This window comes from Anaerobacillus sp. 63XJN7_5_ISO-PGPR-S23-430, from assembly GCF_056173695.1.
The window spans coordinates 2,185,207-2,415,892 of sequence record NZ_CM149686.1; the positions used below are offsets into that span (position 1 = coordinate 2,185,207).

The 230,686-nt window shown below is 38.8% G+C and carries 209 protein-coding genes, 7 tRNA genes, 1 other RNA gene and 3 riboswitches (2 of these 220 running past the window's edge); of the genes, 91 read left to right on the top strand and 126 right to left on the bottom strand.

Annotated features, from left to right (window positions below):
• The 3 genes from AC0VYJ_RS11635 to AC0VYJ_RS11645 form a co-directional block, all read left to right on the top strand.
• A protein-coding gene (locus tag AC0VYJ_RS11635; RefSeq protein ID WP_475365225.1) for a thiolase family protein crosses the window boundary here: on the top strand, positions 1–445 show its end. It extends 743 nt beyond the left edge of the window; 445 of the gene's 1,188 nt are visible here — the last part of the coding sequence; the start codon falls outside the window, past its left edge; its stop codon occupies positions 443–445.
• 96 nt (positions 446–541) lie between these two features.
• Complete coding sequence (locus tag AC0VYJ_RS11640; protein WP_194221706.1) at positions 542–1,012, top strand: GNAT family N-acetyltransferase; 471 nt, start codon at positions 542–544, stop codon at positions 1,010–1,012.
• 76 nt (positions 1,013–1,088) lie between these two features.
• Positions 1,089–2,564: a flavin monoamine oxidase family protein gene (locus AC0VYJ_RS11645; protein WP_430246543.1), complete on the top strand. Its 1,476-nt coding sequence runs from the start codon at positions 1,089–1,091 to the stop codon at positions 2,562–2,564.
• A 28-nt stretch (positions 2,565–2,592) separates the two neighbouring features.
• Here the strand turns inward: AC0VYJ_RS11645 and AC0VYJ_RS11650 are convergent, their stop codons facing one another.
• A complete protein-coding gene (locus AC0VYJ_RS11650) occupies positions 2,593–3,180 on the bottom strand; it encodes a DUF6944 family repetitive protein (protein WP_430246583.1) in 588 nt (195 codons plus the stop codon).
• A gap of 282 nt (positions 3,181–3,462) precedes the next feature.
• Here AC0VYJ_RS11650 and AC0VYJ_RS11655 point away from each other — a divergent pair, with 282 nt between their 5' ends.
• The 9 genes from AC0VYJ_RS11655 to AC0VYJ_RS11695 all read left to right on the top strand — a co-directional run bounded on the left by AC0VYJ_RS11655 (position 3,463) and on the right by AC0VYJ_RS11695 (position 13,503).
• A complete protein-coding gene (locus tag AC0VYJ_RS11655; protein WP_475365226.1) occupies positions 3,463–4,815 on the top strand; it encodes a diaminobutyrate--2-oxoglutarate transaminase in 1,353 nt (450 codons plus the stop codon).
• Positions 4,812–6,335, top strand: a complete 1,524-nt coding sequence (locus tag AC0VYJ_RS11660) for a pyridoxal phosphate-dependent decarboxylase family protein (protein ID WP_475365227.1) — start codon at positions 4,812–4,814, stop codon at positions 6,333–6,335. Before AC0VYJ_RS11655 ends, AC0VYJ_RS11660 begins: the two co-directional genes overlap by 4 nt.
• Entirely contained in the window at positions 6,332–8,110 is a 1,779-nt protein-coding gene (locus tag AC0VYJ_RS11665; RefSeq protein WP_475365228.1) for an IucA/IucC family protein, read from the top strand. Before AC0VYJ_RS11660 ends, AC0VYJ_RS11665 begins: the two co-directional genes overlap by 4 nt.
• A complete protein-coding gene (locus AC0VYJ_RS11670; protein WP_475365229.1) occupies positions 8,094–8,660 on the top strand; it encodes a GNAT family N-acetyltransferase in 567 nt (188 codons plus the stop codon). Before AC0VYJ_RS11665 ends, AC0VYJ_RS11670 begins: the two co-directional genes overlap by 17 nt.
• Complete coding sequence (locus AC0VYJ_RS11675) at positions 8,653–9,978, top strand: lysine N(6)-hydroxylase/L-ornithine N(5)-oxygenase family protein (RefSeq protein ID WP_475365230.1); 1,326 nt, start codon at positions 8,653–8,655, stop codon at positions 9,976–9,978. The genes AC0VYJ_RS11670 and AC0VYJ_RS11675 overlap by 8 nt, the downstream gene beginning before the upstream one ends.
• A gap of 18 nt (positions 9,979–9,996) precedes the next feature.
• A complete protein-coding gene (locus AC0VYJ_RS11680) occupies positions 9,997–11,799 on the top strand; it encodes an IucA/IucC family protein (protein ID WP_475365231.1) in 1,803 nt (600 codons plus the stop codon).
• Between the two features lie 234 nt (positions 11,800–12,033).
• A complete protein-coding gene (locus AC0VYJ_RS11685; protein ID WP_475365232.1) occupies positions 12,034–13,017 on the top strand; it encodes an aldo/keto reductase in 984 nt (327 codons plus the stop codon).
• Between the two features lie 21 nt (positions 13,018–13,038).
• A complete protein-coding gene (locus AC0VYJ_RS11690) occupies positions 13,039–13,233 on the top strand; it encodes a hypothetical protein (protein ID WP_303533281.1) in 195 nt (64 codons plus the stop codon).
• A gap of 12 nt (positions 13,234–13,245) precedes the next feature.
• Positions 13,246–13,503: an OsmC family protein gene (locus AC0VYJ_RS11695; protein WP_430246555.1), complete on the top strand. Its 258-nt coding sequence runs from the start codon at positions 13,246–13,248 to the stop codon at positions 13,501–13,503.
• 93 nt (positions 13,504–13,596) lie between these two features.
• On the opposite strand, the gene AC0VYJ_RS11700 is transcribed toward AC0VYJ_RS11695, so the two are convergent.
• On the bottom strand, positions 13,597–14,481 hold the full coding sequence (locus AC0VYJ_RS11700; protein ID WP_475365233.1) for a LysR family transcriptional regulator: 885 nt from the start codon (positions 14,479–14,481) through the stop codon (positions 13,597–13,599).
• Between the two features lie 279 nt (positions 14,482–14,760).
• On the opposite strand from AC0VYJ_RS11700, the gene AC0VYJ_RS11705 reads away from it, so the two are divergent.
• The 11 genes from AC0VYJ_RS11705 to AC0VYJ_RS11755 all read left to right on the top strand — a co-directional run bounded on the left by AC0VYJ_RS11705 (position 14,761) and on the right by AC0VYJ_RS11755 (position 27,912).
• The gene (locus tag AC0VYJ_RS11705) at positions 14,761–16,938 is read left to right on the top strand and encodes a malate synthase G (protein ID WP_475365234.1); all 2,178 of its coding nucleotides are present in this window, start codon (positions 14,761–14,763) and stop codon (positions 16,936–16,938) included.
• 112 nt (positions 16,939–17,050) lie between these two features.
• Positions 17,051–17,773, top strand: coding sequence for a FadR/GntR family transcriptional regulator (locus AC0VYJ_RS11710; RefSeq protein ID WP_475365235.1), 723 nt, complete (start codon positions 17,051–17,053; stop codon positions 17,771–17,773).
• Between the two features lie 174 nt (positions 17,774–17,947).
• The gene (locus tag AC0VYJ_RS11715) at positions 17,948–18,679 is read left to right on the top strand and encodes a GntR family transcriptional regulator (RefSeq protein ID WP_475365236.1); all 732 of its coding nucleotides are present in this window, start codon (positions 17,948–17,950) and stop codon (positions 18,677–18,679) included.
• 137 nt (positions 18,680–18,816) lie between these two features.
• Complete coding sequence (gene fba / locus AC0VYJ_RS11720) at positions 18,817–19,674, top strand: class II fructose-1,6-bisphosphate aldolase (RefSeq protein WP_475365237.1); 858 nt, start codon at positions 18,817–18,819, stop codon at positions 19,672–19,674.
• 4 nt (positions 19,675–19,678) lie between these two features.
• Complete coding sequence (pfkB, locus tag AC0VYJ_RS11725; protein WP_475365238.1) at positions 19,679–20,617, top strand: 1-phosphofructokinase; 939 nt, start codon at positions 19,679–19,681, stop codon at positions 20,615–20,617.
• A gap of 15 nt (positions 20,618–20,632) precedes the next feature.
• Positions 20,633–21,664, top strand: coding sequence for an SIS domain-containing protein (locus AC0VYJ_RS11730; RefSeq protein WP_475365239.1), 1,032 nt, complete (start codon positions 20,633–20,635; stop codon positions 21,662–21,664).
• A gap of 15 nt (positions 21,665–21,679) precedes the next feature.
• On the top strand, positions 21,680–22,621 hold the full coding sequence (locus AC0VYJ_RS11735; protein ID WP_475365240.1) for an ROK family protein: 942 nt from the start codon (positions 21,680–21,682) through the stop codon (positions 22,619–22,621).
• Complete coding sequence (locus AC0VYJ_RS11740) at positions 22,611–23,816, top strand: glycoside hydrolase family 88 protein (protein ID WP_430246570.1); 1,206 nt, start codon at positions 22,611–22,613, stop codon at positions 23,814–23,816. The genes AC0VYJ_RS11735 and AC0VYJ_RS11740 overlap by 11 nt, the downstream gene beginning before the upstream one ends.
• 19 nt (positions 23,817–23,835) lie before the next feature.
• The gene (locus tag AC0VYJ_RS11745; protein WP_048309430.1) at positions 23,836–24,162 is read left to right on the top strand and encodes a cupin domain-containing protein; all 327 of its coding nucleotides are present in this window, start codon (positions 23,836–23,838) and stop codon (positions 24,160–24,162) included.
• Positions 24,159–26,240, top strand: coding sequence for a heparinase II/III domain-containing protein (locus tag AC0VYJ_RS11750; RefSeq protein ID WP_475365241.1), 2,082 nt, complete (start codon positions 24,159–24,161; stop codon positions 26,238–26,240). The genes AC0VYJ_RS11745 and AC0VYJ_RS11750 overlap by 4 nt, the downstream gene beginning before the upstream one ends.
• A gap of 172 nt (positions 26,241–26,412) precedes the next feature.
• Entirely contained in the window at positions 26,413–27,912 is a 1,500-nt protein-coding gene (locus AC0VYJ_RS11755) for a DUF4091 domain-containing protein (protein WP_475365242.1), read from the top strand.
• Between the two features lie 26 nt (positions 27,913–27,938).
• Here the strand turns inward: AC0VYJ_RS11755 and AC0VYJ_RS11760 are convergent, their stop codons facing one another.
• A complete protein-coding gene (locus AC0VYJ_RS11760) occupies positions 27,939–28,757 on the bottom strand; it encodes a helix-turn-helix domain-containing protein (protein WP_475365243.1) in 819 nt (272 codons plus the stop codon).
• Positions 28,758–28,912: 155 nt separating this feature from the next.
• Between AC0VYJ_RS11760 and AC0VYJ_RS11765 the strand changes: the two genes are divergently transcribed.
• From AC0VYJ_RS11765 to AC0VYJ_RS11805, 9 genes are all read left to right on the top strand, one after another.
• Positions 28,913–31,147, top strand: a complete 2,235-nt coding sequence (locus AC0VYJ_RS11765) for an FAD-dependent oxidoreductase (protein WP_475365244.1) — start codon at positions 28,913–28,915, stop codon at positions 31,145–31,147.
• A 190-nt stretch (positions 31,148–31,337) separates the two neighbouring features.
• Entirely contained in the window at positions 31,338–32,234 is an 897-nt protein-coding gene (locus AC0VYJ_RS11770) for an ABC transporter permease (RefSeq protein WP_236690353.1), read from the top strand.
• Entirely contained in the window at positions 32,228–33,088 is an 861-nt protein-coding gene (locus tag AC0VYJ_RS11775) for a carbohydrate ABC transporter permease (RefSeq protein WP_048309424.1), read from the top strand. Before AC0VYJ_RS11770 ends, AC0VYJ_RS11775 begins: the two co-directional genes overlap by 7 nt.
• 59 nt (positions 33,089–33,147) lie before the next feature.
• On the top strand, positions 33,148–34,317 hold the full coding sequence (locus AC0VYJ_RS11780; protein ID WP_475365245.1) for a Gfo/Idh/MocA family protein: 1,170 nt from the start codon (positions 33,148–33,150) through the stop codon (positions 34,315–34,317).
• A gap of 42 nt (positions 34,318–34,359) precedes the next feature.
• Positions 34,360–34,989, top strand: a complete 630-nt coding sequence (locus AC0VYJ_RS11785; protein ID WP_475365246.1) for a YesL family protein — start codon at positions 34,360–34,362, stop codon at positions 34,987–34,989.
• A 20-nt stretch (positions 34,990–35,009) separates the two neighbouring features.
• Positions 35,010–35,843: a 5-dehydro-4-deoxy-D-glucuronate isomerase gene (gene kduI, locus AC0VYJ_RS11790; RefSeq protein ID WP_430245344.1), complete on the top strand. Its 834-nt coding sequence runs from the start codon at positions 35,010–35,012 to the stop codon at positions 35,841–35,843.
• A gap of 10 nt (positions 35,844–35,853) precedes the next feature.
• Positions 35,854–36,615 carry a 2-dehydro-3-deoxy-D-gluconate 5-dehydrogenase KduD gene (kduD, locus tag AC0VYJ_RS11795; RefSeq protein WP_283154206.1) on the top strand — a complete coding sequence of 254 codons (762 nt, stop codon included), beginning with the start codon at positions 35,854–35,856 and terminating at the stop codon, positions 36,613–36,615.
• A gap of 31 nt (positions 36,616–36,646) precedes the next feature.
• Positions 36,647–37,834, top strand: a complete 1,188-nt coding sequence (gene nagA / locus AC0VYJ_RS11800; RefSeq protein WP_475365247.1) for an N-acetylglucosamine-6-phosphate deacetylase — start codon at positions 36,647–36,649, stop codon at positions 37,832–37,834.
• 43 nt (positions 37,835–37,877) lie between these two features.
• Positions 37,878–42,584 (top strand): carbohydrate binding domain-containing protein, encoded by a 4,707-nt coding sequence (locus AC0VYJ_RS11805; protein WP_475365248.1) that lies wholly within the window; start codon positions 37,878–37,880, stop codon positions 42,582–42,584.
• A gap of 65 nt (positions 42,585–42,649) precedes the next feature.
• Here AC0VYJ_RS11805 and AC0VYJ_RS11810 read toward each other — a convergent pair whose 3' ends face one another.
• The 3 genes from AC0VYJ_RS11810 to AC0VYJ_RS11820 all read right to left on the bottom strand — a co-directional run bounded on the left by AC0VYJ_RS11810 (position 42,650) and on the right by AC0VYJ_RS11820 (position 45,906).
• Positions 42,650–43,951: a nucleobase:cation symporter-2 family protein gene (locus tag AC0VYJ_RS11810; RefSeq protein ID WP_048309418.1), complete on the bottom strand. Its 1,302-nt coding sequence runs from the start codon at positions 43,949–43,951 to the stop codon at positions 42,650–42,652.
• Positions 43,948–44,535, bottom strand: coding sequence for a xanthine phosphoribosyltransferase (locus AC0VYJ_RS11815; protein ID WP_475365249.1), 588 nt, complete (start codon positions 44,533–44,535; stop codon positions 43,948–43,950). Before AC0VYJ_RS11815 ends, AC0VYJ_RS11810 begins: the two co-directional genes overlap by 4 nt.
• 105 nt (positions 44,536–44,640) lie before the next feature.
• Positions 44,641–44,742, bottom strand: a riboswitch (purine riboswitch).
• A 150-nt stretch (positions 44,743–44,892) separates the two neighbouring features.
• Positions 44,893–45,906, bottom strand: coding sequence for an LLM class flavin-dependent oxidoreductase (locus AC0VYJ_RS11820; RefSeq protein ID WP_303533331.1), 1,014 nt, complete (start codon positions 45,904–45,906; stop codon positions 44,893–44,895).
• 201 nt (positions 45,907–46,107) lie between these two features.
• Here AC0VYJ_RS11820 and AC0VYJ_RS11825 point away from each other — a divergent pair, with 201 nt between their 5' ends.
• Together AC0VYJ_RS11825 and AC0VYJ_RS11830 are read left to right on the top strand one after the other, a co-directional pair.
• Positions 46,108–46,365 carry a hypothetical protein gene (locus tag AC0VYJ_RS11825; RefSeq protein WP_475365250.1) on the top strand — a complete coding sequence of 86 codons (258 nt, stop codon included), beginning with the start codon at positions 46,108–46,110 and terminating at the stop codon, positions 46,363–46,365.
• Positions 46,366–46,815: 450 nt separating this feature from the next.
• Positions 46,816–48,291 carry an extracellular solute-binding protein gene (locus tag AC0VYJ_RS11830; protein WP_303533337.1) on the top strand — a complete coding sequence of 492 codons (1,476 nt, stop codon included), beginning with the start codon at positions 46,816–46,818 and terminating at the stop codon, positions 48,289–48,291.
• A gap of 63 nt (positions 48,292–48,354) precedes the next feature.
• Here AC0VYJ_RS11830 and AC0VYJ_RS11835 read toward each other — a convergent pair whose 3' ends face one another.
• Entirely contained in the window at positions 48,355–49,992 is a 1,638-nt protein-coding gene (locus AC0VYJ_RS11835) for an L-lactate permease (RefSeq protein WP_475365251.1), read from the bottom strand.
• Positions 49,993–50,162: 170 nt separating this feature from the next.
• On the opposite strand from AC0VYJ_RS11835, the gene AC0VYJ_RS11840 reads away from it, so the two are divergent.
• From AC0VYJ_RS11840 to AC0VYJ_RS11855, 4 genes are all read left to right on the top strand, one after another.
• A complete protein-coding gene (locus AC0VYJ_RS11840) occupies positions 50,163–50,393 on the top strand; it encodes a hypothetical protein (RefSeq protein WP_194221742.1) in 231 nt (76 codons plus the stop codon).
• A gap of 140 nt (positions 50,394–50,533) precedes the next feature.
• On the top strand, positions 50,534–51,136 hold the full coding sequence (locus AC0VYJ_RS11845; protein WP_430245365.1) for a CPBP family intramembrane glutamic endopeptidase: 603 nt from the start codon (positions 50,534–50,536) through the stop codon (positions 51,134–51,136).
• Between the two features lie 220 nt (positions 51,137–51,356).
• Positions 51,357–52,424: a dual-specificity RNA methyltransferase RlmN gene (rlmN, locus tag AC0VYJ_RS11850; protein WP_475365252.1), complete on the top strand. Its 1,068-nt coding sequence runs from the start codon at positions 51,357–51,359 to the stop codon at positions 52,422–52,424.
• Positions 52,425–52,560: 136 nt separating this feature from the next.
• Positions 52,561–52,941, top strand: a complete 381-nt coding sequence (locus tag AC0VYJ_RS11855; protein WP_475365253.1) for a hypothetical protein — start codon at positions 52,561–52,563, stop codon at positions 52,939–52,941.
• Between the two features lie 19 nt (positions 52,942–52,960).
• Here AC0VYJ_RS11855 and AC0VYJ_RS11860 read toward each other — a convergent pair whose 3' ends face one another.
• A complete protein-coding gene (locus AC0VYJ_RS11860; RefSeq protein ID WP_475365254.1) occupies positions 52,961–53,455 on the bottom strand; it encodes an S-Ena type endospore appendage in 495 nt (164 codons plus the stop codon).
• 213 nt (positions 53,456–53,668) lie between these two features.
• Positions 53,669–54,106 (bottom strand): hypothetical protein, encoded by a 438-nt coding sequence (locus tag AC0VYJ_RS11865; protein WP_475365255.1) that lies wholly within the window; start codon positions 54,104–54,106, stop codon positions 53,669–53,671.
• 264 nt (positions 54,107–54,370) lie between these two features.
• Here AC0VYJ_RS11865 and AC0VYJ_RS11870 point away from each other — a divergent pair, with 264 nt between their 5' ends.
• The 21 genes from AC0VYJ_RS11870 to AC0VYJ_RS11970 all read left to right on the top strand — a co-directional run bounded on the left by AC0VYJ_RS11870 (position 54,371) and on the right by AC0VYJ_RS11970 (position 76,547).
• Positions 54,371–56,404, top strand: coding sequence for a bifunctional 2',3'-cyclic-nucleotide 2'-phosphodiesterase/3'-nucleotidase (locus AC0VYJ_RS11870; RefSeq protein WP_283154196.1), 2,034 nt, complete (start codon positions 54,371–54,373; stop codon positions 56,402–56,404).
• A gap of 121 nt (positions 56,405–56,525) precedes the next feature.
• Positions 56,526–57,515, top strand: coding sequence for a DUF3895 domain-containing protein (locus AC0VYJ_RS11875; protein WP_475365256.1), 990 nt, complete (start codon positions 56,526–56,528; stop codon positions 57,513–57,515).
• A gap of 92 nt (positions 57,516–57,607) precedes the next feature.
• Positions 57,608–57,717: riboswitch (SAM riboswitch) on the top strand.
• Between the two features lie 79 nt (positions 57,718–57,796).
• Positions 57,797–58,846, top strand: a complete 1,050-nt coding sequence (locus AC0VYJ_RS11880) for a homocysteine S-methyltransferase family protein (protein WP_475365257.1) — start codon at positions 57,797–57,799, stop codon at positions 58,844–58,846.
• A gap of 440 nt (positions 58,847–59,286) precedes the next feature.
• Complete coding sequence (gene murB / locus AC0VYJ_RS11885) at positions 59,287–60,210, top strand: UDP-N-acetylmuramate dehydrogenase (RefSeq protein ID WP_194221750.1); 924 nt, start codon at positions 59,287–59,289, stop codon at positions 60,208–60,210.
• Between the two features lie 158 nt (positions 60,211–60,368).
• On the top strand, positions 60,369–60,944 hold the full coding sequence (locus AC0VYJ_RS11890) for a YdhK family protein (RefSeq protein ID WP_283154193.1): 576 nt from the start codon (positions 60,369–60,371) through the stop codon (positions 60,942–60,944).
• Positions 60,945–61,068: 124 nt separating this feature from the next.
• Complete coding sequence (locus AC0VYJ_RS11895; protein WP_475365258.1) at positions 61,069–62,043, top strand: F510_1955 family glycosylhydrolase; 975 nt, start codon at positions 61,069–61,071, stop codon at positions 62,041–62,043.
• 164 nt (positions 62,044–62,207) lie between these two features.
• Entirely contained in the window at positions 62,208–62,537 is a 330-nt protein-coding gene (locus AC0VYJ_RS11900) for a four-helix bundle copper-binding protein (protein WP_194221753.1), read from the top strand.
• Positions 62,538–62,667: 130 nt separating this feature from the next.
• Complete coding sequence (locus AC0VYJ_RS11905) at positions 62,668–64,053, top strand: sensor histidine kinase (RefSeq protein WP_430245384.1); 1,386 nt, start codon at positions 62,668–62,670, stop codon at positions 64,051–64,053.
• A gap of 1 nt (position 64,054) precedes the next feature.
• Complete coding sequence (locus tag AC0VYJ_RS11910; protein ID WP_475365259.1) at positions 64,055–64,738, top strand: response regulator transcription factor; 684 nt, start codon at positions 64,055–64,057, stop codon at positions 64,736–64,738.
• Positions 64,739–64,885: 147 nt separating this feature from the next.
• On the top strand, positions 64,886–66,886 hold the full coding sequence (locus AC0VYJ_RS11915; protein WP_475365260.1) for a heavy metal translocating P-type ATPase: 2,001 nt from the start codon (positions 64,886–64,888) through the stop codon (positions 66,884–66,886).
• A 166-nt stretch (positions 66,887–67,052) separates the two neighbouring features.
• The gene (locus AC0VYJ_RS11920; protein ID WP_475365261.1) at positions 67,053–67,268 is read left to right on the top strand and encodes an SHOCT domain-containing protein; all 216 of its coding nucleotides are present in this window, start codon (positions 67,053–67,055) and stop codon (positions 67,266–67,268) included.
• A 77-nt stretch (positions 67,269–67,345) separates the two neighbouring features.
• Positions 67,346–68,872 carry a multicopper oxidase family protein gene (locus AC0VYJ_RS11925; protein ID WP_475365262.1) on the top strand — a complete coding sequence of 509 codons (1,527 nt, stop codon included), beginning with the start codon at positions 67,346–67,348 and terminating at the stop codon, positions 68,870–68,872.
• Positions 68,873–69,008: 136 nt separating this feature from the next.
• Positions 69,009–69,290 (top strand): hypothetical protein, encoded by a 282-nt coding sequence (locus AC0VYJ_RS11930; RefSeq protein WP_475365263.1) that lies wholly within the window; start codon positions 69,009–69,011, stop codon positions 69,288–69,290.
• 250 nt (positions 69,291–69,540) lie between these two features.
• The gene (locus AC0VYJ_RS11935; RefSeq protein WP_194221757.1) at positions 69,541–69,930 is read left to right on the top strand and encodes a VOC family protein; all 390 of its coding nucleotides are present in this window, start codon (positions 69,541–69,543) and stop codon (positions 69,928–69,930) included.
• A 200-nt stretch (positions 69,931–70,130) separates the two neighbouring features.
• Positions 70,131–70,982 carry a MurR/RpiR family transcriptional regulator gene (locus AC0VYJ_RS11940; RefSeq protein WP_475365264.1) on the top strand — a complete coding sequence of 284 codons (852 nt, stop codon included), beginning with the start codon at positions 70,131–70,133 and terminating at the stop codon, positions 70,980–70,982.
• Positions 70,983–71,008: 26 nt separating this feature from the next.
• Complete coding sequence (locus AC0VYJ_RS11945) at positions 71,009–72,388, top strand: YjiH family protein (RefSeq protein WP_475365265.1); 1,380 nt, start codon at positions 71,009–71,011, stop codon at positions 72,386–72,388.
• A gap of 18 nt (positions 72,389–72,406) precedes the next feature.
• Positions 72,407–73,525, top strand: a complete 1,119-nt coding sequence (locus tag AC0VYJ_RS11950; protein WP_475365266.1) for an amidohydrolase — start codon at positions 72,407–72,409, stop codon at positions 73,523–73,525.
• Between the two features lie 17 nt (positions 73,526–73,542).
• Positions 73,543–74,364 carry a GNAT family N-acetyltransferase gene (locus tag AC0VYJ_RS11955; protein ID WP_475365267.1) on the top strand — a complete coding sequence of 274 codons (822 nt, stop codon included), beginning with the start codon at positions 73,543–73,545 and terminating at the stop codon, positions 74,362–74,364.
• Positions 74,354–75,466 carry an o-succinylbenzoate synthase gene (gene menC, locus AC0VYJ_RS11960; protein ID WP_475365268.1) on the top strand — a complete coding sequence of 371 codons (1,113 nt, stop codon included), beginning with the start codon at positions 74,354–74,356 and terminating at the stop codon, positions 75,464–75,466. Before AC0VYJ_RS11955 ends, menC begins: the two co-directional genes overlap by 11 nt.
• 578 nt (positions 75,467–76,044) lie before the next feature.
• On the top strand, positions 76,045–76,224 hold the full coding sequence (locus AC0VYJ_RS11965) for a hypothetical protein (protein ID WP_475367484.1): 180 nt from the start codon (positions 76,045–76,047) through the stop codon (positions 76,222–76,224).
• Positions 76,225–76,316: 92 nt separating this feature from the next.
• Positions 76,317–76,547 carry a hypothetical protein gene (locus AC0VYJ_RS11970; RefSeq protein ID WP_475365269.1) on the top strand — a complete coding sequence of 77 codons (231 nt, stop codon included), beginning with the start codon at positions 76,317–76,319 and terminating at the stop codon, positions 76,545–76,547.
• Between the two features lie 184 nt (positions 76,548–76,731).
• Here AC0VYJ_RS11970 and AC0VYJ_RS11975 read toward each other — a convergent pair whose 3' ends face one another.
• Positions 76,732–77,274, bottom strand: coding sequence for a hypothetical protein (locus AC0VYJ_RS11975; RefSeq protein WP_475365270.1), 543 nt, complete (start codon positions 77,272–77,274; stop codon positions 76,732–76,734).
• A 222-nt stretch (positions 77,275–77,496) separates the two neighbouring features.
• Between AC0VYJ_RS11975 and AC0VYJ_RS11980 the strand changes: the two genes are divergently transcribed.
• Positions 77,497–78,036: a 2'-5' RNA ligase family protein gene (locus AC0VYJ_RS11980; RefSeq protein WP_194221765.1), complete on the top strand. Its 540-nt coding sequence runs from the start codon at positions 77,497–77,499 to the stop codon at positions 78,034–78,036.
• 62 nt (positions 78,037–78,098) lie between these two features.
• On the opposite strand, the gene AC0VYJ_RS11985 is transcribed toward AC0VYJ_RS11980, so the two are convergent.
• Positions 78,099–79,271, bottom strand: a complete 1,173-nt coding sequence (locus AC0VYJ_RS11985; RefSeq protein ID WP_194221766.1) for a MalY/PatB family protein — start codon at positions 79,269–79,271, stop codon at positions 78,099–78,101.
• A gap of 219 nt (positions 79,272–79,490) precedes the next feature.
• On the opposite strand from AC0VYJ_RS11985, the gene AC0VYJ_RS11990 reads away from it, so the two are divergent.
• Entirely contained in the window at positions 79,491–80,069 is a 579-nt protein-coding gene (locus AC0VYJ_RS11990) for a hypothetical protein (protein ID WP_475365271.1), read from the top strand.
• A 41-nt stretch (positions 80,070–80,110) separates the two neighbouring features.
• Here the strand turns inward: AC0VYJ_RS11990 and AC0VYJ_RS11995 are convergent, their stop codons facing one another.
• The 5 genes from AC0VYJ_RS11995 to AC0VYJ_RS12015 all read right to left on the bottom strand — a co-directional run bounded on the left by AC0VYJ_RS11995 (position 80,111) and on the right by AC0VYJ_RS12015 (position 86,606).
• Positions 80,111–80,776, bottom strand: a complete 666-nt coding sequence (locus AC0VYJ_RS11995; RefSeq protein WP_475365272.1) for a TVP38/TMEM64 family protein — start codon at positions 80,774–80,776, stop codon at positions 80,111–80,113.
• 70 nt (positions 80,777–80,846) lie between these two features.
• Positions 80,847–81,341 (bottom strand): metal-dependent hydrolase, encoded by a 495-nt coding sequence (locus AC0VYJ_RS12000; RefSeq protein ID WP_194221769.1) that lies wholly within the window; start codon positions 81,339–81,341, stop codon positions 80,847–80,849.
• Between the two features lie 157 nt (positions 81,342–81,498).
• Complete coding sequence (gene parC, locus AC0VYJ_RS12005; protein WP_475365273.1) at positions 81,499–83,925, bottom strand: DNA topoisomerase IV subunit A; 2,427 nt, start codon at positions 83,923–83,925, stop codon at positions 81,499–81,501.
• 2 nt (positions 83,926–83,927) lie between these two features.
• Positions 83,928–85,898, bottom strand: coding sequence for a DNA topoisomerase IV subunit B (gene parE, locus AC0VYJ_RS12010; RefSeq protein ID WP_194221771.1), 1,971 nt, complete (start codon positions 85,896–85,898; stop codon positions 83,928–83,930).
• Positions 85,899–86,213: 315 nt separating this feature from the next.
• Positions 86,214–86,606 (bottom strand): hypothetical protein, encoded by a 393-nt coding sequence (locus AC0VYJ_RS12015; protein ID WP_283154182.1) that lies wholly within the window; start codon positions 86,604–86,606, stop codon positions 86,214–86,216.
• 365 nt (positions 86,607–86,971) lie between these two features.
• Here AC0VYJ_RS12015 and AC0VYJ_RS12020 point away from each other — a divergent pair, with 365 nt between their 5' ends.
• The gene (locus AC0VYJ_RS12020) at positions 86,972–87,553 is read left to right on the top strand and encodes a biotin transporter BioY (RefSeq protein ID WP_475365274.1); all 582 of its coding nucleotides are present in this window, start codon (positions 86,972–86,974) and stop codon (positions 87,551–87,553) included.
• 82 nt (positions 87,554–87,635) lie between these two features.
• Here the strand turns inward: AC0VYJ_RS12020 and AC0VYJ_RS12025 are convergent, their stop codons facing one another.
• The 5 genes from AC0VYJ_RS12025 to AC0VYJ_RS12045 all read right to left on the bottom strand — a co-directional run bounded on the left by AC0VYJ_RS12025 (position 87,636) and on the right by AC0VYJ_RS12045 (position 95,161).
• A complete protein-coding gene (locus tag AC0VYJ_RS12025; RefSeq protein ID WP_475365275.1) occupies positions 87,636–88,811 on the bottom strand; it encodes an MFS transporter in 1,176 nt (391 codons plus the stop codon).
• Positions 88,812–88,975: 164 nt separating this feature from the next.
• Positions 88,976–89,965, bottom strand: coding sequence for a sodium:calcium antiporter (locus tag AC0VYJ_RS12030; protein WP_475365276.1), 990 nt, complete (start codon positions 89,963–89,965; stop codon positions 88,976–88,978).
• Positions 89,966–90,242: 277 nt separating this feature from the next.
• Entirely contained in the window at positions 90,243–92,525 is a 2,283-nt protein-coding gene (locus AC0VYJ_RS12035) for an ATP-dependent DNA helicase (RefSeq protein ID WP_475365277.1), read from the bottom strand.
• 4 nt (positions 92,526–92,529) lie between these two features.
• Positions 92,530–93,813: a cytochrome P450 gene (locus AC0VYJ_RS12040; RefSeq protein ID WP_475365278.1), complete on the bottom strand. Its 1,284-nt coding sequence runs from the start codon at positions 93,811–93,813 to the stop codon at positions 92,530–92,532.
• A gap of 124 nt (positions 93,814–93,937) precedes the next feature.
• Entirely contained in the window at positions 93,938–95,161 is a 1,224-nt protein-coding gene (locus tag AC0VYJ_RS12045; protein ID WP_475367485.1) for an aminopeptidase, read from the bottom strand.
• Between the two features lie 126 nt (positions 95,162–95,287).
• On the opposite strand from AC0VYJ_RS12045, the gene AC0VYJ_RS12050 reads away from it, so the two are divergent.
• The gene (locus AC0VYJ_RS12050; RefSeq protein ID WP_475365279.1) at positions 95,288–95,935 is read left to right on the top strand and encodes an SIMPL domain-containing protein; all 648 of its coding nucleotides are present in this window, start codon (positions 95,288–95,290) and stop codon (positions 95,933–95,935) included.
• A 20-nt stretch (positions 95,936–95,955) separates the two neighbouring features.
• Here AC0VYJ_RS12050 and AC0VYJ_RS12055 read toward each other — a convergent pair whose 3' ends face one another.
• Together AC0VYJ_RS12055 and AC0VYJ_RS12060 are read right to left on the bottom strand one after the other, a co-directional pair.
• Positions 95,956–96,369, bottom strand: coding sequence for a CoA-binding protein (locus tag AC0VYJ_RS12055; protein ID WP_475365280.1), 414 nt, complete (start codon positions 96,367–96,369; stop codon positions 95,956–95,958).
• A gap of 73 nt (positions 96,370–96,442) precedes the next feature.
• A complete protein-coding gene (locus AC0VYJ_RS12060) occupies positions 96,443–96,871 on the bottom strand; it encodes a hypothetical protein (RefSeq protein WP_475365281.1) in 429 nt (142 codons plus the stop codon).
• Between the two features lie 237 nt (positions 96,872–97,108).
• Here AC0VYJ_RS12060 and AC0VYJ_RS12065 point away from each other — a divergent pair, with 237 nt between their 5' ends.
• Entirely contained in the window at positions 97,109–98,320 is a 1,212-nt protein-coding gene (locus AC0VYJ_RS12065; protein ID WP_475365282.1) for an MFS transporter, read from the top strand.
• A gap of 224 nt (positions 98,321–98,544) precedes the next feature.
• A complete protein-coding gene (cspD, locus tag AC0VYJ_RS12070; RefSeq protein ID WP_048309367.1) occupies positions 98,545–98,745 on the top strand; it encodes a cold-shock protein CspD in 201 nt (66 codons plus the stop codon).
• A gap of 42 nt (positions 98,746–98,787) precedes the next feature.
• Here the strand turns inward: cspD and AC0VYJ_RS12075 are convergent, their stop codons facing one another.
• The gene (locus tag AC0VYJ_RS12075) at positions 98,788–99,690 is read right to left on the bottom strand and encodes a hypothetical protein (RefSeq protein ID WP_475365283.1); all 903 of its coding nucleotides are present in this window, start codon (positions 99,688–99,690) and stop codon (positions 98,788–98,790) included.
• A gap of 30 nt (positions 99,691–99,720) precedes the next feature.
• Positions 99,721–100,746 (bottom strand): GNAT family N-acetyltransferase, encoded by a 1,026-nt coding sequence (locus AC0VYJ_RS12080; RefSeq protein WP_475365284.1) that lies wholly within the window; start codon positions 100,744–100,746, stop codon positions 99,721–99,723.
• Between the two features lie 259 nt (positions 100,747–101,005).
• Here AC0VYJ_RS12080 and AC0VYJ_RS12085 point away from each other — a divergent pair, with 259 nt between their 5' ends.
• Both AC0VYJ_RS12085 and AC0VYJ_RS12090 read left to right on the top strand, forming a co-directional pair.
• Entirely contained in the window at positions 101,006–101,224 is a 219-nt protein-coding gene (locus AC0VYJ_RS12085) for a hypothetical protein (RefSeq protein WP_430242829.1), read from the top strand.
• 351 nt (positions 101,225–101,575) lie between these two features.
• Positions 101,576–102,943, top strand: coding sequence for a YjiH family protein (locus AC0VYJ_RS12090; protein WP_475365285.1), 1,368 nt, complete (start codon positions 101,576–101,578; stop codon positions 102,941–102,943).
• A gap of 165 nt (positions 102,944–103,108) precedes the next feature.
• Here AC0VYJ_RS12090 and AC0VYJ_RS12095 read toward each other — a convergent pair whose 3' ends face one another.
• Both AC0VYJ_RS12095 and AC0VYJ_RS12100 read right to left on the bottom strand, forming a co-directional pair.
• A complete protein-coding gene (locus AC0VYJ_RS12095; protein ID WP_475365286.1) occupies positions 103,109–104,050 on the bottom strand; it encodes an NADP-dependent oxidoreductase in 942 nt (313 codons plus the stop codon).
• Between the two features lie 67 nt (positions 104,051–104,117).
• The gene (locus tag AC0VYJ_RS12100) at positions 104,118–105,011 is read right to left on the bottom strand and encodes a hypothetical protein (RefSeq protein WP_475365287.1); all 894 of its coding nucleotides are present in this window, start codon (positions 105,009–105,011) and stop codon (positions 104,118–104,120) included.
• A gap of 142 nt (positions 105,012–105,153) precedes the next feature.
• Between AC0VYJ_RS12100 and AC0VYJ_RS12105 the strand changes: the two genes are divergently transcribed.
• Positions 105,154–106,074: a ketopantoate reductase family protein gene (locus tag AC0VYJ_RS12105; protein ID WP_430242837.1), complete on the top strand. Its 921-nt coding sequence runs from the start codon at positions 105,154–105,156 to the stop codon at positions 106,072–106,074.
• 41 nt (positions 106,075–106,115) lie between these two features.
• Here the strand turns inward: AC0VYJ_RS12105 and AC0VYJ_RS12110 are convergent, their stop codons facing one another.
• The 23 genes from AC0VYJ_RS12110 to AC0VYJ_RS12220 form a co-directional block, all read right to left on the bottom strand.
• Positions 106,116–107,114 carry a phosphotriesterase family protein gene (locus AC0VYJ_RS12110; RefSeq protein ID WP_430242839.1) on the bottom strand — a complete coding sequence of 333 codons (999 nt, stop codon included), beginning with the start codon at positions 107,112–107,114 and terminating at the stop codon, positions 106,116–106,118.
• A 1-nt stretch (position 107,115) separates the two neighbouring features.
• Positions 107,116–108,783, bottom strand: a complete 1,668-nt coding sequence (locus AC0VYJ_RS12115) for a long-chain fatty acid--CoA ligase (RefSeq protein WP_475365288.1) — start codon at positions 108,781–108,783, stop codon at positions 107,116–107,118.
• A gap of 25 nt (positions 108,784–108,808) precedes the next feature.
• Positions 108,809–110,047: an ABC transporter substrate-binding protein gene (locus tag AC0VYJ_RS12120; protein WP_430242841.1), complete on the bottom strand. Its 1,239-nt coding sequence runs from the start codon at positions 110,045–110,047 to the stop codon at positions 108,809–108,811.
• A 29-nt stretch (positions 110,048–110,076) separates the two neighbouring features.
• Entirely contained in the window at positions 110,077–110,784 is a 708-nt protein-coding gene (locus tag AC0VYJ_RS12125) for an ABC transporter ATP-binding protein (protein ID WP_194221791.1), read from the bottom strand.
• On the bottom strand, positions 110,762–111,541 hold the full coding sequence (locus AC0VYJ_RS12130) for an ABC transporter ATP-binding protein (protein ID WP_430242845.1): 780 nt from the start codon (positions 111,539–111,541) through the stop codon (positions 110,762–110,764). Before AC0VYJ_RS12130 ends, AC0VYJ_RS12125 begins: the two co-directional genes overlap by 23 nt.
• On the bottom strand, positions 111,541–112,548 hold the full coding sequence (locus AC0VYJ_RS12135; RefSeq protein ID WP_283154167.1) for a branched-chain amino acid ABC transporter permease: 1,008 nt from the start codon (positions 112,546–112,548) through the stop codon (positions 111,541–111,543). Before AC0VYJ_RS12135 ends, AC0VYJ_RS12130 begins: the two co-directional genes overlap by 1 nt.
• Positions 112,548–113,411: a branched-chain amino acid ABC transporter permease gene (locus AC0VYJ_RS12140; protein WP_430242851.1), complete on the bottom strand. Its 864-nt coding sequence runs from the start codon at positions 113,409–113,411 to the stop codon at positions 112,548–112,550. The genes AC0VYJ_RS12135 and AC0VYJ_RS12140 overlap by 1 nt, the downstream gene beginning before the upstream one ends.
• Positions 113,412–113,527: 116 nt before the next feature.
• Positions 113,528–114,319 (bottom strand): enoyl-CoA hydratase/isomerase family protein, encoded by a 792-nt coding sequence (locus AC0VYJ_RS12145; protein ID WP_475365289.1) that lies wholly within the window; start codon positions 114,317–114,319, stop codon positions 113,528–113,530.
• Positions 114,320–114,341: 22 nt separating this feature from the next.
• A complete protein-coding gene (locus AC0VYJ_RS12150) occupies positions 114,342–115,112 on the bottom strand; it encodes an SDR family NAD(P)-dependent oxidoreductase (RefSeq protein WP_475365290.1) in 771 nt (256 codons plus the stop codon).
• Between the two features lie 15 nt (positions 115,113–115,127).
• Positions 115,128–116,876: an acyl-CoA dehydrogenase family protein gene (locus tag AC0VYJ_RS12155; RefSeq protein ID WP_475365291.1), complete on the bottom strand. Its 1,749-nt coding sequence runs from the start codon at positions 116,874–116,876 to the stop codon at positions 115,128–115,130.
• A complete protein-coding gene (locus AC0VYJ_RS12160; RefSeq protein ID WP_226613382.1) occupies positions 116,857–117,609 on the bottom strand; it encodes a 2-phosphosulfolactate phosphatase in 753 nt (250 codons plus the stop codon). The genes AC0VYJ_RS12155 and AC0VYJ_RS12160 overlap by 20 nt, the downstream gene beginning before the upstream one ends.
• 8 nt (positions 117,610–117,617) lie before the next feature.
• On the bottom strand, positions 117,618–118,682 hold the full coding sequence (locus AC0VYJ_RS12165) for a phosphotransferase family protein (RefSeq protein ID WP_475365292.1): 1,065 nt from the start codon (positions 118,680–118,682) through the stop codon (positions 117,618–117,620).
• A gap of 56 nt (positions 118,683–118,738) precedes the next feature.
• A complete protein-coding gene (locus tag AC0VYJ_RS12170) occupies positions 118,739–119,143 on the bottom strand; it encodes an acyl-CoA thioesterase (protein WP_430242862.1) in 405 nt (134 codons plus the stop codon).
• 18 nt (positions 119,144–119,161) lie between these two features.
• Positions 119,162–119,938 (bottom strand): enoyl-CoA hydratase, encoded by a 777-nt coding sequence (locus AC0VYJ_RS12175; RefSeq protein WP_194221801.1) that lies wholly within the window; start codon positions 119,936–119,938, stop codon positions 119,162–119,164.
• On the bottom strand, positions 119,938–120,822 hold the full coding sequence (locus AC0VYJ_RS12180) for a 3-hydroxyacyl-CoA dehydrogenase family protein (RefSeq protein ID WP_475365293.1): 885 nt from the start codon (positions 120,820–120,822) through the stop codon (positions 119,938–119,940). The genes AC0VYJ_RS12175 and AC0VYJ_RS12180 overlap by 1 nt, the downstream gene beginning before the upstream one ends.
• An 82-nt stretch (positions 120,823–120,904) precedes the next feature.
• A complete protein-coding gene (locus AC0VYJ_RS12185) occupies positions 120,905–121,474 on the bottom strand; it encodes a TetR/AcrR family transcriptional regulator (RefSeq protein ID WP_194221803.1) in 570 nt (189 codons plus the stop codon).
• Positions 121,475–121,550: 76 nt separating this feature from the next.
• Positions 121,551–123,167 carry a long-chain-fatty-acid--CoA ligase gene (locus AC0VYJ_RS12190; RefSeq protein WP_475365294.1) on the bottom strand — a complete coding sequence of 539 codons (1,617 nt, stop codon included), beginning with the start codon at positions 123,165–123,167 and terminating at the stop codon, positions 121,551–121,553.
• A gap of 18 nt (positions 123,168–123,185) precedes the next feature.
• Positions 123,186–123,938: an SDR family NAD(P)-dependent oxidoreductase gene (locus AC0VYJ_RS12195; protein WP_475365295.1), complete on the bottom strand. Its 753-nt coding sequence runs from the start codon at positions 123,936–123,938 to the stop codon at positions 123,186–123,188.
• Positions 123,939–123,950: 12 nt separating this feature from the next.
• The gene (locus AC0VYJ_RS12200) at positions 123,951–125,120 is read right to left on the bottom strand and encodes a thiolase family protein (protein WP_475365296.1); all 1,170 of its coding nucleotides are present in this window, start codon (positions 125,118–125,120) and stop codon (positions 123,951–123,953) included.
• Positions 125,121–125,137: 17 nt separating this feature from the next.
• Positions 125,138–125,911 (bottom strand): SDR family oxidoreductase, encoded by a 774-nt coding sequence (locus AC0VYJ_RS12205; protein ID WP_194221807.1) that lies wholly within the window; start codon positions 125,909–125,911, stop codon positions 125,138–125,140.
• A gap of 15 nt (positions 125,912–125,926) precedes the next feature.
• Positions 125,927–127,135, bottom strand: a complete 1,209-nt coding sequence (locus AC0VYJ_RS12210) for an acyl-CoA dehydrogenase (protein WP_475367486.1) — start codon at positions 127,133–127,135, stop codon at positions 125,927–125,929.
• A gap of 102 nt (positions 127,136–127,237) precedes the next feature.
• Positions 127,238–128,776, bottom strand: a complete 1,539-nt coding sequence (locus AC0VYJ_RS12215; protein ID WP_475365297.1) for an acyl-CoA carboxylase subunit beta — start codon at positions 128,774–128,776, stop codon at positions 127,238–127,240.
• Positions 128,777–128,789: 13 nt separating this feature from the next.
• A complete protein-coding gene (locus AC0VYJ_RS12220; protein WP_475365298.1) occupies positions 128,790–130,421 on the bottom strand; it encodes a class I adenylate-forming enzyme family protein in 1,632 nt (543 codons plus the stop codon).
• Positions 130,422–130,563: 142 nt separating this feature from the next.
• Between AC0VYJ_RS12220 and AC0VYJ_RS12225 the strand changes: the two genes are divergently transcribed.
• Positions 130,564–131,010: a hypothetical protein gene (locus AC0VYJ_RS12225; protein ID WP_430242888.1), complete on the top strand. Its 447-nt coding sequence runs from the start codon at positions 130,564–130,566 to the stop codon at positions 131,008–131,010.
• A 40-nt stretch (positions 131,011–131,050) separates the two neighbouring features.
• Here the strand turns inward: AC0VYJ_RS12225 and AC0VYJ_RS12230 are convergent, their stop codons facing one another.
• The gene (locus AC0VYJ_RS12230; protein WP_475365299.1) at positions 131,051–132,574 is read right to left on the bottom strand and encodes a carboxypeptidase M32; all 1,524 of its coding nucleotides are present in this window, start codon (positions 132,572–132,574) and stop codon (positions 131,051–131,053) included.
• 164 nt (positions 132,575–132,738) lie between these two features.
• On the opposite strand from AC0VYJ_RS12230, the gene yppF reads away from it, so the two are divergent.
• Positions 132,739–132,945, top strand: a complete 207-nt coding sequence (gene yppF / locus AC0VYJ_RS12235) for a YppF family protein (protein ID WP_475365300.1) — start codon at positions 132,739–132,741, stop codon at positions 132,943–132,945.
• Positions 132,946–133,041: 96 nt separating this feature from the next.
• On the opposite strand, the gene AC0VYJ_RS12240 is transcribed toward yppF, so the two are convergent.
• Both AC0VYJ_RS12240 and AC0VYJ_RS12245 read right to left on the bottom strand, forming a co-directional pair.
• The gene (locus AC0VYJ_RS12240) at positions 133,042–133,317 is read right to left on the bottom strand and encodes a hypothetical protein (protein ID WP_283154157.1); all 276 of its coding nucleotides are present in this window, start codon (positions 133,315–133,317) and stop codon (positions 133,042–133,044) included.
• A gap of 28 nt (positions 133,318–133,345) precedes the next feature.
• Positions 133,346–133,654 carry a hypothetical protein gene (locus AC0VYJ_RS12245; RefSeq protein ID WP_475365301.1) on the bottom strand — a complete coding sequence of 103 codons (309 nt, stop codon included), beginning with the start codon at positions 133,652–133,654 and terminating at the stop codon, positions 133,346–133,348.
• Positions 133,655–133,770: 116 nt separating this feature from the next.
• On the opposite strand from AC0VYJ_RS12245, the gene AC0VYJ_RS12250 reads away from it, so the two are divergent.
• Positions 133,771–134,016, top strand: coding sequence for a hypothetical protein (locus AC0VYJ_RS12250; protein ID WP_371017220.1), 246 nt, complete (start codon positions 133,771–133,773; stop codon positions 134,014–134,016).
• An 89-nt stretch (positions 134,017–134,105) separates the two neighbouring features.
• Here the strand turns inward: AC0VYJ_RS12250 and AC0VYJ_RS12255 are convergent, their stop codons facing one another.
• The 17 genes from AC0VYJ_RS12255 to hutU form a co-directional block, all read right to left on the bottom strand.
• Positions 134,106–135,248, bottom strand: a complete 1,143-nt coding sequence (locus AC0VYJ_RS12255; protein WP_194221817.1) for a THUMP domain-containing class I SAM-dependent RNA methyltransferase — start codon at positions 135,246–135,248, stop codon at positions 134,106–134,108.
• Between the two features lie 208 nt (positions 135,249–135,456).
• Positions 135,457–135,852: RNase P RNA component class B (gene rnpB / locus AC0VYJ_RS12260), an RNA gene on the bottom strand.
• Between the two features lie 147 nt (positions 135,853–135,999).
• Positions 136,000–136,320: a cell division regulator GpsB gene (gene gpsB / locus AC0VYJ_RS12265; RefSeq protein WP_475365302.1), complete on the bottom strand. Its 321-nt coding sequence runs from the start codon at positions 136,318–136,320 to the stop codon at positions 136,000–136,002.
• 90 nt (positions 136,321–136,410) lie between these two features.
• Positions 136,411–136,986 carry an SLOG family protein gene (locus tag AC0VYJ_RS12270; RefSeq protein ID WP_475365303.1) on the bottom strand — a complete coding sequence of 192 codons (576 nt, stop codon included), beginning with the start codon at positions 136,984–136,986 and terminating at the stop codon, positions 136,411–136,413.
• Positions 136,987–137,041: 55 nt separating this feature from the next.
• Positions 137,042–137,572, bottom strand: a complete 531-nt coding sequence (locus AC0VYJ_RS12275; RefSeq protein WP_194221819.1) for a CotD family spore coat protein — start codon at positions 137,570–137,572, stop codon at positions 137,042–137,044.
• Between the two features lie 417 nt (positions 137,573–137,989).
• Positions 137,990–138,712, bottom strand: a complete 723-nt coding sequence (locus AC0VYJ_RS12280) for a 3'-5' exonuclease (RefSeq protein ID WP_475365304.1) — start codon at positions 138,710–138,712, stop codon at positions 137,990–137,992.
• Positions 138,713–138,714: 2 nt separating this feature from the next.
• Positions 138,715–140,619, bottom strand: coding sequence for a DUF294 nucleotidyltransferase-like domain-containing protein (locus AC0VYJ_RS12285; RefSeq protein WP_194221821.1), 1,905 nt, complete (start codon positions 140,617–140,619; stop codon positions 138,715–138,717).
• Positions 140,620–140,634: 15 nt separating this feature from the next.
• Positions 140,635–141,876: a ribonuclease H-like domain-containing protein gene (locus AC0VYJ_RS12290; protein WP_475365305.1), complete on the bottom strand. Its 1,242-nt coding sequence runs from the start codon at positions 141,874–141,876 to the stop codon at positions 140,635–140,637.
• Positions 141,860–144,157 (bottom strand): DEAD/DEAH box helicase, encoded by a 2,298-nt coding sequence (locus AC0VYJ_RS12295; RefSeq protein ID WP_430242909.1) that lies wholly within the window; start codon positions 144,155–144,157, stop codon positions 141,860–141,862. The genes AC0VYJ_RS12290 and AC0VYJ_RS12295 overlap by 17 nt, the downstream gene beginning before the upstream one ends.
• 334 nt (positions 144,158–144,491) lie before the next feature.
• Positions 144,492–146,555, bottom strand: a complete 2,064-nt coding sequence (locus AC0VYJ_RS12300) for a thioredoxin domain-containing protein (RefSeq protein ID WP_475365306.1) — start codon at positions 146,553–146,555, stop codon at positions 144,492–144,494.
• 82 nt (positions 146,556–146,637) lie between these two features.
• Complete coding sequence (locus tag AC0VYJ_RS12305; RefSeq protein WP_475365307.1) at positions 146,638–147,177, bottom strand: DUF6241 domain-containing protein; 540 nt, start codon at positions 147,175–147,177, stop codon at positions 146,638–146,640.
• 187 nt (positions 147,178–147,364) lie between these two features.
• Positions 147,365–147,631, bottom strand: a complete 267-nt coding sequence (locus AC0VYJ_RS12310) for a hypothetical protein (RefSeq protein ID WP_430242918.1) — start codon at positions 147,629–147,631, stop codon at positions 147,365–147,367.
• A gap of 151 nt (positions 147,632–147,782) precedes the next feature.
• Entirely contained in the window at positions 147,783–149,300 is a 1,518-nt protein-coding gene (gene hutH / locus AC0VYJ_RS12315; RefSeq protein WP_475365308.1) for a histidine ammonia-lyase, read from the bottom strand.
• Positions 149,301–149,405: 105 nt separating this feature from the next.
• Entirely contained in the window at positions 149,406–149,846 is a 441-nt protein-coding gene (gene hutP / locus AC0VYJ_RS12320) for a hut operon transcriptional regulator HutP (protein WP_226613503.1), read from the bottom strand.
• Between the two features lie 101 nt (positions 149,847–149,947).
• Positions 149,948–150,934 (bottom strand): agmatinase family protein, encoded by a 987-nt coding sequence (locus tag AC0VYJ_RS12325; RefSeq protein WP_430242923.1) that lies wholly within the window; start codon positions 150,932–150,934, stop codon positions 149,948–149,950.
• Positions 150,931–152,205, bottom strand: coding sequence for an imidazolonepropionase (hutI, locus tag AC0VYJ_RS12330; protein WP_475365309.1), 1,275 nt, complete (start codon positions 152,203–152,205; stop codon positions 150,931–150,933). The genes AC0VYJ_RS12325 and hutI overlap by 4 nt, the downstream gene beginning before the upstream one ends.
• Before the next feature lie 13 nt (positions 152,206–152,218).
• Positions 152,219–153,886 (bottom strand): urocanate hydratase, encoded by a 1,668-nt coding sequence (gene hutU / locus AC0VYJ_RS12335; RefSeq protein ID WP_475365310.1) that lies wholly within the window; start codon positions 153,884–153,886, stop codon positions 152,219–152,221.
• Between the two features lie 387 nt (positions 153,887–154,273).
• Here hutU and AC0VYJ_RS12340 point away from each other — a divergent pair, with 387 nt between their 5' ends.
• Positions 154,274–155,164, top strand: a complete 891-nt coding sequence (locus tag AC0VYJ_RS12340) for a fructose bisphosphate aldolase (RefSeq protein WP_475365311.1) — start codon at positions 154,274–154,276, stop codon at positions 155,162–155,164.
• 79 nt (positions 155,165–155,243) lie between these two features.
• On the opposite strand, the gene AC0VYJ_RS12345 is transcribed toward AC0VYJ_RS12340, so the two are convergent.
• The 6 genes from AC0VYJ_RS12345 to xylA all read right to left on the bottom strand — a co-directional run bounded on the left by AC0VYJ_RS12345 (position 155,244) and on the right by xylA (position 162,896).
• Positions 155,244–156,734 (bottom strand): helix-turn-helix domain-containing protein, encoded by a 1,491-nt coding sequence (locus tag AC0VYJ_RS12345; RefSeq protein WP_475365312.1) that lies wholly within the window; start codon positions 156,732–156,734, stop codon positions 155,244–155,246.
• Positions 156,735–156,975: 241 nt separating this feature from the next.
• A complete protein-coding gene (locus AC0VYJ_RS12350) occupies positions 156,976–157,512 on the bottom strand; it encodes a hypothetical protein (RefSeq protein WP_475365313.1) in 537 nt (178 codons plus the stop codon).
• Between the two features lie 114 nt (positions 157,513–157,626).
• Positions 157,627–158,115, bottom strand: coding sequence for a hypothetical protein (locus AC0VYJ_RS12355; RefSeq protein WP_194221835.1), 489 nt, complete (start codon positions 158,113–158,115; stop codon positions 157,627–157,629).
• A gap of 45 nt (positions 158,116–158,160) precedes the next feature.
• Positions 158,161–158,853 carry a MerR family transcriptional regulator gene (locus AC0VYJ_RS12360; protein WP_194221836.1) on the bottom strand — a complete coding sequence of 231 codons (693 nt, stop codon included), beginning with the start codon at positions 158,851–158,853 and terminating at the stop codon, positions 158,161–158,163.
• Positions 158,854–160,026: 1,173 nt separating this feature from the next.
• Positions 160,027–161,514 carry a xylulokinase gene (xylB, locus tag AC0VYJ_RS12365; protein ID WP_475365314.1) on the bottom strand — a complete coding sequence of 496 codons (1,488 nt, stop codon included), beginning with the start codon at positions 161,512–161,514 and terminating at the stop codon, positions 160,027–160,029.
• A gap of 50 nt (positions 161,515–161,564) precedes the next feature.
• Positions 161,565–162,896 (bottom strand): xylose isomerase, encoded by a 1,332-nt coding sequence (xylA, locus tag AC0VYJ_RS12370; RefSeq protein ID WP_475365315.1) that lies wholly within the window; start codon positions 162,894–162,896, stop codon positions 161,565–161,567.
• 754 nt (positions 162,897–163,650) lie between these two features.
• Here xylA and AC0VYJ_RS12375 point away from each other — a divergent pair.
• Both AC0VYJ_RS12375 and xylE read left to right on the top strand, forming a co-directional pair.
• A complete protein-coding gene (locus AC0VYJ_RS12375; RefSeq protein WP_475365316.1) occupies positions 163,651–164,271 on the top strand; it encodes a YesL family protein in 621 nt (206 codons plus the stop codon).
• Between the two features lie 188 nt (positions 164,272–164,459).
• Positions 164,460–165,842 (top strand): D-xylose transporter XylE, encoded by a 1,383-nt coding sequence (xylE, locus tag AC0VYJ_RS12380; protein WP_475365317.1) that lies wholly within the window; start codon positions 164,460–164,462, stop codon positions 165,840–165,842.
• 105 nt (positions 165,843–165,947) lie between these two features.
• Here xylE and AC0VYJ_RS12385 read toward each other — a convergent pair whose 3' ends face one another.
• The 4 genes from AC0VYJ_RS12385 to AC0VYJ_RS12400 form a co-directional block, all read right to left on the bottom strand.
• Entirely contained in the window at positions 165,948–168,059 is a 2,112-nt protein-coding gene (locus AC0VYJ_RS12385) for a glycoside hydrolase family 52 protein (protein ID WP_475365318.1), read from the bottom strand.
• Between the two features lie 28 nt (positions 168,060–168,087).
• Entirely contained in the window at positions 168,088–168,909 is an 822-nt protein-coding gene (locus tag AC0VYJ_RS12390) for a carbohydrate ABC transporter permease (RefSeq protein ID WP_475365319.1), read from the bottom strand.
• 13 nt (positions 168,910–168,922) lie between these two features.
• Positions 168,923–169,801 (bottom strand): carbohydrate ABC transporter permease, encoded by an 879-nt coding sequence (locus AC0VYJ_RS12395; protein ID WP_430242945.1) that lies wholly within the window; start codon positions 169,799–169,801, stop codon positions 168,923–168,925.
• A gap of 204 nt (positions 169,802–170,005) precedes the next feature.
• Positions 170,006–171,307: an extracellular solute-binding protein gene (locus AC0VYJ_RS12400; RefSeq protein ID WP_475365320.1), complete on the bottom strand. Its 1,302-nt coding sequence runs from the start codon at positions 171,305–171,307 to the stop codon at positions 170,006–170,008.
• Positions 171,308–171,445: 138 nt separating this feature from the next.
• Here AC0VYJ_RS12400 and AC0VYJ_RS12405 point away from each other — a divergent pair, with 138 nt between their 5' ends.
• Positions 171,446–172,627 (top strand): ROK family protein, encoded by a 1,182-nt coding sequence (locus tag AC0VYJ_RS12405; protein ID WP_475367487.1) that lies wholly within the window; start codon positions 171,446–171,448, stop codon positions 172,625–172,627.
• A 469-nt stretch (positions 172,628–173,096) separates the two neighbouring features.
• Here the strand turns inward: AC0VYJ_RS12405 and AC0VYJ_RS12410 are convergent, their stop codons facing one another.
• The 5 genes from AC0VYJ_RS12410 to AC0VYJ_RS12430 all read right to left on the bottom strand — a co-directional run bounded on the left by AC0VYJ_RS12410 (position 173,097) and on the right by AC0VYJ_RS12430 (position 177,967).
• The gene (locus tag AC0VYJ_RS12410; protein WP_475365321.1) at positions 173,097–173,417 is read right to left on the bottom strand and encodes a hypothetical protein; all 321 of its coding nucleotides are present in this window, start codon (positions 173,415–173,417) and stop codon (positions 173,097–173,099) included.
• Positions 173,418–174,041: 624 nt separating this feature from the next.
• Positions 174,042–175,535: a peptide MFS transporter gene (locus AC0VYJ_RS12415; RefSeq protein ID WP_475365322.1), complete on the bottom strand. Its 1,494-nt coding sequence runs from the start codon at positions 175,533–175,535 to the stop codon at positions 174,042–174,044.
• Positions 175,536–176,193: 658 nt separating this feature from the next.
• Positions 176,194–176,376 (bottom strand): hypothetical protein, encoded by a 183-nt coding sequence (locus tag AC0VYJ_RS12420; RefSeq protein ID WP_430242953.1) that lies wholly within the window; start codon positions 176,374–176,376, stop codon positions 176,194–176,196.
• 244 nt (positions 176,377–176,620) lie between these two features.
• Positions 176,621–177,079 carry a nucleoside deaminase gene (locus AC0VYJ_RS12425; RefSeq protein ID WP_430242955.1) on the bottom strand — a complete coding sequence of 153 codons (459 nt, stop codon included), beginning with the start codon at positions 177,077–177,079 and terminating at the stop codon, positions 176,621–176,623.
• A 312-nt stretch (positions 177,080–177,391) separates the two neighbouring features.
• Positions 177,392–177,967 carry a hypothetical protein gene (locus AC0VYJ_RS12430; protein ID WP_475365323.1) on the bottom strand — a complete coding sequence of 192 codons (576 nt, stop codon included), beginning with the start codon at positions 177,965–177,967 and terminating at the stop codon, positions 177,392–177,394.
• Between the two features lie 792 nt (positions 177,968–178,759).
• Here AC0VYJ_RS12430 and AC0VYJ_RS12435 point away from each other — a divergent pair.
• Positions 178,760–179,209, top strand: a complete 450-nt coding sequence (locus AC0VYJ_RS12435; protein ID WP_475365324.1) for a DUF1569 domain-containing protein — start codon at positions 178,760–178,762, stop codon at positions 179,207–179,209.
• A gap of 221 nt (positions 179,210–179,430) precedes the next feature.
• On the opposite strand, the gene ytxJ is transcribed toward AC0VYJ_RS12435, so the two are convergent.
• From ytxJ to AC0VYJ_RS12485, 10 genes are all read right to left on the bottom strand, one after another.
• Positions 179,431–179,775 (bottom strand): bacillithiol system redox-active protein YtxJ, encoded by a 345-nt coding sequence (gene ytxJ / locus AC0VYJ_RS12440; RefSeq protein WP_475365325.1) that lies wholly within the window; start codon positions 179,773–179,775, stop codon positions 179,431–179,433.
• A 31-nt stretch (positions 179,776–179,806) separates the two neighbouring features.
• The gene (locus AC0VYJ_RS12445) at positions 179,807–179,917 is read right to left on the bottom strand and encodes a glycine zipper domain-containing protein (protein WP_475365326.1); all 111 of its coding nucleotides are present in this window, start codon (positions 179,915–179,917) and stop codon (positions 179,807–179,809) included.
• A gap of 237 nt (positions 179,918–180,154) precedes the next feature.
• Positions 180,155–180,703 (bottom strand): GNAT family N-acetyltransferase, encoded by a 549-nt coding sequence (locus tag AC0VYJ_RS12450; RefSeq protein WP_475365327.1) that lies wholly within the window; start codon positions 180,701–180,703, stop codon positions 180,155–180,157.
• Between the two features lie 527 nt (positions 180,704–181,230).
• Positions 181,231–181,974 (bottom strand): type I methionyl aminopeptidase, encoded by a 744-nt coding sequence (map, locus tag AC0VYJ_RS12455; protein WP_475365328.1) that lies wholly within the window; start codon positions 181,972–181,974, stop codon positions 181,231–181,233.
• A 398-nt stretch (positions 181,975–182,372) separates the two neighbouring features.
• The gene (locus AC0VYJ_RS12460) at positions 182,373–182,870 is read right to left on the bottom strand and encodes a P-loop nucleotide/nucleoside kinase family protein (protein ID WP_430242963.1); all 498 of its coding nucleotides are present in this window, start codon (positions 182,868–182,870) and stop codon (positions 182,373–182,375) included.
• Between the two features lie 345 nt (positions 182,871–183,215).
• Complete coding sequence (locus AC0VYJ_RS12465; RefSeq protein WP_430242964.1) at positions 183,216–183,422, bottom strand: helix-turn-helix transcriptional regulator; 207 nt, start codon at positions 183,420–183,422, stop codon at positions 183,216–183,218.
• Positions 183,422–183,823, bottom strand: a complete 402-nt coding sequence (locus AC0VYJ_RS12470; protein WP_430242966.1) for a hypothetical protein — start codon at positions 183,821–183,823, stop codon at positions 183,422–183,424. Before AC0VYJ_RS12470 ends, AC0VYJ_RS12465 begins: the two co-directional genes overlap by 1 nt.
• Before the next feature lie 795 nt (positions 183,824–184,618).
• A complete protein-coding gene (locus tag AC0VYJ_RS12475; RefSeq protein ID WP_475365329.1) occupies positions 184,619–185,230 on the bottom strand; it encodes an ABC-2 transporter permease in 612 nt (203 codons plus the stop codon).
• Entirely contained in the window at positions 185,211–186,092 is an 882-nt protein-coding gene (locus AC0VYJ_RS12480) for an ABC transporter ATP-binding protein (RefSeq protein WP_430242969.1), read from the bottom strand. Before AC0VYJ_RS12480 ends, AC0VYJ_RS12475 begins: the two co-directional genes overlap by 20 nt.
• On the bottom strand, positions 186,092–186,469 hold the full coding sequence (locus AC0VYJ_RS12485) for a GntR family transcriptional regulator (protein ID WP_206894689.1): 378 nt from the start codon (positions 186,467–186,469) through the stop codon (positions 186,092–186,094). The genes AC0VYJ_RS12480 and AC0VYJ_RS12485 overlap by 1 nt, the downstream gene beginning before the upstream one ends.
• 641 nt (positions 186,470–187,110) lie before the next feature.
• Between AC0VYJ_RS12485 and AC0VYJ_RS12490 the strand changes: the two genes are divergently transcribed.
• On the top strand, positions 187,111–187,503 hold the full coding sequence (locus tag AC0VYJ_RS12490) for a hypothetical protein (protein ID WP_430242971.1): 393 nt from the start codon (positions 187,111–187,113) through the stop codon (positions 187,501–187,503).
• 470 nt (positions 187,504–187,973) lie between these two features.
• Here the strand turns inward: AC0VYJ_RS12490 and AC0VYJ_RS12495 are convergent, their stop codons facing one another.
• On the bottom strand, positions 187,974–189,260 hold the full coding sequence (locus AC0VYJ_RS12495; RefSeq protein ID WP_475365330.1) for an IS110 family RNA-guided transposase: 1,287 nt from the start codon (positions 189,258–189,260) through the stop codon (positions 187,974–187,976).
• A gap of 465 nt (positions 189,261–189,725) precedes the next feature.
• Between AC0VYJ_RS12495 and AC0VYJ_RS12500 the strand changes: the two genes are divergently transcribed.
• Entirely contained in the window at positions 189,726–192,110 is a 2,385-nt protein-coding gene (locus AC0VYJ_RS12500) for a penicillin acylase family protein (protein WP_475365331.1), read from the top strand.
• A 41-nt stretch (positions 192,111–192,151) separates the two neighbouring features.
• Here AC0VYJ_RS12500 and AC0VYJ_RS12505 read toward each other — a convergent pair whose 3' ends face one another.
• Positions 192,152–193,219, bottom strand: a complete 1,068-nt coding sequence (locus AC0VYJ_RS12505) for a branched-chain amino acid aminotransferase (protein ID WP_475365332.1) — start codon at positions 193,217–193,219, stop codon at positions 192,152–192,154.
• Positions 193,220–193,598: 379 nt separating this feature from the next.
• Between AC0VYJ_RS12505 and AC0VYJ_RS12510 the strand changes: the two genes are divergently transcribed.
• On the top strand, positions 193,599–194,222 hold the full coding sequence (locus tag AC0VYJ_RS12510) for an acetate uptake transporter (RefSeq protein WP_255622575.1): 624 nt from the start codon (positions 193,599–193,601) through the stop codon (positions 194,220–194,222).
• A 607-nt stretch (positions 194,223–194,829) separates the two neighbouring features.
• Here the strand turns inward: AC0VYJ_RS12510 and AC0VYJ_RS12515 are convergent.
• From AC0VYJ_RS12515 to AC0VYJ_RS12540, 6 genes are all read right to left on the bottom strand, one after another.
• On the bottom strand, positions 194,830–195,360 hold the full coding sequence (locus AC0VYJ_RS12515; RefSeq protein ID WP_475365333.1) for an RNA polymerase sigma factor: 531 nt from the start codon (positions 195,358–195,360) through the stop codon (positions 194,830–194,832).
• Positions 195,357–197,372: a DUF6449 domain-containing protein gene (locus tag AC0VYJ_RS12520; RefSeq protein WP_475365334.1), complete on the bottom strand. Its 2,016-nt coding sequence runs from the start codon at positions 197,370–197,372 to the stop codon at positions 195,357–195,359. The genes AC0VYJ_RS12515 and AC0VYJ_RS12520 overlap by 4 nt, the downstream gene beginning before the upstream one ends.
• Complete coding sequence (locus AC0VYJ_RS12525) at positions 197,347–198,249, bottom strand: ABC transporter ATP-binding protein (RefSeq protein ID WP_430242983.1); 903 nt, start codon at positions 198,247–198,249, stop codon at positions 197,347–197,349. Before AC0VYJ_RS12525 ends, AC0VYJ_RS12520 begins: the two co-directional genes overlap by 26 nt.
• A complete protein-coding gene (locus tag AC0VYJ_RS12530; protein ID WP_194221853.1) occupies positions 198,242–198,616 on the bottom strand; it encodes a GntR family transcriptional regulator in 375 nt (124 codons plus the stop codon). Before AC0VYJ_RS12530 ends, AC0VYJ_RS12525 begins: the two co-directional genes overlap by 8 nt.
• 275 nt (positions 198,617–198,891) lie before the next feature.
• Complete coding sequence (locus AC0VYJ_RS12535; RefSeq protein WP_475365335.1) at positions 198,892–199,242, bottom strand: DUF2200 domain-containing protein; 351 nt, start codon at positions 199,240–199,242, stop codon at positions 198,892–198,894.
• Between the two features lie 96 nt (positions 199,243–199,338).
• Entirely contained in the window at positions 199,339–199,704 is a 366-nt protein-coding gene (locus tag AC0VYJ_RS12540; RefSeq protein WP_475365336.1) for a nuclear transport factor 2 family protein, read from the bottom strand.
• A 318-nt stretch (positions 199,705–200,022) separates the two neighbouring features.
• Between AC0VYJ_RS12540 and AC0VYJ_RS12545 the strand changes: the two genes are divergently transcribed.
• Both AC0VYJ_RS12545 and AC0VYJ_RS12550 read left to right on the top strand, forming a co-directional pair.
• Positions 200,023–200,454, top strand: coding sequence for a helical membrane plugin domain-containing protein (locus tag AC0VYJ_RS12545; protein ID WP_430242989.1), 432 nt, complete (start codon positions 200,023–200,025; stop codon positions 200,452–200,454).
• 30 nt (positions 200,455–200,484) lie between these two features.
• A complete protein-coding gene (locus AC0VYJ_RS12550) occupies positions 200,485–201,666 on the top strand; it encodes an NAD(P)/FAD-dependent oxidoreductase (RefSeq protein WP_283154090.1) in 1,182 nt (393 codons plus the stop codon).
• 61 nt (positions 201,667–201,727) lie between these two features.
• Here the strand turns inward: AC0VYJ_RS12550 and AC0VYJ_RS12555 are convergent, their stop codons facing one another.
• The 5 genes from AC0VYJ_RS12555 to AC0VYJ_RS12575 all read right to left on the bottom strand — a co-directional run bounded on the left by AC0VYJ_RS12555 (position 201,728) and on the right by AC0VYJ_RS12575 (position 207,359).
• Positions 201,728–203,191 carry a sucrose-6-phosphate hydrolase gene (locus AC0VYJ_RS12555; RefSeq protein WP_475365337.1) on the bottom strand — a complete coding sequence of 488 codons (1,464 nt, stop codon included), beginning with the start codon at positions 203,189–203,191 and terminating at the stop codon, positions 201,728–201,730.
• A gap of 39 nt (positions 203,192–203,230) precedes the next feature.
• Entirely contained in the window at positions 203,231–204,640 is a 1,410-nt protein-coding gene (locus AC0VYJ_RS12560; protein ID WP_475365338.1) for a PTS transporter subunit EIIC, read from the bottom strand.
• Positions 204,641–204,839: 199 nt separating this feature from the next.
• Positions 204,840–205,802, bottom strand: coding sequence for a LacI family DNA-binding transcriptional regulator (locus AC0VYJ_RS12565; protein WP_475367488.1), 963 nt, complete (start codon positions 205,800–205,802; stop codon positions 204,840–204,842).
• Positions 205,803–205,919: 117 nt separating this feature from the next.
• Entirely contained in the window at positions 205,920–206,972 is a 1,053-nt protein-coding gene (locus AC0VYJ_RS12570; RefSeq protein ID WP_475365339.1) for a PQQ-dependent sugar dehydrogenase, read from the bottom strand.
• A 39-nt stretch (positions 206,973–207,011) separates the two neighbouring features.
• Positions 207,012–207,359, bottom strand: a complete 348-nt coding sequence (locus AC0VYJ_RS12575; protein ID WP_475365340.1) for a VOC family protein — start codon at positions 207,357–207,359, stop codon at positions 207,012–207,014.
• Positions 207,360–207,549: 190 nt separating this feature from the next.
• On the opposite strand from AC0VYJ_RS12575, the gene AC0VYJ_RS12580 reads away from it, so the two are divergent.
• On the top strand, positions 207,550–207,864 hold the full coding sequence (locus AC0VYJ_RS12580) for a hypothetical protein (protein WP_475365341.1): 315 nt from the start codon (positions 207,550–207,552) through the stop codon (positions 207,862–207,864).
• Between the two features lie 158 nt (positions 207,865–208,022).
• Here AC0VYJ_RS12580 and AC0VYJ_RS12585 read toward each other — a convergent pair whose 3' ends face one another.
• Positions 208,023–208,610 (bottom strand): YdeI/OmpD-associated family protein, encoded by a 588-nt coding sequence (locus AC0VYJ_RS12585; protein WP_475367489.1) that lies wholly within the window; start codon positions 208,608–208,610, stop codon positions 208,023–208,025.
• 265 nt (positions 208,611–208,875) lie between these two features.
• The gene (locus AC0VYJ_RS12590; RefSeq protein ID WP_475365342.1) at positions 208,876–210,003 is read right to left on the bottom strand and encodes an NAD(P)/FAD-dependent oxidoreductase; all 1,128 of its coding nucleotides are present in this window, start codon (positions 210,001–210,003) and stop codon (positions 208,876–208,878) included.
• Between the two features lie 184 nt (positions 210,004–210,187).
• On the opposite strand from AC0VYJ_RS12590, the gene AC0VYJ_RS12595 reads away from it, so the two are divergent.
• Positions 210,188–210,622, top strand: a complete 435-nt coding sequence (locus AC0VYJ_RS12595) for a VOC family protein (protein WP_475365343.1) — start codon at positions 210,188–210,190, stop codon at positions 210,620–210,622.
• 152 nt (positions 210,623–210,774) lie between these two features.
• Positions 210,775–211,563: a DUF817 domain-containing protein gene (locus AC0VYJ_RS12600; protein WP_475365344.1), complete on the top strand. Its 789-nt coding sequence runs from the start codon at positions 210,775–210,777 to the stop codon at positions 211,561–211,563.
• A 68-nt stretch (positions 211,564–211,631) separates the two neighbouring features.
• On the opposite strand, the gene AC0VYJ_RS12605 is transcribed toward AC0VYJ_RS12600, so the two are convergent.
• From AC0VYJ_RS12605 to AC0VYJ_RS12615, 3 genes are all read right to left on the bottom strand, one after another.
• Complete coding sequence (locus AC0VYJ_RS12605; protein WP_226613615.1) at positions 211,632–212,240, bottom strand: trimeric intracellular cation channel family protein; 609 nt, start codon at positions 212,238–212,240, stop codon at positions 211,632–211,634.
• 110 nt (positions 212,241–212,350) lie between these two features.
• Positions 212,351–213,838 carry a UDP-N-acetylmuramoyl-L-alanyl-D-glutamate--2,6-diaminopimelate ligase gene (locus tag AC0VYJ_RS12610; RefSeq protein WP_475365345.1) on the bottom strand — a complete coding sequence of 496 codons (1,488 nt, stop codon included), beginning with the start codon at positions 213,836–213,838 and terminating at the stop codon, positions 212,351–212,353.
• A gap of 197 nt (positions 213,839–214,035) precedes the next feature.
• Positions 214,036–215,337: an acetamidase/formamidase family protein gene (locus AC0VYJ_RS12615; RefSeq protein WP_475365346.1), complete on the bottom strand. Its 1,302-nt coding sequence runs from the start codon at positions 215,335–215,337 to the stop codon at positions 214,036–214,038.
• A gap of 199 nt (positions 215,338–215,536) precedes the next feature.
• On the opposite strand from AC0VYJ_RS12615, the gene AC0VYJ_RS12620 reads away from it, so the two are divergent.
• A complete protein-coding gene (locus AC0VYJ_RS12620; RefSeq protein ID WP_303531051.1) occupies positions 215,537–216,610 on the top strand; it encodes a DUF3900 domain-containing protein in 1,074 nt (357 codons plus the stop codon).
• Between the two features lie 362 nt (positions 216,611–216,972).
• Positions 216,973–217,968, top strand: a complete 996-nt coding sequence (locus AC0VYJ_RS12625; RefSeq protein WP_475365347.1) for an aldo/keto reductase — start codon at positions 216,973–216,975, stop codon at positions 217,966–217,968.
• 170 nt (positions 217,969–218,138) lie between these two features.
• Here AC0VYJ_RS12625 and AC0VYJ_RS12630 read toward each other — a convergent pair whose 3' ends face one another.
• The 3 genes from AC0VYJ_RS12630 to AC0VYJ_RS12640 form a co-directional block, all read right to left on the bottom strand.
• On the bottom strand, positions 218,139–219,056 hold the full coding sequence (locus AC0VYJ_RS12630; RefSeq protein ID WP_430243008.1) for an HNH endonuclease: 918 nt from the start codon (positions 219,054–219,056) through the stop codon (positions 218,139–218,141).
• A gap of 161 nt (positions 219,057–219,217) precedes the next feature.
• The gene (locus tag AC0VYJ_RS12635) at positions 219,218–219,355 is read right to left on the bottom strand and encodes a hypothetical protein (RefSeq protein ID WP_475365348.1); all 138 of its coding nucleotides are present in this window, start codon (positions 219,353–219,355) and stop codon (positions 219,218–219,220) included.
• 86 nt (positions 219,356–219,441) lie between these two features.
• A complete protein-coding gene (locus AC0VYJ_RS12640; RefSeq protein WP_475365349.1) occupies positions 219,442–220,437 on the bottom strand; it encodes an LCP family protein in 996 nt (331 codons plus the stop codon).
• A gap of 458 nt (positions 220,438–220,895) precedes the next feature.
• On the opposite strand from AC0VYJ_RS12640, the gene AC0VYJ_RS12645 reads away from it, so the two are divergent.
• Positions 220,896–221,624, top strand: coding sequence for a GH25 family lysozyme (locus AC0VYJ_RS12645; protein WP_475365350.1), 729 nt, complete (start codon positions 220,896–220,898; stop codon positions 221,622–221,624).
• Positions 221,625–221,764: 140 nt separating this feature from the next.
• On the opposite strand, the gene fbp is transcribed toward AC0VYJ_RS12645, so the two are convergent.
• The 10 genes from fbp to AC0VYJ_RS12695 form a co-directional block, all read right to left on the bottom strand.
• Positions 221,765–223,696, bottom strand: coding sequence for a fructose-1,6-bisphosphatase (gene fbp, locus AC0VYJ_RS12650; RefSeq protein ID WP_475365351.1), 1,932 nt, complete (start codon positions 223,694–223,696; stop codon positions 221,765–221,767).
• A 381-nt stretch (positions 223,697–224,077) separates the two neighbouring features.
• On the bottom strand, positions 224,078–224,923 hold the full coding sequence (locus AC0VYJ_RS12655; RefSeq protein ID WP_194221872.1) for a bifunctional 5,10-methylenetetrahydrofolate dehydrogenase/5,10-methenyltetrahydrofolate cyclohydrolase: 846 nt from the start codon (positions 224,921–224,923) through the stop codon (positions 224,078–224,080).
• Positions 224,924–224,964: 41 nt separating this feature from the next.
• A riboswitch (ZMP/ZTP riboswitch) is annotated at positions 224,965–225,047 on the bottom strand.
• Positions 225,048–225,238: 191 nt separating this feature from the next.
• Positions 225,239–226,549: an ATP-binding protein gene (locus AC0VYJ_RS12660; protein ID WP_475365352.1), complete on the bottom strand. Its 1,311-nt coding sequence runs from the start codon at positions 226,547–226,549 to the stop codon at positions 225,239–225,241.
• A gap of 134 nt (positions 226,550–226,683) precedes the next feature.
• Positions 226,684–226,757 (bottom strand) — tRNA-Arg (locus AC0VYJ_RS12665).
• A 91-nt stretch (positions 226,758–226,848) separates the two neighbouring features.
• Positions 226,849–226,922, bottom strand: a tRNA-Gly gene (locus tag AC0VYJ_RS12670).
• Between the two features lie 5 nt (positions 226,923–226,927).
• Positions 226,928–227,002 (bottom strand) — tRNA-Gln (locus tag AC0VYJ_RS12675).
• A 4-nt stretch (positions 227,003–227,006) separates the two neighbouring features.
• A tRNA-Tyr gene (locus AC0VYJ_RS12680) sits at positions 227,007–227,091 on the bottom strand.
• 17 nt (positions 227,092–227,108) lie between these two features.
• Positions 227,109–227,185: transfer RNA gene (locus AC0VYJ_RS12685), tRNA-Met, on the bottom strand.
• A 14-nt stretch (positions 227,186–227,199) separates the two neighbouring features.
• Positions 227,200–227,276 (bottom strand) — tRNA-Arg (locus tag AC0VYJ_RS12690).
• Between the two features lie 10 nt (positions 227,277–227,286).
• Positions 227,287–227,371 (bottom strand) — tRNA-Leu (locus AC0VYJ_RS12695).
• A gap of 162 nt (positions 227,372–227,533) precedes the next feature.
• Here AC0VYJ_RS12695 and kynU point away from each other — a divergent pair.
• The 4 genes from kynU to AC0VYJ_RS12715 form a co-directional block, all read left to right on the top strand.
• Positions 227,534–228,811, top strand: a complete 1,278-nt coding sequence (gene kynU / locus AC0VYJ_RS12700; protein ID WP_475365353.1) for a kynureninase — start codon at positions 227,534–227,536, stop codon at positions 228,809–228,811.
• A gap of 58 nt (positions 228,812–228,869) precedes the next feature.
• Positions 228,870–229,055 (top strand): hypothetical protein, encoded by a 186-nt coding sequence (locus tag AC0VYJ_RS12705; protein WP_475365354.1) that lies wholly within the window; start codon positions 228,870–228,872, stop codon positions 229,053–229,055.
• 11 nt (positions 229,056–229,066) lie between these two features.
• On the top strand, positions 229,067–229,351 hold the full coding sequence (locus AC0VYJ_RS12710) for a spore coat protein (RefSeq protein ID WP_475365355.1): 285 nt from the start codon (positions 229,067–229,069) through the stop codon (positions 229,349–229,351).
• 123 nt (positions 229,352–229,474) lie between these two features.
• Positions 229,475–230,686, top strand: the 5' portion of a protein-coding gene (locus AC0VYJ_RS12715) for an alanine/glycine:cation symporter family protein (protein ID WP_475365356.1). Its footprint extends 171 nt past the window's final position; 1,212 of the gene's 1,383 nt are visible here — the first part of the coding sequence; it begins with the start codon at positions 229,475–229,477; its stop codon lies off the right edge, out of view.

The following is a 230,686-nucleotide window of genomic DNA, read 5'->3' on the forward strand; positions in this document are numbered from 1 at the left end:
CGGGAGGAATGATGGAGCTGTTGCCATGCTTGTGATGACTGAAATAAAAGCAAAAGAATTAGAGCTTCAACCCATTGCTAGAATCGTTGATTGGGCAACTTCTGGGGTTTCTCCTGAGATAATGGGAATCGGACCAATTCCATCCTTTCGGAAACTTTTAGAACGCACAGGGAAAACGCTCGAGGAGATCGGTTTAATAGAGCTCAATGAAGCCTTTGCTGCTCAGGCACTCGCTGTTATTCGAGAACTTGAATTAGACATGAGCAAGGTAAACGTAAATGGAGGAGCTATAGCATTAGGTCATCCGCTCGGTGCTACAGGTGCTCGCATTCTAACCTCTTTGATATATGAAATGAAGAAGAGAAACGAACGCTTTGGAATCGCAACATTATGCGTTGGCGGTGGACAGGGCATGGCCATGATGGTAGAAAGTATAAACGGATAGACTCTTATCGGAGGCGGCATCTGCCGTCTTTTTTGATGCGTTGTTTGCACTTGGGTTCTATAATAAAAAGAAAGAGAATCACGGAAGGGGAATGGCATGCATATCAGGCCTTTTAAAGAAAACGATTTAATAGAAATGATTGATCTTTTTTATGACACTGTTCATTCTATTAACCGGAGAGACTATACAAACATACAGGTAAATGCCTGGGCTAATAAAACTGAACTTAATAGGCGTCATGCATCATGGGGAGAGGAATTCGAACGAAACTTCACTTATGTTGCTACCTTAGACAAACAGATCGTAGGATTTTGCGATTTAACCTCTTCAGGACTGCTTGACCGTTTATATGTTCATAAAGACTACCAAAGAAAAGGAATCGCTTCCGAGCTCTTAGAAAAAGTGCAACAGACCGCACGTTTGAACAATATGGAACAGCTTCATACGGAAGCAAGCATAACGGCAGTTCCGTTTTTTAGAGAGCAAGGATTTTCACTAGTAAAAAGTCAGCTAGTTGAAAAAAACGGTATCCAACTTAAAAATTTTCTCATGGCGAAGGAGTTATAGGCAATAGTGATGTTAAAAACTAGTTCGTATAGTTTTTAAATGTAACTAATATGTTAGTGAAAAAAGGATGATGGTGATGTCTCGAGAATTCACTACGCCTCAATACCCTAACGAGATGCTTAATATCATTAAGAATGGATTGAAAAAATCGTCTTCACCAACGAACGTTATTGTTGTGGGAGCTGGCGTTGCAGGACTAGTATCAGCATCCTTGTTAAAGAAGGCCGGTCATCGAGTTACCATTCTAGAAGGAAACGATCGTGTTGGCGGGAGGGTTTACACTCTTAGAAAACCATTTACAGATGATAATTATCTTGATGTTGGCGCTATGCGTATTCCTACAACTCACAAATTAACGTATGAATATATCAGAAGATTTCAACTTAAAATGAATCGCTTCGTGAATTCCTCTCCAAGAGATATCATTTATGCTAATGGAGTTAGAACTACAAGAGAAAAATACGAAGCAGACCCTGATATCCTTCAATTTCCCGTTGAACCTCACGAAAAAGGAAAAACCGCTACGGAATTATTTTTATCAGCAGTTAATCCATTTTTACTGCTTTATAAAGAAGGTGACGCTCAACAAAAGAAATTCATTCGTAAAAAATTTGATCAGTATTCAATGGAGAATTTTCTTCGCTTCAATCCCATTGGTCCTTCGCTATCTCCAAATGCTGTTCGAATGGTTAAAGTACTTTTAGGCATTGAAGGATTTTCGGAACTATCCTTTATCGACATTCTAACCGATATCGTAAATACTGTTTTTAATACTGACATGGAATTTAACGAAATTACTGGTGGAAATGATCAATTGCCTCGGTCTTTTCTACCTGAGCTAGAAGAGAATCTCTTGTTAAATCAAAAAGTACACCGCCTCATTCAAAGACCACAAAGTGTTCAAATTCAGACGAGGAATCAACAAACAGGAATTATTGAAAAGTTTAACAGCGATTATGTTCTTATGACTGTGCCTTTTTCAGTGTTTCAATTTATAGAAGTTTATCCGTACCGTTCTTTTTCATTTGATAAATGGAAAGCAATCCGTGAGTTGCATTATGTAGCTTCTATTAAAATTGGGATTGAATTTAAAGACCGATTTTGGGAAAAAGAAGGGTTGAATGGTGCAAATACCATTTCGGATTTTCCTAATCGCTATACGTATACACCTAGTCGCACAGGTAATGAGCCAGGAGCTGGAGTCTTACTAGCAAGTTATAGCTGGGAAGATAACGCGATGTTATGGAATAGCTTAAATGATGATCAAAAAATCACACAATCCCTTGAAGATCTTGCAAAAATACATGGACCTAAAGTATTTGATGAGTACTTGACGAGCGCATCATTTAGCTGGAGTCAAAATCAATTCTCAGGAGGTTGCTTTACACTCTTTAAACCGAATCAAATTACCGAATTTGAAAGCATCGTAAAAAAACCTGAAGGAAGAGTTCACTTTGCAGGTGAGCACACATCAGATTTCCACGGGTGGATTGAAGGAGCAGTTGAATCTGGTGTTAGAGCGGCATTTGAAATCAATGAGCGCACGTTATAAATCCTTTTAATCTCATTTAACAGATCGCTCAATGTTCATAATACTCTTTTGTGAAACCAATGGCTGCAATGGCTGCCCCTGCAGTTTGACCATAACTTCCAATGGCAAGAATCTGTTGTCCCATCTTCTTATTTCCATTCTTCACATACAGAAGCCCAATAGCTTCAATAGCAATGGCAAACGATTGAATCGTTTGCCCGGTTGTGATGAGCTCTGCATAGAAGGCTTCACTTATACTCGAGCTTTTTGCTTCGAAAGCAGCTCCAGCTGATTGAATAATATCTCCCATAATGTCAATATTCAGCGCTTCTTCATCAGTCCCCGTTACAATTCCTGATCCACCAAGAACATTTGCAATATTACCAGCAGACTGTAACCATGCTCCGAGCGTTCCAAACGTTTCATTCTCATTAGAAGTCAAGCTGCTTCTTCCGATAGCTTGAAGAGAGTTCCCCGTTGCTTCGACGCCATTCCCAATTACATAAAGGTCTCCTCCGATATCCTCCATAAGTGAGTCAGCTTCATTTGCTGCAACAATTGTATTCCCAATAGAGGCAATAGCTGCACCTATCGTCTGGATCCACGCTCCCGAAAGAATGAGGAATTCTCCGTACACCTCCAATACTAAACACGCTCCTTTTCATACTTTTATCCTATTCGTTTGATTTGCATTGTGACCAAAGTCGATCGTCTAATTTAGACCACCAAAGAAGGAGGGACTCCCACAATCCGCTTTCCATTATTAGGGATTAAAACCAATCGATCTACCTAGCAAAACCGACTTTATTTTTAAGTGAGAATGGTTCTCAAGTATCATTGACTATGATAATCATTCTCACTTATCATGAATAGTGTAAGATAATGAAAATCATTATCAATTAGTAAAGGAGTTCTCAACATGATGATTCAAGAATTAAATACAAATCAAACACTACTCGACCAACAAATGAAAAGAGAGTCCAATGCAAGATCTTATCCAAGAAGAATACCAATTGCCATTAATGAGGCAGAAGGGATTTTTGTTACTGACATGGAAGGAAAGCGATATTATGATTGCTTAGCTGGTGCTGGTACTTTAGCTCTTGGTCATAACCATCCCGTTACTATAGAAGCCATGCAGAAAGTCCTTCATGATAAAAGGCCTTTACATACGTTAGATATTACAACACCAATAAAAGAAGAGTTCGTGAATGAAATATTTTCAAATTTACCCGGAGATTTCGCAGAGCGTGCCAAAATACAATTTTGTGGACCAACAGGAGGCGATGCGATAGAAGCCGCCTTAAAATTAGTGAAAACTGCGACAGGGAGAAGTAGTATCCTTACGTTTCAAGGAGGATACCACGGTTCAACACATGGAACAATGGCGATTAGTGGTAATCTCGGTCCCAAAAAAAACGTCCAAGGTTTAATGCCAGATACTCATTTCATGCCATACCCGTATTCGTATCGTTGTCCATTTGGTATGAAGGAAAGCAAAGGACACAAAATTTCTAGTACTTATATTGAAAATCTATTAGATGATCCGGAGAGCGGCATTTTACCCCCGGCCGCTATGATTCTAGAAGTTGTTCAAGGCGAAGGTGGTTCCGTACCTGCACCAATCGAATGGCTACAGGAAATGAGAAGAATAACAAGCGAGCGAGGTATTCCTCTTATTATTGATGAAATCCAAACGGGAATAGGACGAACAGGAAAAATGTTCGCATTCGAACATGCAGGGATCGTACCAGATGTCATTGTCCTTTCTAAAGCAATTGGCGGCAGTCTCCCACTTTCGGTTGTTATTTACGATCGTGAACTCGATAAGTGGGAGCCTGGTGCTCACATTGGTACATTCAGAGGAAATCAAATGGCAATGGCAGCCGGAACAGCCTTATTGAAATTTATTAAAGAACAGAGACTTGATATTCATGCAGCAACGATGGGAGAAAAAATGCTTTCTGCCTTACAAAAGCTCCAGGTGAATTTCCGTGAAATTGGAGACGTAAGGGGAAGAGGGCTAATGATCGGTGTTGAAATAGTAGATCCTACACAGCCCCAGTCTTCATCAGGAAGCTATCCTTCTCAACCTGCGTTAGCTAGCAGGATTCAGAAAGAATGCTTTGACAGAGGATTGATTTTAGAAGTTGGAGGTCGTAACGGAAGTGTAGTAAGGCTACTCCCGCCACTGATTATCACGAACGAACAAGTTTTAGAAGTACTCAGCATTTTTGAGGAAGCAGTTAAGGCTGCTGTTGAAAGTTTATGATAAATGCAGTTGAAAAGAATCCTCCTGATATTTCAAAAGAGAAAATGTATGATTCCCTTTTCCTTCACAACAGTGAGAAAGGACAAGAAGCTTTCCGGGAACAAATGCACGAAATGACGAACATAATTTGCGAGACCTTTTGTGAAGAAAATGCGCCGTTCACCGGAAAGGAGCCACAAACGATTGAAAAGGAAGTTGAAGAACTTTTCGATTTTCATAGCTCAAATCAAGATTTTACTGCATTACTAAACGAGCTTAAGGCTCCTCTATTCAAAAATAACCTGCAAATTTCTCATGAAAAAAGCCTGGCTCATTTGCAATGCCCACCGCTTATACCTGCCATAGCTGCTGAACTCGCAATAAGTGTGTTCAATCAATCACTTGATTCATGGGATCAAAGTCCTTCTGCTACGTACCTTGAAGAGGGAATGATTAAGTGGCTCGCAGGTCAATTTGGTTATTCATCAAATGCTGACGGCACATTTACAAGTGGGGGGACACAATCGAACTACACTGGTCTTCTTCTAGCTAGAGATGCATGTTGTTTAAGCTTATGGGGGCAAAATGTTCAGAAAGATGGATTACCAGAAGAGTTTCATAAATTAAGGATTCTTTGCTCAGAGGAGGCACATTTCACTATACAAAAATCAGCTGTTCAGCTTGGATTAGGAGAAAAAGCAGTAATAAAAGTTAAAACAGACAAACATCACAGAATGTCGGTATCGCATTTACAGTACCAATTAGCTGAATTAAAAGCTCAACACCTTGTTCCTTTTGCACTAGTTGGAACTTGTGGCACAACTGATTTCGGAAGCATAGATCCGTTAGATGAACTAGCCGCAATCGCTCATGAAGAAGCGTTATGGTTTCATGTGGATGCCGCTTTTGGAGGCGCGCTTATTCTTTCCGAATCTCATAAGTCAAAGCTAGGAGGAATTTGTTATGCCGATTCGCTCACAGTCAATTTTCATAAGCTCTTCTATCAGCCCATTTCATGTGGGGCTTTCCTAGTGAAGAACAAAGAATCGTTCCGATTTTTAAATCACCATGCTGATTATTTAAATCCACTAGAAGATGTTGAAGCGGGGATTCCTAACCTGGTGAACAAATCGATTTTAACTTCCAGAAGATTTGACGCCTTTAAGCTCTTTCTTTCATTAAAAACGATAGGTACAAACCTGTTCGGAGAAATGATTGATTATACTTTTATCCTTGCTCAAGCAACTGCGGAATACCTTTCATTTCAGGATGATATAAAAGTTGAAAACCTTTCTCCAGAACTCAACACTGTTATCTTTCGTTATGAACCTCAAGATTTCAGTACTGATCGATGCAAATTAAATCGTAAAATACAGCAAGAATTGTTGTATGAGGGCAGAGCGGCCATAGCCAAGACTTCTGTTAATGGCCAAACCTTTTTGAAGTTCACCATACTAAACCCTAGAACCAAAATGAAGCACATCCAAGAGATCGTGGATGACATTCGTACACTCGGAAGGAAATGGAGGGAACACACGTGATCAGCGCTAAAAAGATCGCAGAACAGGCGACTATGCAAAGCTTTCTGAATTGTTATTTACGTGAAACAGGAAACTACTCAGAAATACCAAAACCTGAAGATTTATCTACAACCTTATCTCAGAAATTCATTTCCTGCCTACTAGAAAATCAGGGCATAGAGATGATCTTCCCCGTTTCTTATTGGTCCTTAACAGAGCGGCATATTTTTCAGTTCCCATTATATTACCGGTCATTAAATGGTACTTTTCATACTCTTGACTATGTGACATTAACAACACTGATTGTAAAGGAACTACTAATTGACCAAAACCGAACGGATGCAGAAGATGAATTGGTTCTGCGAGTGATGTTGAGCTGTCAAAGCATGACAACTTACATTGGAAAGCGATTCGAAGACAGAGGAAAATTAACCGATGAAGATTTTGATTACATTGAAGCAGAACAGTCTTTACTTTTTGGTCACTTAATGCACCCGACGCCAAAAAGCAAACAAGGTTTAACACACGAGGAGGATGAATTGTTTTCTCCAGAACTGAAAGGTGAATTTCAGTTTCACTATTTTAGTGTTCACCCTTCATTGATCAATGAAGATTCCAGTTTGCAGCTACAAGCAAGCGAGCTTATTAAAGAAGAGTTAAAAAGTGGAGAAGTAGATCCAGAATGGCTCCATCAATTTAAGGAGCGTGTTCTAGTGCCAATGCACCCTCTTCAAGTAAACTCACTTCTAAAAAAAGAAGAAGTGCTTGAACACATTCAAAAAGGATCGCTTGATTATCTAGGACCAGTAGGGCGCATGTATACAGCAACATCTTCCTTTAGAACTGTGTACAGCTCTTTATCTAGATTCATGTTTAAATTTTCAGTTCCGGTAAAAATCACAAATTCACTACGACTAAATCAACAGAAAGAGCTAGATCGTGGCGTAGAGGTTTCTAGACTTTTACAAACGCAATTAGGTGAAAAATTAGCAAATAATCATCCTAACTTTAAAATTATCCAGGATCCAGCTTATCTCAATATCAACATTACTAATCTTGAGTCTGGTTTCGCCGTTATGTTTAGAGAGAATCCTTTCTACGAAAATAGTGATAATACAAGCCTCGTAGCAGCACTATGCCAGGATCATGCATACAGTGGCAAGTCACGTATTTATTCCGTCATTACTGCTATTGCTAGAAGAGAGGGACGTGCGATAGAAGAAGTAAGTGTCGAGTGGTTCGATCGTTATCTCGACATATCACTTGATCCGATGCTTTGGCTTCACCAACATTATGGCATTGCACTAGAAGCACACCAGCAAAATGCTGTTGTTAAGCTTAAAGAAGGATATCCATCTACATTCTATTATCGAGACAATCAAGGATATTATTTTAGTGAGTCCAAGTCTGAAGAACTAGCGCAGCTCCTGCCTAATTTGAATGAGAAGAGCGATACTATTTGTTCCGATGACGTAGCAAATGAACGCTTTCGCTATTACTTCTTTTTTAACAACTTATTCGGATTAATCAATGCATTTGGTGTAAACGGATTAATTGAAGAAAAGCATCTTATGGATCTCCTGAGAGAACGACTCTCTCATTATTTAGCTATACAGTCATCACCTCTCATTAAAAGTTTACTTGAGGATCCTGTTCTTCCTTGTAAAGCGAATCTCTTAACTCGCCTCTATGATATGGATGAGCTTATTGGATCAATGGCTACACAATCAGTGTATACGATGGTCCGAAATCCGATCGCTCAGGAGGTTACAGTTAGGCATGGCAATGGACTTTAATGTATTCGATCAAAAATTACAAAAAACGATCTCTTTTGCTAAGGTGAGCTACGAACGCGATGTCGAGATGATTCACTCTTGGATGAACGAAGAGCATGTGCATCCTTTCTGGCAATTAAATATACCGATTAACTCATTTCGAAATCATTTACAAAAGGCACTAAAAGATACACACCAGACGCTTTATCTAGGTTTTATCAATGAGGTGCCAATGAGCTACTGGGAAGCTTATTGGGTAAAGGAAGATATCATTGAAGGATCTTATGAGAACAAGCCATATGACCAAGGCATCCATCTCTTGATCGGTCATACAGACTATTTAGGACTAGGATATTCCCTTCACCTTCTACGTGTAATGGTTTCTATACAATTGAAAGAGAAGCGGACAGAGAGAATCGTAGCAGAACCAGATATACGTAATAAAAAAATGATTCATATATTTGAGAAGTGTGGATTCACTCCACAAAAACCAATTGATCTACCGGATAAAACAGGCTTATTAATGATTTGTGAGCGGAAGCAGTTTGAAAGGAAGTGGGGAAATGCCTGAATACGTCTACGATGCAATTGGTATCGGTATTGGACCATTTAATTTAGGTCTAGCTGCTTTAACAGATGAAATGGACGATTTGGATATTCTTCTATTTGACCGAAAAAAAGAATTTGATTGGCATCCAGGTATGCTCATCGAAGGAACCACATTGCAGGTGCCATTTTTCGCGGATCTTGTAAGCATGGCTGACGTTAAAAACAAATATAGTTTTCTTAACTACCTGCAGGTTCATGGTCGTATGTATCACTTTTATTTTTTAGAAAAGTTTCATATTCCGAGAAAGGAATACAATCACTACTGTAAATGGGTGAGTGATCAGCTAAATTCATGCCGATTTGGATATGAAGTCACTGAAGTTTCATCATATGAAGCATCCGAGGAAGAATTCATTTATGCTGTTCACGTCCAGGATGTGAAAACGCTAGAAACCGACACGTTCTTGGCCAGGCATCTGGTCATGGGAATAGGCTCAGTACCTGCAGTACCAGAACATTTTAAACCTGCGCTTGGAGAAACCGTCTTTCATTCATCAGAGTTCATGGAGAAGAAACCAAAGGCTTTACAAGGAAAATCCATTTCAGTCATTGGATCAGGCCAAAGTGCAGCTGAGATTTTTTTAGATCTAGCAAAAGAACAGGAGCATCATGACTACCATCTTAGCTGGTACACAAGATCAAACGGTTTTTTCCCAATGGAGTACTCCAAACTAGGACTTGAATATTTTTCACCAGATTACACCGAATTCTTTTACGATCTTCCGCAAGAAAAAAAAGACAAAGTGATTGAAAAACAAGACTTACTTTACAAAGGGATTAGTGCAGAAACGATTTCAGAAATCTATGACGTATTATATGAACGATCTATTGGTAATCAACGCTCCCCCTTACACTTACAGGCTATGAGTGAGGTAAATCAACTAGAGATGAAAGGGGAGGTGTGTTTTGGCAAGGGACGCCACACGATTACAAATGAACCATTTGATTTCGAATCTGAAATCATTGTGCTTGGTACTGGATATAAACAGACCGTTCCAACTTTCTTACCCGAATCTTTTTTACTTAGGGGCGAGAATGGCCGCCCGACGATTACGAAAGATTACCGCTTAATGACGAAAGATTCCAATCAGAACAATATATTCATTCAAAACGGAGAGCTACACACTCACGGAGTTGGTGCGCCCGACCTTGGTCTCGGAGCACACCGAAATGCTGTCATCATCAATCAAATCTCCAATAGAGAAGAATACCCCGTGCAGTCACATAACGTTTTTCAATCTTTTGGAATCGCCAAACAACCTGCTCTTACAACAAACTAGAAGGAAAGTGGTGAACGTATGTATTCTCAAAACGAACTAGATACTGTTCTTACTAAACAAAACTGGACACTTGTTAATACAAAACTCTTAGCAAAAATGATTTCAGAATTTATGTACGAAGATATGATCTCACCTCAACTCGTTCAAGAGAAAGATAGCTATACCATCTATGAACTTCGAGTTTCAGACAAGAAATCATACTCATTCCATGCGATTCCCCGCCAATTTGATAGCTATGATGTTGACTGCAAATCCATTCGCATACTAGATAATGGGAATGAGGTAGAAGGGAGTGCCGTTGGCTTCCTCCTTGATATCAAACCCTTAATAGGCATGTCATCGGAAACAACAGCGCATTTAATAAAGGAAATTAGTCAAACTCTCATTGCAGATGCTCATCTGTTAAATAAGCGAGTTTCATCAGACAAATTGATTACTGAAGACTACGCTAATCTTGAAGGCTACATGACTGGACATCCCTGGATCACGTATAACAAAGGGAGAATTGGGTTCGGGTATGATGATTATTTAGCATATGCTCCTGAACACCAAAACGAAGTAACACTTTCATGGATTGGCGTTAGTCGACACATTAGCTCATTTCAATCTATTGAGAAATTTACCTTCGAAAAACTAGTAAACTATGAATTAAGTGATCAGGATCGTTCTACATTCCACAATATATTAGAAAAAAAGATTGATGATCCTAATCAATACTTCATGATGCCTGTCCATGAGTGGCAGTGGAAAAACATTTTGGTTCAGAATTTTGCAGAGGAGATTGCAAACCAAACGATCATACCGCTTGGTCAATCCAGTGATCGTTATCTCCCACAACAGTCCATTCGGACATTTGTTAACAAATCCAATCCAAACAAGCATCATGTAAAATTACCGATGAGCATACTAAATACACTTGTATATAGAGGATTACCCGCAGAACGTACTCTTATTGCTCCGAAAATAACTGAATTCATTAAAGGCATCTATGATAAAGACTCCTTTTTAAAAGATGAATGTAGAGTGATTTTACCAGGTGAAATTGCGAGTATTAATGTGAATCATTCCTATTATAATCAATTGGAGAATGCCCCATATCAGTACAAAGAAATGCTTGGCGTTATTTTTAGAGAAAGTATCTATACTTATCTCGAGGACGGTGAACAGGCGATTACTTTAGCAGCACTTCTATACGAAGACCATGATGGGAAGCCCTATGTAAAGAGCTTGATTGAGAAATCTGGAATGTCTACAGAAGAATGGATGACGCAATTTTTTGATGTCACTATGAAGCCATTGCTCCATTATTTGTACCAATATGGAACAGTCTTTTCTCCTCACGGCCAAAACACTATTCTTGTTCTAAAAGATTCCAAACCATCACGCCTTGCAATTAAAGATTTCGTAGATGATGTCAATATTAGTGATCAACCATTCGAGGAGCTTAATTATCTTACAGAGGAATTAAAAGATGTGCTTCGTAGTGAACCACCTGAGGGACTGACCCAATTTATATTTACAGGCTTATTCATCTGTCACCTCCGTTATTTATCGAACATTTTAGTAAACGGTGAGTTAATGGAAGAACAGAATTTCTGGGAAAAACTAGCGGAATCAATTCTTTCGTATCAATCAAGGTTCCCACAACTAGAGAAGCGTTTTGAGTTATTTGATTTCTTTAAACCTACATTCACTAAGCTTTGCCTTAATCGAAATCGCATGGTAGATGAGGGCTATTCAGTAGGAGAAGATCGACCTCATGCATCTGAATTTGGTGAAGTTAGAAATGCACTAAGTCACTATAAAAAAATCACAAAATAACTGAGAGACGGGGCCCGCCCCCGTCTTTTTTTGGAAGTGAGAAGAGTGACATACGTATGGTGTAGAGATGATTTGAAAGGTTGAACAATTTCGTTCCAATCATTGAATGATCAAGCTATAGAGCAACTTCATTTAGAGAACGTTACATTCAAAAACAAATATGAAAGCGGTTTAAACAACGATTTAAAGGGAAATTACCATGTAATGTCAACTCGAGTTAATGGAGGCGAAAGAATGAAATATCGACAGTTAGGTCATACAGACTTGCAAGTAAGTGAAGTTAGTTTCGGAACGTGGGCAATTGGCGGAGCATGGGGGAAAACAAATGACAAAGAAGCGCTCGATTCTCTACAACATGCTATACATGCTGGCGTGAATTTTTTTGATACAGCAGATGTATATGGAGATGGACATAGTGAAGAACTCCTTGCTAAAGCAGCAAAAGGGATGGAAGATAAAATTCACATCGCAACGAAATTTTGTCGTGCAGGAGACATATACGATTCTGTCAACTATTCAGAACAAAGTGTTCGTGCTTATTGTGAAGCGAGCTTAAGGCGCTTGGAACGAGATCAAATTGATCTTTTTCAAATTCATTGTCCACCAATCGACATCCTTAAGGAAGGTCAGGTGTTTGAGGTATTGGACAAATTGAAAGCCGAAGGTAAAATACGCTATTATGGTGTAAGTGTTGAAACAGTTGAGGAAGGACTATTATGTCTCAAGTATCCTGGCGTAAGTACTCTGCAGGTTATTTTTAATATATTTAGGCAAAAGCCGTTAGAGGAACTTTTTCCAAAAGCTTATGAACAAGGCGTTGGCATTCTTACGCGGGTGCCGCTGGCCAGTGGTTTATTAACTGGGAAATTCAAGAAAAACACTTCCTTTGAAGATGATGATCACCGAAACTTTAATCGGAATGGAGAAGCCTTTAATGTAGGTGAAACGTTTGCGGGACTTGAATTTGAACAAGGTGTAGAGCTAAGCGATGAAATCAATTGGATTGCTCGCGACCGAGAGAGTATGACGACTGCTGCGCTAAAATGGATTCTTGAACATAAAGAAGTCTCTTGTGTTATCCCTGGTTTTAAAAACATTCAACAAGTAGAACAAAACCTCAAAGCTACAGAGGCTCCTAACTTTTCCAGGGAAGAAATGGAGAAGCTTGCTAGCTTCTACCATCAAGAAGTGCATGAAATGATTAGAGGGGCTTATTAATAACCGAAAGGAGTTCAAACGATGGATAAACCAATCGAAATATCAAACATTCGTATTGAGCAAGATAAAGATAAAAGCCGTCGCGCATATATTGCGGATTTCAAAGAACCGATTCACTACGGCGTGCATGGTGGGGTGAAAGATTTTTATCAAGCGTCACCTGAGGTGGAACAACCGTCAACCCTTGATCACATCGTTGCTGCTGCAGGCGGCTGACTAACAGGGACATTGTCCGGTGCGCTGGAGGCGCGCCAAATACCTAGTTTTCCAAACAAACTATCTGGTCAATTCGAAGGATTGATCGAAGCGCCTGAGGGTGTCCTCAAAATCACTAAAATAAAATGTCATTATAAATTAATCATACCAGAAGGGAAAAGAGAAGCTGCAGAAAGGGCACTTCATGTATTTGAGCGTGGTTGTCCTGTTGCACAAACGCTCAAGGGCTGTGTTGCTTTCGAGCATGATTGGGAGATTATAGAAGAATAAGAAAAGAGCTGATGAAGAAGTCCTTCATCAGCTCTTTTCAATTTGTAGAATCATAGAAGCATTTCCTAAATTAAAACACCTGCTCTGAAGGATTCAACTCACTTCAATTGAATCTGCGAGGTTAATAAACTCTTTGACCGCATAAGGCAAGTATTTATTCTTTTTCCAAATCAGCCCAAGTTCGAGGCGAAGATTTGAGTGACGAAGCCTAATTGACGTAATGGAATCGTTTGGAATTGAAAGAGCGATTTTACTAGGTAGAAGGGCAAGGCCAAGCTTTGCTTCTACCATCTCGATCATAAAATCTTTCTGCGAACTGTGGCAAACGACATTCGGATGAAACCCCTGTTTCGAGCATTCTTCTACAATTCGATCATGTAACGAAAAATCATCACGAAATAAAATAAATGGCTCTGATGCAAGATCCGTTATATCGATTTCAGTCGATTCCGTTAAATGATGTTCATTGTGAACAACTACCATCAATGGATCAGAAATAACTTGAACCGTTTCCAAAGAACTGTTTTTTAATGGGGTATTGCAAATTAGGCCAATATCGAGTGAGCCATCCTCAATCCCTTGCTTTATCGATTTTGATCCTACTTCCGTTAATAGAATTTCAACAAAAGGATATTTCGCCTTAAACTGACTAATTAACTTTGAAAAAAACGCAGCCCCGATAATAGGAGGAATACCTATTTTAATTTCACCCTTTTTAAGCTCTGTGAGGTCGGTTAATTCTGTTGTTAGATTACGAAAAGCACTTAGTACGTGATGCGCATTAATAAGGACAGCGTGACCCGCATCGGTTAATTCCAATTGCTTTGAACGATAGAAGAGCGGCACTCCAAGTTCTGCTTCCATATTTTTAATGGCTTTACTAATAGAAGGTTGGGACACGTGAAGACTAGTAGCAGCTTTTGTGAAACTTAATTGTCTAGCGACTTCAGAAAAATATTCCAAGTGACGAATTTCCATCAAAATACCTCCACACAGAGATTTTTTCAAAGGCTATGTTAGTGAACGCTGTTTTATTGGCTTATTTCTGATCGATCAAAACGATGCTATTTGAAAGAGCCAAAGTAGAGAATCATATATATAGCCAATGCGAATTTCGAAAATTCTGAATTATAACCTGAAAGCATACCTAATATGCGATATATGTATTATATAAATAGCTTACTTTATTATAAGATAAGATATAACGAATGAACAGCACCATATAAGGTTCTGTCAAGCTTATGAGGGGGACAGGTAATGGAAAATTATAAGTCAATTGGTACTTTGCATGTTGCAACGGAACTCTATGAATTTATTAATGAAGATGTTATTCCTGGAACTGGCACTTCTTCTAGACAGTTTTGGAGTGGCCTTGGTGACATGATCACTGAACTGTCACCTATCAATAAACAGCTTCTACAAGTTCGAGAAGACCTACAACAAAAAATCAATGCTTATCACCTGAACAAACGAGCTAGTGACCTAGAAAGCTATAAAACGTTTCTTAAGGATATCGAATATCTTGAAGAAGAAATAAAGGATGTTAAAATTAGCACTCAATCAGTAGATGAGGAAATTGCCATTCAAGCTGGTCCTCAGCTAGTTGTCCCAGTCAATAACGCTCGGTATGCGATTAATGCAGCGAATGCAAGGTGGGGGAGTCTCTATGATGCATTGTATGGAACTGACGTTATTTCAGAAGACAAAGGAGCATCTAAAAGTACGGAATATAACCCAATCCGTGGTGAAAAAGTGATAACTTATGCAAAGCATTTCCTAGATTCGGTCGTGCCATTAAAGGAAAGAAGTTACTCAGACATTAAACGATTTACTATACAGCAAGGGATGCTTAAGGTACACTTTACTGACAACGATGAAAGCGCTTTAATTAATAGAGAACAATTTGTAGGATATCTAGGTAGTGAAGAAAACCCTGAAGTCATTTTATTGAAAAACAATCAAATCCACCTTGAAATTCAAATTGATCGTTCTCATCCAATAGGTAAAACAGATGAAGCAGGAATTAAAGATGTGTTTGTTGAATCTGCTATTACAACGATAATGGACTTTGAAGACTCTGTTGCAGCTGTTGATGCAGAAGACAAAGTCCTCGTCTATCGGAATTTTCTTGGCTTAATGAAAGGTGATTTACAATCATCTTTTTCTAAAGGTTCTAAGAAGATCGTTCGATCGTTGAATCCTGATCGCGAGTATACATCACCTGATGGAAAGATACTTTCTCTTCCTGGTCGATCCTTGATGTTTGCTCGAAATGTTGGACATTTAATGACAACGGACGCGGTTCTTGATCAATCAGGAAATGAAGTACCTGAAGGAATTATCGATGCCGTGATTACAGGATTAATCGCAAAGCACGATCTGAATAGAAATGGTCGATACCAAAACTCTTCCAAAGGATCCATCTATATTGTAAAGCCTAAAATGCACGGATCAAAGGAAGTTGCATTTGCTAATGAACTATTCAATCGAACAGAAGATTTACTTGAATTAGAGCGTTATACAATCAAAATTGGCGTGATGGATGAAGAACGACGTACTACCCTTAACCTCAAAAACTGTATAAACGAAGTAAAGGAACGCGTCGTATTTATTAACACCGGCTTCCTTGATCGAACGGGTGATGAGATCCATACGTCGATGGAAGCTGGAGCTGTTATACCGAAAGGCCAAATGAAAAACGCGACCTGGCTTCAAAGTTATGAAAAAGCAAATGTGGCTCATGGTTTAAACACAGGTTTCAGAGGAGTCGCACAGATTGGAAAAGGCATGTGGGCTATGCCAGATCTTATGGGTGAAATGATTGCACAAAAAGGTGCACAGCTTCAAGCTGGTGCGAGTACAGCTTGGGTACCCTCTCCAACAGCTGCAACCCTTCACGCCTTACATTACCATCAAACAAATGTAAGGGAAATTCAATATGAACTAGAGAAAAGGACAGCAAATTATTTAAATGATCTTTTAGAAATTCCAGTTAATAGAGAGAAGAAGTGGAGCGACAAAGAAATTGAGAAAGAACTCGATAATAATGCTCAAGGTATCCTAGGATACGTGGTTCGATGGATCGAATATGGTGTAGGCTGTTCTAAAGTGCCAGATATCCATAATATTGAACTTATGGAAGACCGAGCAACGCTTCGAATTTCTAGTCAGCATATGGCCAACTGGCTTCATCACGGAATTTGTTCCAAGGAACAGGTTCTAGAAACAATGAAACGAATGGCAAAAGTAGTTGATAAGCAGAACGCAGGTGACCCGACTTATCATGCAATGGCTGATAACTTTGAAAAGTCGATTGCGTTTCAGGCTGCATGTGACCTTGTCTTTAAAGGCTTTAATCAACCTTCTGGTTATACTGAACCAATACTTCATAGTCGACGAAAAGAAGCGAAAGCAAAAGTTTATTCAAATAAGTAATTTATGTTGCAAAAGTAGCCCACAGGCTGCTTTTGCTTTGACTTACATAATAATACAGATATGCTTTCAACCCACCTCGTCTACTGTGCTATTACGTATAGGGGGTTTTACAATGAAACTTAGACGCATTTCTTCAGAAGAATTATCCCAAAAAGTTGAGAAACAACTATTAGGTTTATTGAAAGAAAGGAAATATGATAAAGGAGATAAAATCCCCTCCGTTTTGGAACTCTCGCAGTTTTTTGGTGTTTCACGGTCCACTATATTAGCTGCATTAAAAACGCTGAGTGGAAGAGGTGTTATTGATTTATTGGCAGAAGAAGGAGCTATTGTTACAGGCTATACACCGAAACGGTATTTCCAATATATGCCGATGCCTCAACATGAGAATTTGGAATCATTATTCCAAACACTTGTAATGTTAGAAACAACGTTGGTCAAACTGGCAGCGGTTAATCGAACAGAGCAAGACCTCCTAACAATGAGTCATACGCTCGAACTTCTAGAACGAAGTGAGCGTTATAGGGATAAGAGCATTCAAGACTCTCAATTTCACTTGGACGTTGCAAAAGCTTCGGGCAACCCTATTTTACTAGAGTTGTTCCAATCACTATCTGCAAAGATAAGCAAGTCAATGGATCATTACCATTGCTTAATCGCAACAGACCTGGAACGCATTCAAGACACAAATCAACAACATGAGTTAATTATGGAAATGATACTTTGTGAAGATCCAAGTGGGGCTTCAGAAGCAATGATGCTTCATTTAACTTATGCTAGAAAGCTAATGAGAAAAGGTTTCTCGATTCGTTCAGAGTTCATTGAAACTGACTGACGAACCTGTATATGAAAACAATTACTAAAGAGAGTAAAGTCGAAGCTCGACTTTACTCTCTTACTTGATTAATATGATAGAATAAAGAAAAATTCACTTTGAAACCACAATGAATATTAAGGTACAAAATGAATGAGGTAGATACAACTATACACAAAAGAAATGGGGGATATTATGAAAAGAGAATTAGATCAGCATAGTGTTATTCCTCTCTATCACCAATTAAAGGAGATATTAAAGGAGAATATTGAACGAGGTGACTGGGCTCCTGGCGATAAAATTCCATCTGAAAACGAGTTGAGAGCTGACTATAATATAAGCCGAAACACAGCTAAAAAAGCGATTGAAGACCTCGTCCAAATTGGCGTCTTGAATCGAATTCAAGGGAAGGGGACTTTTGTTTCGCAGCCGAAGCTCGAGCAACCACTAATGGGCTTTTATAGCTTTAGTAAAGTGATGAAAGAAATGGGCATGGCACCAACAGATATTATTTTGCATATGAATGAAACGACTGCTTCACCACGAGTCGCAAGTAAGTTAATGGTTGATGAAGAAGATACTCTAATCGAATTAAAGAGGTTACGCTGCGCAAATGACGAGCCTGTTATTCTTGAAACATCATATATACCGCAATACCTCATACCCGGTATTAAGCAGGAGCATGTGATGAATACCTCCTTATATGATGTAATGGAAAGTGATTTTGGTATTATCGTTACAAAAGCAAAAGAGGTGTTTGAACCTGTCCTCATAAGAGATTATGAAAGTGAATATCTCCAGGTAAAAGAAGGTTACCCCGCATTGTTGTTAGAAAGAACAGCCTATGATCGATCAGGAAAACCCGTGGAATTCTGTCATTCTATCGTAAGAGGAGATCGCTGTCGTTTCTACACAGAATTAATTTAATTAAAGAACAGGTTGACCCAACAACCTAATAACAGTACAATACCATTAAAGACCTGGTGACGTTATGTTGCCAAGGTACAACCCAACTTGACCCAACAACCCGTTGACTGGTTGAATCACTTTAAGGAGATGATTGAATGCCATTAGTTTCTAGTAAGCCGTTACTCGATGATGCGTACAAAAATCATTATGCGATTGGGGCCTTTGCTGTTCATAATCTTGAAATTATGAAAGCGGTTATTTCAGGTGCTGAGAAGATCGATACACCGGTTATCTTTCAAACGACTCCAGGAACAATTAAATATGTGGGAATCGAAAACATCAAAAATATGGTGAATTCGGTAGCTGAGAAAACCTCGATTCCAATTGCATTGCATTTAGACCACGGAGATAGTTTCAAAACGGTTCTACAATGTTTGCGGGCAGGTTATACATCAGTCATGATTGACGGATCAAAATTACAATATGAAGAGAACGTAGCGCTCGTCCAAAAGGTTGTGGAAGCTGCTCACTATGTTAATGTTCCCGTAGAAGCTGAACTCGGAACCATTGGAGGCGTGGAAGACGATCTTAGTGTAGACGAACAGGACGCTCAATTGACAGATCCAGACCTCGCAAAAGATTTTGTCGCACGAACGGATATCGATTCTTTTGCCCCTGCTTTTGGAACAGCACATGGCTTATATAAAAAGGAACCAAGGCTTAATTTTGAGCTTGTACAAAAAATTTCAGAATCGACAGGACGGCCAATTGTTATGCACGGTGCCTCTGGTGTACCAGAAGAAAAAGTTCGTGAATCGCTTCAATATGGCGTAAGTAAAGTGAATTTCTCGACTGAATTAAAGGTTGAATTCGTGGCTAGATTACGAGATTACTTGAATGAACATCCACATACAGATGATCCGAGAAAGTATTTCGTCCCTGCTCGAGAAGCTGTTGAGGAAATTGTTAAGAAAAAAATCTTAATGCTGCAAAGTCAGCAAACTTACGCTTAAGTCTATGATCACTACTGTTACGTTAAATGCAGCGATTGACCGTACGTACTATATGGATCGCTTTTCTATAAATGAAGTAAATCGGACGAAAAGAATCATAAGCGAACCTGGAGGTAAGGGCATTAACGTCTCGAAAATACTGAAAATTTTAAATATAAACACAGTATCGACAGGTTTTTTGGGGGGGTTAAATGGTCAATTCATTAAACGGTTAGCAGATGAAAAAGGAATTCATTCCGATTTTGTAATGATTGAAGGCGAATCACGTATTTGCCTTAATATCATTGATGAATTCACAAATCAAACTGAAATTCTTGAGTTAGGTCCAACCATTTTAGAAAGAGAATGGATTGAATTTAAACGAAAACTATTGGAATTGGCCAATAAAAGCACTTATGTCATTCTATCTGGGAGCTTACCTAAGGGCCTTTTAACGACGGCTTATCAAGAACTTGTTGAACTTGTTCAGCAGAATGGTACAAGAGCAATTGTTGATACGAGTGGACAACCGCTTAAGGAAGCTCTGAAAGCGAAACCCTTTATGATAAAACCAAATATTGATGAGCTAAGTGAAATCACCAATCGTCCGTTGCAAACCGATGATGAAATCATGAATGCTTTAATGGAATTAAGCCATACAGGAGTCTCCGTTGTGGCAGTCTCTAGAGGAAGCGATGGAGCGATGGCTGCTTATGACAATTGCATTTATACAATTTCTATTCCTAAGTTATCTGTTGTCAATCCTGTAGGAAGTGGCGATGCCTTTGTTGCTGGATTAGTATCTGGATTCTATGATAGAGAGCCTTTTGAGAAATCATTAATAAGAGCCTCAGCTGCTGGCACAGCCAATGCACTGCAAGAAAAAGCAGGAGACCTTTCCTTAGAAGATCTTAAATCGCTAGAAAAACAAATGAGTGTCAATCAATTTTCATTTACTAAATAAGGAGTGATGTAATTAGTGGATACGTATACATTGAAGGAAATCATGTCTCAAGGAAACGCTTCAGAAAAAACCTATCAGATCGTCAGCAATATGAATATTCCTAATGATAATGTCGAAGTCAATTATGTATTTACAGGGTGCGGCACATCCTACTACATTGCAATTTCAGCTGCCAGATACTTTCAAGAAATCACTGGAATTCAAGCCAACGCGGTGCCGGCTTCAGAAATTTTTCTTCATGAAAAGCAGGTATTCACCCCCCATAAACGATATAGAGTAGTAAGTATCTCTCGCTCTGGAACCACTTCAGAAATTATTACGGCTTTAAAAGCCATTAAGGCTAAAGAGAATATATCCACTCTAGCCGTAACATGCAACAGTGATGCTGAAATGGCACAACTAGCTGACGATCAAATTAGTCTTGATCATATAAGTGAAAAAAGCGTTGTCATGACTCAATCCTTCACTAACATGCTTTATGCAATTCAACTATATGCTGCAAGATTTACCGAGAATAATGAGGCATTAAAAGAACTGAAACAGGTGCCTGAATTGTTAAATGAGAATGTAAGTCATGCACATGTTATGAAGGATATAGTTCAAGGTGCAAAAGCGGAGCGGTTTATCTTCTTAGGCGCAGGTATTTATAATGGATTAGCCAAAGAAGGTACACTGAAACTCAAAGAAATGACGCAAACGGAATGCGAAAGTTATTCGAACCTTGAATTCCGTCATGGTCCGATTTCCATTGTGGATGAGGAAACCGTTGTGGTGCTGTTTTCTACAACGAAAATGAGCGAGATCGACCACACATTACTTCATGATATTAAAAATAACGGTGGAAAAACGATTGTGATTGGAGATCTTGGGACAGATTTAACGGCTGATCATGTGATTAATATAGGAAGCAATTTATCAGATGAAGCGAGAGCGGCACTCTATATTCCTTACTTTCAGCTTCTAGCTTATTATCAGTCAATCAAACTTGGCTTAAACCCAGATCAACCTCGTAACCTTAATCAAGTCGTGAAAATTTCTCTGCCTTAATAACAGGAGGTCAACATGAATCTTTCACTCGGTATTGATGTAGGGGGGACCAAAATTGCAGCTGCGCTCATTACAAAAGATGGGCGCGTGCTATTTCGAAAAGAAGTCCCAAGTATAACAACGGATAAAGACAAGATGTTTCAGCAATTAAAGAACTGTATTGATCAAGTATTAGAAGAGTCTAGTTACAAACCAGAACACCTACTTGGTATCGGAATTGGTGTCCCTGGAAAAGTCGATATTGAAAAAGGAATAGCCATCTATCAAAACAACCTACCTTGGTCTCATTTTCCAATTGGTCCAAAATTGGAAGAACTTTATCCTACAAAGTCTGTCATCCTTGATAATGATGTTCATATGGCAGCATTTGCGGAATGGTATCAAAGAGGATGTAAAAAAAATGAAACGTTTGCTTATTTAACTATTAGTACAGGGATTTCTTGTTGCATTCTTCATAATGGAGCCATTTTACGTGGTGCTGGTTTTGCAGGTGAAGTAGGCTTAATGTTGACAAGTGCCTCGAAAGAAAATCCAGTGGCTACTCTTGAAAATGTAGCATCCGGTCCAGCTATTCAATCAAAGGCAGCAACCAAAAGAGCAAGACTTCAAATGAAAGAGACTGAACAAATCACAACAGCTACAGTCTTAAGAGATTATTTTCATGGGGAGAAATACGCCTGTTATGTCATGACTGAAGTTTTAAATGATATTAGTAAAGGAATTCACGGCATGATTTGCATGCTCGACCCTCACCAAATTGTTCTTGGTGGCGGGGTCATTAATCATAATCCAGAGTTAATAGACCATATTAAAGCGACACTAAAACCTCTCTTGATTACTGAACAAAGCAGTGCCGTTCATCGAATATCTGTTAGTCAATTGAAAGGAGACTCAGGACTTGTTGGAGCCGGATTAAGACTTCACAACTCATCTGATGGAGGTGCAAATGAAGATTAAAACAAATACACAACGTGTACTAGATGAAGGCATTCGACTAAAAGATCGCTATCAAAAACAGCCTACGATAAACCGCACGTACGTCGATCAAGCGATTCACCATGTTCTTCAGAAAATTGATCAAAATCTTGAAACTTTTACTAACTCTTTTCCTGATTCAAGTAGCCAAGATGGAGTGTACCCGTCCATTGAGAACAATGAATGGACAACGAGTTTCTGGACCGGAATGTTATGGCTTGCTTATGAAGTAACAGGAGATCAGAAATACCGCAGTGTAGCTGAAGGACATCTAACTAGTTTCAAACAGCGTTTAAAGAATCGAATTGCTGTAAATCACCATGATCTCGGATTTCTTTATACGCTTTCCTGTGTTAGTGCTTATAAATTGACTGGTAATGAAGAAGCCAAAAATGTAGCTATTGAAGCAGCAGACTTGCTCATGACGCGTTTTCATGAAAAAGCAGGCATCATTCAAGCATGGGGAGACTTAACGGACCCGTCACAGCGGGGAAGGATGATTATTGACTGTAATATGAATCTACCTTTACTCTATTGGGCTACAGAAGAAACTGGAGATCAGAAGTATAAGAGCGTAGCCGAAAGCCATATCCAAAAGGCAGCACAATACCTTGTGAGAGAAGATGCATCTACGCACCATACTTATTACATGGATCCAGACTCAGGAAATCCACTGTATGGTGACACACACCAGGGATATGCGGATGACTCTTGTTGGGCTCGCGGGCAAGCATGGGGAATATACGGCTTCCCTCTAAGTTATGCTTATACGAAAGACTGGAATTTAATCACGTTAACTAAGAAACTTACAAATTACTATTTAAATCGTTTACCTAAAGACTATATTTGTTATTGGGATTTAATTTTCACAGATGGCAATGAAGAAAGAGATAGCTCATCAGCTGCTATCGCACTCTGTGGATTACTTGAATTAGTGAAACATTTACCACTTACAGATGAAGAGAGACCTTTCTATGAGAACGCTATCAATAATACAACCGAATCACTAGTTAAACATTACACGACAGATGTGCACTCAAATGAAAATGGATTGTTGCGCCATGCCGTTTACTATAAAGGTGGTAACCGCGGAGTAGATGAAAGTTGTATTTGGGGCGATTATTATTATTTCGAAGCGCTTGTTCGTCTCTCGAAAGACTGGAATTTATATTGGTAATCTGGAAAGGAGTTCGATTATGGGACAAATCGGTGTATGGGAGTCAGTAGAAGACGGTGTTAAACGAAATATCTTAACAAGTGGTGAAGATCTAATGATTATGGAAGTTCGCTTCAAAAATGGAGCGATCGGAAATAAACATCAGCATCCTCATGAACAGATTTCCTATTGTCTTGATGGGCAATTTGAATTCACGATTGGCACAGCTCATACGATCATTGAAAAAGGAGAGTCACTTTATATCCCACCAAATACACTTCATGGCGTTAAAGCACTTTCAGATGGTAGTCTTTTAGATTCCTTTAGTCCAGTAAGAGAGGACTTATTAGAAGGAAAGCATTCATGAGTTCTCGTTTGTCAGATACGATTTACTTAAACGCTCAACATAAAAAAACACTACATGCGAAAAAAAAGCTAATCGCCGAGGGTGATGAAGCGCTACAAATACCATTTAGACCTTCAAAGACAGATATCGCAGACTGGGGGCACTATTTTCACTGCCCATATGATGGAGCTGCACTCAATTTCAGCTGGACGAATAATAAGAAATTTGATTGTCCTTCATGCAGGAGAGTCTTTGAAGACTCTCCATTTCTAGGTGGCTGGATGGGAATGGCTCACGGAAAACTAGGAGAGGCAGTTAAACATCTTTCGTTTGCCTATGCAGCTACTAAAAGAGAGGATTATTTATTGAAAGCAAACAAGATCCTTTTGGATTATGCAGAGTGCTACCCTCATTACCGAACACATGGAAAGATCCCTTATAATGGGCCAGGTAAACTTTTCGCTCAAACGCTTGATGAAGCCAATTGGATGATTAATCTTTGTTATGCCTATCACATTGGTAAAGAACATTTTACCAAAGAAGAATTGGAAATTGTAAATAATCAGCTATTTCTTAATGCGGCTTCCTTTTTATCTACATGGAAAGAACAACAGATTCATAATCATGCTGTCCATATAACTGTTGCTATTTGTATGATCGGTTCAATATTGGGTAATGATCACTTAATTGAACAAGGGTTTAATGGAGATTATGGATTAAGAAATCAGATTCGTAAGGGCGTACTTGAGGATGGTTTATGGTATGAAGGGTCCTTCTCCTACCATTTTTATACACTTGAATCGATCGTTCAATTAGCACATATCACAGATGATACTCGTCTTTGGTCATTCCCAGAAATCAAAAAGATGTTCGATACGCCCTTATTATTTATTGATAATGAAGGGTTGCTCCCATCTTTGAATGACTCATCCTCATCTATTTCCTTATCTAAATATGCACATCTCTACGAGTTCGCTTTTTCTAGTTATGGGGAAGAGCAGTATCAAATGATATTAAGAAGCTTATACGGCATGCAACCATCAAAGTTTAAACGCGTTCCGCAAGATTCTTATTCATTGTTCTTCATTAACCAATTCGTTTTAAATGATACCAATTGTATAGTCCCATGCTGTAAGAACAATCAAAATAAGACGTTAACTTCAAGTTCTAGCTTAACAAAAATTTCCTGTGAAAATGGATGGCAGGTCTTTCAAAAGCATGCGCCATTTGGTGGTGAACACGATCATCTCGATCAACTAGGTTTATCGCTTAGCTTAAAAAACAAACCGTTTATACGAGATCCTGGCACAACACGCTATAGTGTTCCTGTACACTATGACTGGTTCAAGCATACGTATTCACATAACACCGTTAGTATAAATGGAAGTGATCAACCACCAGCAGATGGGAAGCGTATCAAAGCTGAACAATGCGAATGGGGAAGCTGGGTAGAAAGCGTCGTAGACTGGAAAAGTGATACCTATCTTTTTCAAAATTTAATTCAGTTACCTGAGTCAATGAGTTCCTGGGATGTTGAGAGTTACAAAGATTGTTCTATCCAACGTTTCAATGCTATTACTGATCGATTGTTTCTTGACATCGTTACGGTAAACGTACCAGAAAAAAGAGAAGTGGATCTCTTATATCACGTCGACGGCCAAATACTTCACACCCAAAACTGGGAAACATCACAAGCAAAATTAAGCAAATTAAATCAAGATTTATTCAACAATAAGAGAGAAATGATGACGAATGGTTCTACATTTTTACAGTGGAAGGCGAACGAAGAAATTGTAAATCAACATAGCTGGTGTTCATCAAAAACGATGCTTTATTTAGCAAACACTCCCGATAATCCTCCCGTTTCTGATCGAGCCACTCTTATACAAAGAAGTGAGCCACATCAATCCATCACGTTTATTAACGTCTTTCAAATAGCTACGGATTTACCAAATAGAGAAGTTGAAAATATAGAAGTATTACAAAGCGAATCCGAGATAAAAATATTTGTCTCGACTCATTCCTCTATATGTGGTGAATTCCGATTAACTAAGGGAAAAAACCACCATTCATCGACCCTTGCCTATTATTCAAGCTAAATAAACGATAAAGGAGTGGTTAATCATTATTGAGACGAAATTAGTAAGCTCGCTCACCAAAGTTTTTGCTGATGAAGATTTAACTGAGCCATATGTTTCATTTGCATCTGCTTTATTAGGTGAAACATATTCCTTTCAAGTAGCGTATCGGTCAGATAAATTAGTAAAACAAATGAAGGTCGAAATTCACTCTCAGTTAAATGTAACAGCACGAGTAGTTGGACTGGTGCCTTCTGAGTACCCATGTCACTTTGATTACGATGATCATACCCTGCGTCATACACCAGGATTATACCCTGATCCCTTATTTCCAATTATAGAAGAAGAAGGGCTTACTGCTTTTCCAAATCAGTGGCGATCCATTTGGATAACAGTGGCCGTAGAACAAGACGCTACACCAGGCGACCACCAAATTGAAATCGCCCTCATTTGCACAGATGGTGATTACGTTAAAGATACTTTTCAATTAAACGTCATTGGTGCAAACCTTCCAGAGCAAGGAGTGATTCACACCGAGTGGCTACACACGGATTGTATCGCTTCAATTTATCAATTAAAGATCTTCAGTGATAAATACTGGGACACAGTAGAGAAGTATGTAAAGACTGCTGCTGATCATCACATTAATATGATTTTAACCCCTTTATTCACCCCTCCGCTAGATACTGAGATTGGTGGAGAGAGACCGACTGTACAGCTTGTTGATGTAACAAAAGAAGGAGAGAAGTATACATTTCATTTCGAAAAGCTTCTCCGATGGTTTAAAATGTGTCAGAATAACGGCATTCGCTATTTCGAATTCTCTCACCTTTTTAGTCAGTGGGGTGCAAAGCATTCACCTAAAATTATAGGTGATGTAAATGGGAAAAAAGAAAAACTATTTGGCTGGGAAACAGAGGCTATGAGTCAAGCCTACCGTTCATTTCTAGCACAATTCTTACCTGCGCTTATTCAATTACTAGAAGAATCCAATCTAACAGATTATTGTTACTTTCATATTTCTGATGAACCGCGAATGGAGCATTTGGAATCTTATAAGAATGCAAGTCGTGTTATGAATGATTACCTTGGTGACCTACCAGTAATCGACGCACTTTCAGATTATACTTTTTACGAAAAAGGTCTTATTAAAAATCCAGTATCATCTAACGATCATATTACTCCATTTCTTGAAAACAACGTTCCCGATTTATGGACTTATTACTGTACTTCTCAATACAAAGAGGTTTCCAATCGTTTTTTTAACATGCCTTCCTCTAGAAATAGAATACTAGGAATGCAATTATATAAGTTTAATATACAGGGCTTCCTTCATTGGGGATTTAACTTCTGGTACTCTTCTTTTTCAAAAAAATTAATTGACCCGTTTCGGAACACGGATGCGAATTACTCTTTTCCATCAGGCGATGCTTTTCTCGTTTATCCCGGGGAGGAAGGGCCAATTGAGTCACTTCGTTTAGAAGTGTTAATGGAGGCTTTTCAGGATCATTCTGCATTACAACTTCTTGAAAGCTATATTGGGCGTGAACAAACGCTAGGTCTACTAGAAAACGATTTGAAACAAGAATTAACATTCACCCATTATCCAAAAGATGCTGCTTGGCTTCTGTCCAAAAGAGACGAAATAAATGAACGAATTAAGCTTGAAATAAATGTTCATACTCATAAATAAACCGCCTGAAAGGCGGTTTATTTGTATTACATTTGGTGAATTTTTTTAAATTCTGATGGGCTTTTCCCTTCTTTTGTTCGAAACGCACGGCTAAAGTAATACCGATTTTCATAGCCTGAATGTCGTGCGATTTCATCCATTGTCCAATCCGTGTTGGCGAGTAATTTTTTCGCTTCTTCTACTCTTAGTGAAATCAAATATTCCTTTGGCGTCATCCGAAAAGCTGCTTTAAACCTTCTAGTAAGTTGAACAGGACTAAGTCCTAATTGAATAGAAAGGTCATTCATGCTAAATAGAGACATTAAGCCTTTCTCTTGAATAGTATTTTTCGCATCAATCATCAGCTTATCTTTTTGGCCGATTTGTTTCACATGCTTTTCTTCAAGCTCCCAACAAAACACATTCCAAATATCTCTCAGTATGTAATTAATACGGGACATATTCTGAGAGTGAGTATGATTCGAATACAAAGCCAAATATTCGAAATTAGAAGAAAGTCTTTTAAAATCTCTTAACGTCCATTTTCCACTAATAATGGATTCATCTTCTTCCAATGGCTTTAGTAACGACGGATCTGATAAGTACTCTTTTTTTAATTCCCATTCGAAAATAAATGCAAAAAATGACAAAGGCTCAATTAACTTCCTTTTAAAAGGTGTGTTAGGTGGACAAAACACGAGGTCACCAACCTGTGCTACACCTTTCTTATCACCGATTGAAAATTCGAATTCACCTTTTTCGACCGCAAATAACACCCACTTAGGGTGGACATCTTCTTCAAATACAAATCGCTGCTTTTCTTTCCAATGAGCTAAATAAATGACCGATGGAACATAGTTTTGCAACGTTTTAGAGTCCAGGATTAATTTCACCACCTTATGAAATAAAGTATAAACAAATGACTCTATATTACATTTTAATAGAAGTTGGCAAGCGATACAATTATATTTAGAAAACTTAAAAAATTATCGAAGGTAACATCAAGGAGGATGTTCATCGCATGAAGTATGAAACAGTCGAATCTGATATTACGGTAATTGGGGGAGGTCTTGCTGGAGTTTGTGCAGCCGTATCGGCCGCTCGATTAGGTAAAACCGTTTTCCTTATCCAAAACAGGCCAGTACTTGGCGGTAATTCAAGTAGTGAAGTAAGAGTGTGGGTAAGCGGTGCTAACGCAGTAGGAACACAAAGATATGCCAGAGAAACGGGCATCATGGGAGAAATGCTTGTTGAAAATCAATATCGGAACCCTGAAGGAAACCCATACTACTGGGACCTGATCGTTTATGAAACCGTGTACAACGAACCAAATATTACACTTCATCTTAATACAGATGTTCATGAAGTAGAAGCCACTGGAGAAAATGACAATCGTGTTATCCAATCGGTTACAGGCTGGATGATGGGATCAGAGCGGAAAATTACCTACAAGAGTGAGGTATTCCTTGACTGTACAGGAGATGGATTAGTTGGTTTTCTCGCAGGGGCCGAATTTAAGTTAGGTAGAGAAGCAAGACATGAGTACGACGAAGAGTGGGCACCAGAAGAAGCTGACAACATCACACTTGGAAGTACCATCTTATTTTATACAAAGGATATTGGAACACCAGTGAAATATGTCGCACCAGCATTTGCAAGAGACATTACCCAAACTCTCATTCCAGAAAAAAGAATCATTCGAACTGGGGACTCTGGCTGCTATTATTGGTGGATTGAATGGGGCGGCGAAATGGATACCGTACATCAAAACGAAGCAATACGAGATGAATTATGGGCAGCCATTTACGGAATCTGGGACTACATTAAAAATTCAGGGAAGTTTGATGCTGACAACCTAGTTCTTGAGTGGGTAGGATCTGTTCCAGGTAAAAGAGAGTACCGCCGATTTGTAGGCGATTATATGCTAAATCAAAATGATATTATTAGTCAGAGACCATTTGATGATCGAATTGCTTTTGGTGGATGGTCAATTGACCTTCATCCCCCAAAGGGCATGTATACTGGAGAAAATGCATCCAAGCACCTTTTCCCTGATGGTCTATATCACATTCCATTCCGCTCTTTATACTCACGCAACGTTTCGAACATGTTTATGGCGGGGCGGAATATCAGCGCAACCCATGTAGCATTCGGAACTACTCGAGTGATGGCAACTTGTGCGGTTATGGGGGAAGCTGCTGGAGTAGGCGCCGCTCTATGTGTGGACAAACAACTGACGCCACGTGAACTGTATGAAAATCATTTCAAAAGTGTGCAGCAAACTTTGCTCAAACAAGATGCTTCAATTATTGGAGCTAGAAACGAAGATGAAAGGGATCAAGCTAAACTTGCAACGATCAGCGCATCAAGCACATATCAAAAGATTGCCATTAACACACCAGCTGAACTGTACTCTTTAAAAAATGATGTGGGTATCTTGTTTCCAGTTGATCAGAAGCTCACTTCAATTGAACTTTTAGTCGATGCTACTATAGAAACAGAAGCGATTATAGAAGTATGGGATACAGGTAGAGGTGAAAATTACATTCCTCGTACATTGCATAATGAGAGGAAAGTAACCATTCCAAAAGGTGAGAAGCAGTGGATCACAGTTAGCATTCCCTGGACACCAAACGGTGAACAAAATGCTTTTATCGTGATTAAGGAAAATGAACAGCTAGCTTTATGGAAGTCAAAACAGCCACTATCCGGGGTGTTAACTTTTGAAAAAGGAGATATTCCGATCGTTGACCCTAACTTGTCCCAACAACCCGAGCAGTTAGTCGTTCAGTGGTCAATGAAAAATCTTACACGACAGCCGTTTTGTTTTAAAGTAAGTGATCCAATCGGAACTTACTTACCAGATAAAGTCATTAATGGTTACCACCGACCATTTGGATCTCCACATATGTGGATGTCTGAATCCACTGGAGGGGAAGAGTGGATCGAGTTAACCTGGGACAAGCCGGTTCAAATGAATGAAATCCACTTAACCTTTAATGATGATGTGAACGAATACTTAATTAACCTTCACTTTTTGAAAACAGAATTCGATATTATGCCAGAGCTAGTTGCCAACTATCGTATTGAAATGAATTTAGATGGTCAGTGGCAAACGGTAGATTCAATCAAATCTAACCGAAAAAGAAAGCGCGTCCATCATTTAGAAACCTTTACTACTGATAAAATACGTATGGTTATCGAGGAAACCAATGGTTCACAGCACGCTGAACTGATCGAAGTGAGAGTCTACTAGTATCTAAATTAATAAACTCTCACAGGTGAACAGATATGCTATTGTAATAATATCTCAAAAGAAATCGAATTTTCAGGTAAGAAAGTCTGTCACCAAAGAACAGTCTAGGAGGGAATTCATGAATGCAAAAACAGCTGTAGAGTCAGAGAGGTCACTTTATACGAAATCGGAAACAAAGAAGAAAACGCTGATGACAAACTTATGGAAGTACAAAAGCTTCTACATTATGCTTGCACCGGGGTTAATTTGGTTTTTCATCTATAAGTATCTACCAATGTACGGCGTTATTATCGCGTTTAAAGATTACAACGTGATGGAAGGCATCACGGGGAGCAACTGGGCTGACCCATGGTATAAATATTTCCAAATTTTCTTTGATTCCCCTTATTTCTACCAACTATTATCCAACACATTGATCATTAGTTTATACAAAATTCTTTTTGGAATGGTTCCGAGTATTGTACTCGCTATCTTTCTAAATGAATGTAAAACAATGTGGTTTAAAAGATGGATACAAACGCTAAGCTACATGCCACACTTTCTATCTTGGGTAATCATTTATGGAATTTGTATCGCTTTCTTGTCAGAAAGCACAGGGTTATTTAATCGTTGGTTAACAGAAGGGGGAGCATCAAGCATTCCTTTCTTAACATCAACAGACTGGTTCCGTTCGATATTAGTAGGATCTGAAGCATGGCAAAGTCTCGGATGGGGAGCCATTATTTATTTAGCAGCGATAGCCGGAATTAATCCTTCTCTCTATGAAGCAGCAAAAGTAGATGGGGCGAATCGCTTTCATATGATCTGGCACATTACACTACCAGGAATACGTAACGTTATCATCCTTTTGTTTATTTTAAAGCTAGGACATATGCTTGATGCTGGTTTTGAACAAGTTTACATCATGTATAACGTCCAAGTATATGAAGTGGCTGACATTATTGATACGTGGGTTTTCCGAACAGGACTTGAACAGATGAACTTCAGCCTTGCTGCATCAGTAGGATTATTTAAGTCAGCAATTGGCCTTATTCTTGTCATCGGAGCGAACCAAATTGCGAAGAAATGGGGCGAAAACATATGGTGAAAAATAAAGGAGACCGCGCCTTTGATCTACTTGTAACGATATCTCTCATCCTAGTTGGTGTACTATCCGTTTTCCCTTTGCTTTTCGTCGTTGCAGTATCTCTAACCCCGATCGAAGAAGTATTGAAAAATGGTGGATTTGTTCTGATTCCTGAAGCGATTAACTTTGATGCGTATACTCACCTTTTATCTCAACCCAAAATACCAAAATCGTTTATGGTCACCATTTTTATTACAGTTGTTGGAACGATCATTAACTTGATTCTTACTACGTTAATGGCGTATCCATTAAGTCGTAAAAATTTACCTGGTCGCAACATTTTCATTTTCCTCGTCGTCTTTACACTCTTATTTAACGGCGGGATCGTACCAACATACTTAATTGTAAAAGCAACTGGTTTACTTAATTCGGTGTGGGCAATGATTATTCCGAATGCGATTTGGAGCTTTAATGTTCTGATCATGAAAAGCTTCTTTGAAAACTTACCAGAAGATATTTTCGAAGCAGCTCGAATTGATGGTGCAGGCGAATTTAGAATTCTCGGGCAAATTGTACTCGCTCTTTCGAAACCCGTTATGATTACAATTGGGTTATTCTATGTCGTTGGTCACTGGAACGAATTTTTCCAGGCTGTTATGTACATTACAGACCCTGCCCTAAATCCTCTCCAGGTTGTGGTTCGAGATATTCTTGTACAAAATCAAGACCAAATCGAGAACGTGGATGCAGTTATACCGACAGCTACCATTCAAATGGCAGCCGTTATTATTGCAAGCTTACCAATCATTGTGATTTATCCATTTGTTCAGAAGCATTTAACAAAAGGTATGCTACTAGGTTCGATCAAAGGATAGAAAACGATCATGTCAGAAGCAGAACATAGAATGAATGCCATACTCGTAGGGGAGAAACAATGAAACAAGTAAGAATTGGATTAATCGGTATTGGATTAAGAAGTTCTATTGCAAAATATTGGCATCAGCCGGATGGAGAATCTGTTGTTGTAGCAGCAGCAGATCTATCCATCTCTAGATTAAAAGCCTTTCAAGAAGACATAAACAAAGAAACATTTATTACGACAAATTATAAGGAACTTTTGGAACGACAAGACGTGGATGCCGTTGCTATTACAACACCTGATCACTTACATGAGGAACATGCCATTGCAGCATTTAGAGCAGGAAAACACGTGTATTGCGAGAAACCATTAGCCATTTCAGTGGAGGGGTGCGATCGTATTCTCGATGAGTGGGAGAAGTCAGAGAAGCATCTTATGATCGGGTTTAATATGAGGTACATGAATATGTTTCGAACGATGAAAGGAATTGTTGACTCTGGTGTAATAGGTGACATTAAAGCCGTTTGGGTTCGCCATTTTGTAGGGTTAGGTGGAGAGTATTACTACCATGACTGGCACGCTAACTCTGCAAATACGAATTCTCTTTTACTCCAAAAAGGTTCTCATGATTTAGATATTATCCACTGGATAACAGGAAGTTACACCAAAAAAGTCTCAGCATTTGGTAGCCTTGATTTCTTCGGAGGAGAAAAAAATAACAATCTTACGTGTCCCACTTGTGATCAAAAACATGACTGCACGGAATTTAGCACTACTCCATTGAATCAATGCGCTTTTCGCAATGAAGTGGATGTAGAAGACAATAACATGGTCATTATGGAATTAGAAGGTGGCATTAAAGCTTCTTATTTACAGTGTCATTTCACCCCAGATTATCAACGCAACTATACGTTTATTGGCACAAAAGGAAGAATTGAAAACTCCGAACCGGATGGAAAAGTATATGTGAAGACGAGAAAATCTAACACCTGGCATGAATATGCTGATCAAACGTACGACATAAAGACGGCAGAGGGAAGTCATGGTGGAGCCGATCCAGTCATATGTCAGGATTTTGTAAATCTTGTTCTTCATAATAAACAACCGCTCACAACTCCTTATGCTGGAAGAATGAGTGTCGCAGTTGGTTGTGCGGCGTCAGAATCCATTCGGGCTGGAGGAAAAGTGGTACAGGTCACTCAGCGAGTTGGATCTGAAAAGGCACAAAGCACAGGTATGACTTAACTAAACATCACGAGAAAAAGAAGGATAAAGAGGTGTATCTGAATGGTTGAATTAAATGGCTTATGGGGCAAATTTTATCGCATTACAGAATGGGTCGCTCGTCTTGTATACGTTCAATGTCTATGGCTCGTATTCTCGATTGTTGGGCTTTTGGTCGCAGGAATTTTCCCTGCAACAATAGGCATGTTTGCAGTCGTACGCCGCTGGCAACTCGGAGAGACAGATGTTCCTGTTTTCCCTGAGTTTTGGACTACCTATAAACAAGAATTTATAAAGGCCAATCTTGTTGGCTGGTTGACGACGATCGTGGGAGGGTTATTGCTCTTTAATTTAACCCTGTTCAGAGGCTATGAAGGAGTATTTTTCCTCATATGCTACCTCTTTACCTTAACAATCATATTTTTGTATAGCTTGACAGCGCTTTTTGTTGCTCCTGTTTTTGTTCAATATAAATTATCAGCCCTTAAAGTTATCAAATACGCGGCCATCATTGCATTATCTTATCCGTTACATGCTTTGATGATGGGGGCAATCATGATTGCCTTCTATTATGTCCTTTTATTAGTTCCAGGGTTATTACCGATTTTCAGCTTTAGCTGGCTTGCCTTTCTACTCATGTGGGTAGCGAATCTTGTTTTTCGTAGAATGGATCAAAAAGAAGTTCAAAAATAACATTTATGGGAGATGAAAATATGGAAATCAGACATGCAACAAACCCGACAGAAGCCAAACACTATACAACAGATCAATTAAGAGAACGGTATATGATGGAGAGGGTTTTTACTGAAGGGGAAATCAATATGCTTTATGCTCATGACGATCGTATGGTGATCGGAGGAGCTATTCCAACAAGTCAGGAAGGACTTTCGCTATCCGCAACAGAGACATTAAAAACATCTTATTTTCTAGAACGTCGAGAAATCGGGATCATTAACATCGGTGGGCATGGAACTGTTCAGGTTGATCAAGAAACGTTTGAACTCGATAAGCGTGATTGTCTTTACATAGGAAAAGGCAAGGAAAACGTTACGTTTTATCCTGGTAACGCCGAGAGTGCAGCGAAGTTTTATTTTGTCTCTACACTAGCTCATAAAGAATATCCTACTCAGAAATTAGCGATTAAAGACGCGGAGCCTAACCACCTCGGTTCTATTAAAGAGTCAAATGAACGAACGATTTACAAATACGTTCACGCAGAAGGAATTCAAAGCTGCCAACTCATGCTAGGGATGACAATGCTAGAGCCTCATAATATGTGGAACACGATGCCAGCTCACATTCATGATCGCCGAAGTGAAATCTATTTGTATTTTGATATGCCTGAAGAAGGACGTGTTTTTCATTTCATGGGAGAACCAGACGAAACAAGGCATTTGCTCGTTTCTAATGAACAAGCAGTCATTTCCCCATCCTGGTCCATCCATAGCGGTGCTGGAACTTCAAGCTATACGTTTATTTGGGCTATGGCTGGAGAGAACTACACGTTTACGGATATGGACTTTATTGATATGAAAGACTTAAAATAGGAGGCCAATGATGGGATACTTAGATCGGTTTTCATTAGAAGGGAAAACAGCACTCGTCACAGGAGCAGCTGGAGGAATTGGTCAAGCAATCGCCGTGGCTTATTCAAAAGCAGGGGCAAAGCTCATACTACTTGGTCATCGAAATAACTTAGATGAAACAACGCAACTGATTGAGGAAGGAGGTGGGAGTGCTCATCAAGTAATTATTGATTTAGAGGATGTTGAATCACTTCCAGCATATTGTGAAGATCTATTAAGTCAATTCCAAATCGATATCTTGGTTAATAACGCTGGGATCATTAGACGAGAAGAGGCTTCTAATTATTCAATAGACAACTGGAATGCTGTGATGAACACGAACGTCAATGCCTTATTCCTTCTTACTCAACACCTTGCTCGTCCGATGCTTGAACGAAAGGAAGGGAAAATCATTAATATTGCGTCTTTACTATCATATCAAGGAGGAGTGTATGTACCAGCATACACAGCAAGCAAACACGCTGTTAACGGTTTAGTAAAAGCGTTTTCGAATGAATGGGCAAAGGATGGAATTCAGGTAAATGGCCTTGCGCCAGGCTACATTGCCACAAATAATACAAAAGCCATTCGAGAAGATGAGAAACGCAACCAATCTATCTTAGAGCGCATCCCTGCTGGAAGATGGGGAGAAGCGGAGGACTTAACAGGCGCAGCTATTTTCCTAGCTTCTGAGGCTTCTAATTACATGAACGGACATACGTTAATTGTCGATGGCGGTTGGATGGCTCGGTAGTAAGTTGCTCTAAACGGAAGGGGGTGAGAAGTTGCAACGCATCTTACTTAGAGGAGGAAAAGTTTACACTCCTAATCCAAATCGTCAAGAAAATACTATTCTCATTGAAAATGATAAAATCACCGGTATCGGTTCAGATATTTCAAGAGATTTACCGGTTGATCAAGTGATAGATCTCCCTTCCCAATACGCTATTCTACCAGGTATGATCGATGTCCACATTCATGGTGCAGCAGGTTCAGACGTCATGGATAGTACCCCTGAAGCCTTAACAACGATTGCCAAGACTCTTCCCTTAGAGGGTACGACTAGCTTTCTAGCTACAACGATGACGAACCCCTCTTCAAATATTGAACATGCATTAAGAAATGCTGCTACTTATCATCAAAAAAATAACCATCCTGGCCAAGCTGAAATGATTGGGATTCACCTAGAAGGACCATTCATTAATCAAAACCGTGCCGGTGCTCAACCTACTTCCTCCATTATTAGACCTGATGTTTCAACATTCAAACACTACCAATCTCTCGCAAATGATTTAATAAAGCTTGTCACACTTGCTCCTGAGCTCGATGATCAATCAGAATTAACGAGGTATTTATATGAAAATGGGATGATCGCTTCAGTTGGTCATTCCGAAGCTAATTTTGTACAACTATCCCACGCTGTTAACTTAGGCATTCGACACGCGACACACCTTTTTAATGGAATGAACGGCCTTCATCATCGGGACCCAGGTTCGGCTGGTGCCATTCTATTAAATCAAAACATTTTAGCTGAAATCATCGTAGATGGGATTCATGTTTCTAAAGATATCGTAGATTTAACTTATCGGCTCAAGGGAGCAGAAGGACTTCTTTTAATCACAGACGCGATGAGGGCTAAATGCTTAAACGAGGGCATCTATGATTTAGGTGGTCAGGAAGTGGAAGTAAAAGATCATAAAGCCATACTAAAGAGCTCTGGCAGTTTAGCTGGAAGCATACTAAAAATGAACGAAGCTGCCCGAAACATGCTGGAATTTACTCATTGTTCCATGTATGACCTTATGAAGATGACATCTGAAAACGCAGCGAGAGAATTAGGTATCTGGAAGAGAAAAGGAAGTATAGAAGTGAATAAAGATGCTGACTTAATCGTACTTGATGAACATATGAATGTGCAATTAACGATATGTAGAGGACAAATAGCAAATCGATCACTTCAAGAGAGCAAATAGCATAAGTTGATCCGTCAACCAATCCACTAATTGGGAGGATATTATGCAGAAACCGTTTGGATACTCTTTACTAGCCGTCTTGACCTTAGTTATCTCCTTACTTGTTTCATCATCGCTTCATGCAGAAGAAAACAACATGATTCGTAATGGTAGCTTTGAAGATTCGAATGGTTCATTGAACAAATGGGGAGTATGGAAAGCCTCTGGAAACCCAACGATTGAAGCTATTACTGACTCGTCGATTGATGGAAGTCACGCACTATCTATTCAAAGTCCTGATGAAAATGCTCGCGCCTCGGTGTATCAAGATATTCTTGTGGAGCCAGGGGAAAGTTATCAAATTTCTGAGTGGATTAAGCTTAGCAATGTTCAATCCTCTTCAAAGGGAGCCTATATAAGAGTATCCTTCTATAAAGCGGATGGGCAAAGAAGTAAAGAATTCACGCTGTTTGAAGGGAAGGGAACAACCGATTGGGAGCAAGCCTCCCTAACGCTTGATATCCCTTCAAACATCACAAAAATACGCATCGAGAATTTTCTTGAAAACGGGACAGGGCAAATATTGATCGATGACGTTCAAGTTGTACCAACTACTAATATACTTCCAACAAAACTAGAATTGAATACTTCTTATAAAGCAATGGAAATTGATGAAACATTCCAAGCAGAAGCAACAGTATTACCTGAGAACGCTACAAATAAGGAAGTTACATGGACTAGTTCTGACAACACTGTTGCAGAAGTTAATCAAACAGGACTAGTGAAAGGTTTAAACAATGGTTTCGCAACGATTATAGCCACAACAGCATCTGGCGCGTTAACCGCCTCATTTACAGTAGAGATCGGTCAGGCTAATTATATTCTAAATGGAGCATTTGAGGATGGTGATCCTGGCTCCGTCCCTCCGAAGTGGAGTACGTGGAAGCCGAAGGGAAATGGAGAAATAAAGCTTGTTACAGATCAGGTGAAGGAAGGAACACAATCTGCTTATCTACACAATACAAATCCTGATGATAGAACGTCACTCGTTCAAAGAGTTCCGATACAAGCGGAAACAACATACGCACTATCTTATTGGATGAAGACGGAAGATATTAATGAAGGTTCAGGGTCTATGGCCGTACGTATTCAATTCAAAAATGAGACATGGCAAAATACGTCAGGCATGATTTTGGTTGGAGCAAGGGAAGGTTCAAATGAATGGACAAAAATAACTAAACTCCTGAACGTCCCTAAAAACACGGTTACATTATCCATTGAACCAATGATGGATAGTCGAAATGGGAAAGCGTGGATTGATGATATGCAATTAGTAAAAGTGAACTATGATGAGCCACCTGATATCAGTGCGTTTCAAGCAACGACAATCACAACAGGAGCTGTCAAGTTAAAATGGGATGTCCCTCCCGGATATAATGACCTTTTAACATATAACATTTATCGAAGCACAGAAGAGGAGTTTCCACTTGATGAGGAACATCTATTAAATAAGAGTGAAACAAACGAATGGATCGACTCGAGAACTTCCTTAGGTGCTACCTATTTTTATAAGATAGAAGCAATAATGAAAGCCACAAAAGAAAGTAGTCAATCCAATACTGCATCAGTTGAAATCACAAACGTAAAACCACCATCTAAGCCAGAGGCATTTAGCGTTCTTACTCATATAGAAAATGGCGCAGTAGGAACATGGGGATTATCTCCAGAATCGCGCCTTGAGTTCATCAGAATTTATTCTTCTCCAAATAAAATTGAAAATTTAAATGAGGCTACTCTTGTAGCCGAAGATCAAGCTCAACATCCTTCAATCTGGATGAATGAAGACGTTACTGATGAGTATTTCGCCATGACTGTCGTTGATGCGGAAGGAAATGAGAGCGATTTCATAACTGCTAAACAAAAAGATATTCTCCCTAAAGTCCAAGATGAACCAATAAGTCTTGATCATCCTTATTTGTATTTTAATGAAAATGACATAGACGAACTAAAAGCTAAAATAGAAACAGAAGCATATGCAGAAGATGCATTTAAAGACTTACAGAAAAACGCAGATGAAGCAGTCCAACGAACCACAGGGGAATTTTCACTCCCGCCTACTAAGAATAACCTTCACTTACATTTAGGAGAAATCGCAAGAGATGCCGGACTCGTTTATTGGATAACAGATGATGATAAATACAAAGAAGCTGCCATTACGATAATGAAAGAATACGCAGATCATTACCCCGATTATCCCCTGACAGGAAGTTATGATGGGAGACTTACAGCACAAACTCTTGAAGAATCGGAATGGTTGATCAATATAGCTTGGGTATACGATATGATGCATCCCTTTCTAAATGATAATGAGAGATATAAAGTAGAAGAGAATGTATTGAAAAATGCAATAGAAGTAATTGATCGCTACCAACGAGGTCTCTCCAATTGGCAGGTCTGGCATAATGCTGCGATAGGAAATGCCGCACTCGTTTTGAAAGATATGTCACGTCTTGATCAAGTTATCAATGATCAAAAGCATGGGGCAATAAAGCAGCTTTCGGAAGGAATCCGCCAAGATGGGCTATGGTGGGAAGGTCCAAGTACGTATCATGAATATGCCATTAAACCCCTTATGTATCTTTCTGTTCCACTCTATCAATCGAATCAAGACTTATTTCATGTAAAAAATGGTGAACAATATGCTATTAAAGAAATGCTCGATTCATTAATGAATTATACGTTTGGAAATATGGCTCGGCCTGCAATCGGAAATGCGGCATATAAAACCTTACAATCAAAAATGATATACGAGATTGGCTTCCATTACTATCAAGACCCAAAATACGCCTGGCTGATTAAACAATCCGTTGGAGAAAATCGTGAAGGTTCACTCACAGAGGCTTGGGCGATATTATTTGCAGATAAAGATCTTTCTTCTGCTGATTTTTCTATTGGTACAAATGTCTTTGCTCCGGAAGGGGAAAATAAGAACGGAAGCACCTTTTATCGAGATTCTGGTTTAACAATTATCCGTAATCATAAACCGGCTGGACAAGCGATGAATGTTAGTCTTTTTTATAGTCCTCCCGGAACTCCCAACGGACACCTTCATGCAGATAAATTAGGCATTATGATGTATGCTGATTCGAAAATGTGGCTGAAAGATGCTGGGTCCCTTGGATATGACAATCCTATGCATGTGAGCTGGGCGAAACAAACGCTAGCTCATAATACACTCGTTGTTGATCAAACGAGCCAGTATCCGCAGGGGGACTCAACATATTTATGGCAAGCTGATGAACCAGGAAACCCTTCTTCAGGTTACTTAGAACATGACTTCATTGGTCCAGTTGTGAAGCAAACCCGTGCAATAACTGAGGCAGTTTATGAAGGGGTTGCCATGGAACGCACCACTACGATGTTAGATGAGTATGTGCTAGATTGGTTTCATGCTGAAAGTGAAGACAATCATACGTACGATCTTCCTTTCCATATAGATGGAGACTTAAAGGATATCACTGTTGACGATCGAAGTAATGTCGATCAACTTCGAGATAAAGGCGGCTATCAACATTTGAATAGTTTGGAGAAGGGGATATCAGACGAGCTATGGGAAGCAACCTATCAAAAAGACGAACAGTTTTTTACCCTTACGATGCTAGGTGAAGAACAAACATCTATCTATACCGGAAATGTCTTCACTGAAATGTTGATGCCACGTAGATCGGCAAGAAAAACTGATTTTGTTTCTGTCATTCAACCTTACGAGGAAGAAAATGAAAAAGTAAATGTCATGGAAGCCCCTGTAGTGAGCGATCAATTTGCTAAAGGTGTTACTGTTTCTAGTTTGGATTTTGAAGATGCCATTATCATTGGAAACAAATTAGAACAAAAGAAAATGAACGAAATGGAATCCGACGGTGCTTTCGCTATGACAAGACATTCATTAAATGATCATAAACTAATAGGGCTTTCACTTCAGGAAGGAACTTATCTTAGTTTGGATGAAACCAATCTAACACTAGATCAAGAGGGAAGTATCGAACTTAGTAAGATAGAAGAAAACTTTCGAATCGACTATCAAGGTTCTGAGAATGTGATCACTCTTTCAGGTGATTTGATAAAGCCACAGACAAAAGTATGGATGTATGATGAAGAAAAAGAGAAAATGAAAAAGTTGAAAATGAATCAGAAAAACCAACTTACTATACCCGTTAAAAATAATGATCAATTTATTTTGACAGATGGCGGGAATCCGAAAGAAGTAGCACAGCTTTATTCACATGTAGAACCTATCTTTAAAGAGCAGCAAACAGAACCAGAAGTCACTGGAGAAGTTTCCATAACCTCTGCAGAAGAAGGAGTTATTGTTGAGGGGGAAGATTTTGTTGATCAGGGGGGTGGAGAGGTCGTCATCACTCCAAAAGCCGGAGCATCAGAAGGATTAGCTCTGAAAAACTGGGATCATGAGAACCACTGGTTGAAATGGAAAATCACGGTTTCAGATGGAGGAACTTACAAGGCGATTGTACGCTATTCCACTGATATGCCGAATGCTTATCGAGAATTTAAGGTAGACGAAGGCCAATCGAATAGCTTTCATTTTCCTTCCACATATGGATGGGAGAATTGGGAAGATGTACGATTGGATGCTTTAGATAACCAGCCGCTTCTATTTGAACTTGAAGCAGGTGAACATGTCATTTATATGAACAACTTACTTTCCCCTTTAAATATTGACTATATTAAATTAGTAAAGAAAAATAGCTAAAATTTCATCATTATCAAAAAGCAAGCCTGGATTCGAATGAGTTATTCGAATCCAGGCTTGTTGTTTTATGAGGCTTTGGATTGAACGAGAGCAGCGGAAATTGTTTTTTCTTTTCCAAATACGTGAAAAACAATATTTAATGTAATTGCCGTTAAACTACCTGCTACAATCCCATTATCTGTTAATATTTGGAGGCTTTGTGGCAGTTTTTCAAAAACAGATGGAGCCGCTGTAACACCTAGACCAACTCCAATCGAACAAGCAATGATAAAGAGGTTCTCTTGAGATTGAAAGTCTACGCGAGAAAGCATTTTAATGCCATAAGCCATTACCATACCAAACATAACAATCATAGCTCCACCAAGGACTGGTGGCGGGATAATAGTTGTGACAGCACCGATTTTTGGCACTAAACCGATCAAAATCAGCATTGAACCAACGAGATAAATAATTTGCTTCTTCTTGACACCAGATAGTTGAATTAACCCCACATTTTGTGAATAGGTAGTATAAGGAAATGCGTTAAACAATCCACCTAATACAATCGCTAGGCCTTCTGCTCTGTAGCCGTTTCTCACATCTTTCTCCGTCAGTTTTTCATCACAAATATCACTTAAAGCAAAGTATACACCTGTAGATTCTACAAGGCTTACAAGAACAACGAGAATCATCGTCAAGATAGCCGTCCATTCAAATGTAGGTACCCCAAAATAGAGCGGTTGAATTAAATGAAACCAGCTAGCTTCTTTAATAGGTGTTAGGTCAACCATCCCCATGAATCCGCCAACGATCGTACCAACTGCAAGTCCTATTAGGATGGCAACTGAACGGATAAACCCTTTAAAGAATCGAGTCAATAACACAATAAAGAGAAGCGTACCAAATCCAAGACTAATATTCTGTAATGATCCAAAATCAACCGAACCTTCCCCACCTGCTATATTCCCCATAGCAACGGGAATCAGGGTAATTCCGATGATGGTGACGACTGAACCAGTCACAACCGGTGGAAAGAATGCTATTAATTTGCTGAAAATAGGTGAGATTAAGATCACGAATAAACCTGCAGCGAGAATGGCTCCGTAAATGGCAGTAATACCATATGTTCCACCGATCGCAATCATTGGACCAACTGCGGTAAAGGTACAACCAAGTACTACCGGCAAGCCAATACCGAAGAAACGATTTTTCCATACTTGTAGAATACTAGCCATTCCACACATAAAAATATCAATCGAGACAAGATAAGTGAGTTCCTTTCCACTTAACCCCAGGGCACCTCCTACAATGAGTGGTACAACGACAGCTCCTGCATACATGGCAAGAACATGTTGAATGCCTAGAGACAAATATTTCAGGCTATTCATACGAAACTTTCCTCATTCACAAAGGTGACTTTTCCAGCTTCTAGTTTAGCGATTTTCGCTAACGATTCCACCCTAATCCCTTTTGAACGAAGGCTTTTCCCGCCATCTTGAAATGCCTTTTCAATAACAATACCAATTCCAGCTACCGAAGCACCTGACTTAGAAACAACTTCTATGAGACCTTCAGCAGCTTGGCCATTTGCAAGGAAGTCATCAATAACAAGAACGTGATCTTCTTCATTTAAAAATTTACTCGAAATGGTGATTGTATTCGTTTCTTCTTTAGTGAAAGAATATACATCTGCCGTTAACAAGTCCTCCTGTAATGTGAGCGACTTTCGCTTTCGAGCAAAAATAAGCGGTACATTAAGGGTGAGGGCAGCAAAAACAGCTGGTGCAATACCAGATGATTCAAGTGTAACGACTTTTGTAATGGAGTCTCTTTGAAATTTACTCGCAAATGTCTCACCAATTTCCTTCATAAGTACTGGATCCACTTGATGATTTAAGAATGAATCTACTTTTAAGACAGCGTCAGATAAAGCTAAACCTTCCTGACTAATTTTGTTCATTAAATTTTCCATATAAATTCCTCCTTCAATACAAAAAACCGAAGAACATCGTTGCTCACAGAAGAGTGAGCAACATGCCTCCGGGAATATAGATAAAGAAAGAGTCTACAGTAATTAAACTGATGGTTGCTCACTCATAGTCGAATCATTTACGGTGATCCGGTAGAAACTTGCAAGCCATATTCTTGCGGTTATATGAGTGATGTTCTTATTCAGGTTATGATTGGTATTATAAACCAGCATTCAAATCAATGTAAAGACAAATCTTAACAATGACTTACTATTAATTAAACTTCGTTCGGGTTTCAAAGAAATAACGTTATTTGCAAACACCAGAATATTTTAACTCACGTGTTATAGGAGAATTGATTAATCAGTCGTTAATTCTGATAACAACTTATAGGACTTTTTCCGCTTTTCATAATCATATACAGAAGAGATCACCATCATTTCATCCGCTTGCGTTTCATCAAGAAATTCCTGCATTTTTCGTTTGACTGTTTCAGGACTACCAACAATAGAAGTAGCTAGCTGCTGATCAAGTGCCGCAAGCTCATATTCACTCGCATTTAGCTTTTCAACAGGCGGTTGAATAGGCGCTTCATGATTACGAATCAAATTTAAAAATTGCTGTTGTAAAGTCGTAGACAGATAATTTGCTTCTTCATCTGTATCTGCCACAATCACGTTTACACCTACCATCGTATAAGGTTTATCGAGTGCTTTCGAAGGCGTAAAACTTCGGTGATACGTTTGGAGCGCACTAACTGTATTTTTAGGAGAAAAGTGACTTGCGAAAGAATAGGGCAACCCTAGTTTTCCAGCAAGCTCTGCACTGTATAGGCTAGATCCTAATAACCATGTTGGTACGTTAAGACCTTTACCAGGAATAGCTCGTACTGGAGATGATCCCGGGCTCATAGAAGGATCAAAATATGAGCGAAGTTCAGCGACTTGTTCTGGGAAATCCTGAGCCATGCTTCCAGTGCCTCGTCTTAATGCAAATGCTGTACGCTGATCAGTTCCAGGAGCTCGTCCAAGTCCCAAATCAATCCGTCCAGGGAATAGCGATTCTAGTGTTCCAAACTGTTCAGCAATGACAAGAGGGGAATGGTTTGGAAGCATGACTCCACCAGATCCAACACGAATGGTTGAGGTACCCGCAGCAACATGTCCAATCACAACTGATGTAGCAGAGCTTGCGATGTAGGGCATATTGTGGTGCTCAGCTAGCCAGAAACGATTGTAGCCAAGTTTCTCTACGTGCTGAGCGAGATTTCTTGTTCGTTCTAAAGCATCGGATATAGTTTCTCCATCCATAACAGGAGCTAAATCTAGTACTGAGTATTTAATATCAGATAATTTTTTTTGACTAGTTGACATAATTTCATCTTCTTTCTCTATTCAGAGTGTAAAAGGGAGATTTTCTTTCAAGAAAAACCCATATTCAATTTTATCAGCAGGTATACTAATTGAAAAACAATATGCTCTAACACTCCTGTCTTGACTCGCTACTCGTAAAAGAGAGGTTTGCTTATCTACTATTTTGTACATACTGATAAAAAAATAGTAGGAGAGAATAATATGAGCGAAGCACGATATCGCATTATGTTTTCGTATCGAATGAGGAGCGTTGGATTTCTATGTATACACTGCTTCGATACACTTGATAAACAAATTGTGACTATTCCCATTTACTCGAGTTATGAAGGAATTGACGTCCATCACGAGACTTTTAAGAAGCTTCCGGAACTGTTGCAAAACACCCTATTAGAAGAGAAAAAAAAGCTTGATGCTGGATTCTATTCAATTCGTACTTGGAACATCGAAAACTTAGGATAATCCTTTAAACGTTCTCACAGAGAGAACGTTTTTTGTAAATTCAAAATTACAAATGGGGGGGTAAACTACTAAACTATCAATCCAAGAGTATCTCTATCCATATTTTGGTTGAAATAAAGTATAAATAAATGACTCTATATTCTATTCTCATAAGCTTGTATTATTTATATACTTAATTTAGAAAATTTAGAAAAATAAAAGCTAAACAGATTAAAGGGGGTAAAACACAAGTGGTTAAGGTGAGAAGTGAAGGCGCTAGTTTACCTTAAAAGCGAAGGTAGAAGAGGATTTAATTAAATAATCAGAGCTTTATTTTTCCGTTGAGTTGACCCGACAACCCTATCAATTCAAAGCAGAAATGATTCATTATTATGATAAACTAGAAAAGATTAGTTTCAGGAAAAAGTGAAATGAACTTCATCTATTACGATTGAAAAAGGAGAGGTTTTTATGAAAAGCAAAAAGTTGCGTCATGTCCTTATACCTGCGTTATCTCTTTCATTATTGCTTTCTGCTTGTAACTTATCGTCTGGAGCTGACAGCGAATCTGGTAGTGAGGAAGTAGAAGTCATTCGACAAGGGGTAAACTTACCTGACCCAGAAAATGACGTTATTAAGCAAGAACTAGATGAGGCACTTGGTTTTCCAGTGAATCTCTCCGTTAATCCTAATGACTATGAAAACAAATTAAACGTTCGTTTATCGGCAGGGGATTATCCTGATTTGTTTCAAGTTAGTCGAGCTGCTCTAGTAGAATATGCTAACAAAGGTTTACTACTAGACCTTGACCCTTATATGGACGACCTTAAGGAAGTTCAGGATTTTATTGGAGAAGATAATGTTGAAAAAGCGAAGGTAAATGATAAAGTTTATGCGGTGACTGTTCCTGCAAGCATACCTTTCTATACGTACTGGGTTAGGAAAGATTGGTTAGAAGCATTGAACATGGAAATGCCTAAAACAGTAGATGATTTATATGAAGTAGCAAAAGCCTTTCGAGAAGATGATCCAGATGGGAATGGGCAAAAAGATACTTATGGTCTTACCGGATCAGGAGTAAGCGCTTTCCAACCGATACTTGGTGCTTATGGTGTAGGAATGCCAAAAAGCTTTTATAAAGAAGACGGTGAATTAGTGAACTCATTTCATGATCCTGATATGAAAGAAGCTCTCACTGCTGTTACGAAGTTTGTTGAAAACGATGTAACGGACCCTGAAATTTTCAGTAATACAGGTAACGAGCCTCAACAAAAAGCGTTTCAAGGTAAATTTGGGATTTTATTTGATGGATGGGCGAATTTAACGAGTGATGCTTATATTGAACAATACAAAGCAGTAGATCCAGATGCTGAGTGGGTACAGCTTACGGCAATTGAAGGACCTGCAGGAAAATCAGCAGGTACGTGGGATATAGGTCAAGCTAATGGCTTTTATGCTATTCCGAAAGCACTTGAAGACCAACCAGAAAAGCTTGAAAAAATATTTAAACTTCTTAACTATGTAGCATCTGATGAGGGATCTAAACTCGTTCAATATGGTATAGAAGGAGAACATTATAACAAAGAAGACGGCAAGATTGTCCCAACGGACAAACTGGCTGAAGAAGGTGGCTACTTCTGGCTTTACCAATTCACTGGTCGACCTGAAATGGAGTACCTATCAACGAAATTCTCAAAACAAACGGAATATATCGAAGCTTCCGCAGATGCTCCGCGAATTGAATCTCTAAATGGGTATATTGATTATCCAGAGGGCTATAATTCGGCAGATGCTGATCGATTCTCTGAAGAAGAAATGATTAAATTCATAAGTGGACAACGTGACCTTAGTGAGTATGATGAATTCTTGAATAAATTAGATACAACATTTAATTATCAGATGATGCTTGATAAAGCAGAAGAAGATATTAAGAAACTAGATCAATAATTATACTACCAAAGAAACAGCGCCATCTCTATTAATTGAGAAGGCGCTGTTCTTTAGTGAGACTTAAAGCAGCATAATTGTAATCCATCCAATCACTCCTGTTGCAATAGCATAGAACAACATAGGACCAAGTGTCATTCGGATAATGGTTCCTTCTTTTCCAACCATGCCAACAACAGAAGCAGCTGCAACAACGTTTAATACACAAATCATATTTCCCGCGTTTGCTCCAAGTACTTGAAGTGAGAGAACGAGCTGTTCATTCATTTGAAGCTGATCCGCTACGCTAAATTGAAAAAGTGAAAACATCATGTTGCTAAATGTCGCACTACCAGAAATGAATGAACCGAGAGCACCGATAAACGGGGCAACAAGTGGCCACGCATCCCCTACGGCATTTGCAACAAGTGTCGCTAGCTCCATTGGCATACTCATGAGATCAGCACCATTAATTCCAGAGTTAATAAAAATCCGAACCATCGGAACAGCTGTCCCAAGTGCTACGACAGTCCCAATCATCGTTTTCAATGAATCCAGTACCGTTTTCTGGACAGCCGTTCCGCTCATTTTATGGAGAAATACTGTTATCACTATTACCACAATGAAGATGGTGCCAGGTAAATATAATGGTTCAAAGGAAGTGCTGATTTCTGTACCAAGAATTTGGTTCCAGCCAACTTTAACTGATCTTAGCCATCCCTTTACCGGAAGGAGGTCCAAACGCGTTAGCACTAATAATAACGCAACAAGTAAATAGGGAATCCAGGCCAGCCACAAAGGTAGGGTCATTTGAGTGTTTACATTAGGTTCGTTTGTCTTTTTAAAATCCCACGGCTCATTAGGAAGGAGAAAACCCCTTTTGGCTGCAGGGACGACAATCGAAAGTCCCACGAGACCTCCAATAATAGACGGGAATTCCGGGCCCAATAAGGTTGCTACGATAAAAGCCGGCAGTGTGAAGCTGAGTCCGGCAAATATAGCGAACTTCCATAAAGAAAGACCTTCCTTCCAAGAATGGTTTTCACCAAAAAAACGTGTTAACATCATGACTAAAATAAGCGGGATAAAAGTACCTACGAAAAGATCAATCATAACAGCACTTTGAGTGACTGCCTGCAAATATTCAGGCATCGATTGCTGTCCAATGGAAGCTGTTACTTGATCCGCGACAGCTGAACCCTGTCGGAGTCCTTGATCTACACCGACGATAATTGGTGTTCCAACGGCGCCAAAAGAAACTGGGCTGCTGTCAGCAATAAGGGCCATCGCAACTGCGGCAAGAGGAGGAAAGCCTAATGCTACAAGGAGTGGTGCTCCAATGGCTGCTGGTGTTCCAAATCCCGCTGCTCCTTCAATAAATGCCCCAAATAACCAGGCGATAATAATTAGCTGTACCCTTCGATCCATGGATATTCCCATAAATCCCGTGCGAATCGCGTCAATCGCTCCGCTATTTCGTAGCGTGTTTAATAATAAAATCGCTCCGAATACAATCCAAATAATCGACAAAGCTATGATTAATCCTTCAATGAATGCTGCTGTCATTTGTATCTTTGGTATTTTCCATATCGTATAGGCCATTAATGCGGTGAGGAGTAAACTTCCCGGCATAGCTTTCGTTGCAGGTAAACGCAAAAGAACAAGTAAGATAAACACCGCTAAAATAGGAGTCAATGCTGTAAAAAGTTGAAGTCCATTCATTTTCATCACCTTTTCTTGTATATGCTTATATGTGACATCTTTCACATATAAGCATATACGAAATACAGTTCCCCATATGTGATAAAAGTCACTCTTCTAGTAAACCATTAAACCTAACAATAAAAAATCTGGTAAAATAACTGTGAAGCAATAATGAAGGAGCTGCTAATATGCTAAAAAAGGTAGATTATTTTTTCTATCCAGTTGAAGTCACTCAGCCTACTGGAGCAGAGGTGACGTATTACTGGGAAATTAGCGTGGCGGAATACGAAGGCAAAATCTATGCTTATGCAAAGGCAGATGAATTCGGAAGAAAAATCCGCTGGCATCAGAGTGATCAGCCTGACAAAGAAAGTGCTCTTGCTGTCATTCAAGAAAAGTGCAAATCGCAAAGCAAATAGCCTAAAAGCTAACGAAGCATATTTCGTTAGCTTTTTCCTTTTAGCACATCATTACATATTCAAGCTGTTCAATTTAACATGCGTTCGATACATTCAGGGTAGGATGTTAAAAAGAGGCAACAAGATAGGGTGATGAAAATATGAATCAGAAAATCATAATCCTTAGCACACTTATATTAGCTCATATTCTGCTTTTTTTAAGCTTTGTTCGGTTCCCAGGAACATTTTGGCCTGTTTTTACAGTAACACTAGCCATCTTAATTTTCTTAAGTGTTAAAACAGGCGCACTTAAGTTCAAAAAAATCACGTTCAAACATTGGCTTTATATCGTCATTAGTGCCTTATTTCTATATATACTTTCCTATGTAGGGATAGAGGGAATCAAGTGGGTTTATCCCTCTTTATTCGAAGAGATGGAGCGGTTTTATGATGTGGTCCAACCCGTAAAAGCCTGGCATTTCATTAGTCTTGTTCTGATCGTCATTCCTGGAGAAGAAATCTACTGGCGAGGATATATTCAGCAACAGTTAAAGAAGTACAAAGAGGGAGACACCATCCTTATAGCGACCATTTTATATGCGACGGCTCATCTTTATTCCGATGCATATTTATTAGTACTAGCTGCAATCGGAGGTGGGATGGCCTGGGGATGGCTTTATGAAAAAACAAAGAACTTCTGGGTGCCATTATTATCACATATCCTCTTTGATTTACTCATTTTAGTTATTATTCCATTACTGTAAGTAACACGATTAAAGACTTTTCCAGAAGGGAGAAGTCTTTCTTTGTTTTATAAACGTAGTCACTATATGTTACAGTCTAATAGGTAAACGAGCGAAGCTTCTTGAAAACATACGCTATTTTAAATAATGCACTTCACTATTCTGGACTAAGCGGTTGCGACTTGGTTATACTTCTAGTAATATTAGACTGAATGGCTAAGAATTGAAAAGAGGGTTATAAATGAAAGAATCTATATACGGATTAACGTTTGATCAGCTAACTGAATGGTTGCTAGAACGTGGTCACAAAAAATTCCGTGCCTCCCAAGTATGGGATTGGCTCTATAAAAAGCGTGTTAAAGAATTTTCTCAAATGAATAACGTAAACAAAGACTGTATCAAACTTTTGGAAGAAAACTTTGCGATCCAGACATTAACGCAAGAAATCAAGCAAGAATCTTCTGACGGTACGATCAAGTTCTTGTTCAAATTACAAGACGGGAACGTTATTGAAACGGTACTCATGCGTTTCCATTACGGTCAATCTGTCTGTGTAACGACACAAGTAGGGTGTAATATCGGTTGTTCTTTCTGTGCAAGTGGACTTCTTAAGAAGAGCCGTGACCTTACAAGCGGTGAGATTGTTGAGCAAATCATGAACGTGCAACACGCACTTGATGAAAAGGCGAAAGAAGAACGCGTAAGCCATATTGTTATTATGGGAATCGGTGAACCTTTCGATAACTATGATAATATGATGGACTTCCTTCACATCGTTAATTCTCAAAAAGGACTTTGTATTGGCGCGCGCCACATTACGGTTTCAACAAGTGGTCTTGCGAAGCAAATTTACGACTTTGCCAATGAAGATCTTCAGGTGAACCTTGCGATTTCTCTACATGCTCCTAATGATGAGCTGCGTACGAAGATTATGAAAATCAATAAGGCTTATCCACTTGGAAAATTAATGCCTGCGATTGATTACTATCTTGAGAAAACCAACCGCAGAATTACGTTTGAGTATATTATGTTGAGAGACGTCAATGATCACGTAGAAGAAGCGAAACAACTTGCGAATCTTCTCGCTGACAAACGTCATCTTTCTTACGTAAACTTGATTCCATACAATCCAGTTGATGACCACTCTTATCAGCATAGTGAAAAAGAATCGATTCTTGCGTTCTATGATACGCTTAAGAAAAACGGTATTAACTGTGTGATCCGTCATGAGAACGGAACAGATATCGATGCTGCATGCGGTCAGCTTCGCAGTAAACAAGTAAAGAAACTTGAAAATGCAGGTAAATAATTCAATTAAGACGCACCTTTAACGGTGCGTCTTTTTTATGTATAGTAGGTGACACACTCTCAAACGGGGGAAGCATACACTGTAAACAAAAACGTTTATTTTTAGAAAATAGATGTTTATATATGGGAGATGAATTATGAAAGGATTTATTATTGTCCTTTGTTTTCTCTTTTTATGGATTACTTCAGGTATTTCTTCCGATTATAACCGCTCAAATCCACCTTTTGAATTAAGTGGTGAGGAAGCAAGCGTAAGATCTGGTTACAATTATCTTCACGTCATCATGACGAACGATCAATTATCAAGATTGGACGTTTATGATCAAAATGGTGATCTTGTGAAGGTTTATCATGAGGAAAGCTTAAAAGAGCTCTATCCATCTGCTACCTATCTCAATGCAGAAATTGATGATGATAAATTGTATCTCATTTTTGAAGAAGAGAACGGTCAAATCATTTCAAAAAGGATTGTCGTGGGGGCGAGAGGATCTTTATCGTTTATGCCTGAAAGAAAATAGAAAGGGCTGATAGAATAGATCAGCACCCTCCATGACACTCTTTGTTCACACAGTCTTGTTTCTTATGTGACTTCTTTTTATATCCATTTACATGGTAATAAATAGTTAGACAATAGCGTCCCGTACAGACGGAGTGCTTCTTATGTCCATGGGAGTGGTGAATAGAACCGGTTTCTTTTCGACGATCTCTTGCAACAATCGTTACTTGACACAGTTGTTGATATGTTCTCGTTCTCGTATTCCCCTCTGGCACATAAAATGCGGGTTCATGACAGTGATCTATTAATACCTCGACTTCCTCACAAACCCCACCATCGTAATAAATTGATAGAGTTCCTGATACTGGTCCTATATCTCCAACCGCCTCCCATATTGGGGCATAAGGGTTGAGAAGTGGATCAATTCGAAAGACACCACAGATATTTTCTTCCACCAGCTCTCCCTTTGATTGATGGGGGCGACGCTTTTCACATAAGGGGTGATCTTCTTTAAACAACGATTTACTTCTTGACATAAGAGCACATCCTTAAACTTCCTTTTATATAGTAAATGCATGGACATTTGTTTTGTATAGATAAGCGTCCAAGTCCATCTAAAAATAAGTATGACAGAAATCATTATTCCTTTTTATTGAAATAGCCAATTTAGCTTACGTTGTTCATTTTTAAACGAAATTAACGAAATAAAAAAGCACTCTCCATCGTGAGACTTCATTGAGTGCAATATATTATAGTCCTGCAGTATATTGAAGATCCATTTCAACAGTAGCTGTACAAAAAACATCTGGAGTTGGAGGTGCAGCTGAAGTACACTGAATTTGAATCAACGTTACGTTCGTTAGTTCTAATACTAAAGAAGATTGTGCATCAATCGTATACTCCGTTGCAGCGCCAGTATCGTCCGTTACAATAAGAGTCATAACGCAATCATTTGCTACTGAACTAGTGTTTATAATTGATAAAAATCCACTAGCTAGTGAAGGTGCTGGAGTGCCTATTGGAGCAACTAACAGATCAACTGGAACTGGTGCTGCCTCATCTTGACATATAGTACGAATTGGAAGACATCTTTTAATAGCCATTAACGTTGGGTTGTTACCAAAGAAGTTCGGAGTGGAACAAGGGGCAGGACAGCAAAATGATGAAGATGAACTTGAATTACACATAAAGTATTTCCTCCTGAAGATTTTTATTTTTTCTTTACATCCTCAATGTATGTCCCAGGATATGTACATGTATAAACGGATGTCCAAGTTTTACGAATTAAGTTGATTAAACTTGAAAAAATGTTTAATTAGGTCCATTCACCCGTGTCTCCTGAAGCATTTTCTACTATTTTCAAACTTTTTATTTGAATTCCAAACATTTATTAACAATTGTAGGTAAACTAATATTGGGTAAAATGCTTCAATACTTAAGGGGGAATACATATGAATAACAACAAGTTTCGTAAAACACTTATTGCTGCGCTATCAATCGGTTTAATTGCCGTACCTATTGTTCAAACTCCAGCTCAAGCAGAAGCCTCAAATGCGAATGTTCACCTACGCCTCATGGAAACGACTGATATTCATACGAATATCGTAAATTATGATTATTATAAGGATCAGCTTACGAATGAGTTTGGACTCGCCAAAACAGCCACATTAATTAACAAAGCTCGTGGTGAAGTTGAGAACAGTTTATTATTCGATAACGGCGATTTACTACAGGGAAATCCGCTTGGTGACTACGTTGCAAAAATCAACCCTCTAAAGAAAGGGGAAACTCACCCTGTATACAAAGCCATGAACCTTCTGAATTATGATGCAGGGAACATTGGAAATCACGAATTTAATTTTGGTCTCGATTTCCTTCAGACAAGCCTAGCCGGCGCAAACTTCCCATACATAAATGCGAACGTGTATGTAGATGACCACGATGATGATCCATCAAATGATCAAAACTATTTCACTCCTTATCAAATTCTTGATAAATCCGTGAAAGATGACTCAGGAACGGAACATCAACTGAAAGTAGGCGTGATCGGATTCGTTCCACCACAGGTGATGCAGTGGGATAAGGCTAATCTTGAAGGGAATGTGATCGTAAAGGATATTGTTGCAACAGCTAATAAATACGTGCCAGAAATGAAGGCAAAAGGGGCCGATATTATTGTCGCCATACCTCATTCTGGCTTTGAGAAGGCAGCACCACAGGGAAATGACGAGAATGCCGTTTACTACTTAAGCGAAGTGGAAGGCATCGATGCCATTTTATTTGGACATGCCCACAAAGTATTCCCTGGAGATAACACCTTTCAAGGAGTTGATGGAGTGGATAATACAAAAGGAACCATTAATGGAGTCGCTTCCGTCGAGCCAGGTTACTGGGGAGATCACCTAGGGGTAATCGACCTATCTTTAACGGAAGATAACGGGGAATGGTCAGTGAAGGATTCCAAATCTGAAGCTCGTCCAATCTATGATAAAGTAACGAAAACACCACTTGTTGAAGCAGACATTGATATCGTCAATGCAGTGAAAGAGGATCATGAAGCGACAATTGATTATGTGCGAACAGCTGTCGGTGAAACAACAGCTCCCATTAACAGTTACTTTGCGCTCGTTAATGATGATCCGTCCATCCAGATTGTAACCAATGCACAAAAATGGTATGTAGAAAACAATATTCAAGGTACCGAATATGAAGGTATTCCAGTCCTATCCGCTGGGGCTCCATTTAAAGCGGGTGGTCGAGGAGGTTCGTCCTACTATACAGATATTCCTGCTGGGGACATCGCGATTAAAAACACAGCTGATCTTTACGTTTATCCCAATACACTGAAAGCGGTTCTGTTAAATGGTGACGAACTGAAGGATTGGCTTGAAATGTCAGCAGGCCAATTTAATGTAATCAACAAAAAAGATAAACAGGAACAGCCTTTAATTAATCCTGATTTTCCTTCTTATAACTACGATGTTATTGATGGCGTTACCTATCAAATCGATGTTACAGAATCTGCGAAATATGATATGAGTGGGAGTGTAGTAAATGCTGATGCTAATCGAATTAAATCGCTAAAATACAACGGAGAAAAGGTAACGAAAGACATGTCCTTTATCGTTGCTACAAATAATTACAGAGCGACAGGCGGAGGGCACTTTCCGCACTTAGATGGTTCTAATATTGTTATTGATTCCCCTGATGAAAATAGACAAATTTTAATTGACTATATTCTTGAAAACAAAACAATTAATCCAACAGCTGATCAGAACTGGTCATTTCACACAGTTAATAAGAAGAAACTGAACGTCACTTTTGAATCCTCGTTACAAGCCAAAACCTATGCGGAAAGCATTAAAACGATTCATTTTGTTGATGAAACAGAAAATGGTTTCGCTAAATATACACTCGACTTAACGAAACAGAAAAAAGAAAAGCATCATCATAATCATAAGAGCGAGCACGGCCGCCATCGTTAAGAACGAATTCACGCCAATTCATCAGAATTGGCGTTTCTTATTTTAAGAATTTATCCGATGCAAACAATATTGGAATATTTACTGATATAATGGCATTACTATCGTACAGAAAGGGATTTATATGACACAAAGCCTGACAAGCACCCAAAGAGATGAGCTTTTTTCAGATCTGACAATTGAGCAACAAACGTATGTAATGAATTTTCTTAAACGCGGTAAAAAAACGGCTTTTGCGAATGTAATTGCTAGAAGTAAAGGGCGGATGATTCCAAGTGGGGCAACGGATGAAGAAATCAGGATGCTGCTTGATGATTGGATACTAGAAGATTACATCGATGCGGGCTTCGTTTCAGATGATTTAAAATGTGAGTGCGGTCGCTCTTTACGGTATCAGTATGTTGTTCGACATGCAAAAACAGGAGAAACACGGCGTTTCGGGATAAATCATTTCGAAGAGCATACCGGATTACCCGCTTCCATTGTGAGAGAAGTTGTGAAGGGATTTATGGAAATAGATTATGAGTTGGATGAGCTACTGTTGAAAAGACAGAACGGCTATCCTACATACGACATTCCTGAAGGATTGAACCTTCCACTAGACATTGAACAGCCACTTTCATTAAATCTTCCATTACTAGATCTACAAGAAAAAAGGCTAAACAGTTTAATCAGATCTTATCGTGAAGAAAAAGAAGCTCTTCAAAGAGGAAGCAACACTGTAGAACAAGTAGTCAACCCGAAAAGCAACCAGGAAGAACCGAAACCAGAAGAGGAATTACAAGGCGCTTTTGATTTGTTCGCGGAAGATGTTCAAGAACCTTTACAAGAAAAGACAAGCGAGAAACCTAAGGAAACCTATTTTGTAGGGGACCTTTCATTTACAACACAGGAAGAGGTAGACTCTTATATTCAGCAAGGTATGGAAAGTGCTCTGATGATTTGTGAGCTTTTGATTAAGGAAGGAAAGGTACAAGACAAGAGATACTCCACAAAGAAACCAAAAATTTATTATGCTGTTTGTACCTACCTCGATTCATTTGTTGCATCTGGATCAATGTCAGTCGAGCCGATAGGGCGTGAAGATCGCATCTATCGATTGAAAAGCAAGTGATTATCCTAACATTTCGTAATTATCAGATAAGTGATTGACATTTCCAGTTAACCGGTCTATAATTTCACACATGTTCAAAAATTAAATCAACACTCTTATCAAGAGCGGCGGAGGGAATAGGCCCTATGATGCCCGGCAACCTTTCAACTACAGTTGAAGCTGGTGCCAAATCCTACAGGTGATATCACCTGGAAGATAAGAGGAGGATTATGTTAGCAAACCCTCTTCTTATTGTTTAAGAAGAGGGTTTTTTATTTTATCCAGAAAAGGAGCTGTTACACATGAAAAGAACACTTGAAGAACGATTGCAAGATGGTCCAGTTATTTGCGGGGAAGGTTATCTATTTGAACTAGAGCGTCGTGGTTATTTACAAGCAGGATCATTCGTACCCGAAGTTGCCCTAGACAACCCTGAAGCGCTAAAACAAACGTATCGTGATTATATGCTTGCAGGTTCAGATGTCGTACTTGCTTTTACGTATAATGGTCATCGAGAGAAAATGAGGATTATTGGAAAAGAAGATTTGTTAGAACCGCTCAATAGACAAGCCATCCGCCTGGCTAAAGAAGTCGCGAAGGAACACCCTGAAGAAGAAGCGCTAGTTGCTGGAAACATTTCAAATACAAACTTATTTGATCCTGAAGATGAGGAAAGTAAGGAACAAATTCGGTCAATTTTTGCTGAAATGGTGAAATGGAGCAAAGAAGAAGGCGTAGATTTCATCAACGGCGAAACCTTCTACTTCTATGAAGAAGCAAAAATAGCGCTAGAAGAGATTCAAAAGCAGGATCTTCAAGCTGTAATTACACTCGGACTTATGAGTGAGAACATTTTAAGGGACGGCTATACCGTTGAGGAAGCTTGCCGTTTATTAGAAGAGCAAGGTGCACTAGTTGTTGGCATGAATTGTTTTAGAGGACCTGCCACAATGCAGCCTTACATTGAAAAAATTAGACAGTCTGTTAACGGCTATGTTGGTGCTCTTCCAATCCCTTATCGTACAACAGAAGAACACCCAACATTCTTTAACTTACCAGACGGTGGCTGTGCGTGTACATTGCCAACAGAGACGACCTTTCCAACCTCTTTAGACCCGCTTTATTGCAATCGCTATGAACTAGCGGAATGGGCTAAGAAAGCAAAGCAGGTTGGCGTCAATTACTTCGGACTCTGTTGCGGGGCTTCTCCAAGTATGCTGCGAGAGGTGGCTGAAACAGTTGGCAGAACAACTGTAAACTCGGTATATTCTCCAAATATGGAAAAGCACTTTTTATTTGGAACTGATGAGACATTGAAAGATAACAATACGGCTTATCGAACAAAAGCTTAATTCATAACAACAACCGGAGAACTTAATTTCTCCGGTTGTTGTTTTTTTACCAAAAACCCTATCTGTACACCTGTACTACAGTATTAAAATACATTTTTACATAGGATATTATATCTACTACATTTTTTCTATAAGCTGATTATTTTTGATAACGTTGGCGATGATTAGTAACAGTATCTGTAGAAGAGTAACGAATACAATGATTTATGCATTTGATAGGATAACAGCATTTTTCCAATCACGAAGTCTGAGATTGATTTTTCCGCTATATAAGTTGCTTTCCAAGTAACATTCTTTTCGAATTAAAGGCTTCTTTTATGAAAAACATCATATTTATCAAGTAGTTGTGTTATTATTTTAAATGTGTTTGAATATGTCCATGAAACATTATTGAACTCAAACCACAATGAAAACGAACTGTTTTATAAGCGAGGTAGCCTATGAATAATCAAAATGTATTAAATGAACTCCGCTCCATTTTACCCAGTGCGGAACTGAAGATAAATGAGCCATTAAATGCACATACGTATACAAGAATGGGTGGATGTGCGGATGTCCTTGTGTTTCCTAACACGCTAGAGGACGCACGAGCAGCAGTTGAGTACGCCTATCAATCTAACTATCCATTAACCATTTTAGGAAAAGGCTCTAATGTTATTATTCAAGATGGAGGCATTAGAGGAATTGTCCTGAATCTTTCGTCACTAAAAGCCATTCAAAAAGAAGAAGAAAAAGTTATTGCTCAAGCTGGTGCACGTATTATTGATGCTTCTGAATTTGCTCGTGACAGCAAACTAAGTGGGCTCGAATTCGCATGCGGAATCCCAGGATCTGTCGGCGGAGCTGTTTATATGAACGCAGGAGCATACGGTGGAGAAATCGCGGATTGTCTCGAAAGCGTTCTTGCTGTAACAAAGGAAGGAAAGCTCGTTAAATTGACAGCTGATGAACTTGATTTATCTTACCGTCATAGTAATGTAGAAGAAAATGGTCTTCTTGTCCTTGAAGCTACTTTCAAGCTTAAAGTTGGAGAGTATGAGGATATTAAAGCAATCATGGATGACTTAACGGAAAAACGTGAAACAAAGCAACCGCTAGAATACCCTTCATGTGGCAGTGTGTTTAAACGTCCTCCTGGCCTTTTTGCTGGTAAGCTCATTCAGGACTCACAGCTTCAGGGTACACGAATCGGTGGAGCTGAAGTCTCCAAAAAGCATGCTGGCTTTATTGTAAATATCGATAATGCGACAGCGACTGACTATCTGGACGTGATTCATCATGTGCAGCAAACAGTAAAAGAAAAGTTTGATGTCGATCTTGAACGTGAAGTTCGCGTCATAGGGGAACCACCTGAAAAACCATAATTCACATGACAGCCGCTCTTACAGAAAGAGCGGCCTTTTAGTGTTCTTTCACCGATATTCGATAAATCTGTGAACAAATGAAATCTGCACAATAAGTGCATACTTTACGGATAAAGTAGATATTGGCATACAATTCCAAAGACTAGAGGAGGACTATCATGAAAAGTAAAACTCAATTGATTGGTGTAATAACATTATCAATGGCGCTCATTCTTGCTGCTTGTGCAAACAACAATGAACAAGTAAATGAAAACTCTAATAACACAGAGGCAAACTCTGAAAGTAATATGGAAGGGATGAATCATTCAGGCTCTGCTGAGGTACCTGAAGAGCTACAAAAGTCTGAAGATCCGACTTATCCAGAAGGTAGCACGGCGATCATTGAAGCGAACCATATGAAAGGAATGGAAGGTGCAGAAGCAACTATTGTGGGGGCATATGATACGACAGCTTATGTTGTAACTTACACCCCTGAAGATGGCGGAGAACCCGTAGAAAATCATAAATGGGTCATTCATGAAGAACTGGAAGATCCAGATGAAGCTCCACTTCCATCAGGAACTGAAGTAACATTAATGGCTTCTCATATGGAAGGAATGGAAGGTGCGATTGCAACGGTCGAATCCGCTACAGAAACTACCGTATATATGATCGACTACACACCAACAACTGGTGGCGAAAAAGTAACGAATCATAAATGGGTAACGGAAGACGAATTAACCCTAACTGAATAATTGACCCTTCATAACCCGAACTGGTTAGGTTCGGGTTATTTTAAAGAGGTTCACTAATATCTGCCGTTCTTCCACTAGATTTTCTAACGCTATCGTCACATACAAGTAGAAAGGATGAAAAGTTTTGAAGAAAATATCGCTCTATACAATAGGTTTAATTCTCACTGTAATAATATCTGCTTGTCAAAATGATCAATCGTCACTAAATGAAAATCAATCAAATGATACAGGACAAAAACAAGCAAATCTCGCATCCATCAGTAACTCTGCCATTTATAAAGAAGCTGATAGAAACCAAATCGATCATGTCCACGGGATCGGTTATCCCGGTAACCGTAATGAACTGCTAGTGGCTACTCACGACGGTCCTCTAATTTATCATAATCAAATCTGGTACGAAGCCACAACAAACAAAAATGATTATATGGGATTCCAAGCTGTAGCTGATGGATTTTATAGTAGTGGACACCCTGGAGAAGGATCTGCGTTACCAAATCCACTTGGATTAATCAAAAGTACAGACCGAGGCAAGACATTAGAAAAGCTAGGTTTTCAAGGCGAATCTGATTTTCATTATTTAGCTGTGGGATATGAAACGAACGCCATGTATGCAGTAAATCAACAAAGAAATAGCGAAATGGAAATAGGCGTCTATTATAGTGAGGATGCTAAAAAGTGGGTGGATGTGGCGTTAAAAGGAACTCCCGATCAAATAAGTGGGTTATTCACTCATCCAAGTAACTCGAACCTTGTTGCTATAACCTCTCCTTCCGGGTTATATCTCTCTCGTAATCAAGGTGAGTCGTTTACTCGAATCACGAAAGAAGTAGCTGTTAGCACAATGGTTTTTCTAGAGGATCGCTTTATTTATGCAGTGCAGGAACCTAGGAATCAGCTCATTGTTCAATCATTGCAAGACGGTGAAGAGGAAGAAGTGACTATGCCTAATCAAACTTTAGACACCATTGATTATGTTACAGTTAATCCACAAAATAAGGATGAGATTGTCTTTCATTCAATAAGTGGTAGTCTTTATCAAACAACTGACAATGGGAAATCTTGGACTATTTTAATCAATGAAGGGAAAATCAAGAAATAAGTTGATTTCAGAGAAGAATCCGTATTCTATTCCCTTCTTTTATCAAGAATTTGTGCAGAAATAATGAAATTTCCTATCCTGCAACTTTATTTGCTAATGACGTTTAATCTGGATCAAATAGGAAAATATGACAGTGTACTTAACTTTTAAGGAGGAATGAACGAATGTCACATGAAAATTATGGATCGGTTATTCAAACACTTCATGAATGTATGACAGCCTGTAATCACTGCTACGATTCTTGTTTAAAAGAAGACGATGTCAATATGATGGCGGAATGTATTCGCATGGACAGAGAATGCTCTGATATTTGCGGTTACCTCGAACAAGCTCTCGTGAGAGGAACACCATTTGTTGCTGAACTCGCCACAGCATGTGCGACCATTTGTGAAGCTTGTGGTAATGAATGTAAGAAGCATGATCACAAACATTGTCAAGATTGCGCTGAAGCTTGTTTCAAATGTGCAGAAGAATGCAAGAAATTAGCATCATAATCAAGATAGTGAGGAAGTCTGTTTACTAAGACAGGCTTCTTTTTTATGCAGCTGTTTTGTACAATGCAGACACCCTGCACACTTTCTCGATATAATACTGTTACACTAGCTGTTCATAAAGGAGAAAGACATGAGAATAAAGAGGAAAAGTAAATTAGCGACAAAATTAGGTCTGTTTTTTCTCATAAGCATCTTATTACTCGAAGGTATTTTGTTCATGGTGCTGTACTTCGGTTTTTTAAACGAACGCATTATGGCAGAAACAGATGCCCTTCTAGCAAGAGGGAATAGCCATAGAGATGTACTAGCGAAGCATTTCGATCGTGAGACAATGGAACACGTTGCACTTATGGAATCTGAAGCTGAGACGCAGGTAGTCATAACAGATGAAAAGAATACCATCCTTGTTCATTCCAATAAAGTCATGCCTACTATTGAAGAAAACATTGCTTCCTCAAATACACTCCCTGTAACAGGAGCTATTGTGGAAGGAGATTGGGGTAAAGAACCTTTTGTTACAACTGGTTCTCCGATTTTTGTTGATGATGAGCTTGTTGGAAACGTGTATATGATTCTTGATACACAAGGTATTCGCGACGTACGAGACCACTTAACGACCCAATTTTTGATTATTAGTGGACTAGCACTCTTCCTTACCATTATTACAATTATTTACCTTTCAAGAATCATTACACGCCCATTGATTGATATGAAAATAGCCACACAGAAAATGAGTACAGGGAATCATGATGTCTCATTAAAAGTAGATCGAAACGACGAATTAGGAGAATTAGCCAAAGCGATCCAGAGCTTGTCCGACGATTTGCTACGATTAAAAAACGACCGCAGTGATTTTTTAGCTAATATTGCACATGAGCTCAGAACACCATTAACTTATCTTAACGGCTACGCTGACATTGCTCAGCGAGAAGCGTTATCATCCGACGAGAGAAACACTTATCTAGCCGTTATTAAGGAAGAATCCGAAAACTTAACCTCGCTCGTTCGAGATTTATTTGATATGGCCCAAATGGATCAACAAGGGTTTTCGATTGATCGTGAATCAGTCGATTTATGTCCATTAATTCATCAGATTAGAGAGAAAGTGAAGCCTGCTTTTGATCGAAAAGGAATTGATTTGATAGTATCCTGTCAGAACGATATTCGCTTAACGATTGACCCTGCGAGGTTTTCTCAAGTGATGTTAAATCTGTTAGATAATGCTTTACACTATAGTGAACAAGGAAAACATGTATTAATCGATGTCAGCGTCTCTCAAAAGACAGTCATCATAAAAGTAGTCGACGAAGGAGAGGGGATTCCTGAGAAGGATTTACCTTTCATCTTTGAACGCCTTTATCGTGTTGATAAATCCCGATCAAGAAAATATGGTGGCTCCGGACTCGGTCTTGCTATTGCCAAAGAAATTGTTGAAAGACACGGTGGGAGCATATCTGCTAAAAGTGAAGAAGGGAAAGGCACGACAATGACAATCGCCATAGCAGGAGTTGAATAAAATGAAGTATGTTTTAGCTGTAGATGACGAAGAAAGAATGGTTGAGTTAATCTCTCTCTACCTAAAGCCACATGGGTATCGAATATATAAAGCAAACACAGGCTTTGATGCACTTAATAAGCTAAATGAAAATCATGTGGATATGGTCTTGTTAGATATCATGATGCCAGATATGGATGGTTGGAAAACATGTGAAGAGATCAGAAAGCAGTCAGATGTTCCAATTATTATGCTAACAGCACGTGAACAATCAGAAGACATTGTAAAAGGACTAAAGCTAGGTGCGGATGATTACATCACTAAACCTTTCGATGAACGAGTTCTCCTTGCTAGAATGGAGGCAGTCGCTCGACGCTTAAAGCAGGTTGATTTAAACCAATTGGTGTTTAAAGGACTCACGTGGGATGCAGATAAACATCTTGTTTCTTACAACGATTCCCTTATCCCTGTAACTCCCATTGAATTTAAGCTTCTTGGACTTTTCTTGAAAAATCCTGAAAAAGTTTTTAGTCGTGATCACCTGATTCAAATAATTTGGGGATTTGAATCAAGTACAGAAGGACGCACGATTGACTCACATATACGTAATTTACGGGATAAATGTCGATCTGTTAACTTCCAGATCGACGAATATTTAGTGACCATCTGGGGTGTAGGGTATAAGTGGAAAAACGCATCTCATTAATCAGAGCTTTTAGCCACTAACATGACTACCAAAACGGTAGTCATGTTTTATTTATTCACACCTTCTCGATCAATTCTGGATATTCCTTGGGAACAATAAAAACAGATGATGATCTTCTATTAATTTATTGGTATTAAGGAGGACAGTATGGATCATTCAACACATTCTACTCAAGAACAACACCATTCTGATCATGGACAAGATCACACCTCTCACCACGCTCATATGGTAGAGGATTTTAAAAAGAGGTTTTATCTTTCAATACTTATTACATTACCCATACTCGTTTTGTCACCAATGTTGCAAAACCTCGTCAATCTAAATATGAGATTTATGGGAGATCTCTACATCTTATTTTCTCTATCATCGTTTATCTTTTTTTATGGAGGCTGGCCGTTTCTTACAGGAGCATGGAGTGAACTAAAAGAGAAAACCCCAGGGATGATGACTCTTATTGCACTTGCCATTGTCGTTGCTTACGTCTATAGTTCATTAACCGTTTTCGGATTATCGGGGAAAAATTTCTTTTGGGAACTGGCCACGTTGATTGACATTATGCTGCTTGGTCATTGGATTGAAATGAAGTCAGTGATAGGGGCTTCAAAAGCACTAGAAGAACTAGTGAAACTTATGCCATCAGAAGCACATCGAATCAGTCAAGATGGATCAATAGAAGATCTTCCTACCTCTGAACTAAGCGAAGGTGATCACGTTCTCATAAAGCCAGGTGAAAAGGTTCCTGTTGATGGCCTTATTGTGAAAGGACAATCTTCAATTGATGAATCGATGTTAACTGGAGAATCAGTACCAGTTGAAAAAGAAAAAGATGATGAAGTGATAGGAGCTTCAATCAATGGTGAAGGTTCATTAACAGTAAAAGTCGAAAAAACAGGTGAAGACAGTTACCTTTCTCAGGTTGTCACAATGGTAAAAGAAGCTCAAGAGTCGAAATCTAAAACTCAGAATTTTTCGAATCGCGCTGCCAAATGGCTTTTCTATCTAGCTCTTGTAGTGGGAATAACCACACTGCTCACATGGATTTTATTAGGATATGATTTTATTTTTGCACTTGAACGTATGGTAACCGTAATGGTTATTGCCTGTCCTCACGCTCTAGGGCTTGCAGCTCCTCTTGTCGTTGCAAGATCCACAGCCTTATCAGCAAAAAAAGGACTGCTCATCCGAAATCGAACTAGTTTTGAGGAAGCAAGAAAGTTAGAAGCCGTCGTTTTTGACAAGACAGGGACTCTTACAGAAGGCAAGTTCGGTGTTACTGATATTATGACCGAGAAAGATGAAGATCACATTATTCAAATTTCCGCTTCTGTTGAGTCTGAATCTGAGCACCCAATTGCTCGCGGGATTGTTGAAGAAGCTAAGAAACGAAATCTTTCAGTGAATCAAGTTGAGAATTTCAAATCAATTACTGGTAAAGGATTAGAAGGTACAATAGATGGTCAAAAGGTAATGGTCGTGAGTCCCGGTTATATGAGAGATGAAAAAATCGACTATGGTACAGAGCGATACAATGAACTTGCTAAAGAAGGAAAAACGGTTGTTTTTCTTCTGATAAATCATGAATTAGTAGCCATGATCGCCCTTGCAGATATCATTCGAGATAGTGCTAAAACTGCGATTGAGCAATTAAAGAAATTAAAGATCTCGTCTATGATGCTGACAGGAGATAATCAACAAGTCGCTACATGGGTCGGAAAACAACTTGATTTAACAGAAATTTATTCAGAAGTACTACCTCACGAAAAAGCCGAACAAATTCAGAAGATCAAACAAAAAGGCTTAAAAGTGGCGATGACCGGTGATGGTGTAAATGATGCGCCAGCCTTAGCGAATGCGGACCTCGGTATCGCAATTGGTGCAGGAACTGACGTCGCGATGGATACAGCAGATATTGTTCTAGTAAAGAGCAATCCAGAAGACGTTGTTTCAATCATTGAATTATCTAATGCAACGTATAAGAAAATGATTCAAAACCTTTGGTGGGCAGCCGGTTACAACATTATAGCGATACCACTTGCAGCTGGTATTCTTTATCCAATAGGAATTGTTCTTAGTCCGGCAATTGGTGCGGTACTGATGTCTTTAAGTACAGTCATTGTAGCGATTAATGCAAAATTATTAAAAGCGTAATCAAGATAAGTTAGAAGCGGTTTTGATCGCTTCTAACTGTTTTATAATTAAAATAGCCAAAAACTATTTTCTAAAAAAACCCTTGCAAATAATATAAGATGATAAACCACGATTAACCATATACCTATACGGGTATATGCATATTCAGAAAGGGAGGCGACATATTATGATGAGCGGCGGTGGAATGAACGGTGGATTCTGGGGATTTGGTTTTTTTTGCATTCTCATTGTCTTAGCCATTATTGCAATTATTGTATGGATGGTTAAGCCTGAAAAGAAATCCAGTGGTGCAAATTCACTCGAAACTTTAAAAGAACGGCTAGCTAGAGGAGAAATTTCTGAAGAAGAATATGATCGTTTAAAAAAGAAAATAGAAAAATAATTAAGATCAATGAAACGGCCGACTCCGTTCAACCTTTTCATTGATTCAATACTACTTTAGCGTTGAGGTGAAAAAGAATGAGGAGAAAAATAATCGGTTCATCTATGATTGCCATTCTATTGATTGTAGGAGGATGGCTTCTTTTTAAGTCGCCTTTACTAACTGACAATTCCTTTCCTGAAAGCGTAAAACAAGATGGGACTAGTATATTAGAAGTAAATGCTGAAGAAGCTGGTGATCGACCTGTCAAAACATTCAATCTAACTGCAGAGAAAAATGAATGGCAAATTAGCAAAGAAAAGAAAGTGAATGCCTGGACTTACAACGGAACAGTTCCTGGAGAGGAGATACGCGTGACACAGGGAGATTATGTAAAAGTAAATTTAAAGAATGACCTGGATGTCCCAGTCACTATTCACTGGCATGGTGTATTATTACCTAATCAAATGGATGGTGTTCCAGGCCTCACACAGAATGCTGTTCAACCAGGAGAATCGTTTACGTATGAATTCATCGCAGAAGATGCCGGAACGTACTGGTATCACTCTCATCAGCATAGCTCATTACAAGTAGACAAAGGCCTTTATGGATCGCTTGTAGTTGAAGAGAAGGAACCTAAATACGATAAAGATGAATACTTTATGCTTGATGAATGGGCAGTGAATCAAGATAAACAGAACTTATCCAATATGGGCGGTATGATGATGGGTAGCATGTCTGGAGACGGAGAAGCAGACACAAAGCAAATGTACGATACGTTGACAGTCAACGGGAAATCAGGTACTTCCATCGAGCCTTTGATTGTAAAAGAAGGGAAAACAGCCAGATTACGCTTCGTTAATGCCGGGTATCAAGTGCATCGTTTAGTATTTCCTAAAAACTCCATTAGAATAATTGAAACAGATGGAGAAGAAGTGATGGATAAAACGAACTCTTCAAACGTTGTAGAGATTGCTCCGGGGGAAAGAATTGATGTTGCTTTCACCAAACAAGACGGGGACCCAGCTGTCATAGGACAAGCAAACAGTCTTGAGAACGCAGATGATATGAGAATTCCGATTGTTTCAGAGAAAAGTGATACTTCTTCTGCAGTGAAAACGTCTCTCGCTTCCACTACATCAGTTGTAGACGGAACCACTTATGGAAGTGAAAATTTGATTTTTGATGAAGCACAAACTGATCCAGATGTGAAGTATAAGATGGATTTAAGCATGGGAATGGATATGGGAGAAGGGATGGCGTTTCAGATTAACAATGAAACCTTTCCAAATACTCCACCTATACAAGTTGAAAGCGGCGATATTGTTCAAGTTGAAATCACGAACTCAGGTAGAATGAATCATCCAATGCACCTGCATGGACATCGGTTTCAAGTCACATCAAAAAACGGGAAAGAACTCGATTCTCCGCTAGTGAAAGATTTAATTCATGTTAAGCCTGGTGAAGCATACACCATTTACTTTGAAGCAAACAATCAAGGAGAATGGTTGTTTCACTGTCATGATAATAATCATGCAGATCGTGGTATGGTAACGATTGTTGATTATAAAGGAGTTTACTCCCCCTTTGAGTTAGGAGGAGAAAACAACAACTCACCGAATTAATCAAGCTATATGTCGTTCTTTTATTTATGGGAATACGCACCAGTATATTAAAGCCGAGTTGACTTAAACTAACTTGTGTGACTAACAATTGATTAGAAACACACCTTTAAACTTTTATCTAAGGAAGTGACCTGAAGTGTACAATAAAAAGCGTAATCAAAAAGGGAAAGGGAAAACCGCTACCGTCATGGCATTAAGTGCATTAGGAGGAGCGGCTGCATACGCACTAACTAGTCGGATGCAGGACGGGTTTATGGGCATGCAACAGCATCATTCTCAACAAAATTCTTCCAATCAACCTCAATCGCACTCTCAACACCAGGATCCAGAATCTTTGAAGCAAATGGCTTTCGCTCAAGGAATTGATAATGATGCCATTGCCCAATTCACAAACGCAATAAAAGACGATTTGCGCTAATTTAAGCACTCCCACTTGGGGGTGCTTTTCTTACGAATTACCTATGTTAGCTTAAACTGTTGAATAAAGAGAACGGATCAGCTGAATCCCCTATAATTAGTTGGGATTACCCTTACCTTTTACGTTAAGAAGAATAGAAATTTCAAGAGACGGCAAACCGTTCTTTTATCAATTACTGAAGGTCAGTCACTTCTTTTGTAGAATAGATAGAATAGTACGAGATTTCCCTTAAACAAAAAGGAGTGTTTAAATGATTAATCAAATCGGTCAAATCATGCTCTACGTGGACAATCAGGAAGAAGCACTAACATTTTGGACGGAAAAAATCGGTTTTCACTTAGTTTCGAAAGAAGATAACGATAGTCCAATGAAATGGATGGAGATTGCGCCTACTTTGGAAGGGGGAGCGACGAGTATCGTCCTTCATGATAGAGCGTTTATTGCGAAGATGGAACCCGAGTTAAATCTCGGAACACCATCGCTTATGTTTTTCACTGAAGATATCGATCGGCTATATGAAGATTTTAAAGGCAAGGAAATAACTGTTGGAGAGATCGTATCGATGCCTTCAGGACGAATCTTTAACTTTGCCGATCCAGAAAATCACTATTTCGCGGTTATGGAGAGAAACAAAGCATAAAAGAAAGACCTTCTCCTCACATGATTTTATGACGAACACTATCGACTACTCGATGGTGTTTTTTTTGATGTAATGAAACAGAATCTTATATAGGACGGTGATTAAAATCAGAATAATCGAAAATAAACTAGCTTTGAAGTATTTAATGCATTATAATAACTTCCAAGAAGGATATACTTCACAAAATCAAAGGAGTAGTTATGAAGCATTTATCAATCAATCAAATGGTTAAAAAACACTATTCATCACTTTCTCCAGGTCAGAAGAAAGTTGCAGAATGGATCACTCAAAATGATGAGGAAGGAGCATTGCTTACTGCTTTTCAAATGGGGAGGAAAGTAGGTGTAAGTGAAACAACTGTCATTCGATTCGCCTATGCACTAGGATTTAAAGGATATTCTGAAATGCAAGAAGCCGTGCGGCGTCATTGGTTAGAGAAAAAGCAAGATCATGAAGAATTTCCTTCACACGTACAAGAACCAACAGAGCAGACTCTTTTCAAACAGGTGATAGAAAAAGAAACATCTGTCCTAAAGCAATTATTAGCACAATTGGATGTAGAAGAGGTCTGGAAGGTAGTCGATCATTTCATTGAGGCAAAAAGTGTATACATTGCAGGGTTTGGGAGTTCCTATGGAGCGGCTTACTGGTTGTATTATAACTTAAAGCAATTCAGAGCAGGTGTATTTCTATCTGAATCAATGGCTTTTTCTCCTGAAGATCTTTGTGACCTTACGCAAGATTCAGTCGTTGTTATTCTTTCATTCCCGCGTTATCACAAAGAAGCGATCGAACTTGCTACATTTACTCAAAGGCTAGGAATTCCTGTCGTATCCATTACAAATCGGCATTTATCTCCAATTGGTCCGCTTTCTACAATAACGTTAACAACCGAAGAGAAGATGGACTCAGGACACCATTCCATTGCCTCTGTCATTAGCTTTCTAGAAGTGATCATTCAAGGGGTACAATTCAAAGATCGAGAACGAATAAGTCTTCGCCAACAAACGTTGGAACAACTTTATAGTGAGCGTAATTGGTTTGTGGAATAAACTTTGAGAATAAAGGTGGAATGGGAATGAATGAATTATCAAAACGTAACGAAACAGTTAAGGTTTCACATTTTTCTACAAAAGATATCTTAACCTTTTTAATTCCGTCGTTAATAGGGATCCTCTTATTTATTGTGCCGATAACACAGGATGGAGGTATCACGATCCCTGTGGCGTTTCTAGCGGGACAAATTAACGCTTCAATCGGCGAACTCATACCTGCTATAACGGTTTTTATTATGGTGGTAGCGACAGTAGGATCATTTGTAGCAGTAACGATTAAACCTCAATTTTTAGCAAGAAACCCAGCTTTACATACGTTATTACACGTTCGTCCATTCTGGTTAATTGCGCGTTTACTCGGAACAATATTTGCTGTCATGACGCTATACCAACTAGGACCAGAAATGATTTACTCTGAAAATACTGGTGGGCTTTTAATTTATGACTTAATCCCAATCTTATTTTCAACATTTTTACTAGCTGGGCTATTGTTGCCGCTTCTTCTCAACTTTGGACTTCTTGAGTTTTTTGGGGCATTGCTTATTAAAATCATGAGACCGCTCTTCAAATTGCCTGGTCGATCATCTCTTGATTGTCTTGCATCATGGGTAGGAGACGGAACAATCGGTGTTCTTCTCACAACAAAGCAATACGAAGATGGGTATTACACAAAAAGAGAAGCCGCTGTTATTGCGACCACTTTTTCAGTTGTTTCCATTACATTTACAATCGTCATTATTTCCTATTTGAATTTGGAGCAGTATTTTCTACATTACTATGCAACCATCATTTTTGCTGGACTTGTAGCGGCACTCATCATGCCACGCATTCCACCATTGTCTCGAAAGTCAAATAAAGGATATGAACATACAGAATTAAAGAAAGAAACGGGGATTCCAGAACAATTTTCACCCGCTAAATGGGGCTTTCATCAAGCGGTTTCAAAAGCCCAAAAGAATAAAGGACCGATGAGCGTAATAAAAGAAGGTGTACAGAACGTATTAGACATGTGGTTAGGCGTTTTACCAATCGTAATGGCTATAGGTACCATTGCTTTGATTACAGCAGAATTCACCCCATTCTTTACGATTCTAGGGAAGCCGTTTGAACCGATCCTAACATGGATGCAAGTGCCAGAAGCTGGTGAAGCCGCTCAAACAATGGTTGTCGGATTTGCGGATATGTTTCTACCAGCTGTGATTGGTAGTGGCATTGAAAGTGAATTAACCCGCTTCGTCATTGCCTGTGTATCTGTAACACAATTAATATACATGTCTGAAATGGGTGGATTACTCCTCGGATCTAAACTTCCTATCAGCATTGTCGATTTAATCATCATTTTCTTAATTCGCACATGTATTACACTGCCGATCGTTGTTGCTATCGCTCACCTTATCTTTTAAAAGAAAGGAAGTTCGAATGTGAATTTCGTAGAAGAAAACCATGATAAGATTTTAAAAACATATCATGAGCTACATCTACTTGCTGAGCCAAGCTGGCAAGAAGAGAAAACAGCTCATTACTTAAAGGAAAAGTTAGCGGAAGTCGGTTATCACATCCAAACCTTTCAGGGGCACTTCGGATTTGTTGCAGAGTTTAAAGGAAAAAAGGCTAATGTGATCGCTCTTCGTGCAGATATGGATGCGCTTGTGCAAGAGGTAGAGGGGGGTGTTAAGCCCAATCACTCCTGCGGTCATGATGCGCATAGCACAATGGTGCTATTTGCAGCATTATCACTCATAAAAGAGCCGATGCAGCATACCATTCGCTTTATCTTTCAACCTGCGGAAGAAATGGCTGAAGGAGCACTAAAAATGATAGAAGAGAATGTGCTAAAAGACGTTATGTTTCTAGCCGGGATTCATTTGCGTCCATCGATGGAGATTTCTTACGGCAAAGCCGCACCGATTATTTCGCACGGCTCAACCACCAGTATAAAAGGTTGGATCAAAGGCGTGCCTTCACACGCGGCTAGACCTGAGACAGGTAATAACCCGCTTGAAGCAGCAGCGGTTTTAATTCAGGAAATCCAGCGTATTCGGTTAAATGTTCCTGATCCTTTTTCAGTGAAGATTACTGAGCTTCATGGCGGGGAAGCATCTAATTCGATTCCCGCTAAAGCTCGCTTCACACTGGACTTAAGGTCAAGGTCCAACGAAACAATGAAGAAACTGATCGACCAAACGAAATACATCATTTCTAAAGTAGGAGAGCTAACAGAAACAGAAATAGCGTCTGAAATAGCCGAATATTCTCCAGCCGCTGTTAAGAACGATTTGGCCATTACCCTCGCTAGAAAGGCAATTGCTTCTTCTTTAGGTGCTAACAATGTAGTGGATGAGTGTGTATCACCAGGAGCGGAGGATTTTCATTTCTATTCATTAAAGTATCCTCATCTTACTGCAACCATGATTGGGCTAGGATGTGATTTAACGCCTGGATTACATCATCCTGATATGCAATTCAACAAGGAAGCATTGATCGATGGCACGAAAATCCTCACTCAATTGTTGTTAGAAGCCGATCAAAATGAATGGTAAGAAAGAAGGGATACGAGTTGAAAGCAAACGTACTTAAATCATTAACGATCCGTACCCTTCATTCGGTTGAAGAGCTTGAGGAAGTGAGACGATTAGAAACAATCGTATGGAGCTTTAATGATTCCGTACCAGTGAATCAAAGTATGGCCGTTGTCAAAAACGGTGGATTTATATTAGGAGCCTATTATCAAGACAGACTTATCGCTTTTCAATATAGCTTTCCAGGATTTAATGGTGAGAAAGTGTATCTTGTTTCTCAAAGTTTAGGCATTCATCCAGATTATCGAAGACTAGGAATTGGTGAAAGACTGAAAATCGAACAAAGAAAAACAGCGTCAAACATGGGATACGATTTCATTACGTGGACGTATGATCCGCTAGAGACGGTTAACGGCACGCTAAACTTACACAAGTTAGGGGCCGTCGTGAGCACGTACCTTCCAAATGTCTACGGTCTCATGGATGATAATCTCAATGCAGGGATACCAACTGATCGCTTTTTAGTTGAGTGGGATACGAATGAGATGAAGCGAAGTACTGAAACGAATCCAACGATACCTTATGCTCTTATACCAGGTGGAGAGAACCTTTTTAGCAAGCCTGAAAAACTAGACCTTTCCCTTAATGCTAGTAAGATATTTGTACCTGTTCCAGGAAACTTTCAAGAAATCAAAAAGTTCGATCTATCACTAGCTATTGACTGGAGAGAACAAACAGGACTTGTTTTTTCTAACTACCTAAAGAGAGGGTGGAAAGTGACTGATTTACTAAAAAGGGAAGAGTATCCACATCATTATGTATACCTCTTAGAGAAAGGTGATCAAAACAATGAAAATTAGTAGCATTATCTTAAGACAAATCAAGATGGACCTACTTCATCCTTTTACAACAAGTGTTGGAACCGAGCGAGACAAAGATATTATACTAGTTGAAGCGAGATCTCATTCTGGCCAATCAGGATGGGGCGAATCGGTCGCCATTATGGAACCAATTTATAACGAAGAAACCGTTCGTACCAATTGGCACATGATGAATGACCATTTAATTCCGCTGCTTCATCAACAAGACATCACTCACCCTGATGAGGTATCAGAACGTTTCAAGAAAATTCGCGGCAATTATAACGCCAAAGCGGCGATTGAATGTGCGATATGGGATCTTTATGCTAAAGAAAACAACCTTCCGTTAGCTCAAGCACTTGGCGGGGTGAAGAATAAAATAGAAGTTGGCGTCAGCGTAGGAATTCAATCTTCACATGAAAACATCTTAAAGCAAATAGATGAATATCTCCAGAGCGGGTACAAACGCATTAAGATTAAAATCATGCCTGGTTGGGATATTGAGATTCTAGCTATGATACGCAAAAAATTCCCAACGATCGAGTTAATGGCCGATGCGAACTGCGCTTATACACTCGATGACATTGAACACCTTAAGAAGCTAGATCAGTTCCATTTAATGATGATTGAACAGCCTCTTGCTCACGACGACATCATTGATCATGCCAAACTTCAAGCTCAATTGGATACACCTATTTGTTTGGATGAAAGCATTCATACTTATGAAGATGCGAGAAAAGCCATTGAACTTGGAAGTTGTCGAATCATTAACCTTAAAATCGGTCGCGTTGGAGGCTTAACTGAATCTAAGAAAATCCATGACCTATGTACAAAGCATCATATTCCTATGTGGTGTGGCGGGATGTTGGAAGCAGGGATTGGCCGAGCCCATAACCTCGCCATCACTTCACTCAGTCAATTTACATTGCCAGGAGATACAGCTCCATCAGCTCATTACTGGAAGCGGGATATTATTAAACCAGAAGTAGCAATGAACAATGGTTATATCGACATCCCTGAAGGTCCGGGTATAGGATTTGAGCCTGATCTAGAATATATTAACGAATTGACGGTACATAAACATGTAGCAGTGTTGAAATAGAAATTAATAAATGCGGAAGTCACTTATTTTAATAGAGATAAGTGACTTTTTTGTTTTCTAAGTACCTTTTTTGGAAAAAGAACTGTAATTCATAACAAATATGAAGATTATAAGATCAAAAAGTGCCAATTTTACGACCACGGAACATTTGTTCTCCGTCAAATTTGTTTAGTATTTTGTGTAGGTGAGCTATTTTACTAAAATCAACTAAAAGTGAGTGGAATTTAGTAAAATATGACGTTCTAGATACAAAAGTGCCAATTTTACGAGGTGGCGAACATTTGTTCTATCTTGTGTTTATAATATAAAATAGATGAAAAGGAGGTTATAAAATGTCTAAAATGAAACTCAGTATGAATGAAGTGATATCTCTCTAAGAGAGCGGTTCTAGTACTAGCGAAATAAGCTTATTAGCAGGAGTTTCTGACAGACACATTCGGCAGCTACTGACCACTAATGGCGTTGAAAAGCGAGCAAGAGGGAGCTGGAAAAGGAAATACTCCTTTAATGAAGATTATTTTAAGCATTGGACGAACGACATAGCTTATTTACTTGGATTTTTTATTGCTGATGGATATATTGCCTCTCAATCACAACCTAATGCTTTTACGCAGAAAGATCCAACTATTCTGGAAGAAATCAAGAACGTTTTCGATTCAAATCAACCTTTATATAAAAATATCGGGGTATACACTTTGCTTTTTCACAGCAAAATTATGAAAAACGATCTTCGAACGCTATTTAATATTACATCTTAGAAAAGTTACAATATCACGTTTCCGATTGTATCAGAACAATATATTCATTATTTTATAAGAGGATATTTTGACGGCGATGGTCACGTAAATATATGGAGACTTTGCTAACAACGCTAACGCAGTATGGATTTGATCCATATATGAGTGAAAATGGAAAACACTACCGAGTTTTTATTACTAGCAGGAAATCAATTAAACAATTCGCCGATTGGATTTATCATGACAAGTCACTTTATTTAAAACGTAAATATGAAGCTTTTGCTCAGGAAACATTTACAGCTGATGAACTGCATGATCGAAAACGAAACCGAGATCGCAAGTAAGTGTTCAATGAATTGATATGAATCCAAATGAAGCAAGTAGAGGAGTACACAAAAGTTCATTTGTACTCCTTTGCTGAATTTTTATTTTAGTTTACATATTATATATTATAGGAAGTCGATCCAAAATAGTGAATTCCGTCTCATTCGTTAAGTAAACTTAAGATAGTGAGACGGAATTGAAATTTTATCCGATTTTTAAAATACGCGCTAAATCATCGTTTAAATCATAGCTATTAATTAAATAAGAATGAAATTCTTTATTTTCATTATCGTTTCTAGAAATAATAACAGTATCTTCATCTAGGTTGATTCTAAGTTCTTTGCCAGTTTTTAAATAAATGATGAAATCAGCATCTTTAACTTGAACACGATGATTCGGTAACTGTGTTAAATCATTGTTATCTAGTTTATTAACCCAACTAACTAATGTTGATTCATCCTCATTTGACGTGATAACTTCACTTTCTTGCTGATCGCTTCTATGTACCTGTATTTCATAGATGTTCTGTTCATCGATCTTTTGATGCAAGCTGCTTTCAAGACTTGTGGCACTTGCAGTATGCGAATATTTATCATTCTTGTAGTCTATATAAACTTCAGCTGTTTTTAGATATCCAAATGCGAGAACAGAGAAAAGTAGGATGGTTAGAAGTCCTTTTGTTGCTTTTTTCATACAAATCACCCGCTTTCCTTTTCCAGCTAATGCTGTGGTTAAATGCCTAAACACTTCACCTCTTTCATCATAACAAAATTTTATTATATTTCATTCAATTATGGGAGTTTTTTTATAATTTTCTTAGCGTTTTAATAGTACTTTTGTTTTATTTTCGTAATCATCTTATCCTATTAAAGGGGTAAAACATTGGATAGCGAATTAGTGCATAGTACATCTATTCTTGTTAAATCGGTATAGCACTTCTATTCATCTACTTACGAAGGAGATTATTCCATGCCATTTTTTATTGCAGTCCTCCCTCCTCACCAGATTATCGAGAGAATTCATTCCTTTCGAAAGAAATGGGATTATCATGAACCTTCGCCACCACATATCACAGTAAAAGCTCAAAGTGGTTTAACAGCAACCGATGATTGGGTTGAAAAAATTGAGCGTATTTGTCGGAACTTTCCCGCTTTTGAATTGAAGCTAGGTGCCCCAGCTACATTTGGCTCAAATGTTTTGTTTAGTAGCGTATTATCTAAGGAGATCATCTCGCTTCATTTACTATTAGTTGATGCTATTAAGCCTTCACTACAAGAACAAAAAATGTATTATGAAGTAACTGATTTTATTCCTCATTTAACGATTACTCAGCAACATGAACCAATAGATCCCATTCAATTCAATAAGATAAAACGAGATGCAGAACAAACACTAGACGAATTCGAGCCCTTTTTGGTTCAATCCATTCATATTTTTTCAATGAATGCCTCCAAAACTTATACACCTGTTCTTGAACTTCCTTTACGTCCAGTAAACAAACTGTATTAAGGTTAGCCGGTCCCTCTAAATCAAAAAAACGCCCGTGATGTTCCAGGGCGTTTTTTGAATCATTATTTTGATTTCAAGGCTTTCTCCAAACGTTCTAAGCCTTCTTGCAATACTGAACGTGGACAGGCAATATTAATGCGCTCAAAGCCTTTTCCACCTTCCCCAAATATATAACCTTCATCAAGAGCCAACTTAGCTTCTTCCTGAACGAATTGTTCAAGTTCTTCATGTGTCATCGACAGGTTACTGAAATCCAACCATACAAGGTAAGTACCCTCTGGTTCAATCACTTCTATTTCTGGTAGACGCTCATTAATAAATTGAGTAAGATACGACAGGTTACCTTGTAAGTACTCCATCAACTCTTCAAGCCATTTCTCGCCATGAGTGTATGCCGCTTCTACAGCAATAATACCAAATGGACTTGGTGCAAACAGACCCAATTTCCCCATATAGGCGTTAAATTGCTCCCGCTTCTTCTCATCTGGAATAATGATCGTCGATAGCTGCATGCCTGCAAGATTAAATGTTTTACTTGGTGCGATGCACGTAATCGTATTTGCTGCGATCTCCTCTGAAAGAGTTGATAGAAGCGTGTGCTCATACCCTTTGAAAATAAGATCAAAATGAATATCGTCTGAAACGACTAGCACATCGTTCGCTAAACAAAGCTCAGCAAGCTGTCTAAGCTCATCTTTCTTCCACACTCTTCCTACAGGGTTATGCGGATTACATAGTAGTAACATGGTCACTTCAGGATCTTTAAGCTTTGTTTCGAGGTCATCAAAGTCCATCGCATACTTGCCATTTTCTTGTATGAGAGGATTATCAACGACTTCCCGCTCGCTCTTTTCAACCATATCACGAAACGGATAGTAGACAGGCGATTGAATAACCACTTTCTCTCCCTTGTTCGTATACGTGTTAACAGCAGCGGATAGCGCTGGAACAACTCCTGGCGTGAAAACGATCCAATCCTGTTCAATTGACCAATTATGACGTCGACTAAGCCAGCTTTGCACCGCTCCCTTCGTGTCTTCTGTCGGCATAGAGTAACCAAATATCCCATGCTGAATTCGCTTTGTAAGAGCATCAATTACTGCCTGTGGAGCACGAAAATCCATATCCGCTACCCACATTGGCAGCAAGTTTTCCTTTTCAAATATGGTATCTGTGTGATCCCACTTTACTGAATGTGTATCAAATCGGTTAATTCGTTCATCAAATACGCTCATAGTGTGCCTCCATTTGTTCAATAGTCCATCTTTTACTTTATCAAAACTTATCCGATCTGTCAGAGACGGCGCTTCTCTCTATCTTCTCGTACATTTAATTTAAAAAGACAGTAACATAGGTTGATGGTAGAATGAATGAAAGTAAGAATACTTATAGCTTATATCCATTTCAATAAGGTATACCTGAGATACTATGTTTAAAGTGAGGGTTAATTCATTATGAATACATTACACCATGCCTTCTGGAGCTATTTTTTCTTTCGGAAAAAAAGTAGGCGTACCGTTAAGTATCTTGTTATAGGTGGCATTGCACCTGACATCATTTATTATGTGATGTTTTTATACTTATTAGCTGAACGAAGTATCGAGAAAATCATCAATCCAGAAATAGAACTGTCCCTCCATTATTTTATCCACGGCTTGTTTGAACATCCTATCGTTGATGTATTGCGGAAACTTGGTCATTCTATCGTGATCTGGTTCATTGCCTTTATTCTTCTCATGATCATTCATCGAGGTTTTAAGCTGACCGCTCTGTCTGGGTTTATATGGGGATGGTTTTTACATGTTTTAGTGGACTTTTTAACACATGTGAGTGATGCTGTGCCGATCTTCTATCCTATTAACAATACCGTAATCCCTGGAGTTGTTTCTTATTGGAATCGTGATTACTATGGTACTGAGTTTAGTATTACTCATGGTATTGTTCTCGTATCAACGATCATCTACCTTATCCTGGAACGGCGTCGTACAAAGAAAGTGATAAATGAAGCTCGAAGTAAAGAAATTCAATCATAATAAAAAAGGAGCAAGCGTCGGTTAACGACCTGCTCCTTTTGTTATTTCGTATTCTCGTCAAGCGTCGGATCCTTTTTGGTTACTCGATTCCGAATGAGTATTGGAATAACCGAAAGTAAAATAAAAACGCCTACCGCAATGGCAATAATCTTTGGATCACCTGAGACTAGGCTACTACCTAAAAAGTTGTATGCAAATGTCCCTGGAATGATACCAATAAGCGTACCAAAAAAGAATGATGCAAAACGAATTTTAGATAGTCCTGCTGAATAACTAATTAAGTCAAAGTTAAAAAGAGGAACGAACCGAAAGAATAATACATAAAAGAATCCGTTCTTCTCAAGCTGTTCTTGTAATTTACGTCCTTTTCCTTGCCAATCTTTATTTGCGATCGATTTACCTAGCTTTCTTGCTACAATAAATGATAACACTGCTCCTCCTGTTGCCCCAATCACTGTATAAAAGGTTCCAAACAAAGAACCAAATGCTAGTCCACCTGCAATGGACAAGACAGAGGCTGGGAAAAAAATAAGAGGACGAATGGTGTAAATCACTATATAAACAATCGGTGCGAGTATGCCAAACGATAATATCCAATCCCTGATCTCTTCTACTTTAAAATCAAGGTACGAACGGCTGAACCAAATTAATAAACCAACAACGATGACTATTGCAAACCACTTGAACCATACCTTTGGATGTTTCATCTTCCCATCCTCTCTCAACACTTCTCATGTCTACCTTAACTGAATGACATGAAATTTGCTGTAACATGGCTTACATCATTTGTTTGTATACTAGAAAAAGCGTTAGGATGATCAAACTACTTGATACGACACCTTCGCCCTTCGATGCCGTTTTCAAATAAAGCGGAAATCGTACGCGAAGAGGGATGGGGTAAAACAATTGAATACCTCTTACTGTCATGGCATCCAGCACAATATGACTAACGATGCCAACTAGAAGTCCAATTTGAATCAAGTGGTCGAATTGAAAGCTGAATGTTGACATCAACCAGTAGATTAGAATGATAAAAAGAATACTGTGAGTGATGGTACGATGACCAAAAAACCTGCTTATCCCTTTGGATAATGTCCTGGCCCTGCGTCCCGTCCATGATCCCGGATGACATATGTCCGGAAGAAGTGAACCAAAAAGACACGCTCCGTAAAAGACGATCAGTTCTGGTGCATCTAATTTATCTGTTATGTAGTAGCTTTGAGCGGCTACGCCAAGGCATATACCACCAATGGCGTGTGTTTTCCCCTCCATTTTATTCCTCCTTCATCTGTGTTTTCTTGTTCGTATTGTTGGAAAGTGCCATTTTAGAGGGGGTGCAATCATATGTTCGCATATCATTAAGTATAACACAAATCGATCACCACAAATACTAAAAAAAGACCCGCTCTGAAGCGGATCTTTTGATTGGTTATTCGGGTTTGTCGATTTTTTTGATTTCGATGGCATCGCCAGTTTCACTTATATCTACAACGAAAGAACCATTACTATAGCGATCATTAGGTCTGTACGTAGATGGATCGACTTCTACCGGCTCACCTTTTTTCGTTCGAACGATAATCAAGTCTTGTTTAGTTGTCGCGGCCACACCAACGACACGATGAGGATTTGATTTTAATTCTCTTAGCATCACGACACCACGCTTGGCCCTTGTGGTAATCTCAAATTCACTTAACTGCATTTTCTTGACTGCCCCTCTATGAGTGACAAGGAAAATGTCATGCTTAGCTGTTGGTTCATAAATAATTCCGCTCACAACGTAATCATCTTCTTTTAAATTAATGCCCTTCACTCCGCTTGCCCGCTGCCCGACAAGACTTATCTCTTCTTCTTTAAACCGAAGTCCGTAGCCGAAGTGTGTAGCTAGAAAGACTTCTTTACTTCCGTTTGTCCGGTATATATCAATCAATTCATCTTCTTTTTTTAACTTAAGAGCCATGAGAGGCTTTGAATAACGCTGAGCTTTGTATTGAGAAAGCTCTGTTTTCTTAATCATCCCTTGCTTGGTCACAAAGACGAGGAATTGATCATCTTTAAACTCTTTGACTTCCATAGCTTCAATAATTCGTTCGTCAGATTCAATGGAAACAATGTTTGCAACGTGCTGTCCTAAATCTTTCCACCTGATTTCTGGTAGCTCATGGACAGGCAAGTAAAGATAGCTTCCTTTATTCGTAAATAGCAAAATCGTGTGAGTCGTATTGCTATCAAATTGCCGTAGCAGCGTATCCGTTTCTTTCATTCCGAAGTCTTTTCCATTCGATGCCGCGTAAGAACGAGGGCTCGTCCTCTTAACATAGCCATCTTCTGTCACCGTTACAATCACGTCTTCAGATGGAACCATGACTTCAAGATTAACTTTGATATCTTCAATTTCATCTTCGATCACAGTCATACGACCATCTGCATATTTCTTACGGATTTCTAATAATTCTTTTTTGATAAGATTGACAAGTCTTTTCTCACTTCCAAGAATCGTTTCAAGCTTGTTAATAAGCTGGCTAAGCTCCTCAGATTCCTTTTGAAGCGTTGTGATATCCGTGTTTGTTAAGCGATATAGCTGTAAGTTTACAATCGCTTCGGCCTGAGCGTCTGTAAATTCGTATTGAACCATTAAATTGTTTTTAGCATCACGCTTATCCTTTGATGAACGAATCGTCGCAATCACTTCATCCAGAATAGAAATGGCACGAATGAGGCCTTCTACAACGTGCTGACGGTCTTTCGCACGTTTTAAGTCATATTCTGAGCGACGAATAACAACTTCCTTCTGATGTTCAATATAAGCCTTTAGAATTTGTTTTAATCCCATTTGCTTCGGTGTTTTGTTGTAAATGGCCACCATATTATAGTTATACGTAATTTGAAGGTCAGTTGCTTTGTATAAATATTTCAATATACCGTTAGCATCTGCTTCTTTTTTCAACTCAATAACGAATCGAAGACCTGTACGATCCGTTTCATCACGGACCTCTGAGATCCCTTCAATTTTTCGATCTACTCTTAGTTCATCAATTTTCTTCACAAGGTTCGCTTTATTGATTTCATATGGAATTTCCGTCACAACAATTTGTTGACGTCCTCCGCGAACTTCTTCAATCTCTGCTTTGCCACGTAAAATGAATTTTCCTTTGCCCGTTTCAAATGCTTTACGAATGCCTTCTGTTCCCTGGGCAATGCCACCAGTTGGGAAGTCAGGTCCTTTAATAACGCCCATTAACTCTTGAAGTGTTACGTCAGGATTCTCCATTTGCATAACGGCAGCATCGATAACTTCTCCAAGGTTATGAGGAGGAATGTCCGTTGCATAACCCGCTGAAATACCCGTTGAGCCGTTAACGAGCAAGTTAGGAAAACGTGCTGGTAAAACAATAGGCTCATTTTGTGTATCGTCAAAGTTTGGAGCAAACTCAACTGTATCTTTATCAATATCTCGTAGAAGTTCTGATGAAATTGCTGCAAGGCGAGCTTCTGTATAACGCATCGCAGCGGGTGGATCTCCATCGACACTACCGTTATTACCATGCATCTCAACAAGGATGTTCCTTACTTTCCAATCCTGCGTCATTCTGACCATTGCATCATACACGGACGTATCTCCGTGTGGATGGTAGTTACCAATAACGTTACCGACCGTTTTAGCCGATTTTCGAAATGCTTTCTCTGCTGTGTTACCTTCATGGTGCATCGCATAAAGAATACGACGTTGCACAGGCTTCAGACCGTCCCTTGCATCGGGCAGGGCACGGTCCTGAATAATGTATTTACTATAGCGACCAAAAGCGTCTCCAAGGACATCTTCCAGTGGGAGATCTAAGAATTTTTCTGCGTTAGCCAATGTTACGCCTCCTCTTCAATAATGGAAATGTTCTCATTCTCGATGATATTTGTTTCTTCATTTAATCCGAATGCCACATTGGATTCAATCCACTGTCTTCGCGGTTCGACTTTATCTCCCATAAGAACGGAGACGCGTCGTTCTGCACGAGCAATGTCTTCAATCTTTACGCGAATCAATGTGCGGCTCTCAGGATTCATCGTTGTTTCCCATAATTGATCGGCGTTCATTTCACCTAGACCCTTATAGCGTTGAATCGTATAGCCTTTACCAACCTTTTTCATAGCCTCTTTCATGCCATCTTCATCCCAGGCGTATTCCACAACTTCCTTCTTGCCTTTACCCTTACTAATTTTATATAGCGGTGGAAGAGCAAGGAATACCTTTCCATGTTCAACTAACTGCTTCATATAGCGGTAGAAGAAAGTTAATAGAAGCACCTGAATATGAGCGCCGTCGGTGTCGGCATCCGTCATGATAATTACTTTATCGTAATTTGAATCTTCTATAGTAAAATCAGGTCCGACTCCCGCTCCAATAGCATGAATAATCGTATTGATTTCTTCGTTCTTAAAAATATCCTGCAACTTCGCTTTCTCCGTGTTGATAACTTTCCCTCGTAGCGGAAGGATTGCTTGCGTACGACGATCGCGTCCTTGTTTAGCTGAGCCTCCAGCTGAATCTCCCTCAACCAAGTATAGCTCATTCTTTTTGGGATTACGCGAAGTAGCTGGAGTCAGTTTTCCGCTTAGAATGGTTTCCTTGCGTTTACCCTTCTTACCAGATCGTGCATCTTCTCGTGCTCTTCTTGCAGCTTCCCGAGCTTGAGCGGCTTTAATGGATTTTTTTATTAGCATTTCACTAATGGACGGATTCTCTTCTAAGAAATAAGAAATCTGACCGGATACGATCGCATCAATCGCTGAACGTGCTTCACTTGTCCCTAGCTTGCTTTTCGTTTGCCCCTCGAACTGCAGCAATTCTTCAGGAATACGAACAGAAACAATGGCCGTAAATCCTTCGCGAATATCGTTCCCCTCAAGATTCTTATCCTTTTCTTTAAGGAGGTTCACTTTCTTAGCATAATCATTGATCACGCGCGTAATGGCTGTTTTCATTCCAGATTCGTGCGTTCCACCGTCTTTCGTTCGGACGTTGTTTACGAATGAGAGAACATTCTCTGAAAATCCATCATTGTATTGGAAAGAGAAATCTAGTTCAATACCATTGCTCTCACCGGTAAAGGTGACAACTGGATGAAGCGTCTCTTTGTCTTCGTTTAGATAGTTGATAAATGCCTCGATACCGGTTTCATAATAGAAGACTTCTTTACGGTCATGACGCTTATCATTCAGTTCAATCTTTAGTCCTTTAAGCAGAAATGCAGCTTCACGTAAACGTTCACTAAGGGTATCGTAGTTATAGTTTAGCGTGCTAAACATCGATGTATCCGGCTTAAAATGAATCGTCGTTCCCGTTTTGCGCGTTTTCCCAATATTTTCGAGAGTTGTTGCCGGCTTACCCCCATTTTCGAAACGTTGTTTGAAGATGAATCCATCGCGATGAATGGTCACTTCAAGCCATTCAGAGAGAGCATTTACTACAGATGCGCCTACACCGTGTAGTCCACCGCTCGTTTTATAACCACCCTGTCCAAATTTACCACCAGCGTGGAGAATCGTAAGGATAATTTCTGGTGTTGGTTTGCCAAGTTTGTGCATTCCAACTGGCATACCTCGACCGTTATCTTCTATACTGACACTATTATCTTCATATAAAGTAACGTTGATTTCATTCCCATGTCCTGCAAGAGCTTCATCAACTGAATTATCAACGATTTCATAAACTAGATGATGCAAACCTCTTGAGTCCGTGCTTCCTATATACATACCTGGACGCTTTCTAACCGCTTCAAGGCCTTCAAGAACCTGGATTGAATCGTCACTATACTCTTGCTTTTGTTTTGTTACCATGTTTTTCCCCTTTCAACTTGCTGTATAGACTAGCCTACCATACGAGAACGGGTGTTTCTATATTTTCTTATACCCTATCCTTTTTTTAAAGCATTGCCACATCGCAGTCATTTTAATAGCCAGGCAGTGGTTTACAGCTTCTTACTGAATGCGTCTCAATAGAAAAGGAATGATTCCTCTAAGCTTTTATTAGCAAAAGACTTTCTTTGTTCCTTAAAGTTTTCCCACTATGAGAACGACGATTATTTCCGTATTAAAAAATCCTGCACAGTGGCAGGAGAGAAAAAAACATCGAACCGTATTGTACCTTATTGTCTATTCTTCATCAATTGTTTTCACGACATGCACGTTACCTTCTTCATAACCAAGCGTAACGATATGACCTTCTTCAACCGACTCCCAATCAGATTTATCGGCTAAATAAGGAGTTTCGTTAACAATAAGATAATAATAAGGTTTTTCAACTGGCGTATTTGTCGCCTCTTCTGCATTTTCACTTGTTACATCTGCTTCATTTTCAACATTACTTTCATCTTTTTGAGCCGTCTCATTCGTAAGTTTTGGTTCTTCATAGCGGATCATCTTTTTTTGAACCTCACCTGTTACATTTTTAAGCTGTTCATCCTGTCCATTTGCGAAAGCAGTGCTAACGGCAAGTACGAAACATAGCAATAAAATAGACAGGAGAGTTCCTCTTAACAAGTTCATACAGAGGCTCCTTTCAACATACTTTCGCTCTTAGTTTACCATAGATTTTTTGTTGAGTAGTGCGTTTTCTCATAATCGTCTTCATTCCTCCGCAAAAAACATTTCGTTAAAATAACAATTCATTGACCGCACTTGGAGAGATCTTGACTGAAGTTTTCGTTTCCACAAACAAAAATATGTTAACTTTATATAAATAAAGGGTGTCGTTTAAATGTATATAAACTATTTAAATACTAAATCCCATTAAAACCAATTAAATTTATTCACTTGCTAACATTAATGTTAACTAAATATAAATTTATGTTGACACAATTTGATTTTTCTTTTACGATTCATTATAGTGATAACGAAAGTGAGGATCAGTCATGAGGAAAATGAAAACAATTGATTTAGTTTACGCAGGTATGTTCGCAGCATTAATGGCCGTTGGAGCAAATATTGCTCAATTCCTTGTTGTCGGTGGCGTGCCCATTACACTCCAAACTTTTTTCGCTATTTTAGCTGGCCTTTTACTCGGCAGTCGACTTGGCGCTATTTCATTGACTGTTTACGCATTCGTTGGTCTTGCCGGTGCGCCAGTTTTTGCGCAGTTTACTGGTGGTCCTGCCGTCTTATTTAAACCAACATTTGGATTTATTCTATCTTACATTTTAGTTGCTTATGTTGCAGGGAAAATCGTAGAATCAAAATCTAAACCAACTATGAGAACATTCATGATCGCAAGCTTTACTGGATTTATTTTGAATTATGTTCTAGGAACAAACTATATGTACTACGCATACAAGTTTTGGGCTGAAGCGCCTGAAGGATTTACTTATGGAATGGCATGGATGTGGATGGTTGCTCCACTACCGAAAGATGTGATTTTATCAATTGTAGCTGCTCTCATCTCACCGCGCATCTACAGTGCTGTTACGAAAACAGCAAAGCGAGCGCAAGTAGCTTAACACTGCATTCCTCTATTCCCAATAGATGAATATAAATTTACCGCCGGTATAACTACCGGCGGCCTTTTTTTAGGTGTGAGTATTATTCACTTGCAGTTTGCTTTGTATTACTTGAATTTAAGAATAGAGAAACGATAAACATTAGTGCAAGGAAAACAATGACGAGACCAAATCCACCTTTCTCTCCGAAAGCTTCTGAAACAATTCCAATGATGTATCCTGCGATACCACCACCAATACCAGATGCTACATAGATTAAACCTAGTGCAGTACCGGGATTTTTTGAAATAGTCGTTCCAAATGCCGTAGCGGTTGGAAACAATGTAGAGAAGAAAAGTCCTGCTCCAGCAAATAAATAAGGTACCTGGTTCGCAAAGAAGAAGCTGACCGCTACGATAATGACTGATCCTAATGAGAAAGAAATCATAATCAATCGTTCGTTGATTTTATTCGCAAGATAAGCCACTCCTAAGCGCCCAATCATAAAGAATACTGAGAAGAGTGATAGAATCGTTGCGACCATATCCGATTTTGCCTCGGTAGATATGCCTCCTAATTCAAGAGATTTTAAGTAAGGCGGGAAGAAATTAGTAAACGAAACTTCTGCAGATACTTCGAAAATTAAGAAGAACATTAAGAAAATCATTTGTGCATCTTTTAACATTGGTATAAATGCTTTTAAATTGATTTTTTCTGCTTTTCCATCAGGGAATTTAACCGATGTGACATAAAAAATAACGAGAATATTTAAGATGGCAATAGCAAGATAGAAATATCGCCATGATGCAAATTGGAACATGTAGTTAAGGATTTGTGGAAAGACGATCATCCCAAGTCCATAGATCCCCATCGCTAAATTGAACATTTGATTCTGCTTCTCTGGATATGCAGCCGGTACAATCGCATTGGAAGCAACACCAAGCGCTCCAAGCCCGAACCCAATTAACATATAGAAACCTAAGAAGAAGGTAATGTTTGGCGCAAATCCGGTACCTGCAAAACCGAGTCCCATGACAATCGTTGCAAAGATCACCATTATTCTTAACCCTTTTTTATCTGTTAAATAACCGAAAATCAAACTCGCGAGCGTAAATCCTAGTTGGAATATCAAGACAACTAATCCGAATTGACTCATATCAAGTCCAATATCCGTTTCAACTTTATCAAGTACAATCCCCTTTGTATTCGTCACCCCTCCAGAAACGAACTGGGTAAATAATAAAATAATTAACGCGTGAATACTTTTCCCTTTTGACATTGATCGTACCTCCATAAATTAATCTATCACAGGGGATTCCACGGTATATTTAACTTAAAACTTGCAATTATTTTCGGACTATTTTTCGGTAGCGTTACCATCTCTGTCACATCGAGTATTCTAGATAAGAAAAAAAGTTGCAGAGAGTATTAACTCTCTGCAACTTACTTCATCTGATAGACGAAATACGTAGCGACAAAATAGATCAAGACAATTAAAGTGGATGGCACCATATAAAAAAGCGTGCTACGTTTTTGTTTTCTTGTAATACTATATAAAATGACGAGCACCACCACAATTGATGATACGGTTGTCACAATATTAGACATGCTAGCATGCCTAAATAAGTTTGTCTTAAGATAAATAGCATCTGTAAACGAAAGCAGCATGATATTAAATGCGTTACTTCCTAGAAGTGAGGTTATTCCCATACTGTAATTCTTAAGTTTCAACGCTGTTGCAACACTTACAGCATCAGGCAAAGAAGTACTCGCTCCTACAAGAAAGGATCCAACAAACGAAGCTCCTAATCCTGTGCTTTCCGCAATTCGATCGGCAGTTAATGTTAATACCGTTCCGACAATCATAATACCGACAGCGGATAAGATGAACATCGTTAGAACTTTTTGGTATGAAAACTCACCGTATTTTTCATTCTTTCGACTTCTCCGTTTCACTTTTTCTTCTGTTAATTTGTTAATCCATTTCACACCAGCAAAATACACAAGAACAAGAATGATCGAACTATATCCGATATGATAAATGCTCGCTGGTAGCGTTAATGATAATCCAGCTACAACGATTAACGTCATCACAATGACAAGATAGATGTAGAGCTTACTTCCTATATCTGTTTGTCCCATAATCTGTTCGCGACGGTAGACCATATCAAGAACGGCGAGGGCTAATAGATTAAATAAATTACTCCCAAGCAAATTCCCGATAGCAAGATCTGGACTATCAATAGCAATTGCCGTCACGCTTGATGTTAATTCTGGCAATGATATAGCAGCACCAATAATAATCCCCATAAACGCTGATGACGCTTTTGTTTTCTCGCTAATGGCATCGCCATACATAGCAAGTCGAGTAGCAACGAAATAGGTGCCAATCGCTGCTAAAATAAATAGAAGTATTGTGAACAATAAATTCATAGATGATCTCCTTAATACGTTCGATTTCCTTGTTCACCATTTCCTTCCCAAGTTAATACTAAACCATAATAAATAGAATGACTCGAAAATGTAATGTTCCATAATTGTAAAAGATTCACAAGTAAGATTTCCAAGGTATGAGTATACGTTTTGGGAGATGAGTTATTAAGAAGCAATTTAGGCATGATGAGCAGGAAAATGAACCCCCACACTTAAAGAGCGGGGGTTTTGGTAAATGAATAGTTGTGAGCAAGCAGTTCAAAACGCCAGTGAAGACCTAAGGTACTTGAATTAGTTTAAAGTGTTGCCACTCATACGGTATTAATTGCTGGTAGCGTTTTTCTAAATAACGACTATCAATTAGCAATAAAAGACCTCGATCGGTTTCTGTTCGAATGAGTCGACCGCCTGCTTGTTGAACACGGTTCATGCCTGGGTAAACGTAAGTGTAGTCAAAACCATTTCTTCCAGCTTGATCAAAGTAAGATTTCATTAGCTGCCGCTCGGTATCAAAATTAGGGAGCCCTACTCCAACGACCACCACTCCTGTAAGGCGATCCCCTTTTAAGTCAATCCCTTCTGAGAAGATGCCACCTACAACAGCAAACCCAACTAAGCTACCTTTTCGATCAGATGTGAATTTTTTTAAAAACGACTCCCTTTCTTCTTCCGTCATCCCGCTCTGTTGAATGACTGTTTCCACTTCGTCAGGAGAAGTGAATGCCTCAAAAACTTGTTCCATATAGCCATATGACGGGAAAAAGAACAAATAATTGCCGTTTTTTTCATGAAGCACTTTTTGAAGAAGTGTAACAAGTCTTGGTAGTGTGCGCTCACGATCGCGGTACTTCGTCGAAAGAGGAGCAATATAAACATTCGCATGTTCACGTGGAAAAGGAGAAGGGATTTTCACAGCGTAATCCTCTTCTTTCCAACCAAGCAAGTTTTGATAATAAGAGAAAGGTGTAAAAGTAGCTGAGAAGAAAACGTTCGATCGAAACCCCTTCCGCATCTTTTGAAGGAGATGCGAAGGATCGAAACAAAAGAGCTTGATTTTCACCTCGGACTTTCCTGCCTCTACATACGTCATATATCGCTGATCATAAAGTTTTGCAATTCGAATAAAGTTCTGTGCTAAAAAATACGTTTCAAGTAAAAGCTCATCGCTTCCTTCCTCAAGCAACTCGACTTCACTCACTTGCACAAACGTATCAAGCTGAACAATAAGCTCTTCATCAATTTCGGATTGAACTAACGAACCATTCTGCGTCGATTTTCTGTACGTAAGAAACGTGTTATTTATCGATGCTGCTGCGCTTGATACTTCACTATTTTGTCTTTTGTAATTCCGCTTCAACTCAAGAAAGGGTGACTTCATTAATTCGGCAGAATACATTTCTCTCGCCCGATCCACGAGGTTATGCGCCTCATCTATAAGAATCGTCGTTTGTTTCTTTTGCTCCTCAATAAGTCGCTTTAAAGAAACACGAGGATCAAACAAGTAATTGTAATCGCATATAACCGCATCAGCCATGTAAGACAAATCTAGAGATAGCTCAAACGGACATAGTCGGTGCTTATGAGCATATTTTTCAATAACCTCTCGAGTGATACGCGTCTCATGATGCAAAATATCAAGCATTCCATCATTAATTCGGTCGTAATAGCCATTGGCATATTCGCAATACTCTTTCTCGCAAATGGTTTTTTCCTTGAAGCAAATTTTATCTCTTGCGGTAATGGTCACAGATGAAGCATGAAGTCCTTTCGTTTCCATTAATTCAAAAGCTTCTTGAGCGGTTTCTCTCGTTAGCGTTTTGGCTGTGAGATAGAAAATTTTATTACCATACCCTTCTCCCATTGCCTTAATAACTGGAAATAGCGTACTAATCGTTTTTCCTATTCCTGTAGGCGCCGTAGCGAACAACGTCGCTTCATCTTGAACCGTTTTATAGACGCTTGCTGCTAACTTTCGCTGACCTTCTCGATAGGAATCAAACGGAAAAGTGAGTGATTTGCTGCTCTCATCACGCATGGTTAGATGCTTTTGCTTCCACCTGGCAAATGGAGCATACTGTTCGACAACCCATTTCATAAACTCATTTAACTCAGACGCAGTTGTTTCCTGTTGATATCGTATAATCTCATTTGTTTCTGACTGGATATATGTTAATTGAATCGTGATTTTCTCTAAGTTGTATTCCTCAACAGCCATGTATCCATAACATTTCGCTTGCGCCCAATAAACTGGGTGTGTCCCTTCATCCACTTCAGTAAGCGGGAGTGACGTGGATTTAATCTCATCGATAATGAATTGTTCATCGTTTTTAAGCAGTCCATCACATCGACCTTCAATATGAAAAGTCATCTCTTCATAAATCAAATTCGTTTCAAACGGCACTTCTTTTTTATCATGTTCTCCATAAGTCTTCTGAATCATCTGGTGAAGTCGAGTTCCTTCCGTCATCGCTGTGGCTGTACGGAAACGAGCATCGATACTTCCCCTTCGAAACGCATACTCGACAAGAGGTCGAACGGATACATTAATCATTTCATTCATCTTATCACCTAATTTTTCGTTTATGCACATTCATTAATAGCCCATTCTTGATTCGTAAAGAAACAAGCGGCTCTGCTTCCACACGTTGATCGATCGAAATCTGTTGAAGATGAAACCTTTTACCAATTGTAGCGAAAATGAGTTGAGCTTCATATGTAGCAAACTGACTACCAATACAGCTTCTAGGACCGCCGCCAAACGGGATGTATGTGAACGGAACTTGTTTTCTTTTCATTCGATCAATAGAGAACTGCTCGGGGTTTTCAAAAAAAGCAGGATTACGATGCATGATATAAGGACTGATTAAAAACGACGATCCAGCTTTGAACGGATGGCCCTTTATCTCAACAGGTTCTAACGCTTCTCTTAATAATACCCATGCTGCAGGATAAAGTCTTAACGTTTCTTTAAAAAACTGGTCTGTTAATGGTCGATTTTTAAGGTCGTGATCGTTTATAGAGCGCCATTCAGTCACTAATTGTTTTTCTAATTCGGAATGTACAGAGAGTTCATACCACATCCATGACATGACATTGGCTGTTGTTTCATGTCCCGCGATTAACATCGTCAAAATCTGACTCCTTATTTCTTCTCTTGAAATCGGCGAGCCATCAGAATACGTGGTTTCCTGAAGGAGAGCTAATAAATGATCACCTTTTGGAGTATGGGCAATAAGTCGATCAGCCAATTCGTTTAATCGCTTTTTCCCAACTTGATAGCGTCTATTACGTTCTGAAGGAATAAACGATGGAATAGGGAAAGGTAAGAATAAATCTCCGGCTGATTTTTCAATAATATGGGTAACTGCTTTAACTAGCTCAGCACTTTCTGGTTTTGAAACATCTTGTCCAAACATTGTTTTCATAATAATCCGTAGTGTTAACTTCATCATTTCGGAGCTAATACAGATAACATCTCCGTCATTCCATTCTTTGATAAACTGATTTGTTTCATCTAGAATAATTTCTACATATTGCGCCATTTTCTCTTTATGAAAAGCGGGCATAATCAATCTTCGTTGGCGTTCATGGGTTTGCCCTTCAGAAGTAAGCAAGCCTCTACCAATCGTTTGACTGAGTAATGAAGCGGAGTTTCCTTTATGAAAGGATGCTGCGTTTGTAACTAGTATTTGCTTAATCGCCTCTGGTTGATGAACAACATAAGAGGAAGCTCCTAATTCTACAAAATCAGCCACTTCCCTCGTTTTCAATAAGAAACCTAATGGATCTTTACGAAAATCAAGGTAATTTTTTAAACGAATCCCAGATAGCTTCTCAACAGTTCCCATCATATATCACCACTCACTGTTTTTCTTTATTATAGGAAGATCTTCATAAGACTTTCAATTTTCAACAGGTTAAACTAGATAAAAAACGCTCTATCTGATTAAACCAGATAGAGCGTTTTTTTCGTTAGTTCACATCAATTGCCCAATTTCCATCACGGAAAATCGCTTCTGTAGATCCATCTTCCTTCACACCATCAATATCGAGTTCTCCAGAACCCATCATAAAATCAACATGAGTTACGCTGTTATTTACCCCATTTTGATCTAATGCTTCATCGTCCATGTTAGCTCCACCTTTTACGCTGCTTGGATAAGCTTTACCCAGAGCAAGATGGCAGGAAGCATTCTCATCATACAGGGTATTAAAGAAAATAAGTCCTGATTGAGAGATAGGAGATTGATGTGGCACAATGGCGACTTCACCGAGTCGACGAGAGCCTTCATCCATGTTCAATAAATTCTCAAGGGTTTCATATCCTTCTTTTGCAGAGAAGTCTACCACTTTACCTTCTTTAAAAGTAAGTGAGAAATCATTGATTAAGTTACCACCATAGCTTAGTGGCTTTGTACTTGAAACGGTACCATTCACGCCATATTTGTGCGGTAATGTAAACACTTCTTCTGTTGGCATGTTGGCATTAAATTCGATGCCCTGCTCAGAAATAGATGAACCACCTTTCCAAATATGCCCTTCAGGCAATTCAATTTCAAGATCCGTCCCTGGAGCCTTATAGACGAGCTTTTTATAATGTCTGTCATTCAATACTTTTCTTGCTTTTGCAAGAGTGGCATTATGTTCATTCCAGGCTGCTACTGGATTTTCTTGATCAACACGAGTAATTTTGAAGATTTGATCCCAGAGCTTTTCAACAGCTTGTTCCTCTGATGAATCAGGGAAGATTTTTTTTGCCCATTCATCATTTGGAATAGCTACAATTGACCACGTAATTTTGTCATTCATCGTGTATTTACGGAAGTTCTTCATCGCTTCTCCGCTCGCTTTATTCGATGCTGAGATACGAGAAGATTCAATTCCTTTTAGTAGATCAGGGTTTGTAGAGCGGATTGATAGTATCGCTGCCCCTTCACTTGCGAAATGATCAAACATTTTCACACGCCATTCTGGTACGTTTTCAAGCACATCCTGGGCTGCGTTTTCATACCATAAACGGTCAAGATCATCATCGCTCCAATTGATATGTACAGTCTTAGCGCCTATTTCGTAGGCTTTTTTTACGACGATTCGTGCGAAATCAGCTCCTTCAATAGAAGCGTTTACAACTAGCATTTGTTCATTTTGTAAATTAACTCCTCGTTTAAGAGCAAGTTCTGCATACTTTTCTAACATGATTTTTTCTGGCAACATGCATTCCTCCTTAGTATCGAAACGACTACTAAAATTTTAACAAAAGAGAAGCTTTCTGTCCTCTTAATCGCAATGATTTGTTTAGACTAATAGAAAGAAGTGTGAAAAATGACAAAATCGAATGAAAGTATAAATAGTGAGTGTCAATGCGACAATACAATAACAGTATTTGGAACGGGTGAAGTGAGTGCAACTCCTAATATCGCCACTATCATTACAGGTGCTACCACAACTTCTAAGCAGGTTACGGAAGCTCAAGAAGAAAACGCAGAAATAATCGCTGCGATTGTATCGTCTTTGCGATCAATCGGTATACCGACAGAAAGCATTCAAACGTCTGATTACAGGATCGAAGAAAACGTCCGGTATGAAGACAACACTAAAATCTTTCTCGGATACAAAGTTACACACTTACTGACAGTTACAGTTGAGCCAGTGAAGAAAGCAGGAGCAGTCATTGACGTTGCGGTAAATTCTGGCGCAAATGTCGTCTCAGATATTCGTTTTGAGATAAAAGAACCTGATATTTACTATCAGAAAGCGTTACGTGCCGCTATGGAAAAAGCCAATCAAAAAGCTCAAACAATCGCTCAGTCTTTCCACATCTCTCTACCAAATACACCACACCAAATCATTGAAACTGGTTCTGTAGCACCATCACCTCGCATGTTTAGCGAAGTTCAAAGTACGCAAATACAACCTGGACAATTAACGATAAGTGCGCAGGTGACATTAATTTTACTTCTTACCTCATAAGAAAAGGGCGTATCAACGCCCTATTTCGTCATCGCATGTTCAACTTTAATGCAGCGATCCATAATCATTTTCATATTATGCTTTTTCCCATATTCATAAGCTTCTTCATTCATTACGCCAAGCTGTGCCCAGAAAACGTCCGCACCAATTTCCACGGTTTCTTTCATAATATCAGGAAGAAATTCGCTTCTTCTAAATACATTCACGATGTCTACGTGACCTTTAATATCTTTCAATGAATCTACCGCTTTTATGCCGAGCGCTTCATCAATTGTTGGATTAACCGGGATGATTTCATAACCTGCATCCATCATGGCCTGCGAGACCATAAATGAAGTACGTCCTGGATTATTTGATAAACCAACGACGGCAATTCGCTTATTTGTTTTTAGAATCTTGCCGATTTCTTCTCGAGTCGGGTTTTCAATTGCCATGTAGTTCTCCCCTTTGCAATTTATGGTATATCTCTATTATAGAAGATGTATGAGCAGAGAAAAACTATTTCGCTCAAAGCTCTTGTGAGAGCCAAGACATCTCTTTTATTACAAGCTCAGGGCAGTCATAAGGAATATTATGCCCCGATCCTTTTGCCTTTATGTATCGTAAACCAGTAGCGAGTTTCGCTTGTTCGAAATTCAGTTCCTTCCAAATTTGCTCCAAAGTGACAGCTTCATTTGCAGGAGTCCCTGCTTTTATCTGCTGTTTGGAAGCATGTTCTCCATCTCTTCCAATGACAGTAAGAGGAAGATTTGGGAAATTCGATTTCTCTAATTGATTGGCACTAGAAACCATGTTGCGAATCTCGCTTCCGACAGCACGATACAAATCAGGACATGTATTATAATCGAACAAACCAGTTTGAATATCATCCTCCCATCTACGGAATAGTTCCGGCAACTCTGGTTGAAGTTCTGCGATCAATTCTTCTTTCGTCATTTTTGCGTAATTGGTCTATTTCTTTTAACCTGCTCTAGATTTACATATTTTGTTTATTAATAGTCTCGCTTCTGTTTTATCTATTTGTTATAATTTTCTTAATTAACTGAAGGGAGATTTCAATATGTCAAAAATCCTACGATTAATCTCATCAAACGGGAGGGACGTATAACGAAAATCTAACTGTACCCCTCCTATCTTTCTATTGTCGGAACTTATATTGAAAGTTGGAGGAACATGTCATCTCATTCAACACGAAATCTTACCCTTTTATTCTGGGTGAACTTTTTTGGTACCATCAGTTTTTTGCAACCGGTTCTTACGCTTTTTTATGTAAAAAACGGCTTAAACGAAGCTGATATCCTCATCATCTTGATGTGCTGGAGCGGCGCTGTCTTCATCGGTGAAATCCCAACTGGAGTTTTCGCGGATGCATATGGAGCTAGAAATGCATTTCTAATAGGAGCCATCATCAAGATAAGCAGTATAGGTATTCTTTTAATGGCAGATAGCTTAACAATGTTAATGCTGTTTAGCATCTTAAATGGATTATCGGTCACCTTTTTTTCTGGTGCAGACGAAGCATTAATTTATGAGTCATTAAAGAAAGATAAAAACCATCACAAAATGGATGAAGTCATGGGGAAAATTCAATCAGCGGGATTTATAGCTATGATGATTGCTGTTCTAGTTGGATCATTTCTTGCTAAAGATTTACAGAGCGAACAATTTCAGCTACTTATTCTCTTCAGCCTCATTTCTTATATTATTGAATTCATTCTCTTGTTATTCATCCGTGAACCATCAGGCAAAGTAGAAGTTAAAGGGACATCTTTACAAAATGTAATTGAAGGGATTCAGGTGATTAAGAAAGCACCTCAACTGTTATTCCTGTTCCTCAACCTCACGCTCGTCTTTATTCCTACCGTGGCGGTGTTTCAAAAATTTGATCAGCCATTGATGATTAATGCTGGTCTGCCTGTCTACATCATTGGGCCTATTTATGCTGTTGGTGCATTACTTGCATTCTTTTCATCTAGAAGTATCAATATGCTTCATAGGAATTTCTCTTATAAGGTGCTTATGTACTTTTCTGGTTTTCTTTCAGCATGCGGGTTAGTCGTCGCTGCAATTTTTCAAAATCAGCTCTGGGTTATTTTGTTTGTAGTCTTGTTTCTAAGATGGGTAGGCGCCATTAGATACCCGATTTATTCCAAGTTGAGCAATGACCTCATCCCTTCTCACATAAGAGCAACTACGATCTCTTTGCTATCCATATTAGATTCTGTATTTGATTTAGTTGTCTTTACCTTATTAACTTTGTTTGCAACGAGCGGCATTCAGGGTATTCTCATCGGATCTGCTATTGTCGCACTGATAGGATCAACTCTTCCAATTCAAATCAACAAAAGGCGAGCAAAACTGGGATCCAGTCTAATGAATCGGTAAATAAATTTCCAGAATGATTTGCAATTTATAAGAGGCGGTGCTATTATATATTTAAACCATTTTACTATTAATATATTTAGGATTTAAATTAGCTGTAGCTTCGAAAGAGGGTAACAAAGTTAAATCCTCTTAAAAAGCTGCAGTTTTTTAATGTAAACGTATTACAATGGTAAATGGTGAATTTTAAATTATGTACGATGAGGTACATTAGGAGGCAATTTTTTATGCAAAACGGTAAAGTAAAATGGTTCAACGCTGAAAAAGGTTTCGGTTTCATCGAAGTTGAAGGTGGAGACGACGTATTCGTACACTTCTCTGCAATCAATGGTGAAGGTTTCAAAACACTTGACGAAGGCCAAGAAGTTAACTTCGAAATCGTAGAAGGTAACCGCGGACCACAAGCAGCTAACGTAACAAAAGCATAAATCGCTTTACAAGCCCCAGACGATCTTTCGTCCGGGGCTTGTTTATTTTCTATAAATGATTAGCTTTAATCCTTTATTAGACCAATCATCCAATACATGATGCACAGACTGACATTGATAAGGATGGAACATCGTTTGACCATTTTTATTTAACAAAACCCTCTCATTAATCGCATAACAGCCATGAACAGGCGTGTCATTGTTGAACCACACAAATACATCCTCAGAATTCACGGTATTTCGACTGCTCACTTTTTTATATCCATACGATTCTAAAGAGGAAAGAAACTCATCGCCCACTACCCACGATTGTGCTAAGTGTTTTCTTCGAACAGCTTCCTTTTCAAGATTCATCAATGTAAAAGCAAAACAATTCGGTCCGTTGCATCCCGTAAAGGTATTAATCAAGGCTGAATTTGTTGTTACTTCTTCGTTTGTTTGTATCGAAACAGATGCAGATGAAATAAAACTTTTTGAGATGCTTTCTAGTAGCTTAAACCTAAAGGAAATAGGTAGCAGGTTCCAACTCCAACCTTGAAACACTACGATTTCTTCTCCTTCATAGTTTAGTGAAATTTCCTCCAAAATGGCTAAAGCACTCGGTTCAGGATTAATCTCTAAGAGCTCCCGAAATCTAAAATGAAAACCACGTCCATTTTCTACTTGGTCGAGAAGAAGTTCTATTTGCACGGCTTTATGAAGTGATAAAAATGATCCATTCGATACCTTTGCAATCCACTTGCATTTAGGATGAACATTCCATGTTAAGAAAGACGTTCGCTCATCAAGACTTAATTGGGAGTATCCATCTTCTCTAGAAACAGCTGTGAATTTCTTCGGTTTATTTTCAAAGAATAAGAGATCATAATTAGGTACAAATTTAGCGTCCCATTCTTCAAGAACTTCTTCTGATAATCGGTTATTTTTCACTTGTTTTATTTCCAATTCTCACCCGCCCTTTCAATCAAAGTCTTATCAATTACGTTGCTTATTAGAAGAGAGCTTTTTACTAAGGAGTATTTCGTCATGAATAGGTATGTTTTGATGACCGGTTAATGGAATCTCGGGCTTTACTTGACGAGCTAAATCAACCGCTCCCCTAGCAACATCTTTCATTCTGTATCGCTTTCGCTGATAAAATTTAAGAGCGCTAAGGTTATCGTTGGTTGTGATTACCTTTATTTCTGAACATTCATTCTCGACTGCCACAAGCTCTATTCTCATCAATAATCGACCGCCAATCCCTTCCTTTTCGATCAAACTATCAAGAGAAATAATTTCAACATGATCTTCATACAATCGATAGGTCGCAACACCTATTATCTCTCCAGCTGAATCATAAGCTAAGAATCCATCTAATTCATGTAAATTATACGTTCCGGTAGAGATCACCATTTCTGTGCTGCCCCACAATTGAACAAATAATCGGGACAACGTCTTTCTATTACAATAATTAATGGGCACAATACGGTATCCAGCAAAATCATAAGCCATTAGGGTGCAGTCGTTCCAAGAACCTTCATGCAATTCATGTTTAGGAAGGATACCTAAATTCGCAAAACCTACCTGCTGATAACATCGTATCGCCCTCTTATTCCAGTGCTGTGGATCCATGACTATAAGAGAACCTTTTAAAGTTCTTTCAATATAATACACAACTGATCGAATGAGCTTTTTCCCAATATTTTTATTCCAATATGAGGTTTCCCCGATAAACTGGTCCATGCCATATGACTGATCAGGGAGCTTGATCCCCTCTACCTCTGCTAACAAATAAAACTGTATGTATCCGATCGGAATATCATGAAACAACACAAGGCACCTTACTTCATCGTCTTCTATAAAATAATCTTCCAAAACTTTTTCTCTTGTATATGGCCGGTCTCTTCCTTCGTAATAAGCAAGAACTTGTTGATCTGTTAACCATTTTAATAGAAAGAGCTCATCCCCTTCTTGAAGATAACGAATACTTAACTCATCATGTTGGATAATGAAATTCATTTTTTAACCTCCACCACACGCTTCATTTTACAACTTATGTAAACTCCTAACCCTACTACTATCGGTACTTTTCGCATTAGAGTGAATGCCTGATTGTTGATCATTCAAAAAAAATTAAAAAAATACGCATAAACAGTAATACTTCTCCTCGTTTTAGGGTATACTAGTAAGTTTAGGTTGTATCAATACAAAGATGAGTGTGTTACACTTAGAGGAACTTATTAGAGATGGGACTTGATAAACATATATGGGAAAATACATGATTGACCACCAAAAACAAATTGTCCATAGGACAGCCTACGCTGGTGATGAATGTCATTTACCCGAGACGCCGATCAAAGATCGTTCTGAAGCCAACCATGAAGAAGAACTTCTCGTTTTTCTTAGACAAAAAGGCTATCGCAAATGTGCATCCTGTTTCTTTGGCTCAACTTTTGAAGAACATTATGAATTTGACACTCCTCCAAGATACGTATAAACGTTCATTGACTATATAAAGCAAATAAATTAATAGATAAATTTGTCAAAGACAAGGATCAGCTGATCCCTGTCTTTTTATTTTGGAATAGTTAGATATGATCGTTCATTTCTCAAGTTTAAGGTTGATTAATTTGAAAGAAGCGTTATATATCTGTTTCACCCTTTTATTGTGAGCGTTTTCAAGATATAATGCAATTGGTCGCTCTTTTCTGAACACTTTTTCTATTCAAGAGTTTGTATTTTCATGTTACATAAAAGGGGTTGATATGTTATATTCATAATTATGTTTTTATAAAAATACGTTTTAGTTGATAGAAAATCCGTTGCAAAACGACAGAGGTGACACTACGTGAACAGTACTCATCAAAGAAAAGTAACTTCAGAAGGATTATTAAAATTTATTATCCCATCTCTCATTGGTATTTTCTTATTCATGATTCCCATACCAAATGATGAAGGTGTTACGATTCCAATAGCAAAACTAGCTGGTTGGCTCCAGGGCCTATTTGGGACAGCTATCCCTTTCTCTCTTCCCGCAATTATGACCATTGTTATTACAATTACAGCAGTACTTAGTTTCCTAGCAGTAGTAGCTAAACCTGATTGGATTACGAAGAGTTCATTCCTGACAAGTCTATTACAAGTATCAGGTATTTGGTTGCTTGCTCGTATTCTGGGTATGATTTTCGCGATATTAACACTATTTAAAATTGGTCCAGAATGGGTTTGGTCAGACGCGACTGGAGGATTATTACTAAATGATCTTATTCCTATTCTTTTTTCTGTATTTTTATTTGCGGGGCTTTTCTTACCTCTTCTACTAAACTTCGGTTTGTTAGAATTTTGCGGAACACTTCTTACGAAAATCATGCGTCCGATTTTCACTCTACCAGGTCGTTCTTCAATTGACTGTCTTGCTTCCTGGATGGGCGATGGTACAATCGGTGTTCTTCTAACGAGTAAACAATATGAAGATGGTTATTATACGAAACGAGAAGCAGCCGTCATTGGCACAACATTCTCGGTAGTATCGATCACTTTTAGTATTGTTGTACTTCAACAAATGAAACTTGAGGAATACTTCTTACAATATTATTTAACGATTGTGTTAGCTGGAGTTGTGGCAGCTGTTATTATGCCGAGAATCCCACCCCTCTCGAGGAAACCCGATACTACTTACGAAACAGAAGCAGATGCACCTGATGATACGATACCTGAAGGCAAATCTCGTTTTCAGTGGGGAGTAATCCAAGCAACAAGAACAGCGGTAGATAATCGTGCCTCGAACGTTATCAAAGGCGGATTTCAAAATGTACTCGACATGTGGATGGGCGTTATTCCAATTGTTATGGCGATCGGGACCATTGCTTTAATTATTGCTGAAACAACACCACTATTCAGTTACCTTGGTGCTCCGTTCGTTCCTATTCTAAATTTAATGCAAGTTCCTGAAGCCGCTGAAGCAGCTCAAACTATGGTAATAGGTTTTGCAGATATGTTCTTACCAGCCATAATTGGTGCAGATATCGAAAGCGATCTTACTCGATTTGTTATCGCGAGTCTGTCTGTTACTCAGTTAATTTATATGTCTGAAGTTGGTGGCTTGCTCTTAGGATCAAAAGTTCCTGTACGTTTTATTGACCTATTTATTATTTTCATTGAACGTACGATTATTTCTTTACCTATTATTGTAGTCATGGCACATATTATTTTTTAAATTAGTAAATCCGGGACAAATAGTTCCGGATTTTTTATTTTGTTTCTTGCTATTATTTATATAATTGATACTTTTATAAACCATCTATATATTTTTTATTATAAATACGGTATATGAAATTTTTTGTTTGTGTAAAAAAACAGCGGCATATTAGCCGCTGTTCCCTTATTCTTTATCAAACAAAATAACAATTTTCCCTTTAGCATGATGTGATTCACTTAGTTCGTGTGCTTCCTGAATGCCTTCTTGACTAAATGGGAAACGGTGACCGATCGTCGCTTTAATATGACCATTTTCCATCAATGAAGAAATTTCATTTAACTGTTCTCCATTTGGTTCAAGCCATACATTTCCTGAGCGAATGCCTTTTTCCTTGGCTTTCTCTTTATCAGGCTCTCCTACAATCGAAACCAATCGACCTCCGCCACGGAGAACTGTAAAGCTTTTTTCTTGGATTTCGCCACCCATCGTATCAAGAACTACATCATATTCTTCTAATTCTTCTGAAAAGTCCTCTTCACGATAATTAATAACTCGATCTGCTCCAAGTGACTTTAGATAGGCTTCGTTTTTGCCACTCGCTGTTGTCGCAACATATGCCCCTTTGTGTTTTGCAAGCTGGATGGCAAAACTACCGACACCACCGGACCCAGCATGAATTAACACCTTTTCATCTTTTTGAAGATCAGCGAAATCAATTAAGCACTGCCATGCGGTTAAACCTACAAGCGGAACCGATGCTGCTTCTTCATAAGAAATATTATCTGGAATGAAGGCAAGCAAATGATCATCTACCACGACTTCTTCTGCATATGTACCATTTGCAGTTGTTGCTGGCCTTGCAAATACTCGATCTCCTTCTTTGAAACCTTCTACGGCTGAGCCTACTTCTTTTATGACACCTGCAATATCCCAACCAAGGATAATTGGAAATTGAAAAGGTAGCATTTCTTTCAAGTAGCCTTCCCTCAATTTCCAATCAATTGGATTGATCGACGTTGCATAACTCTCAACAACAACCTGGTTTTCTCCTGGAGAAGGTGAGGCTACCTCTTTTTCAACTAACTGATCTTTTCCTCCATACTGTTCAATAACAACTGCTTTCATAGTAGAAAACTCCTCTCAATCATTGATTCTCTACTATGTTCCCGTTATATCCCTCATTCTAAACAGACTAACTTTCAATACGACCGAATTTTGACAGTGTTATTAAGTTCTGAACTGTTAAAAATCCCTGCCATTCTTTTTTTGCGCCTTCCCAACTGTCTTCGTATTGTCCCCATGACCAACTTGGTTCCCAACTGCCATTAGAAAGTTGTTTTTGAATTAAATAATCCAAATTCACTTGAAGCTCTTGATTGAGCTCTTTAGCAAAAGGAGATTGATCAGACTCAACAAGAACAACGGGTTGTACACCATAATGATCCCATTTTTCAGGACGTTCTATGATATATGGCAATTTCTGCTTAATTTTCTCGTGAATTTTTTTGTTAATCTCACCACCAGCTAACTGAGCTAAACGAAGATAGCACTGTACCTCATGAATTTCGTATTCATTTAGGCTATCCAGGTGATTCATCACTTTAGCCAATGATTCTGAAGTGATCGAATAATTACTCCCATAGTGTAAAAAATACCCTACAATTTCTGCATCGGGATTGGCAGAATAAGCGACATCTCCTTCCGTTACCTTCCACCACGGAGCGTGTGGCACTGAATTCACTGAATGAGGTACAGCTTGCCAACTCTGCTTTTCAACTTGATATGTACTTCTCAAATAGTGAAGACCATCCTTAACAAACGGGTGATCAGAATCGAGGTCAAGCTGAGTCATGTATTGAAAAGCAACTGAGGTTGCCATAGGAGAAGACTCTTTCAGGCGAAAATCAGGTTCAAGATTGTTCCCAAATCCCCCATCTTTATTTCGGAATTCTTCCAGTTCTTTCAGCACACTTTCTTTGTCGCCATTTCCTTTCCAAAAAGCAAAATACTCTCGATCAACCGGCCTCGCATGATTACGAACAAAGGAACACGCTGCTTCAAAACGTTCTTGTGATAATATCTTCACATTAATCAACCCTTTCTACTTTTTCGGTCACTTATAGCTAATTTCTGGACAACGTTGTCATTTCCTTTTATCCCTACTTGAATTTATTTGTAAGAATAAGTAGAGTGTTATTAGAAAGAAGATTTCGACAAGGAGGATACTTATGAATATTATAATTTTTGGTGCTGGTGCACTTGGTACATATTTCGGGTCAAGATGGTCTGAAACTGGTGAAAACGTCTCCTTTTATGTTCGTGAAGGAAGAAAAGCGCAAATTGAACAAGAAGGGCTACAAATAATAAGTGTAAAAGGTAATACGAAGGTGCGCTCTCCTAAACTCATCACAAATGCGTCTGAAGTATCTTCCGTTGACCTTGTTCTTCTGGGCGTTAAAGGGTATCATCTTGAAGATAGTCTTCCAGTTCTCAAGGAGCTTGTTGCGAAAGGAGCAAAGGTTCTTCCTATACTAAATGGAATTGAACATATTTCCATCCTCAAAGATGAACTCGGGGAAGAAGCAGTACTCGGTGGATTATCGTACATTATTGCTACTCTTGATGACCATGGACACGTACAACACACGAGTGAACTACATGAACTAATCTTCGGTCCGCTCCACCCTTCTCAAGAAGAAATCTGTGCTTCATTAAGCAAAATAAATGAGCATGCGAATTTTAATTCTCAATTAACTTCAAACATCGAAGAAGAGATGTGGAAAAAGTATATGTTCATTTCAGCGATGTCTGGTGTAACTACGGCTGGAGATTTTCACACGGGCATCATAAGAGATGTACCCGAAACCCTCAAACTAGTTGAAAATGTGATGAGTGAGATCAGAACACTTGCATCACAGTATGACATACACATCAATCAAGAAGATATTGATCGCCGCATGAAGTCATTCCAATCCCTTCCTTACGAAGCGACTTCCTCCATGCATCAAGATAAAAGAAAAAAGAACAAGCTAGAAGTCGAGCATCTTCAAGGAGGGGCACTTCGTCTTGCTGAGCAGGTGCAGATGAAACTTCCTTATACAGAGACGCTATATCGTTTAATGAAACCGTACGAAAACCAAATGAAATAAAACAGCATAAGAAAAAGCGAGGATTCACCCTCGCTTTTTTCTTATGCTTTTACTTTTGCTTCTGAGGAAAATAATTTCTTTGGATTTTCTTCAAACAAAATCGTCAACGTTTCGTCAGATATTCCAGCTGCCTTCAATTTAGGAATGATTTCTTCAAAAATATACGCTGGTTGCCAATTAGCCATGATTTTTTCCACTGCCTCTGGAAGAACTGGTGGGCGGCCCATCCAATAGTTTACGGTATCATGTGAGAGCATGACTTGGTTTTCAAATCCGCTATTCAATAACCCAATTAATGTAATAAGACGTTCTTTATCATAAGGAGCCCCAACGAGTCCCTGTATGCCAAAGCGGTCAAAACCGATATTTACCCCCATTTCTAATGTCTTCAAATGATAAGCAGCATCTGTATTTCCACACATATGACCAATGATGATGGATTGTGGGTGGACACCTTCTTCAATCAAAAGCTGTGCTTGCTCTGGCCCCATTGTTCCCTCTTGTGTATGCGTTAAAATTGAAATGCCCGTTTCTTTATGAACACGTGCAGCGGCTTTAAAAAACATCATTTCATAATCTGTGATTTGATCTTTACTAGAGGCTAGTTTAATAACCCCTGGTTTAATTCCAGTTGTTCCAATCCCATCCGAAATTTCCTTGCTAAACATCTCATAAATATCTTCTTCTGCCGTTCCAAGACCCTGTCTAAATTTGAAATAAGGGGTCGCACCTTCCCCTTCATAGTAGTATCCGGTCGCACAAATTATTTGTAGTCCTGTTTCAGTTGATATTGTTCGAAGAAGTTCCGGATTTCTACCACACTCGTTCGGCGTAGGATCCACTACCGTTTTCACACCGTGTGCCATGACACTTTCGGCAACTGATATACCTACCTGAAGTGCTTCTTGAAAATCAAATGCGCCAAGAGAAACATCCCCACTAAAACCTGGATAACCAAATGCAAAATGCTCATGAACTAGCGTTTTCCCGAGCTGATCTACCGGAATTGGACCCGTCACTGTTTCTACTGTTTTCCCCATATTATTTCACTCCTTCTGCTTTTTGGCGCTCGTTATCCTGGAGTTTTCTCCATAAAATCTTTCCACTACTCGTAGTTGGAAATGCATCCATAAACTCAATCATTCTTGGATATTTATAAGCTGCCATTTGTTCTTTTGACCATTCGATAATCTCTTCTTCCGTGACTTTTCCTTTATCACCCTCATTTAGAATGACAAAAGCTTTAACTGTTTCACCTCGACGAGGATCAGGAACACCGACAACGCAAGCTTGCTGAACAGCTGGGTGCTTATATAAGATTGACTCGACTTCTGTTGGCCACACTTTAAAGCCCGAAGCATTGACCATTCGCTTTACGCGATCAATCATAAAAAAGTATCCTTCTTCATCATAGCGTCCTATATCACCCGTTCGGAAGAAAGACTTCCCATCAAGGTCTATAAACGAATTGCGATTTTCATCCTCTCGATTATAGTATCCATCAAACACTTGTGGGCCGTTCACTACGATTTCACCTGGCTCACCTGGTCCAAGCTCTTTCATTGTATTAGGATCGATTACACGAGCATCCACGTCGAATGAAGGAACGCCTAAGCATTGAAGTTTTGGAAAATCAGGTGGATTGAAATGAGTGTGAGATATCGTTTCAGATAAACCATACCCTTCTATAAATCGTAAGCCTGTTAAGTTATATAATTTCTCCCCAACAGCTGCTGGTAATGGAGCACCGCCCCCAGCTAGTATTTTTAGGGATGAAATTGAATAGTTTGGTAGATTAGGGTTTGATAGAAAATCAATTAGCATTGTACTAATATTAACCCAGTTAGCAACCTCATATTTTTCAATGTATTTAGCAGCCAAATCCCGATCCCAACGTGTCATGACTACCATTGGAGCCCCGCTATAAATGGGGGCATGCATGCTGTGAAGCATACCTGTCACATGAAATAAAGGTAGCGTTACAAGATGCATGCCATCTGCTGTGATATTCATCCATTGAGATGCTCCTACAGCATTTGCTTGAAGCGTGCGGTTTGGATGAATGCATCCTTTTGGAAGACCCGTTGTACCAGATGTATAAGGCATGACCGCAACGTCATGAATAGATCTTACATATTCTCCGGGTGAATGTTGGTGATTGACGGCATCTTCCCACGTATAACGATTCGGCTTGTCCACTCTTTTAGCTTCTAGTGAAACTTCTGCTGGTATATCGCTTTCGTTACCGGCATAGTGAGAATAAGCTGCCGTGATAACATTAGTAAGTGTGGTTGACCCTACTAAAGGTTCTACCTTTTCATAGAGCTCCTGACCTACGATTGCGGTTTTAATATCGCAATCCTTAATATAGAAAGAGAGTTCCTCTGCTGTTAACATCGGATTAATGGGAACAACGACAGCATTCGCTCTTAGGATCGCATAATAGGAAATGATAAACTGTGCAGAATTTTGCATGAAAAGAAGAACGTTTTCACCCTCAGTGACCTTCAGCTGCTCAAGAAAAGCAGCCGTACGATCAACTTCCGCTAGTAGCTCTTTGTATGTTAGTGTTGCTCCGTAATAAATTATTGCTTCTTTATTCGGATATCTTTTGGCAGAAACAGCGAGGTTATCATAGATAGTCGTTTCAGGAACGGTAAGTGAATATGGTACTCGTTTAGGCCAGAATTTAAAATGATTTGTTTGCATTTTTTCGATCCCCTTTCAAGTCCACTTAATTTTCTATCTTAACTACTTTTCCGTCTTCAACAGCTCCGATAGCTGGTTTCCAGTCAAATGCACCACCGTTATAAATGCCAGTTAAATGCCAAACCATTTGCTCGTCGGGAAGTGATTGAACGCCTGCATCCATGCTTTCCATGATTTTGGCTGGATCGTCAACTGACCCGGCTTCTTTCATCGCATTTACGATGACATGCATCGCTTGATAGTTAAATGCACCTTCAGCAGTAGGAATCCGCTCGAATCGTTCTTTGTATTGACTAATAAAATTCTCTGCCCCTGGAGCATCACTATCAATAATTGGAAGAGCACCTATCGTACCTTCTAACTGATCAAGCCCGCCTAGTACAGGCTCAATTTCTTCAATTTTTGACTGATCCATCAGCATGAAACCGCCTTCAAAACCAAGCTCTCTTGCTTGTTTAATCACGAGCGCTGTAGGCTGCGAAGGTCCTCCTACAAACATTACGTCAGGATTGTTGCTTAATGCTTTTGTAACGATAGAGAAGAAATCGGTATCCTTACTAAAATCAATAGAGCCTTCAAATACAACTTCTCCGCCATTTTCTTCCCATACCGGCTTTAATGCTTCTGTCCAATCTTTACCGTATTGAGAGGAAGTAGGCAGAAGAGCTATTTTCTTTCCAAATCGCTCCATTTGATAGTCTGTAAAAGGCTCAGGATAAGCATTGTAAGCTGGCGGAATCCCTAATGTCAGCGAATTATTTTGTTCCATAATTTTCGGTTCACTCGTATAGCCTGCAATAAGAAAGTCTTCTTGTTCGTTAAATACTTGAGTAGCGAATACGCCTCCACTATGAGGAACGAAAATAATTGGTGTATCATTTTCTTGTACAAGTCTTCTCGCATTTGTACCTGTTTCATTCGGTAGATATTGATCGTCTAGTGTCACAAGGTTAATGCCATATTGTTTGCCATTCACTTCGAAACCTTCTTGATTAATCTCATCTACGGCCATTTCTAATCCGCTCAACGTATTTTCCCCATAATATGCTGCAGGTCCACTTAGTGGGCCACTAAACCCAATGTTGACCGTGTTCTCTGCAGAAGATGTTGCATCTGCATTTGTACTAGTGTCTTTTGATTTATTTTCATTAGAAGATCCTTCTGAATTACTGGAGTTACTAACGGACCCCGCCGCACAACCGCCCACAACCATCAGTCCAATTAACACCATCATGAATACAAAAAGCTTCATCCCAATTTTCATCGTTATCCCCCTATACTAATCGATTCCAATTATGCTCCAATATAAGCTTTTCGAATCTCATCATTAGACAAAAGTTCTTCCTTGCTTCCTTCTAGTACAATTTTGCCACTCTCAATGACATAACCCCGATCAGAAATCTGGAGTGCTGCATTTGCATTCTGCTCTGCCAGCAGAATCGTTGTTCCCTGCTCATTGATATCCTCGATAATGTGGAACATTTGCTCAACGATCAATGGTGCTAGACCTAATGATGGTTCATCAAGGAGAAGGACTTTCGGCTTGGCCATTAATGCGCGACCTATGGCAAGCATCTGCTGTTGACCACCACTAAGAGATCCAGCTGCTTGATGGCGCTTATCGTATAAGATAGGAAAAAGAGAATACACCTCCTTTAACTGATTTTCCATTTCCTTTCGATGCTTTCGATGAACATAACTACCCATCTTCAGATTTTCATAGACAGACATTTGTGGAAATAACTTTCTCCCTTCAGGACACTGGACTATGCCTTCCTTCACAAGAGAGTGAGGCGGTTTTCCCGTTACCTTGCGATCCATAAATAGAACATCACCAGATACTGGCTTCATCAAACCACTGATCGTTCTAAATATAGTGCTCTTTCCTGCCCCGTTAGCTCCAAGTAAAACAACCGTTTCTCCTTTGTTAACATTTAAGGAAATCTGGTGAAGAACGTTCGATGCACCGTAGTTGACGTTAATTGTGGATAGCTGGAGCATGCGCTGCACCCCCTAGATAGGCTTGAATCACAGCTTCATTTTGGCGAATTTCCTCTGGTCGCCCTTCTGCAATTTTCTTCCCGTGATTCAAGACCACAATTTGATCAGCTAGACTCATAATCATCGGCATCTTATGCTCAATAAGACAAACCGTAATGCCGTGGTCAGCCATCTTCCTCATTAAATACGCAAGTCCATCTGTTTCATCTGGATTCACTCCGGCAGCTGGTTCATCAAGAAGAACCATTTCGGGATCAGTCGCTAAAGCTAGAGCAAAAGCGAGTCTCTTTTTTTCTTCCTGTGATATAAGGGTTACAGGATGTTCAACAACATGCATCATTTCAACAAACTTTAGCGCTTCTAGTGCCTTTTCGTAGGACTTTTTTTCTTCATCTTTTTCTCTTTTCGTACGGAAAAGCGCATCCCATATTCCGGATTTGGTACGAAGCCTATGGCCGATCAGCACATTATCTAGAACAGTCGATTGCTCAAATAAGTTTGTTGTTTGAAAAGTTCTTCCTATTCCTAGTCTTGCAATTTGCTGTGGAGGTAACTTTGTAATCTCTTTTCCTTTGAAATTAATTCTTCCAGATGTCAGTGGGTGTATCCCACTAATCAAGTTAAAAAAAGTTGACTTCCCGGCGCCGTTAGGTCCAATGATTGCTGTAATGGTCCCTTTTTCTATAGACACATTCACATCTTCAACAGCAGCTAGTCCCCCGAAGCGCTTCGTGATTCCTTCTGTTGAAAAAAACATTATCCTGCCTCCCCTACGTTCCTTTTAACATCACGCTCTTCCTTAGCGGTTTTCACCTTTTTCTGCCGCTTTTTTTGCATATACGCTTGAATACTACCTGTTATTCCACGAGGGTAGTATAAGACTAATAAAACAACTACAGGACCGAAAATGAGCATTCGATACTCTTCAAGAAACTGCAAGGATTGCGTAAGAGAGATGACAATGAGTGTGCCAACAATCGGACCTGCTAGAGTTCCAATCCCTCCCACAAGAAGGTACATCAACATCTCGAACGTAACGGTAATAGCTGAGATTTGTGGGCCGATAAACCGAATAAAAGACGCGTACAAAGCCCCAGATAATCCAGCAAATAATGCTGATAGGGTAAAAGCAAGCAACTGATTTTTCATGATTGAAATACCAATCGTTTTCGCAAGCTCTTCACTATTACGGATCGCAATAAATGTCCTACCAAGTAATGAATGTACGATGCGATAACAAAGAAAAATCGTAAATGATAGAAAAAATAGAGCCAGATAATACTGAGATGTTAACGTATCAAAAGTGATGGGACCGATACTCCCAGGAGCGGGAATTCCAATTAACCCTCGAACTCCTCCAGTTAAACTATCCCATTTATCTATTAGGAGATAGATGATAACGCCTACACACATCGTATAAATTGCAAAGAAATGAGATTTCGTTCGAAGAGCAACCACACCGACAATAGCGCCTGCTATAGAGGTGATCGCGACAGCAAGAAATAAAGCCATCCAATAAGGCATTCCAGCTTTTGTTGTCAGTAATCCAAGTCCATATGCTCCTATTGCAAAAAATCCTGCATGAGCGAGAGATAAATAACCCACATAGCCCGAAATGATGTTAAAACCGTAGACTGCAATGGACCAAATAAACACAAGTGTCAGTAATTGCAGCACATACATATTTGGGAAAACTAGCGGAAAAAGAACAGCAACACACGCTATCAAAAGTAAAAGGGTTCGTTTTGAGAGAACATTTAGCATTACTGAACCCCCTTAGTAAACAACCCGGTCGGCTTGGCTGTGAGAATCACAACGAGTAAGAGAAACGCAATCACATCTTTATAGTCAGAGGATATGTACGTTGCTCCAATGCTCTCCGTTAATCCAAGTAAATAACCTCCAAGTATGGCACCAGGGATACTCCCCATTCCACCAATGATGATGATGACAAATGCTTTCATGATGACGAGGTTTCCCATAGTCGGGAATACGAGATTAATTGGCGAAGCAAGTGAAGCTGCTGCAGCCGCTAAACCACCAGCAATCGCGAACGTGAGCCATGCTACCTGATTTGCATTAATTCCTACTAGAAAGGCCCCTTCTCGATTTTGAGCCATGGCAATAATAGCTGCCCCAATCATTGTTTTGGTTAAGAAAAAATGAAGCGCAAGCATAAGGATCACGGCTGCCACGATAATTAAGAGTCTTTGCAGAGTTACCGTTAAACCGAATAAGTTAACGACAGAACCATATGGGGTGTCCATTCTGTGGTATTCTGTACCCCACATAAATTGACCAAATGCTTCTAGAAAAAGAAGGATACCAATGGCCGCAACCATCATTCTCATCCCATCAGCGCCTTCTAACTTTTTGAAAATAAGCTGTTGCGTCACTACTCCAAGAAGAGCAACGACAGCAATCGATGCAATGATAGCGATCCAATAGTGAAAACCAAAACCTACCATCATCATTAAAGTAACGTAAGCACCCACCATATAAAAAGCACCATGAGCAAAATTGGGAACATGTAAAATACCGAAAACCAGTGTTAAACCAAGGGCGACAAGCGTGTAAACGCTTCCAATTGTAAGTCCGTTAAAAATCTGCTGGAAAAGGAGCTCCATGTTATTCCTCCTCTATTAGATAGGATCCAGACTAAGGGGACGGCGGACTTATGAAGAGGATTCAAGATGTGGGAATTAATCTGGATTGAAGAAATCTTCAATCCAGATTAATAAGTTTATTTACCTTTAAATTGAGGAGCACGTTTTTCTTTAAACGCATTTGCGCCTTCTTTGTGATCTTCTGTCGTTACCATTAAAGCCTGAGTAATACGTTCTTGTTCAAGCACTTCAGATAAAGATGAAGTGAGTGAAGCATCGGCAATCTTTTTAATAAAACCATATGCTTTACCAGGACCTCTAGAAAGCTTATCAGCATATGCCATTGCTTCTTCCTCTAAGCTAGCTAAAGGATAAGTTTGATTTACAATATTTAATTGTTTCGCTTCTTTTGCAGTAATAGGCTGGGCAGAGAAGAAAAGCTCTTTCGCCTTATAAGGACCGATTAAACGCGGAAGGAAAGATAGTCCCCCACCATCTGAAATTAATCCGACCTGAGAGAAACTTAATACGAAACTACTATCTTCTGCTGCTAGAATAATGTCACTAGCGAGCGCTAGATTAAATCCTGCTCCAGCAGCAAAACCATGAATAACTGAAATAATCGGCTTCTCAAGGTCCCTCATCGTAAGAACCAGTTCATTTAACTTACCAATATGTTCATAAACTTCTTTTGAAGAAGTATCCCCCATCGTTTTTACATCACCACCGGCACTGAAAGAACGGCCAGCACCTGAAAGCATAACAACTCGAATGTCGTCGTTTTCTTTCGCATCTTGAATCGCTTTTGTTAGTCCTAAGATCATTTCGGGACTAAACGCATTTAGCGCTTCAGGTCGATTAAGTGTAAGATGAAGCACAGCACCATGTACATTTACTTTAAGATGATCCGTTTTTACTGTTGTTTCCATTTTTAAACACTCTCCTTATTTTTTATACGATGAGCCAGCCACCGTCGACTAATAGATCAGATCCAGTCATATAACTCGCTTCAGGTGAAGCAGCAAATGAAATAACGTTTGCAATTTCTTCAGCCTGTCCCACTCGATTCAAAGCGGTATTTCGCTTAATTGACGCCTCAAACCTTTCATTCTTCAAACCGGCTTCTGTTAACGGAGTTTCAACAAATCCAGGGGAAACTGAATTCACTCGAATGTATGGGGAAAGTTCTACCGCCAGTGCTCTTGTAAAATTAATAACGGCTGCTTTCGCTGCACTATAATGAGGAATTTGTGCACCAGCCTTATGCCCTGATAACGAGGCTACGTTCACGATAGAGAAATCTACCATTTCTTCCTCTTTCTTTGCGGTTTCTAGCATTAATTTCCCCAGCGCCTTCGAAACGAGAAAAACACTTTTTAAATTCACATTTTGTGCATGATCCCAATTTTCTTCCGTCATTTCAAGAATGGGGGAACCTTGAGACCCTCCAGCATTATTAATTAATACATGAAGAGTTTCAGTACTTTCTTTAACGAATGTTGTTAGGTGATCAATTTGTTCCTGCTTTGTTACGTCAGCTACAAAAGTAAGAACTTTTCCTTCAAGTTCTTTAAGCTCGTTAGCCGTTTGCAACAGCTTAGCCTCTGTACGGCCAACAAGAATAACCGTTCCTCCTTCACTCGCTATCCGCTTTGCAGTCATGGCACCGATTCCGCTGCCACCCCCGGTTATCACTGCCGTTCGTCCTGAAAACCTTCCCATTTCTTTCACCGCTTTCTAAACTTCGTACTTTAATTTATTGTAGCTTTGTTTTGCAATTAGTCGATTTCGTTCTAGCGAACTTCCAAAGTCATATTTCGAAAGTTCTTGAATAATTAATCCTAATGTTTGTTCCTTTTCATCTTGAGAGAGTACGCTCATAACCAGTTTACGAGCTGACGTTTCTACTTGCAAAAGAGCTTCTTCAAGGAAAGTTCTAGCTAGCATCTGCTTCAAATCACCGACTGATTCATCCTTCTTAAATGCTCGGAGAACTGCAGCTTCACTTGCATAAAGCATAATCGCTATATTCGCAAGCTTCATAAGGGATTCTTGATGCTCCATCAGTTCTTTACCATGCTCTTTGTAGGCTATACCTGCACATACAAGAAATACATTTCGTATGCTTTGAATAGCCGCTTCTTCATTTAATAAACGATTGTTCGGCTGCATTAATGCCTGCTTCGCTTTTTCAATGTGCTCTTCAAGAAGAATTTCGCCTTTCATCGCTTTCTTAAATAAATTTCCTGGTATTAACAAACGATTCACTTCATTCGTTCCTTCAAAAATTCGGTTGATTCTGGAATCGCGGTACATCTGCTCAATTGGGTATTCCTGAATAAATCCTGCCCCGCCATGAAGTTGTAATGACTCATCAACAACTTGATCGAGCGTTTCTGATCCAAATACTTTACAAATAGCGCACTCCACGGCATACTCCATCATTTGCTTTCCAACAATCCTGTGGTCTTCTTCGTCATATAAACCTTCCATCGCACCTTCAAGTAGAGAGGCTGTCCGATATTGTAGTGATTCTGAAGCATAAATTTTAGCCATCATCATCGCTACTTTTTCTTGAGTAGCTGAAAAACCGGCAATGATTCGACCAAATTGTTTACGCTCACTTGTATGTTGTAACGCCAGTCCTAGAGCATGTTTTGCTCCTCCAGTACAAGCAGATCCCAGATTAAACCTTCCCAAATTCAAAACATTAAGAGCAATAACGTGACCTTTCCCTTTATCACCAAGAAGGTTATCAATTGGAACTAGGCAATCTTCTAAAATAACCGATCTTGTCGATGATCCTTTTATACCCATCTTCTTTTCTTCTGGCCCAAGAGAAATACCTGGAAAATTCTTTTCTACGATAAATGCCGAGAAGTGCTTTCCGTCTATTTTGGCATAAATAATAAAAGTATCTGAAAAGACCGCATTCGTGATATAAAGCTTTGTCCCATTTAAAATATAATGAGTGCCTTCCTCATTTAAAATAGCCTTGGTTTGGGATGCAAGGGCATCAGAGCCTGCGTTAGGTTCAGTTAAACAGTAAGCACCAATGTATTCGCCTGAAGCGAGTTTCGGTAAATAATGATTCTTTTGTTCCTTCGTTCCAAAATGTGTAATTGGAAGCGTAGCGATGCAAGTGTGGTTGGATTGAGCAACGCCATAACTACCTGTCCGGCCAACCACTTCTCCTACAATCCCTTTTGAAACTTTATCTAGTCCAAGACCACCATATTTCTCAGGAATGCTATGACCGAGAAGACCAAGATCACCAGCTTTTTTTATCAAAGTTACAACCTTGTCAAACTGTTGATTTTCAATCGATTCTCTATGCGGTTCAACCTCTTTAGTAATAAACTGGTGAGCTGTTTTTGCAATCATTTTATGTTCATCGGTAAAATCTTCTGGTGTGAATATATCTTCTGAACTAGAATGTTGAAACATAAAATCCGCACCAGAATGACTAGACTTGGTTTGTGTCATGATGAACCTCCTCTCGAACCACCGTTTTTTGCGCCTTCACATAAGGGACGATTGAGAAAATCCCTTCGGAAGCAACAAAACTTACTTCTTCTTCAAATCCGTACCTCTTAATCATTTCACCGACTCGCGAGGAAAGTAACACGTCCTCACCGCTTTTCGAACTACCTTCATAAAATGAAACAGCAGCACGTGAGGAATCAGTAAGCTCCCAATCGTGAGTAGTAAGCATTTGATGTATAAGATATCCAGCACCGTAGAAGTCCTCCAAGGCAAATTCGCCGGATGAACCCGAGCAAACAATCACAATCGTTTCCTCTCGGTGACTATCATTGAGCTTTTTTGCGATGGCATGACCGTTCAGTAACGAAGCCACATACACTCGTTTAGCTTCTCTCGTTCGTTTAATTGCTACGGTTCCATTTGTAGTTGATAATATTAACGTTTTTCCTTTAACAGCTTTCTTTAATTGCAATGGATTAGGATCTAGAAACCCTTCAATTGTTCGCCCTTCATACTCACCTGAAAGCAAATAACTTCCTTCAGGTAACGTTTTCGCTTCTTGCAATGCTTCGTGTTGATCTAGAACAGGAATAACCCGTTCTGCACCAAATTCAAGTGCTGAGGTTATGGTTGATGTTGCTAGAAGAATATCAAGCACAACCGCAATTTTTTCTTCACTAATTTTTGCCTGATCAATATCTTCCTTTTTTAAAACGACATGTATTTTTCCCATATGAACTCCTAACGCTTTACTTTGGCATTGTCACGAGCATGTGCAATTAAACTCGCTACAAACTGATTAAGATGACGAAAGCGTTCATCCGATGTTTGACCCATTTTCCAGCGATAATAGATTTGCTGACAAATGACAGCAAGTTTGAAATAAGCAAATGTTAAATAGAAGTTCATTTGCGAAACATCACGCCCTGATTTAGTAGCATAAGACGCAATAAATTCTTCTCTCGTCATAAATCCATTCATAACAGTTACTGGTGCTTTACCCATGCCCTTTTTTAAGATTTCTGGGTCATCTTGTTGCAACCAGTACCCCATTGCGGCACCAAGATCAGCCAGAGGATCACCAACGGTTGTCATTTCCCAATCGAATAAACCTACCATTTTGCTATAGTCTTCCTGATCAAACATCGCATTGTTTAATTTATAGTCGTAGTGAATCACAGTAGGGCTTTGTGATTTAGGGATATTCGAAGCCATCCATGTCGTCAATTCATCAATACCAGGAATATCATCTGTTTTCGAGCGGTTATATCGTTTGATCCAGCCGTGCACCTGACGTTCCATGAAACCATCAGGGTGAGTTACTTTACTTAAATTTGTCCGCTTATAATCAACACTGTGCAAATCAATTAGCGTATCTACCATCGTTTCTGAGATCCTTCTGCACAACTCTTCAGTAGGTTGAACGCCATCAGGAAACGAGGTGTCAAGCACAATTCCCCTTCTTCTTTCCATAAGAAAGAATGGGGCATCAAGTAAAGTTTCATTATAGATGTATGGTTTTGGTGCTAGTGGGAAAACGGGATGTAATTCTCTTAAAATCGTATACTCTCGTTCCATGTCATGCGCTTTTGGAGCAACTGGACCAAGAGGCGGTCTTCTGAGAACTGCTTCCCACTCACCAATCGATAGCTGATACGTCAAATTTGAGTGACCTGTTCCAAACTGTTCAACTATGAGAGGATCATCACTCAGATGTTCAATGTTTTCCTTAATATACCTCTCTAGTTTCTTTAGATCGAGCTGTTCTCCATCTCGGACAGGTATCGTATCGTGTGAATAGGTCATACGCCACTCTCCTGATTACGTAATATTCAGTCATTTACCCTTAAAAAACACCACGCTTATAGCAGTTGATAAGATTCCTCAAGCTTACTTCGCAATTCATCCGGTATAACTTCGCTTACTTGTTTCTTAAAATCATAATAGACGACAGTCGCTTCACCTTCAGCTACTACACCATCACTTTCCGTATCCTTTATATAGTGCATGAGCGTAAAGCTTTTTGTGCCAATTCGCTTAACAGTCGTTTCTACATGAAGTGACTGTTTAAAATAAGCTTGTTTTAGAAAATCACATTTCGTAGAAACGAGAATAAATGGCCAAGCGTCTGTTCCAGAACGTTTACCTAGATAATCAAAAAATTGTACACGTGCTTCCTCGAGGTATATAAAGTAGCTTGTGTTATTAACATGGCCAAGCGCATCCGTTTCACAAAATCTTACTCTCACACTTGTATGAACGCTCATATCGATTCCTCTTTTCTATTACTTATGAGTAAAAGCAGGCTTTCTCTTTTCGATAAATGCTTGAACGCCTTCTTTAATGTCATCTGTTTGGAAAACTTCCTCGAATAATTCCGCCTCAAGCTCAACAGCTGATTCAATTGGAAGATGAGCTCCTTTATTCACAGCGTGTTTAATTCGTGATAAAGCCTGTAGGGATTGTCCGGTTATTTTGGCAGCAAGCCCCTGCGCATAAGCCATTCCCTGGCCCGACGGTACAACGTGATTTACTAGGCCATATCGATCGGCTTCTTCTGCAGAAATCGGTTCTCCTGTAAACATCATTTCTTTTGCTTTTGCTTCTCCAATCAGTCTAGGGAGCCGCTGAGTTCCCCCACCACCTGGGAAAAGACCTAGCTTTATTTCAGGAAGTCCAAGTTGAGCATGCTCTTCAGCAATACGCATATCGCATGTCATCGCAAGTTCACATCCACCGCCGAATGTTAAACCATTAAGAACCGCAATTGTTGGCTTAGGAAAGTGATCAAGATAGTTTAATACCTGATGAGTTTCCATCACGATATCTTTAAACCCTGTATGTCCAATCCACTCAGGAAATTCCTTAATATCTGCACCAGCCATGAATGCTTTATTACCAGCACCTGTTAAAATCACTGCAACAGCATCTTGATTGGCTTCTAACTCTGTAAATACTTCAAAAAGTTCTGTAGATACTTGCTTACTCATCACATTTAAAGGGGGATTATTAATCGTCACAACCGCTGTTTTCTCATGAATTTCATACGTTACCATTTTCATTAATTTTTCACTCCTTCTTTTGTATAGTCATACCAGCCTTTACCTGTTTTTCTTCCTAATGTTCCAGCTTTCACTTTATCTTCTATCGCCTTTGAAGGTTTATCCTCTGGATTACCTGTTTCATTATAGCGTTGCTGCATCACGTAATAACCTACATCAATTCCTGATAAATCCATCAATTCAAACGGACCGATCGGATGATTTAAGGCTTTTCTACAGATGAGGTCAATATCTTCAAAATCAGCGATGCCTTCCTCATATAAATACATCGCTTCTTTTTGTAAGGCACCAAGAATACGATTCGCAACAAAACCGGAAATCTCTTTCTTTAACAATACACCTGTTCGATTAATTTGCTCACAAACAGCCATTGTAAGCTTAGCTGTTTCTTCCGACGTTGCATCGCTCATAACAACTTCCACACAATCCATCACTAGTGGTGGGAAGAAAAAGTGCATATTCACTACTTTATCTTTACGATTCGTTGCGGACGCAATTAACGAGTTCACAATCGTTGAACTATTCGTAGCAAGAATTGTATTCGGATCTGCTAGTTGATCGAGCTTTTCAAATACCTCTCGTTTCACATCTAACTTCTCTACAATTGCTTCAATGATAAAATCAGCTCGAACAGCAGCTTCTTCAAGACTAGTCGTGAATTGGAGGCGTTCAAATGCTGCTGATTTTTGTTGTTCGGTTATCTTCCCTTTTGAAACCCACTTTGACATAATTCCTTCAAGCTTTTCTCCAGCTTCTTTTAGTGCTTTTTCATTGATATCTTGAATGGTTGTTTCATAGCCACCAAGTGCGCAAAGCATCCCAATTTGGTGACCCATTGAACCTGCTCCCAATACTGTAATGTTCTTGACTTCATCGATTTTCATACCTTTTCCTCCTTAATTAACTAACCGGTTAGAATGTTTGGGTCGAAAGCGTTTACATTATAGTGAAATGAGAAAGGAAAGCTTATTCGCTTTCCTCTATTCCGTTTAGTACCATATCCACAAAAATGCTAGCTACTTCCTTATCTGAAACTGGACCGTTTGGTTTATACCACTGATACGTCCAGTTTGTAATGCCAAGAATGGCAAACGTCACAATCCCAATATTGAGATCACTTTTGAATTCTCCGTTTTCAACACCTTGTTTTAAGAGATCCTGAAAGTAATAGCGAATTTGATCACGCTTTGGAAGAATTTCGGCTAAGTTTTCTTCTTTCAAGTTTTTCATCTCACGGAAGAAAACTCGTGCACTATGACCTTCTAATTCGACGTTGTGAATTAACATGTACACCATATCGTATAGCTTAGTTTTACAATCTTTCGACACATCTTCTAAAATTTCCTTTTGTTGCTTAATCATTCCGTCGATATAAGAAGAGTGAATATCCATCAGCAATTCTTCTTTACTCTTAAAATAGTAATAAAATGTGCCCTTCGTTACGCCAATGGCATCGACAATATCTTGAATTGACGTTTCACTAAAGCCTTGCTTCTCAAAAAGCTCAATACTTTTGACAGTCAGTTTGTGTTTCATGCTAGTACCCTCTCAATCTATCAATGTTCATTGATTAAGATTATATCATATGGAGGCTACTCAGAAGCATCCTTAGCTATACTTGACGTGCTTCATCGCGAATGGATCTTCTTAAAATTTTCCCTACGCTAGTTTTAGGGAGCTCGCTACGGAATTCGACGATCTTTGGCACTTTGTATGGAGCCATTTCATCCTGACAATAAGAAACAACTTCTTGCTCTGTTAATTCAGCTCCTGGCTTCTTAACGATAACCGCTTTGACAGTTTCACCACGATAAGGATCCGGAACACCTACTATGACAGCTTCCATAACAGCAGGATGTTCATATAGAACCTCCTCAATATCACGCGGATAAATATTATACCCACTAGCAATAATAAGGTCCTTTTTGCGATCAATAATGGAAATATACCCATCGCTGTCCATCTTTGCAATATCGCCTGTATATAGCCAACCATCTCGCAATGTATTAGCCGTTTCTTCTGGCATGTTCCAGTACCCTTTCATAATTTGTGGTCCTTTAATCACCAGCTCCCCTGACTCACCAATCGGAAGCTCTGTTTTCCCTTCACCTAGATCGACAACCTTATACTCCGTTGAAGGAAACCCAATTCCAACACTACCAGGCTTACGTTCACCGAATGGTGGATTTACATGAGTCGTCGGTGAAGCTTCACTCAATCCATATCCTTCGAGTATTTTAGCCCCAGTTTTCCTCTCAAATTCCTTCATTAATCCAACGGGCATTGGGGCGCTTCCGCTATTACAGGTCCGAATGCTACCGAGATTATACTTTTCTGCATCAGGATGATTTGTAAGTCCTACATACATCGTTGGGACGCCTGGAAACATTGTTGGTTTTTCGGTTTCGATCGTCTTCAATACTTCATCAACATCGAATCTTGGTAAAATCACGCTCTCCGCACCAATTCGAATTGACAAATTCATACAAGACGTCATTCCAAAAACGTGAAATAACGGAATGACCGTTAGGCACTTCTCTTCACCAAAGATAAACTCTCCTTTAAAGAATTCAAGGCTTTGCTCTACATTTGCAATTAGATTACGATGAGTGAGCATTGCTCCTTTTGATCTCCCAGTTGTCCCACCAGTATATTGAAGTACGGCGATTTCTTCCTTTGGATCGACAGAAATTTCGTTTAGTTGCTGAGTTGAGCTTTGAATAAATTGGTCAAAGGTCATATCTGGAGCGAAAGATACCTCAGTAGGCTGAAGGGAAACAACAATAACGTTTTTCACATTCGTTTCATTCTGTATCGCTTTTAATCTTGGATAAAGGGCATCATAGATCACAATCGTTTCCGCACCTGAATCCGCTAATATGTACTGAAGTTCGCGTTCAACGAGCATTGGATTAATTTGTGTAATGGTTCCTCCTGCTCTTAATACACCATAGTAGCTAATAGCAAACTGTGGACAGTTAGGCAGCATGAGGGCGACACGATCTTTTGGTTGCATTTGAGAGGTATTCTGAAGCGCAGAACCAAATGCTGAAGAAAAGTGCCCCAGCTCACGGTACGTTATTTTTTTCTGATAGAAAGATAGCGCAACATGATCTGGATAATCGTTCACTGTTTTCATTAACATATCTTGAAGTGAAATGTTCGGAATGTCAATCGTACTGGAAATCGATTCAGGGTAATGCTTAAACCAACTCTTTTGCTCGTTCATGCTTACACCTCCGAATAATTAAAACGTTAATCCTCCTCCGTCAACAAGAAGGCTAGTTCCTGTTACGTATGAGGCCTCATCCGAGACTAGAAACAGCACGGCGCTTGCAATTTCTTCTGGTTGTCCTACCCTTTTTAGCGCATTGGCTTTTGAGATAATGGGCCATTTACGATCGTCTTCCTTCCATGGTGTAACAATATTCGTATCGATAACACCTGGACACACAGCATTCACTCGAATATTCTTACCTCCGTATTCAAGTGCAGCATTTTTCGTTAATGTAATCACCCCGCCTTTAGAGGCATTGTAAGGGGCCATGAATTTTTTCCCCTTTAGTCCTAGAAGGCTAGATGTATTAACAATGGAACCACCATTTCTTTTTTCCATTAACGGAATACTGAATTTCATTCCTAGAAAAACGCCTCGTAAATTAATCGACACGACACGGTCCCATTCATCAACGGACATATCAGCTAACTTTACTTCTTCATTACTAACACCAGCATTATTAAAAAGAATGTCGAGTCCACCATAATGCTTTCCACATTCTTCTACAAGCGCTTTCATATCTCCTTCATTTGCTGTGTCTGTTTTTACAAAAATGGCATCACCTCCCATTTCCTTCACTTGTTCGACAGTTTCCTCTCCAGTTTCAGAGTGAATATCTGAGATAACTACTTTCGCCCCTTCATTTGCAAAGCGAATGGCAGTCGCTCTTCCAATTCCTCCTCCGCCTCCAGTAACAATCGCGATTTTATCCTGCAGCCTCATTTTACGCCTCCCTTATTCTCTTTCAAGTATTGTAGCGATCCCCTGACCTCCACCAATACAAGCTGTAATCAGCGCATATTTTCCATCTCTACGATCAAGCTCATAAACTGCCTTTGTGGCTAAAATCGCTCCTGTTGCCCCTAATGGGTGACCATGAGCAATAGCGCCTCCATTGACGTTCAGTACATCATGGTTCATGTTAAGTTCTCGATCACATGCAAGTACCTGTGCAGCAAACGCTTCATTAATTTCAATTAAATCCATTTCCTCAAGAGATAATCCAGTTTGCTGCATAACTTTATTTGTAGCAGGAACAGGTCCAATTCCCATAATATTAGGATCTACTCCGCTTACAGCATATCCTTTAACTACGGCAAGTGGTTTCAAACCGAGCTGCTCTGCTTTTTCACGCGACATGACAATGAGAGTGGATGCCGCATCATTTAAGCCTGAGCTAGATCCAGCTGTCACCGATCCTCCCTTCTTGAAGACAGGTGCCAAGGAAGAAAGCCGTTCCAAAGTAGTTTCGGGTCTAGGATGTTCATCCTTTTTCACTTCAATTGGGTCACCCTTACGAACAGGAACATGAACAGAAGCAATCTGCGAGTCAAAATATCCCTCTACCATAGCTTTACCCATTCGTTCCTGACTTCTTAGTGCAAACTCATCTTGTTCTTCTCTAGAAATTTGATATTTCTCTGCTAAATTCTCGGCTGTAATTCCCATTGGAGGATCTCCAATTTCATGAGGGGAAAGCCTGGATTTCATAAAGCGTGGTGGCATTGTACTATATGGTTTTGAAGGCTTTTCCATTAAATAAGGCGCTTGACTCATACTTTCTGCCCCTCCGACAATATAAACGTCTCCGTCTCCCGATTTAATCGCCTGTGCAGCAAGATTAATCGCATTCAGTCCGGATCCGCACTGTCGATCGATTGTTAAACCTGGTATAGAAAGCGGAAGACCAGCCTGCAATGCTGTCAGTCTAGCGATATTTCCGCCACCTCCAATAACATTTCCAAAGATCACATCATCGATTGATTCAACCTCCAAATTGATTCGAGCAACGGCTTCCTTAAGAGCGATTGCCCCAAGCTCGTGTGCTTGAATCCCAGCAAACGCTCCTCCTTGCCTACCAATAGGTGTTCTTACGCTTGAGACAATAACTGCATCACGTTTCATATTAGCTTCCTCCCCCATTACATTGCATGTTGTCCACCATCAACAATTAAAATATCTCCTGTTACATAATTAGAAGCATTTGATGCTAGAAATAGTGCTGCCCCTTTTAGATCATCATCTGAACCAAAGCGATTAAGTGGAGTCGTTTCTAACATTTTTTCGCCACCTGCATCAATCAATCCCTTCGACATTTTTGTAGGGAAGAATCCTGGTGCAATCGCATTAACATTTATGTTATAGCCACCCCACTTTACAGCAAGGTCTTTTGTAAATGTGATAACGGCTCCTTTACTCGTGTTATAACCAATCGCGTCCATATAGCGTGGATCAGCACCACCAAGACCTGCGACAGAAGCAATGTTAATGATTTTTCCACTTTTTTGGTTAATCATTTCTTTTCCAACAGCCTGTGCAAAGAGAAATGTCCCAGTTACATTAACTTCCATAACTTTATGCCATGCTTGAAGTGGCATTTCAACGACTGGCGCACCCCATGATGCACCGCTGTTATTGACAAGAATATCAATACGACCAAATTCTTTCATCGTTTCATCTACAACATGCTGAACTTGCTCTTGATTCGTTACATCACATTCAAAAGCTAGAGACTTTACTCCGGCTTTCTGTAGCTCCTCACTAACAGCTTCACAAGCCTCTCGTTTCCTTGAACAAATAACTACATTAGCTCCAGCTTCTGCAAATCCTTCTGCGATTTGCTTACCAAGTCCTCTTCCACCTCCTGTAACAATCGCAGTCTTACCAGTTAAGTCAAACAGTTGCATAACGTTCATCCTATATCCCCCTCGTTATCTATACTTCTTCAATTCTTGTCTTGCTACTGCGCTACGATGCACTTCATCCGGACCATCAGCCAGTCTTAGCGTTCTCGCATTAGCCCAGTGAGCAGCTAGCGTATAATCATCACTAACTCCAGCACCGCCAAAAGCTTGGATGGCGCGATCAATAACACGAAGCGCCATATTAGGAGCCACTACTTTGATCATCGCAATTTCTGCTTTCGCTTCTTTGTTCCCAACTGTATCCATCATATAGGCCGCTTTTAAGGTAAGAAGTCTTGCCTGTTCAATTTCAATACGAGAATCAGCGATCCATTCTCGAACAACACCTTGCTCAGATATTTTCTTCCCGAACGCTTCTCGTTCTTGTACGCGCTTACATAAATCTTCAAGTGCGCGCTCTGCCGTACCGATTAATCTCATACAGTGATGAATTCGACCAGGACCTAGTCGCCCTTGAGCAATTGCAAAACCTTTTCCTTCTTCCCATAGCATGTTTGTAGCTGGTACTCGAACATCTTTATATTCAATTTCAGCATGTCCGTGCGGTGCGTGGTCATACCCAAAGACAGGAAGAACACGTTTTATTGTCACCCCTTTCGTATCAAGAGGAACAAGAATCATCGACTGCTGTTCGTGCTTTGATGCGTTCGGATCGTTTTTGCCCATTACAATAGCAATTTTGCACCTAGGGTCACCTGCACCTGACGACCACCACTTTGTTCCGTTGATAACGTACTCATCACCATCACGTTCGATTCGTGCTTGAATATTTGTAGCATCAGATGACGCAACATCAGGTTCTGTCATTGAGAAACAGGAGCGGATGTCCCCAGAAAGAAGAGGTTCAAGCCATTGTTCTTTTTGCTCGACTGTTCCGTAACGGACTAATACTTCCATATTTCCAGTGTCAGGTGCCGCACAGTTAAATACTTCAGGCCCAATCATAGAACGCCCCATTACTTCACAAAGAGGAGCATATTCAGCATTGGTAAGACCTGCGCCATACTCACTATCTGGAAGAAAAAGATTCCATAATCCAGCATCTTTCGCTTTCTGTTTTAACTCTTCCATAATTGGTGGAATGGCAGACCACCTACTATCTTGCGCTGAAAGCTGTTCTTCATAGACTTTTTCATTAGGGTATACATTCTCATCCATAAATGCCGTTAATTTTTCAAGATACGATAAGCAACGCTCTGAATAGTCGAAATTCATCATTTGTTGGCTCCTTTTACCAGTTATCTAACTAACCGGTTGGTATGTTCTTGTAATAATTATAAATTTATTATTCAAAATATTCAATACAAATGTTAAAATTTAAAATCCTGTTGGCCAATTAGCTAAATTTCTATTGCTTTTTGAACCGTTTTTATAACACGCCAGTTCAAGGGTTCTGGCAAGAAACACCCGCGTTTCGCCTGGATCAATGACATCATCGATTAAATGCTTCGCGGCTGCTTTATAAGGAGAACTATCAAAGCTCCATTCCTCTAAAAGCTTCTCTCGATCCTGTTTCGGATTTTCAGATTGCATTAATTCTCTGCCATAAACGACATTCACACCAACTTCTGGTCCAGTAAAATTAATTTCTGCTGATGGCCAGGCGACGACAAAATCCGCTCCCATTGTTGGGCCACACATATTCCCGTAAGCTGCCCCTACACTTTTTCTGATGACTACGGAAAGTTTCGGAACCGTGGACTGCGCTAGAGCCTGATTCCACATCATAATTTTCGTCGGGATTTTTCCCTTTTCTGCTTCGGAACTTACTCGGAACCCTGGAATGTCGTGAAGGAAAATCAAAGGTATATGAAATGAATCACACATACAGATAAAATCAGTCGCCTTTTCACATTCCTGTACACCAGCAGCACCTGCATATTTCATCGGTTGATTTGCAATAATCCCTACTGTCCTTCCTCCTATTCTTGATAGAACAGTTAAGAGAGCAGGTCCAAACTCGGGTTTAAGTTCAAAGAACTCCCCGTTATCGACTAACTCTTTCAACACCTTTTTCATGTTATACGCACGATTCCGTTTCTCTGGAACAATTGAAAGTAGCTGATCAACTCGCCTTTCGAGCGAATCCTCATTGTGACATAATGGTGGTTCCTCTTCACTATGCGAAGGAAGATAGCTTAAGAATAACTTCAATTGATCAATGCATTCCTCTTCCGAGTCTGCAGATTGATCAATCTGACCTGTGTGCTTATGATGAATTTCAACACCTCCTAGCTGATTCTCTGTTATTTTCTCTCCAGTTGCAATCTCAAGCATTCTTGGACCAGCTACCCCCATGCACGTCCCATTCAGCTGTGTCACAAAATCCGAAGACACCGCTAGCCATGTTGGTCCTCCGAAACTATCACCTAAAATCGCTGTGACCATCGGAACTTCACGATGATGCATTAACATTTCTTGAGGGAAAAGCTTATCACTAATACCATCAGAGCCCATTCCATCTGGCATTCGGAGACCTCCCCCTTCACTTAAATTAACTAATGGTAAACCTCTCTTTAATGCATACGCGTGAGCAGCTTTTGTTTTTCGAATATGGACAGCACCTTCTGTACCTGCAAATACTGTTTTATCACCAGCTTGAACTACTATCGGGCGTCCATCTACCCGAGCAACTCCACAGATCACACCGTCACCTGGACTTTTTTCCTCTAGTCCTGGAATATCAGACGAGGTTAATTTACCAAGTTCAAGAAAGGACCCTTCATCAACTAGTAGGGCAATTCGCTCCCTAGCTGTCTTTTTACCTTTTGCATGAAGCGCGTCGATTTTATGTTGTCCCCCCATACGCTCTGCAAAAACTCTACGATTCTTTAACTCTTCTACAATATTCTCCATAATCTCACTCTCCTTATCTATCTTTTAACAGTCTTCTCAATACTTTACCTGAAGATGTTGCGGGTAAGCTCTTTCGAATTTCAATCACTTTTGGTGCTTTATAAGCTGCCATATGAGCTTTCGCCCATGCTAATAATTCTTCTATAGATCGATTTGAATCGTTAGGGTCAAGGACAATGACAGCTTTAATGATTTCTCCTTTTTGCTGATCAGGTATTCCGATAACAGCTGTTTGCATAATGGCTGGATGTTCATTCATTAGTGCTTCTACATCTTCTGGAAAAACGCTATATCCTGAGCTCTTTATCATTTCTTTTACTCGACCTTTAAAATACAAATATCCTTCTTCATCAAGGTGACCAATGTCGCCTGTATGAACCCATCCGTTTTTAAGCGTAGCCGCAGTCTCTTCGGGTCGATTGTAGTACCCTTTAAACACACCAGGGCTTTGAATAATAATTTCTCCTTCTTCATAAGGTGGTAGCTCATCCCCACTCTCAAGACCGACGATTTTAATGGTAGTATGATGAATCGGAATGCCACAACTCCCATACTTAATGTTTTCTTTTGGCATAAAAGTGTCACATGTATGCGTCTCACTCAATCCATAAGAAGCTTCATAAAGCAAACCGCCCGTTATTTCTTTCCATTGATTTGCTAGTTTTTCAGTTACTTGGAGCCCGAAACTCGTCGCTAGGTTTAGTCGAAGGGAAGTAAAATCACGCTGTTCAATATTTGGTATTTGCATGATCGCTCCATTCATTGGAGCAATGCTATACCACATTGTAATACGATGATCCTCAATTGTACGAACTACGGTTTCTGGGTCAAATCGACTTAGTAACACCGTTTCATTGCCACTATAAACTGGAAGATTGACGCCCATAACCATTCCAGCAATATGACATAACGGGGCATTGGCCAGTAGCTTTTCACCTTCCCCTACTTGATTACATGTCATTGTTGCAGCGGTTTTATATAAAGCGTTTTCATAAGTTAACATAGCTGCTTTCGGTCTTCCTGTTGTGCCAGATGTAAACACCATCAGAGAAACGTCATCTAATTGAACTTTAGCAGACTGAAATAGATTCGATTCTGTTTCAAAAAGTGATTCAAGAGTCGTAAACCTTGAGGCTTCCTCGGAGTTAAGTAATTCTTGCGGTACGAGAGAGAGATTTTCCTGCTGAATAAGTGATTGATAAGAAACCGTAACAATAAAGGAGAGACTATCTTCCATTTCGTGAAGCATTGGCAATAGTTCTAGGCCGGATACTATACCTTTGATATCTCCTTCGCTTATTAAATATGAAAGCTCTGATGATTTATACATTGGGTTTAATGGTACAACAACTGCCCCGAGCTTTTGGATCGCATAATGGGAAATAAGATATTGCGGACAGTTTTGCATAAATACTGCCACGTGATCGCCTTTCGTTACCCCGATCCTTGCCAAATAATTAGCCAATTGATTTGATCGCTCACTCCATTCCTTCCATGTCAATTCGTAACCATAGTAATGGATTGCTGTTTGATTTGGTGAAACTTCGGCATTTAATGCAAGATATTCATGAAGCGGCTTTTTCCCATTTAAGTATTCTAACGTTACTGGAACAGCTTCTGGCCAACTCGTTTTCATTTTTTTCATAATAGCCTCCTTCATACTGACCGTATGGTATGTCTTTCGTTTATCATACATGTAGCCGTTCTCACTATTCAATATAAAATTCATGTTTTACATAGATAAAATTGGGAAATAGTGTTTTATCACTTTGAAAGGAAGAATGAAGATGAATAAAAACTTATACCAGCTCACACAAGAATATGAAAAATTCACCGATGACTGCAAAGGTGAAACCGTTCCAGAATTTGTAGAGAATTTCATATATGGCTCAATGGACTACAACGAACAGAACCTTCCTAAACTAACGGAAGAAATGGGGAAACAAGCTCAGAATCAAGAACCAGAAGAATTTAAAAGAGCTTTTGACGAAATGCTCCTATATCTAAGAGATCGATTTATGGCGCTCGATCCAGATAAAGAATATTGGCCACTTCACTACCGTGAAGGCGTTAGCGCATTTGTAGCGATGATTGATGGGTTAATCGTTCAATATTTCTCAGGACTATATACAGTAGAAGAATTGAAAGAGCGTACTCCACTATTTGCTGCGGTCATTCTTAATGGATTCGTTGGTGTTAACGAAAACGAATATGAAGCTCTATCGACAGATTAATTGAAAAAAATCCTGCCTTGCCGGCAGGATTTTTAATCTATTATCTTTGCAGGCGATAAACTTGTGAATACTTCTCTTCAAGATATTGAATCAAATATTCAGCATTTAGCCCTTCGCCAGTAATGTCTTTAATAATATCAATTGGTTGCTTTAGCTTACCGTACTGATGGATGTTTTCTGTTAACCATTCTTTAATAGGCACCAAGTCACCCTGTTCTAATAGCTCATCAAATTGTGGGATGTCTTTTAACATAGCATTCTTAATTTGAGCCGCATAAATGTACCCTAGCGCATAGGAAGGGAAATAACCAAATGAGCCACCTGACCAGTGGACATCCTGAAGAACGCCGACCGCATCGTTATCTGGAGTAATGCCTAAATACTGCTCCATTTTTTCGTTCCAGATCGTTGGCAAATCCTTCACTTCAATTTCTCCATTAATCAATCCTTTTTCAATTTCGTAACGAACCATGATATGCAGCGCATACGTCATTTCATCTGCTTCAATTCGAATCAAAGAAGGACCCGCAACGTTAATGGCACGGTAATAATCTTCTAATGAAACATCATCAAACTGTCCAGTTGAATAGCTTTTAAGCTTGTCGTAATTGTTTTTCCAAAATGATTGATGACGACCCACGAAGTTTTCCCAGAAAAGAGACTGTGATTCGTGAATCCCCATAGACGTACCAGTACATAAAGGCGTGCCAATCAATTTGGGTGATAAATTCTGTTCGTATAAAGCATGACCGCCCTCATGAATCGTACCAAATACTGCTGTGCGAAAATCACCTTCATCATACTTCGTCGTAACACGCACATCACCAGGATTCAGTCCAGTTGCAAATGGATGAACCGTCGTATCAAGACGACCAGCGTCAAAGTCATACCCCATTTTCCTCAATACTTCCATACTGAAGGCTTGTTGCTTATCTTGTGGGAAATGTTCAAACAAAAAGTCAGTTTTGGGCTGATCACTTGCATTAACAACTTGTTGTACAAGTGGCACAATATGTTCTCTAAGTTGGTTAAATACGCGATCAATCATTTTCACTGTTACACCTGGTTCAAATAGGTCAAGCAGCGTATCATATTTATTTTCATCGTATCCCCAATATTCGACAAATTTCTGATTGAATGCAACAAGCTTTTCGAGATACGGTCTAAACAATTCGAAGTCAGCTTTTTCCTTCGCTTCTTCCCAGATCGTCTCTGCTTTCGAACTTAAAATGACATATTCAGAGTACTCTTCTGCAGGAATTTTTATGTTCCGATCGTAGTCTTTACGGCACTCTTCTACCGTTTTACGAGTGATTTCACTTAATTCAGTTTGCTGGTCTTCCTTTGTAAGCTCATCAAGATACCCCTTCATTTCAGGAGATACCGACATTTCAAAAACTTCAGAAGACATCATTCCAATAACCTCAGAGCGCTGTTCAGCACCTTTTTTTGGTGCGCCAGTGCGGAGATCCCAATACATAACCCCAATCGCTTCATTAAAACTCGTCATTTTCTTTACATAATTTAAAAATTCCTGCTCGGTTTGTTTGATTTCTGTTGCCAAATCGTTCAACTCCTTAAAAAGTAATTTCCTTCATAAAAATAAATTCGACATATCTCGTTTAACTATGTAAGGATTTGTCGGAAGTTAAAAAATTCTAAAATAATGAATATAAACTTTCTCATGTTATCCTTTGGATAAGCTCAATAGTTCAAGGAGGGATTCAGATGTCATTGCAAAATCTGATAAACACATTTGATCAGGAAAAAGGAAGAAAGCCTGCTAGTGCAGACGAACTACTCGACTTTATCCAGGTGAATTATTTACAAGGTTCGATTTCTTTATATGAGTATCAAACCTATTTTAAAGAGCTCCACTCACAAGGCGCAAAGAAACCAGAGTACTTCACGCATGAAGAAATGAAAGCCTTTTAATCCCTCTTGTTCTATCCTACCATAAGTTACTAATGATACGTACATGAAAAGCCATGGGCAATGCTGCCCATGGCTTTTCTACATTTCCAAACTTCTTTATACAGCATTCATAATAATTGCAATCACCAGACCAATAAGGGCAATTGTTGCAATAATTGATAATATAGAAAGCGCTATAAAAATCCACCCAGCCACTTTACGTCCCGTTTTAAGTAGATAAATTCCAAGTGTAAGAAATGTAAATAGGAATCCTAATACTCCCCATAACCAGGGATTCTTATCATGCTTTGGGGCGTCCATTATTAGAAATATGGCGACTGCAATAGGTACAATAAGACCAATAAACTCGATTGTAAACCCTCCTTCCGTCATTCCCGACCCGGAAAGAATACACGATATTTTATGATTCGTCTATAATAATTTCTAATTTTTCTTTATTTATGTAAAAATGATTAAATAATCCATAAGCTACTATTTCTTTATCATTCCATAACTTTGTTCGATATACAGAAAACACGTACATATTCGTTCTAGTGGTATTTGCTTCAACATATGGAATGACAGCCAAATCGACGCCTATTTCCATAAGCGCATTTTGGTCTTTTTTAAGTTGATCCCCTACCCACCTACTATAATCAGTCTGATTAGGATTTGTATGAAACATTACGAACCCCAATACGACGATGATAATAGACATAGTTTTTTTCATTCATTTCACCCCTCCCTTGTTTCTTTAGCTCTTTTATACCATATACATATTATTCCGTTTAAATGTCTATTAGACGTGGGAACAAATAAGTACATCATAAGTTAAGGGGAGGAAAAATGAAAATGAGACAACATCGAATCAATACGCTAAAACCAGGTGAACACTATACCGCCAAAGAACTGGATAGCTTTGTATCAACGACGGATGTTCTTTTACTTTCAAGTAATGCTTCACAACTTTTTTCTGATCCGGAACGTGAGTATAAGGTGACCCATGAAGTGGAAGGTTTTTTTGAACATTCTTCTGATGAAGGTGAGAAGTACTTTCGGGATAAACGTGCTTATGTTGTTGAAAAAGTATAATGACCTGTTATAAAAGATAATTACTATCAAAAAATCCAAATTAAAACACCTCTCGTCACTAGAGAGGTGTTTTTTACAGTCTTATTATATTAATCTTTCTTTGGCGGTCTCGGTCCAAAGTATTGATAGTAATGCGTTTTGATATCACCATTGTAGAGTTTGCGGTTCTTTGTTGATCTCTTTCCATAAACTTCTTGGAAGCGAGGATGTGACGTTAGAATATAAACAGACCATGTATCAAGACGCTCACGGAAGGCTTTTCCCATCTTTCGATACATGTCTTCCACTTCTTCTCTTTCACCAAGACGCTCACCATACGGTGGGTTTCCGATGAGAGTACCATACTCAAACTTAGAGCTAACATCCGTAACTTGCATCTGCTTAAATTGAATCATATCTCCAAATCCAGCTTCAAGAGCATTATTCTTAGAAAGGTCGACCATTTTAGGGTCAAGGTCGCTACCAAAAATGTGAAGAGGTTGATCGTAATTTGCAAGGTCCTCCGCTTCAATCATAGCTTCTTCCCAGCGCTTCTTCCCGATCCACTCCCAATCTTCAGAAGCAAATTCTCGATTAAAACCGGGTGCGATGTTTTGGCCGATCATAGCTGCTTCAATTGGAAGGGTTCCTGATCCACAGAATGGATCCATGAATGGTTTATCTGCATTCCAATTTGTTAGCATCACCATTGCTGCTGCCATAGTTTCCTTAAGTGGAGCTGCACTATGGAGGTACCTGTACCCTCTACGGTGCAAGCCTTTGCCACTCGTATCAATTGTAAGAATAGCCGTATCCTTGTGAATCGCAACTTCGATTTTAAATAGTGGTCCATCTTCATCGAACCACGAAACGTTATATTTTTCCTTCATGCTCTCTACGATCGCTTTTTTGACAATCGCCTGGCAGTCCGGAACACTATATAATGTCGACTTTACAGATCGACCACTTACGGGAAACTCAGCATTTTCGGGTAGTAAATCTCCCCACGGGAGTGCTTTCGTTGCTTCGAAAAGCTCATCAAATGTCGTTACTTTGAATTCCCCGACTTTAAGCTTAACCCTGTCAGCTGTTCTTAACCAGTAGTTCGATCGACAGATTCCAATTTCATCACTTTCATAAGTGACTTTTCCGTTATCGACACGTACATTTTCAAAACCAAGATCCTTTACTTCACGAGCAACCAATGATTCGAGCCCCATGGTGGCCGTTGCAATTAGTTCCATTTTCGCCATTTTACCCACTCCAATCTTTTGCTCTTTTATGTAACGTAGGTTTACCCTATTATCATACAAAAATAAATAGTTTCATGTTAGACCTATTTCGCGTGGAGGAGAGAATGTATTCTTTTAAGTCTTTTTATTATGCTTTCCAATCCATGCGCATTCATAGCCTTAACGTACAAAAAAGCCCCTTAAGGGCTTTTCATCAAAGATGATAACGTTCTGTAAGCCATGTTCTGTTCCATCGTACTGCGAACGGGTCTCCCCTCGTACTCAGGTGGTAATCATCTATCTCCAGACGCGTCCTCACCGCCTGGCTTTCTCTCCGTTCAATTCCTTCAAGAAAGCTCCCCTACCATAATTTGGGTTTCTCGCTCGTGGGGTTTACCTCGTTCCACTCTTAATGTTTCCATTAAGACTTCGTCACTGTGGCACTTTCAGAGTATTCGGGCCTTATCCGTGAAGAACTTAGGCCGTTTCCCCGCCGTTAGCCCAATTGGACTACCCTGACTTATTGTTTCATCAGGCACGAACACTACGATCATCTCAGATCGTGCGAGCATGGACTTTCCTCTACATGCCACTTAATTGCGACATACAGCGACTACCCGAACGTTATCATTGTTAGGACAGCAAAAGCAATTATATCTTATATTCTACAATGATGCAAGGTTGCTTAAAGAATTGTTATGTTTATTTATATTAGTATAGTACGGTAATTGAAATTTTTATAACTGTAAAAAATAAACCGCCGTTTGGTGGTTTATTCGTACAACTTACTACCGAAAACGTGTTTCTCTAGGTTTGATAGTCGTTTTAGGATATCATAATTGGTATTTCCAGGCTGCGTTTGAGTACGCGTCTGCTGTCTCTTTTGTTGCTCAGACATACGATCCATCTCTCTTCTAAGACGCGTATTTTCTTGTCTCAGCTGTTCAATGTCATTTTCAAAACGCTCATAATCTTTAATTACTACGTCCAAAAACTTGTCGACATCATCCTGATCATAACCGCGAAATCCGCTTTTAAAATCTTTTTCAAGAATATCTTTAGCTGTTAATTGAGTCGGTTGTTGCTCTGCCATTTTATCACCTCTGTATGTATGCAGTTATTGTCTTTATTTTATTCTTCCAAAAGAGCTTCCTCTTGTCAATCGGAATCTCTTCTATTCTCCTTATTGACTGTAGAAATCGGGATTACTTTCACGTAAATCCTGCTCTAATAAATCAAGGTCAATAGGTGTGATGGTAAAAACTTCGTAACCTTCATCCGTTCTCTGTCTGTTCTTTGCTTCTTTCAAGTAATAATCAGGAGAACCAGGCGTATCTTCGTCATATAATACGAGCATAGCATGACTCTTACGAACGAGAAATTCATTCTTTGCTTTCAATTGCCCTGGATTTTCGTAAGGTCGACTTGTGATTGATTCAACAAAGTCAGCTTCTCCCATGATCATTTGATAGTATTCTTGAGTAGGCTCTTTCCATTTACTTTCTTGGTCTAGGAATGGCGTTAAAACGGCTAGCTTTAAATCGGGATACATTTCTCTTAAATCAAGTGCAACTTCAGCAGCCCAGAGCTCAACACCAGTTTGCCCACTGATTAGTATCCACTCAAAATCTCTCTCTTCGATAAGCTGAGACATGCGACTCTGAAGGGCCGCCTTTATAATTGGAAGTCCAGGATGATCGTCGTTAAATATTCCTAGTTCGTGTGCCTTATAGCCAGTAACAAGTAAAACGTTTGCCACTTAGACACCTCCTATGTAAAAACGAACTGGAAGACCAGTTCGTTTCATTATTTCGTTATTTTCTTCTCTTTTGAGCAGGACTTACTTGACCTGGCATACCATTGCCATTTGGTCCTTGCATAGCTCCTGCTACTTGGGAAGGATTAGTAGGTGCGTATCCAGCCGGCATTGCGCCTGTCGGGCGTGGTGGCGGATAATTGTTCATGTGTGAAGCTAGCACTTCCTCTGACTCTGTTAAAGGATAACTATGATTGTGCTCATACATGTGATGATGGACGTTTTTAATATGCGTAGGATGAATATGATCTACGTTGTGCTTATAATAGTGATTTTTGACACAACATTTTGTCGGATATACAACAGGACTTGTCGGACATGGACCTCCAGGACCTTGCATTGCTGGACTTACCTGACCTGGCATGCCGCCTTTCATGGCCGGACTCACCTGGTTTGGCATATTCGCATTTGGACCCTGCATTGCTGGACTTACTTGATTTGGCATATTCGCGTTAGGTCCCTGCATTGCTGGACTTACCTGATTTGGCATATTCCCATTCGGGCCCATGCGATGATGTCTATGAAACATAGTGTAGGTTCCCCCTTCTTAAATTGGTGAATTCCCTACTAGCCTATGTTGATCACGATGTACATGTACTGTGTATTCGTCCTTATTTCCTCAATACAAACGCAATTTCCACGCCTATTTTTGTACGACTACTTCATTGTCACTATAAATCTGGGCCGACTCACTAATTTGACTCATAACGACCACTGTTAACGCAATTACCATAAAAAACATTACCATAATGACCTGCTTCAATTACCATCTCTCCATTACATCAAATCTGAATCCTTTTCTTAAAAAAACAGAAACTTCAATATACTACTCAAAGTTACAACAAGAGACGACAATTGTAAACGGTGTTTCTACATGTTTTCTAAAAGAAATCGTCGAATATCATCTCTTTGTGCGCTTGCCCGGGGAATAATTAGGAAAATGAAGCTATTTCCTACCAAATACGAGATTATCTCTAGCAATTCGCCGTCTTATTTCTTGTTCATGACCGTCTTTCATGTCCAATTTGTGAAACATTTTCAAACAAAGCTCCGCTGTCATTCTTGCGTCGTTTAGGGCATGATGACGTTCATGACGTTCAATATTTAATTTCCTTATCAACGAATCAAGCTGCGGATTACTGCGAGGAAATAATTCCTTCGCCAGTGCTTCCGAATCCAAATAAGGTGGTAAATAATCTGGCAACCCCCATTTTTGAACGAGTGTTTGTAGAAAATAAACATCAAATTTAACGGGATGAGCAATAAGAGTCGTCCCTTTACTAAACGCCATAAATTCTTCAAATGCTTCAATAAATGTCCATCCCGCTCTTATTTCATCAATGGATAGACCCGTTAGATGTCTAACAACTCGCGGTACTTTATGAATAGGGCGAACAATTCGATAGAAAGTTTCCTCGAGAATCCTTCCTTCAACAAGATCGATTTTCACCGCACCGATCGAAATAACTTCATCTCCGATAGCTGGATAAAAACCCGTCGTTTCGAGATCGTAAACGGTAAAATATCGACTGCTTGATTCTTGATATAATAACAGAGACTCCTGTAAGCGATCATAAACTGGTAAATCCTTGTCCCTTTTGATCTTTTTCTGCCATTTCACACGATCATATAGATAATAGCGCAATAATTTCAAACCTATGGACGACATTGTTAAATACTCCGATTCCTTCGAAAGCTTAATTCACTTACCTGCTGCATCCGTTTTGCTACAAGCAATGCTTCCCTCATTTTCCTTCTCTCTTCTTTTTCCCATTCGATTGGCCTTACTTGATTCGAAATCTCTACCCCTTTTTCTAGTTGATAAAGGTTTTGCCTAACACGGAACGTATAAAGGTAATGAAGAGATGTTTCGATATTGATCACATCACGATGATGAAAAATTTCTTTTTTCTTTAACTCATGAAGCCTTTTGATTGTATTAACTTCTTCCACTCCATATTTCATTGCAAAAATTCGAATACCGTTCACGATTTGCATAATAGCAGCTTTTTTCAAATCAAGCGTTTTTTCTTTCCCACGAAGTTGAAGCTTTCCAAGAGGATTTAACGGCACGCGAAAACGAATCGTATCCTTCATTAACAGCATTTGAAGCGTTTGAGCTTTCTTAATTCGCGCAGTAATGCGACTTCTTAATGTTCGTGCGAGATCAAAATCTCCGTAAACAGGACGAAAATCCATAAAAATTGTAAAATTCCGGATCTCTTCAGCATCTGTTTCAGTAATCCAACGATTTACTTCTGTTTGCCAATTAGAAAGAGAGCGTCTCCATTTCTCATTTTTCGCCATTATGCCACCCTCACACTCAGGGAGACCACATGTCGTAAGCATCGTATTGATTTTCTTTGCAAATATCGAGAAATACGTTTCAATTTCCTGTTTATGCTCGAGGTGTTCATAATCATCAATAATAAGTCCGTTGTCTTGATCTGTACTAAAAGCCTGTTCTTTGCGCCCTTCGCTCCCCATAACGATGAAGCAAAAGTTCACTGGCGCCCGTCCATATCCCTCACTGATCATTTCCTTCTCTGCAAGTAAAATAATGCGTCGATGCATTTCATCATTATAATTGGACATCATCTCACATATTTCATAACCCAACGTATTTGCGTCAAGTAACTCTTGAATAAATGAGCGGAATTCTTCATGTATTGGTGGTGAAAGATTCATTATTTCATTAAGCTCTTTAGCTCGTGATAGTCGATAAGACAGATCCAAATAGGCCGATTCCTGAATCCCTAAGAAAGATTTGGCTGAAACCATACCGACAATACGATCTCGCTTTACAACAGGTAGCAAAGAGACTTTGTGAAATTTTAAGTACGCCAATGCTTCATAACTAAAGGCATCCTCTTCTACCATATTAGGTTTTTGATACATCCACTTATGAATAGGATCTTGAAATTGTCCCATTGTAAGTGCATTTATGACCTCTAGCGGTGTTATTGTACCAAGAACACTTTCACGATCTTCACTTACTATCACACCGTCATAATTTTTCGTTCGAAAGAGCTCAGCTGTTTCTAATACCGTATAAGTTGGTGGGATCGTCACCTTCGTATCCATAATCGCGCTCACTCGTGTTCTATACAAGGCGATGTTTTCACCATCGGCCTCCCGATCTCGCTCTTGCTTAATTTCATCATAGAGGCTTCTCATACGTTCACCAATGGTATCGAGAACATTATGTGAAAAGGCAGGGTTTTCTGTCATGATCTTTAGCATGACTTCTTTTTTGATTCGAATCACCTGGCAATCTTCATTAGCTTGAACAGAAAACGTCATAGACGCATCTGTAAGCATAATCATGAGCCCAACTAGATCTCCGGGATAGTAGAAACGCATTGTCGTTTGTTGCCCATTCGCTTTGTGCACAATGTTTTTAGCAATACCTGAGACGAGGAGATAAAGCGTATTCGTATCTTCATCTTCGTGATATAAAAATTCACCCTTTTGATAAGTTGCGAAATGTGCTGATTCCATTAGACTTTCGATTTCAGCATCGCTCAAAGAATGAAATGGTTCCTTTTTCTTCAACACTTCATAGAAATCCTGCATAACAACCTCCTATCGTTAGCGAGCTGCTTTTTGCTCAATTCTCTCGATTCGCTTCATATATTGCAGCCGCTCGTTCTCTTCTTTATCTTTAAGAATCCGTTTCTTCTCTTTCCACTTTTGGTATGCAGACAGAGCATAGTGAAGGGCTTTCTCATAGTCTTTCGCTTTATGCTCATAATATTTAGCTAATTCAATATCGCACTCTTCATCATTTGTGGATTGTGATAGCGTCAGCCAAATCTCGATGGCTTCTTGAACGTTATCCTGCTTCTTATATATCCGTGCAAGCGCCTTTTTTGCGTCCTGTTCATGACGACCAGTTGTCTTTTCATATAGTAAAGCCGCATGATCCTCTTCACCAACAGCTTCCCACCATCGAGCAGACTGGTATTGTTCACCAGCTGTTAAGGACTTTCCTTCCACATCAAGAAGGAGATTAGACAAACGAGTATATAGCGTGATTAAAGATAAGATATCTTCTTCATTGTGTTTCATCACGCCTGCGATCAGCTCTGGATCTGGATCTTTTACAAACTCGAAATAAAGCATAGGAGCTAAATAGCCTGGAATATCTTCTTCCCGTTCAAAACCTAGCTGCTGTTCTTCTACGTTCGCGAGTCTAACAGACTCCATATCATTTTTCCAGAATCGCCTCGCTCCGTGCAACAGATCGAAATGACCAAATTGCGGTAACTTCGGGACTTGTTCACGAATAAGCGTATGACGTGTTTTCACCTGTGGCCAATCAAACGCTTTGCCATTGTAGGTAACTAGGTTCTTCAATTCTTTTACATCTTCTAAAAAAGCTTGATACATCGGAACTTCTGCACCTGGGCCAGGCAAGAAATACTGATTTACAGAAATTCCTTCTTCTGTATACTGGCTATATCCAAGTAGAAAGATAGTATTTCCAACCCCACCTCCTAAGCCAGTTGTTTCTGTATCAAAAAACAATAAATCGGATGGCTGAAGGTGTTTTGAGGAGAGTGGATGTGCACGATAGTGACGATTCCAGCGTTCGACAACTTGCTCAAGTTCTTGGAAAGTGTAACGTCCATGCTGATAGGAAGTTGGATACTGTTTTTTTCTCACTAGCGCATATTCTCCGTCAAAGAAAAACGGGTGAGCATCTAAATCACGCCACTTGTTCAAATGAGGCACTTCGTGAATCGGCTGCTCTACTTTCGCTTCCACTTCTTCTCCTTCGTTCAAGTTCATATGCTTTTTCATTCGATTTAATTTAGCTTTCAGTGACATCAGAATGTTCACCTCTTAAATATTCAAGTAAATAGATGGCTGTTTGCTTACTATTCTCACCCGTTTCACCGGAAACGCCCACACACGAAGGACAGCCACTTTCACATTCACAATTAACAACAATGGATTCGGCTTCTTCTAATATAACCCCTAGCTCTTTGTAAACTCGCTCCGATAGCCCAATGCCCCCAGGGTAGCGATCATAGAAGAAAACGGTAGGCTTGTTTGAATGGACAGCTTTGATTTGTGGTGTCACATGGAGGTCCGATACATCGCACATGACAAACAGCGGAGCAACGTTACGAAGAACGTTACCAAGCCCTAACAATCCTTCCTCTAAGCGATTTTCTCCCATTGTTTGAACAAAGCTTTCAGGAAAGTCGAACCAGCAAGCATTCGTGTGAAGCTCTTCTTCTGGTAAGTGAATCGGACCTGATCCAATATTTTCGTGAGTTTCAAATTTAATTTTCTTAAAAATAGTTGCCATAGCATTTACCATAACTTCTCCATACGTTGCTGTGGTGTGTGGGAGCGGTTCATGCTTGTCTTCTTCTAGAACCTTCAGTTGAACAGCAAGATTAGCATCCGTATAGTAATCTACATCAACTTCCCTTACCCAAGCTTTTTTCTCGTCATAGTCAAGAAGCTCCACTTGATATTGCACACCCTGGTGAAGGTAAATCGCTTCTTCATGAAGAAGCGTCATGGCACTAAATCTGTCCATTTCTCCAATGACTTTTACATTAGCAGCCGTTGTTTGATCAATAATAACGACATTTTCCTGCGAAGCAGAACGAAGGCTTACGTTGTGAGCCGGGAATGCATCGTTCATCCAGAACCAGCGATTTGCCCGATGATGAAGCAGCTGTTCGTCTGTTAAAAACTCAAGAACATCCTCGATGTCTTCCCCACCAAACGTATCCCCTTGTTGAAATGGAAGCTCATACGCTGCACATTTAACATGATCTACAAGAATAATTAAGTTATTGGGGTTCACTCGCGCCTCTTCTGGGTTCCGTTCAAAAAAGTAATCCGGATGTGTAATCATATATTGATCAAGCGGACTAGAACTAGCGACGACAAATACAACAGACTCATCTTGACGGCGACCTGCACGTCCAGCCTGCTGCCACGTGCTCGCAATGGTGCCTGGATAGCCTGTCAGCACGCACGCTTGAAGCTGTCCAATGTCCACACCAAGTTCGAGGGCGTTCGTGCTTACCACGCCTTTAATGTCTCCATTTCGAAGTCCTCTTTCAATTTCCCTTCGCTGCTTCGGTAAATAACCACCCCGATATCCCATAATGGAACGGGGTCCTAATTCACGCTGTTCTAGCTGCTGTAAGTATGTGAGAAGGATCTCAACCCGAACACGACTACGCGCGAAAACAATTGTTTGAATGTTGTTTTTTAATAGTTCCGCCGCTAAGTTTCGTGCTTCAAGCGTAGCCGATCGTCTAATATTCAAGGCTTGATTTACAACAGGGGGATTATAAAGAACAAAATGCTTTCGTCCAGTAGGAGCCCCATTGTTATTAATTAACGTAATTCCTTCACCAGTAAGCTCCTCTGCAAGCTCTTTTGGATTCGCAATCGTAGCCGAAGTACAAATAAATATGGGATTACTTCCGTAGAATTGACAAATCCTTTTCAATCTTCGAATCACATTGGCTACGTGACTCCCGAAAACACCACGATACGTATGTAGCTCATCGATGACAATCACTTTAAGGTTCTCAAAAAGAGAAACCCACTTCGTATGGTGTGGGAGAATAGCAGAATGCAGCATATCTGGATTCGTCATCACAATGTGCCCTGCTTTTCGAACGATTTGTCTAATGGTTGGAGAAGTGTCCCCATCATACGTATACCCTTTTAAATCCACTTCCATTTCATCAATCAATTCATTTATTTCACTTTTTTGATCTTGCGCAAGGGCTTTTGTTGGAAATAAATACAGTGCCCGACTTGACGGATCCTTCAAGATCGTATCCAAAACAGGCAAGTTATAGCACAAAGTTTTCCCAGAGGCGGTTGGTGTAACAGCGACAAAACTGTTCCCCTTTGAAGCTTCTTCATATGCTGTAGCCTGATGAGTATATAGCTGCTGCACTCCTCTATCTTCAAGTGCTTTCTTTAACTCAGGCTGCAATTCTGCAGGATATGGCGCTGTTTTAGCTTCTTTCGGTTCAATCGTTTTCCAATTAACAATATTGGATCGATACTTTTCCTCCTGCTGAAACATCTCCAGTAGCTGGGGCAGTTTCTTTTTTCTTTCCATCCGATCACCTCAAAAATTATTCTATTTCTATTGTAGCGAATATGCGTTCGAATGGATACCGTTTTGATTTGAAAGTAAAGCTTTTCCATTACCTACTAACTAATAATCGAAAACCTTCGTCAATGCTATTACAATCGAGCTCATTTCTTTCTTTAAGAGAACACGCTTTTCTCTTAAGGTACACGTATTCATCTTCAAAATAGAAACATATCAAATCAGGGTGCAATAGAAGCTTTCTATCGAGAATTTATCATCACCATACTTTTTCTCGTCCGACAACTTTACTAGTGACAAAGAAGCTACCATGGTCTCACAACCTGGGTAGCTTCTTTGTTTAATTATCCAATTCTTTTATTACCTTCTCTACATTCGTCTCAGGAAGCGAACAACTAAAATTCTCACAAACATAGATCGTTGTCGTATCTGTCTTTTCAAATTCAGCTACAAATGGAGCTGCTTCTTTTAACAAGGTAGGATCTTCAGTACTAATCACTGTAAGTTCAGGGAAAAAGTTCTGCTGTAAAAACTCTGCAATCTTTTCTTTGCTTGTATCACCATTTTTCCCAACAATAACAACTTCTTTTGGAGAGGATAAAGTATAAAGCTTACTCATTAAGAAATAAGCGTGTCCACTGGAATACGAAGATACATCACCTGAAAAAGCGGTAAACATCTTGTTAGCCCACACATCATACTTTGCCTCCCCCGTTAACTTCGACAAACGAAGCAGTTGAAGAACAGCTACACTATTTCCAGACGGTAGCGCCCCATCATGCACATCCTTAGGTCGTGCAATTAATTCATCTGCATCATGGCCGTAAAGATAGAAACCTCCAGCGCTATCGTCCCAGAATAAATCGTGCATCTCATCTGACAGTTTTTTCGCTTTGACGAGGTATTCTGACTTAAACGTAGCTTCATACAATTCGTTTAATGCCCATAATCCATAAGCATAATCATCATGGTATGCTTTAAATTTCACTTCACCATCGCGGTAACGAGCCATTAATCTACCGTCTATGACGAGATTTTCTTCGATGAATCTGAATGATTGCTCAGCAGTTTGTGTGTAGGTATGTTGAGCGAACACCCTTCCTGCCTTAGCGAAAGCTGCAATCATAAGCATATTCCAGCTTGTAAGGATCTTATCATCCTTATAGGGGTGAATCCGTTTTTCACGAACCTCATACAGCTTCTTTCTAGCCTCTTTTAACTGCTTATTAACATCTTTTTCTGTCATGCTAAATGATTTAGCAACCTTTGAAAGATCGGTTTGAATCAAGTTAGGAATGTTTTTCCCTTCAAAGTTCCCTTTTGACGTGATGTCATAAGCTTTGCAATATAGGGAGCCTAGCTTATCGCCAAGGATGTCGTGGACCTCACTCTCTGTCCAAACATAAAACTTCCCCTCTTCTCCTTCTGAGTCAGCGTCTTCAGCGGAATAAAAGCCACCTTGCTCACTAGTCATATCTCGCGTCACATACTCGAGAACATCACAAGCGACTTTCTTATAGTGTTCTTCTCCCGTTACTTGATAAGCTTCCGTGTAGGTAAGGGCAAGCATGGCGTTATCATACAACATCTTCTCAAAGTGAGGCACTAGCCATTCCTGATCTACCGCATATCTTGCGAAGCCATAGCCAACATGATCATAGATCCCGCCCTTTGCCATCGCGTCAAGCGTTCGTGTAACCATTGTTAATGCGAGATCATTATCGTATTGTCGATAATATCTAAGTAAATACATCAGCATATGAGGTGATGGGAATTTTGGAGACTGACCAAAACCACCAAAGATGGTATCAAAGGAATTTTGCATCTGCTCAAAAGCTTTATGTAAAGGTTCCTCTGTTAATTCCCCACCTTCTGCATTCATCCGCTCTTGCAAGGAGGCTGTAATTTTCTCCCCGATTCCTGTAATTCGATCAGGGTTTTCCTTATATTGCTGATAAAGCTGCATAATAGCATCTTTAAACCCAGGAATATTGTATCTGCTTTCTTTCGGGAAGTACGTTCCTGCGTAGAATGGTTTTTGATCAGAAGTTAGAAAAACGTTCAATGGCCACCCACCCTGACCCGTTAATCCCTGACAAACTTTCATATATATTGAATCAATATCTGGACGCTCTTCGCGATCGACCTTAATCGCTACAAATCGATCGTTTAAAAGCTTTGCTGTTTCCTCATCCTCAAAGCTTTCTCTTTCCATTACATGACACCAATGGCAGGTCGAATACCCGATCGAAACGAGAACAGGCTTATCCTCCCGCTTCGCTTTTTCAAACGCTTCTTCTCCCCATGGATACCAGTCTACTGGATTGTGAGCATGCTGAATCAAATAGGGCGATTTTTCATGAATTAACTTATTTTCGTATGGCTGATTGGCTTGATTTTTCACGTTACACCCTCCGTCTCTTGGTTTATCTATCTTCAGTGTATCAAAATGTGCTACATAATCCTAAAAACAAAAATAAGCGGGATTACCGCTTATCATATGTCTGATCAATATATTTTTGCTCTTCTTCTGTTGTCATTAATCTTTTTGCTTTTCCAATTGTTCCCCCATTTAGATCCCATATGTAATTATGAACTTCTACCGCATTAGAAAAATCTCCCTCGTCCCATTCTTCTAATGTTTCAACGTAAAAATCTTGATATTTGTATTCTTCATTCGTACCTTGTACTTTCTCTAATACTTCTAACATATTATCGATGCGTTCTTCTGAAATTTGATAGATTCCCCATTTATCTTTAGCAACCACTTTTTGATGAGTCATGCCGTGAATGTAATCCTGAAATTTGCTTTCCTTTGGTATGCCTTCAGCGCTAATCGGTTCTTCATTGTCACTTACATAGCGCGCAGGGTCAACAGATGATCCAGTCGCTTCATCAACGGTATCCGCTTCATTCGTTGTTTCTTTTAAATCCCAACCTAAATCAGAAATAAACCAGTAAGTGAATCCAAATATGAAGACCAAAATAGTAGAAATGGAAATGATTAATGTTTTTGTAGATGGCATTGACTGTTCCAACTCCTTAAACAAATCGATCCCTCTCAAATCGGGAAGGGATTGTTTAGATTTAACGTTCCGCAAGTCCAAAAAGGACATTTATACCTATTTTTACATACATTTCTAAAAATACAAGGTTAATAAACTATTTTCTGAAAATTTATTCAAAACTTGAATATTTGCATGTTTTATTAGGCTAATGGATAAGCATGTCCAGCTCTTTCGACATAAAGTATTGAGAGACAGGAGGTGTTAAAATGGGAAATCGCCGTAATGCAAGTAACCCTAGAACATATGTTAAACGAAACAACCAAACAGAAGGTGAAGCAACTGGTCGTAGATCTAGAGGATGTGGGTCAAGAGATAGTGACACAAGAGGTCGCCAAACTGGTCCGAGCTGTTCTAGATACTGCTCTAACGTTTGTCGTCGTTTATTTCCTTTAGACTTCACACGATGCTTCAATGACTGTGTATCCTGTCAGGAAGAAGTTCTCTTTGAAACGGACCACGAATTTTACGAAGATTAAGAGATGACGTTGAAAAGGACAATCCTATTTAATAGGCATTGTCCTTTTTAGCTTATTTCACTATTTTCTCCTCTGATTAGCTACGCCTTATCCTGGAATTAACTGACGATTAATGGACCAATCAAACTGATCTGTCTTTAACCATTTTGTAAGAGCTTCGATATCCTCGGAGAAAACACGATCTTCCTTGATGGAAGGGACAACTAATCGACCTTCTTCATAAAGCTTCTGAGCTGATACAGAAGCTAACGAGATTCCGCGAATTTCTAATGCTTGCATCCCGCAAATCATTTCAATGCCGACTACCTTTTGGGCATTCAATATAATTTGATAAGCATGACGAGCCCCTATTGTCCCCATACTTACGTGGTCTTCCTGATTTGCTGAAGATGGAATGCTATCAACACTTGCTGGGTGTGCTAACGTTTTATTTTCTGATACAAGAGAAGCAGCCGCATATTGCATGATCATGGCGCCAGACTGCAAACCAGGGTCCGGACTTAGAAATGCTGGGAGATCATTTAGCTGAGGATTAACGAGCCTCTCCACTCGTCGTTCCGAAATATTAGCCATTTCGGCTACAGCTATTTTTAAGAAGTCCATCGCAATTGCAATGGGCTGACCGTGAAAATTCCCTCCGGACACAACCGTTTGTCCATCCTCTAAGATGAGTGGATTATCTGTTGCAGCATTCATTTCGATTTCAAGTTTTTCTTTAATATACGCTAAGCTTTGTCTAGAAGCTCCATGTACTTGCGGGATACAGCGCAGCGAGTAAGCATCCTGTACTCGTTTCTCTCCTTGATGTGTCACGAGTTTGCTATCGTTTGTGAGCGTTCGTATTCGCTCTGCAACTTCCATTTGTTCTGGATACCCACGCGCTTCATGTATCGCTGGATGGAAGGCATCTACTATACCTTCAAGCGCTTCAAACGTCATTGCTCCAATCCAATCACACTGATTTATTAAGCGCTCTGCTTCAATATAGTTAATGACTCCCATCGCCGTCATCGCCTGTGTACCGTTAATTAGTGCAAGCCCCTCTTTTGCCTTTAAGGAAAGAGCAGGAAAAGAGAGAGCATCATACACACTTTTTGTAGGAACGATGCTGCCCTTATAGTGCACTTTTCCTTCCCCTACCAGAACTAGCGCAAGGTGAGATAGGGGTGCTAGATCCCCGGAAGCACCAAGAGAACCTTGACTTGGTATAACTGGAATGATATTTTCATTCGCAAGATGGCAAAGGCCCTCCACAATACAAGGACGCACGCCAGAATATCCTTTGAGTAAAGCGTTCAATCTTAATACAACCATTGCTTTACTCACTGATTCTGGGAAGTATTCACCTATCCCGCACGCATGAGAACGAATGAGATGGAGCTGAAGTGTATCAACATCTTTATCCTGTATACGAACATCGCTAAATTTACCGAAGCCTGTATTGATCCCATATACAGTCTTTCCACTAGCGACAATCCGTTCTACAGCCTCTCTGCTCCGCTTCACTTTATTCATGCTGACTGGATCAATCGTAATCTGTTCTCCACCATAAATAAGTTGTTTCATTTCGATTAATGTTAAATTAGTTCCGTTTAATTGAATCATGTCGATCCCCTTCTTTCAGTAATTTGATCGCCATAAAAAAAGAGACGACAATGGAACAGACTGTTCCATTGCCGCCTCCTCATCGCTAATGACTTTAGGCAGCTTTTAACCTATATGATTTATTCCTAGTCCAAACGTTTCATGTTCAAGACCTTTCACCGGAGCACCAATTGTTCCATAGAAAGCTACCGCAAGCCACTCACCTTCGTCATAATGCTCATAAGGAGAGCCGCGTACTATTGCAAAACGCAAGCCTACAGTCCTCATCATGTCACCTGCTCCAATTTGCCCCCGCATGACCCCTTCTAATGCTTCTAAGATGGCGTGATACAACGCATGCGTTTCTCGATAGAGGTCTTCCGAAATAATATTATTCCTTTTTGCGGATGTTTCGACAGCTGATATTACTTTTTGCATGCTCATAGATCCTGACTTTCCCTGACAGTAATCAACATCTTTTAGCTGAGCTAAAAATGGTTCTAACTCTTCAGGAGTTAAAGAAGCTACAAGCATCGCTAATTTTCCAATCAAAATTTTTTGTGCCAATACTCTCACCTGTCTATCATTCTACTATTCACTAATATCTCACTTAATTGTAAGCGCTACCAACACGTGCGGTCAAGATGATTTAGTTTGGATCATATTCCTTATCTTCTGCAAACGCCTGTTAAAAATGAGAGCATCGTATGAACGGCGCTTTTCACCCCCATCTCCCCTACATCTTTTCTGGGATCAAGGCACACAATGTCCATTGCTTTTACTTTCGAATGCTCACCAGCTAACTGAACAGCCTCAAACAGCTCTTCCGTACTCATACCACCAGGCGTTGCTGCTGGTGCTGCCGGGTTATAAGCGATATCAAGGACGTCCATATCAACCGTTAAATAAATCGTATCAACCACTTTTTCTAATTGAGCTAAGGCATCCGTCACAATGTGGCGAATCCCGTTTTTTCTTACCTTCTTCATCGTAGTGTAGTGAACGCCGTGTTGATCAGCATAATTCTTCAACTCGTGACTATTAAAAAAACCATGCAATCCGATCGTATGAACATGCTTTCCTTCAACTGTGTGACTTTCTACTAATTGACGAATCGGCGTTCCATTTGCTGGACCGATATGTGCTAAATCACGTAAATCAAAGTGCGTATCCAATTGTAAAATGCCAATCGTTTCGTTGTTATGAACTTGCTTCCAGCCTTTAATTAACATAGCAGTAATCGAATGATCCCCACCCATCATTAACGGTATAGTATGTGGATGGTGTTCTCTCATAGCTACCATCGCTTGCTGAATTTGCTGGTGTGTGTACCTGATATCCGTCACATGCTGCTTGACATCTCCAAGGTCTATTGCTTTTATACGAGCTAGATCAACCTCTTCGTCAAGGTTATAAGTGCCAAATGCCCGCCAAGCTCTTCGCATGGCATCAGGATTTTCACTAGCAGCAGACGTACTAATAGACGATTTAGATAAAGGTACCCCGAGAATGGTAACGTCATATTCCTCCCAGTGTGGTTTCCTCTCCCCTATTGTCTCAATCCATTCATGGACTTTTAGATCAACTCGTTTATCTGTTTGCTTAGACCAAATCATACTAGGGCGATTTAACATTGGGTATGGATAATCGTTCATTGCAGGTAGCCTCCTACTACGAGTGGCACTCCCCCTTTAATGACGGTATCGACATGATTCATTCCATATTGATAGGAGAGAGTTAGATAATTCGGAACATCAAATATTGTGAAATCTGCTTTTTTTCCAAACTCAAGACTTCCAGCCACATCTGCACAACCAATTGCATGGGCTGCATTGATTGTAGTCGCAGTCAACACTTCTTCAGGTGTCAATCCCATTTTCAAACAGCCTAAGTTCATAATAAATGGGAGAGAAAGTGTGGGAGATGACCCTGGATTCGCATCAGTAGATAACGCAATGGCTATTCCTGCATCAATCATTTTTCTCCCCTCTGCAAAATCAGCCATTAAGAAAAATGCTGTTCCTGGAAGTAATACGCCAATAACTCCAGCGTCTGTCATGTCCTTTATCCCCTGATCCGATGCTCTGAGAAGGTGATCTGCTGAAATGGCCCCAACGGATGCAGCTAGTTCCGCTCCGCCATAAGGTTCAATTTCATCTGCATGAATTTTGGGAATTAGTCCATGAGCTTTACCTGCTTCAAGGATTCGCTTTGATTGATCCGGTGTGAAAACACCCCGTTCACAAAAAACATCATTAAAAGTAGCCAACTTCCGCTTTGCTATTTCAGGGATCATTTCAGTGATCACTTTCGAGACGAATTTTTCAGGATCGCTTTTCTCTGATAAAGGAACAGCATGAGCACCCATAAAGGTTGAAACGATATCTATAGGATGCGACTCATTTAATAGTTTAGCTACCTCTAATTGCTTTATTTCATGATCTAGCGTTAGCCCGTAACCACTTTTGGCCTCAAGTGTTGTCACACCGTGTAACAAAAATTTGTTCAAGCGTTTTTTAGACTGTTCGAAAAGTTCTTCATGACTCGCTTCTTGGGTCGCGCGAGTTGTTGCATGAATCCCCCCGCCTGCTTCCATGATTTCCATATACGTCTTCCCATGTAATCGCATCGCATATTCATTTTCTCTCGTCCCTGCATGAACTAAATGCGTATGAGGGTCTATCAGTCCTGGCGTTACCACTTTCCCTGTTGCATCGATGATCTCTGACGCATGAATAGAATCTTGATACTTATTAACTATGTCGGCGCTTGGTCCTACTTCAATAATAATTCCATTTTCCATATAAACCGCACCATCTTCAATCATTCCAATTTGCGACATTTCTTCTTTTCTAGCAGGATGATTGGAATAACCTTCCATCGTAATTAGCTGGGCCGCATTCTTTATTAATAGTCGCTTTGTCATTACCATCCACCTCCTATTTCTTTCGTAGCATCGGGACTTGAATACCTTTCTCTTCTGCTGTTTTCCTTGCTAGTTCATACCCCGCGTCAACGTGTCGAATGACACCCATACCAGGATCAGTTGTTAACACACGTTCAAGACGTTTTTCCGCTTCTTTTGTGCCATCTGCTACAATGACCATCCCTGCATGGAGAGAATATCCCATTCCAACACCGCCACCGTGGTGAACGCTGACCCAACTTGCTCCACCTACACTATTAATCATGGCATTCAAAATGGGCCAGTCGGCTACAGCATCGCTTCCATCTTTCATGGCTTCTGTTTCTCGATTTGGTGAAGCTACAGAGCCAGAGTCAAGATGATCACGTCCAATCACAATTGGTGCACTCAATTCTCCGCTCGCTACCATATCATTTATAATTTTTCCGAATTTAGCTCGTTCTCCATAGCCGAGCCAACAAATACGTGAGGGAAGTCCCTGGAAACTAATTTTCTTCCTTGCCATTCGAATCCAATTGCACAAGTGTTCATTATGACTAAACTCTTTTAAAATCACTTCATCTGTTTTATAAATATCTTCTGGATTTCCCGACAAAGCTACCCAGCGAAATGGACCCTTTCCTTCACAAAATTGCGGGCGAATATAAGCCGGTACAAAACCTGGAAAATCGAATGCATTTTGAATCCCTTCGTCTTTTGCCACTTGACGAATGTTATTTCCATAATCAAAGGTGATGGCTCCGAGTTTTTGCATATCAAGCATAGCTTGAACGTGTGTAGCGATACTTTTCTTTGCCAGCTTATTATATTGGACTGGATTTTCTATCCTTAACTTATTCGCTTCTATTAGATCTAATTTCACTGGAATATATCCATTAAGGGGATCATGTGCCGAAGTCTGATCTGTTAGAATATCTGGAATAAAACCCTTTTCGATCATTTTAGGTAACATCTCTGCTGCATTACCAAGTAAACCAATCGAAAGCGCTTCTCCTTTGTCACTTGCATTCTTCGCCATTTCAATCGCTTTAGCAAGACTATTAGTAGAAGTATCAAGATAGTTTGTTTCAATTCTCCGCTCCATTCGCTTTGAATCCATTTCTATCGCAATACAAACGCCACCATTAAGAGTTACAGCTAGCGGTTGAGCAGCCCCCATCCCGCCTAAGCCAGCTGTTAGGGTAATCGTATTCTTTAAAGTTCCATTGAAATGCTGTTTGGCGCATTCACCAAACGTCTCATATGTCCCCTGTACAATTCCCTGACTTCCAATGTAGATCCAGCTGCCAGCCGTCATCTGGCCATACATCATTAACCCTTTTCGATCAAGCTCATGAAAGTGCTCCCAATTGGCCCATGCCGGAACTAAATTAGAGTTAGCAATTAATACCTTCGGAGCATCTTTATGAGTTCTGAAAACAGCAACCGGCTTTCCAGACTGTATTAACAACGTTTCATCATTTTCCAACACTTTTAACGAATTCACGATCGCCTCATAACAATCCCAGTTACGTGCCGCTTTTCCTATTCCTCCATATACAACAAGTTCATCTGGATTTTCTGCCACATCAGAATGTAGATTATTACTAAGCATCCGTAAAGCTGCCTCCTGAACCCAGCCTTTTGTATGAAGCTCTGTGCCTCTATACTGCGTCACTCTCTTTGATTTGATATCCGACATACTCCCCATCCTTTCGAAATGCGTTCATATTGAAATCGTAGCATGACAATCACTATGGAAATAGATGACCAATTTTCGAATAATAGCACATTATTTATAAAAAACGATATCAGTTTAAGCTGCTATCAAAACGAATAGTAATTATTTTATAAAGAGTAATTAAGCTATTTCCATCACATGATTAAAAGTAACCCGAGTCGGGTAAGTTTCATGAATGTAGGGAACCATCTGTTTAAGAACGTCTATGAAAATAGAAAAAGCGATATTTTATATCGGTTTTATTAGTATTCTGTTATCTAAGAAATTCCGTGTTATGTATGACGTAATATTGGGAAGAGTATAGGTGGTTGCTTTATTAAAGTTTAGAATCAAAAAGGAGTGGAGAACATGAATAACAGTCAATTTGACAAAACCAAGAACGGAAAAGGATTTATCGCAGCGTTAGACCAAAGTGGTGGTAGTACTCCTAAGGCGCTCGCAGAATATGGCGTTCCTGAAGATTCCTACTCTAACGAAGATGAAATGTTTGACCGAGTACATCAGATGCGTACAAGAATTATTACTTCACCCGCTTTTAGTGGAGACCAAATTCTAGGCGCTATCTTATTCGAACAAACAATGGACCGCGAAATCGAAGGAAAGTATACAGCAGACTTTCTTGCAGACAAAGGGATCGTTCCTTTCCTAAAAGTGGATAAAGGACTAGCAGATCAAGAGAATGGCGTACAGCTTATGAAACCAATTCATGATTTAGATGAGACGCTAGGTCGTGCATCTGAGCGAAAGATTTTTGGAACTAAAATGCGCTCTGTCATCCATGAGCCTAATCCAAGTGGCATTAAAGCAGTCGTAGATCAGCAGTTTGAAATCGCCAAACGAATTTTAGCGACTGATATTATGCCAATTATTGAACCAGAAGTTAATATTCATAGTGAAAGCAAAGAGAAATCTGAAGAGATTTTGCGAGATGAAATTTTGAAGCAACTCAATGATTTATCTGAAGATCAAAATGTCATGCTAAAGCTTTCAATTCCAACGCGAGCAAATGCTTACAAAGAATTGATTGAACATCCACGCGTTCTTCGCGTTGTAGCACTTTCAGGCGGCTATTCTCGTGATGAAGCCAATGAAAAACTGAAAGAAAATGATGGTCTGATTGCAAGCTTTTCGAGAGCATTAGCAGCTGATTTAAATGCGAATCAGTCTGATGCAGAATTTAATGAAGCGTTGCAAAGTGCGGTTGATTCCATTTATGATGCTTCAGTTAATAAAAAATAGTAACAAGAAGATATAGTAGTGTATTTCTTTTATCAATATGAAACGGGTGCGAATACGAGAATGTATTCGCACCCGTTTGTTATGTGGAGAATTTCTTGACTTTCGGTTCATTCGACTGAAACCGTCGATACTCTCCTGGAGTTTGCCCTGCGACTTCTTTAAAAACTCGACTAAAATAGTTCGGGCTCTTAAATCCTGATTCACGCGCAATGAATTGAATAGTTTCTTGTGTAGTCATGAGCAACTCTTTTGCTTTTTGAATACGGGTATACGTTAATATTTCACGAAACGACCGTCCATATTTTTGTGTTAATGTATGGCTTAGGTAAGCTGGATTGCGAAGGACATGATTAGCTACTTCTTCTAATGATAGATTAGGATCATTGGAATGATCATCAATGTAAGCGAGCGTTTCCTCAATGATATTTCTTTTTAAAGGTGGGTTATCGGCTAATTGATGAAGAAGTTGTGTGATGAATAATATTAAGTCCTGTACAATTCGGTAGAGTACAGAACTATATAATATCGATTCAAACACTTCTTTATACAAAGTTTCATTACGGACATCCGTCAACCCTTTTCGAACCATAAATCTTCGAATTTGAGCAAGAATGCTTGTTAAACGTGTTCGAAGCAATCCTGGGTCTGGATATGGAGGTTCCATTCCATAAAATTGCTCATACATCCACTTTTTCATTTCATCTACACAAGATTCATCAAGCATGAAAACCCACTTCCGCTGTTCTGTAATCGTCAAAAATGGATCTATCTCCTCCCAGGCTTCATCTTGATCAGCACGAAGAATTTGTTGGTAGCCAGTGAAGAACACCATTTCCATAACTTTCTTTAACTTCATATAAATTTGGTGTAGTGACAGATCTGACTTCCCATGATGCACCGCTATTACGAGGGACGATTCATTCAACTGCTCCCACTCCCGTAAGAAGCGCTGTGCCTGACTATTTGAATCTGGAATGGCATTCTCAAATACAACCACGATTCGATCACTGGTTGAAAAGACAAGGGGCTTGTTATAAAAATCAAATTGATCTATAAACTGACGCAACTCCTCAAGATAATCGCTTTTTTCTAACTTCATTAAATATACTGGAAAGTGATGGTTTACTTGATCATCAATAAACAATGATTTATACCAAACTCTTTCGTATGCCTCTCCTCCTAACAGTGTCTTATTTACCGCTTTAGCATTACGAAAGGCTTTTTGCAGAGATGTTTTCACCTCTAGGGGAGAAAGCGGTTTCACGATTAAGTCTATTGCACCGATTTCAATCGCTTCTTTTGCCCGTTCAAACGTTGGTTCTGCCGTCACAGCAATAACTTCACCTGCATACCGGTTAATAAAAGTTTTCATAAGACCCCACTTCCCCCTGGGGATCATATCTAATTCAATGAAAACCACATCTGGTAATTCCCTTTCTAACATAGTCATCACTTCTGTTAGATGGTTCGCAGTTATGAATAAGGAAATAGGAAAGGAATACTTTGAAATTAACCATTCTAATCCGCTCAGTTCTCGTGAATCACGGTCTGAAATTAATAGTTTGTACATAGATCTTTCTCACCTACTTTTTACTTACCATTTCGTTTAATCTACCTTACATCATCAGCGGATTATCCTTTGTTAAAAAATTCACTTATTTCAACTTTCTTTATCATTCATTTTGTCAAAATAATGCACATATCACAATGTTTTTTCATCATTCATATAAACTCTTTTATGACAAAACAAAAAAGGACATGCTAGTCATTTAGCAATCCTTCTTATTCTTCATTATAAGTTTAAGACTTCTTCATTCACCTTTACCAAGTACAGCAGTAACACCCCATACTTTATCGTATGCTCCGTAGCCATTTAACCCAATATCGAGGTCATGGAAATAGCGATGTAGCATTTGCACATCCTTTTGACTTGCATGCTCAACGTAACGAAGCGCGATGGATTTGATCTCCTGAAGGTCTCTTTCAAGATCCTTGTCCTCATTGTTTGCATAGAAATTTATATAAGAAACGATTTCAATAGCTTTATCGGTTTGATCATTTATATTCAAATTTGATATTTCTCCAAATCCTGTTGTCTGATTGTAATAGGCATGATTCGCTGCAATAAATGCATTCACGTTTTCCAAATCTGTCTTTTCAGGAAGAAGAGAGGCAATATCCTTCATTTCTTCCTTCGAATAAACTTGTCTATCCTCCAAAACCGACGATACAAGTTCCTTACTTGAAGTTTGCACATTTTCGTTTATGGAAAATAGGGCATAAATGGTAAGGGCCAAGCTACCTAGTGTCGCTAGACCAAGTATGATGAATCTTAGTCTGGTATTCATCAAGACATAGCCTCCCTTATTATGATGAAACTGATCTTTAACGCAACAAAAGCGATATCTCATAAGCTAATCGATATCGCTTTTGGCTATACGGCATGAGTGGAATGGTTCATCTTATTGATCTCCTAAAGTAACGGTGACACCAAAGGTATCTTCGTGGTCGTAGTTGTTCAGCGCTTTATCAAGATCATGAAAATACCTATGAATTTCTCGAACCTCTGACGTCGTAATCTCTATACTAGCAAGAGCCTTAATCGCCATTAAGTCCTTCTTAAGATCGTCATGATCTACACCAATTTCTAAAAACACATTAATATAAGCTACAGCAGCATCCGCTTGAACTTGTTGGGCTTCTATGTCCATCGGACGATCAATCATGCCATAGCCTGTTGTTCGATTGTAAAAAGCATGAAAATCTCCGACAAACTCTTCCACTTGTTTATATTCGGCCGGGAATGATGCAGCAGATACCACTTGATCATTCGCTTTCACTTTTGTACCATTCACTTCGGTATGCAGTGAGAAAATATAAATATAGAGAGCCGCAAATGTAGCAGCGACGAGGAGACTGAGTATGGAAAACATCACCTTAACCTGATCCATTTCATCTTCCCCCATTCGGATTTCTCTCTACTCTATTACAATTCCTTATTTCGCAAATCCGAATATATTTTTAATTTTCGTTACGCCCCATTTAGGATCATGTGATCTACTTTCATCACGGAAGCGATCCTGCACCACCGCCATCAGTCTTTCTTCTCGAGCTGACATATGATCTTCAGCAATTTTTCTTTCTTTTGTCACCTCAAATTGATAAAACTCACGCTCATCGACTGAAATATCAGCAAGATTATCGATTTTTTTACCGATAGAATTGAGTTCCATTTGATTAATAGTTGCATGAGCATCTGATGCAGTCGCTATTTCTTCATGAACAATTTCATGAACCTGATGGACAATATCCTTCTCCAACCGTTTAACCGTTTCATCGATTTTCAGTAGTTTCTTCACTTCATCAGATTCAACAAAGGAGACAATTTTTGAGAGAGATGATTGAATATCAGTCTGATCAGCAGGATTGTTAATCGGTTCAGGAGTATTTTCAATTCCTTTTCCTTGTTGATCCAATGCATTAATAATGACCTCATCTTCGGCATGGCTTTCCTTCATATTTTTAATTAATTGAAGCACTTCAATATCGCCAATTGTATACGTCCGAGCGTTGTTTTCATCACGTGGTATAGTTAAAAACGGAGCAAATTGCTCTTCCCATAATTTCAGTGTATGACGAGACACGTTCAACATGGAAGCCACCCTGGAAATCATCAAAGTATTATTCATCTTCATCATTCCTCCCCGTTGATTTTATAATGAGTTATTCCATACCTCTACACCAGTTTTCCTGCCAGATGACAAAGGTTCTTATCAACAGACAGAGACTCTTAAATATAGCGCTAATCTACCAAACCCTCCCCGTTTGTTGTAATGTTTTGAAACGGTTTAACAGCATTGGACGAATCATGACACCATTTTTCCTTCAGAGAAAGATATCGACATTAAGTTTGTTTTGTTAGTTGCTTAAATTCGTTGTATATGATGTAGCAGAATTGACTAGTGGACCTTATCCAAAAGAAAGACGACACTTAAATCCTTAGTGGATCAGGTGTCGTCTTTCATAAATAATAGGTTGATTTTATACTCGTGTAAAAAAGATGAAGGTACTAAGAAACCCTTAGTAGACATTTTAGGCAGAGTTCTGAAGAATATCTTTTATATCATTCAAGTGTCCAATTAATGATAATGCTGGAACAAGAACATATAGGAAACCTTGGAACAGAACTCTCTTCTGTGATTTTTATCTAAGAAGCTCGAATCCTCCCCAGAATATCGCCACCATGATAGGGATGAAGAAGAAGGGGTATTGAGTCTGTTGTTGATTGACCAGATCTTTAAGAAGTTCAACCTTCCATTCCTCACCTTTTTGTGGTTCATAGGTAATTCTATCCTCTTTCAGCCCCAAGACGTTATGAGATTGTAGAACTAGCGTATCCTCTTTTGCTTCTAGCCCTGCGTAACCGAGCGGTGAATATCCCAGCGGATATGCGATTAAATAAGACTAGACAGATGCAATCATTAGAAGGGGGCTATAGACAAGGATACGCCTCACTTTCCTCAAAACTTTTTCATAATCTTTCAACTAAAAGTAAATAGCTTGCGAGTATTTTTATGTCCTATTTTCTTAAACCACAACAAATATGATAGAGCTCCTAAAATACAATTTGAACGATAAATAGCCAATTGGTGTTGGAATTGTATTTATTAGAAATGGGTTCCTAGCTTATCTTCACCTAGATAATCCCTAAAGTTCCACTTTCTTAAATCCACCAGCATAATTCCCAAAAAGCTAACTAGAATAGGAACAAACTCTGCAAAAAAAGGGCCCGTTTATCCAATACTGATGAACGGGCCCTTTTTTTTATTCAATTCAAGCTAATGTTTACTCATACTCATTTTTTATTGACGAATTGATTTTAACTGCTCACTCAAATCTTTTGTCTGAACATATACGGATTGATAAATCGAAAACATTTTTTTATATGCTTTTACATTAGCTTGATTCGGAGTGAAACGTTCTTTCACTTTTATAAAGGAATCACTGCAGGATTCAAGTGTAGAAAACCAGTTACAACCCACAGCTGCTAGCATCGCCGCCCCAAGGGCTGGCCCCTCTTCACTCTCATGCTTTACAACAGTAGCATCAAAAATGTCCGCCTGCATTTGTAGCCAGGAATCATTCTTTGCCCCACCACCAATAGAAACAATTTCTTGAATGTCTTTTCCATTTTCTCTAAAAATAGAAAGTGACTCCTTCAACGAAAAAGTGACCCCTTCTAATACTGCTTTTACAAAATGAGTTCTAGTGTGTGAAGCATCCATTCCGATAAAACTGCCTCGTATGGATGAATCCGCATGCGGCGTTCTCTCTCCGGCCAAATATGGCGTAAAGAGCAATCCATTCGCACCTGCAGGGATATTGTCGATAGAAGAAAGCAATTCATCGAATGGCACTCCTTCGGCAAATTGGTCTCGAAACCAGTTCAGACTCTGACCTGCGGAAAGCGTGACCCCCATTGTATAATAAGCACCCGGCTTACTATGATTAAAAAAGTGAACCTTGCCGTTAAAATCAAGCTGATTGCGATCTTCATATGACAAAATGATGCCAGAAGTTCCAATACTACAGAGTGTTTTACCATTTCTAAGAATCCCAGCTCCAATAGCCCCGCATGCATTGTCAGCACCACCAGCAAAGATTTCTACATTATCCAAGCCTTTCACTAATCCCTTTGTTATATTACCGACTTTGGCAGTAGATTCAATCAACGGTGGGCATAGGGATAGACTGATGTTAGTCTTGGAAGTGACTTCTTCACTCCATTTATGCCCACTAATATCCATCATCAAGGTCCCGGCTGCATCGGAATACTCCATCTGGAGCTCGCCTGTTAAACGATAACGTACATAATCTTTTGGAAGGAGGAAAACCTTAGTTCTAGCGTATAAATCTGGTTCATTCTCTTTCACCCAAAGTAATTTAGGAAGTGTAAATCCTTCGAGCGCAGGGTTATGGGTGATTTCAAGCAACCTCTTTTCCCCCACAAGTTTCTCAATCGTTCGGCATTGTTCAGTAGTTCTTGTATCATTCCAGAGAATGGCCTGCCGAAGAGGCTTATTATCTTGATCCAGTAATACAAGCCCATGCATTTGCCCAGAGAAACTCATTCCTTCAATAATTGCCGAGGAAGGAAGTTGTCGGGTAATCTCCTCCAAAGCATGAAGGGTTTGTTCCACCCAATCGTCAGGGTTTTGCTCGCTGTATCCAGACTTCGGTTGATGAAGCGGATATGTCTTTGATACTTCTGCTTGAACTTGCCCAGTTCGATCTACAGCGATGACTTTGACTGCACTTGTGCCTAGATCGACTCCAATAACATAGCTCATGGTGCTTCCTCCTTTCCCTCAACCATTTACTATAAGTTTCATTCTTTAACTTATACACGAACATTTGAAAAAGCATTTAGTAAATATGAGTTAATCTCACCTTTTAGTTTTTCCATACGTCCTGATTTTGTCTCAATTTCATTAAGTCCTAAAGCATATTTCTCGAGCTTATGAAAGTCCGTCTTTCCTTCGATAATTTCTTTCCCAATACCTTCTGAGAAACTACGATAGCGATCCGAAATAAAATTCTCAAGAATTCGATCCTCTAACATTTGATGAGCCGCCTTTAATCCAATTGCAAAGCTATCCATCCCAGCAATATGGGCGTGGAAAAGATCGTCAGGATCGAAGGAGTTCCGACGAACCTTAGCATCAAAGTTCAAGCCACCTTTTCCAAGTCCATCATTTTTTAATATCTCATACATTGCGAGAGTAGTAGCGTACAAATCCGTTGGGAATTCATCAGTATCCCACCCAAGAAGCGTATCACCTTGATTAGCATCCACAGATCCTAGCATGCCATTTATTCGAGCGGTATGGAGTTCGTGTTCAAACGTGTGACCTGCCAACGTCGCATGATTCGCTTCGATATTGAATTTAAAATGGTTCTGCAAATCATATTTTTGAAGAAATGATAGAGATGTAGCTACATCAAAATCATATTGATGCTTTGATGGTTCTTTTGGTTTCGGTTCAATAAGAAATTGTCCGGTAAAATTAATTTCGTTTGCATAATCAAGCGCCATGTGGAAAAAGCGTGCTAGGTTGTCTAGTTCAAGCTTCATATCTGTGTTAAGCAAAGTTTCATATCCTTCACGTCCACCCCAGAATACATAATTCTCTGCGCCAAGCTCTTTCCCAACTTCCAGTCCTTTCTTCACTTTTGCTGCTGCATAAGCAAACACGTCTGCTTCAGAGGTGGTCGCAGCTCCGTGAGTGAATCGCGGATGGGTGAACATGTTTGCCGTATTCCACAACAGCTTTGTAGAGCTTGTTTTCATGTAGTCTTTTATCATCTTAACGATGGTATCGAGGTTATTATATGACTCTTTAAGTGTTTCTCCTTCAGGAGCTATATCTACGTCATGAAAACAGAAAAATGGCGCATCTAGCTTATCAAACAGTTCAAATGCAGCTTCGACCCTTGCTTTTGCTTGATCCATACCGCTGTATTCACTCCATGGACGTATCATCGTGCCGGCACCAAATGGATCAGCACCATCTGCAGTGAATGTATGCCAGTAAGCAACCGAAAAACGAAGATGTTCTTTCATCGTTTTATGACCAATTTTTTCATTCGGGTTGTAATATTTGAATGCAAACGGGTTTGTGGATTGTGCTCCCTCATACTGAATACGATTAATGTTGTTAAAATAACCCAAAATAATCTCCTCCTCAAATAAAATTAGCTAACCAATGCGTACACTTACCCTACCTGTTACTGGATAAGAACTTCATGATGTAAAGCAGAGAACATGGTGTCACCTACAGTAAAAAAATCCTTTAAACTTATCTAGTTTCTAATGACTTTATGTAACTGCTTTCACCCAAAAGTATAGCACCCCTACATTAGTTTGTCTATTAGATAAACTAAGTTTAAAATTACTAAAGTGAACAATATTAATAATTTAGTCAAATAGATACTAGTTGTAGAGGCAGTTATATCATTAATAGTTGATTTGGAAAAATAAGACTCCATCACTAGTAAGAGATTACTCATCCAATGGTATTTCTCTTTCACGAATGCACTTACAGTCAACTTAATTTTCTGCTTCTACCGATCTTCTTTACTTAAAAAAATGGGGTACGATCCGCCCCCCCTCTGTAAGTCATTTATATTGCTAGCCATATATACTCCTCCAAATATTGCTTCTGCTTGCCTCAACGTTCTTATATTGATCGGATTTCATTATATCCCTCCCCCCAAATTAGGAAGTCGTAAATGCTGCTATATTAACTTAGACGACGATATAACATTCATCTATCCTACTCAAATTCATAGAAAATTCATTTCAAACACTACGATAGCAGTTAACAAATAACGAGGAGTATCAGGCTATTGTGATATACTTTTTTTAGTTTATAGTAATCTAAACACATAAGCTAATAGCTATGTTTTAAGACGGGGGTATAGAAATGACAAATACATTTAATGCTTTTTATAGTACCTTTGAGTGGATTACGAAACTAGCTCTTCTCAATTTGCTTTGGTTACTATTTTCATTAGGAGGAGGGATTCTACTTGGGATCTTCCCTTCTACGCTTGCTATGTTTGCTGTTATTAGACAATGGTTAAAAGGAAATACACAGTTATCAATCAGTAAATCATTCTGGCATTATTATAAAGCAGATTTTTGGAAAGGAAATATTCTAGGAGCAATTTTATATTTCTTGATTGGCTTTATCTGTCTTGATTTGTTTTACATCAAGCAGATACATCCAGTTCAATGGACTTATATTCCTTTGTTCGCTTTTATTCTATTGATTGGACTACTATTCTTATACATTTTCCCTACTTTTGTTCATTTCGAAATTAAGCTGAGCACTGTCTTCAAAAATACTTTCTTTATAATGTTGCTTAGCCCCTTAACTACGATAATGATGGTTATTTGTCTAACGTCTATCTATTTTATAATTAAACTACTACCTGCACTAGCGTTTATCTTCGGAGGAAGTGCAACAGCTTTCATTCTTATGTGGCTATCTCTTCATGCATTTTCTAAAGTAACCAGTAAAAACTCGATTCAACATCTATGAGAACTTACAAACATGCTCCAGTGATTTCTAACATAAATAAAAATAAACCTATAGTTAGTTTATCCACTATACAAACTAAGAAACCTCTGATAAAATGAAAACATTGCAAGCGATTTCATTTGAAGGGAGGAAAGAGTAGATATTCTCTACTCTGTAAAAAAATGGAACTAAGACGGAGCATTTACATTATGTTAATCACCCTTGTTGCAACTTTAGGAGGACTTTTATTCGGTTACGATACGGCAGTAATTTCTGGGGCAGAAGGGTCACTACAGACATACTTCTCAGATCATTTACAGCTTAGCTCGCTGGTTCACGGACTTACTGTATCAAGTGCGTTAATTGGCTGTATCATCGGTGGGGTTTTATCAGGTTACTTTTCCAAAAAGATTGGCAGAAAATATTCTCTTATACTAGCTGCTGTACTCTTTTTACTATCAGCTCTCGGCTCAGCTTATCCCGAATTTTTGTTTTTTGGCTATGGTGAGGAGCCGACTTACTCTTTGTTAATTATGTTTAATCTTTATAGAATCATAGGTGGGATCGGGGTTGGATTAGCCTCAGCTGTTTCTCCAATGTACATTGGAGAAATCGCTCCATCTAATATAAGAGGAACGTTAGTATCTCTTAACCAATTCGCTATTATTTTCGGGATGCTCGTCGTCTATTTCGTTAACTGGGGCATCGCTAAGGGGCACCCCCTAGAATGGATGAATGATATAGGCTGGAGGTATATGTTTGCTTCTGAAGCTATCCCAGCTCTATTATTCTTGTTGCTATTGTTTACGGTGCCTAAGACACCAAGGTACCTCGTATCTATCAATAAAAATGAAGAAGCGTTTGCTATCCTTTCAAAAATTCATGATCAAACGATGGCTAAGGCAACCCTATATGAGATAAAAAATTCATTTGACACGAATAAAGCAAAACTCTTTGCTTTTGGGAAAACCATCGTATTTATAGGTATTTTGCTATCTATTTTCCAACAGTTTGTAGGGATAAATGTCGCTCTCTATTATGCACCACGAATCTTTGAAAGCATGGGAGCAGCACGAGACGCCTCAATGGTTCAGACGATTATCATGGGATTAGTCAATGTGATCTTTACGATTATCGCCATCTTAACGGTTGACAAATGGGGCAGAAAACCCCTTCTCATTGTCGGCTCAATCGGTATGACAATCGGAATGTTCGGCGTAGCTGGAATGGCTTTCTCTGGCATTATCGGTATTGCCACTTTAGTTTTCATTATTATTTATACAGCTTCCTTTATGATGTCCTGGGGACCGATCGTTTGGGTATTAATTTCAGAAATTTTCCCGAACAAAATCCGAGGACAAGCCGTCGCAATCGCAGTTGCTGCTCAATGGGCGGCTAACTACTTAATCTCTTCTACTTATCCTATGATGATGGAAGTAAGCGGTGGTCTTACATACTCTTTTTATGGAATTATGAGTATTCTATCAGCCATTTTTGTTTGGAAGTTTGTTCCTGAAACAAAAGGTAAATCATTAGAAGAATTAGAAATGCTTTTACGAAAAAAAGGTAATAAGGAAAAGAAATTGGCCTAATCTCATGAAAGCTCCTCGCTTCTCGGGGAGCTTGTTCATTGTAATGTTCCCACACTTAGCAAAACAAAAGGACGAAACCTAATCGGTTTCGTCCTTTTGTCAGTATTATTTCTTTTCTTCTAACCATAGAATACTTGTAACTCCTCGGGGATAATATTTACTTCCTGTTATTTCACCAGAGATAATCTGGTCACTCCAGCTCCAAACTGACAATTCTGGATGTGTCAGCCATTTCACATGCGCCGCATCCGCTTTTGCTCCGTTTTCATCAACGTGATGCAATATTTCACGAGCAATAAATTGAGAAAGATACACTTTACTAAGCCAGGAGTTGTTACTAGTAGAGGAAATTTTCCACCCTCCATCTTCAAACTTACACACGCCTTCTTTTAGAACCGTATCAAGATGTGCTTTTAAAACCCTAATGTACTCCCCAAATCTTCCTTCCGGATCAAGAGCTTCTTTACAATTCGTATAATATGGAAAGATTAGCCCTTCAATTGCAGGAATAATTCTAGAATCATTATTCTCCCCAATCACAGCAGGGATATAGCCTGAATCCGTCAAATGACTTGCCATCGTATGAGCACTTTTCTCTGCTTGTTTTCCAGCTAATGTAGCCAGCTCTTTTTCCCTTTGTTCTGAAAAAATCTTTTCTAGCGCGACATAGGCCGCCCACATTTTCCCTCCAAGGTAAATATTATTCCTAGCCTGCCCTAAGGAAACGTCCAAACTATCATACGTCGTAATTTCTGCTCCGCCCATAACACGACTTGAATCCAGCCCCAGCAATCCGTTGCGCTGAACTGGGTCTGGATGGTCGCGATTTAACATACTCTCGAAACAGCTTTTAAAAATAGTTAAGTTTTCTAATAACCATTGTTCGTCATGGGTTTGTTCAATATAAACTGACGCAGTGAGTACCCAGTTAACCAGCTGCTCCCCTGTCATATGAGAGAAACATCCATCAATCCCGTAAACTTCATAAGAAGAGTAGTGTGGACGACTAATCGTATTCGCTACGCCCATATCATGAGTGAAACTGATTCCACCTGGATACAGTTCTTCTTCATTTGGAAAACGAACTTGATCTTCATAACTGAATCTATCAATGAACATATCCAATTCATTCTTCACTGTCCAAGGATTCATTTTCATCTCAAAAAACAACTGATCCACTGTTAAATCAAATGTATTCATCATGCGATATTCGCCTTCATTAACTACCCAGAAAGGCTTCCCTTCATGTTCAAGTAATTGAGTATTTCCATAATAACTACGGACCGCATGGGCCATCATGAACTTCTGATCGTTCGATAAATTTGCTTCACTAATCATCGCATTGCTTTGCAGTGCCCGTTGTTTCAGCTCATCAAAGTTTCCAATGGCGAAGTTTGCTACGCTTTCTATGTTTGAAAAGTATTTTGTGTAGAAATAAGAAGTATCCATACCAGCTGTCACAATTCCACCTCGATAGAAGCAGATGGCAAATTTATACGTCGCTTTTTCCCCTGGTGGAACATCAGCAATAAGCGTACCTACTGGTCCGAGACCAAACGTCCAATTTTCCTCGAAAGGAGTAGTTAGGATATTTTCCATACTAAAGTGCATAGCTGACTTCGTTTCAGCCTTCTTACTTGCTATAGCCGTTATTCTTCCTTCACCGATACCTGCCAATTCTTCTGCCGTATCATCCAATCGCCGCATCGAAGAATAGGGGTCGCTCCCTTCGTATCCAAAAAAGGCTCGACGCTTTCTCTCTCCCTTTGTATTATCAATGGTTAATTCTGCTAGAACTGCTGGGACAAGCGTTCGTTTCAATTCCTCTTCGCTTGCTGTTTCTGGATTCTCTACTGTATGAACCTGTGAATACACCGTAAATGTTAAATCACCTGCTTTCCAGGTATCCGTACATAGTTGAAAATCTCGTTCAACTTGGTCTTTGGGAAAGGAAATAATGATGTTAGGATTGTCTGGGTTAGGATCCGGGTTCTCAATATCATACCGCTTACTCTCATCGTCATTCGCATCAAAGAATGGAAGAGCATCATAATGACCTTCTTGCTTCAGTGATTCCAGTCCAACGTATATGTTCTTCCTCGGTGAACGCCCTAGTTCTAAATCGAGTCCACCACCATTACCCCCATAACCAAATGTAAAACTTGAGAAAGCACCAATCGGTGAATGATGAGCATTAAAAAAATTGTTTTCTGGCATAACTATCCCTCTCTTTTCCTATAATAGGCTATCCTTTAACTGCACTAGATGATATTCCTTCTACAACCTTGTTACTGAAAAAAATAAATGCAATTAAAATCGGTAGCACACTAATGATCAAAGTAGCTCCGATTGCCCCCCAATCCGTCATGTACTGACCAATGAAATTCTGAATACCAACCGTTAACGTCTTGTACTTATCTGAGCTAATAAACGTGTTAACAAATACAAACTCATTCCAGTTATAAATCATATTAATAATTACGGTTGTAGACATAACTGGAATCGTCATTGGCAAAATAATTCTAAAAAACAATCTATGAATAGAACAACCGTCAATAATCGCTGCTTCTTCGATCTCACGGGGCAACGTATAATAGAATCCTAGTAAAATCATCATTGTGATCGGTAAGTTATATGCCGTATAAGTGATAACAATAGACAATGGATGATCAATCAAATTCACATTTAAAAACATATTAAACAATGGAATGAGAGCTGAATGAATCGGAATCATCAAACCAATCATAAATAAGCCCAGTACTAGTTTGCTGAATTTCCAATTCATTCTTGTTATCGCGAAAGTAGTCATACTTGCTAATAGCACTGTTAATAGGATGGCTACCGCTGTAATCCATACACTATTGAAGAAATATAGGGCAATCCCTCCATCCCAAACCTTCTGGTAGTTTTCCCAATTAAACTTGCTGGGAAAGGAAAAAGGAGATCCCGAAAAAATCTCTTGATTATCTTTCAGAGAGAATAAGAACAACCAAATGATTGGATATATTTGAAATAAACCTAATATCCCTAAGCAGAGATAGAGCAAGACATAACCTAAACGATTCATAAAAGAAGCCCTCCTAGTACTGGATATTTTCATCCGATTCCGTCAGTTTACGAATGATGAGTGTCACGACCAACGTTATTAGAAGAAGCATAAAACCTACCGCGCTTCCATAGCCAAACTCATAATTTGAAAAAGCTAGCTTATACATATAGGAAGCCATAACTTCACTAGCCCCGTTCGGCCCTCCGCCAGTCATAACGTAAATGAGATCAAAATATTTTAAAGAACCTACAATGGCAAGTACGACAGTCACTTTTACGACGCCCATAATAAGAGGAAGTTTTATTTTATAAGCGATTTGCAGAGCTGATGCCCCATCAATCCTTGCAGCTTCAATAATCGAATCTGGAATATTCTTAAGCGCAGCATAATAGATCAATATGTAAAACCCTGCATACTGCCATAGAATTGGGATAAAAATGGCGTATAATACAAGCGTAGGCTCCGCTAACCATGAAGGCGGATTATCAATTCCAATCCCTATAAGAATACTATTCAGTATCCCATTATTTGGATTGTAGACTTTAATCCATAGCTGTGCGATCGCAACAGAAGATAAAAGCATAGGGATCAAATAGATTTTCCTCAATAGATCGGCACCTTTTATCTTCGATACGAGGATAAGAGAAATGGCCAGATAGATAATCAAACTGAGTGTTGAAAACAATGCAAGAAGAAAAGAATGTAGAGCACTATCCCAAAACTTATCATCCTGAATAACATTGATATAATTATCCATTCCAATAAATTTCATCGCACTTATACCATCCCAATCCATTAACCCATAATAACCACTCAATAGTAACGGAATGAAGATGAGGATCCCTATTAATAACAGAGATGGTAGAACGTATAACGCAATGACAAACTTATTCGACATAACTTTATTCATAACCACAACTCCATACTGTTCAGATTAGAAAATGCTACCTACTCGCTCGAGAGGACGACCACATTATTTTCATTGAAAAAATTAATATGTTTAAACAAAATACAAAGTAAATTTGAGACGCCTCTTTATTAACTATTTTTGTTATTAGAAAGGAAAGAAACTGGCCTCACTTACAATAGAGGCCAGCTATACTTTTATTTCCCATTACTCAGAATCTGAGAGTGCTTTCTCGTGCAACTTCGCAAACTCTTTCGGTGTAATTTCTCCTCCGAAAAGCGCCTGAATGGCATCAAGGTGAATCTGGGCCACCTCTGGCTTCATTTGCACATCTGCGAACAAAGTGATATTACTAGATTCATTTAATTCATTCAGTACATCGTTGTACATATCTGGAAGCTCTAGATTTTCACTATTCACTTTGGTTGCAGGGATTACGCCAGCTTCTTCTACAGACTTCTCTCCCCACTTCTCTACGAAGAATTTAACGAATTCCTTCGATTCCTCTTTCACATCCGAATTTTCCGCTACAAAAAGCCCAACACCTGGACCACCAACGAAACTATTCTCAACACCACTACCTTCAACTGTTGGAAATTTAAAGAAATCAACTGAATCTCTAAACTCCTGAGGAACATCTTCATTCGTCGTGTAGTTTGGTAGATCCCAAGTTGCAATTAAATACATAGCAGCTTGTCCGTTCATAAACATACTTTTGGCTTCTTCATCTGACAGGCCATTAAACCCCTTCTCAAACGCTCCCATGTCTACAAGGTTTTGAACCTTTTCTGCTGCTGACACTAAGGCCGGGTCTTCAAAAGTGCCAGAACGATCAATAGCTTTAGTTAACACGTCTGATCCACCAATTCGATCTGCAAGATACATGTACCACAATGAGCCAGTCCATCTATCTTTATTTCCTAGTGCGATTGGTTCCACATTATTTTCATTCAATGTTTTTACTACGTTTTTTAATTCTTCATACGTTTTAGGCGCCTTAAGACCATACTTCTCAAAAATCGCTTTGTTATAGAAGACAGTTGCAATATTTAATTCAAGTGGAAGTCCGTACGTCTTTCCATCAATCCCATATGCCTCAGTTGTACCTGAGACAAATTGATCTTTTAATCCATCATCCAGAACATCATCTAGCGGTGTAAACATCTCACCATCCACATAAGGTTCCAAAAATCCTGCCGGCCAAGTCATTCCTACATCGGGTAGCTGTTCTGACGTAGATAATACTTTTAACTTATCTTTATATTGTTCATTACTAAGCACTTCAAGGTTAACGTTCACATCCGGGTTTTCTTTTTCAAAATCCGAAATGATTTCGCTTACAATTCTATTGTGATCTTTAGAACTCCCTTCAGGCCAAAGGTGCATGAAATCAATCGTTTTCGTATCACCACTCGATTCTTCATTACTACTTGAAGAAGCACAACCTGTAGCTAGTAAGACCGTGAATATAACCATCACAAAAAATGTAACCGCTTTCTTATAACCCATCTAAAATCCCCCTCATAATTAATAAACCGCTTTCCGTAAATTCAGAATAGCAAATGTATTTATGTTTGTCTACTGGATAAACTAAGTTTATGTTAGAATACTGGTAAGAAGTTAATCGAAAAGGGGAACAAAATGAAAATGACACTAAACCACACTTGGAATCAACACGTTGTAAAAAGAGGGAATAAATCGATCGTACTACAAGTAATAAAAGACAATACTCCGATTTCACGAGCGGATATAGCGAAAATGACCGGGCTTAATAAAAGTACTGTTTCCTCTCTTGTCAGCGAGCTCCTTCTCGAAGATTTGATATATGAATCTGGCCCTGGAAAATCGAGTGGTGGCAGAAGACCCGTTATGCTTCTGTTCAACGAGCTTGCCGGTTTTTCAATTGGAATTGATCTAGGTGTAAACTACATGTTAGGCATCTTAACAGATTTAAATGGCAACATTGTCAAAGAGGAAAAGTTGAATTTCTATGATTTAACATATAAAAAAATTGAGTCTCAACTCATTGCCATGATCAAGAGTCTTTCAATGAACACTCCTTCATGCAAATATGGTGTAATAGGAATTGGAATTGGCGTACCAGGAATTGTGAATAAAGACGGCGAAATTTTATTAGCTCCAAACCTGGGGTGGAAGAACATTAGGTTAAAAACCATTATTGAAGATGAGTTTGCCATTCCAGTTATCATCGAAAATGAAGCAAATGCTGGAGCATATGGCGAAAAGAAATTCGGAGTTGGTCAGGCATTTGATAATATTGTATATGTTAGTGCTGGAATTGGAATTGGCGTTGGTTTACTCTTGAACGGTAAACTTTATCAGGGTCATGAGGGTTTTTCAGGAGAGATGGGCCACATGACAATTGATGTGAATGGCCTCGAATGTCGCTGCGGGAATAAGGGGTGCTGGGAATTATATGCTTCCGAGAATACTTTGCTTAAAAAAGCTAAAGAATTAAAGTTAAACCCACACAAAGGAAAAGAACTTTGTTTAGATGCATTAATTAAACTGGCTAATACGGATCAGCGTTCTGCTGATTTGTTTGAAGAAATAGGAACTTACCTTGGAATCGGCATTAACAATATCATAAATATATTCAATCCGGAACAAGTTATCATAGGAAATCGTCTCGCTTCAGCCAAAAAATGGCTAAAAAAACCAATAAACAAACATATCAAGGATCATACACAAAGATTTCAACAAAAAGGACTTAGGATTGATTTTTCTGAGCATTCAACTCATTCTTCTGCCCTAGGCGTAGTAGCCTTTACAGTTGAAAACTTTCTTCAGATCGATTTAGTTAATTAAAAGAGAGCACCGCTTTACTTGCTACCTAGTATGTTACTTATCGGAAAAGAGAAACAGTCAATAGTTGTTCTTTTTTCCGATTTTTAATGGATAATCAATTCGATAAATACATGCATGTGAGTGCTATTATCATAACAAATGTTCAAACATTTTAGCTCTTCTATTGTCATTTGATCTCCCGCTCAATAAAACTCACCTTTAATCGCCTAATGTAAAAGTTATATTATCTTTCCTCTCTTGAGTAAACAGTATTTACATCACCCTTCCCCATTCTTACAAATGCAAGTGATTCTTCCCCATACATTTCAATTATTCCTTCATCATAAAGAATCTGATCATTCGGCTACATCGACAGCTTGCAATCTTCTCACCGTTCATACCCCTTGCTGACGTTTCTTTTACAATCCTTTTAAATCGGTGATGTTAAAAATCGCTGACTGTGGAATAATTATTACACTCCTAAAGTTAGTTAATTAAATAACAAAATGATAAGTAGAATGATAGTTAAAATTAACAAACAAAAGATGGTATTCCTCAGAATTTGATTCTCTTTTTGCCTTTCTTTCTTTCCTGCTGAACCGTAAAAATGAGGAAAAAACAGAATAATAATCCATTGTGGTATCGATAGTCCAAGCATTAATGGCAACTCAGCTTTTAACCGAAACGGCTCGCCTTCAATCAGTGTAATAATATAAATAACAATTCCTACTACAACAGGGCAGAGTATGATATAAATCAACTTTTGCAATTTTGTTTTTAATATAGATTTTTCATTGTGGTATTCTCCCATAATTCCCCTCCCATGCCTTAGTTTTCTCTTCTCAAACCCAAACTAATTGCCACTAACACGGACTTGTCTATGAACTTTATTCCAGATAACCCCGAGTTTACGGAACATCGATATGTGTTAACGGTGTTTTCAACTACTGGTTTGTATCCGTAGGACAGAAGCCATTACTCCTATGAGGCAAGATGAAAAATAGTGAAAGATCCGGAATTATTCCAAGATACGGTAGAATTGTACATTCCGGAGCTGCAGTGATCATGGTTAATAAGATAACCTTATCTAGTCTTACGGTATTCAAATATAATCCTCTTAAAGCAAATCAATACTTTTATTAGCGTCTTATTATTTAACGCTATTTCAATCTTACTGAACGTTGGATTAATACCAATTATTTCAAAAGAATCCACATAACTCAATCTTTAATTCCAGTTAAAAGGAGCCTATCTTTTTAAAGATAATCGTAGAAGAAGTCGTAAAAGAACATGTGAATGTGACTTTTTCTAATTGTTAGATTAGAACTCCGTTATATAGCGGAATTCTTTTCTACTTTACTGGCATTGAAGAAGCCACTCCATTCCCCTTCAAGTATATAAAAACCCTCTGAAAACATTCAGAGGGTTAAATGAATTATTTTACACCTTTCATCAATTTCTGGATCTTAGGTGAAAGTAGGAATAGTGCAATACTCAATATGATTGCCATACCTCCGATTGCCCCGAAGTACAGCGTTTCTGTTTCTGGTGTATAGAAACGAACAAGTTGTGCATTCAATGCTTGTGCGGCAGCTGAAGCTAAGAACCATAGACTCATAGTTTGAGCAGAGAAAGCTTCTGGAGCTAATTTGGTTGTGGCAGAAAGACCTACTGGTGATAAGCATAGCTCACCAAGCACAACGATAAAATAGCTAAGCACAAGCCATAATGGACTTACTAGTGAATCCTCTCCTCCCAAATATACAGGCAGTAGTATCACTAAGAATGATAAACCAGCAAACAATAGACCAAATGAAAACTTCTTAGGAATCGATGGTTGACGATTGCCAAGTTTCACCCACATCCAAGCAAATACTGGAGCTAATAGAATGATAAATAACGGGTTTAACGATTGGAACCAAGCTGGGGATATACTGATTCCCATGAATTCCAGTTCAGTTCGTTTATCTGCGTAAACTGCAAGGATGGTTGAACCCTGTTCTTGAATTGCCCAGAACATAACAGCTGCAATAAATAATGGAATGTAAGCGATGACTCTGGAACGTTCAGTTTGCGTTGTTTTCGGACTATAATACATCACGATAAAGTAAATGGTTGGAACGACGATACCGAAGATGCCTACTAAATTAATAAATACGTTTAATGTAAATAAGCCAGCAGGAATCGTAATACCTAAAATAATAGTAAGACCAACCACAACTAACCCTGCGATTAATCCATATTTCTTCTTCTCAGATGGCGCAAGCGGGTTTGGAACATAAGTACCAGCTAGACCAAGATTCTTTTTCTTAGTTAACATGAATACAACAAGACCTACGAACATACCGACAGCTGCAACTGCAAATCCCCAATGGAATCCTTTTGTTTCCATAAGCTTACCAACGATTAGCGGGGCAATGAATGCACCAAGGTTGATACCCATATAGAAAATACTGAAAGCTGCATCGCGGCGCGTGTCACTTTCGCTGTACATTTCTCCAACCACAGTTGAAACATTCGGTTTTAATAGTCCTGTTCCCACAACGATCAATACCATGGAAACAAAGAACATAGCTAAACTTCCTGGAAATGATAATGCAATATGACCAAACATGATGAATATTCCACCGTAGAAAACGGCTTTCGAAGTTCCGAATATCCTATCTGCCAACCAGCCTCCGATTACTCCGGACATATATACAAGTGAACCATAAATCGACATGATTGCTAAAGCTGTGTTTTGCTCTAGACCCAGACCGCCTTTTGAAACCTCATAGTACATGTAGAATACAAGGATGGCACGCATTCCGTAATAGGAAAAGCGCTCCCAAAATTCTGTGAAGAATAAAGTGAATAATCCCTTCGGATGTCCAAAGAAACCTTTTTGAGGGACGCTATCCACAATTTTCTGTTTATTCAATGATGACATGTTACTACCTCCCTTATTCCTTTACTATAATATTTTAATATTTTAATAAAGTCAAAAATAGTTTGAAACCCTTTAATATAAACAAAAACATTTTTTGTTTTTCAAATATTAAGTTATTTTAAGATAATTAAAAATTTATTAAGGTACTGTAATAAATATGAAAATAAGCCCGCCATCCAATTTGAACGGCAGACTTATTCTCATTTTCATTACTTTATTATGTTTAAGTACACATGATAACATTTCAATCTCTTGATCTAGGTTTGTCACGTTAACATTTGACTCGTTTAAAATTTTTTTAGGGATGGTGCAGATACTTCCTCTCCAGTTACCTTTGCTTGATCATTATGTGAATGAATTAACGCTGTTTTTCATGATTGCTCATCGAGCGATACAAGTATGAGTATGCGGATACCAACATCATCCATTTTATTTATCATAAATATTCCTTGTTCCTTCTCATAATAATCATCAGGTTTTAATACAACTTTTACGATATCATATATAGTAGAAAGTATCCTTATCACCAGAAAGAGAGGTTAATGTTTTCTTTAAGTTGATCTGATATGTAAAAAAACGTTGAGCGTACGATTAATGAAGATCGGTCTTCAACCTCTACTGTGCTCCTTTATGACAGCATTTTTCCGAATTAACGGAACTAAAACGACAGACTTTGAAAAAGAGTAAGGGTTATAACTAATGTAGATAAAGAACCAGCAGACAGTAATGTTATCATTTTCCACCAGTTTATTTCCTTTGAAGGTTTTACAGCCTCTTTAGACACCGTAACCCATATAGCCATAGATACTATAACTAAGATAAAAATAACTTCTTTAGACATATTTGACACCTCCATAATTTTTCTTAAGTAAACTTCCCTGGGTATTAATTCCAATTATTTCAAATCAGGAAGCATAACTCAATCTTTATTTCAGATAAATGGAGCTTATCTTAATACAAGTAAGCTCCGAGTTTATTGGAAACTATGATACTACTTTACAATCCTTTCTTCTAATTCGCTCCCTTGCTGCTAAAAAAACCAGACAAAAGATTTTTTGCCTGGGGTTACTTACTATCATACTGTTTTATCCAAACGTGTATCCATCAAATACCTTCAAACCTTCGTCATTCAATACTTGTTCTACCACTGAAGGTTTAAGTGGGCTTTTAGTAAATACATCTTTACAGGAAATCATTATGTTGTCACCTGCTATTTGTGCTAATTGATCGTGTGTAACGCTATATACTAATTTACCTAGATTTGACCAAACCATTGCACCTGAACACATTACACAAGGCTCGCAGCTAGTGTACAGAGTGTATTCCTCCAAATCAAATAGCTGATTCTCTGAACAAAAATCTCTGATTAGACCTATTTCTGCATGGTAGGTAGGATCTGAGTGGGTATGTACTTTATTCTCAGCAACTTTTACAATTTCATTGCCTTTAACCAGGATTGCACCAAAAGGTTCGTTTCCTTCTGCTCTTGATTTTGAAGCTTGTTGGATAGCTATTTTCATGTAATATTCATCGTTGTACGTCATAGAAGCTCTCCATTCCCTGTTGAATTATCCCTCATTATAAAGGAAGTACATCTCACTTGCCATCCTTCTCTAAACAAACGCCTCAAATCTCCCATGTCATAAATGAATGAAAGAAATTCCGATGAATTACTATCAATTGGTAGGCTAGTATCCCAAGTCTTAACCTTATCTCCAATAACAAATTGACTACCTGTATATTCGTTGAAGATTGTATTATTTGTGTACTACAAATCTATTTATAGATAAGCTCCGATTTTACTGGAAAATTTGAATTCAAGAAATCCTCAGATTTTGAGCTAAGCCACCTGTAGTTTAAGAATTTTTTTTTACTTCATTCTCAACGACCTTGAATACCTTAGAGTATATTCCTTTTACATTATCTTGTTGAACTTCACTGTTTTTAATTGGGTATGCAAGTTTCCAACCACGATAGCCTTTTTCTTCTCCCTCATACAAAATTCCTGATATAAAATTTTGCGTACCATTAATCCTTTCCGCTTCTTCTTCATAAGACACGGGATTTTCTAAATCTTGAAAAGGTATAGTATTTGCTCGCGAGCCTACAAAGAAGAATGGAATGTTTTTACTCTTATACATTTCTACATATTTTGATTTTGAAGCATCAGATAAATGGTCTTCCATAATGAATACTGCATCATACTTTCTTAAGTTTGAATGATGTAACTCACTTAGAGATAATTCATTAAAATTTATCTGTTCCTCTCTAACATTAGGTTGTTCACCAACAACTGCAATCTTTAACAGCACGCCATCATATGGCTCTTCTTTTACATTATTCGTTTGACAAGCACTCAAAAGAAATAACATCAATGTTAAAATAGTTAAAAGTAATTTTTTTGATTTTATAATAACTACCCATCCTCTCATCTTCTACACACCAACATATCATTTTGACTTTACTGAACTCTACTATCCAATTTGTTTGAGAACTTCAGAATCCATATACACCTCCCATTAACTGACCTTTTACTAGCTAAAACAAAATAGAGCGTAATCCTTTTAGATTAACGCTCCTATATAATAGAAGAGTGTTTATGTATTTATTTCTTCAAGAACGCTCTAATAATATAAATAACAGCTACGATAGGTATTACCGTAACAAAAATCAACATTATAGAAGCAGCACCCATATCCATATAATCCCCCTATTTCATTACCATTTAAATGATTGAGACACTACTAAATTAAATGTAACAAGCACTAGCCTATCCGTTAGCTAAAGAAAAATCACAAAACATAAAGATATAATTGCTGCTATCTTTGCGTCCTTCCTGACTGTGGTTCTTATTGTGGGTACCCATCTTATATTTCCAGACAGGCTAATCAATCTTGCAATCAAAAACAAAATGAGAAAATACATAAAAAAATAAACCAATCATAAAATCACCCTTACTGCATTGTAGATAAAATTAATTCAAACGGCTCCGTGAGCACAATAAGTGATACCAAAATTTTAGCTATCGCTTCGATTTAACGGAACAATGGATTAATTTCCATATTCTTGAGTTTCCCGCTAATCTGAAGACTTGATTCCAAGGTATATCTTGAAGCAGATTTTAAATTAAAGCACCCGTTAGTTTAAAGGATTAACAACGGTGACGGTGAACTCTATAATAATTAATGGGATTTTTTAGTTTTAAAAACTAAAGGAGGATTCTAATGAAAAACATTTTCGAGATCAAGCATACAGATGAAATATTAATTCGTATCGATGACTTAAATGTAAATTCACAACCAATATGGGGTAAAATGAATGTTTCTCAAATGTTAGCTCATTGCTCATCTTTCCAAGATATCGCATTGGGAGATTCTTTCCCTAAAAGAGGTTTGTTAGGAATATTAGTAGGTAGATTTGCAAAACCCATCTTTTATAATGACAAACCTTTAGAGCACAATATGCCAACTATTCCAACCATTTTAATTACATCTAAAAGAGATTTTGAAGTTGAAAAAGAAAAACTAAAACAAAAAATAATAACATTTCAAAAGAATGGACCAGAGTCTTGTACAGATCATCCACATCCTTTTTTTGGAAAACTTTCTTCCCACCAATGGGGAAAAGGTATCTACAAACATCTTGACCACCATTTAAAACAATTTGGAGTTTAGTAGCAGGAGTTTAAATATACCGGACCATCTTAAACTATTCTGCTTTGCCAATAGCCCTGATATTCCTTATGCTTAATAAAAAAGAGCTAGGACTCTATTGATCAATCGCTACGATATAATGGAAGGCTTGATTTCAAGGCCTTTTGTTAAAATCATTGTCTTAGAGTTAAGGTGCGCCTCTAATCTGCTTTAACTTTTTAACAACCCCTTGCACTCGAGTATTAACAAATTGCTTTCTGTATACGTTTTTTTGTAATCTTCCAATGAGATGTATGCCAAATAATTTGTTGTTTATCTATGAGGAGTAGTTGTGGTGATTTGTGAGGTATGTTTGTAACCTTTGCAATCTCATTAGAAATTCTTCTGTTTTCAACAACCTTTACCATATAACAATCCACTATTCCTCCCCCTACCTTTTGGAAGTTCCTCAAGTGTTTGAAGGATCTAGAACTAATCATACAAGATGTGCTATGTTTAAAGACTAATACCGGCGAATGGATCGATTGTCTCCACAGGGCCCACCAATCTTCAAGAGATGTCAATTCATGAATAGAGTTCATTTTCATTCCACCAAAAAGTTAATCATTCCTACTAATTCTATCGATTACTCCTATTATCAATCATGGAACCAAGGACCAAACCTAATAGGATACCCAACATAAGACTAATCGCTAGTTGATTCACAGCTATCCCTATGCTGGTGCCCATGATAAACCAAGAGCAATTCCTAACCCACGGTACTTTGATTTCGTTTTCACATTATTCTCCCTACAGCTTTATTCATTGAACTAAAAGCTACATTACATTAGATACGATTTCATGCTGGAAACGTTTCAAAAATTTGTTCCGTCATAAAAATTAAGTGATAGCCGCTTTACAGCTATCGCTCCGAGATTAATTAAGGCGCAGTATCAAGATACCTTCCTTAAAACCATTACGGTTCTATTACTTGATAAGATCTCTTTTAATAATTGAATACATATATAAATCATCAAACTTACAAAGAGTATATTCATAGCTCCTGAGTAAACCTTCTTTTGTAAAACCTAGTTTGCTAACCAATCTATGGGATTGAATATTAGTAGGCTCTATTAAAGCCTCTATCCGTTCTAAATGGTAGTGATTAAATCCATACTTAATAATAGTTTCTAGCGCTTCTGAGGCAATGCCTTTCCCCCAATAATTTTTATTTAATTCAAATCCAACTTCAGCTTTATAATGTTTGGGGTGCATATTTAAATACCCGCAACTACCTATAACCTTACCTGAGTCTTTTAAAGTAACGCCCCACCTAATGCCTGTTCCTTCTTTTATTATTGAATGATACCAGTCGATTTCATCCATTACTTCTTCAACACTTTGGGCAGGCGGTAACCCCATATGTTTTACGACTTCTTCATCGGACAAATAGTGATACATATCCAAAGCATCCTCTGCGACTACCTCTCTTAGTACTAATCTATCTGTTTCAATTATTGGATTGTGTTTTTCCATTCATGTTCCTTCCCTTAACATTGTTTTTCTATTTTCATGTTTAGCTTACAGATATAAAGAGGATACGAATCTATGTATCGATCTTCAGCTCTTGCTCCGAGATTGTGGAACATTGATATTTGTTATGATTGTTTCCAACTACTAGTTTGTATCCTTAGAACAGAAGCCATTACTCCTATGAGGCAAAAGATAATTCCTACTGGCAAGATGAAGAATAGTAAAAAGTCTGGAATTATTCCAAGGTACGGTAGAATTGTACATACCGGAACTGCAACGGTCAGAGTTAATAAGATAATCAAATCAAGTTTTTTGGTATTCAAATAAAAATCCTCCTAAAAGCAATACAATAGTTTTATTAGCATCTAATCTAAGTCAAAATGCTTAATACCAATTATTTCAAAATAGAACTAATAAATCCATCTTTTTCCCCAAAAGAGCCTATCTAATTAAAGATAAGCTCCGATTTAATAGAACAATGGACTAAATTCAATATTCTTGAGTTGCGCTCGATTGCCGAGTTGTGCTTTTTATAATGTCGTAATAAGAGGTCCTTCATTTGTAAGAATAACCGTATGTTCGTATTGAGCCACAAAGCTTTCATTGGTTAAGAAAGTCCATCCATCTTCAGATTCGAAAACTTCCTCTTCGAATGTAGAGATCATAGGCTCAAAGGCAATTACCGCACCATCTTTCAAGATTTCATCATCCCAACTAGCGAAATAATTAAAAATATGTTTAGGTTCTTCATGAAGCGAAAGTCCAATACCGTGCCCAGTAAGATTTTTTATTACTGTTAAGCCATGGCGTTTCGCTACATTGTGGGCAGCCTTTCCGAGAGCACTTTTTTTTGAACCTGGCTTTGCCTGCTTAAGTCCAGCATGGAATGCCTCTTTAGAAACGTCACATATTTTTTGTAATGCCGCGTCTCCTTTCCCTACTACAAATGAAATTCCAGTATCTGCGTAATATCCGTTTTTTGAACCTGAAACGTCTATATTCACTAAATCTCCTTCATGGATGACCCGTTTTCTCTTCGGAATCCCATGCGCCACTTCATTATTTATACTAATACACGTATACCCAGGAAAATCGTATTCTCTTTTTGGCGCAGATTGAGCTTCTGCCTTTTCAAACATCTCTCTTGCAATTTCATCGAGTTCTTTTGTCGTAATTCCGGGTTTCGTACTATGGACCAATTCATCACGAATCGCTCCACAAATTTCACCAATTATTTTCAATCCATCAAAATCCTTTTTAGTTTTTGCAACCATTGATTTCCCCACTTTTTAATGTATTTTATGATTAGTATTCCATTTAGTTTCTAGCATAAACTGAACAGGTTTTTCTTCAACAATCTCTGGCCCTTTTATGGATTGAATATGACAACCTCTTTTTCCGTTAAATTGCCCTGTTATTAACTTAAACAAAAAGGAGCGTAATCCTTTTTAGATTAACGCTCCGAGATTGTTGCATACCCCTTTAATGCTTATCCATTCAGCTCATCTTGATTAGTTTCTAAATACCAAAGGACGATATTGAAGAGTTGCTCTGATTATACGGTAGACTTGATTTCAAGATAGTTTAAAGTAGATTTTAAACTATCGCATCCGCTACCACCCGTTGCAAACGATTTTGTTCTGTTCCTTATTAAGCTGTGTTACATTACTTATTATTCTTTTCCACTAAATTCTAAGATATTTAAACCCTCAGATGCTTCTGGTGTTTCAAAAAATTTAGTAACATGGATAAACCCCTCTTTCGTGTCAAAAGCTGCTCTTTCGGGCTGTTCGTTACGCCTTTGAGCAATTTGACTTAAGCATTGCTCATTATTTACATTAATGAAAATTAGTTGATGGCTTGCATGTACTTCTGACGCCATATCTAAAAACCACTTCCGCTGTTTTTGAGTGTTAGCTGGAAAATCCATCACTACATCTGAACCGACACTTAATATGTTTTGGACATGCTTTTTTAACAACGGCTTGAGTTGCGCCGAGAATTTTAGATAGTCCTCAAATGATACAATCTGATTCGGATAAAGAGATGAAAGCCATTCATCTTCAGACAATAGTACCGCATGTTTATCGAGCGCCAATTGTTTTGATTTAGTTGTTTTTCCTGCGCCCATTTTTCCACAGAAAAAGTATAGCGTGCCTAATTGTTTCATATTTTCTAACCCCCGCGCTTAATCTAGTGGTTGTTGACCCACCTTACTTCGTTTGTCCAACAAAATATAGCGTTTTTGCAGCAATAGCTCCCGTTTATTGAACAACTTCAATATTGTATCCTAAAACATTTTTACCACATTTAACCAAAAAGCAATCAATAAGTTCCCTACAATCTCAATCCGGATATTTGTGTAACAAGGATCAAAACAAAAATAGAGCGCACGAATCGGTAGAAATTCGTCGCTCATTTGAATTGGGTCTTATTGGTCAGGGTAGATAAATAACCTTATAAGAGAGCTACCGTTTCTACGATACATTTTCAAAAAGTTGTTCTATTAAGGCACTTATCTCAAATCATCTTCGTCTAGAATAAACACATCCTCAATCCTTGAATTTAACTGTCTTGCGATTTTGACTGCTAGTTTAAGTGATGGGTTGTATTCCCCTTTTTCGAGAAACACGATCGTTTCTCTTCGAACGTTCACGCGTTTTGCGAGATCTGCCTGTGTTAGTTTAAGAGCTGCTCGCAATTCTTTCATTCTTGTGTTCATTACTGAAATCCTTTCCTTCTAACTAATAACCAATTGATTCCAAAGCTGAAGATCATTCCGGAGAGTCCTAACATCAGTAGATCATCCTGTTGAATGTGCTTGTGGAAAGCAAAGAGGGCGAGCCAGATAATAAGCGAAGAAAAATAAGAATATCCTGCTGCGAACATTTTCATCTTCTGAGAAAGTTCATCATCGTGAGGGATACCCTCTTTAATATTTTTCCATAACCGTAGAAAGATGGGTATAAGTAGGAGCATGACCACCATGGTCGTGATCGTTAAAATTAACTCAGAAGTCGTCATCGCATCGTTACTGAATACCGTGAACATCTGAAATAGGAGTCCTGCAGCAATCGAAGCTGACAGAATAGAAACAAGAATCAACGCAGTCTTTGAATTCAACTCTCTTACCTCCTTTTGTTAGAAATAATTAACCTTATGTTATAAATATATAACATAATATTGGTTTTGTGCATTATTTTTTAATTTTTCCGAAAATATACGTAATAGCTCATTATTATTAAAGCAAAAAAAGAGAACGCCATCAGAGTGGTGTTCCCGTATTTATTCAACAATTGCTCCGAGATTGTTGAACACTTTAAGTAAAACATTTACGAGCGCAATTTTAGTTAAGTAAACTTCCAAAAAGTAAAATCCCACTCAGAAGAACCGCCAAACTAAGGGATATTATCATTGTGAATAGACTTCTCGTCATACCTTTCCAGTCTCTAATACCAGACAAACCAAATACTCCAGCAAGAAATGTAAATAACGAAATAAATAAAACTATTGTTAAAGGGTGAATTCCGATTATGGAATTACTGAACCAACCTGAGAATGAAACTATTAAAAATAATAACACGCAAATAAATGAACAGATAAATGAACAAATGTTGATCTTCTCCTGCATCCCTCTCTCCTCCAAAAATAACATCTTAAATTCCATCTACTGCATTCTGTGAAAAAGGTCAAATTCATTTTGCTCCGTTACATATGTTATAGAGGCTTGCACTCAATTGAGCAATTGCTCCGATTTAATGGAACAACTTAGATTTAAACTTGAGTTTATATCAAAAAACAAGTCCGATGATGGTGAGAAGTAAATTCTTTAGGATTCACTGATGCTAGTGGTTTAGTTGACTTCCTGGTGATGCCAACATTCAACGCCTCCCCCTTCTCCTCCTAGTTATTAAACCACTAAAACACTTTACGCTGATATATGCGAATAGAGAGAAGCCAAGAAAAGCCATATAAAACTACAACATAGATTCCTATCCCTATAAATAAGGAAGGGCTTGATGTTGTCAGGATAAGGTGAACGACCTGCCTAATCCGATCATGTAAATTCGGAATTAGGAAATTAATTGTCAGTAAATAAAGACCAAATAATCCAATAAAGCCCACGTAAAGATATTGGGTCTTAAATTGATAACTAAACGGCAATAAAAAAGAGGCTGTTGTGAGAACAATCGTGAACATGAGCAGAAAGTCCTTCCATAAGGTGAATTCACCGTGAAAAACAAGTTTTCCAACTAATAACGCCAGCGCCACCATACATGTAAACAATACGAAGACCACATACTTCGAACCAACGATTTGTTTCCTAGTGTACGGTAAAGAGTTTAGAAACATATGTATGTTCGATTTCTCATCCAAAAAGATAGCACTCATAAAGATCGAGAGGCAGAATATAAGTCCTGGATAGATAATTGAAGAAACCCCAAGAGCTGAATATCCACATAACATTAGCATAAGAAGCGCCAACAAGTTCTTTTGCATCACAATATCTTTACGAACTAAGTTGAGCATGTGATGGTTCCCCCTTCTTCGTAAAAAACATAATATCTTCAAGCGTCGGTTTTTCAATAAGGACCGTTTCCCCGAACATCTCTTCCACCTCGCATTTATGATCGGTTAAAGCCACAAACCCAAATGATGATTTCTGAATGGCTACAAATGCTCCTTCAGTTTCCTGATCAAGTAGCTCAAGTCCGCCTTTGACAATGGCATACTCCTCGCTTATTTCATTAAGATCCTTCGTAAAGATATGTTCACCGTTATGAATAAAGGTAATATAATCCGCAATCGTATCTAAATCTGTTGTGATATGAGTTGAGAAGAAAATCGTCTTTTCTCCATCCATCATCAGTTGTTGCAGAATCTCAAGCAGCTCTCTTCTGAAAATTGGGTCGAGTCCTGATGTGGGCTCATCCATTATAATGAGCTCTGCATGGTGGGATAAAGCGAAGGCTAAAGAAGCTTTCATCATCATGCCTTTAGAAAAAGTTTTGATCGGCTTTTTAAGTGGAAGTTGAAAGGTTTTTACATACTTATAAAACAGATCATCATCCCACATATTGTACGCCCTTTTAACTATATCCTTCATTTGAGCTAAAGTAAGTTGTTCATAGAAGACGTTTTCATCGTAAACAAAACCGATTCGCTGTTTAATTTCTTTCTCTCGTTCCTTATAAGATGACCCAAACACAGATACATTCCCACTATCTGGCTCGAGTAAGTTCATCATCATCTTAATCGTAGTGGACTTCCCAACCCCGTTTCCACCGATAAATCCATGCACAAACCCTTTTTTAACGGTCAGCGAAAAATTCTTCAGTGTAAATCCATCAAATGATTTAGTCACATTGTTCAGTTCTACCACAGGTTCCATTATTCTTCCTCCCTGTACAAAATAGTAAGCAATTCCTGTAACTCAGTAAGTGGAAGACCAATATCTTTGCTGTTTTGTACCGCTGCTGATAGCTGCTCTTCAATCCCTCTCATCTTACCTTCCTTAATCATCTCGTCATTTTGATCCGACACAAATGAACCTCTTCCTACAACGGAAAAAATAAAACCGTCCTTCTCAAGCTCTTCATAGGCCCGTTTAGTCGTAATGAGACTGACGTTCAACTCTTTCGCCAACTGTCGCATTGATGGCAGTAAATATCCCACCTTAACTTCATTAGAGAGAATCTGATTTTTGATTTGGTTGTAGATTTGTACATACATGGATTGTTTCTCTCGATTTGAAAGTATAATTTTCATTCCATAACCTTCCTTAAATTGTATATAAGTCATTATATATAATATATACAATATACACAATGATTTCATGTAAAAATAATTGTTAGGTAAGAGGGTATTTTTCAATTAGTGTGAAATTGACTCTTTTACCTTATTCAATAAAGTATCCTCATTCAAATGGAAGAAAATATTGAGTCCATCCTTGAGTTGAAATATAAAAAAATGCCAGGTTTCAAAAGTCATATAACTCTTCAATAGCATTGGCTTAATTTTTCTGAATATCTAATCATTACCAATTACCCAGACCGTTTAAGAGAACTCAACCTTTTCTTCAACAAAAAGAAGCCTATCTTATTACAGATAAGCTCCGAGATAGAGGAATAACCAAAGATCATTTCTCCTTCTTTAATAAATGTCCCCGTTGAAGAATAGCGTAAACACTTAGCTCAATATTAATAACAATTAACACTTAGGGAAAAATAACGTCACTAGAACTTTTAAGAGGGGCGTGTACGATATTAAAACGTTTGTAGTATTCTCTTTATTAACATCTTTTTGGTTACAATTAACAGCCATAGATGTTGAAGCAAATTATACTAATGAACAATTTGAAAATTCCTTATATGATATTGGCTTTAAAGAAGTGCATAAGGCTGTTGACGATGCTGAAAAGTTTTATCGAAAAAAAATCGAATTACCTGTACAATTCCCCCCCTATCACGTTTACGCATAGTTTCGGTCGATTTGATGATTTAGAGGGGGATATTAATGACGAATTAGAGATCACGTATATTAATAAAGATGCAACAAAAAATCATTATATAATTTCAATTAAACCATCCAGATATAAGCTAACTTTAAATCCTAACCTAATTGATAGGACAATTCCATTAAAAGATGGGACAAGTGCTTTATTAAGTAACAAAAAACTAGGAAGATTTATCGTTTTATTTTTTGAAGATGAAGGCTGGCAATATAGATTGAGTTTAGATAGTGCAAGTCCTGAAAAAGTATCTCCTGATATGCTTGTTGATATTGCAAATTCATTAAAATAGCCATCAAAGAGATGGCTATTTTTACTTTTTCTAACCAGTTTTTATTCCACAATCCTCCCTCCCTCTATAAAGAAAGGACAATCTTACGATTTCTCTAGTTTTCTTAGATTTTCATAGTCATTCATATTTAGTGGACATTAGAATCATGGAATTATGTTGTATTTATGTCTAATTATGGACTTTAGGAGCCTGAGAATCTATATCCTACTTCGTACAATTTTTAAATAGGATGTATGATTATTTATGATCGCACTAGAGGATGTCCACAGATCTCATGGAGGTGAACCCTCCCATGTCTCACAGAGTCAATGCTCTAAAATTCCTTCGTACAATCTTTCCATGAGGTGGATGTCAGTCATGCTGCCCGACAGGATCATTGTCCGTATTATTGTTGGTTTTACTGATTAATCCGTGCTTCAAATGTCTACTATAAAATGAGCTAGACTATAATTTATTCCGAAAAAGAAACCCTAAGCTGCTGGTTGTAAGTCGGCTAAATGAGGAATGTCACTCAACATTCTTGCTTCACTAAATTCAAATTTCTTTCTACCGATGGCGAACAAAATCCTTATGAGCTTGTTACATAAAGCAATCATAGATTGCATCTTCTTCAATGGATTATTGGTACGTCTTGTATAATACTCATGTAACGATTTAAATGCCGAGTTTTTAGCGACAAGGGGCATAGCTACTTTAAACAAAAGGGCTCTCAATTTCTTTCTGCCTCTCTTTGTAATCTTCGTCTGACCCTTGTGCTTACCTGATGTATTCTCTTTTAAGTTTAAGCCTGCGAGCTTAATAATTTGGCGTGGATGAGAATAATAGCTAAGGTCTCTGACCTCTGCGAAGAAGCCAACAACAGTGTCCCTTCCAATGCCCGTGATACCAAGCATTTGGTCCACACCTGGGATATGTTCAAATAGGGAATCCATATTGGATTCAACTTTTTCGAACTTTTGTTTGATCAAGTCATACTTGTCTAACAGTGTTTGAATCTCTAGTTTAGCCATTTCAGCACCTTGTCGTATGCCTATCGAAAGATTGGCTACTTGTTTTAACTCCTGCATCTTTCCTAAGCCTACGCCGCGTTTAACAGCTTGTCTAAGATGCACCATTAACTCTTCATCAGAGAGGTTCACTAACTCATATGGCATTAAATTTAACTTCAATATTTGTAGCGCTGCTTTGCCTTCCCAGTCCTTAAAAACCGTTAAAAATTCAGGGAAATACCGGTCAATCCAGTTATGAATTTGACCTTGTACGACTTGAAGATCAACAGATAAGAGATCACGAATTTTCCTAGCCCCGCAGAGTTCTGCATACACTCCTTGTGGAATATTTGGTTCAGCGTATCTCCCATCCTTTACTAGTTGTGCAATGACCTTCGCATCTTTTATATCATTCTTCGTAGGTGAATTATCATCTAACTCTTTCGATTTCTTCACGTGTGAAGGATTTACTACAACGAATTTAATATTATGTTCTTTAAGAAAATGGGCTAAATTGAGCCAGTAATGTCCTGTAGGCTCCATGCCTATCAACACTTGGTTCATTTGATGATCATTCAAAAGACTTTGAATCCACTCTAACAATCTCTCAAAACCATTTTTGGTGTTCTCAATCGGAAGCGATGTTCCAAACTCAACACCTCTATAATCTTGAGCACGCGCTACATGGTTGAATTTCGCAATATCAACACCTACAATTAACGTTTGATAAGTAATTTGAGCGAGTTTGTTATTTTGGTTATAATTCATTGTATAAGCTTCCTGGTATTCTGTTTTTATGCTGGCCAGCTAAAACAATCATACCAAGGGGCTTGTTTTATTCTCAAAAAGCATTTTACTTCATAACAGGAATGCTGCCCGATTGTCGAACATCACTCAATTACTATCCAACGCTAAAATTAACATATTTTGGATTTTTTCTCCGCCATACTCAGTACTTTTCTATCTTATTCATTTTAATCAAACCAAAGATTCAATTCGTATCATACACACTGATTCGAAATCATCAACAGTAATTGTTATGTAACTAAGGGGTCTAATTATTTAGGTTTATACATAAATTTATTATTTTGATTTGGTTCGGGAACGGTTCAATCAAACCTCTATTACCTATCTTTAGTCTATCGTCTTAATACCCTTACACTCCAAAAAAAGAAAGCGTTATCACTAAAGATAATTATGGTAATATATAGTTAAAACGAAATGGGGGACGTTATGAGCACGGTTGTTACACCTGAAAAGCACGTTAAGATCCAGAGAAGGAAGTGGCCATATTATCTACTTGGGGGAATTTCACTTTTACTGATCATTGCTATCGCTATAAGCTTCTGGTTTGTTCAAAGAACAGCTCCTGAGACAAAGGGGGAAATGATCCTATCAGGCTTGGAGGAATCTGTATCCATTTATCGAGATGATTCAGGTATTCCTCATATTGAAGCCTCTTCTACTAAAGATCTATTTATGGCTCAGGGATTCGTCACAGCTCAGGACCGCATGTTTCAAATGGACTTAAGTCGTCGGCAAGCTTCTGGAACTCTCAGTGAAGTCATTGGTGAATCGACAATTGATAAGGACAAATTCTTTCGAACGCTTGGTTTAAGAAGAGCTGCAGAAGATTCATTTAATGCCTACTCTCAAGAAGCGAAACAAATTCTTCAATGGTATGCTGATGGTGTGAATGCCTATATGACTCAAGCAAAAGAAGAAAACTCATTATCGCTTGAATTTACACTTGCGGGTTATGAGCCTAATGAGTGGGATCCAATCGATTCTCTTACAATCGGAAAATATATGGCTTTTGATCTAGGAGGACATTGGGAAGGTCAAGCCTTTCGTTATTATCTTCTGCAGAATTTCTCAGAAGAAGAAGCCGTGGACTTGTTCCCAAGTTACCCTGAAGAAGGCTCAACTGTGATTCAAGAAATCAAGGAAAGTAACCTTGATATGTCAAAAAGCTTTGCGAAATCAGTAATCCCAGATCAATATAATGGGAGTAACAATTGGGTCGTTTCTGGAGATAAAACCGCTTCGGGACAACCGCTTCTAGCCAATGATCCTCACCTGGGTCTTGGTACCCCACCGATATGGTATGAAACTCACTTAAATTCACCTGAATATAATGTAAGTGGCGTTATCTTTGCTGGTGTGCCAGGTATTATCGTTGGACGAAATGACTCCATTTCCTGGGGCGTTACCAATGTTGGTCCTGATGTTCAAGATCTTTATATTGAGAAAAGAAATCCAGATAATCCTACTGAATTTCAATATAATGATGAATGGGAGAAAGCAGAAGTTATTGATGAAAGCATTCCTGTAAAAGAAAGTGAACCTCTTCCATATGAAGTCGTTATTACACGCCACGGCCCGATTCTCTCTGAATTTGCTTATGACGACCAACCAGATACTGCATTGTCTTTAAGATGGACAGCCCTTGACCCATCTAGGGAGCTTGAGGCCGTTCTAATGATGGATAAAGCATCTAACTGGGAAGAATTCAAAAGTGCCTTAACCTCTTTTCATACACCCGCTCAGAATTTCGTTTTTGCTTCTACTGACGGCACGATTGCCTACCGGGCGAATGGATTAATTCCTATTCGCAAAAATGGTGACAGCATGGTGCCAGTCCCTGGATGGAACGATGAATATGAATGGGAAGGTTATATCCCATGGGAAGATCTCCCAACAATTGTTAATCCTGAAGAAGGCTTCATTTCTACTGCAAATAATAAAATCACAACAGAAGACTACCCCTATCACATTACACATACATGGGCACAACCGTATCGTCAAGATCGCATTCGAGAAGTTTTGCTTGAAAGCGATGAACTTGAACCAAAAGACATGATGGCGCTACAAAATGATTTCGTGAATTTACAGGGAAAAGAATTTACTCCTCTTCTCATAAAGGAACTTAACAGTGAAAACTTAACTTCAGTTGAAAAAGAAGCGCTATCTGTTCTTAATGAATGGAATTATATTGATGGTAGAGATGAAGCTGCTCCCCTACTCTTTCATCTCTGGTTAGTAGAAATGGAGAAAGTTCTATTTGAGGGAGAAATTGAAAAAGAAATGATGCCGCTTTTTGATGGTAAAAGCCAGGTGGTTGACCAGCTCATAAGACGAGCTGCAAGCGGGGATGAAGGGCCATGGATAAAGAAGTCTGGAGGATTTACATCCGTAGTCACTGAATCTTATCAGGCTGCAGTTTCGAGAGCAGTTGATTTACAAGGGCGTACACCAGAAAAATGGGCATGGGGTACGTTCCATTCGGTTCCATTTGAACACCCGCTAGGTGCGATTAAACCGTTAAACCTCCTGTTTAACCCTGATGTAAATGCAATGGGTGGCAGCCGCGTTACGGTAGGTGCTGCTGGGTGGAACACGACAACTGGACTTGTAACCCATGGTGCACCATGGAGAGGCGTTACTGATTTATCAAATATCCAAACAAGCTACAATGTCATTTCACCAGGTCAGTCCGGCTACGTTTTTAGTAAGTGGTATGATAATCAAATTACGGATTGGGTTGAAGGAGAATATCATGAAACAAAGATGAATGATTACGAAGAAAATGCTCAGCACCTCATTCTAAAACCATAACAAAAGGCTCTCTCAGTCAATGAGAGAGCCTTTTGGCATTCTTACTTTACAGAAACGGTCCAATTCTGCGTATCTTCTAATTTTCCAGTTTGAATTCCTGTGATTGTATCATAAAGCTTTTGAGACAGTTCCCCAATTTCATGATCATTGATGACCATTTTCTTACCAGCCCAGTTTAATTCACCTACAGGGGAGATAACAGCGGCCGTTCCTGTTCCAAATGCTTCTTCGAGCTGCCCTTTTTGAGATAGCTCATACAGCTCTTCAATGGAAACTTTTCTTTCAGTAACAGGGATATCCCATTTCTTTAACAATTCAATAACCGACATTCTCGTAATGCCGTGGAGAATGCTACCGTTTAATTCAGGTGTCACAACTTCCCCATTGATTTTAAAGAAGATGTTCATGCTTCCCACTTCTTCGATGTAACGCTTCTCTACCCCGTCCAACCAGAGAACATCAGCATTTCCATCTTTATATGCTTTCGCTTGCGCTTGATATGCAGATGAGTAGTTACCAGCCGTTTTGGCCATACCCGTTCCACCTTTAACAGCTCTTGTAAATTTATCCTCTACGCTAATTTTCACTGGAGTTAACCCTCCTGAGAAATACGACCCTACTGGTGAGAGAATAATCATCAATTTGTATGTGTGGGAAGGGGCAACAGATAGATTCGGTTCCGTTGCAATAATATAAGGACGTACATAAAGAGACGTTCCAGGTGTTGAAGGAACCCAATCTTGCTCCAAGCTAATTAATTCCTTAAGATAGCCCATTACACGCTCTTCATCAATATGTGGAATGCTTAAACGTTCACTTGAAAGGTTCAGTCTCTGTAAATTTTTTTCAGGTCTAAACAATAAAATTCGATTATCAGCACGATAGGCTTTTAACCCTTCAAAAACGGTTTGACCGTAATGAAAAATCATTGCAGCAGGATCAAGAGTGATTGGCTCATATGGAATGATGCGAGGTTCATACCACCCTTTTTCAGTTTCATAATCCATTACAAACATGTGATCTGTGAACGTTCTTCCAAAAGGAATTTGATCCTTCTCAGGCTTCGCTTTCAAATTAGTGCTTTTCACAATTTCTAAATCTGTACTCATGGCCAGGACTCCTTACTCTCTTGAAAGTGGTTATGATAATGAATTCATACTCCTTCCACATGAAGGCAGTAGATTAACTATTCATCTATTGTACTGCCAAACTCTACTGAATTAAAGCTTTATAGTGCAGAAAGGTAAAAAAATTCAGTTTTTAACACCTATCTCTATCATTTCATACAAATTCTAGATTTCAGGTCCTACTGGTCAACATTTGAAGCACACTTTTTTCACTTTTTACTGTAAGCGATTTCGAGTGAACAGTAACAATGTTTTTAACCAATATAACAACCAGTTCAGGTAACGCCTTTTAATATTTGCTATTGCAAGAGAGGCGATTTTTATGTAAATTAGTCAAGTATGTTTATTAGGAGGTCTCATCATGAATCAAACACAAAATACTCAACGCGTGCAAATGGTTACAGCTGATCCATCCGCTATTGGATTATTCGGTCTTGCTATGGTAACGCTTGTTGCATCATCAGCCAAGCTTGGTTGGACAGATGGCGTCTCATTTGTACTCCCTTGGGCGATTTTTCTAGGGGGCATTGCACAGCTGATCGCTAGTTTTCTAGATGCAAAGCACAATAATACATTTGGTACGACAGCCTTCGCAGCTTTTGGACTGTTTTGGCTTGGAGTAGGAACGTCATGGTTAATCGAATTCGGTGTTTTTGGAGACGCTGCAGCTGCCGCTGTGGATCCAAAGCAATTAGGCATTGCATACATCGGCTATTTGATCTTCAGTGTCTTCATGACAGTTGGAGCTATGGAAACTCATAAAGTACTTTTCTTTATTTTTGTCTTTATTGATTTCTTATTTATCGGACTCACATTTTCCACTTTAGGTATTTTCCCTGAAGGCATGCACTTCTTAGCCGCCATTGCTGAGTTCTGCATTGCGATTTTAAGCTTCTATGGCTCAGCTGCGAGTGTTTTGAATACTCACTTTGGCAAAGTCACACTCCCGATTGGCAAACCATTCGGTATTTTCAAACAAGCTTAGTATCACGTAAAGAGACAGATGAATCTAGATTCATCTGTCTCTTTTATAATTTATAAAGATTTATGAAGATCATGGAGCCTTTGAATTGCCTTAATGCGAATCAAGTTCTAATCAAATGAGTTGTATCACCTATCTCCTTCACTGCGAACTTCCCCCATATCACGCTTATATATATCAACCATAATATCATTATGTAAACTTAATTAGTGATTAACTATAAAAACACTCTTTAATCTCTTTTCAACTCAGCCAGATTAAGTGAATTGATTCTCTCCAAATCATTTTAATACAACATGTAGATCATATATTTTCAATTAATTGTGAAATGCTAAAATGAAATACAAGGCTAACCTCGTATCTCCCATTAAAATTCATTATCCTTATTTACTCAACTGTTTAATATGATTGATGATATAATTTATCTCAGCTATTTTTTGAAAAGGTTCTGTATTTTCGACAATCGAAAAATCTAAATTCCTATTTTTTATGTTCGTAAGACCCAATCACCTTTGAAGATTAGTTCATATACAATTCAGAAAAATTCAATTTTATTAGCCCTCTTATCATCAAGTAAAAACGCCCTTACCTAAGTAAGGACGCTTTTTGATTATGCCGAATGATTTTGTGTTAATTCATCACTTAGTTTTGTTCTCATAGCCATTCGCCCACGATGTAGACGAGACTTCACTGCCCCCGGTGATAGCTGCAGTTTATATGCTATTTCACTTTCCTTTAAATGATCATAGTAGTGAAGTTTCATCACCACTCTTAATCTCGGGGATAACAAATGGATCTTTTTTTTCACAGATTCTTCAAAAAGAAGAATCTCACAGTCTTCTTCTACGTTACAATCGTGATCCGCTTGATTCATGAGAGTATCTTCCGTATTAAACAGAGTCACTTTTTTTTGCTTTCTTAATTGATCAATCGATTTTCGAGCGGCAATAGTTGAAAGCCAGGATCCTAGCTTCCTTTCACTTTGCACTTCGTCTAATCGATCATACGCCTTTAAAAAGGTTTCTTGAAGCACATCTTCGGCAAGTCCGTGATCTTTCAAGACTCTTAATGCAGTATAGTAAACGCGGTTATAGTGTTTTGTAAAGATGTCATTAAAACAAATTGTTCTCGAGTCTATCATTGTTGTTGGTCCTTAAAGTAATCTTGCACAAAGCCTGGAGCATTTGAAGAATCAAAGGTTAACACTTCATAATACCCACCTTTTATATCCTCATAATGAATGCCAACTAAATAATCCCCTTCCTCTTCTTCTTTGCTGCTTAATAATATCATTTCGATTTGCTTCTTATCCTTTATCTCAAAAGGTTCAACGGACTCATTCTCTACAATTTGATCATAAGCTTCTCTCGGGTATTGATTTTGTGCTTCATCCCATGGATAAATGCTTACATGATCGATTTCACCTTCGTCAATAAATGCATCCTCATAGAAGCCTTCTTCTTTCAACCAATTAACAGTATTTTTATAGGAATTATAGATCGAATTGTCTTGCGCATAGTAGTATTCCTCTTTCCAATCGGAACCTTCTCTTACTTCAGATACACGAGATCGAATCCCTTTTGGATGAATCAATTGATCATAGGATAAACTGTAAATGTCCTCTCTTACATGTTGATAGAATTCTTGAATTTGAAGCGGATCAAGTATGGAAACTTCTTTATTGACGGGCCCTCCCGGTTGAAGAGTGACTTTTTGAATTTTTGAAGGGTCACTATTTAAGACAGGGTAAGTTAATTCTTTGTATTCCTTAGTTTCCATTACACGTTTAAGGGTTTCCTGGACGTTCTTTCGATCGACTTGATATGAACGTTGCACGCGATCACCGTTTTTTAATTCATAAGAGATGAAATACATCATTCCTGTAGAATTAAACTGATCGTTCTGGTTAATCATCTCTTTTTGTAATTGTATAACTGCATTAATTGCACCTTCTGATTCTATTAAATCAGGTGAAGTATTTTCGATATGTTCTTCTAACTGATAGATATTGTCACCTATATAAACATTTTTAATTTCACTCGTTTCTGGAACGTAACTTTCATAGTTTAACCAGAACAATGGCAAAATCCCTATAATTAAACCAGCTGTTGCTCCGTAAACGAACAAGCCTTTAAAGTGCTTCCAGTGAAACACACGCCAGCTTTTATCTAACACCATTGAAGAAAGGAAATATCCGACGATCCCACCTATAACGTACCCAAAAATCAACCACGATAACATTAGTTGAGTTTCTCCAAAATAGGTACCACCGACTAGAGCAAAGCAAAAGGTCATTCCAAACTGAAAGACTGGCTTTAACACGTTAATGGCAATCGTCTGTGTAGCTACTTCTAATGGACGTTTCTTATAGATAGCTTTTCCACCAAAGTAGAATACTATTGAAGCGATAAAATAGATACCCAACATTATATACTGAACGGGGAGATACCCCTCCTGTGGGTCATTAGGGTAATATTGAAAAACGTTGACAAGGGGTGAATAGTTACCTACCGTATGATCGATTACCACCAAGTCTGAAAAACCAGCAATAAAGAAGCTAAGATGTACCGCTACAAGAACATAAATTCCTGCCGGAAGAAGCAGAAGGATATAAGTCAAAACAGCTTGAACGGTTGATAATCCAGTTAATGTACCAGCAAAGACACAAATCATAAACGTTAGAATGCTTACAATGATCATCATCAACGTCCAATAACCAAGCTGGCTAATTGAATAAAAAGCTGACACGTCAGTAAACAAAAAGAACATGAATAGAATAAGACTAGTCAACAAAATAGGCGCAATGAGCAAAATCACTCCTGATAAAGCGTGATGGCGAAATAAATGCTCTCTGCTAATTGGTAAACTGTGAATAAAGTCTGAAGCACCTTTCACGTGAATGTAACGAAAAAGAAATACAGCCATTAAAACGGGCATAAGAAATAGCAGCATAAATTGTATTTCAAACATAAATATCGGATCAAAAAGCCCAGCTCCGCTTGCTTCTATCCTATATTCATCGTTAAACGCCATGAGTAATTGGAGCGGCAAAGTAAAGGCAAGACCACAAAAGAACAAAATACTAATCCAACCAACATTTCTAAAATCTCTTTTGAACATTTCTCTTCTAAACAAGGACGTTTTCGATAGCATATCCAACACCCTCCATTTCATAGATGAATATTTCTTCTAATGTAAGTGGTAATCGATCCATTAAGACTGGACCAATTTTCTCGATTTCAGTCATCACTTTCTTTTCTTCTCCTTTTACGATCAAGAGAATAACACTTCCCCGTTTTTCCTTATAGAGAATATCAAGATCGCTAGAAGTCAAATCGTGTTCTCCTGAATCTTTAAATGCGACTTGAACTTTATGTACGTCTTCCTTTAATGCATCTAAATCACGTTCAAGAAGAATTTCACCATGGTGAAGAATCCCGACATGATCACAAATCTCCTCAACTTCTCTTAAATTATGTGACGAGAGCAACACAGACATTTCTCTTTCAGCCACATCCTGAATGATCATGCTTCTTACTTTTTTTCTCATAACCGCATCCAAACCATCAAAAGGCTCATCTAAAATAAGCACATCCGGCTTAACTGACATAGATAAGATGAAAGCCACTTGTCTTTGAAGACCTTTAGAAAACTGACTTACTTTCTTGTTCTCATCGAGCTTAAACAAATTCGTTAGATTTGTGTAGCGCTCCTCATCCCACTGTTCATATAAACTAGCGTAATAATTGGCTAGCTGCCTCATTGTATATTGTGGTAAAAAATAGAGGGCATCTGGAATAAACACCACTCGTTGCTTCGTAGAGACATTTTCATAAATGGGATGGTCCAGTACGAGAATTTCTCCTGAATCTTGTCTCAGAATACCGGCAATCATTCGCATGAGTGTTGTTTTTCCTGCGCCATTTGAACCAAGCAAACCATATATTGATCCAGGCTGCACTGCAAAACTAACTTGATGGATGATTTTGTTAGTCCCAAAAGACTTTTCAACACCGTTTACTTCAATCATCCTTTTTCCCCCCTTCAATTTCAGTTAATAGTGACTCAATTTCCTCTACTGTCATTCCAAGATAAATGGCTTCAGCTAGTAGCTTCTTTAACTGATCTCGCACGTTTTTTAGCTCCTCACTCTCAAGTTTTTTTGAAGGATTAACAAAACTCCCCTTCCCTTTCACTGAATAAATGTATCCTTGAGACTCAAGCTCTCTATATGCTTTTTGGATGGTATTCGGATTAATTGTCAGCTGATGCGCAAGTTCACGGACAGAAGGAAGTTTCTCATCGTCTTTCATAACATCTTTAATGATCAGCTGCTTCAAACGATCAACTAACTGTTCATAGATCGGCTTTCGACTTCTAAAGTCCAATTCAAACATCAATTCACCTCCACTCTCACTAGCTATAACTGTATTAACTGTATTAATATATGTAGTACAGTTAAAGTATATCGAAAGCCAATTGATTTGAGAAGTCTTTTTTTGTAATTTTTTCTATTAATGATCAAAAATGACTTTATCAAAATAAAAATAAGCCGTATCTCAATTCCATATTTGGGAATGAGTTACGGCTATTAGTTAGTTTTCAATAGACTCCCTTGTCTAAAGGTTTATGTAAATTCGCAAATAAATCAGAACATTTTCTTTCCAAGATATTATTTACGCAAAATCTTTTCCATCGCTTTTCCTTTTGCTAACTCATCGATCATCTTATCCAAATAGCGAATTTCCTGCATAGTTGGTTCTTCAATGTTTTCTACTCGCACACCACAGACCACTCCTTTGATCATCTTGCGTGAAGGATTCATTTGGGGAGCTTCCATAAAGAAGGTCTCAAAGTCTGTCTTTTTTTCTAATTGAGTTTCAAATTCATTTTGGCTATACCCTGTCAACCAACGAATGATTTCGTCCACTTCTGCTTTTGTACGCCCCTTTTTTTCCGCTTTCGTCACATAATGGGGATAGACGCTTGAGAAGCTCATTGTATAAATTTTATGTTTTGTCATAAAAAGGCCTCCTTTGATTACTAAAGTAAAGATTTGCAACGGCTTACCTATTCGTCTTCACATCATACTGTCCCTGAACCTTTAATGTTATGCAATTTAATCAGTCAACGTACCCTGATGAAAAATCATTTTCCACGTTCCATTATTGTTTCTCCATATAGAACTTCTTAAGGTCTTTTGTGATCTTGTTTTATCATGGATGCGATATGTTGCAAGAACGGCAGCCTCTGATAAAAAGCGTATCTCGAATTCACTTAGAATCATTTCTCTATTGGAAAGACCATTATTGTAATCCCCCTCTTTATGCCACACTTTCCCTGAACTTCCAAACTCAAAGAAATCATCTGCAAGTATCTGATTTAATCTATCTGGATGAGAACGTACTTCAGGCTTTAATAGTTCTTCTTCTAATTTCATTAAATGATGTTTTAACTCTATTTCATCGATGATAATTACTCCCACTTTTTACTTATTCATCCATATTATACTCTTTAAAAACGACAGAACGTGATATTCTTCACGAAATTATTGATGTAAGCGGTTAAGTATGAGGCTATGCATTGAAATTCGCTCAAGGATAATTTAACCTATTAGAGTAGGTATAAAAGATGACTGGATGATAGACACTTTATAGGGAAAAATAAACAGAGTGAAGTCCAACTTTTCTTCTATCTCTTGATTAGTAACTTCGTTTCTAATCAGGTATAAAAATACCTTAACATGGTTTTGCCTTACTATATAACAAATAAGCGTAACTGCTTACAAGAAGGAGAAGTGACTATGTCAGAATCAATCACAACCGAAACAGGCGAAAAACGCGTCCCTACTCAAGACGAACGCGAACTGCTTGATCAGCTTTTGGATCCTAAAGTTCAAGAGTCACTAAGCGTGCTTGTAAAGGAACTTCCTAAAGTAACGGAACTTGTTAATATGATGTCTAAATCATATGATACGGTCCAAGGTCTTGCAACAGATGATGTATTGAAGAATGATACAGTAGAATTTATGTCTGAAATCCTTCATCCTGTTACAAACTCCGTAAAAGACGTGGCAGCAAATGCAATTGAAGCAAAAGATGAAGCTGAAAAGAGCTCAGAAGTTATTGGGTTATTTGGTCTTTTAAAAATGTTGAAGGATCCTCAAGCTCAGAAGCTTTTCAGATTCGTGAATGCTTATCTTAAAGTTTCAGGAGAAAAAAGTAACCAAAAATAATACTGATCTGCTAGAAATGGAGGAACAATCATGTCAAAACAAATAGTCATTTTGGGCGCAGGTTATGGTGGGCTTCTTTCTGCTTTATCCGTACGTCAATACTTAAATGAATCAGAAGCTACTGTTACATTAATTAATAAAACACCTACTCATCAAATCATTACAGAGTTGCACCGTTTAGCTGCTGGTAACATCTCAACGGAAGCTGCGGCACTTCCACTGGATAAGTTATTAAAAGGAAATGACATTAATCTTAAAGTAGCATCGGTTGATTCATTTTCTGTTGATAATAAAGAAGTTAAGTTATCTGATGGTTCTACACTTTCTTACGACGCATTAGTCGTAGCACTAGGTAGTAAAACAGCGTACTTTGGTATTCCAGGACTTGAAGAAAACAGTATGGTACTGAAATCGGCTGAAGATGCAAACCGCATCCACGCTCATGTTGAAGAACGCATCAAGAGCTTTGCAGCATCAGGTGACGAAGCGGATGCTACAATCCTTATCGGCGGTGGCGGTCTTACAGGGACTGAACTCGTAGGAGAACTAGCTGATGAAACACCAAAGCTTGCTCGTAAATATGGCGTAGATCCTGCCAAGATCAAATTGAAGCTTGTTGAAGCGATGCCTAAAATTCTTCCAATGCTTCCTGATGAGTTAATTAACCGAGCGATGACTAGCCTTGAAAAACGCGGCGTTGAATTCCTAACAAACCTTCCTGTAACGAATGTAGAAGGAAATGTCGTGGAATTGAAAGATGGCCAAAAGATTGTTACAAACACATTTGTTTGGACAGGCGGCGTTCAAGGTAATCCACTTGTTGGAGAATGCGGTATCGAAGTCAATCGAGGCCGTGCAACAGTGAACAATTACCTGCAATCCACTTCTCATGAGGATGTATTCGTTGCTGGTGACAGTGCCGTTTACTTCAAACCAGGTGACGAACGTCCACAGCCTCCAACTGCTCAAATCGCTTGGCAAATGGGTGACCTTATTGGTTACAACTTGTATGCTTACCTTTATGACAAAGACTACAAAGAATTTGAACCAGTTAACTCTGGAACATTAGCAAGTCTTGGTCGTAAGGATGCCGTTGCTCAAATCGGTGGCAACGCAACATCCCTTAAAGGCCTTCCTGCATCTGTGATGAAAGAAGCAAGTAACGTCCGTTACCTTTCACACATCAAAGGATTGTTTGCATTAGCATACTAAACAACGAATCATTTTCTATAAAGATATAAAAAAGTGCTGGGAAATTTCCCAGCACTTTTTTTCAGATAATAAAACCTGGTTTTGTACCTTTATCAATTGGTTTTAAAGAATATAAGTCACCTGAAACACCGTGGCAACATACGACATTCATGCCTTCTATAAACATTCGACTCGTAAAAACAGTTTCGCCATGATCACAAAAGATTTCTATGCTTGAGGAATCTATAAAAAGACGAATTTGATGTTTCACTTTTTGTTTTCTTAGTGCATATCTTTTTGTACCATATTCTTTAGCATAAACATGGGTCATATTTGATCGATCAAGACAATACTCTTTTCCATTTGAAGAGAAAATCACGTTTTCATTTGCATCATTCCTAAAAATAATTTCAAACTCTCGGTCGGCTTCAATGACCATTTCAAAGGCCCGAGAAGTTAATTGATGATTTGTTTGAAGCTCCTGCCTCTTTGTTCTCAGTTCTTTTAGCTCTTGAAGAGGCTGTTGTAATAAACGATCCCCCTCAATCTTAACTTCTCTCGGCAACGTTAACATGTGAGCCCACATATTTTGGTCTGTAGGATAGATGCTCTTTGAATTGCCTAACCAACCAATCAGAATCCTTCTTCCACATGCATCGTCATAAGTTTGTGGAGCATAGAAATCAAACCCTTTGTCTAGTTCGATATATTCGTGTGCATTCAGTTTACCCGTAGCAACATCTAATACATCACTAATACAATACACCACCGAAAATACATTGTTATACTGATATTTATTTTTACTCAGCTCCCCCTGAGGAGAAAAGATAAGAACACCGCGATTATTTTGTTCAAAATAGTTGGGGCACTCCCACATATACCCCGCATCCTTAAAATTCGTCTGTAGAATGCCATGATACGTCATTTCATTTGGTTGGTCTCCTGAATAAAGGGCGATTGCGCCTTTATGCTTACTCGTTTCACCACCAACGAGCATGTAGTATTTGTTATCCCGTTTAAATACAATTGGATCTCTAAAATTATTGCTGAAATCGGGGGGCGTCCCTTCTATCATCACGTTTTCCTTCGATATCGTTTGATCTTCATTTAGGAATCCATACACCTGACTTGGTATGGCTTCACTCTCCTCAGTTAGATGATTTCCTGTATAGAATAGGTGCATGTTATCCCCTTCAACAAAAGCGGATCCTGAGTGACAGCCGTGAGAATCATATAACTGATCTGGATAAAGAGCGATACCGTGATCTTTAAAATGAATAAAATCTTTCGTTGAAATATGATACCAATGCTTTAATCCATGAACTGGGCCTAATGGGAACCATTGATAGAAGATATGGTGTTCTCCTCTAAAAAAAGCTAATCCATTTGGATCATTCATTAATCCATGATGAGGTGCTATATGATAATTTGGATAATAAGTATCCTCTTTTGCAATTTTTTCAATCGTACTTAGATAGTCATTCGAAACATCTGACAAAGTAACGAAACGATTCTGGCGGTTAGAAAAATCAATGTAATCAATCATGTAAAGCTTCCCTTCTGTTAAACCTTAAGAAAATGAACATTAGCCATGTTTAATATTTAAATTTAATGCAGGTTGTTCCGCAGATGGCTTTTCACGATAAGCAATGAACGTAACGAGAAACGATGTGGCCAATGCAACTAGAATGACTAGAATGTATTGAAAGAAACCATCGCCTATATACAATAACAATCCTGGTAGCATCGTCGAACCAGTACCCGCTGCAGCGATGCCCAAGATCGAAGCAAACCCACCGCCGACTGCGCCACCTAAACAACCGTAAATAAATGGTTTTACTTTAGGTAAGTTAATCGCGAACATCACGGGCTCAGTTATGCCAAAGAAAGCAGGTATAACGGAACCTAACATATTAGATCGCTTAATTTTATCTCTTTGCTGAATAACAACTGCAAGAGCTGCTCCAGCTTGTCCGGCAATTGCTGCCGTACCAATCGGATTGATTAAATCATATCCCGTTTCCGCAACCATTTTAACCGTTATTGGAACAATCGTGTGGTGCATACCTGTTATCGCTAAAAGCTGAATGGCACCTCCATAAACAAATCCACCGATACCAAATGGTAATTCAAAGAAATACATGATGCCAGAAGTAAGTAAATTCTCTATTCCCAAAATCACTGGGCCTACGATAACAAGTCCAAGAATTAACGAAAACAGTAATGTGACAAACGGTGTCAAAATAAGGTCTAGCATCTCAGGAATGTATTTTCTCGCTATTTTTTCAATTTTTGCAGCTAACCATCCCATAAAGACAGCAGGAAGAATTGAACTTTGCATACCTGTAATTGGAATATCAAATCCTAATAAAGTCAGGAACAACGGATCAGCTTTCCCGAAAGATACAGCCCACTTATCCGGTAATTGCGGTGCTACCAGCATTAAACCGAGAGCAATTCCAATAACAGGAGATCCTCCAAATTTCTTCATAGCAGACCAGGTAATCAATACCGGAATGAATGTAAAAGCTGTATCTGTTAAAACTTGTGAGAGTACTAAAATCGTTGAAGAAAGCTCCATTCCGAAACCGTTTATTAACAAGCCTCTAAGTCCCATTAATAGGCCCGTTGCAATTAGAACGGGAATAACAGGGATGAAAATATCTGCAAACGTTTTCGTTAATTGATGGATTTTAGAACTGTTTGAATTTCTCGGTTCATTAGAGACCTCTTTACTGTCACTAACTCCACCCTTTTCTAGTTCAGCATAGACTTTATTTACAAAACCAGTACCAAGAATAATTTGATGCTGCCCACTTTGATAAAAATATCCGCTTACACCTTCAATTGAATCAAACGATTCTTTCTTGAGCAATGTATCATCATATAATTCGACTCTTAATCTTGTTGCACAGTGAGAGATGCGAGATATATTCTCTTTTCCACCTAAAGCTTGTAATACAGAATGAGCGACCGTTTTAGGATTCTTAGCCATGATCCTACCCCTCCAATAAAATATTCGTTATCCAAACAAAAGCGGAAACGTTTCCACTTTGTTATAAAAAGAAAATTACTACCAAGATTACTACCAAACTGGAAACGTTTCCAGTTTGGTATAAAATGAAAGCGACTCTAGAAATCGCTTTTGAATAAGTAAATGATATCGTTTACACAAAGAAGAGTCAAGAGTTTTTTTATTTAGTACTATTTCCATCAAAAAAGGTTACAGGAAGTACATTTTTCTTTTCAACCGGCTGTTCCTTAATTAGTTTAATAAGCACTTGTACAGCTTTTTCAGCCATTTCAGCAACAGGCTGGATGATTGTTGAAAAAGTTAATTCATCTTCCTTACTGGAAGTAACGCCATCAAAACCAATCACCTGAACTTCCTCAGGAACTCTTCTCCCTAGTTTTTTTAGAGATCGCAACAATAATTTCGCCCATTTATCGTTCATGGTAAAAAAACCATCCACATCAGGGTTTTGTTCTAAAAACCGCTGGATGACCGCTTCAATGTCTGTGACAGGCTCTCTTAATTCGTAAATACAGTGATCAAAATTTTTACTTAAACTCACAGTTTCAAATCCAAGTCTCCGATTCATAGATTCATTTTCAATGTTTGAAACACTTCCTAAATAGGCAATCCGCTTACAACCTCGCTTCATCAGTTCTTTGGCTGCAAGCTCTCCACCTTTCTTATTATTACTCGTTACGAATACGACATCTTTTGTAAAGTGCCGATCAATGCTTACAATTGGTAGGTGACTTGAAATATATTGATCAAGTTCAGCACTATAAGTAATGGCAATTAATCCATCTATTTTATTTTTCTCGAGCATTGAAATATATTCTATTTCTTTCGTACGCTCATTTTGAGTGTTGCATAGGATCATTTTATAGCCAAGATGAGACAATTCCTTTTCAACATGATAAGCAAATTTTGAAAAGAATGGATGCCAAATAGTGGGGACAATCAAAGCGATCGATTGACTTTGCTGCATTTTAAAATTCCTAGCAACTTCATTTTGCTTATAATTCAAAGTTTCAATCGCTCGTTCTACTTTTCGTCGCGTTGTTTCTTTAACAGGGCCATTGTTATTTAGTACTCGAGAAACAGTACCTAGTCCTACCCCAGCTTCTCTTGCTACATCTTTCATATTTACCAAAGTTCTGATTCACCTGCTTTGTTAATAAATTCATCCAGAAATTATTGTAACATAGAAAAAGTTCTCAAGTTGATCGATAACTGCATTGAGATAAGCTTTAAGGTTATCCTATTCCAAGTACACCTTCACCATACGATCATCCTCTTTAACCGGGTCTCCCCGACCATCTTTATTGTTTGTTATCGCAAATAATGTGTCCTCGTCCAATAATAAGGAGCGAACTCGTCCAATATCTTCTGTCTCCACAGTAGTACCCTGGCCCTTCAGTTCAAACGACCGAATTTCCTCGCCTCTTAAGCAAGCAACGTAAAGTTTGTCATCTTGAAAAACCATTCCTGACGGAGCCCATGTATCATCTCCAGAGTGATAGAGCGGCTGCACCATGCCATCAGCAATTTCATCTCCTTCAATCACTGGCCACCCATAATTGTTTCCTGCTTCAATTTGATTGATTTCATCATGAGCAGACTGCCCATGCTCTGAACTAAAAAGCTGTCCTTCTTCATTCCACGCAAGACCCTGAGGGTTTCGATGTCCATAAGAATAAACATAAGAATCATTAAATGGATTATCTTCTGGTACGTTTCCTTCTAAATCCATACGTAAAATTTTGCCTGCTAAACTACCTTTATCCTGTGCAAGCTCCGGTTCTCCAGCATCACCTGTTGTGATATAAAGCATATCGTCTGGTCCGATTTTCAGTCTTCCTCCGTTATGAAACTGAGAGCCAGGAATATTCGCTAGAAGCTCATCCGTTTCTTCCCAGGTGCTTTCTATAAGTTCAACCTTCACGACCCTATTCAGAGTCTTCTCACCTTCTACATAAGTGTGGTAGAGAAACGCAATTTGGGACTGAGGAAAATCTTCAGCTAGTGCCATCCCCAAAAGCCCGCCCTCACCTTCACTATGCACAGGTTTAGTAAGGTGGATCGTTTGTCTTTTCAGGGAATTATCGAATTTCGCTACCTTACCTGCTCGTTCTGTGAGATAAAACGTTTCTTCTGTTTGGACGATCTCCCATGGAACATTTAAATTTTCAATATAGGCTGACTCTCTTTTAATCTCCTCATCTGCACCATCGCTAGAACTTGAGTTTGGATCATTACTTGAGCAGGCTGTTACGAGGAGTAACGCACAAAGCACACCCCCTATTTTCACCATGTCTTCCTCCATTTCATCCAGATCTTATTTTAAACAGTGCTACTCACAAATCATGAGTACATTTCCATCAAGATCTTTAAAATTAAACCAATGACCATTCTCAATATCAGTGATAAGCTCAATTCTTTTTTCTTTCATAAAAGAAAAAGCGACTTCAATGTCTTTCGTATTGAAATGAAGAGGTGGAGTTTTATAAAGGTTATGCTCAGAATAAATTTTGCTATCCAATACAAGGCGGTTACCTTTCATTGGCACGACATACAAATGTCCTGCTACTATGTCGCCATGGGCAGGAATCCCTAGTAAATCACAATACCAATTTTTTGCATTTTCAATATTTTTTACGGGAATAAAAACAGCACCAATTTCATTTAAAATCGGATTCATTTGAATTACCTTCCCTCCCAAATCAATTTTCAGTACTTACTCCTTCTTTCTTATTTGATCCGATCCTTCCAAAACCCACTAAAAAAATATACACCACATTTTTGAGGAAGAAATGATAAACATGTATGATATGCTTGATTTAACAAATATCCCCATAATAAATCACTCTACAAAAAAGGAGGGGGCTAGCATGAGTACCATTAAGAATATTCTCTTAATCGTTTTTTCAAGTGACCACTCTCAAAACGATCTTGCAGAGCTACTGGTAATGCCTTTAGGACTATTTTCCCTACTATCGATTCATCATTTTTTTCATTTTGTTCCGCTAAACTGGTACTCGTTACGATCAGCTGTCATTTTCATAGCTATTTTTGCACTCTTCTATTCTTTTATGAAACTAATTAGAAAAAAACTAGGAACCAAAAACAATAAACTCTCACCTTTTGTCATTTACATGGCCTATTTTGTTGCCATCCTTGGAGGATCAGTGATCATGGCCTCATGAACAAAACCGCACTTCCCCTTTACTAACCCCTCCCAAAAAGCTCGAAGCAGTAATGCTCCGGGCTTTCACTTCATGCATGAAGAATATCAAATCTAAAAATCTCATCCACAGCCAGTGAAGTTACCTGCGGCTGGATCAAGAAGTATTATTATTATCTCTCAATCATTTAATCCCTTTCCCTGTAGAATTTGCTGCATATATTTCTCGATCCTTGCTTCTCGTGTTTTGGATTGTTTAGCTTTAGAAAAGTAAAGGACATATGCTCTTTGCCTTCCTGGTGTTAAAGCTTCAAATGCAGAATGTAATGCAGGAACTTCATTGAATTTATTTTGAAGTTCTTCAGGGATTTCTATATTCTTCTTAATATTCACTTCTAAACCAGCTTTTTCAACAGCAATGGCGTTATAAATATATTCTTTCAATATGTTTTCCTTATCCACTATTTCTTCTATATGGGTGAATCTTATCTGACGGCTAGACTGTACATTTTCCGTTTGTTGAATAAGCATGTCATGCGTATCTTGTAACAAGACACCTTTAAAAAATAATAGTGCACAGTATTCTTTAAATCCATGTATTAAAACGATATTTTTTCCTTGGAATGTGTAACATGGGACCCCCCACTTCAATTCTTCAGTCAGCTCACAGTCAAGAATGATCATTCTCAATTCCTTGAATTCTTCCTGCCACTTTTTGGATTTATTGATAATGCCATCAACTTTAGGATTCATTCTACTATTTGCCATTAAAGCACTTCCTTTCGCAGTTTTTTGATCAGCCGAAAGTTTTAAATCACTATTTGCAATTGCCCCATCCATCCATTATCAATTACAATACTTTCATATTCACTTCTAAATAATAACACAATCCTATCTATTATCTTGAGTAGGTTTAGTCTCATTCACGATACCCTTCCGTATTAGATTTATCGTTCAAATACAAAAAGCAGTTCAATGTAGTTACAAATCAATCTTTGCACGCTACACTGAACTGCTTCATTTTCATGTTATCTTAAGTTTCTTGTTTAGTTATGGCTACTTCAATGTCATAATCTGCCGGGTCAAGTTCTGTTTTCGTTCCGAGCGCAAGTCTAGCTAGCTCCAAGCCGAGATACGGGCCAACTGTGAGTCCAGAAGCCCCCAGACCATTAGCAGCAAGTAAATTCTTACTACCAGGCACATAACCAAACACTGGTAAAAACCCTGGTGTGAAAGGACGGAACCCTACTTTCGCTCCTAAAAACGTACTACCCGCTAATCCAGGGGCGACGGATAGGGCTTTAGTAAAGATTTCCTGCAGTCCTCCAGCAGTCACACGCTGATCCATACCAGCTTCATTTTCATGAGTTGCCCCAACAACGACGCGTCCATCATCAAAGCTTAATAAGTACTGATCGTTAGGTGGCATCACGACTGGCCACTCATTCGTTACCGAATTATTCATTTCAAGGTGGACGATCTGAGCTTTCTGAGAAGTAACATTAAAGTGGAGGCCCATTGGAGATAAAAGCTCTTCCGCCCAGGCTCCAGCTGTCAGAATTACTTTGTCCGCTATAAAGGTCTCACTACCTACAGTAACACCAGTCACTTCGTCTTCTGACAAATAAAGCTTAGCATCACCATACATGATGGTAGCTCCGTGTTTTTCAGCTGAGCGAAGTAGCGCATTACGAAGAGCTGAACCGTTCACTCTTGCCGCGCCACTAACAAATACAGACTGGTAATCTCCAGCTATAGGGGGGAATATTTCTCTTGTTTCCTCAGAAGATAGCTTCTTGATGTCCCCGATTTCTGGTGCATCTTCTCGTCGCTTTTTAGCACGCTCGATCATTTTATCTAATTTTGTTTCATCAGTATGGAGGCTGATTGCCCCTACTTTCTTATAACCCGTTTCTGTTTCTCCATCCTCTATTAATTGGTGAATCAAGTCTGGATAATATTTAGCCCCCCCTTTAGCAAGTCGATACCAGACTTTATTCCGACGTTGGGAAAGCCATGGACAAACAATACCAGCTGCCGCTTCTGTCGCTTGTCCAGGTTCACTACGATCGATAATCGTAACGTCTATTCCTTCTTTTGCAAGATGATAAGCCGTTGAAGCTCCAAGGATACCGGAGCCGACAATAATTGTTGAATTCATATGTAACACCTTTTTCATTGATTTCGATTCTTTGTCCATTTTACATAAATTCAGTTAAGCACACAAACCGACTGTATTGACTAATATTCTTTTAATGAAAACGCACCTTTTTTCAACCTATTTCTTCAGGTGAAGTCTTTCATTATGCTAAAATAACACCATTACACGAAGAAGGAGTCTCACTATGAAAAAAACATTAGACCACATTGGAATTGCAGTCAGACGTTTAGATGAAGGAGTTCAGTTTTATACAGAAGTATTAGGTGGCAAGCTTTTCGACCGTTACCGTAGTGAAGCAACAGGTGTAGAAAGCGAAATTGCCGTTATAGATCTTGATGGCAGTCGTATTGAACTACTGATGCCTACGAATAATTCCACTTCCCCAATCGCACGTTTTATGAAACAAAAAGGGAAAGGCGTCCACCATGTTGCCTATGTTGTTGATAACCTTGATGAGGCGATAAAGGAATTAGCTCAACAGAATATTCGTGTAATGGAAGATACGCGACGAGTGAACAAACACGGTAGAAGATTAATTTATTTAAATCCAGCTGATACAGAAGGAACAATCATTGAATACTGTGATTATCCTGAATCAGGTAAAACTACAATTGAATAACTGCCAGTCGAATGACAAGGATCATAAACAACAAGAATGTGAGTACAAGTAGTACATTCAATCTTGTCGGTAGGTCATTATTCCGATTATTTTTATCGCTCATATGATTTCTCCTTCCTTATATGTTAACTACGTTCAAAAAGGCGGTGCTTATGAAGCATATCTATAATCTTTTTTACTTCGGTTACTTGCAAGCCATTTCTTGTCTGTTTCCATTAATTATTTTTGTAACGCTAGCATTAAGCGAAAGAATGACGCTTTTTTTTCTACCAAGGTATGATTTTATTCTTATCGTTTGCATTTTAGCACAAATCTTCTTATTAATAACCAAATTTGAGACAATTGATGAAATGAAAGTGATTCTTGTTTTTCACATTATTGGTTTGGCACTCGAGATATATAAAGTTCATATGGGTTCCTGGTCTTATCCAGAGGAAGCTATCTTCAAAATAGCGGGCGTTCCATTGTATAGCGGATTCATGTATGCAAGTGTTGCTAGTTACATGTGCCAGGCCTGGCGAAGACTGGATTTACAATTAGTGAATTGGCCTACTTCCTGGATGACGATCGGTTTAGGAATTGCCATCTATGGAAACTTTTTTACCCATCATTTTCTATATGATTTTCGCTGGGTGTTGAAGATCCTTGTTGTGATTCTCTTCTTTCGAACGATGGTGAACTTTACAGTCAATCATACAATTTACAAGATGTCTCTCCCTATATCTTTCGTACTCATTGGTTTTTTCATATGGATTGCTGAAAATATTGCGACGTTTTTCGGAGCATGGGCGTATCCAAATCAGCAAAGTGATTGGGAAATCGTACATATTGGTAAAATTAGCTCGTGGCTTTTATTAGTCATTGTGAGCTTTATGATCGTAGCTCAGTTAAAGCATACAAAATATGAAAAATTAATTCACAACAAAAATGCAGCTCTTTAAGAGAGCTGCATTTTATAATCCATCTATTTCTAATGAAATGTTCGTCTCCAGATGAACATAGCTATTTTCTATGAACTGTGAATGCTACGATATGGCAATTTCCATCCATAACGGAGGGACAGCATTCGTAGAAAGACAATGGCACCAAATAAGAACATGAGCTGAGGTAATTCTTGTGGATAACCAAGCCCAATTAACAGCCCTGCCATCATGGCCCACACTGCATAAACCTCTTTTTGTAAAACGGTCGGTTTTCTTCTCGCTAATAAATCACGAATAATTCCACCACCAGTTCCCGTCATGGCTGCAGCAACCATGGCAGCAATAAAAGGATGACCCATTTCTTCTGCGAATAGCGCGCCCTGGATCGCAAATGCAGCAAGACCAATTGCATCAAAGAAGCTCCCCCACTTCTCCCAATAGTAGTTAATCCAGCTTGCAGGAAAAACAAAAATGATTAGGATTGTACCGATCGCAATCATAATAAGCACATCCTGTTCCCAAATCGAAGCGACTGGCACCCCTATTAATAAATTCCGTATAATTCCACCACCAAATGCTGTAGCAAGTCCAAGAACAATCACACCGAGAAAATCAAACTCCTCCTCTAGTGCAACGAGTGCTCCACTTGCAGCAAAGGCAATTGTACCAATGATATTTAATATTTCCCAAGTCACACCATTACGCCCTTTCACGATCTATTGAAAGTTAAAGTGTACGTCAGCTTTTATCTGTTATCAACCCTTATTTTTTGGTTAAAAGAATTAAAAAACCTCCTAGTGGAGGTTTAAGAAGAAAGATGATAATACATTTCGATGATGTCCTCATCTGAATGAGGAATTTCATTTCCTTTTACAATTTGAGCACCGTTGATACATCCACTTGTTAAAAGGATAATATCTTGTTCGCTGCCAAGTTGTAAAGATTTCAAGACGCCCTCTCTTCTTGTGTTCGTTCGATAAATATTAGGATCATTGGGATTCAAAAATCCTGACATAACCTTGTCGACAATGAGAGATGGCTCATGATAGCCGGGATGATCAACTGTGACGATAATTTCATCCGCTCTACCTTCAATTGCTTTCGCCATTTTAGGCATCTTCTCAAAATCCCTGATCCCAATTCCAGCAATCATAACAATGAGCTTGCGATGATCCATCTTTTTCACTTCATCTACAAGACGTGTTAAAGCTACTGGAGTATGCGCGTAATCCAGGATGATCGTTTCCCGGTTAGGCCCACTAATTACTTGAAAACGACCTTCAGGGCTTTCTAATTGTGGCAGCACTTTAATAATCGTTTGCAGTCGGTATCCAAGTAATAAAGCTGTCCCTACAGCAGAAAGCACGTTTGCAACATTATAATCTGCAAAAACTGGTACAAAAACATCGTATGCTTCACCATGTGAGAGCAATTTGAATGAGGTACCATCTAGTCTATATTCCAACTCAGTGGCTATGAGATCCGCTTCTGCATGTGGATTTAAGCTATAAGTCACTTTACGATGTTCATAAGCTCGGCTAAGCTCAACGCCCATTTCATCGTCTACATTGACTACAGCCGCTTTTGCTTGATTGAAGAGTTTTTCTTTACAAGCTTTGTAGTGTTCAAAAGTATGGTGATATTCCAGGTGTTCTGGAGAGATATTAGTGTGAATGGCGACATCAAATTCAATTCCTTCTACGCGCTTTTGATCAAGGGCAATAGATGAAACCTCCATCGCTACTCCCCCATCTCCTTCGTTGATCAAATCCTTGAAGATGCGATGAAGGTCAAGTGACTCAGGAGTCGTTGGTGTGCTTTTCTTATAGGGAATTTTTTTCTTTGAAGACCAAATGCCGGTTGTTCCAATAGACCCTGTTGGCAATCCAAGCAGTGTGAGTAACGAGCGCACATAAGCTGCAACGGTTGTTTTACCATTTGTACCTGTAACGCCAACTGTCTTTAATTTCTCGTCTGATGAGCCATAATATTGTTTTGAAAAGGATGCCATTGCGTTTCTAACATCATCAACAAGAATAAAAGTACAATTAGGATAACTGTGAGCAAGACTTGTAATGAGATCATCTTGATCTGCTACTACTGCTACTGATCCATTCTTAATCGCATCTTCTATGTATTTATGTCCATCGTGATTCTCGCCTTTAATTGCAAAAAAAACAGAAGAAGACCCTGACATTTTCGAATGAAATGTAAGACGCTTAATCGTTTGAATGTCTGGTCCATATATATGGGTGATCGGAGTGTATTGAAGTTGGTTAAAATTAATCTTCATGGTGAATTCCTCGCTTCAGTGGTATCATTTACTTTTATTGGATAAATTTTTATAACGAAAGTAAATAATATATTTTTACTTAAATTCCCCATTTTTCCTTACTTAAAACAACATCGTTACATTTAGCATACTCAATTAGTACCATGCTTCATTCATGTGAAATCAACAGACAGCTAACGAGCTGTCTGTTATGTTCATTATTCTGCCGCGTTGTAATGATTGCGAACTAGGTCTGTTAAACTCAGTTCATCTAATAAGTGTACAGGTACTAATAATGTAATCGTGACAACACCAGGATGCCTCCCTATTTCAATCGAACCAGTGATCGTTGCTCTATTCATAACTTCTGGAACTGATATTCCCAGAGTTTCTGCTGCACGATTAAGGCCGTTATCTGTTGCCTCATTAAGGTTTGCTCCTGTGCCTATAAAAGAAAGAGGTAAAGATTCTTCTATTTTTGCAACCCCGTACATATCTGCTACTTGTTTAGCTGATGCTTTTTCCTTATCGGTGAAAGGTTTAGCTAAATGAGGTAGTTCTTCTAGTACCGGGAGTAAAATAGGGCCTTCAATGTTAAGATTCTTGATTACCTTTGCTTGAAGGTTTACGATACCAGATACGTCAGCAGTATGGCCGGCGATTTCTCCATTCCCCTGCATGGCATGCATATCCCCAATATAAATGCCTCCACCTGGGACCTTTACAGGACAAATGAGAACCGCACCTTCTCTAACGCGATTAATATCCATATGACCATCTGTACGATCTTCTAATTCCTCTTTCGTTACGCCATAATCATGCGGAGCATCAATGAGAAATTGACCGAAGTCTCCTGCATTATGAGAATCGGGCAATGGGCGTGAAGGTGTTGTTCCGAGCTGCCCTAAAAATGGACGGAGCCTAGCCATTGTTCCAACGAGATCACTTGGCGCAAAAGTAACAACTGGATTTTGTACAGAGTTCTCGGGAGTAGCCATAAATGATTTTCCATGTTCTGCTATGTACTTCGCAGCTGCCTCATCCACTGTCACACCTATTGTTCGATTCGAATCAAATGCCATTGTATACCCATTCGTAAACACAAATGGCGTCACATCTTCTCCACAATTTGAACACCGAATAGCTTCTGGTCCTGTACCTTCAATCTTAGTCTCTGGATATAGTTCACCGCAGCCAGGACACTTGACAGCAACGAAAGGATCACCGACAAATCTTCCATCAACGGGACGATCATTTCCTGAAGCAGTAGCCATAGATGTAACTTGAACGGATTTAATTCGAATCGCTATGGCGTCACCAACTTCAGCCCCTTCCACAAAAACAGGTTTTGTTACTTCATGGCCGCCTCTTAAGCAGGGGGTGATCATGGGTCCCCAACAGCCAGGTGCAGTATTTGCAATAATATGACCGCCGTCCTTCAATGGTCCTATCATCTCTTCCTTTGGATCCAAAATACCATTCGTAAACTCATTTACAAAAACGGTTTGCTTCGCTTCCATTGCCTCTCCCCTTTTCATCATTATTCCTACCTACATTATAAGAGTAATGTCGATTCATGTAAAAATTTAATTGGCTAAATACAAAAAAACTTTGAATTCAAAGAAATATTCCTTCTCTAAATCACTTCTTTTCAGTGATTGACGAAATGCAAAACCTTGCCTATACTGAATAAACGCAAACGTAAAGACAGGTGATGAAATGGAATTTAAAATGCAGTATCTTTCCTTTTATTTAATACAAGTAGAAGGAAGCGGAGAAAGTGAAGAACGACGTTACAAGCATTATCAAACTCTTGACGCAGATGCCTATGAGGAAAGCTCACTAAAAGACTTTCTAAACGGTGAGTTAACGAAAATAATGAAACGTAAAGTAGATCGTCACGCGAAGTCAGAAGGAGCACCTACGAAAATTGGGCGCTTCATTGTTGAGCAAGGTCATGATTTAACATCGAATCCAAATTATAATTTATTCGATCGGACACGCTATGCTGAATCAGCAGATGATTTCGAAACTTCATCCGATCAAATTGTTCAAATGTATTTGGATACAAGCGCTATCAGAGGTGGCGTGTTAATTGTGGCCACTTCAAAGCTTACAAAACTCTTTGATGATCCTTTTCTCTTTATCTTGAAGTGCGACTTTGAACCGAAAGTAGCAACAATTACTGATGAAGATACGCTGATTCAGAATGTGGAAATGGCGATCACAACAAAAAGCATGAAATCCGTCCAATACCCCTACATGCCAGAAGAAGGCATGATTGACAGTGCTGAGATTAAAGTCCATCAGTCCTCTCACGCCCGTTACTTCGAAGACTTCTTAAAATGGGTCGAATACGAAAAGTCGATGCCTGAAATCGTGAAGACTCAGACGATGGGTATGGTACAAGAGCATATCCAAGAAACGTATCAGGAAGAAAGCGAAGAAAAAGAAGAGTTCGAACAAGCGATAGAGGAATGGTCTCAGAGTCCTAAGCGAGAGCTACAGGAGCGCTTTACGACCGAACAAGTCGTGGAAGCTACTTCACAAATCGTGGAACACTCCCCTGACGTTGAGTGGAAGCTGAAGCTTGACCATGTGTCAGTCAAAGCCATGCTGTCTGACTTCGGCGAATCGATTCATCTTGCGAAGGTAAACGGCAAGTATGTGCTTGCGATTGAAGCCGATTCGATTACGTTCGAGAAAGGCTTTTCTCCTGTCGAGTTTCATAAGCCTGATACGCTTCAGGAAGTGGTGGAGCGGATTTATAAGAAGAATGAGAATGAATCATAATTAAAGCGTTTTGGTCTCCCGAAAGTCCTGATAAAGAAGAATCCATTTAATTTCTTAAATAAGGTGCCTCGCAAATGGAAAGAACATTTTGCGGGGTATTTTCATTTTCGTATTGCTCAGTGAAACGAACAGATTAGTAAAAAGACGATCAGAAAGCAAAACCGATTTCCAACTCTCACCAAATGCCGTTATCGATTTCTCACTACTTAAGACGGAATAACTCCTTAATGGATGATAAAACTAGTAATCTATTTTGATATAGTGACTGCATCTTCTCTTGCCATTTCTTATTCTATCGCGTTTATTTTTCCCTTTTTCTGGGTAGAAAATCATATCATTTAATTAAAGGTGGAATTGAACTTATGACATCCTTTGAAAATGCATTAAAACATCAAGTAGGATTAGGTACTGCTCCTTTAGGTAATATGTTCAGGGAAGTTCCAGAAGAAGAAGCACGCAAAACGATTCAAACCGCGTGGGATCATGGAGTACGTTATTTTGATACTGCCCCTTTCTACGGTGCAGGTTTGGCAGAGATGCGCCTTGGTAACGTACTATCGCAATATAACCGGGATGACTACTTATTAAGTACAAAAGTCGGCCGTTATATCACTGACGATACAGAAAACAAGGAAGGTTTATTCCAACATGCCCGGAATAATAAAGTGATTACGGACTACACGGAAGATGCAACGAAACGATCTATTGAACAAAGCTTGGAGCGATTAAAAACAGATCGATTAGACTTTGTCTTTGTTCATGACGTTTCCCCTGATTTTCACGGGGATGAGTGGCTAGCCAAATTTGATGAAGCTCGTGAAGGAGCTTTTCGTGTGTTGACACGCCTGCGCAAAGAAGGAGTAATCAAGTCGTGGGGCCTTGGTGTTAATACGACAGAACCGATTGAAAAAGCAATGGAACTTGAAGAAACTCAACCGGATGTATGCTTGTCGGCTACCCAATATACATTGCTACAGCATGAACAGGCTTTACAAAAAATGTTGAAAAAAGCTGTAGAAAATAATGTTGACATCGTCATTGGATCACCTTATAACTCCGGTGTATTGCTGGGCGGTGATTATTACAATTATGAGAAGGCAGATGCTGATATTATTGCCAGAGTCAATCAGCTAAACGAAATAGGTCAGAAATATGATGTCCCATTAAAAGCAGCAGCCCTTCAATTTTCAACTTCTCATCCTGCCGTAAAATCAGTCATTCCGGGATCAACACGTCCAGATCGAATTAAGGAAGATCTCAATATGATTCAACGTGATATACCGAAAGCGTTCTGGGATGAATTGCTCAGCAGAGGATTCATTTCATCAAATGCCCCTTTGCCTAGCAATGTTAGATAGATTATTTTTCTTGGTTAGTTTCGCTTAACTAAAAGAGCAATAATTAAAGCACAAAGAAAGAATGGACTTCTCTTCATGAGAAGTCCATTCTTTCTTATATATTTTCCAATGGCACTGTAACCCTAAACAGATACTTTATTGAGTTCAACCCCATAGCCAAACTGTAACAATTACTTTCTAAATATCTTTCGCTTATGCCACTTGAAATAGACTTTATTCTCCTGATGAATGCTGATTTTTGCTCGCTCCACTAATCCGTATATTTCGTAGTCTTTTTCTTGCATAATCGAAGAAATATGCAAGCGACCCTGGCCATCAAACGCAATTAGCCCTTCCTCATATAAACCTGCATGGTTTCGACAAAGTAACAACCCGTTATAAGGATCCAATCGCTCATCATTGGAGCAATCCTTCCACGGTTTAGAGTGACTAGCCTTCAATAATTCCGGCAAGTTAATTGCACATAATGCACATTGTTCTTTCCATAACGGGGCTACTTCATTTCTAAATTTAAGCTTGCCCCACCTCATTTTCGTTTTTGCTTCTGATTCCGTTTCTGTAATCACCGGAACGAGCGTATTCCGATCGGTTCGTCTTACTTCATCGACTGTAAGCTCTAATTGCTCTTCATTTACGCGATAAAAATTCGACTCACTAATAAGCTCAAGCAATTTAATCGTTAATGCTTCATTACAAGGATATAAGTATCCAGGATTCCCGCTAGCATCATTTTGAAACGGCGAATATTTGAGAGGTAATAAAGGAGAAATTTCTTGAAACTTCTCTTTCACATTCACCGGAACATCCAATTCTTGATATTCTAACTTCACTAAATACCCCTGTTTAGATTCAGTTTGATTCCACAACGTTGACGGTTGCATTTCTTCGCTACAATCAACCTTTGCAATACTAACGGCAACAATATCTCCCTTAACATAGTGGAAAATAGGATCTCCTTGTCTCACTTCTTTCAGCCTTTTCCAAGAATGAGGTACCTGACCTCCCCTGTCCTCTTTAGGAGACCAAATCACTCCCGATTCTTTTTCCTCATGGTATGTATCTCCTTGCATGACAATAAAACTATTCATCTTTCTTCCCCCACCTGACGAGCATATTCCTCTAGTTGTTATTCTACATGAATCACAAGGGTTTTTCCCTTTTAAAACGTTATTCCTTGTATTAGTATGAGTATATGGTGGATGAAAGAATCATTCAAGTAAAGTCTACGCAATTTTTCTGACAAAAAACCTTATAAGATAGTTTCTATTGCATCATTTGCATGACCACATACAAATAATCCTACCACCACACGAGCAATATCATCTGCGTAAAGAGCTTTAGTATGAACGAGGTCAGAAAGTCTTTCTTGAAGTTGTCTAATAGTCATGAATTAAATTCATACGCGAACTCAAAAGAGACCAACAAAGTTTCCTTTGTTGGTCTCTTTCTTAGTATATGGATGTCGTTTAAATTCTATAAATTGAGAGCTTCTCTTAATTGGCTCTTCAATAATTCTAGCTGATCGAGATCTGGAATAAAGTAAGAAGGACCACTTACATCTGGTGTCGTACCCCTGATTTCTTTCGTTTCAATTGCAGTTGAACTAAGTGATGGAAATTCTCTCTGCAGAGCGAGAATCTCTCCTGGTGTAATATTTGTTTCCACATTATTTTTTAATACATTTGAAATTTTATTAATCTCAAAGATCGTGTCTCCAGACTTCATTTCGTCGACCGTTGCTTTAATAAATTGCCTTTGACGCTCTTCTCTTGAATACACCGTATTTATATCACGTTTCCTCATTCTTACAAAGGCTAGTGCCTCTTCACCATTCATTTCGGTTAAGCCTTCATCGAAATAGATGCGATCATTTGAATAGTAGTTTTTTTCCCAGAAAGGGTATTTAACATCAACTTCCACTCCGCCGATAGCGTCAACAATATCATGAAAACCATCAAAATCAACAGCTACATACCGATCTATCGGAATATTCAATAGATCTTCCACCGTTTCTACAGCTAATTTCTTTGCCCCATAATCACTAAGATATCCGTATGTATAAGCAGCGTTTATTTTATGACTACCATCATATTCCTCTCCTACTTTCTCTATAGGAACTTCTACCTTCGTATCTCTTGGAATACTTGTCATAGTAACATTCTTTGAACCAGGATCAAGTGTGAGAACAATTTGGGTATCAGCTCTTCCACCCTTTCCATCTGAAGAGTAGTTTTCAATTCCAAGAAGGAGAATCGAAATCGGTTCTTCTCCAATGTCCACTTCTGTCTCTCTCAATTCTGAAATATCATTCTCCCGATCAAGCTCACTATAAGATTGCTTCGCCGTGTTATAAACCTGATAGCCTAGATAGCTACCAATACCAACGATAACTAGTAATAGAAATGAGACACTGAGCAATATTTTCTTTTTACGCTTCTTTTTCCTTCTATGCGCTAATCTATTTTTCATATCTTTCACCGCTAATTATTCCTTTCTTTCACTTGTTCTGTGTTAATGACTATCGATACTTTTGGCTTATTTACGCTCTATGTTGAAAAAGGATTGAAGTAAATGTTTCACTCGAATTTAGCAAAAATCATACTATCCACAATATAAGCTCATATCGTTAATTGCATAAAAATTTTTCTAAAACAAACTCATCTACTACATGAGCCACTTTCTAAAGCTATCATCAGAATACCACTATTTATCGTAACATTAATTTACCAATTATTTCATGATTTTTTAATAGGTTATATTCACTTTTTTATTTCGTTCATCTGAAAAATAGTTAAAAATCCTTGTGAACCTTTTATAAATAAAATGTATTTTCAACTATTAAGGGGGTCTTTCCGTAATTTGGTATACTTTGAAACGATAACCTTTCTAGATGTTATACTGTAAAGAAAAAATGAAATGGGGAAAAGATGAGAAAAATTGTTGCTTCTCTTATTATAGCTTTGATAAGCCTCCTGCTTATATCCGTTTTTTTGTGGTACGAAGGAATCATTATCCCTAACGCTTCTAATATAAAACCTTTTCCTGTGAAAGGTGTCGATTTTTCATCTTATCAGGGGGAGATTGAGTGGACCAAAATACAGGACCAAGGTATGTCCTTCGCTTTTATTAAAGCGACAGAAGGAAGCTCATTTATCGATCCATATTATCAAACGAATTGGAAAAATGCTCAAAAGACTAACTTACGAATCGGCGCCTATCATTTCTTCAGTTTTGATAGTAAAGGAGCGACGCAAGCCAAGCATTTTATCGAAACCGTGCCGATTGATAAGTATGGATTACCACCTGTTATTGATGTTGAATTTTATGCTGATAAAGAAAAAAATCCTCCTGATAGAAGCGAAGTAGAGTCAGAGCTTCAGACGATGATAACGCTGCTGGAAGAACACTATGAAAAAAAGGTCATTCTTTATACCACTCACAAGGCATATGAGCTCTATATCAAAGATAGCTTTAATCAGTGTGATCTTTGGATAAGAGATGTTTTAACTAAACCAACCTTACCTGATAATCAATCTTGGACTTTTTGGCAATATACTGACAGAGAGCAGTTAAATGGGTATAACGGAGAAGAAAAGTTCATAGATGTTAACGTATTTCATGGTAATAAGAAGGAGTTTGAAAAGTATGGTTATTAATTTCGAACCTTTTAAAAACTCAAATGAGCTAGAGTTGTTATTTACAGAATACCCCTTATAAAAACAGCCCACATTTCTGTGGGCTGTTTTTATAGTAAACCGCAATTGTAAATTCGTTTATACCCTGGCATGTGATTCCTTTAATTTACATAACGATATTCCATTAAACTATTTAAAAAATAGACTTCCTGTAACAATTCTTCTCCAACGTTCGTTTCGCGAACCTTTTTCCTCTCTAACTCCTTATCTACCAACCTTTTTACTGATAAAACATCTGCTCCATTTAGTAAAACCTCATCTTTGGAATTAAAATGTTTATGTGCGACAAGTTGCATGCCGTATGAATTAAATAATAACGTGTATCCTGCAATACCTGTGGTTGATTGATAAGCCTTAGAGAAGCCTCCATCTATCACTATCATTTTACCATTTGCCTTAATTGGGTTCTCTCCGTCTATTTCTTTTACTGGTGTATGCCCGTTAATAATATGACCTTGATCTGGATTAAGATCAAATTCTTCAAGAATATCTCGGCAGGTATTCTCGTTTTCACGTAAATAGTAATATGGGTTCTTTCTTTCTTTATGAGTTGCTTTAATCTTAATAAAATAACGTTCAAAAGTGGTCATTTCTCTTTTACCAAAAAGTGATGAATATTGTCCGGTCCACAAATACCAAACCATATCCGTTGCTAGATCGTCTGTTTCATCAGGATGTGCAAACGCATGTCGAAGATAATTTTCAAAAACGTCAAGCAGTTCACGACCTCCATAAGATTTATTTTCAATCATCATTTCTTCCAAATTACCTTTTTCATCTAAAGGAATACATCCATGTATTAATAAATTCCCGTTGTACTTCAAATATAGAGAACCTTTTTTCATCAAGAAATTCATATGCCTTGCCAGCTTTTCAGAGTGTTGGAGAGAAAAAAGCAGCTTATCGATTACTTCTTCCTCTTCTTCTAATAACTGATCCGGTCGCTCTGGATTAACGGTCGCAAAACAAGTGTTATCAAGCGGATACGTTTTACCGTGAAGTGTAATGTTATTCTGCTCAAAGTCTATTTTCTCAAGCAACAGCCTTTCCGACATATTAAAATATGAGCGCCTCTTTATAATCGGACTTTCAAGTTTGAACTGAATCATAGTTATCGCCTGATGAATTTTGGTGATTTGACATTTTTCATGATTCGATTGCTTCTCATCCGAATCAATTTTAGGCGTAAACGCTGAATTGTCATGATAGTATTTTTCTGCAAGATTTAAAAGAGGTCTAAGATTGATTCCATACACATCTTCAATAATCTCCAGATTGTTATACCTTGCGCATATACGAATAATGTTAGCGAGACATACCTTTGAACCAGCAAATGCACCTATCCATAGAACATCATGGTTTCCCCACTGGATATCAACTGAGTGATAATTAATCAGTGTTTCCATAATTTTGTCAGGCTCTGGACCTCGATCATAGATATCCCCTACTACGTGAAGGTGGTCAACGACTAATCTCTGAGTCGTATATGCGAGACCAATGATGAGTTTATCAGCTTGTCCGAGAGAAATAATTTGCTGGAGAATTTTTTGGTAATACGTCTCCTTATTTGTAAGATCGTCCGTTTTGTATAGTAGTTCTTCAATCACATAAACAAACTGAGCAGGTAAAGCTTTTCGTAATTTCGAACGTGTATATTTGGAGGACGCATAAGAGATGAGCTTAAGCATCCGCTCTATGATTTCTGCGTACCATTGGAATAATTCTGTTTCATTGTCAAAAGCATTTTTAATTAACTTTATTTTTTCTTCAGGATAATAAACTAATGTGGCAAATTCATTAATCTCATTCTCTGGTAGTATCTCATCAAAAAGATCAGTTATTTTCTCCTTCACTTTCCCAGAACCGTTTCTTAAAACATGTTGAAAGGCTTGATATTCTCCATGTAAATCACTCACAAAATGCTCCGTACCCTTTGGTAAGTTAAGAATGGATTTAAGGTTGATTATTTCAGTGACTACCTTTTCTTCACTATCATATTTTTGAGCTAATAAATCTAAGTATTTCGTGTTCATGATTATGTATCCCCTTTCAATATTAATGACTATGTAAGTTAAATTACCGTCTTTGTATAATCTATTCTATTAGGTGATAGCATGTTTCTTGATTTCCATGCTCATTTATTACTGCTGAAAGGAAAAGGCACTCACTACTCATCACTTCTGTGTGAAGCGATGAATAAACGATTCATTATCTATGATAGTATCACATTTTTATCTACTGAAATAAGAGACTATTATAAAAACTATGTTCGTTCGTATAATTGATCACCTTACATAATTCCACTATGTTCATAACCAAGGTGGTATGATCGAATTTAAAAAGCAGCTTAACTTAAAGGACAAATTAAGTATTTGTCCTCCTACATTAAACTGCTTTTCATATCTTATGTTATTTTAACGAACTGTTTTCTCAGCTGCATCAACCGTATGCTTTAGTAGCATAGCAATTGTGACAGGTCCAACTCCACCTGGGACAGGTGTGATATAGGAGGACTTTCTAGCAGCAGCCTCATATTCAACATCCCCGATGTTGCCTTTGTTGTACCCGGCATCGAGCACAACCGCTCCTTCTTTGACCCAGTCCCCTTTAATAAATTCTGGTTTTCCTACAGCAGCTATCACAATATCTGCTTGACGAACATGAGAAGCAAGATCTGCGGTCCTTGAATGACACGTTGTAACTGTAGCATTCTGATTTAATAAGAGAGCCGATACTGGTTTTCCTAGAATTGGACTACGCCCAACAACAACAGCGTGCTTTCCTTCAGCTTGAATATCATAATCTTCCATAATTTTCATAATAGCTGCTGGAGTACAGGATGGGAAAGTTCCAAACCCAAGAGCAGTTTGGCCATATCCAGCACTTGTTACCCCATCAACGTCCTTCTCAATAGCAATGGTTTCAAAAGCAAGACGCTCATCAACTTGTGATGGCACTGGATGTTGAAGTAAGATACCGTGTACTGATGTATCATTGTTTAATTCTTCAATAGTTTGAACTAACGTTTCTGTTGTCGTGTCTTCAGGGAGATGAATTTTTTTAGACGTAATTCCTACCCGTTCACAAGCGTTGCCCTTCATTCTCACATACGTTTCAGAAGAAGGATCATCTCCAACTAGAATCGTTACAAGACTTGGTGTAACTTCTTTTTCTTTAAGAGAAGCTACTCTTGTTTTCAGATCTTCCTTTATGCGATTTGCAACTGCTTTTCCGTCTAAAATTTTAGTTTCAATTGTCATTTCTATTCCTCCTGAAAATTGGTAAAGAATGAGGTCACTCACTTCTTCGCCCAGACGACCGGCATTGTACACCGCAGCTCCCTCGTGGTTATTTCCACATTTGTCGTCAGTTACTGCAATGAATCGTTTCTACGGATATAGTAGCACAATTCATAAAAAAACAAAAGAAACACACCTAAAAAACTCATCAAAAGTGAATAAACAACTTCGAATAACAAGTATCGTTCGTCTTTTTCTGATTTTCAGCTATATTCGCTTATCCTATTGATTCTTGATTCGGGCACATTCGAGTAAAATCTTCGTTTCACTCGCCTTTTATTCCAATACGTGCTGATCTATCATAATACGAGGTAACTTCATTTCAAAGGTAGAACCTTGCCCTTCTTCACTCTCTATTAGCAACTCTCCTCCGTGTTGTTCAATAATCTTCAAACAAACTGATAACCCAAGCCCCGTACCACTCTCTTTTGTTGTGAAAAATGGTTCCCCTAGTCGATCAATATCTTCTTTAGAAATACCGGCGCCATTGTCGGTAATCCTTACAGATATAAACATCTCTTGAACATCCATACTCACATGAAGATATTTCGATTTCTCCATTAGACTCATTGCTTCAATAGCGTTTTTCATGAGATTAATAAACACTTGCTTTATTTGATTAGGATCAGCAAAAACAACTGCTTCCTCATTCCCAAAATTCGTTTGTAATGTTACATCGTTCAATAGAGCATTAGACTCAATCAAGGTTGAGACCTGCTTTAATAAACCTTTCATTTCAACATTCGTAAATAATGTACTATGCGGCTTTGCTAGCGTTAGAAGTTCACTTAGCACTAATTCGATACGGGATATTTCTGAAAAGATTATTTCAAAATACGGCATAGTGGATTCCTTCTTCTCAAGCAGTTGAAGAAATCCTTTCACCGATGTTAGAGGATTCCGAACTTCATGAGCAATTCCAGCGGCAAGCTGTGCAGCTGATGCTAGCTTTTCAGATTTAACCGCAAGGGCTTCATTTGTTTTAAGTAACCGCTCTTCTGATTGCTTTCTAAAGGTTTTATCCTTAATCGTTCCTGTCATTCCTTCAAATCTTCCTTTAGAGCTATATTCATATTTAATAAAGACCTCACACCAGACGAACCCCCCGCCTTTTTTCTGAACCCTGAATTCAAATACGTTAGATTTTTCTGCGCCATCTTGGAATCGAGATAATTCTTTATGTATATTCAGCCGATCATCTGGATGTATATAAGATAAGCTGTATGTGCCTATTGATTCCTGAACGTCGTATCCAGTTAACTCACCCCACGCTTCATTCAACCAGATCCAACTACCATCTATTCCAGTTTGAAAAACAACTTCGTTTAAGCTGTTTATGACACTATTATAGTTTTCTGATAGTTTACGATATTTTTCCTCACTATCTTTTAATTTGGACAGAAGTATGACAGAGCGATCATAATAAGAAGAGAACCACCAAACAATCACCATAACTGAGATCGTAAAGAATATGTCCATTAACCAATTGATTTTAATTTCATTCACAGAATAAAGCCAATAATCCCATAATAGAATCGCCATAAAAAACGTTACAACAGATATAATTCTTCCTTTATATCGCTTCATTTCGTCACCATTTCCCAAGTGATTTATTAATTACTAGTTTATTGGAAATGAAGCCTATGTGCAAACACACATGTGCCGTTAATAAAATAAAAAAACTCCTTGAATAAGTAATCTTATTCAAGGAGTTTTGGGTATGCGCCTTAGAGGATTCGAACCTCTGACCCACAGCTTAGAAGGCTGTTGCTCTATCCTACTGAGCTAAAGGCGCACGATATGAATGGTATTCCATCTCAACAAAAGTATACCATGATTAAAATCAGGTTGTGAAGTAGCTTTTAAAACTCTTCTACAATATGTAATGGAGCGGGTGATGGGGATCGAACCCACGACATCAGCTTGGAAGGCTGAGGTTTTACCACTAAACTACACCCGCAAAAATGGCTGGGCTAGCTGGATTCGAACCAACGCATGACGGAATCAAAATCCGTTGCCTTACCGCTTGGCTATAGCCCAATCATGGTGGAGGGGGACGGATTCGAACCGCCGAACCCTGAGGGAGCGGATTTACAGTCCGCCGCGTTTAGCCACTTCGCTACCCCTCCATGATGAAATTGTAATATGGTAGCGGCGGAGGGGATCGAACCCCCGACCTCACGGGTATGAACCGTACGCTCTAGCCAGCTGAGCTACACCGCCACTTAAATTATGTATGGTGCGCCCGAGAGAAGTCGAATCCCTAACCTTCTGATCCGTAGTCAGACGCTCTATCCAATTGAGCTACGGGCGCAAAAAATATATGGTGCGGGTGAAGGGACTTGAACCCCCACGTCGTAAGACACTAGATCCTAAGTCTAGCGCGTCTGCCAATTCCGCCACACCCGCATGTGCTGTGCATCAGCGACGTTTAATAATATACCATTGAATCATTTAAAATGTCAATCATTATTCTAAAAAAATGTAGAAAGTTTCTTTTGCAAAGAGTGAAAGCGTTGACATGCTCTTCTCCCTCTCATACGATAAGTTGTAGAAAAGGAGCTGTTACATATGAGTTTATCACAGTCCATTACAGGCGCAAAAGAATTCGACAAGAAAGACCCTTTAGCCCATTTACGTGATAAGTTTTACTTAAATCCAAATACGCTATATTTGGATGGTAATTCACTTGGTCTTCTATCAAAGAATGCGGAAGCATCCCTTCTTCGATCTCTTGATGACTGGAAGCAACATGGAATTGATGGCTGGTCTGATGGAAAGCAGCCCTGGTTTTATATGGCAGAAAACATCGGTGAGATGACATCAACGCTAATCGGTTCACATGCTTCTGAAACAATTACTACCGGTTCAATTACAACTAACCTTCATCAGATGCTCGCTACTTTTTTTAAACCTTCAGGAAACAAAACAAAAATACTAGCCGATTCTTTAACATTTCCATCTGACATTTATGCTATTCAAAGTCAGCTTGAACTCCATGGGTTATCCCCTAAAACTAATCTAGTACAAGTTCCGAGCCGTGACGGAAGAACAATCCTGGAAGAAGATATCATTGAGGCCATCGATGAGACTATAGCCCTTATTCTCCTCCCTTCCGTACTTTACCGGAGCGGACAATTACTAAATATAGAAAAAATCACAAAAGCAGCCCATTCTAAAGGAGTAATCATTGGCTTTGACTTAGCTCATTCAATCGGAGCCATTCCACATAAACTTCACGACTGGAACGTTGACTTCGCGGTTTGGTGTACATACAAGTACTTAAATAGTGGCCCTGGTGGTGTTGGTGGACTTTTTGTGCACGAAAACCACCTTGGCAGACGACCCGGTCTTGCTGGATGGTTCAGTTCCAAGAAAGAAGTGCAATTCGATATGAGCCATACGCTTACTCATGCTGAAACCGCTGGCGCATTTCAAATAGGCACACCCCACATTTTTAGTATGGCTCCTTTAATAGGAGCTTTGGAATTGATGAACGAAGCTGGCATAGATGCGATTCGAGAAAAATCATTGTCTCTTACCAACTATTTAATGTGTCTTATTAAAGAAAATCTTGCTGAAGATGGTTTTACAATCACTAATCCATCAGAAGATGATCGACGGGGTGGGCATATTTGTCTCGAGCACGATGAAGCTGCTCGAATTTGCAAAGCGCTAAAACAAAAAGGCGTCATTCCAGATTTCCGCTCACCAAACGTCATTCGCCTTGCACCAATTGCTCTCTATTCATCATTTGAAGATGTTTATCATGTTGTCCAAATTCTAAAGAGTATTATGATTGAAAAAACGTATCAGCAGTTTTCTAACGAGCGAAATGTTATCGCTTAAGTGAGTATAATTTGGTTTTTCTCCATTCATACTATGTGAAATGAAGGAGGGAAACAGGATGACTCAGCTGAACGAACTTGAACTTCAAAACCTGCGTCACATGATCGGCGGACATGAAACACTCGCAAACAAACTTGATTCCTATGCCCAATCTTGTACTTGTCCGCAGCTTAAGCAAATGCTTCAAAAGGATGCACAAGACGCACGTAACACACAACAACAATTAATCAGCTTCTTAAATTAAGGAGGGATTTTATGAATGAGAAAGACATGGTAAATGATTATTTATCCGTATTGAACAGCAGCTTAAGTAATTACGGGAGCGTCATTTCTCAAGCTGACAATCAACAACTTCGTCAGGCTCTTCAACAAATTAGAAATACTGATGAGCAGCGACAATATAACCTTTATCAATACGCTAAACAAAAAGGGTATTATCAGCCAGCTGCCAAAGCCCAAACCAATGAAATTCAACAAGTTAAAAACCAACTAACAGCTCCGCAGCAACAACAGAATAATCAGCCTCCCCAGGTCCATTAATCCAGAGCCGGTGAAAACCGGCTCTGTGTCTTTATGCTCATTTTTTCATAATTTTGTAAATAGAGTTTCAGCCTCCCTTTATATGGATAATTAAATGAGTATTACCTATAGGGAGAGATTGATATGGACTATATTCTTAATGCAATAACCGAATTTTCCGCGTTCATCTGGGGTTATCCTATGATGATTTTACTCTTAGGCGGTGGATTATTTTTAACAATCCGCCTCGGCTTCTTTCAAATAATCTTTTTTCCCCACGCTTTAAAACATACCATTGGTAAAATTTTCAAAAAAGAAAAAGGAGATGGCACAATATCACCATTTCAGGCCTTTGCCTCCGCTCTTGCATCTACTGCAGGTGCTACAAACATTGTTGGGGTTCCTGTGGCAATCGCTTTTGGAGGACCTGGCGCTATTTTCTGGATGTGGATTGTCGCTATAATTGGAATGTCTACAAAATTCTCGGAAATTGTTCTTGGGATCAAATACCGAGAGGAAGACAAAAATGGCGTGTATGTTGGTGGCCCAATGTATTACATAAAAAAAGGCTTGGGATGGAAGTTCGCTTCATCTCTATTCGCTTTTGGACTGATGATTGAAATCATTCCAAGTGTCATGGTCCAAACCAACTCCATTTCAACACTCTCAGAAAGTTCTTTTGGATTACCGACTTGGGTAACAGGTGTCTTATTAATTATCCTTATATCAATTGTTGTATTCGGTGGAATACGTAGAATTGGTTCTGTAGCTGAGAAGATTGTTCCATTCATGGTACTTACATATATTGCAGGCGCTATCGGCGTTATGGTGATTAATATAGAAGAGTTTCCAGCTGTTATGAACCTTATTTTCGTACATGCTTTTCAACCGATCTCAGCAGCTGGAGGTTTTGCTGGAGCTGGTTTTGCTGCAGCTGTTAGATGGGGCCTTGCTAGAGGGCTTTATTCAAACGAAGCTGGTATGGGTACGGCGTCTATTGCCCATTCTGCAGCACATACGCCTCATCCATGTAGACAGGGATTATGGGGCATTTTCAGCGTTTTTATCGATACAATCGTTCTCTGCACAGTAACAGCTTTTACAGTGCTTCTTTCAGGAGCTTGGAAAGACGTTAAACCCTCAAATGCAGCTGATATGGTTTCAGATGCTTTCTCTGGACTAATGGGAGCTACATGGGGCCCCATCTTTGTTTCTTCCCTCCTATTGATTTTTGTTATCAGTACGATAGGTGTCCTTGTCTTTTATGGTGAGAAACAAGCTGAATACTTATTTGGCACACCCTTTTCTAGAGTAATGCGATTTGTTTATATTATTTCTATTTTTGTTGGAGCTATT

What these genes read in the sequence shown, in the direction of transcription:
- gpsB (WP_475365302.1), bottom strand. Translation starts at nt 136,320, where the DNA reads ATGGCAGAGCAACAACCGACTCAATTAACAGCTAAAGATATTCTTGAA.
- AC0VYJ_RS12140 (WP_430242851.1), bottom strand. Translation starts at nt 113,411, where the DNA reads ATGGAGCTCCTTTTCCAGCAGATTTTTAACGGACTTACAATTGGAAGC.
- AC0VYJ_RS11985 (WP_194221766.1), bottom strand. Translation starts at nt 79,271, where the DNA reads ATGAGCGTATTTGATGAACGAATTAACCGATTTGATACACATTCAGTA.
- AC0VYJ_RS12065 (WP_475365282.1), top strand. Translation starts at nt 97,109, where the DNA reads ATGTCATCTCATTCAACACGAAATCTTACCCTTTTATTCTGGGTGAAC.
- kduD (WP_283154206.1), top strand. Translation starts at nt 35,854, where the DNA reads ATGGGATACTTAGATCGGTTTTCATTAGAAGGGAAAACAGCACTCGTC.
- AC0VYJ_RS12580 (WP_475365341.1), top strand. Translation starts at nt 207,550, where the DNA reads ATGAGTACCATTAAGAATATTCTCTTAATCGTTTTTTCAAGTGACCAC.
- AC0VYJ_RS11765 (WP_475365244.1), top strand. Translation starts at nt 28,913, where the DNA reads ATGAAGTATGAAACAGTCGAATCTGATATTACGGTAATTGGGGGAGGT.
- parE (WP_194221771.1), bottom strand. Translation starts at nt 85,898, where the DNA reads ATGGTAACAAAACAAAAGCAAGAGTATAGTGACGATTCAATCCAGGTT.
- AC0VYJ_RS12325 (WP_430242923.1), bottom strand. Translation starts at nt 150,934, where the DNA reads ATGAACGATTATCCATACCCAATGTTAAATCGCCCTAGTATGATTTGG.
- hutI (WP_475365309.1), bottom strand. Translation starts at nt 152,205, where the DNA reads ATGACAAAGCGACTATTAATAAAGAATGCGGCCCAGCTAATTACGATG.
- AC0VYJ_RS12710 (WP_475365355.1), top strand. Translation starts at nt 229,067, where the DNA reads ATGAATGAGAAAGACATGGTAAATGATTATTTATCCGTATTGAACAGC.
- AC0VYJ_RS12150 (WP_475365290.1), bottom strand. Translation starts at nt 115,112, where the DNA reads ATGGGAAGGTTTTCAGGACGAACGGCAGTGATAACCGGGGGTGGCAGC.
- AC0VYJ_RS11925 (WP_475365262.1), top strand. Translation starts at nt 67,346, where the DNA reads ATGAGGAGAAAAATAATCGGTTCATCTATGATTGCCATTCTATTGATT.
- AC0VYJ_RS12125 (WP_194221791.1), bottom strand. Translation starts at nt 110,784, where the DNA reads ATGCTCCAGCTATCCACAATTAACGTCAACTACGGTGCATCGAACGTT.
- AC0VYJ_RS12155 (WP_475365291.1), bottom strand. Translation starts at nt 116,876, where the DNA reads ATGACACAAACCAAGTCTAGTCATTCTGGTGCGGATTTTATGTTTCAA.
- AC0VYJ_RS12225 (WP_430242888.1), top strand. Translation starts at nt 130,564, where the DNA reads ATGAATAAAAACTTATACCAGCTCACACAAGAATATGAAAAATTCACC.
- AC0VYJ_RS12160 (WP_226613382.1), bottom strand. Translation starts at nt 117,609, where the DNA reads ATGGGAAAAATACATGTCGTTTTAAAAAAGGAAGATATTGATCAGGCA.
- menC (WP_475365268.1), top strand. Translation starts at nt 74,354, where the DNA reads ATGAAAATTAGTAGCATTATCTTAAGACAAATCAAGATGGACCTACTT.
- AC0VYJ_RS12210 (WP_475367486.1), bottom strand. Translation starts at nt 127,135, where the DNA reads ATGAATTTCGACTATTCAGAGCGTTGCTTATCGTATCTTGAAAAATTA.
- AC0VYJ_RS11660 (WP_475365227.1), top strand. Translation starts at nt 4,812, where the DNA reads ATGATAAATGCAGTTGAAAAGAATCCTCCTGATATTTCAAAAGAGAAA.
- AC0VYJ_RS12115 (WP_475365288.1), bottom strand. Translation starts at nt 108,783, where the DNA reads ATGCAAACAAATCATTTTAAATTCTGGCCTAAACGAGTACCATATTCA.
- AC0VYJ_RS12200 (WP_475365296.1), bottom strand. Translation starts at nt 125,120, where the DNA reads ATGAAACGTGATGCAGTTATTGTCTCAAGCGTAAGAACACCTATTGGT.
- AC0VYJ_RS12025 (WP_475365275.1), bottom strand. Translation starts at nt 88,811, where the DNA reads ATGTCAAAAGGGAAAAGTATTCACGCGTTAATTATTTTATTATTTACC.
- AC0VYJ_RS12575 (WP_475365340.1), bottom strand. Translation starts at nt 207,359, where the DNA reads ATGAATCCGATTTTAAATGAAATTGGTGCTGTTTTTATTCCCGTAAAA.
- AC0VYJ_RS12215 (WP_475365297.1), bottom strand. Translation starts at nt 128,776, where the DNA reads ATGGAGAATATTGTAGAAGAGTTAAAGAATCGTAGAGTTTTTGCAGAG.
- kduI (WP_430245344.1), top strand. Translation starts at nt 35,010, where the DNA reads ATGGAAATCAGACATGCAACAAACCCGACAGAAGCCAAACACTATACA.
- AC0VYJ_RS12340 (WP_475365311.1), top strand. Translation starts at nt 154,274, where the DNA reads ATGAATAACAGTCAATTTGACAAAACCAAGAACGGAAAAGGATTTATC.
- AC0VYJ_RS11780 (WP_475365245.1), top strand. Translation starts at nt 33,148, where the DNA reads ATGAAACAAGTAAGAATTGGATTAATCGGTATTGGATTAAGAAGTTCT.
- AC0VYJ_RS12255 (WP_194221817.1), bottom strand. Translation starts at nt 135,248, where the DNA reads ATGGCGAAAATGGAACTAATTGCAACGGCCACCATGGGGCTCGAATCA.
- AC0VYJ_RS12565 (WP_475367488.1), bottom strand. Translation starts at nt 205,802, where the DNA reads ATGAAAGATGTAGCAAGAGAAGCTGGGGTAGGACTAGGTACTGTTTCT.
- AC0VYJ_RS11755 (WP_475365242.1), top strand. Translation starts at nt 26,413, where the DNA reads ATGAAGGTCGAAATTCACTCTCAGTTAAATGTAACAGCACGAGTAGTT.
- AC0VYJ_RS11845 (WP_430245365.1), top strand. Translation starts at nt 50,534, where the DNA reads ATGAATCAGAAAATCATAATCCTTAGCACACTTATATTAGCTCATATT.
- AC0VYJ_RS11740 (WP_430246570.1), top strand. Translation starts at nt 22,611, where the DNA reads ATGAAGATTAAAACAAATACACAACGTGTACTAGATGAAGGCATTCGA.
- AC0VYJ_RS12420 (WP_430242953.1), bottom strand. Translation starts at nt 176,376, where the DNA reads ATGTCTAAAGAAGTTATTTTTATCTTAGTTATAGTATCTATGGCTATA.
- AC0VYJ_RS12360 (WP_194221836.1), bottom strand. Translation starts at nt 158,853, where the DNA reads ATGAATAATACTTTGATGATTTCCAGGGTGGCTTCCATGTTGAACGTG.
- AC0VYJ_RS11820 (WP_303533331.1), bottom strand. Translation starts at nt 45,906, where the DNA reads ATGTCAACTAGTCAAAAAAAATTATCTGATATTAAATACTCAGTACTA.
- AC0VYJ_RS11775 (WP_048309424.1), top strand. Translation starts at nt 32,228, where the DNA reads ATGGTGAAAAATAAAGGAGACCGCGCCTTTGATCTACTTGTAACGATA.
- AC0VYJ_RS12145 (WP_475365289.1), bottom strand. Translation starts at nt 114,319, where the DNA reads ATGGAAACAACAGTAAAAACGGATCATCTTAAAGTAAATGTACATGGT.
- AC0VYJ_RS11715 (WP_475365236.1), top strand. Translation starts at nt 17,948, where the DNA reads ATGAAAAGAGAATTAGATCAGCATAGTGTTATTCCTCTCTATCACCAA.
- AC0VYJ_RS12595 (WP_475365343.1), top strand. Translation starts at nt 210,188, where the DNA reads ATGAAAAAAACATTAGACCACATTGGAATTGCAGTCAGACGTTTAGAT.
- AC0VYJ_RS12515 (WP_475365333.1), bottom strand. Translation starts at nt 195,360, where the DNA reads ATGATAGACTCGAGAACAATTTGTTTTAATGACATCTTTACAAAACAC.
- AC0VYJ_RS12590 (WP_475365342.1), bottom strand. Translation starts at nt 210,003, where the DNA reads ATGAATTCAACAATTATTGTCGGCTCCGGTATCCTTGGAGCTTCAACG.
- AC0VYJ_RS12570 (WP_475365339.1), bottom strand. Translation starts at nt 206,972, where the DNA reads ATGGTGAAAATAGGGGGTGTGCTTTGTGCGTTACTCCTCGTAACAGCC.
- AC0VYJ_RS12195 (WP_475365295.1), bottom strand. Translation starts at nt 123,938, where the DNA reads ATGAGGCTGCAGGATAAAATCGCGATTGTTACTGGAGGCGGAGGAGGA.
- AC0VYJ_RS12635 (WP_475365348.1), bottom strand. Translation starts at nt 219,355, where the DNA reads ATGACTATTAGACAACTTCAAGAAAGACTTTCTGACCTCGTTCATACT.
- AC0VYJ_RS11910 (WP_475365259.1), top strand. Translation starts at nt 64,055, where the DNA reads ATGAAGTATGTTTTAGCTGTAGATGACGAAGAAAGAATGGTTGAGTTA.
- AC0VYJ_RS12465 (WP_430242964.1), bottom strand. Translation starts at nt 183,422, where the DNA reads ATGAACACAAGAATGAAAGAATTGCGAGCAGCTCTTAAACTAACACAG.
- AC0VYJ_RS12705 (WP_475365354.1), top strand. Translation starts at nt 228,870, where the DNA reads ATGACTCAGCTGAACGAACTTGAACTTCAAAACCTGCGTCACATGATC.
- AC0VYJ_RS12305 (WP_475365307.1), bottom strand. Translation starts at nt 147,177, where the DNA reads ATGCCATCTACAAAAACATTAATCATTTCCATTTCTACTATTTTGGTC.
- AC0VYJ_RS11915 (WP_475365260.1), top strand. Translation starts at nt 64,886, where the DNA reads ATGGATCATTCAACACATTCTACTCAAGAACAACACCATTCTGATCAT.
- AC0VYJ_RS11670 (WP_475365229.1), top strand. Translation starts at nt 8,094, where the DNA reads ATGGCAATGGACTTTAATGTATTCGATCAAAAATTACAAAAAACGATC.
- AC0VYJ_RS11785 (WP_475365246.1), top strand. Translation starts at nt 34,360, where the DNA reads ATGGTTGAATTAAATGGCTTATGGGGCAAATTTTATCGCATTACAGAA.
- AC0VYJ_RS12390 (WP_475365319.1), bottom strand. Translation starts at nt 168,909, where the DNA reads ATGAATCGTTTAGGTTATGTCTTGCTCTATCTCTGCTTAGGGATATTA.
- AC0VYJ_RS11835 (WP_475365251.1), bottom strand. Translation starts at nt 49,992, where the DNA reads ATGAATGGACTTCAACTTTTTACAGCATTGACTCCTATTTTAGCGGTG.
- AC0VYJ_RS12385 (WP_475365318.1), bottom strand. Translation starts at nt 168,059, where the DNA reads ATGCCAGAAAACAATTTTTTTAATGCTCATCATTCACCGATTGGTGCT.
- AC0VYJ_RS12445 (WP_475365326.1), bottom strand. Translation starts at nt 179,917, where the DNA reads ATGGGCACCAGCATAGGGATAGCTGTGAATCAACTAGCGATTAGTCTT.
- AC0VYJ_RS12480 (WP_430242969.1), bottom strand. Translation starts at nt 186,092, where the DNA reads ATGGAACCTGTGGTAGAACTGAACAATGTGACTAAATCATTTGATGGA.
- AC0VYJ_RS12020 (WP_475365274.1), top strand. Translation starts at nt 86,972, where the DNA reads ATGAGGAAAATGAAAACAATTGATTTAGTTTACGCAGGTATGTTCGCA.
- AC0VYJ_RS12295 (WP_430242909.1), bottom strand. Translation starts at nt 144,157, where the DNA reads ATGGAAAGAAAAAAGAAACTGCCCCAGCTACTGGAGATGTTTCAGCAG.
- AC0VYJ_RS11980 (WP_194221765.1), top strand. Translation starts at nt 77,497, where the DNA reads ATGCCATTTTTTATTGCAGTCCTCCCTCCTCACCAGATTATCGAGAGA.
- AC0VYJ_RS12205 (WP_194221807.1), bottom strand. Translation starts at nt 125,911, where the DNA reads ATGAACGTTATGCAACTGTTTGACTTAACTGGTAAGACTGCGATTGTT.
- AC0VYJ_RS12040 (WP_475365278.1), bottom strand. Translation starts at nt 93,813, where the DNA reads ATGGGAACTGTTGAGAAGCTATCTGGGATTCGTTTAAAAAATTACCTT.
- AC0VYJ_RS11940 (WP_475365264.1), top strand. Translation starts at nt 70,131, where the DNA reads ATGAAGCATTTATCAATCAATCAAATGGTTAAAAAACACTATTCATCA.
- AC0VYJ_RS12495 (WP_475365330.1), bottom strand. Translation starts at nt 189,260, where the DNA reads ATGAATTATAACCAAAATAACAAACTCGCTCAAATTACTTATCAAACG.
- AC0VYJ_RS11770 (WP_236690353.1), top strand. Translation starts at nt 31,338, where the DNA reads ATGACAAACTTATGGAAGTACAAAAGCTTCTACATTATGCTTGCACCG.
- AC0VYJ_RS12425 (WP_430242955.1), bottom strand. Translation starts at nt 177,079, where the DNA reads ATGACGTACAACGATGAATATTACATGAAAATAGCTATCCAACAAGCT.
- AC0VYJ_RS12630 (WP_430243008.1), bottom strand. Translation starts at nt 219,056, where the DNA reads ATGAATAGTTTTATTGTCATGCAAGGAGATACATACCATGAGGAAAAA.
- xylE (WP_475365317.1), top strand. Translation starts at nt 164,460, where the DNA reads ATGTTAATCACCCTTGTTGCAACTTTAGGAGGACTTTTATTCGGTTAC.
- pfkB (WP_475365238.1), top strand. Translation starts at nt 19,679, where the DNA reads ATGATCACTACTGTTACGTTAAATGCAGCGATTGACCGTACGTACTAT.
- AC0VYJ_RS12505 (WP_475365332.1), bottom strand. Translation starts at nt 193,219, where the DNA reads ATGAGTACAGATTTAGAAATTGTGAAAAGCACTAATTTGAAAGCGAAG.
- AC0VYJ_RS12130 (WP_430242845.1), bottom strand. Translation starts at nt 111,541, where the DNA reads ATGTTTTTTTCAACAGAAGGAATCACGAAGCGCTTCGGGGGACTAGCT.
- AC0VYJ_RS12460 (WP_430242963.1), bottom strand. Translation starts at nt 182,870, where the DNA reads ATGAAACAATTAGGCACGCTATACTTTTTCTGTGGAAAAATGGGCGCA.
- AC0VYJ_RS11685 (WP_475365232.1), top strand. Translation starts at nt 12,034, where the DNA reads ATGAAATATCGACAGTTAGGTCATACAGACTTGCAAGTAAGTGAAGTT.
- AC0VYJ_RS11645 (WP_430246543.1), top strand. Translation starts at nt 1,089, where the DNA reads ATGTCTCGAGAATTCACTACGCCTCAATACCCTAACGAGATGCTTAAT.
- AC0VYJ_RS11945 (WP_475365265.1), top strand. Translation starts at nt 71,009, where the DNA reads ATGAATGAATTATCAAAACGTAACGAAACAGTTAAGGTTTCACATTTT.
- yppF (WP_475365300.1), top strand. Translation starts at nt 132,739, where the DNA reads ATGTCATTGCAAAATCTGATAAACACATTTGATCAGGAAAAAGGAAGA.
- cspD (WP_048309367.1), top strand. Translation starts at nt 98,545, where the DNA reads ATGCAAAACGGTAAAGTAAAATGGTTCAACGCTGAAAAAGGTTTCGGT.
- AC0VYJ_RS12045 (WP_475367485.1), bottom strand. Translation starts at nt 95,161, where the DNA reads ATGTTAGAAAAGTATGCAGAACTTGCTCTTAAACGAGGAGTTAATTTA.
- AC0VYJ_RS11705 (WP_475365234.1), top strand. Translation starts at nt 14,761, where the DNA reads ATGGAAAATTATAAGTCAATTGGTACTTTGCATGTTGCAACGGAACTC.
- AC0VYJ_RS12165 (WP_475365292.1), bottom strand. Translation starts at nt 118,682, where the DNA reads ATGACCTATTCACACGATACGATACCTGTCCGAGATGGAGAACAGCTC.
- AC0VYJ_RS12375 (WP_475365316.1), top strand. Translation starts at nt 163,651, where the DNA reads ATGACAAATACATTTAATGCTTTTTATAGTACCTTTGAGTGGATTACG.
- xylB (WP_475365314.1), bottom strand. Translation starts at nt 161,514, where the DNA reads ATGAGCTATGTTATTGGAGTCGATCTAGGCACAAGTGCAGTCAAAGTC.
- AC0VYJ_RS11900 (WP_194221753.1), top strand. Translation starts at nt 62,208, where the DNA reads ATGTCACATGAAAATTATGGATCGGTTATTCAAACACTTCATGAATGT.
- AC0VYJ_RS12615 (WP_475365346.1), bottom strand. Translation starts at nt 215,337, where the DNA reads ATGGAAGCGAAGCAAACCGTTTTTGTAAATGAGTTTACGAATGGTATT.
- AC0VYJ_RS12120 (WP_430242841.1), bottom strand. Translation starts at nt 110,047, where the DNA reads ATGAAAATTGGGATGAAGCTTTTTGTATTCATGATGGTGTTAATTGGA.
- AC0VYJ_RS11890 (WP_283154193.1), top strand. Translation starts at nt 60,369, where the DNA reads ATGAAAAGTAAAACTCAATTGATTGGTGTAATAACATTATCAATGGCG.
- AC0VYJ_RS12345 (WP_475365312.1), bottom strand. Translation starts at nt 156,734, where the DNA reads ATGTACAAACTATTAATTTCAGACCGTGATTCACGAGAACTGAGCGGA.
- AC0VYJ_RS12430 (WP_475365323.1), bottom strand. Translation starts at nt 177,967, where the DNA reads ATGAGAGGATGGGTAGTTATTATAAAATCAAAAAAATTACTTTTAACT.
- AC0VYJ_RS11815 (WP_475365249.1), bottom strand. Translation starts at nt 44,535, where the DNA reads ATGGAAAATTTAATGAACAAAATTAGTCAGGAAGGTTTAGCTTTATCT.
- AC0VYJ_RS12545 (WP_430242989.1), top strand. Translation starts at nt 200,023, where the DNA reads ATGTCAGAATCAATCACAACCGAAACAGGCGAAAAACGCGTCCCTACT.
- AC0VYJ_RS11680 (WP_475365231.1), top strand. Translation starts at nt 9,997, where the DNA reads ATGTATTCTCAAAACGAACTAGATACTGTTCTTACTAAACAAAACTGG.
- AC0VYJ_RS12405 (WP_475367487.1), top strand. Translation starts at nt 171,446, where the DNA reads ATGACACTAAACCACACTTGGAATCAACACGTTGTAAAAAGAGGGAAT.
- AC0VYJ_RS12555 (WP_475365337.1), bottom strand. Translation starts at nt 203,191, where the DNA reads ATGATTGATTACATTGATTTTTCTAACCGCCAGAATCGTTTCGTTACT.
- AC0VYJ_RS11865 (WP_475365255.1), bottom strand. Translation starts at nt 54,106, where the DNA reads ATGTGTAATTCAAGTTCATCTTCATCATTTTGCTGTCCTGCCCCTTGT.
- AC0VYJ_RS12245 (WP_475365301.1), bottom strand. Translation starts at nt 133,654, where the DNA reads ATGAAAAAAACTATGTCTATTATCATCGTCGTATTGGGGTTCGTAATG.
- AC0VYJ_RS11710 (WP_475365235.1), top strand. Translation starts at nt 17,051, where the DNA reads ATGAAACTTAGACGCATTTCTTCAGAAGAATTATCCCAAAAAGTTGAG.
- AC0VYJ_RS12015 (WP_283154182.1), bottom strand. Translation starts at nt 86,606, where the DNA reads ATGAACTTGTTAAGAGGAACTCTCCTGTCTATTTTATTGCTATGTTTC.
- AC0VYJ_RS11990 (WP_475365271.1), top strand. Translation starts at nt 79,491, where the DNA reads ATGAATACATTACACCATGCCTTCTGGAGCTATTTTTTCTTTCGGAAA.
- AC0VYJ_RS12535 (WP_475365335.1), bottom strand. Translation starts at nt 199,242, where the DNA reads ATGACAAAACATAAAATTTATACAATGAGCTTCTCAAGCGTCTATCCC.
- AC0VYJ_RS12520 (WP_475365334.1), bottom strand. Translation starts at nt 197,372, where the DNA reads ATGCTATCGAAAACGTCCTTGTTTAGAAGAGAAATGTTCAAAAGAGAT.
- AC0VYJ_RS12450 (WP_475365327.1), bottom strand. Translation starts at nt 180,703, where the DNA reads ATGGAAAAACACAATCCAATAATTGAAACAGATAGATTAGTACTAAGA.
- AC0VYJ_RS11745 (WP_048309430.1), top strand. Translation starts at nt 23,836, where the DNA reads ATGGGACAAATCGGTGTATGGGAGTCAGTAGAAGACGGTGTTAAACGA.
- AC0VYJ_RS12135 (WP_283154167.1), bottom strand. Translation starts at nt 112,548, where the DNA reads ATGCTAAATGTTCTCTCAAAACGAACCCTTTTACTTTTGATAGCGTGT.
- AC0VYJ_RS12415 (WP_475365322.1), bottom strand. Translation starts at nt 175,535, where the DNA reads ATGTCATCATTGAATAAACAGAAAATTGTGGATAGCGTCCCTCAAAAA.
- AC0VYJ_RS11750 (WP_475365241.1), top strand. Translation starts at nt 24,159, where the DNA reads ATGAGTTCTCGTTTGTCAGATACGATTTACTTAAACGCTCAACATAAA.
- AC0VYJ_RS12105 (WP_430242837.1), top strand. Translation starts at nt 105,154, where the DNA reads ATGAATATTATAATTTTTGGTGCTGGTGCACTTGGTACATATTTCGGG.
- rlmN (WP_475365252.1), top strand. Translation starts at nt 51,357, where the DNA reads ATGAAAGAATCTATATACGGATTAACGTTTGATCAGCTAACTGAATGG.
- map (WP_475365328.1), bottom strand. Translation starts at nt 181,974, where the DNA reads ATGGTTGCAAAAACTAAAAAGGATTTTGATGGATTGAAAATAATTGGT.
- AC0VYJ_RS12485 (WP_206894689.1), bottom strand. Translation starts at nt 186,469, where the DNA reads ATGAAAATTATACTTTCAAATCGAGAGAAACAATCCATGTATGTACAA.
- AC0VYJ_RS11735 (WP_475365240.1), top strand. Translation starts at nt 21,680, where the DNA reads ATGAATCTTTCACTCGGTATTGATGTAGGGGGGACCAAAATTGCAGCT.
- AC0VYJ_RS11810 (WP_048309418.1), bottom strand. Translation starts at nt 43,951, where the DNA reads ATGAATAGCCTGAAATATTTGTCTCTAGGCATTCAACATGTTCTTGCC.
- AC0VYJ_RS12285 (WP_194221821.1), bottom strand. Translation starts at nt 140,619, where the DNA reads ATGCAGGATTTCTATGAAGTGTTGAAGAAAAAGGAACCATTTCATTCT.
- AC0VYJ_RS11840 (WP_194221742.1), top strand. Translation starts at nt 50,163, where the DNA reads ATGCTAAAAAAGGTAGATTATTTTTTCTATCCAGTTGAAGTCACTCAG.
- AC0VYJ_RS11700 (WP_475365233.1), bottom strand. Translation starts at nt 14,481, where the DNA reads ATGGAAATTCGTCACTTGGAATATTTTTCTGAAGTCGCTAGACAATTA.
- AC0VYJ_RS12170 (WP_430242862.1), bottom strand. Translation starts at nt 119,143, where the DNA reads ATGAGCGTTCATACAAGTGTGAGAGTAAGATTTTGTGAAACGGATGCG.
- AC0VYJ_RS12620 (WP_303531051.1), top strand. Translation starts at nt 215,537, where the DNA reads ATGGAATTTAAAATGCAGTATCTTTCCTTTTATTTAATACAAGTAGAA.
- AC0VYJ_RS12180 (WP_475365293.1), bottom strand. Translation starts at nt 120,822, where the DNA reads ATGAAAATCGATGAAGTCAAGAACATTACAGTATTGGGAGCAGGTTCA.
- AC0VYJ_RS12290 (WP_475365305.1), bottom strand. Translation starts at nt 141,876, where the DNA reads ATGTCACTGAAAGCTAAATTAAATCGAATGAAAAAGCATATGAACTTG.
- AC0VYJ_RS12585 (WP_475367489.1), bottom strand. Translation starts at nt 208,610, where the DNA reads ATGGCAAATAGTAGAATGAATCCTAAAGTTGATGGCATTATCAATAAA.
- AC0VYJ_RS12655 (WP_194221872.1), bottom strand. Translation starts at nt 224,923, where the DNA reads ATGACAATTGAAACTAAAATTTTAGACGGAAAAGCAGTTGCAAATCGC.
- AC0VYJ_RS12600 (WP_475365344.1), top strand. Translation starts at nt 210,775, where the DNA reads ATGAAGCATATCTATAATCTTTTTTACTTCGGTTACTTGCAAGCCATT.
- AC0VYJ_RS12050 (WP_475365279.1), top strand. Translation starts at nt 95,288, where the DNA reads ATGACAAAATCGAATGAAAGTATAAATAGTGAGTGTCAATGCGACAAT.
- AC0VYJ_RS12095 (WP_475365286.1), bottom strand. Translation starts at nt 104,050, where the DNA reads ATGAAAGCAGTTGTTATTGAACAGTATGGAGGAAAAGATCAGTTAGTT.
- AC0VYJ_RS11920 (WP_475365261.1), top strand. Translation starts at nt 67,053, where the DNA reads ATGATGAGCGGCGGTGGAATGAACGGTGGATTCTGGGGATTTGGTTTT.
- AC0VYJ_RS12280 (WP_475365304.1), bottom strand. Translation starts at nt 138,712, where the DNA reads ATGTCGTCCATAGGTTTGAAATTATTGCGCTATTATCTATATGATCGT.
- AC0VYJ_RS12550 (WP_283154090.1), top strand. Translation starts at nt 200,485, where the DNA reads ATGTCAAAACAAATAGTCATTTTGGGCGCAGGTTATGGTGGGCTTCTT.
- AC0VYJ_RS12435 (WP_475365324.1), top strand. Translation starts at nt 178,760, where the DNA reads ATGAAAAACATTTTCGAGATCAAGCATACAGATGAAATATTAATTCGT.
- AC0VYJ_RS11905 (WP_430245384.1), top strand. Translation starts at nt 62,668, where the DNA reads ATGAGAATAAAGAGGAAAAGTAAATTAGCGACAAAATTAGGTCTGTTT.
- hutH (WP_475365308.1), bottom strand. Translation starts at nt 149,300, where the DNA reads ATGATTCAATTAAACGGAACTAATTTAACATTAATCGAAATGAAACAA.
- AC0VYJ_RS11830 (WP_303533337.1), top strand. Translation starts at nt 46,816, where the DNA reads ATGAAAAGCAAAAAGTTGCGTCATGTCCTTATACCTGCGTTATCTCTT.
- AC0VYJ_RS11935 (WP_194221757.1), top strand. Translation starts at nt 69,541, where the DNA reads ATGATTAATCAAATCGGTCAAATCATGCTCTACGTGGACAATCAGGAA.
- AC0VYJ_RS12240 (WP_283154157.1), bottom strand. Translation starts at nt 133,317, where the DNA reads ATGACGGAAGGAGGGTTTACAATCGAGTTTATTGGTCTTATTGTACCT.
- AC0VYJ_RS11640 (WP_194221706.1), top strand. Translation starts at nt 542, where the DNA reads ATGCATATCAGGCCTTTTAAAGAAAACGATTTAATAGAAATGATTGAT.
- AC0VYJ_RS11970 (WP_475365269.1), top strand. Translation starts at nt 76,317, where the DNA reads ATGGAGACTTTGCTAACAACGCTAACGCAGTATGGATTTGATCCATAT.
- AC0VYJ_RS12355 (WP_194221835.1), bottom strand. Translation starts at nt 158,115, where the DNA reads ATGGATCAGGTTAAGGTGATGTTTTCCATACTCAGTCTCCTCGTCGCT.
- ytxJ (WP_475365325.1), bottom strand. Translation starts at nt 179,775, where the DNA reads ATGAAAATGAACTCTATTCATGAATTGACATCTCTTGAAGATTGGTGG.
- AC0VYJ_RS12410 (WP_475365321.1), bottom strand. Translation starts at nt 173,417, where the DNA reads ATGGGAGAATACCACAATGAAAAATCTATATTAAAAACAAAATTGCAA.
- AC0VYJ_RS12055 (WP_475365280.1), bottom strand. Translation starts at nt 96,369, where the DNA reads ATGGCAATTGAAAACCCGACTCGAGAAGAAATCGGCAAGATTCTAAAA.
- AC0VYJ_RS12395 (WP_430242945.1), bottom strand. Translation starts at nt 169,801, where the DNA reads ATGAATAAAGTTATGTCGAATAAGTTTGTCATTGCGTTATACGTTCTA.
- AC0VYJ_RS12500 (WP_475365331.1), top strand. Translation starts at nt 189,726, where the DNA reads ATGAGCACGGTTGTTACACCTGAAAAGCACGTTAAGATCCAGAGAAGG.
- AC0VYJ_RS11805 (WP_475365248.1), top strand. Translation starts at nt 37,878, where the DNA reads ATGCAGAAACCGTTTGGATACTCTTTACTAGCCGTCTTGACCTTAGTT.
- murB (WP_194221750.1), top strand. Translation starts at nt 59,287, where the DNA reads ATGAATAATCAAAATGTATTAAATGAACTCCGCTCCATTTTACCCAGT.
- AC0VYJ_RS12625 (WP_475365347.1), top strand. Translation starts at nt 216,973, where the DNA reads ATGACATCCTTTGAAAATGCATTAAAACATCAAGTAGGATTAGGTACT.
- AC0VYJ_RS11880 (WP_475365257.1), top strand. Translation starts at nt 57,797, where the DNA reads ATGAAAAGAACACTTGAAGAACGATTGCAAGATGGTCCAGTTATTTGC.
- AC0VYJ_RS12610 (WP_475365345.1), bottom strand. Translation starts at nt 213,838, where the DNA reads ATGAAGATTAATTTTAACCAACTTCAATACACTCCGATCACCCATATA.
- AC0VYJ_RS12525 (WP_430242983.1), bottom strand. Translation starts at nt 198,249, where the DNA reads ATGATTGAAGTAAACGGTGTTGAAAAGTCTTTTGGGACTAACAAAATC.
- AC0VYJ_RS11675 (WP_475365230.1), top strand. Translation starts at nt 8,653, where the DNA reads ATGCCTGAATACGTCTACGATGCAATTGGTATCGGTATTGGACCATTT.
- AC0VYJ_RS11995 (WP_475365272.1), bottom strand. Translation starts at nt 80,776, where the DNA reads ATGAAACATCCAAAGGTATGGTTCAAGTGGTTTGCAATAGTCATCGTT.
- fbp (WP_475365351.1), bottom strand. Translation starts at nt 223,696, where the DNA reads ATGAACACGAAATACTTAGATTTATTAGCTCAAAAATATGATAGTGAA.
- AC0VYJ_RS12560 (WP_475365338.1), bottom strand. Translation starts at nt 204,640, where the DNA reads ATGGCTAAGAATCCTAAAACGGTCGCTCATTCTGTATTACAAGCTTTA.
- AC0VYJ_RS12660 (WP_475365352.1), bottom strand. Translation starts at nt 226,549, where the DNA reads ATGAAGCGATATAAAGGAAGAATTATATCTGTTGTAACGTTTTTTATG.
- fba (WP_475365237.1), top strand. Translation starts at nt 18,817, where the DNA reads ATGCCATTAGTTTCTAGTAAGCCGTTACTCGATGATGCGTACAAAAAT.
- kynU (WP_475365353.1), top strand. Translation starts at nt 227,534, where the DNA reads ATGAGTTTATCACAGTCCATTACAGGCGCAAAAGAATTCGACAAGAAA.
- AC0VYJ_RS11860 (WP_475365254.1), bottom strand. Translation starts at nt 53,455, where the DNA reads ATGTCAAGAAGTAAATCGTTGTTTAAAGAAGATCACCCCTTATGTGAA.
- AC0VYJ_RS12085 (WP_430242829.1), top strand. Translation starts at nt 101,006, where the DNA reads ATGATTGACCACCAAAAACAAATTGTCCATAGGACAGCCTACGCTGGT.
- AC0VYJ_RS11655 (WP_475365226.1), top strand. Translation starts at nt 3,463, where the DNA reads ATGATGATTCAAGAATTAAATACAAATCAAACACTACTCGACCAACAA.
- AC0VYJ_RS12000 (WP_194221769.1), bottom strand. Translation starts at nt 81,341, where the DNA reads ATGGAGGGGAAAACACACGCCATTGGTGGTATATGCCTTGGCGTAGCC.
- AC0VYJ_RS12250 (WP_371017220.1), top strand. Translation starts at nt 133,771, where the DNA reads ATGAAAATGAGACAACATCGAATCAATACGCTAAAACCAGGTGAACAC.
- AC0VYJ_RS12035 (WP_475365277.1), bottom strand. Translation starts at nt 92,525, where the DNA reads ATGAATGAAATGATTAATGTATCCGTTCGACCTCTTGTCGAGTATGCG.
- AC0VYJ_RS12640 (WP_475365349.1), bottom strand. Translation starts at nt 220,437, where the DNA reads ATGAAAAATAGATTAGCGCATAGAAGGAAAAAGAAGCGTAAAAAGAAA.
- AC0VYJ_RS11875 (WP_475365256.1), top strand. Translation starts at nt 56,526, where the DNA reads ATGACACAAAGCCTGACAAGCACCCAAAGAGATGAGCTTTTTTCAGAT.
- AC0VYJ_RS12530 (WP_194221853.1), bottom strand. Translation starts at nt 198,616, where the DNA reads ATGTTTGAATTGGACTTTAGAAGTCGAAAGCCGATCTATGAACAGTTA.
- AC0VYJ_RS12190 (WP_475365294.1), bottom strand. Translation starts at nt 123,167, where the DNA reads ATGAACGAGCAAAAGAGTTGGTTTAAGCATTACCCTGAATCGATTTCC.
- AC0VYJ_RS12510 (WP_255622575.1), top strand. Translation starts at nt 193,599, where the DNA reads ATGAATCAAACACAAAATACTCAACGCGTGCAAATGGTTACAGCTGAT.
- AC0VYJ_RS12275 (WP_194221819.1), bottom strand. Translation starts at nt 137,572, where the DNA reads ATGTTTCATAGACATCATCGCATGGGCCCGAATGGGAATATGCCAAAT.
- AC0VYJ_RS11855 (WP_475365253.1), top strand. Translation starts at nt 52,561, where the DNA reads ATGAAAGGATTTATTATTGTCCTTTGTTTTCTCTTTTTATGGATTACT.
- hutU (WP_475365310.1), bottom strand. Translation starts at nt 153,886, where the DNA reads ATGTCGGATATCAAATCAAAGAGAGTGACGCAGTATAGAGGCACAGAG.
- AC0VYJ_RS11690 (WP_303533281.1), top strand. Translation starts at nt 13,039, where the DNA reads ATGGATAAACCAATCGAAATATCAAACATTCGTATTGAGCAAGATAAA.
- AC0VYJ_RS11870 (WP_283154196.1), top strand. Translation starts at nt 54,371, where the DNA reads ATGAATAACAACAAGTTTCGTAAAACACTTATTGCTGCGCTATCAATC.
- AC0VYJ_RS12185 (WP_194221803.1), bottom strand. Translation starts at nt 121,474, where the DNA reads ATGAAACACAAACTGACTGTCAAAAGTATTGAGCTTTTTGAGAAGCAA.
- AC0VYJ_RS12645 (WP_475365350.1), top strand. Translation starts at nt 220,896, where the DNA reads ATGAGAAAAATTGTTGCTTCTCTTATTATAGCTTTGATAAGCCTCCTG.
- AC0VYJ_RS12030 (WP_475365276.1), bottom strand. Translation starts at nt 89,965, where the DNA reads ATGAATTTATTGTTCACAATACTTCTATTTATTTTAGCAGCGATTGGC.
- AC0VYJ_RS12350 (WP_475365313.1), bottom strand. Translation starts at nt 157,512, where the DNA reads ATGAATACCAGACTAAGATTCATCATACTTGGTCTAGCGACACTAGGT.
- AC0VYJ_RS11825 (WP_475365250.1), top strand. Translation starts at nt 46,108, where the DNA reads ATGAGCGAAGCACGATATCGCATTATGTTTTCGTATCGAATGAGGAGC.
- AC0VYJ_RS12110 (WP_430242839.1), bottom strand. Translation starts at nt 107,114, where the DNA reads ATGGGGAAAACAGTAGAAACAGTGACGGGTCCAATTCCGGTAGATCAG.
- AC0VYJ_RS12080 (WP_475365284.1), bottom strand. Translation starts at nt 100,746, where the DNA reads ATGAATTTCATTATCCAACATGATGAGTTAAGTATTCGTTATCTTCAA.
- AC0VYJ_RS12475 (WP_475365329.1), bottom strand. Translation starts at nt 185,230, where the DNA reads ATGCTCAACTTAGTTCGTAAAGATATTGTGATGCAAAAGAACTTGTTG.
- AC0VYJ_RS12490 (WP_430242971.1), top strand. Translation starts at nt 187,111, where the DNA reads ATGCTGAAAAGTTTTATCGAAAAAAAATCGAATTACCTGTACAATTCC.
- AC0VYJ_RS12175 (WP_194221801.1), bottom strand. Translation starts at nt 119,938, where the DNA reads ATGAAAATGGTAACGTATGAAATTCATGAGAAAACAGCGGTTGTGACG.
- AC0VYJ_RS12060 (WP_475365281.1), bottom strand. Translation starts at nt 96,871, where the DNA reads ATGACGAAAGAAGAATTGATCGCAGAACTTCAACCAGAGTTGCCGGAA.
- AC0VYJ_RS12220 (WP_475365298.1), bottom strand. Translation starts at nt 130,421, where the DNA reads ATGAAAAAAATGAAAACGAGTTGGCCAGAAGCTGTTCCAGTAACGTTA.
- AC0VYJ_RS12400 (WP_475365320.1), bottom strand. Translation starts at nt 171,307, where the DNA reads ATGGGTTATAAGAAAGCGGTTACATTTTTTGTGATGGTTATATTCACG.